The sequence below is a fragment of the Paenibacillus sp. FSL H8-0175 genome (assembly GCF_045040615.1).
Classification (GTDB): domain Bacteria; phylum Bacillota; class Bacilli; order Paenibacillales; family Paenibacillaceae; genus Paenibacillus_AQ; species Paenibacillus_AQ odorifer.
In genome coordinates this window covers 2,883,398-3,114,083 of record NZ_CP150299.1, presented here as the reverse complement: position 1 = coordinate 3,114,083, position 230,686 = coordinate 2,883,398, and the positions used below count along the sequence as shown (strand labels likewise).

Below are 230,686 nucleotides of genomic sequence, written 5' to 3'. Positions count from 1 at the left end.
TTAGTCCGAGCTTTTTAGCCAGCTTAACTTTTTCTTTCACAAGTTCCTCAAGCTCTGTCGGCTCTTTCTTAAGTTCGGGTTTTTCTGTCACCGTATCACTCCTTTTCCTTATTTCTATATTACTTCAATTACACTTTACAATCACGTTCATGCTTTAACCCTGCTTAATTAATGCGGATATAATCGATATCGTAGATACCCTTGTAGCCCTTTACTCCACTTATCCCTGTTGCAAAGTCACCGTCGTAGGCCAATACGCACAAAAATGAATGAAACTTAGGTTGAACAATCCGCCTATCATGCAAAAGTTCAAATGACCTCTCGAATAATAGCTTCGCCTCATAGCCAGTCTTACCGTAAAAGTCTATACAAAACTTACCTTGAAAAACGAGTGGGTTTCGTCCGTATTGCCCCGGCATAATGTACTGGCAGATATGCGGTAAGGTTTCCTTTGTCACTACTATTTCAGGCTCTACACCTTTTGTGAAGCGAGTTGCCATCTGTTCGCCATTTGCAGTTGGCGTAAGCTTCAGCATAGCCATAAACGCCGTGTCATCCTTATGTGTGTTCTGTATAGCATCAATCAGATGAAGGCTCATGTCTTATCCTCCAAAAAGTACTTGTGGTATGGAAAGTTTTCAATTACCTCCGCAATCCCTTGTAGGATTCGATTACGATTGGACTGGATTGCGATACGTAGAAAATAGGTCGGTGGTGTTGGCTTGAACTTCGGGTCAATATCTCCACGTTCTGCTAGCTCCTCCAGGTCCACTCCAGCATAGCCACCGCCTGAGAAACGCATCGTACCATCTATGCTTTTGTAATTCCCTTGTCCACGCCCTACAACCACCTTACTGCTGCGTGATCTTAGTCGATTCCACGCATCAGAATTCATGTAAGTAACTAAACCGGGGTTTTGTGAGGCGTCCGCCATTAAAGATCCCTTACCAAACTGTTCAAGCCATGCCTGCCAGTAATCTGCTGTAATATCTCCTGAGATCATTTGATTAGCGAGTACGAACATTTCCATTTTAAGTTTATCTCGTACTGCTGGATAGTATCGTATACCACCCTTGGCAGTCAGTAGGACAATCTTTGTTAACCCGGTAATTTGGAGAGACAGCTTGTGTTCTAAATCCTTAGACGCCCTTGTAGCATCATATCCGGTGATCATCGCACACTGTCCGATAACTGCACATGCAGTAGATTGGGGTATTTAACTACATCAACGGCATCCACCTGATAAGCCTTGCCGTGGAGAATAACCTGATCTGGATGGATGGCGTCTTGAGGGTCTTTTATATTAACCGTTGTTTGTAATTGCAACGTGTAAGTTGTGGAGGGTAGTAACCCAGGATCGTCTTGGCGTAGTCGTGCAGTGACGTATTGAGCAAAAGCGATAACATTCTCTGCAACTGGCTTGTACTCTTCGTCACCGATGGCATTATCATTTTCGTCATACTTTTGCGAGTAACGTTCGACTGTTATTGTTGCATTGGTTTTGATCAATGAACAGTATTTATCCTTCTCAGTGGTTGGACGCAAGGTTTGAACAAAGAAAGTATCACCGTTTTCGATTAAGTCTCCCGGTTTCACAAGCGATGTTGGAGCGAATAAACCATTGTACATGTATTCTTTGCCGACAATCGTTGTTGCTCGGGTATCCCTAGAAAGTATAACTACATCCGGATCGCCGTTTACAGAACACGGAGAGTGGCGGTGAGCGAATTGTTTGAACATCAGTAACGCCGCCTTTCCTTGTATCGTGTTGGTCCAGCAACGCCAAATATCGGGGCATCTGTTCCTGGTGTCACAGTGGATATCAAATCAATTAGCGCATATGCATCGTCAATTAATTGAATTCCAAATGCACGCCAATCCACAACTTGATTTTCAATGGAGTAATCGAAGTCTTTCTTGGACTTTGCAATTCTTGCAGTCATAGATGGAGCCAGTATGGCAGCGACCATACTTACAGCCGCTGCATATACATAGTTCCTATCATCCTCAACCAAGTCAGCATAGTCGGGTACTTCTTTGATGACCTTAGCTTCTGCTATGGGTAAAACAGAAAGGGCGTCTATGTCGGCATCGGATATTACATCCTCACCGACTCCTAGACGCCCTCTCACTTCATCATGGTACGTATCCGTGATGAGGATCTTATTTGCCATCCTCGCCACCACCGGCTTCGTTGATAGCCTTCTTCAGCTCGTCAGCGTCCATTTTGGTGTAACCAGGGATTTTCAGTTCTTTGGCCGCAGCCTTCAGTTCCTTAATTTCCCCATCCGCTTGAATCATTGCGATTTGTTCCAGTAGCTCCGCTTCACGTGCTTTGGACTCTTCGAGTTGAACCTGAAGTTCCAGTTCGCGGTCGGATGGATTGTCGCTGACGATGTCATTGCTGTCCACGAGCTCAGCCAGCAATTCACCGGTTGCTGCATTCCGAACTTTATTCTTTGCGATTTCCACAAGGCCTTCGGGGGCATCTGTTACGATGTCCCCGGCGTTGTATTCTCCTACGGCATCAACCAATACTTTTACGATTGTCATTGTATGCCCCTCCCTTACGCCACTGTAGCAAAGATATGCCAGTTGACGTATTTCAGACGCGGCAGCACAGTTGCGCCGTTGATGACTTGCCATTGATCCGGGTCGCCCTGGATTAACTTCGTCAGTGCAAATTTTCCAACATGGCCATTGAAGATATCTTCATAGTTGTTCGGGCTAGTCACCAAGTCCATCATAGAACCGGTCATGCCTTCTCCAATAATAATGCACGCATTGTCTGGGATGAATGGATAGAAGTTGCCAGCTTCGTCAACATATCCGCCATCATAGACTTCGTATTGAAGCCCGTTCAATTGCTGATCGATAATATCAGACAGCAGACCTGCTGTAACTACTTCTTTGCCGTAGGTGAATTTAATTAGATCACGGATTTTGGCATTCTGCTTCAAGTAGATGTCAATCTGCTTGTTGACAATGATCTTCACAGCTCGCGCTCCGCTGCCACGGAATCTGAGAACCCACAGATCAATATCAGCCAAAGGATCAGATGTAGCAGTGTTACTCCAAAGAACCGCAGCTGTCGGCTTGTTATTAGATGGAACCCCATAGTTAATAGTTCTGGCCGGCATTGTAAGTGTAGGTGGCACTAAAAGACTTCCTGTAAGTGATTGCCACCGCATCCATTCAAATCGGGTTTCAAGACGTTGGTTGAGATTGACCATTCGTTCAACCATGTACTCCTCTGCCCATTTTTGTTGAAGATCATTCCCTGGTTTCCGCAGGATAGCTATCTTCTCACGATCAATGATCGCTTTTTCACGCCATTCCTGATTGGTAAAGCTCATGTGTTTAACAACAGGCGCTGCGTGAATAGGTGAAGGATCATTAAGACCGGTTGGTGGAGTCATACCAGTATCGTCATAGGTGATGTCGTATTCAATAGTCAAATCAAGTTCAGGTTTAAAATCTACGCCATTGGTCAGAATCTGCGCACCTCGGAAGCCCTTGATGTCAGTTCGAATGTTCTGAACAACCTCAGTTAGGAAGTATGGATCGAGTACATTTGCCATTTATATTGTTCCCCCTTATACAAAGTAGCAGAGTTTCAATGCGGTTTTAGCCGCCGAATCAATGCCTGTCAACTTAGATTCCGTGAAGATACCAGCAATCCACGCCGAAGCGCCGATGTCTGTGAGCGAAGTGTCTTTATCATTGTCCAGGATGCAGACCGCAACTTGTGAACCGTCAGACGCTGATGAGAGATAAGGAACAAATTTCTTGGTAGCAGTGACTTTACCAAGAACAGTACCTTTCTTAATCACTCCGTTGCCTTGGGCCAGCAATACGCCGCCTGGGAGTTTTGCTTGCAGATCAGTCGAGGCAAGCACCTCAATAAATTCCTGGGTGTAGATTGGACCTGGACCCGGAGCGCCGTTAAACTGCGAACCATTCATTTTACTTGTCCTCCTTCAGCAGATTGCCTCTGCCAGTGTTTTTGAGGGCCGCAATCGCAGCAGCTTTAGCTGCCTCTTTCTCGGCCGCTTTAAGTTGCTCTGGTGTTTTCTGAGCCGCTGCTTGTGCATTGACAGGTGGTGTTCCATTGGCCGCTCCTGCTGGAAGATCAAGATTATCGCCCTCTGTGTGGCGACCACCGCCACCCAATGCAGCCTGTGCTTGCGCTTCATAGGTCGCGCTGATCTTTTCAATTTCTGATACCGGCAGATGGGATAGTGCAGTTTTCATCGCCTCCACATTGAAGGCGTCACCCAATGCCCGGACACCAGCTCCGCAAGCTTGTTCGGTAACTTTGACTTTGTATGCTGCTCCATCCGCAGCCTGCGCGCTCAGTGCTGTAAGCTTTGTTGAGATATCAGCATCATTTTCAACGCCGAGTGCTGCTCGGACTTGTCCGAGTACACCATTTGCAGCCGCTAGTGCAGTTGCTTGTGTTTGTGATGCTGCTAAAGCAGCTTTTTGTTCATCTGTCACAGTGTCATCTCCTTTGGCCTGTGTCTCAGGCTCATTGTTTTTTTCTTGCTTGATTACAAATCCATCAAGCCCAGATTTTCCGCTAAAAGAATAAAAGACGCGTCCTCCACTTGGTAGTGACTTCGCATCTTCAGATAAAGCTTCCCATTTGACACTTGATTGAGTTACTGAGGCATTACTCATGCCTACTACCCCAGCACCCGGATAAGCTCCGTCAAAGACAAGTGAGTTCTCCATGAGATCACCGTCATTTATATCAACAGTGCACAGTTTTGTGTCGTATTCTCTACCGCGAATGTGAGGGCAATTCCCACCGAAATACTCCTGACCGCAGATCGAACACGTCTGGCTGCTTACCGTGAAGCCAATTGAAGTATCAAAAATAGTTCCGGCATCAATACCATCTGCTATTTGGTCAATCTTGATATCTCCGACTTCTTGGCCGAGTTTCATGTAATGATCTGCGTACAGCGCCAGTTCATCACCATCCATTTGTAATCGACTTTCAAAGGTTCTACCTATTGGAACTGTTAGAATACCAAGGTTAGCCCATGAGTGATCCAACAATAGTGATACGCCTGCTTTAGCTTGGACTGCCATTTTCCGCAAAAAGTTAGGAGTAAGGCGATAAAAACGATTAGGGATCATTTGATCACCTACAAGTTTTGCAGGAAAGACATACGTTTCATCTTCCGAGAGTGGAACACGAGCAAGTTGATTTATTAATGCTAATTGCTCAGTTGTCGGTTTAGCCATTTACCAATTTCACCTCCTTCTCGTAATGAACAATTAGATATTAGATCACCTCCGCGCTCATTAGCGCATCAGAATTATACTCTTTGTGGCCAATCCCATTTACCTCCATCTTGTCCTTGAACAACGTTTTGGTTGAAGAACATTCCCGTTGGATTAAGCACACACAAATCAACGCACGTTGCGTTATGAACCTGAGTGATAATTGCTGCTCTTGGTTCGCTTTTGTATTCACCGCCAGGAGTACCATAACTATAGTAGTGAACCGTGCGTCCTACTGTTGGTTGCATATTGGTTATTCACCTCCATTCGGTGGAATCTGTTCGTTTGGATCGGTTTTATACTTTTTTTCAAGCTCTGCCAGAAGTTCTGGTGGAATTTTAGGATTAAGCCCCATTATCCAACGCGCTTCTGTTGCAGCCTCTATGGTGGTAATGTAACGCTCTTTTTCGGCCAGTACGTAGTTATTAAGCTTTGCTCTCAGATCACGCTCTCGTTCCATATCAGAACGCAAATCAATCGGCGCATAATCAGCTTCAACCTGTGTTTGCACTCCACGCACTCTAACAGCCATAGAAAAAGCCCGCTTCCAGAAACGTTTGGTTACGCTCCGGGCGGACTCTACAGACTTGATATATATTTGGGTATCCACTGAGCTATATGTCTCTGTGGAACCTTGATGCCGGGATAGCAAGGTGAGAAGTGTCTTTAGACCAGTTGCCATTTGGGTATCAATGATATCAATCAATTTCTTGATGTCGATCATCGGGCCTGTATTTCCGCCCTTGAGGTATTCAACCTTTACACTATCCCAGTGGACTAAGGCGTCATCTGGATTGAGTGAGTTGAAATGGGTAAGCATCTCGTCCATTCGTTCCTTAAGCCACGCCTGTTGCGCTTTTGGGTCGTTTTTGATACTTGAAGGAATATTTTTCAACATGATTTCCTCAAGCATTGAAATGTCCAAGCGTGGATAGCCCTGGTTATGAACGACTGTCTTCAAATCCTGAAGCACCTGAAGGTGAAAGAATACAACTTGGAGCACTGGCAGGAATGGCGTTCGGCCATATGGATCATCAACCATTGGATCAAACTCTTCATAAATGAATGTCGGAGTGTCAATCTTCTTGTACTGTCCGAACCATTCTTCACCGGTCTGCCTGCTGCCCGGGTTCTTGACGTATTGCCACGGTACCAGTCTGTTCGTGACCGGCTCCCTGCGGAACCAGATCAGTGCCGGATCAACCGGAACAATATCAATGACATCATTGCATCGTTCATTCAGGACAACTTCGCCGGCACACGCCCCACGAACCATGATCATCATGCGTTGAATAGTGTCTAGCTTATCCAGGGACCGTCCGTGCTGATAACCAGGTGACGGCAATGGCGTTTCAAGCATTTCCTTAATTTCATCCAACGCCCGTTGTCCGGTCTTATCGTCGCTCCCCGACTTCTTCTTAGCTGTAAAGGTTAGCTCAGTGTCACCCATTCTAAGATAGGTATATAACGCATGCGAAATGTCCGGGTGAACAGAGATAAGCAGCTCAAGCAGTTCTTCTGCTGTATGATTCTGTAATTTGGTCAAGTCGATGTTATGGACGTTCTGGTACTTCTTCGGCAACCAGTTGAAGATACCCCAATTGTTTGAGTTGCTGGTTACTGTTGATCTGCCTACACCCATCATCTGACGCTTTACCGATGCCGGAAGCACTGCGTTTGCTAATGAATATAATGCTTTATGATACCATTTCAAGATTTCACCTCCTCAAGACATAAAAATAGAAGGCAGGAAAAGTTTCCTGACCTTCTATATTCGTTCATACTTCTATGGATTAATAATAACTTGATTTTCGTACGTTACCACTACGGATTTACCATTCTTTAATATTGAACGCTCCAGATAACTTTTTAATGACATATTCATTATTATCGATCGTTTTGTTCAATGGATGCAATCCATTTATTAAAACCTCCGCCACCCTTAGCACATCATCAAGTTGAGAATGAGAAAACTTTCTCACATTTTGATGTGCAATATTCATAATCCACCCTAAATCTTCAGATGTCGCTTTGTTCCCTTGCAATCTAAGCATTATTTCTTCGACGTGTTTCTTATCATATTCTGATATATCCACTCCAATTAACATGCTTGCTTCCCTCCACTATTAATAATTATTTTAAGTCAAGAATTCACCTTTCAAAGGTCTCCTTGATTTAAAAACACGTATTCCTTTTGATCGTATGGGCGGTTATTGACATATACAGTATCTCTCAATGGGTTAAAATCTGTTATTAACCCCACTTCCACAGGAGATCCATTGATGTCTTCGATAGAATATACATAAACATCTAACTCCATAGTCACAAAACTTTCAAATTCCTCTGTTTTTTAATTGGCTCATTTATTGTCTTCCTTTTTTTCTTTAATGAATATAAACATGATCAAAATAATAATTGTCAGTCCTGTTTTGGAAAGATATATCTATCAAAACATTTGCTTCATCGCTATTCTTACCTACTTTCACTAAAACATGTTCAAATTTATTCAATGGGAATTTAGATAAGAAGTCCTCAGCCAAGATTAGACCATCAGATATTGCAGCATCTTCTTTTTTAATTCCGCTTGGCACATTATCGTAGAAATGTTTTGCGACGATGAAGCTGATAATTTCTTCTTCTCTTGACCTTTTAATTTTATCGGTAGTTTGATAAGCTACACTGTATTTATCACAAATTATAGGTCTTAGGTATTCTCTGAAAGCTACATAATGCATAATTTCATTTGGATCATCGCCATATAAACTCATGTATTCTTTAGGTGTTTGAAGAATTGAGTTTTCAAGCGAATAGTAGTTTTCGTCTAAAAAGTTAATTGGGTATTTTTCTTTCGGAGTTACAATTAACAAGATATGACGTTTGCTATTTCCTTCAAGTCTATCAAGGTAGTCATGGATGCTCACAAAAATCCCCCTTTAATTTTACTTACACAATGCATCACGAACTTAATTCCTCTTTATTGTAACACCTCCAATACTAGGAAGCATGGACAAAAAAACAAGGTGATTTTTTGTCTCGTGCTAATATGAAAATTAATGATCTTCACTTGTTGGTGCTATTAAATCTACTACAGCGTCAGGAATGTGCTCCCTCACACCTTCCGGAAGCATCTCTCTAGTTAAATTTACTAAAGTATTCATTGCTTGCGGATTCCGCTTGCGCCAGTTTATTGATTTAACCAGTAATGATTTCACCCAGTTTTGCTTGGTTAAAAGCTGTATTTGTGACTTGAGAAATTCTATTTCGTTCCCTATATTGTTGATCTCATTTCTTAATTTCTGTTTGTCTTGAATTTCTTCTTCTAGCCTAGATTCAAACTCTTCTTGGAATTTGTTCAATTTCTCGATCAAGCTTGATATCTCATCTTTAGTAAAGTCATCTTGACCTATATCTTTAATTGAATTTTCTAATTCAGATATTTGTAAATCAACCTCTACTTTATGCTCCATAATTTCTCTTAAAATTGGGGCAGCTTTGGTTTCTGCCTCAATATTCTTTAACCACTTGTAAATAGCCGTTAATATGCCGTCTTTTCCCGTGACGACAAGACTTTCGTTTTCAGCCATTTCTCCAGGTCTTCTAACGATATTTATTTGATCTCCTGACTTAAAATAGAACTCGTATTGTGGATTGTACAAATAAGTAATTGTAACACTTAAGCCGCCTTTTTGTTCTTTTTTTGTTGAAACTTCAAAGTCTTCACTCGAAAGATATTTTGAATTAAGAGAAGATTGAATTTCCTTATTAAATGCTCTGCTAATTACCATAGTATGTTCTCCATTCATTAGAATTTGATCCAATTCTATCAAATGTTTTAGCGTTGTTAAAGAATAATTTGGTAATTATAAACGTTTGATAGTTATGCCACCTATAGAAGGTAACATTATGTGTTTAATGCTCGGCGGACGTCGCAATCTCATTTGATGGGCTATTCCGTAGCCTAAGACTCTATCATCCTTACATCCGCCTAATGTTCCCTTGCCCATAGCCTGCGGCTTACCAGCCCTATTGCGGACAAATGTCTTCATTTCACTGATCAGATTGGCATCGTTGATTCGCCATACTCCTTCGCGGATGCCTTCGATCATTGCATCAACCAGAATAGGGCGGGTAACTGTTGTTGTCGGCCATCCCGGTCTATTCTCATTGGCTCCAGCTTCTGCGTTATAGGAGTCATGATGATATAGGTTTGGATAAAATGTCACGTTCAGCAGCGTGTTAATGACACTGTGACCCACATTGTTCGTTTCAACGCCAAGCAAAGCATCGCCATACATACGACCCACATAGTCCAATTGCTTGGCATAGATGTCCAAATCCATTTGTCCGTAAACAGCAGCAACATCCTCTCCGGTCTCAGCATCAATGATATAGGCTGCCGAAGCATCGCCGCCCTCCAACCCTTCAGCTACGTCAGCTCCTATGCAGTATTCTTTGTCTGGATCATATTCGCAAAAGATTTCAAACTCTCCACGCTCATCCTCAATGAAATTAACAGTTGTCCAATCGTAACCTGTGCCTTCAATAGCAGGAGGAATAACGATTGAATACTTCGTTCCTTTTTTGGTGTGCTTCGACATAGCATCTAATTTATCTTGATTGAATACTGTTCTACCGGTGACGAGGAACGCTTCTTCTGGTGTGGACGGATACTCCTGACGAAACAGTTTCTCATCGCCTTCAAAGTCATTGCGAATTGTGTATCGCCGCCATTCAAGCTGTTCGTCAGCCAGGTCAAACTTAGTCTTAAGCTCAATTTCTTCCTTAGTGAGCTCAAAGTCAGCCGGAACCCTCATGCGATAATCTGGCATATCGAACCATGGGAAGAACAAAGGGATATAGTCATTCTTCCCTGCTACCGCGTTATCCCACATCTCTTTATAGATTTCAATACCATTTGCTGTTGATTCGATGATACCAACGGTGCGCGGTTCCTTTGATAGCGCAGCGAACAGGGAAGCAAGATGCTTCTTCTTACGGTTCTCCGGCCAGAAAGCCAACTCTGATATGTGAAGGTAATGAATTGTCTCCGAACGGGCAAGGACGCGATTCTCTGCTGACTGTACCGTGATCTTGGATTTAAGCCCCGGCTCCTTCTTACGGTCAACGTCCTTCATCGCCGGACTCTCGAATGTTAGGCGGCGGCTGTTATTCCGTTTACGCATAGGTTTGATATGCTCGGGGATGTAGTCATAGTAAAGCCGAAACATATCATAAAGGTTTTCAGATGCGCTGGAGTCCTGAGCTACGATGAACGCATTCTTTGCTTCCTGCAACGAAGATAAATAGTAGATTATGGCCTCGGTTGTCGTGGAGAACCCCATTTGCCGTGCTTTAAGAATGATGATACGCACCGGCTTGCCTGACTTGATTTGGTCGAATACTGTTTTGGCAAGCTTCTTCTGCGCCTTGTTCAGCGTGAGTGGTACGATATCCCCCGTCTTAGTCTTAATCCGCAGGAATTCAAAACAAAAGGCCTCAAAGTCATCAAGGTTTCCCTTGAGTTCTTTAAGGCCTGCTGGATTATCTCTATATTCACTTTCGATCTTTCTGTTTATTTCTCCAGCCAAATCAATGTACTTTAGCTTCGGGCCTTTCGCTCCTCCAATTGCTTCAGCAGCTTTACGGATCTGTTCATGCAGTTTAGCCAGCACATTTATTCACCGCCGCCTGTATAGAGCTTCTGCTGATCAATCAGTTGCTTCATACGTGGGTTGGCGGATATACGGATGATCGAACGGTCATAAGCTCCATCACTAGACTCTTCCTGGAATATCTCCATGAAGATGTTAATGTACTCTTGTACCAGCTCGAATTGGAACGCCTTCTCCCTTAATGCAACAAGGAACTTCATGTTCTCGCGTACCTCACGGTTAAGTGAAACGATTTCAACTACCTTTCGACGCAACTCCACTTCAAATGAATTCTGCCAGCCTTCAATAAAACTCACGTAGTTGAACTCCTCGCCGTCTTCCATGAGTTTATTTATGAGTTCATCCATCTCTTCTCTGAACAACTTCGGTAGATCGTCCACCAGTTCAAATCGATCAATGAGGCGTTTGGTTGCATCAAGGTTGGTTTGAATAATATCTATCTCCTGATGAACTGTCTTAATCACACGCCTGCGGTCAGCCACAATTGCATCTTTCTTCTTGGCTTGTTCTGCCGTCCCCTTCTCTTTGACATACTTCGCTACAGCTGTATGTGATACTTGCTCGTTAGCCCATTCAGAACATTCCTCGGCGATCGCTCGGACAGTTTTTCCGTTCCGTACTCCAGCCCACACTATTTCCTGACATCCTAATGTTTCAATCTTTGATGGTTTTGCCACTTCTCATACCCCTTTCTATTCTTGTAACGTTTGTAACGTTTTGTAACGCTTGTAATGGCACTTTGTAACGTTTGAAGCGTTACAGGTTTGAACGCATATAATGAAGCGCCTTATTCTATAAGGGTTTAGCTTGTAATTCTTGTAACGTTACAGAAGGCTTACAAGCATACATACCGTTAAGGAAAATTTTCCTGAGCAATAGAAAAAGCGCCTCATTGGGCGCTCTTGGGTAAAGATAGATTTGTTATATCTTATCATTTAAAAGATACAGATTTACTGCTTAATTTCACACTTTTTTAGCATATAGTCATGAAGGTAGATCTTTATTGTTTTCTGAATTAAATAAAATAGTCGTTATTATGTTTATTAATACTTCAGATAACCAAGCATTAGAAAGTGATATACCTAATGCAAAAATCGCAAAACTATCACTAAGCGAAGTAGAAATAAGATTAAAATATGCAAATATACACAATATAATGAAAACTAAGATTGTTCCAATCATTAAAATAGAAATGAAATGATCTAAATAATTTATTTTGTTTAGAGGCAAGAATAAATTTAATGCTCTATCTCTTACAGTATATAACATTACAAGTAACGAAAGTATTAGAGAGGTTATATTCAAAAAAGTTAAAAAAGGGAATTCATTATCAAAAACTCTAATTACACCTAGTGTTGTAAAAAAAAGAAAAGCACACATTTGTAAAAGTCTATACGTTAAGGCCATTTGTAAAGGACCTTTCAATATCACTTAAGCTTTTGATCGCTTTTGATACGTAATATCTGATATAAGTGATGTATTCGTCAAACTCTTCAGAACTTAGATAAATCCCTTCTTCGCGGGCTAGAGGTACTGCATTTATGTAATTCAGAAAGTATTTAACTTGTTCATTATCTTTTTCTTTACTCCCTGTTATTGAAAGCGCGCCGTAAAATGATTCGAAGTTTAGAGTATTAATTTCTTTATACGCAAAAGGAAGTACAGCTTCATAAACTTCAATAATTCTTGGCATAAAAAGTCTTAAGCAATTCACATCATCTTGAAACCAAATATAAACTCCACCAGGAAGATCTATATCAACTTCGAACATATCAATTTCTGCGTTTTCCTTCACGTCTTCCAAATATCTGTAATTGTGACCAGAAAGCAGTAATTCTAGACCATCTTTATTCATGATAAATTTCCTCCGATTAAATTAAAATCATGTTGTCCATTTGCATGTCGTTAAATAAAAAACTAGTTTCAGGAGTGTACCATTTTATGGCAATTGTTTGATCTGAAAGATATAAGGATACAAAGATATTAATTTCACTAATTAATCTTGTTTTAACCATACCATCCATCTGTCCTAAAAAGATAAAGTGGATTTTGTTCGGAGTAATATCAATTAAATAACCATCATTTAGATTAATGCAATTTGCATTAAACTTACCAATTTTTTTCGATATTACTCCAAAATAACTTTCAGTAATTTTAACTAATTTTGAAAATCTTATACTTTTATTCATAATAAGAGCGAAGGATATTGTCATTTTGTCCCGCCCCCCAAAATAATCTTATGTATTCTCGATATAAAAGTATGGCTGTAATCCTTGCTCTCAATTTCTTGAATACGTGAATCATACGTGGAAAAAGTTATAACATCGGTGTAAGTAATTTGTCCGCTTTCCCATTTCTCATTGCATTCAATCAGTGAAGGCAATATCCTATTTTGTTCCTCATCCGCCTTTATAGCTTCGATGATATTTTCTCTTACTGATTTCGTAAAATACTTTTTTCCCCAAGATTCTATTTCATCGTGTTTTTGTTTTTCTAATATTCTGATTTCCGCAATATCTTTTTCAATCTTTGCTAACTGATATTTTTGATTTATGAACTCCTTCATAAATGGCTCCTCTATACTATATACTCAGTCTTAATAATGGTTATTCAACATTCAGACTTTAACTCCTCTTTTTCAAAACTTTTTTTCTAATTATTTGTTAGGATAACATAATAGAATAGCCGATGATGCTTTGTCTAACACTCTTATCGGGAGTGTTCCCTTAGCACGTGCCTCTGCAGAAGGCCATCGACTGTTTTTATGATGCACTTATTTATCCGTAAGTGCTTCGGTATGTTGTTTAGTATTGGGCGGTAATTTATATCATGCGGCTACCGCTAATCCCCCATGCTCCGGCTTGAGCAACAATGTGCACCTTTAATACTTCGGGGTATCCCCCTATGTGCACTGTCTCCAATTAGTAGTTCGACCCGGTTATTTATTTACGTATCCGGTTCACGTTCTCGATCCATATCTTTAGCCGCTGAGATCACGGTTGCCCAGGAGGTGAGTGGGTATGAGCTGCGGTGTGATATGCCCGTCACAGTTTACCGCAACCAGATATAGAGTGGTACGGAAGCTCTCGCCTCGGTATCTTTATTATATTTGGGGGTTATTGCTGATACGCTACGGAAATCACGCCATACTATGCTATTGGGCAGAAAAATACCGCTCCAGGTATCTACCCTTCGCGGTTGAGTTGTCTTAATCCGATTTCACCCTCTTTATTCCGGCCCCGTCCATAATCGATTGTTACATAGTCAAGTGTGCCGTTGAAAAGAAGCGTATTCGTCAGTGAAGCGATGACTTTCCGGCGCTTTTCCGCGAATGTAGTAGCCTCTATGCTGTATATCCCTTTTTTTCTTTCGTGCCTCATGTACTCTACGGCGTCTTTGTATCTAAACTTTCTTTCGCCGGTGAACAGTAATTCAACGATTTTGAATTGATGAGGGTCAATGATGTTATTTGCTGCATGCATCACAGCCTCCGTAACTCGTTTATATAGCATATAGTTAAGATGGCGTGTCTCTTTAGCTATTAGTACATTGGCTGGCAAATTAGAGATGTGGTCGTCTGTGCCGAGGCGTTTGACAGCTCCTTCCACTCCGGCCATGTCAAAATCATTCAATCCGTTTTCCTGCGGCTGCTTAAGGACGAATTCATAGCTGTCTACCAGCCCCTTGATGGTGCGGTAACTGTTTAGCAGCCACAGGGCTTTTCGAATGTCCTCTTGATCTGCGTTTGTGAAGAACTGAACCTGATAAGCTCTTGTGATATCGGCTAAATCATTTTTCGGAGTGAAGTCGCTCTTTTGTGCAGGAATCAACTCTATCATTGGCATAACCTCCTTGCGGGCATCTTACATATTCACGATTAGTATAGAGTGGATTTCATCCATGTTTACTACGGATTCTTGGCCTTCTGGTATCCCATAGGATTCAAACCCTTGGCGCAGGAACTCTTCGAAATCTTTATCGAATAGATCGTAATCGTGAATTTTAGATTCTGTCTTCAAGTCAATTCATCTCCTCAAGTACATTTCAAGAACATATTCTTCTGCCATGAGTAATTGCTTCGTATGTTCCATTTCATTTTCTGACGGACGTACAATATACTCTTCAACATAAATTGGAACGATATGGTTTCGGCATCTATTATAAGTGACCTTGTAATTTGGTCTTGGTTCAGTTGTAAGATCAAACTCGCCTTTCTCAAACTTTTGGATGTATAGTTCTAAAATATCCAGTTGTGCATCATTGCGCTGGAAGCGAATTTCATCGTCGATAGGTAGTTGACCTTCTAGCTTTTTGAGATGTTGTTTCATATCTCCCAACAGTTTATCTGCGTCAATTAACCTTGGCTGTTTAGACATTGTCTGTTTCCTCTCATTCGACTGTAGGGTAACGTTTAGTCAAATTGACTACAGCTTTGCATTTATTGCATTCGTGTGGATACTGCGGAGGAATGCTCATGAGTATGTGACTGGAAGGTTTCATTTCTCCGCCGCATTCACATCTGTAACGAACTCCGTAAGGCTTAACCTCAAATCTTTCTTCGCTCATAGTGTCTTGTTCCTCTCTCACCAATATTTCGCGATACAGATGCCAACTATCGCTCCGGCCAGTATGATGCTCGGAATAATCAACTCTCGACCGTTTTTCTTGAACTCTTCTTTGAAATATTTCCAGAACATTGTCTTGTTCCTCTCTTTATGGGGAGCAGAAGGGATAAATCTCCTCCGGCCCCCGTTATCACTGGGATTATTCGGTCTGATTCGATGACCTGACGGCCGAAGACAAAACTTCTCGTGTAATAAACTCATTCACTCTATCCAGTTCCGTTTTTCCAATGACAACACGGTCGGTCATATCAACCGCATGGAAACTTATAATTTCATTCGTAAATTCTCTAACCATCTCGTAAAGTTCGCCAGAACTATCAGATGCACTCTGCCAACTTTCTTGTTCTGCCCAGTCGGTTACGTCCTCTTTTCTGATTGTGAACTGTTTTTCTTTACTGGTTTCAATCTGCGGAAGTTTTTGCTTGCAGCATGTGCAATAAGCTCTTTTCGTGACATATTTAACGATGATTTTGCTCATATCCTCTTTTCCCCCTTAGACCTCTGAATCTTCCAATGGCGAACACGTATATTCCACGGATATTAATACGTTCATTTCCTTCTCACACTTAGGGCATTCGACCGTTCTACAATCCATATCAGCGTTGCAGGCTCTGCGCCCTCCAAACTTATGACCGCAATATACACATTGGCATTGGTCTACCTGAACTGTTTCTTCGAACATTATTTCCATCGTGTATCGTCTCCTTTGATTGGGGTCTCAGCCCCCTAAATTAATCCAGTGCTGATACTGCAGGCTCTATACTTGCAATCAGATTCATGTTCATGAACACTTGTATACGAATTCCCTTCATATCCCGATAAAATGCCCATGCCTCAGAATCGTTTTGCGTTGCCATTTCTACTTTTCCATGCAGCGTGTTAATCAAAACGTATACAATGTCATGCTTAGACATGTGTCTCAGCCCCCTTATAAGTTCATCCAGCCCTGCGGCCTCCGCTGTCGCTAAGTAATGCGGTCGAATCGGAGGCCTAACGGCCGTTATAATCCAAGTACTGCTAATAGGGCAGCCTTGCAGCGCTGTTCTGGAGTGGCATGTACCATATCAAATCCTTTATTACCAACAATCAATTGCAGCTCTGTCATGTAATATCCGATGTACAGGGGTGCATCAATCGCCATTTCTTTGATTCTTTCTTCCACTTCCCATGCCTCGGATATGTCTTCACCGAACCGCGGACAATCCAGCCAAGCCTTTTCCTCCGAATTTCTCCATTCTGCATTGTGCCATGTGCCCTTCATTGGCTTCCATGCTTCATATCCAAACCAACCGATCAGCAGGCTAAGCTCAGGAAAGTTTTCCTTACCGATCACTTTCGCCTGAAATATATGTTCTGCTACCGCTGGACCAAGTTCTGTCGGCTCCATCGCCAGTATCTCTTCCCTTGTGAGTGTCATTGGTTATCTCCTTCCTCAACCTTCAAATATTGATTTACATTGTTCCGAAAGAACCGAAAACCCTGCTTGCTCATAATCACCACATGGATTGAGTCCTGTTCAAAGGAACCAAAGTTTTTTCGGATGTATCGAATAATCTGCCGGCGGATGAACCGTTTAATCATAGCTGCCCTCCTTGGGAGCTGGGGTATCTGGGTAAAGGGTGGACATAATTTCTGATGCACCCATGATCGCCTTCCACGCAATCCACGTTTCGTAACTCTCGTAAGCAGATGGACGATCATTGTAGAATTTACCGAAGAAATATGAGTTTGCTTCTTGGAATGACCATTCTTCATGACCTTCTGGCAAGTTATAATTCATGATAATGCTGCCAAGTGAATTACCTGCCACCAAACATCTACCGATTGCCCGTTTAATCTCTTGTTCCCGTTCTCCACGCTCTTTGGCTTCTTGAAGCCAGTAAAGCATCGGTTCTGTCCAAGCAGGAAATGCATCGTGCTTAATTGTGCCCTGAACCAAGTCCATATCCTTTTGCCAGTCCCTTTGTGTCATTGGGCTTCCTCCCCTACCGGCTCCAGATCTTCCGGAATCACTTTATATCTGCGCCCCAATCCATGAGCAACGATGTACACTTTTACGGAATTACGCTGAGCCCAGCCGTAACCCTCGTCTGATCCGAGATAATTGCTATACCCTTCTTGCAATTGAGTTGTGCCGATAATTGTGTAAACAATATCCCGCCGATCATTTGGGTAAGTGTCCACTTTCCGGTACAAGTCCTTGCTATTCGGTATCCATGGATTTTGACCGAATGTCTTTACTGTCCGAGCAAATTTCTTAACCCTGACCTTCTGAAGAAATTCCATTGTTATATCCTCCTTGTGGGAGAGGAGGGATACTCCTACTCCCTTAATGATCTGGTTCGGCCCCCGCCTAAAGGCTGGGTTTATGCTGTCGGACGATGGCCTACGGCCTATGATTTAGGTCTGATCTTCATACCGTTCTTTTTCACCATACCCCACACCCAATCAATGCAATGCTCGGCTGCTTCATTTCGTGTGATGGAATCTACTCCTGAATCTGAGATCATCTCCATAACTTCACCAAGCTTCTTGGCTTGATCCTGTCCGATTGAAATTGTTTGTCCATACATTACAGTTGCAGTAGCGATAATATTTTCTAAATATGGAATTCTGGATTTATAGAAATCTCTGATTTCAGTAGCTTCTTGGATATTAGCATCATGCCGCTGGGCAATCCGCACCCATTCTTCTGCTTCCGGAAGTTGTTTCGTTATGATGTTGTTGAGTTCGAGCTTTAACCTTTCTTTGCCTTCAGATGTTAAAATTGCTTTACTCATTCCCTTTCGCCCCCTGTAGTGGATATACTGCCATATCTTCAAACTGCGACACTATCTAATTTGTTGATGCACTAAACGAAAGTCCACCCAAATATCATGTATAAGCACATCTAAACCATCCTCGTTAATAATTGCATTGCCTGTGACTTCATAAGGAATGTCTGCTTCAAAAATTACGTTATCATGTGCATTAATCATGTTATCTTCCAAATAAATAACTCTTTTACTCAATGACCTCACTCCTTCACAGTTTGCGTCTACTCTGCCTTTGGGAGAGGAGGGATACTCCTACTCCCTTAATGATCTGGTTCGGCCCCCGCCTAAAGGCTGGGTTATTCAGTCGAATTGGTGGCCTGCGGCAAGTACTCAACCCTAAAACCTCTGATTTTCTCAATCTCCCACGGCACACCATCGACTTCCATCCGACCATTTATAAAATATTTATCGATTTCCGGTATAAGTTCATTCTTCAGCGCAGTTGCAAATGACATACTCATTAGTATCCGTTGAGGTACGAGGCCTTCACCTCTCGTTTTAGCAATCAATTTTTCAACTCTGTTAAGCTTGCTCATTCTCTTTCGCCCCCTGTAGCGTGATATATGCCGCCTCTGCCCTCTCTCGGGGGCTGGCGTTGAGAAATACAGTTACTCCGGTGTAGGAAAAAAGATCATTGTCGCTGTAACTTAGTTCATCGCCATCCCCGTCCCATTTCAATCTACTTGCAAGGTTAATAGCATATTGCTTGGCATCTACCTCTATAGCCTTTGCCTGTACCTCTAGGCTGGCAGCAGGATCAGTTGAAGGATGCCAGTCTGTAACTTTGCGGCGAAACTCATTTGTTTTCCCATCAAGCCACAAGAGCCTTATTCCATCCCATGCGTTTACCCATCCCAGTTGCTCAGCAAGAGCAAAGTCTAATTTTTCATCGATCATATCCTTTACCTGTGTCATGCCTTACCCTCCCCATCCACAAATCCCATATAGTTGTTTTCAAACCATTCAATCTTTTTCTGTTGTCGGGCTATGATCTGCTGTGCCTCTGCCAGTTCGACAGTCTTTTCCACCAAATCATTCAGCCATTGATTTGCTTCAACTTGCCACACATTGTTTTGTTGCTCTGACTCTTCTAGAGCAGCCAGCACACGTTCATCCTCTGAAGGCAAAGCGACCTTTTGTAGAAATTCAGGCGCAAATGATCCACTGTACCCTTCGAGGAATACAGAATCCTGTGCAAATACTCCCTTCCCTCGCGTAAACTGATCTGACTTACACGTCCATATCTTTCCTGGTTCTTCCTCGGATTCAATGCAAGTGTGCATTACGACACGCTCACCCTTTTTAAGCTTCTTCTCTTCTATCCATTCTGGTGTCATGCTCCTTCACCTTCCTCAACAGGAATGCCGCAATTATGGCAGAATTCATACTCTGTACCATCTTCCCTACAATCCGTTATGAAGCCATAATCGAGTCCACAGCGTGTACATGGTTTCCGTTTTTCTTCAGTCACTTTAGATCTCTCCTTCATTGTTAGGCGAATTAATAAGACACTATCTCCCATACTTAGCGAGTCATTTGTGAGATTGAACAATTTGCAACTTCCACATCTCTAATTGATATACAAATTAAAATTAACCAAAAGTTCCGTATTCTTTCGAGTAATCATCCTAACTTCATTATTTAGAACCCCCTCAAAATTTATTTGTAATAAAAGAAATTGAGACTAGTATCATGAGCATATACTTTCACTAAATAGTTCATTTAGAAATTGTAGAAGAGGAGCGATAGGATGAATGCTAATATCGGCTCAAATGAGTCCTTTTTTTCGCCAAAACAAACAGAGCACTTTTTTGGTCCAGCAAATTATCCAAATCAAGATCAAATCAATTGGTGGAATAATCTCAAGAGCCTTCCTCCGGCTGAAGCCCAATCACAAATGCAACAAGCTGTAGACATTGCTCATGGGAGGATACAAAATTTAACCAATCCAAAATCCCGTTCTTTACCTGTTCCTCCTGGTGCAGTTTTGATAAAAGCGTACAAAAACACATGGTCAACTATAATTTATGGTCCAACAATAACGGGACCATTTACACCTTATTTGATATGGATAGCGCAAGTGTTTGATGCCGGTACTCCAAATCCTCCAAACCCACCGTTACCTTACATGCTATATCAAGCATTTACTTGGCCTCCTAGTACTCCGACTCCCGGTCCCGGTCCCTTTCCGCCCCCTCCTGTTTTCCAATATTTCTCTTTTAATGAACCAAATACGTGGGTCATCTCATAGCTTCAAAATTTATTTTTGTCCGGTGACATCACCGGATTTTTTTAATACTTATGAAACTTTATTAGGTCATGGAATTAATAAAAATGTTCAGGCAATATATACTCAACATATATTTAGCAATACTGCTAAATATTTTCCGCCTACTTCTCAGAGCGATGTAAATATTCTGGACTTTCATGAGTTACCTCCTCTCAACTTACTGTCTCCACGTAGGATCAAGTTTTCTACAAATACAAGTATCACGTTGTTATATGAATTATTAGGATACATATAAGAGATACTTTTTCCTAATTCTAAACTTTATGTTGGAAACCGTATTTCTGCATATTTTTAGCGCTGCGGCTGTTTCGCCATTGCTGTATCCATCCATTGTCATGTTAACTATAGTTCTTTCAGTTTCTTTCAAGGTATTGATGAATTCCTCAATCTCAATGAAACTTAGGTCTTGTTTTGTAGGTACAAGATTAGAAAAATCTAAATCATCATTGTCTGATCCTTTTATCTTACTATCTAATGACAACACTAGCTTAGGTGGTACTTTACTATGCGATGGCGTCCTTATTGCATTTACCTTACTTTCCAAATATCTAATGATGAACCCTTGAATGTAGGGATAAGCAAATGTTGAAAATTTCAATCCTGATTTCTCGTCGAACCTATCATAAGCCATTAATAATGCATAGTTCCCTTCACTAATTAGATCCTCAATATCTACAGTTCTGAAAGTTTTGCAGTGGTAATGATTGGCAATTTTCAAGACTAACTTGCGATGATCTTTTACGCATTGTTCCTTGGTACCAAGTAAGGGGTGACTATCTCTGATCCGCGATTGAACAATGGCTTGCCTTCCCATATTTAATCCTCCTAATCTTCAAAACGTTCACCATAGCTGTAAACCTTAGGTTCTTCCAATGGTCTGCCGAATACGTCAGCCATTAGTGTGGCGAATACTGCCATATCCTTTTCTTCAAAGGATTGCAGTAATTGCAGTTCCTTTGCCTTGAGGCTTCGCCCAGCTGCAGTGCTGAGCAAGTCAACAACTGGCTTAATCTGATTCTGACGTTCTTGTTTCTCACGTTCTTTCTGTTGCAGAACATTTTGTTTATGGTTAAATTCCTCCCAGTCCTTTTCGTCAAACCAGAAGTGATCACCATATTTCTCACGATATACTGAAATCCAATATTGAAGGAGTTCGTCATTCGTTTGGATCTTATCGTGACAAGGCCAGCAAACCCTGAGCCCATTTGTTTTTACGCCTCGACCCTTCCGGCCTCTAGGCCATACATGGTGAGTGGTATTTGATGCCGCTGTCTTGCAGCACGGGCATATTTCACCTTGTTCTGCAATGAGTTCATCAATTACTGCCTTAGTAAAGTCACACCGATCCTTCGAACTCTGTCCTGGTTTGTGGTGAGCAAGGATATCCTTCTTCCATTCTGGGACTTCCTTTTTAGCCTTCGGTTTATTTGATTGCAAACTTTTATATGTCTTTTTCTCTTTAACCTTCTTTTCGGGCTTCCAGAATGTCTGATGGGCCATTGCTCTTTAACACCTCTTGTAATTCAATTTAGAACTAGAAAGATGCACTTTTACTACGGTTTATGAGATTCGCTCCAAGTAACCAGCCTGTTCGAGAGTTGCATAATGGCGTTCTCTCTCATCAGCGGTGAAGTGTATTGGCAATACGGTATGTGCTGCATAAAATGCGATAGCTTCTCTGATCTCTTGTGGCTCATTGTCCAGTTCAGCAAGGTTAATCGTTTTCTCAGGCATAAGGCCCTCCATTCACATGGTCAGGAAATTTTTCCTGAAGTATATAGTTTCTCTGGCAAGTCAATGAACTTGTGATCAAATGTCACGCCCTTATCAATCCAAATATACAATCGACCTTTCCCTGCTTCTTCGAACGCCTTTGTATGCACTAGCCCAATAGGGTATGTGTACTTGGGCTGTATCTCTTCCTTTACATAGGCTTCAAGTCGAGCGATTAGATCCATAATCATGCCTCCGATATATAAAAATTACTATATTTCGTTATATCGTATTTATGTCTTCATTATAATTCCGTTATTTCGTATCGTCAACACCATAATTACGAAATTGCGGAATTATAATTCTTGTGATAGAATCTACTCACTGGAGGTGGAAGAACGCATGGTTTCAATAATTCTTAATGTACAAACACTCATTGATGATCGAGGTTGGACGCAAAAGCAACTTGCTGAGAAAACGGGTATTCGCAGAGCTGCTATAAGTGAAATATGCAATAACATGCGAACCTCAATTAACCGTGAACATCTTGAGAAAATAGCTGAGGTTCTTGAATTGAAAGACATAAAAGAATTGATAGAGTTGAAGGTGGAGCAAGAGGAATAAATCCTCTATGCTCCTTTTGTTTATTTGAACAACGTTGTGTTTTGCTTGAGATTTTCTATGAACCGCCCTTGTAGTTCAGGGAACAATACCCACGGATGAAAATCTCCATATAGATCCCGAACTGCTAATGCTACTACCTTCGTTATTGCCTCTGCGCCTGTCTTTGCCCATACAAGGACCTTCTTTCCATCATTATCCCAGCAACAGTGTTCAGGAAAATCATCACAATATCTAACGTTTTCGAATCCACCACCAAATTGATCTATGAAATGACCTCTTAATATCCAAGCATCATTCATATTTGTTGAAGGAGAAAATCCATCATCTAAACCTACTACTATGACCAGATCATCCAGTTCTTTACCTGGAGTCATTCTAATGATTTCTTCAGCGGTCATTTTTGTTGTCCACCTCACAATTATTTTTTCTCAATCACCTTGTCTAGGTGCTTACCGCCCTCCGTTAATCACTCCGTTGCTACAAACAACGCATTTTCTGCTAGCATAGCAGTTAATTGGTTTGGATCATTCTCAGCAGCCTTTAACTGTTCTACTTTCCAAATAATCCGTGACAACTCGCCTTTATCATGTTCATCCAAATATCTTTCAATATCTTGGCTTGCGAGTACTACGTCCATTGGGGTAACTGGCACGCTCATATTTCATCTTCCCTTCTGCCTTTTTGATTATTTTATTAGCAGCCCGTTTCCGGGCAGCCTTTTCTTTTTTGACTTGATCCAGTGGAACAAATTCTCCACGTTTCTTTGTAAGTATTTCGATGCGCAAAGTAGGATAATTAGCTTGAAAGAGTTTCAGTTTTGTACGGAACACCGCCGTTTCAGCACCCTTAATGTCAATCACTCGTTCCGATCCATCCAAGTCAGTAACCAAAAAGTCTGCTATATATGTGATCTTAGGTTTTTCTTGGAGTACGTACTTGGGTTGGGTACTAAAATCTTTGATTAATCCTATTTTCTTTAACTGTAGTAAGTATTGGTAATACTCACCTTCCATTTTACTGTCAAACTTGATGCCATTAATTTTAAGGTTGTACTTTGTAACAAGCGCCGCTTCGAACAGCGTTCCGTCCGGAGTGACAATAACTTTCATTGCATTATATTTGCTCAATATCCATTCACCTGTCGTTCATGATTGACTTTGTTTTTGGCTGCATAAGCATCGGCTATCTGCTCGAATGTGAAATTGAAACCAACAAGACCGATAGCTAAAAATACATACCAAGCGTTTCTGAAGCACATTTCACGCTTTGTCTTCCCGAGCTTCTCCTCAATTTTCTCATCGCGATCTTTTTCCATGTGAAATTTCATGAGCCAATACATGGATTCCAAGAATGCACCTGTTACTTCCCCATCTAAACCTTCATCTCTCGTTTCCTCGATCGAATCCTCAGAAATATAAAGATGTTCTAGCCATCCAAAATGACCTGCGATACTCAGGAAGAAATGAACGCAATCAACGAATTCTTCCAGAAGTGGATTGATAATCTTCCCTTTTTCATCACAACGACCACAGATAACGCGTTCTCCACTAAACCAAAATCCCTTTCCGCTGCATTTCGGACATTCAATCAGGGCATCGTATCCATGCTTCGGTTCGCTGCGATCACTCCAAAACTTAAATCCCCTGTACTCATTTGCGCACTCTGCCAACTCGACTTGGAGAGCCAGTGTTCGCTTGTAAAGCAGATCCTGACCTTCCAGTCCTTTTTCTGCAACGATCTTTATATCTAGTTCTTTTTGCATGTTGTACATTTCTTCAAGAGTAAGTGTCATTCCTTATACCTCCGTTGTTCGATATGGAAGAACAATTCTATAATTTCGCTCGTCATCAGCGTCTTTGATTAAGATGGGGTTCGTCATACCCGAGTACCCTATGATAAGTTCCTTGGAATTAATGGAGTCAGCAGCTTCAAGGAAGTACTCCCCGTTAAATGCAACTTTAAATCCTTCTCCTTGAAGTGAGATGATATCTACAAATTCATTTACTTTTCCTACGCCTTCAGCAGCAGCTTTGAGTTCAATAACCTCTCCTACGTGCATACGGGTAACTTTGGACTTTTGATCTTTGATGATAATCTTCACACTCTGGAGGGCATCGATCAATAATTCCCGATTTACCCGAAGTGTCGATTGATAGTTTATTGGTACCATTCGGTCTACGTCTGGATATGTCCCCTCTAAGACCCGAGAACAAAATATGAAATTCTTCGTCGCGACTACAAGTTTCGATTGAACCAATTTAATTACTAACTTCTCCTCTGGTCCGATCAGATTCATAAGATCGGACATTGTCTTGGCTCCCACGATGATCTGCATTTCGATCAAGTTATCTGCCACTTGTACCGAAGATGACAATCTATGCCGGTCTGTACTGGTGACATTAATCATGTTGTCTTGAAACCTAACGCGAAGTCCGGTTAAAATCGGTGTCGCCTCGCTTTCTGATGCTGCATAGGCCGTCTCTTTGACTAAAACTTTTAACGCTCGTCCCTCTAGTTCTACCGAAGCACCATCGGGATCTTCGATGAATTGAGGATATTCTTCTGGATCTAAGCCAGGAAGGTCATATTTCTTTCTTCCACTCTTAATCACAGTCTCGAATCCGACTGTCTCGATATCGATTACACCTTTCATTACTTTCACGATCTCAGCGATTCTTTTCCCTGGTATAGTCGCTGAACCAGGCTTGATCAACTCATAATCATCCGAATCAATTTTTGATTGTAGAAACTGAGTTCCGTTTCCACCGGTGATGTATAGTCCGTCATGTTTTGCTTCAAAAAGAAATTCAGCCAATATCGGAATAACATTTTTTGATGGTAGGAACTTAGCCGCTTGTTCTAGCGGCTTGATAAGAATATGCTTATCGATTGATATCTTCATAACTTTCCTCCTGTGTTATGCGAATTATCCCTACGTCGATTCCGCCCACCTACATGCAGCACTTCAGCAAATGGCTCTATCCTTTCTAAGATTCTCTCAGCCTTCTTTTCATGTTGACGCTGATCCATGGTCTTGGCGGCATCTTTGACGTTTATCAAGTGTTGCCGCAATTCCTTGATCGTTAGGTTCGACGTGTAAATTGTGACTAATCGCTCCATTCGGCGTTGTAGAATGGGTCCCAGTATTTCATCCCGCGTCCATGTAGTCAGGTACTCAGCTCCGATATCATCTAAGATGAGCACTGTAACGTTCTGTAAGGCCTCTAGTTTAGACAACACTGTTTCTGTCTTAGATCCAATAGCATCCTTCGCCTCAGACATAAAGTCTGGGACATAGACCATTGCAACGTCTACTCCTTGAGAAGCTAACTCCTGAGCAATCGCACCGGAGATCAAGCTTTTGCCTACACCCATTTGACCGTATAAATAAAGCCCTTTTTTGCTCTTTCCAACTTCGAAGTTCTCACATAGGTCCATAGCCTTTATGATTGCAGCAGATCTATGCGAGTCAAGATCGATACTTTCAAAAGTCGCATTCACAATGTGATCAGGAATAAAATGACTTTTAATCTTCCCCATAACCTTTTGCTGTTTCTCGTGAGAAAGGAGCAGCGGGCATTTTTGGAGCCTGTAAATTAGCCCCTTGTCATCATCTGGATTTTCCTCCACAACGCTACAGTGACCTTTGTGGTCGTTCTGACAACCAACTAAGTCTTTGCAGCCTCTACAGTTATCAAAACTAGCAAGGTGTCGTGATAACGAACCGTAATTGGTCGGATGCGTCAAATTGTCCACTCGATCAGGAAAAGCTTCTTTGATTCTTTTCGCTTCAGGGTGTTCTTTTAGCCGTTTTATTACTGCGGCTTTTCGCTCGGCAAATCCCTTTGGGATAAGTTTTTTCAGTTCATCACCTAAGTTCCCCATTCACACCACAGCCTCACGCTTGGCTTTCAAACGCTCAAGCTTTTTTTGATATTCTTCTTGATCATAATCGGGTTCAGCTTTAGTTTCAGAATCTATGACTAGATTAATTTTCTGTTCGTCTATTTTTCCGTCTTGCTCGGATAATAAATTATAAATGCGTCCTTCGCAGTACTTGATGCTTTTGATCTCGTCTCGTTTATGTTTAGGTTTAAATTTGTCAAAGGATTGATTGATGCCGTCAATGGCAACGGAGATCGGAACTCCGTCTGCAATGAGTTGATCTAAAAACAACTCGTCATTAGCCGTAAGATCAAGCCCCTTTGCTCTGCGCTTGAGATACAGATCTGTGATTTGTTTACGATATTCAATTTCAGCAGCTTTCCGGTTGGAGTCGGAATCCCCGGCAGGAACGGCATCTTGGCTATCTGATTTGATTTCGTTTTGAAATCCATAATTCATATTAACGTCCTCCTTTAAACAACAACTATTATTACTGTCTTTAATACTGTCTTTAAAAGAACTGTCTTTAAGGGTCTCTTCCGCCTTACAGCCGCAAGGGTTTGAGACGCCTTCATCTTCACGTTTTGTGAAGTTTTTTTCGTCAAAAACTTCATGTTTTGTGAAGTCTAACTTCATATTTTGTGAAGTTTCACTTTCCGGATCATCCTCTTGAGATTCTGAAAAGTTCACGTTTTGTGAAGTTTTTCGTTTCAAATTCAAGTGAATTAACTCATTAAAACGTTCAGTTTCCCATCCCATTACAGGAGTAATTTGCCAGTAATCGTAATCTTTATTGATGGAGAAAAGCTTCTCTTTCTTATCCCAAATGATTACTTTTGCATTTTCCAAATGTTTAAGTTCGTTCTTTATGTGAGTTGCCGGAACTCCGCAAATCTCAAAATCTTTTGATTTTGGAATGTATGCTTCCTTGAGATTGCAGCCATAAGACATTCTCCAAACGAACAACAAAATGTCTTTTTGGCGTTTTGTGAAGTTCCGGCGTATCAGTTCCTTCCACAAATCATTGGCAAGCCTGACAAACCCCTTCTCTGGTTGTGTATCCGCCAATCACCTCACCTCTGATAACCGTTGCTATACATCGTCCCATCAGCAAAATTAACTTTCATTTTTAACTTGAGAGTATGAATATTCTCCTGAAGGCTTTTGAACTCATTACGCCATTTCATTGAACGACCGTAAGATTCAGCCTCAAGCACTCTAATTTCTCTTGTAGCCAGTTCTGCGTGCTCTTTCTTCGGTGCTTTGGCAGAAATGTAAGCCTCCGCATAATCCATGTCACGCTGGACGTGAATACGCTTATAGAGTCTGTCACATTCACCCGATATTTCTCCAGACAGTTCATGACACTGTGTAAGTAGCTCAATCTTTTCTTGTAATGATGCTGGATTGTCCTCAGGTAATGCATTAGCATGTTTCTTCATCAACTCTACCTGCTCAATGTAAGCAGCAAGATCAAACTCATTCGCTTCCTGCATAGTTACATCTCCGTTCTAGAATGGAAGATCATCATCCGAAATATCAATTGGCTTTCCATCGCCAGAAAACGGATCTGAACTATTGTTATACTCTCGACCGCCTCCGTAATTCGGCTCTTCAGGCATGCCTGTACCACTTGATGAACTTCCACCTTCACGATTTTTAGATGATTCCAAGAAACGGACATTATCAGCAATAACTTCAGTTACGTATATACGTTTACCTTCGTTATTCTCATAGTTTCGCACTTGGATGCGTCCTTCCACTGCTGTCAGGCGACCTTTGCGCAAATAATTGGCGCAGGTTTCTGCTAGCTGTCTCCAGGTAACAACCGGGATGAAGTCTGCCTCACGTTCACCGTTCTGGCCCGTAAAATTACGATCTACGGCAAGCGTAAATTGAGTTACGGCAACACCAGCTGGAGTGTAACGAAGTTCAGGATCGCGTGTGAGTCTGCCTATCAAAATGATTCTGTTGAGCAATTTCTACACCCCACTATTCAAAAATTTCATTTCATCAATAAATCTACTTGGTTCAGCCGGAACAACTTTTCCCCAGCTGCTATGCGATTGTGTCGTCGTAATAATAAGTTCACTCTCTGCTCGAGTCACAGCCACGTATGCCAGCCTGCGTTCTTCTTCAATGTCCCTGGTATTTTGGCTAGGGAACAGCCCTTCATTCATGCCAACAAGGAAGACTGTCGGAAACTCAAGCCCCTTGCTACCGTGAACGGTCATAAGTTTCACCGCGTCTCGGTCTTCCATTAGTTTTTCTTGAATATCTCGGATCTTGACCCATTTGAGGAATGCTGTGGGGCTATGATCTTCTCCAGCTTTCAGCTGCCGTTCAACCCAATACATGATGTATGTCTGAGCTTGAACCAAATCCTCAATTCGGTTGTTCAGGGATCTTTCTGAATATCGTTCACTAAGACTTAATTTCCGTGACAACACATCGAAGGCATCATACGCAGACGCACACTCTCTAACCGTCTCAGCAACGTCATGGAGGGATCTGGCGTATTGCACAACCCGTTCTTCATCTGAGTCCACTAAAGCCGCCCACAACGGGATAGACCTATCTATAGCTGTCTGTTCGGCAACCTGAAGTTGCATATCAGTCAGTGACCGCTCTGGAAACTTAATGACCCGCTTAAAATTCGTTTCATCTTGTGGGTTGAATATCCATGCAAGGTAGTTCAATAGCGACTTTACGTCAGGCTCTTTAAGAGGATCATCCGAAGCGCTCAATACAGTACATGGAATGTTCTCCCGCCGCAACGCTTGATAAAAGTTATCAATTTGCACATTTGTCCGTGCCAATATCGTAAAATCTGAATACTTGGGACCCTGCGCTCTCTCTTTGATCTGGCTGATTACATAATCTATTTCAGTATCATCGTCAACCAAAGAGACTACATCAAAGCTGGTACCTTCCTTGTAAGCTACTAGCCCTCCACCAATTCCAACTCCACTATGAGAGATTAAGTTATTGGCAGCTTCGACTATTGAAACTGTTGAACGGTAATTGCGGTTAAGCTCAATTACTTCTGTATTTGGATAAGTACCTGTAAATTCAAGAATGTTTCTAACCCGCGCTCCGCGCCATCCATAGATAGATTGTCTCCAATCACCTATGCAGAAAAGGTGTTCCGGATTCAGCAACCGGATAAATTCCATCTGCTGCTGATCCGTATCCTGAAACTCATCCACGAACAGGTACTTCCACTGCTTCCGATAGTACTCAGCGACATCAGGATGATTGCTGAACAATGTGTTCACCTTCGAAATCAAGGCATCCAGATCCACGGCATTGTAACGGCGTAACTGATAGTTGTATTCGTCCCAAACCGCCTGTTCTTCAAGACCCTTGATTCTCAAATCTACTGCCTTAATGACTTTACTCACGCTGGTTCTGTATCCCATTGTTTCGATAATGACCTTCATGACCTCTTCCCGATCCTCTTGGGAGTAAATCGTGAATTGTCTATCAAGATTCAAACGGTGCCCCCATTCTTGGAGGATACGAACTGCAAGTGCGTGGAACGTGCAACATGTGATTCTTTTGGATTCATGCTCCCCAATCAATGGAACAAGACGATCTTTCATTTCTTTTGCCGCAGCTCGGGTAAAGGTTATGGCCACAATGCTTGAAGCACCAACACGGTGGTTTAGATTTAGATGTGCTATCCGATGAGTCAGGGTACGGGTTTTACCCGTCCCTGCTCCAGCTCTCATTAGTATTTCATCAGAATCAGAAGTAACCGCTGATGCCTGTTCATCATTTAATCCGGCGGTGAGATTAACCACGCGATGCCGACCCCTCAGGAGTCAAATCCCAAATCGTCCAGCCTTCGGCCGCCTCAATTTCCACGACACCAGCAATCAAGATATTGTCCAGCTTGTGGGACAAGGCGTTTAGACCTTGCAGAACACCGCTCAGGTTCTTCTTATCCAAGTTGTTGATATCGTCCAAGGCCAACACTTTAAGAGGCGGATTTGCTCTTTCAAGCAGCGTGACAAGGAAGGCAGACAGGAACATTAATTTTTCTCCAGTAGACAGTACATCAAAGTTCGTTTTACGATCATTCTTGATCCATCCAAACTGAAATACTTCCTTGCCTGTCTCGGATTCAGTAGAGAAGAACATAGGATATTGAATACCCATCAGTTGAAGGTTCTCATTGATAGAGTCTTCTATAGGTCCAAGCACACCCTTAACCAACTCTCCTTGAATCCCCTTAGCCCCCAGTGCCTCTGCTAAGCTCTTGCAAGCCGTAAAGTAATACTGAGCCTTGCTTGCTGAGATCATGGCTGTCTGAGCGTTTGAAAGTGTGATTTTAGCTTTCTCTTTCTCTTCAATCACTCGTTCCAATTCTTCAATCTGCCGTACCAACGCCGACAGCTGCGGTTCCAGTATTTCAAGTGGAGCAAAGGTCGGCTGCTTGTCATTCAAAAGTCGTTCTTGTTCCTGCTGTAAATTGATAATTTTATTCTGAGTGTCCTGATGACGGCGGAATTCTTCTTGTTCTTCTTTACGCATAATCTCAATCCGTGAACGAATGCGTTCATTCGAAACGTTTTGATCATTTGCAGATTTATAAAGAGCTTGTTTTGATTGTTCAAGGGAACTTTCTTGTTCACGTAGAGTTTTTATTTCTCTTCTTAACTCATTTTGTAATTCAGTAAGTTCATCAATTTGTTTTTGGAGGCTAGGATCTCTTTCAGATGTGTAATTAGTAAACTTTGAGAAGTCCTTGTCACACCCGATAGAAGAGTGAAGAACACAAACTTTAGCCCCTTTATCCTGAATACCCTGCAACACTTTTCTCATTTCGTTAAGCTCAAAGCTAAGTTTGTCAGCCTTTTGCTTAGCTTCCATACCTTCCGAAGTCTTTGATTCTCTCAAAACTACCAACGCGTCTATCTGATCTTGGAGTGTTTTTGCTTCAGCACTAACGTCCGTTTGTTTGATTGACTCTTGTAGTGTTATAATTTCTGCCTCGTAATCACGATTAGCCTTAACTGCAAGTCCTTCAGTCAATTGCTCAATCTCGCCTTTCAAGGCATCTAATCGGCTACGCTTTTGTTCCCACTGTCTTTTAATTTCATGTCCAGCTTTAATTTGACCATGAACATCAGTGTGTTGTTGTCGAAAATCCTTCAATTCTTCCTTCTTGGTTGTAATATCACGATCTGTTTCTTCAAGTTTATTTTTCATGTCAGCCAGTTCGCGAACCGCTCCGGTGGCATCGTTCTGCTTTTTATTCCAGTGCTTTTGTTGAGATTCGACCCATGAGGTCATAGCTTGAAGACCGGAAGATAGATCATAATCACTAGGCCATTCATCTAAGCAATCATTAATCAACTCTTTGGATGCTTCATAAAGATCAGGATTGGCTTCCTGAAGTCCTTTGGTCAACAACTTTTGGATAAGATGAGCAGATACCTTTTTCTTATCCCATTCTTCGCTGGATATCGGAGACAGGCCGTAGATAAATTCACGCCGCTTAGCATCCGACATATCCAAGAATTGCTGGAAGTCAAACACCATTGGAAAGTTTCCCGTCTCTGTAGAGATTCGTGCGTTCATTTGCGTGCTATTCTTCTCGCCTTTACTTGGTGACACAGTGATCGATTCACTATACTTGACCTCTTTGGCCCCAGTACCCTTCAACTTCTCGGCGCGGATGATAGAACGATCAAAAGAGAAAGAATCCATCTGCAGCCCTGCTGTCATCTCATCTCCAGAACTGAGTTTGAATGTTTCGGCGTTTGTCTTCTTGCCGGGAATATACCCCAGCATCGCCAATTGTACAGCCTGGAGCCGTGTGGACTTGCCTGATCCGTTCGGGCCTACGAAAATATCCTTACCAGTCAATTCTTGATCAAACGTATTGCCCTTTATGTTTTTAGTACGGATTGTTTTGATCATTAGAAACGCGGACCTCCTTTAGTTGAAAGAAAGCTGTCTTCTGTTTCGATAGACTCTTCTGAGGCGTTGATCGTTTCTTCGATCACTTCAGCCCCAGCAACCGAACCGGTTTGTTGAAATTCAGCAGCGATTTCATTCAGTTTTGTTTCATCAAACGTGTCTTTGTATCCAATCACTAGAACGTCTGCTACGCCGTTGTAGGCTTTTAACTTTGCTAATGGCATACTTGGCTGCTGTTTAATAGAAGACTTCCACGCAAGCGTCTGGACGATCTTGTCGCCGTGTTCTTTGTTATTTATGAGGTTTTGAATAACGCGGATTACATCAATGTTGTCATGTCGTCCATAAACGCCAAGCTTTCCTTGGAATGCCATGAAAATGCCGGATCTGATTTCCTCTTCAGTTAACGTCCCTTCCATGCAAAGCTTGCCGGCATCCCGGTTCTCTTCGATCTTCTGCATAAGTTCCTTGACAAAACGAACACGGATATCAAAGAGGACAGTGGCGGAGCTAACAATTGGCTTACCAGAAGGAGACATGCCAATTGTGATTTTTTGTGACCAGAACTTATCTGCTGTACCCGTTTCTGGGTCAAACTCAATATATGGATTACTCACCTCGCGCCCATCGGCAAGGTGGATTGTATCAGGTGTAATTGTGGAGATCCCTGCAACCAAATTACATGCACGGTACCCTTCGGCACTGATGCCCCATTCACCATCGTCGAATTGAATCAGGTGTCCATCAGCATTCGTCAGGCGAATAACGCCTACAGTGTTTTCCGCACTGGTAAAGAGGTTTCCGGCGCGGGAATTTACCGATTTCCATTGTTCAGGATAATTAATAGATAATTCTTGCATTTGCAAATCCTCCAATTCATGTTAATATGGAGGCGAAAACACCGTCCTTGAAAACATGTTTTCGCCGAATGATTCAAATACCCAAATGGCTCTGCTCCCCAGCAGGGTCATTTTTCTGTTTTACGAGAGTTAAGGCGGTCTCCAGATCGTCAATAACTGGTTGAAATTCTTGTCTGAAAAACCATCCAGCTCGTTCCATGGCAGCACCGACAGAAACGTTTGAAGTCTCTTCCTGGAGTTTCTTAAGTTTCTGAAGCGCAAGTTCGAGATGATACTCCACATGTGCTTCCCCCTTTGCAAGTTGATACTGGATAAGCATCATTTAACAAATCACGGATCGCTAGTATGTTCTTCAATCCAGTTACCTTTAGTGAAGGGTCTTCTCCATCTAATTTGTAGACCAATAGAGCGTGAAGCTCATTTTCTACGAATACGACATCTTCAGATTCTAACTTGATAGTCATTGCTGGAATGCCATTAATCATTATTTTTCACCACCGAAGGAAAATGTCTCAAAATGATTTCGTACTGAAGTTTGTTACTTTTCCAACGTTCTGCCAACTCTTGTATAGTCATGACTGATCACCTACAACAGCAGTGCCAGGATAAGTCTTCTTGATGTTTCGTGCATAATAGCTTCCGATTGATTCAGCAGCCATCATAATTTCATAGGTTAAGCGCGGTACACCAGAATGTTCATACACTGTGTCGCGCCCCTTGAATTGAACAAAGAGTGTTTGTATTTCTTTGTCGTAACCAACAGCAGCAATATTTGAAGATACAACAGGCTCAAGTTTAGGTCTCATAGGTAATCCTCCGGTCTGAATGTTTTAATGAACTCAATTGCATCCTCAAAATCAATCCGTCGAATATGAGAATACTTAGCAACCTCAAAACGCTCTTTAAGTTTTGACCAAATGCTTCTCCGGTGCCGCCCGACGATATCTTTAAACTTTTCATCCGTTTCTTTATAACGGTCCTTGGTTAATTGGGCTGATTTCAATCGAACAGCATGTTGAAGTTGGTAACACTCTGCATCAGTCAAAGTGACACTATCTCGTACCTCCTGAACCATCATCTGAACTTCTTCTTTGTGTTCAATGATATCCGCCTTAAATGATTCGAGTCCTTCGAACATCATCCTGAGCGCTGCTCCTTGCTGCTCAGTTACTTGAAGTTGTTGATTCACTACCGCCAGTATTTGATTTGTATCACTCATCACTCAACCGCCCTTCTGCCGTTTACGGCTGGCCGCACCTGATCAATAAAGGTTTGAAGCATATTAAGACTCTCATTAAGCCTCTTTTTCTCACCACTACTGGCGCTCGATATTGAACCGATCATCAGAGCTGTAAGTCCGGCCGTTTCAAGAAATTTATTTACTTTAATATTAAATTGAGTCGTATTAAGGTCTACATTGTATTGAAGGCTTTTAAGTTTAAGCTTGGCTTGCTGTTCATCGAAATCGTCAGGTTGTTGAAGCTTTAAGGCTTCAAGTTCTTCCTTAGTACGCTGGTACCCCGCTTTCAACTGTTCAACTTTCAACTCTTCTGATTTGACAGCATCCTTCATTTTATCTTTCCAGTAATCATCACGCTGTTTAAGCTGTGCTTCAGTTTCCTTTTCCTTCTGTTTCAGATAGACCGTTTGTTCTTCGTCATGCTGCTCTAATGCCGCTGAAACAGCTTCTTGTACTTGATATGCAGGAACAACGTCTTTATGTTGCCGCTGGATTTCTTCCTTTTCATACTCAGCTTGTTCCGCACGTTCTTCTGCTTCACGAAGTGCAGATTCAAGACGTTCCTTGGTTTCCTTGAAGGCCTTATGAGTACTGATCACTTCGTCATCCAACTGTTGAATGACTTCAGGAGTAGCATTCTCCAAAATGAATTTCATCTTATCGAACTGCCGGCCCGAAACTCCTATCTGTTCACCAACAATGTCGCGTATCTGACCGGATTCATGCTCAGGAAAATTTTCCTTGTTGCCTTTCATCCGTTCTTCAGCCTCAAGCCTTTTAAGCTGTTCCAGTTCTTTACCAAGCCTGGTACGTTCTGACCAAGTAAAGTCACTTCGGTGTTCGTTTTCTCCATATTCCAATTGCCGCTGGTGGAGATAATCTCGAACCTCCATAACCCTGACTTCGACTTGAGTTCTTCCTAGGTGACGGTGCGCTCGTAATCTACGTTCTCCAGCGATCAGAGTGTAATCTGACGTGACTACAATTGGATTAATAAGTCCGTTTTCTGCGATATCCTGAGCAAGCCCTTCAATGTCGTTGAACTCTTGTCGGATACGATCCGTTACCTTGATTTTGCTGATATCAATGAGCACTCTGATTCTCCTTCCTAAAATCATTTCCTCTCTGTGATAAAATGGGAATTGTCCAGATCCACCAAATCATCTAAGAAAGGAGGCGCTACACTTGGCAAGAGAAACCATTAGTATTTGCCCTTCCATTGACTGCGATTTCGGAACCGAAGATGTGTATGATCGATTCTGTGGAGATTGCGGATCAGAATTAATCTCTTCATGTCCTGAATGCGGACAAGCCATTAACTACTCTGGTACTTTCTGCACGAAGTGCGGAGTGAAAATGAAACAGCCTAAACCATCTGTTTATGAATCACGGTCAATTCCCAACCTTTAAGAATGAAGCTTATTCCCACATCGTGTGCAAAACTTATAAGTATCTACTTTGGATTTGTGCTTGCATTTTGAACAAGTTTTTGAAGTCGCCGCCTGTGTGGTGGCTTCTTTATTTTGTTTTGACATATCCGAATCTCCTTCCGGTAAAAGATATTTAAGGCGTGTACTCGTCTTGTAACAAGGTGCATTTTCTCAGAGCTTCTTTTGAACGTTCGAGAATATATAAGGCTGCTTCATAAGTCACGCTTTTTTTACCAATAAGGCTGAGTACTTCCGAAACAATTTCTGCATACACCGGATCGATATTTCCTAAAGCCTCTCTCACTGAGACGAGGCTTTTCCATTCGGGAGTGTCCTTTACTTCACTCTGGACCGTTTGATTCACTGCCCCTACACTTTCTCCCATTATCTTTCCTCCTCCCTCACAAACTTGGTAAGCAATAATTCTCAACACGGTTAAGCCTTACTCTTTGGGGCTTTACCTCACGCCGCTGAAGCATTGTCTTTAACTCCAGTGTTTTGGCCCGAGCAAGTCCGGCTTCTCTCAAAGCGATTTTGTCTCCAGTAGCTAATGCAGTTGCTGTTACTCTTGATAGAGCTTCATAAGCTATTTGTAAATCTTCTTTCATTGAGATAACTCCTTCACTTCGACATTCGTTCTCTTGTGATAAAATGGATATTGTTCGGATTAACAACCCCACTAAGAAAAGAGGTAATTACTTGTGTCTAAACCAAATGTTGATGAAATCGCCGCAGCACTATTTGAAAAACTTCAGCCACTTTATATTAAAGATGGATTGGAACTTACCCAGGAACTTCAAAATGACGGGAAACCAATTCAAGAAGCTATTCGGCAAGCTGATTTAGCAGCATTGAAACTCCACAACGAGAGATTTACGATTGAACTTATCAAAGGCGTCCTTGATGCTTTAGAATAAGTTTTGAACGTTCTTCCCAATATTCTCTTGCAAGATCAGTTGTAATGGATTCTGATTTAACAAGAATTTTCGCATTTGTTACGTCCTTTTCATGTTCGGTATCAGTAGCCACCGTTCCAGCGGTGGTTTCTTTGCTTTCCAACGCATTAAAAAGTTTGCTGGTCAACTCTGCTAGTTTGTCTAATTCAAAGCCGATTCCAGAGTCTTTGAAAACCCCCAGTTCAACCGCTTTGCAATCAAGGCTGGATACCACTGTAACTAATTCATTTCCAATCAAGGCTAGTTTCTTCTTCAGTTCGTGTACTCCATCTTCAATTGGTGTTTTGGTGATTGTTCCTCCGCCGAACCTTTTAACCAATTCAGAGTCATTCCAAAATGCTTCTGCGTCTGTTGGACTAGCAATTGTCACTGTAGCTCCATTGATAAATACATCGCCTTTAGGGATAAACTGAAACGCTTCCGCAATCATTCCTCGTACTTCCTGTTTGTCTTCTTCTTTCATTGATTTATATCTCCTTTTTGAGTCAATCTTTAAGGATTTTAAGCTCGACTATCCCATGTTGGGCAATTTAAACGTTCTTGTTGCCGTATCCATTCTTCCAAAGAACGTATACTGAACATCATTTTTGGTCTACGTGAACCAGGCGCTCCTGATTTCACATGCGGGATTTGTTTTTGACTACAGAGACGATAAATCAAATCTTTAGAGACGCCTAATATTTCAGCAGCTTTTTCAGCTTCAACCATTTTATCCCCACTTATGGGAATGTTCTCTTCAATTTTCTTTAAAACAGTTGGTAAAATCTTGGATGCGACTTTTTCAGCAACAGCATCCAAAAAATCAGATGCAACATGTTCTTCTTTCATTTAACCTCCTCCTAATTACGATATAATCGCATAAACTTTGATATTTCCGATTAAATCGGATTCCCTGCCAAAAAAAATTATTTCTGCTGGCACTTTGTAGAGTTTTAGTAACTCATTTGTTAAGGCCCAGGGTATATCAGTCGAATCTTTCTCATACCTCCGAATGAGATCCATATTTTTTTTGGTCATTTCGGAGACTTCTTTTAAAGTGTAACCTGCATTTACTCTGGCGGCTCTCCAAGTAATTTTGTAATCGTCCATTGCCTCACCTCCCAAACCAATATTATTCCGATTAAATCGGATTGTCAACATCAAAACTCCAAATTTAACTTTTAATATCTGATTAAATCGGATATAATAAATATTATTTCTATATAACCGGAAAAAAACGGAGGTTTTCAAAGTGGCGCGGAAAAAGTTCACTGATTACGAGGTTAATCTTATGAAAGAAATATCTATTAACTTAAAAAAAGTCTTAATGCTAAAAGGAATTACTCAACTAGAATTAAGTGAACGAACAGGAGTAGCCTCGAGCACTATTTCTGATTATGTTAATGGTAGAACACTAATGTCTATGGGAAATCTACAAATAATCTCAGATACCTTGAAAATTGCAAAGTCAGATATTTTTCCCGACCTATTTGAGCAACATCCGCGATTTAGAGAAATACCATTACTCGGAACAATCTGTGCTGGAAATGGTCTTCTTGCTGATCAAAATATTGAGGAGTACATCCACTATCCTTTTCCCAACAAAAAACAACCGGATTATGCACTACGCGTCAAAGGTGACTCAATGATAAATATCGGAATTACGGATGGAGATATTGTTTATATGCGTCATGCTCAATGGGCAGAACATAATGGTCAATTAGTTGCCGCACTTGTAAATGACAGTGAGGAAGGATTCCTGAAACGCATACATTGGTCTGAAAATGATTCCCAAATCAAATTATCCCCAGAGAATGATGATTATGAAGCGAAATTTTATGTCCCGAATCAAATACAGATTTGTGGAATATACATGGGTCATTTCAAAATTTCTGAAATTTGAAAATACATAATTATAGTAAATTTTCGAGGTGATCTGAATGGCGAGTATTCAAAAGAGAGGTAAAAGTTCTTGGTTATTTACAGTTGAAACAGGGTCGGGAACAAAGCGCGGTCGAGAAACGATGACTTATCGAGTTGAAGATACTGCATTACTAAAAACAACAAAAAAACTCAAAGATCACTTAGAATCAGAATGGAATAAATTCAAAATAGAAGTTGAATCCGGAAATTATTTTAGACCTGAAAAAATGACATTTAGAGAATTCACTGGTTTATGGAGCGATAAATTTGTAGATAAAAATTTAGCTGAAACAAGTGCTTTCAATTACAAATACCACTCTACGACAAAACTCACTCCTATTTTAGGTGATATACAAATGGATAAAATTAAGACTTTAGATATTGTCACCCTGTTGGACGAGCTATCAAAAAAAACTGGTGAAGCCTCAGTGGTTTATTGCTTCAGAGTACTTCGAAGTATATTCAGCAAAGCGGTGTCTTGGAAAGTTATCAAAGTAAATCCAATGGATGGGATCGATAAACCCAAAGAGACCCCAAAGGAGATGAGTTTTTATAACGAACAAGAAGTGGCTGAACTTCTAAAGTCCCTCCAAAAAGAAACTATTAAATTCAAAATATTTGTTACTTTAGCTCTCACTACAGGAATGCGCCGTGGAGAACTTTTGGGTCTTGAATGGAGACATATTAATTTAGAAAAAGGTAGTATCCTTGTACATCAAACTATTCCAATGTTTAAAAATGGTATGCCTGTAATCAAGGGTCCTAAACGTGGTACAGGAAGAACGATAACGTTGCCTTCTTCCGTAGTAAAAGAACTTGTAGAATATCAAAAGCATATGATGCGGGTTCGCACTGAGCTTAAAGTTCCATGGGAAGGTGGAGAATATTCATTTTTATTCGCTCACGACAATGGACGTCCTAAATTCCCAAAAAATTGGGGAGATTACTGGCGCGAATTCCACGCTAGAAATCCACAGTTAAGATACATTAGATTTCATGATCTACGTCATACTTCTGCCACTCTTTTAATTAGCAGTGGTGTTCATGCTAAAATCATCTCTAGTAGACTAGGGCACACTAAGATATCAACTACAATGAATATCTATGGTCATATTATTGAAGCTGCAGATCAATCAGCAGCTGACGTTTTCAATACCTTCCTCCAACCTCCAAAGATTGTTAAACGAGCAAGGAAAACAAAGGCGTAGTTGTTATCGCGTTGTTGACAACTTGTTGACGAACTCTACTTAAAACTAACATTTACAACTTGATGTAGCGATTAATTAAACAAATTCAGCCTATTGTATCAGTTGAAATGGAAATAACAATAAAATATAATACTTTGATTCTATCATCTCCCATGAAAGGGGCTCTCGAAAGAGGGCCCCGAATTTATGTTTAACGGTATTATAAGCACGAAAAGACTACCTTTCGGCAGCCTTTTCAGCAACAACTATTTCACAAATCTTCCGATAAACTCAGAAACTACGCTCTCATACTTAACCGGATCCATGCGGAAAGCTTCTCCGTGACCCGCATTAGGAACGATGTAAAGCTCCTTCTCGACCGGACTATTTTCATATACCGTATGAACCATTTCCGTAGGAACAAAAGTATCATTATCGCCATGAATAAACAGAGTTGGCGTTTTAGATTTCTTCACCTGTTCTAAGGCTGAGGCTTCACCAAAGGAATAACCTGCCCGGATCTTTGTTAGCATACTGGTCGTATCTACAATTGGAAAGGCGGGGAGATGGTACATTCTTTTTAATTGAAAGGTAAGCTCGTCCCTTACTGAGGTATAGCCGCAATCTTCCACAATTGCTTTAACATTAGCTGGTAAATCCTCACCGCTTGTCATCATTACGGTAGCTCCCCCCATGGAAACGCCGTGCAGTATGATCTGTGTATCCTCACCGTTTGCTTTCAGAACGTTCTGTATCCACTTCAGGTAATCCTTACGTTCTGGCCATCCAAATCCGATATAGTCACCCTCACTTTCTCCATGTCCTCTGGCATCCGGCAGCAAAATATTATATCCAAGTCTCTCATAATACATTCTGGCATAACCGCTCATTTGAGTCGCATTTCCAGCATAGCCATGAGCAATAATCACTGTCTTATCGGAATGTTCAGGAGCAGCTAAATAGTACGCTTTAAGCTGTATTCCGTCATCAGAATTCATTTCCCATCTATCAAAGCTCTGGGTATCCCACCACTCTTGGTCTGCCTTCGAGGTATCTTTAGATTGTTCTACCTCTGGACTGGACTGCAGGTCAGGGCTTTCATTTAAGAAGTCCTTTGAAGCACGTGCAATAGCAACATGATAGAAATAAAAGCTTCCCACAGTTACAACAATGATTAAAAGTACAATAACAGAAGAAATTCCGATCATCATTTTTTTCTTCAAACTAGCTCTCTCCTAAGTAAAATTTAACAGTATTAATCTATGTTATCAGATTAAGATAACATGTATATTTGAATATTCAAAATCATAGTATTGTAAACTCATGTTATTCACTACGTGATTAGTATTCTTTTAACTTATTATTTTATATTACCTTAACGGACAAAATATCTACAAAAAAAAGCCCCAAGTCGGCAAAATACCAACATGGAGCTCTGCTATTTTAGTGATTTAGAATATGCATGCGCTTGTAATAATTACTAATAAGATGAATAAAACTAAGATTGCGCCTGTAGAAGTAAAAGCACCACCAACATGACCATATTCAGCACCCATGAGAAGACCTCCTCCGTATTTAGAATACATCATAAGATATGTAATGATCCCCTTAGAAGATTGGGCGTTCAGTTAAAAAAAAGACCTCTACTGGGCTACCAGCGAGGTTAAAGGCTCTACAATTAATCAGAAACTAAAATACCATCAAAGCTTTCTGGGCCCACACGTACTGTACCGAGAAGATTAGAAGAAACAAATGCTGTATAAGTGAGCTGAGGTGTGATGGCTGGTAAGAAATCCGCTGCTGAAAAGGTTATTACTTGCGGAGCCAATATACTAAGAGCAAAAGTTGAAGTAGCAGAATACACTTTTGGATCGGTAGCCAAGGTTCCTCTTACAATCGTAATTGTGATGCCCACTAACGCTAGCGGAAGCGTCACTGATATCGTTCCTTTAAGGAGAACACGTGGATTGGTAGTCACTCCAGCCGTTAACAGCCCAATCTGTCCAAAAAGCTGCGGCGTGTTAAGTACCGTAATAGGAATAGATATAGAGTTGGCGAGGCTGGCATTTTGAGATGTTCTTGCATCAAGGTAAGTTCCCATCGTTGCACCCCCTTTATAAATTGGCATACCATAATATATTAGTGTTCTCGATAGAATGCATAGCCACATTACCAGTGTAAAACGATTGTTTTATAAAACTCATAGGCCAGATCTATTTATCATCTTTTTTCGTCCCCTCCCTTTTATTAAAAGCTAGTTCAAACAAACCGGTCGCTGATAGTCCCGCAAGCCCCCCCGCCCAGAGTCTCAGAATCAGATTCATATCAGTGAACGGGTAGGCAACTGCTCCAACCAGCAAGCCAATAGCCAACCCCACTACTGGCACAATGTTCCGCGGAAGTTCAATGCTGTTCTTCACAAGTTGTACAAGTGCCATTACAAAAACAGCTAGGACTGAAGCAAAGGCAAGCACACTGTTGAGAGCATCGTTATACATGTTTTTTAATCCTCCTTATTTCATTTTTTACTTCCTGTTACAAGTAAACCTGCACGGTTCAGCACCGTTAATATACGATAGAAATCGTAACTGCCACCCGATGGAGTATCGAGAAGTCCTGCCGCAGTCGCTGCTTTCACAGCCGCTTCAGCCCATGCAGGGACATTCATGACTGCCCGATTTTCAATGAATGTCACCCGATCCGTAAGCTTATTAATCGACTGCCCCTGTTCTTGCACACCTGTTTTCAGCGTATCCCTGCTATCTGTAAGAGCTGCTAAAAGAGCACGCAGTTCCTTTACTTCCGATTCTAGACTAACAAGCTTTTGCTTATCCTCTGCTGACATCTCATCATCTCCTCCCATGGATTTGTCGTCATATTGATACAGATTATAGGTATTCATAATTTGAATCAGCTTAGCTGCATAGTTCGGATCAGTAGCGTAACCAGCTGCGGCAATCTCTTGTGCGGCCACCTTGCCACTCGCACCGAGAACCTTGCTGTAAAGGTTGCGATTCCATGAGACTCCATTCACAATCAAGTCGGAATGATCCGCGATAGATTCTCCCCAGTTGTTATAGGCTCGAAAAGGGGCATTCACTTTAACAGCTTTACCGTTAATATATTCGGTAGTTTGTACAGTAATGCTGCCAGCAGGTCCACTTCCTTTGATCCCAAACAAATTATTCGCTTTCACAGTCAATCCACTGCTGCCCCAGCCTGACTCCAGAGCCGCTTGAGCAATGGTTAACGAAGCAGGAAGCTTAGTGAGCTGCATGTCCTTTACAGCAAAATTCGCAATCTTCGCTATAAACTCGCCTTCTGTCATCTCATCACATCCTCTCCGTTTATTAAATGCGAGGCATCATAAAATGACTGTGCTTATCCCCTTCTAACATTGTGTTTTTACTAGATTCGAATCCAACTCGGCAACAAAAAAAAGCCATCCCATTACCCATGAAATGACTGCTGGAGTAGCCTCAATGATCTGAACATCTAACTTCCTAATTACATCTCATTCGCTTACGAATCATCTATCGGACTCAGCTGACCTTATACGCAGCGTTAGCTCGCTTTTTGGATATTAACGGACACCACAGCCGCAATTGGCACCAAAAACACTCAATAACAGGCTCTTCATATAGAATAATGTCTCTGAGGTCCGAAAGCACGCTCAAAAGGTTAAAAACATGCTAATAACGTCATCCGGGTCCTTAAGCTTCAGTAAACTGAATATGACTCGGCGGTGTAAAAGCAGCCAAACAACGATCCAAAAAAAAGGAGTAGTAGTTCTCCTATTATTAGAGAACTACTACTCCTTTGTCTTTCATGACATCGACCACTGCTATCCACTATGACGTGGAGCGTCTATGTAAAATGGAGGGGTGCACTTCTCGGTAGCTCAAGCGGTGCCTTAGGTCCTGCATAATGCATCCTCAACCCCTTTCACCCGGACAATATGTAATTATTAGTAAATCTAGCTTGTGAATCCCGTAGAATTAGCGTAATATATAGTAATAATTTACTATATAGGAGGGTCTAACAGACTATGCCTTCATATTATTTTAAAGAAGTATGGACACCCTTACGCTGGGTAGGTATAAAGTTTTTTCGTGATGATGATGGATTCTTATGGATTAAATGGTGGGCAAAACCCAGAAAACGGTTACGTTAACGCATACTATTACATATGCCATAATACATAGGCTCAGCAGTTAGAATACTCATAATAATCTGCACTGCCCCCCCTCCGCTTCAAGCATTGATTTGCTAGCGGAGGTCTTTATGATCCACGCTAGCAACTGATGCCGTCCGTTTACTAATTCCCTACTTTTGCCCCAAATGAACGTGCCAAGAGTACCGCCTGTTCAATATCCATCCGCACTCCCTGCAGATCCAGACTCTTTAAATCAATTCCTTCAACAATCGCTTCCCGCATATCCGCTCCCTTAAGTTTGCATTGAGACAATTGTACACGGCTCAAATCCGCTCCGCGCAAGTCACTTTTTTGCAAATTACAGCCCATTAAATCCGCTTCTGTAAATCGAATCCCTCGCAGATCCTGTCTGCTTAGATTAGTATGTCTTAGGTTCGTGTACGACCAGTCCCCTCCGAGTAGGGAGATTCCGTCCAAATATGCATTTGAGAAATCCGATCCAACCATCTTGCAATCTTCGAATTTAGATACAAACAGGTTCGCTCCCGTAAATTTACAATTGGTAAACGCTGAACCTTTATGGTGAGACGCATTAAGCATGGCTCCAGTAAAATCACAATCAATAAATCGGCAGCCAATAGAGTTCATCTCTTCCATAGAAGTGCCTTTGAAGGAGCATTGCTCGAATGTGCAGTTATTTAACTCACCATCCTGCAAGCTTCCTTGATCAAAATTGTGATTACGGAACGTTTCATTAAGGTATTGGTACATATAAATCTCATCACCTTCGTTAGTATTAAAAAAATTAATTCTTAATTAAAAATAGCACTTTAGTAGATTGTTCTCAACATTCCCTTTCGATATAATAGCAAATAAACAATGGGGAGGAAAATTATGGATGTGTCCAGCAGGAAAGAACCATTCCGTTATGTTATGAACCATCCGCTTGAATGCTGGATTGAAGTTCCGCTTAACAATTCCGGTCCAGGTGCTGGAAAGTTAACAGAGGCTGTATTACTCGATCTTAGCCGTTCGGGTTGTAAGGTACGTACTCCTTTGAATCTTCGATTCACTGCAAGAGATACTAGGCTTATTATTCATCTTCAATTAAATGAAGAGAAGCTTCAGCTCTTATGCAGCGTCCGGTGGGGTTGGATGTTTGGGCTGGGCCAATATCAATATGGAGTTAAATTCCGCTTGGACGAAAATGAGGAAGAACGCCTAATAAGAGAGCTTGAAACATGGACCGCCACCCTTCGGGTTGAAGGTCTGTAGAACTTACCCTAACAGATGCCCTTCACTTAGAAGGACGTCTTTTTTTTGCACAAAAACGAAGACAAAGCTAAATCGCCCTGTCTCCGTTCTAAAAACTATTCCGCCAAGTTGTGGCTAGATGTCCACTCTTTTATTAACGAGCTTGATGATGACCGCTATAAGAAGAACTGCTATCACCGCTTCAAACAGAAGAGGAGCTAGATTCAAATGACCCTGTATAAGCTGTATCCCATTTGCGGTATCCATCTCATCTATGACCTCGAACTGGAATACACTTTCCCAAGCAGTGAAGTTACTTTTGAAAATAAAATACTCCAAATAGAATATTCCATTCTGTAACAAATACGCAGTGGCCAGCCCAATCCATACTCGCCCCTTAAATTTCACACTTCGTGCAACCGTAATGGAGACCATCAAGGTAAGCATGATATAACCGGCAAACCAATACGCCTGCAAGAGAACTAACAATCCCACTTTCCAGAAATTCTCCGGAAGAAATGAGGAGGGATACATTGAAAGATACACACCAAAATGGATCAAAGCTATTAAAATAATACCCAGCATTAGAGCTAAATAGAGCACTAACGGAGAAAGGACTGTGTTCAAAGTTCTTACGGGCACTAGGCGACGATTATAGGAATTTATATTGTTAAAAAAGGTTTTTGCTGCCATGACAAGAAAGATCAGTCCTGCAATAACATAAGCTATTCCGTTCAAAGTAAACCGTTCATAGTCATGCAGTTTGGTAAATCCTAACCCAATCTGTGCCAGAATTATGATTACAAAAACTGCAAGAAACTTATCCCTATCCCGTCTAAAATCATACTTCACTAGCTTTAGCATTCTGCGTACACCTCTCTGAACAGTTCGTCAATACTTTTGCCATGGCGTAGCCGAATATCCTCCACCGCAGTATGCATCAGAATTTCTCCTTCTTTTATAAAAATCACATCATCAAAGATCCGCTCAATATCCGATACTAAATGGGTTGATAAGAGAATGGTACTGTCCTCTTCATAAAACTCTACTAACGCGTTAAGAATTTTTGTTCTAGCTACCGGATCTACACCACCAATGGGTTCATCCAGCAAATAAAGGCTAGCTCGGCGTGATAGGGCAAGTGTAAGCTGTAAACGTTCGTTCATCCCTTTGGACAGGTCCTTTACCTTATCTTGCGCTCTTAGTTTCATAAACTCCAACATTCGCGAGGCTTTAGTCTGATCAAAATCCGGATAGAAGTCAGTTTGGAATTTCAGAGCATCGGAAACACTCATCCAGGATTCTGTAAGCGGCTTATCAGGCATAAACGACACCACCGCTTTACTTTCTGTTCCTACAGAACCCCCAATGACGGATACACGACCAGAGGTAGGTTGTGTCAGTCCAGCGATGATTTTCATAAGTGTACTTTTGCCGCTGCCGTTACTGCCCAGCAGTCCTGTGATCTTACCCGCACTCAGATTAAAAGATACCTTGTGGAGGGCATGCTTGGATCTATATTTTTTTGTAACTTCATGAACCTCAAGTATATTCCCCAACTTGTTTATCCCCCTATTCTTTATCCTTGTTACGGATATTCTCCGCAACCGCCGCTAAAATATCTTCGCCTTGAAAGCCAAGATCCTGCATACCACGAATGAAACGATCTAGCACATCTTTGGCCATTTCTTTTTTGATGGTCAGGATAGTACCTTCATTACTTGTGACGTATCTTCCCATTCCACGCCTGGTTTCCACGATTTCTTCACGCTCCAGTTCCTGAAAAGTTCTTTGCACCGTATTCGGATTAATCTGCAGTTCACTGGCAAGTTCTCGTACTGAGAGTATTTTGTCTCCCGGTTTCAGCTTGCCTGTGACGATTTCACCTTTGATGTAATTCATGATCTGTATATAAATCGGCAGGTTGTTATCGAATTCGATTGTCATGATTAAGCAACATCCCTTCGTCTAAAGACGGAGAAACCTACGAGAAGAAAGAAAGCTGTGTATAAGACAAGCATCACGACAGAAAAGGTCAGTGTCATTCCAGGCATAGGTGCTCCTCCACCTTCATAAGCAGATAAATTTAAGTTTGGAAACAGAACATATTTGTAAAAATCACGAGAAATAATCAATTTGTCTATCATTAACGCAAACATAGTAGCCCCTATCGTTACTCCCGTTGAAGTGGTCAATATCCCCAGCATAAAAGCAAGTGTTCCATACACAACCGTACTAACGAGATTATACAATAGGTTTGTAAGCATCTCACTCATACCCGCTTCTCCACCACTTAGTCCAAACCACAAAGCTCCTGTTCCAAAAACGGCTATACCTCCGATGACAGTCAAAGTCAAAGCATACAACAGTACAACCACATATTTGGATGCGAGGATTGCTGTACGGCTTCTGGCGCGGATAAGCAGGAACTTGATGGTTCCTTGACTATACTCTTTTGAGACAATACCTGCTGTTCCGATAATCGCAAGAATTGTAATCACTTGCCCAATCCCTTGGGAAAGCAGCATCATTGCTGAAAAATCATAAGCTGATTCAAACAGGCCAGGTGAGACAGAATGAACTATATAACCTAACAGCAGGGATAATAGAATTAATATCAGATATGGCATAAAAAATGTGCGTTTTTTTGAGAGCTTGAGCCATTCATTCACAATCAGATTATTAAAGTTACGCAATGCGGTTTCCTCCTGTCCATTTCAAGAAATCTTCCTCAAGACTTTGTTTATTCTCCGTAATCCGAAAAATCCCCACACCTTCATCACTAAAAGTAGATACAAGCTCCGGTACTCTGCTATCAAGCAGACTTACTGTCACTTCAGATCGCGCGCTATCCATAGAGATCAATTCCGCATAATCCAAGCGCTCCAAGATATTTATAGCGGATTCGATTGATCCTACACGGATGGTGAGCTTCACTTGTGCGGTTGCTTCCTGCTCCTCACCAATCGTAGTTACGGTCACCAGCTTACCATTCTGGATCACAATAGCCCGATGGCATATTTGTTCAATTTCAGTAAGTAAATGGCTGGAAATCAGAATAGAAATGCCTTCCACTTCGGCGATGGTACGCATATAATCACGCATTTCCCGTATTCCGGCCGGATCAAGTCCGTTCGTAGGTTCATCTAAAATCAATAACTTTGGCCGATTGAGAAGCGCCTGAGCAATCCCAAGACGTTGGCGCATCCCCAGCGAATAAGCCTTTACTTTTTTATTCATCGCTTCTTGAAGTCCTACCAGTTCTACAACCTCATCTATTCTGCCAGCCTCAATGTTATCCGTCATTCTTTGGTACTGCTTCAGATTATCAAGTCCAGTCATATAGGGATAAAACTCTGGATTTTCAATTATCGCACCGATATGGCCAATCGCCTGCTTAAAATCCTTTTTCACACTGTGGCCTTGGATAATCACATCGCCTTCGCTCATCCTTATTAAACCCGTCATCATTCGAATCGTTGTGGTCTTTCCTGCACCGTTTGGACCTAGCAATCCAACAATTTCACCCTTACGGATATCAAATGTCAGCTTATCCACAATCGGTCTTCCTTTGATGATCTTACTTACCTCATTCATTTGCAGAACGATTGAATCTTGCATTTCTATACCACTCCCCTGTTTCATGCGAATCCTCCCTGCCAACTAATGTATTGTTCATTTTTTATATTGTGTCAGTGTAATAGTTAAATAGTACACTAATATATCGTTGGAGTAAAGCCCAAAATAATAAATTCATGCAAATAAGGGCTTTCTATTAGACTTTCAGCCAAGCCAAAAAGTTATATGAACATAGATTAGATAACAAAGGAGGAATTACAAATGAAAAAAGAAGTTCACATTTCTCAGACTTTCCCTCGCTTGACCGTGTACGATGAAGAAAACTTCAATGGACGCCGTAGAGTATATACTGGCAACCTGGGTATTCGTAATACGGACAACATCCTCGATGGTATTGAGAGCCTTCGGTTCTTCTCTACTAGCAGCAATGCTACACTGGTACTCTTCACAAGAACCCGGTTTAGAGGAAATTTCCGTGTTCTTCGCGGGAACCGCAACATTAGGGATCTGGATGATTTCATTTCAGGTAATGACGTGGAATCCATTATTTCTACTAACCAACGCTTAACCCTCGAACAAATCCGTAATATCCGCAGCAGCGGTAACTTGCCTTCGGGATATCGTTTGATCTAGGAATTGCTTACAACAACAAAAAGGAGTAATCCGGAGCCTAGCGCCCAGGTCACTCCTTTTTCCAGTCGAAACTACCGCATTCATTTATGGTAAATCTGGCGGCGAGTTGTCGAAAACGACAGTTCGTCAATCGAACTTGGAGGGATTAACCATGATTACAAAAAAAGTAACATCTGTAATATATCCTAGGCTAAGAGTGTTTAGTGAGGAGAACTTTCGGGGGCTTCGCAGAACTCTTCGCGGCAACCTGGGCATTGCAGATATAGATTCAGTCCTTACAGGAATAGAAAGCTTGCGCTTCTTCTCCACAAATCCGAACGCTACGCTTGTGTTATTCGATCGTTCTGCCTTCCGCGATAATTTCGTCATTTTGCGTGGCAACCGCAGCATCCGCGAACTGGACGACTTTCTGCGAAGAGGAGATGTCGAATCGCTCATTTCAAGCAATCAACGGCTGACCCCGGCGCAGGTTCGCACCATTCAACGTACCGGCAGCTTGCCATCAGGATATCGTTTGATCTAATTCAATGAGGACGCAGTTTAAGCCATAAGCTTAAGGTGCGCCCTCTTTTATTTTCCGCTATAATGACTCCATACATATTAAACAGGAAAGAAGGCTACTTTATGGAACCGATCGTTTCTACTCGATGGCTGCTTGCTCGGTTATACGAGCCTGAACTTGTTATAGTTGATTGCCGTTTTTTACTTACTGACCCGGAAGCTGGGCGTAAAGCCTATACAGAAGATCATATTCCCGGAGCAGTTTATCTACATTTGGAAGAACAGCTCTCCGCTCCAGTAAGCGCACACGGTGGACGCCACCCACTGCCTGAGATCTCGAAGCTAACCACCGTTCTTAGCAAGGTTGGCATTAACAGAGATAGTATTGTCGTTGCTTATGATGATCAAGGTGGAGCTTACGCTTCCCGTCTGTGGTGGATGCTTAAATATTTGGGACATGAACGTGTGTATGTAATGGATCAAGGCTACTCTGCTTGGAAAAATGGTAAGTTTCCCGTCAGTGATCATCAAGCGGTTAGGATTCCTAGCCAGTATGAAGCAGATGTTCAGAAGAAGATGCTTGTTAGCATGGAAGATGTGCAAAATGTAGTTAACGACGGTGGCGCACTATTGATGGATTCCCGCGAGTCCCGCCGCTATGAAGGACTTGAAGAACCCATTGATCCGAAGGCAGGTCATATTCCCGGAGCGATCAATAAGTTCTGGAAGGATGTACTGGATGAGCAAGGGCGCTGGAAATCAACTGAGGTGCTGAAAGAGCATTATGAGGGAATTGATCCTGAGCAAGAGATTATCGTGTACTGTGGTTCAGGTGTAAGTGCCTGCCCGAATGTGCTCGCGCTCGGAAAAGCTGGGTATAGGAATGTGAAATTGTATGCGGGTAGTTGGAGTGATTGGATTTCATATGAGGAGAATCCGGTGGCTACTGGAGGAGAGTAAAATACAAGAGCCCGCGTTCGACGCGGGCTCTTGTATTTATGAGTAACTACGATAGATAGCTAAAATCAACAAATCAAAACTCAAGTCAACAGTTAGCTAACTTTAACTACCTCTTTTATGCTGTTTAGATCGGTCAAATCCTTTCCCAATGCGCTTTCTAGCTGATTATTCCCTCTGTTTACTCCTTTACTATGTTTGGAGAAATTATTCTAAAAATCGCTGATCCGCAGCTGATTCTCCGCGTCCAACAGCTCGAATTGATTTCGATTAAACCGGATCAGCCCGTCCTGTGCCATTCGCTGCAGCTCTCTGGACAAGGCGCTGCGGTCAACAGTCAAATAATCAGCCAGGTCGCTGCGGGTAAACGGAATTTCAAAACAGGCGGAATTGTTTTTTTTGGTCTGGAGGGCCAAATAATGCAGGATACGGTCCCGCAGCGATTTGTGGGAGACCAGATCCAGCTTTTGATAGATAGACCGGTTGTTCTCAAGCAGCAGGGCCAACATATTCTCAATGATCCGTCCCCTTAAATGGCAAGTGTCCTGGCCGGGCCGGACGATTTTATTTATTTTGATAAACAGAATCCGGCATTCCGATCCCGCCACCGCTTCATAGCCGCTGTGCTCTTGGACAAGGCGAAGCGCCGTTTCGCCAAAGATTTCTCCATCCCCGAGTTCCGAGAAAATAAATCTCATGCCTGAGATATTATCTTTGCATAACAAAACATTTCCATGGATAATAATGCCCACCGAATCCAGAATATCGTCTTTTCTAAAAACAACCTCCTTCCGCGCAAAATCCTTGATTGTGCCCTGCAGACAGCTCAGTGCTTGCTGCACCTCCCGGTCCGCGAATCCCTTAAACAAAGTGGTGCTCTGTATCCTGCTCAGATATTTCTGCAATTTTCTCAGCCTCCTGTTGCCATGGCAACAGAGTCATGATGAATACTCTGCTACAATAAAATAAATGAGAATAATTCTCATTAGTCATTCTCATTATATCAAATTGCAGGAATCATTCAATCAAGCAATTTGGAAATAATCAAAACACTGTACTTTGAATAGGGGGATCGTATGAGTGGAATTACAGCAGGCAAGGTATTTTTCTTAACAGATATGATCAGCGTCAAGCCGCACCGGATTGCGAGCCGAACGCTGTCATTACCCGTAGCTGCAGCCGAAACAGCAGCACAACCGGAATGGGTATTGTATGCCATGGATCAGGAGGAGACTATCAGTTCGGAGACCTCCCCCAAATCTAAAATCATCCATGTGCTGGAAGGCGAGCTTCATCTGCTGGTGGCGGCAGAGCCCTATCAATTGACAGCCGGCGCATCTGTTATCGTCCCAGCGGGCACATGGCATGATTATTCCGCCCACAGCAGCTGCAAATTTTTGCAAATCAGTATATAAAACGGAGGTATTCAAAATGGAAACAGGTTTATTTATTAAAAAACTGCCGCAATCCGCAGTCATAGATTTGAAAGAAATCATCACAATAGAGGAACAGCAGGTTTCCAGTCTGACCCTTGTACAGCGGCCAAATCTGGCAATGACCTTACTTTCGCTGGATAAAGGCTCGTCGATTGGGGGCCATTCTTCCCCGGGCGATGCCATGGTCAACATATTGTCCGGGCAAGCGGAAATTACAATTGGAGAAGATAACTACACAGTTCATGCGGGGGAGACCCTAGTTATGCCGGCCAATATTCCGCATGCCCTATACGCAACAGAAGCGTTTCAGATGCTTCTGGTTGTAGTCAAGCCGGATAAGTAATGGGGTGAATGCGATGAAAAAAGAAGTAGGCCATAATTTTTTGGCGCGGTTGGGAAAAAAACGTTTGCGGCCCGGCGGCGTTGCAGCAACCAACTGGCTGATCCAGCAAGCCAATCTGAGTACGGACAGCCAGGTTTTGGAGGTAGCCTGCAATATGTGCACCACCTCCATTCAACTGGCCGGGAAATACCACTGTCAAATTACCGGCATTGATATGGACCCGCGGGCGCTGGAAAAAGCAAACCGAAATATTAAAAATGCCAATCTGGAAAACTATATCCATGTCCGGCAAGGCAATGCGATGAAGCTCCCTTTTGAGAATGAGAGCTTTGACGTTGTCATTAATGAAGCCATGCTCACGATGCTTAACCAGCCTGCGAAGGAAAAGGCAGTCGCCGAATACTATCGGGTACTAAAGCCTGGCGGCATTCTGCTAACACATGATATTACCTTTGCCAAGGAAAATATGGAAGAACATCTAGCCGAGCTTCGCCGCACCATTCACATCAATGTCGAGCCGCTGTATGTTGGGCATTGGGCGGGATTGTTCCACTCCGCAGGCTTTAAGCAAGTAGACAATGCTACCGGTCCCATGTCCTTAATGAGTATCAATGGACTCATTCGCGATGAAGGGGTTATCGGGGCGCTGCGTATTGTGAAAAACGGGCTCAAGAAAGAGAACCGGGAACAGTTCAAAAAGATGTATACCTTTTTTAATACGACGGGTAAAGATCTGAATTATATTGCCGTTTGCAGCAGCAAAAAATAGTTGGGCGCAGGCCTATCATGTCTTATGATAGGTTTTTATTTTCACTGTAATTGAGAATAATTATCAATAAAATTCATCAACATTACCATCTAGCTGTCAAAATAACCGCTTGAAAGGAACTCACGATGAAAGCTAAATCTGTTTATGCCTTGTGCCTCAGTTTACTGTTAAGTTTATTTTTTATGTTAAGTGCCTGTTCGCAACAAAAAAATGAAAATTCGCCCAAATCCGCCGCTCCCTCCGCTGGCCCGGCAGAAACACTGAATATCACGGTCGGCGGCCCTCCTTCTCCGCCTTCTCTGCCTATTCTGAGGCTAATTGAATCCAAGGCATTGGGAGAATCGGTCAACATCGAGTTCAAAACCTGGGAGTCCATCGACACGCTGACCGCGCTGGCTAAGGACAATCAAGTAAGCTTCTTAGCTCTGCCACTGAACAATGCCGTCGTGATGTATAACAAGGGAATGGATCTTTCCTTGATGAATGTGAATACCTGGTCAGTGATGAGCATGATTACAACAGATCCGTCCATCCAGAGCTGGGCGGATCTTAAAGGAAAAACGCTGTATGTGCCTATGAAATCCTCGCCTGTCGATTATATTACGCAGACCTTTTTGAAGCATAACGGACTGGAGCCAGGGAAAGACATCACATTGCATTACACCCAGCTGGCTGAGGGAGCTCAGCTGTTGTTATCCGGCAAGGCCTCCACAATTGTGAGCATTCAGCCGCAAATTACCGCGATACAAATGAAAAATGATCAGGTGCGCTCGATCGTGGATTACAAAAAGGAATGGCAGCAGGTTACCAAATTAAACACCGATCTGCCCAACGCCGGACTCGCAACCAAGCAGTCAGTAATTGCCAGCCAGCCGGAACTGGTCGCCCGCTTCCAGGAAGAATATCAAAAAGCGCTGCAATGGACGCTGGACAACCCCAAAGAGGCGGCTCAGTTGGCCAACAAGTATTTCAAGCTGGATGCCGGTGTGGTTGAGAAAGCGATTCCGCATATGGCGCTGGATTTCGCCTCCGCTTCCGAGAGCAAAGAGGTTCTGTCAACGTATTACCAGACGCTAATGAATTACAGCAAGGACAGCATTGGAGGCAAGCTTCCCGATGAACAGTTCTATTATCAGCCTAAGTAAAAAAGCCATATCCCTGTTGGGCATTGCCTTGCTGTGGCAGCTTGTAGCTATGCAGATGGACCCTTTTGTCCTGCCTGGCCCGCTGGAGACGATGCGCACGGTCCTGAGCTATTTCGGTGATCCGGAGTTTTATTATGCAGTTTATCGCACGCTGCTCAAGCTGCTGATCGGCATGGTCTGCGTTCTGCTGCTGGGCGGCTGTCTGGGGCTGCTGCTTGGACTTTATCCGCGTTGGAAGCCTTATCTGGAACCAGTCATCGATATAATGCAATCCGTGCCGCCGATCGCCTGGCTGGGCATCGCGATCATTTGGTTTGGGCTTACGGATCTGCCTGCAATTTTTATTATCGTGTTGTCCACTACACCGGTTTTGGTGGTCAATCTGTACGAGGGATTTGCGGCGATCGATGGCAAATTGATGCGGATGGCCAAGGTCTATCATGTGCCCGGCAATAAGATTCTCCGGCATATCATATTGCCTTCGCTCAAAAGTTATCTGAAATCAGGCATGATCACCTCAGCGGGACTGGGCTGGAAGCTGGCCGTAATGGCGGAGCTGTTGACCTCCGTCGACGGGATCGGCAGCCTGCTGTCCGATGCCAGAACAAATCTGGAGACCGATCGTGTGTTTGCCCTGGCGTTGTTTATGGCTATTTTCTGGAATGTGATCAAATCTTGCATTACATTTCTGTTCCGCAGCAGGGTAAGCCTGCCGACGCATTTGAATAAATAAGGGTGGGGCTTATGCTTATTACACTACAAGAAGTTTCCAAACGCTATTCGGGAGTTCCAATCCTGGAAAAAATCAGTCTTGAAATCCAGATGCCGAAAATCATTTGTATTCTAGGCCCTTCAGGTGCGGGAAAGACAACGTTGCTGAATATCCTGTCACAGTCCGAAAGCGCCGATTCCGGCAGGGTCACTGTGCATCCAGAGCTAAAGCTGTCCTATGTCTTTCAAGAGGATTGTTTGCTGCCGTGGTCTACAGTTGGTGAGAATATCAGCTTTGTTAAGGAGGCTTCTCCGACCTCTGCGTCGGAAATCGAAGCATTTTTGGAAGAGGTCGGGCTTGCTGCCTACAAGAATCATTATCCTCATCAGCTGTCAGGAGGCATGCGGCAGCGCTGCTCCATTGCCCGCGCTTTTTATCACGGCGGAAATATGCTGCTGATGGACGAGCCTTTTCACTCCCTGGACTATCATCTGCGGTTTGATTTAGTTCAGAAATTAATCGCATTGTGGGAGCGCAAGAAATGCGCCATCGTTTTTGTTACGCATGATATTGATGAAGCCCTGCTGTTGGGGGATGAAATTATGATCTTGTCCCGACATCCGGGCAGGATTGTAAAAATTATTGAAATTGATACTCCACAGCGCAGCCGTTCGCTGAAAGAGCTGAGCCTGCTGAAGATTCGCGCCGAAATTCTGGAGCAGCTGCTGACGGCACAGTAATTGCCTGAATGATGCAGAGCATTTCAAAAACAGGTATATAGAAAACGCGAGTCTGGGCGGCATTGCCCTGAACTCGCGTTTTTGTGCTAAGTGATTCGGTTATGTATTTCTAGCGCCTATTTTGCCGGGTATCGTTTCAACTGCTGCTCAAACACGGTATTATAGTAAAATTTTCGCGGATAGGTATCCTCCTTCAACACCTTGTAAAGCACGGATTGACCTTCTTCATAACGGACCGCAAATTCACATTCATCATAAAAACGCCGGGACAGCTCACGGATATTGTCTTTCTCGGACGAACAGCGCCATCCGAAATAAATCATGTCTAGCTGGTCCAGCGGATCACGGTAAGTGTCGAGGACAATACAAGCGTTTGGTTGCTCTGGATTGCTGTAAACGAGCACATGTCCGGTGTGAACAGGGTTGGCAAAAAAATGTTCATAAATCTCCGCAACGGGTACTGTAATACCCAATTGATCCATGATGATCTGAAAATTCGGGTGCGGAATATAGGTATCACTCTGCTCATCCGGGTACTCCACCAATTCTGTAATGGATGCCATGACCCCAAATTCATACTTCATATAAACATCCTTCCTGTTGATTGCTTGAAAAATATCCCTATGCTTGCTATGATAACAAAATTATTAGGATGAGAGGCGATTTTCATGAAAAAAAAGCTGCGTTCTATCACGCTCAGGGAACTGGAATACAGCTATATATTGGGCATGAGAATCCATGACGAACGGAGTCTGCTTGAATTAAAGATTTATCATAAAAATGTAAAGCTCCACCCCCTCCGCATCCAACTCCTAACATGGGATGATCCTATTGCCGGTTGTCCGCTAAATACAGGCTATCTGCTGCAAAACCATAAAAAGGGTTTTGAAGATGTCTATAATCTAAATCATCCACAGCGTATCCGCGAATGGATCGAATATGGAACGGCTAAAGGCTGGGACGGCACCCGGACAATAGAGATCATAAATGGATTGGATGCTATGCAGGAAATGGGCTATGATATTACTTCATTGCGCACCTCTATATAATCAGTCGAAAACCTGTTCCAGTGCTTGCGGATAATAAGGGCTGATAATTTTATAGGCATTCAAGTGAGGATTGCTTAAATCATTATCATAAATGATCATATGCTGTCTGCTTTTTAAAATAATATCAAATCGTTGCTTGCAGTCAGCCTGAACTATCGTAATATAATAGCTGAAGTTTTTGTCAGAACTGACATTTCGGGCCGATTTCATTAATTGAACATGAGAGAAATCAGCAAAAATCCGCTCAATAACAGCAGGATCAGTAATAATGATGTCTTTCTTTTCACCGGGAACTGAAGACAATCGCGAGATTTCTAGAGAGGCGATTTCTTCCAAACGGATGGTATTGGCTACGATTCGTTTAAACGAAGTATAGCGGCTTGCTGTATAGGCCATCAAAGAGACACCTACCCCTGTCAGAAGCGCACCGACAAGCATATATTTTCTATTTTTATCCATTTCCCCATTCCTCCCAGTAATACGATTAAGTAAACTACAATTATAAAACTATATAGACACCGGTGCAAATTCAGAAACATAAAGTTCAAACGGTACAAAAGGGCGGTGAGCTCCTAATCCTCAAGCTCGTCCAGCTTCGCTTCCAATTCAGCCAGCTTACGATTCGCTTGATCCAATATTTCTTGAAGCTCTGCAGCTTCTGCTCGTTTTATTTCTTTTTTAACGGCCTTAATCTGCTGCTCCAAATAAAGAATATCGGCTTCATTTCCTGAGTTGTTCCAGATCTGTGAGTAAGTCATAGTCAGCCTCCGTTTATCTATGTCGACGATTCAATCATAACCCGCATTCCACTTCTTCAGATTAATCGATGCTACTCTTGGAGTCTAGCTAATCAACAAAAAACAATGACCGATTACTATTCTATATTCAGCACTCTTTACTTAATAAACAAAATAAAGAAGCAGCGAGTTCCTCCTCTGCTTCTTTGTTGCGGATTAACCTGAGATCTCATTTATTTAGCCAGCAGTTTAGGGAACTCATCCAGCAGCATGCTGCTGGTCAACATATCGTCATAATTCCATTTGGTCTCCACAAAAGTAACTTTTCCGCTCTTTACAGCAGGGAGCGAGCTCCACAACGCAGTTTTCATTAACTCATTAAAGGAATTTTCCGCATCAGCATTGGCCGGATAGATGACAAACAAATGGTCACCAATAAGCATCTTATGCATTAGCTCAGGGGAGACCTCAATATAGGGTGCACCTTCTGCCGGCTCGATTTCCTTCACTGCCTCGGACATTTTGTAGCCCTGCGGCTGATACAGCAGTGCAGGAATACCACCAGTTTTCATCAAATACATTGTCTTGTTCCAATAATAAATCAGCACTACCGCTGTTTCTCCTTCGGCAAGTTTGCCTTCCTGACGCAATCCGCTCCACATATTCTCGGCCTTGCGATTATATTCGGACAACAGTTGCTCTGCTTCAGCCTTTTTACCCACTATCTCACCAATGACAGGCAGACGCTCAGACAAGGGTTTACTCTGGTCAAATACAACAGTAGGTGATATTTTGGACACTTCTTCATATTGTTTGTCCATCACATAACCCAGCATTGTCAAATCCGGTTCCAGATCCAAAACAAGTTCCAGATTTGTAGGAAATCCAATATCCTGTGCCGGGGTTGTCTCCTTATCCAAATAGACTGATTCTTCAATAAACCGGCGGTCGACACCGACCGGCTGAATCCCGAGTGCCAGCAGGTCTCCGATCGAATTACCTTGCAGCACAATCCGCTGTGGACGCTCTGGAATATCAACCTCATGCCCCTGACTGTCTTTATATACTCTTGTAGATTTTGAATTGGTGGCTGAGTCTGGTGGACTTGTCTCTGTTTGCACAGAGGATACTGGACTAGGGCCAGCATTCACAGAATTAACAGGACTGTTCCCTGAAGAACAAGCACTAAGCATTAAAACCAGACATAACAGCATCGCTGCTCCCATTGACATTTTTGTATTTCTAACCATCGGTAAATCCCCTTTTCTTCTATATTGATAATGATTATCATGATCATTAACAATATAACTTGGCTCAGCCCATCCTGCATTAGACAATCTTAGCCTGATTTTAGGACGATCTGATCCTTTGGCAGAGCCTAGGGCCAATGACTTAAAATTACCCGGAGTCACACCGGTTGTTTTCTTGAAAATACTGATGAAATAGGACAGGTCCGTGTACCCCACTCCGGCGGCAACCTCCTGCAATGATGCATCGGTATTTAGCAGCAGTTCCTGCGCCTTATCTATTCGCGTCCGAATAAGAAAATCAATCAGACTGGTACCCGTCTTGCTTTTGAACTGCTTCGCCACATAGGCCACACTATAATTAAGCTGCTCTGCAATAGAGGATAAGGTAATAGGCTGACTGTAATATTCTCGTATGTATCGAACTGCTTGCTCCACCAGATCCGGCTTGACGGGATAGACTCCATATGCCTGTCTCTGCCGCTCAACTTCGTAGACAAATTGATAAAGCATTGCTTTGATCTGAATCCGTTCAAGTGAACTTGAGTCCAGCCATTTCCGGTGCATCTCCTTTACTTGAGACAGCAAAGCCACTGGAGCATTCGGAGCAAATTCATATTGTTTTTGAAAAGGACTGTTTCTTTCAAAAAGTCTACGTACACCTGATCCGGACGTTAGCGAAAGCGAGGCTTTATAGAAAATAAAATAAAACTCCATTTCCTCCCTGACCCAATCAATATCCAGTTGCCCTCCTTTTCCGCTGTGTAGGATATGAAAACGTTCTGCAGCATGTTTATTTCCATTGAGCCGAAAAACCGCGTTGCCGCGAACCATATATAAAAAACCTGCAGCCGGGAACCTATAGGAGGTCAGCTTGTCTCCTGCCTTAAACAACATATGGCGAATATCAATCAGCCGGATATGTGCATAATCCCAGAGCATCAAATTATCATCAGCATTTAAAATCTTTACTCGCCTCCTTCCTATCGGAAGTATAATTGATAATCATTATCAACCGCAAGAGCTGGAAGCAATCTACAAACAAGAAGTCTGATAAAGGCAGTTAAGCATCACCTAAAAAAACAACAATTCGCCTCTAATCAGTAGCTGCAATGTGCCAAGCTACAGGCTAATTGTTAAGATCTCCCTCTCCCCCCACCATCTTGAAATCCCGTACCAGTCAAGGATTTATCCTGTGCATCATCCATTTTAATTTAATTTTTTCATTCTCAAAATTACTATTTCGAAAATCTCACTATCTTCCGATATGTTCTTATGAGCTATTTGCTCAGAGACAACTTGGGGGAGATGGTAGCATGTTACAACAACTAAAAAAAAGGCGGTTCGGTTCATCAAGCATAGCAAATACTTTGTCCATTGTACTTTTAGTTATTATTGTTGTCGTCTTCTCAATCTTGGGAACCTTTATGTTTTCCAGCACTCGCAGCATACTTGTGAAACAACAAGAATCTATGCTTCAGACCAAAACACAGGCACTTGTCAGTCAATTTGATGCACTATTTAAGGAAAAGGGTTCACTGGTCAAGCAAATGTCAACGAATAACTTATTCAAACAATACATCGAAACCACCGAAGCTCCTGAAATGGCCAAGACTTCTCCGCATGCCGCTGAAGTAGCAAAGACACTAGCTGACATAGTAAAGGTGGAACCCACTTTTGCAGATGCATGGATTGCTAGTACTGCCGGCAAAGGTTTTTATATCCTCAACAATGGTACGACATCAGATGCTGCTTTTAACATTAAAGAACGGCCGTATTATAAGCCAGCAGTCGAAGCAGACGACCTGTACTACTCCGATCCTTATATTGACATCACTACAGGCGATATGCTGATGGGTATTTTCTATCCGATAAAAAATGACAACAATACATTAATCGGTTTTGTCGCGGTTGATATAGCGTCTAAAAATATCCCTGAGATAATGGAAAGCTATAAGCTAGGCAGCACAGGTTATTCCATTCTCGCCTCCAAAACAGGTGATATTCTGTATCACCCAGACCAGTCTAAGGTCACAAAGGAAAAGATTAATGAGCTGCCAGGTGATCTTGGGGGAATCGGCAAGAAAATGATCGCTGGTGAATCCGGCGTACATCTGATTAATGACAACGGAGAACGCCGTTACATCGGCTATGCTACAAGTAAAGATACCGGCTGGTCCGTAGGTTTAACTATTTCAGAGCGGGAAGTGCTTTCCGAATTAAAAAAGTTCACCTGGATTACGATTGGCGGGTTTGTTGCAGCGGCGATTCTGCTCGTTCTATTTTCGTATATCACGCTCCGTTATCTGCTCAGATCTATACCGAAGCTGCTTACCAAAATCAAACGGGTGGAAAATGGGGATTTGACGGTTCAATTTGATGCCTATTCCAACAACGAAATTGGACAAATCTCCAACGGAATATTCAACATGGTCCAGAAAATTCAAGGGATGCTCCAAATAGTGGGTACCTCCGCTCAGGTATTAAACCAGTCCTCAAAGGATCTGCAATCTATTTCTTCCCGCACAGCTATAACGATGAACGATACAGCCACAGCCATTAATGAGATTGCGAATGCAACCAACTATCAGTCGATCGAAACGGATACGATTTTGCAAAAAACCGGATCATTATCTGGTCAAATTGACGAAATCGCTAATGATGCCATAGCCATAGAGACGATGGTGCAGGCTTCTGCCGACCAGAGCGAACTGGGGTTGGGTGTGTTGGATCAGTTATCAAAATGGGCAGAAGAAAATCACAACTCCACTCATTCGATATCGTCTGCCATCCATGATATTGATCAAAGCCGTCATGAAATTTCGAGCATCGTGGACACGGTACATCAAATCGCTACGCAAACCAATCTGCTGGCACTAAATGCTTCCATAGAAGCAGCACGTGCGGGAGAACAGGGACGCGGATTTGCCGTTGTTGCCGGAGAGGTTCGCAAGTTGGCGGAGCAGACTGCACAGGCTACACAGGAGATTGGCAGAAAGGTTCATGAAATCGAAGAGAAAACTAGAGCATCTGTGGAATACACAGCCCAAGGACTTGAAATTGCCGAAGAAAATGCAAAATCCGTGCAGGCTACGAAACAGGTATTCTTTAGCATCAACAGCGATTTGGAGGCTTTAAGATTACGTATGATTCAAATCAGCAGCAACACCTCCAAAGTCCATAAACACAAAGATGAAATCCTACAGGCACTCGAAATCATTTCTTCAACTACAGAAGAGAATTCCGCTTCAACCGAAGAAGTTAGCGCAAGTACGCAGGAACAATTGGACAGCATTGAACAGGTTGCCGAACTGTCCCTGCAGCTCAATCAGTTGTCCAAAAAGCTTCAGGACGAATTAAACCAGTTCCAGGTCGAATAGTCCTTTAGTCATCCGTAATTTGTACAGTCGTAAGACTGTCCTCCCTTCTAGAAAAATTAAGCAGCCAGTGCATGCCGATAATCTATCGGCGCGTACTGGCTGCTTTTAGTTTCAATTCGCTAGTAATGGTCTCTTCAATAATACGGTACAGACCTTGAAACTTAACTATTGATACGGGTCAGGAATTTCCTCCCACTGACCAGTAAAGACATCTACTTTAATCGTGAATTCCCTGCTTCCTTGCCTAACATCACTGAACAAATAACCATCCCCGATAAAGCCTGAAATCAAGTCCGTATCTGTTGGCTTGAAACCCTCTGTATCAAAGATTGGTTGGAGTAACTTATACAGTTCCTTCTGGTATTCTGTACCGTTAGAGATGTTCCACAGATCTATCGCTTCTCGGTTTACAAGACTTCTCAGTGGACTGCCAGAAGTTACGTCATGAACCGTTCCGGTAAGCGGATTTATTTTATAGCTATTGCCTTCCCCTACGCCATTCAGTGGATCTATATCCACCCTATACTGATCTCCGTCTTTGCTAAAGGTCCAACCACTTGCCGGAAGCTGTTTTTCCATCATGGACTTGATATCCTGTTCACTGAGTGGTGGAGATATAAACGATCCATAGTACATCTGTGCGCTCTCAAGGGTCAGATTCTTCCCGTAAACGGCAATAACGTCGAGCGGAAACTCAGACATAGACGCCGCACCGGACATATGGGCTACAATTTGGTCATCTATCAGTTCGTATGAAACTATAGAGCCAAATCCGACCTTCTCTCCCCAAGCTCCATCCGTGTAATCATACACTTTGGTCAAATGCTTTCCGTCCAGTTCAGCAGATACATAAGTGTGGTTATTTCGATGTGTAATGGATGATTTCAGCTTCTGATTCAACGTTTCGATCGGATCTTCGACCACAAGCTCTTCCAAGCTAGCAGGCTGGAGCACATGAATCTCACTCATAGAAAGTCCAGTACCCGTGCCGGTCGTAATGCGTATGAAAATTTCTTTAGTTCCATCTCCGTTCACATCTGCTTCTTTAATCAATGGAGGCCGAGTTTTATCTTCTCCTGCATTCCACAAGAACGTACGGCTTACTTCACCACGCACATCTACCGTGACTTTATGCAAAAGTGTATTCTCCCCAGTGGGATTAGCAGATACCGTGATTCCGTTTTTTTCCGCCAAAAGAGTGCCTTTAACCCCGGAAGCCGTTGTATTTTTATCCTGCACTTCTGCCTGAAAAGTAGCAGGAGCGCTCATTGCCGGAGCTGATGCAGAATTTAGCTTTGCTCCTGTAAGGGTACAGCCACTTAAGATCATAATTACAGCGAGGCCCAGCATTGAGCTTTTTGCCGTAAATTTTTTGTGCCTGGTGATCATAATAATCCTTCTTTCCATTTCCTTTTTACTGCTTGAAATGCCAGCTGTACCTGCCAACCGGATCGGATCGGGTAAGGTTTCTAACAATTTGAGAAGTGTCAAGGCATAACTTCTGTGGCAAGCCGGTTCAAGATGCTTCAAGGCCAGAGCATCACAGGCAACCTCTTGATCCTCTTTCATTTGGCGTACGGCATACCACAACAGAGGATTAAACCAATGCATGGCCAGCAGCAGACCTGTCAGCAGATTTAGCAAAATGTCATGGCGCTTCACATGTGCCAGCTCATGAAGGAATATATGACGGAGTCCGTTCGTCTCCAGAGTGTGTAAAGTAGAGGTGGGCAGCAGCAACTTGGGCCGCATAACGCCAAGTAGTGTCGGTACGGCAATCTGCTTCGTCCCGATCAGCTTGACTGGGCGACGCACCTGCATTTCCTGCTTACAGGATTCGAACAACCGTTGGACTTCTGAGGAATGAATCTCCGTTTCCTGTCGAACCCGTGCGGTAAATCGCAGTTGCGCTCGAACCGACATGCCCAGCACCACCGCCGCTCCGCCAAACCACACCAAAACCAGTACATGTATCGGCTCCCATCCTGAATCGGTATGCGGATTGACTTGTGCCACATCATCCGATGTCGATTCTCCCGGCAAAGGTCCACTTTTTGCAATTCCAGTAACTGACGCCGGTTCCTTTTCCCCTCCGGTCAACTCTGGGACATAAGTAAAGCCAACTTCCGATTGCGCTGACGGAATAAAGGAACTCTGCGCCGTTTCTTTCTCCAGCGGTAACAGATTAAAAATACTAAATGTGCTTTCAGGTGCCCAAGGTATAACCAGCCTCACGATCAATGGTATCCACAGAAGATACGTCCATGTAGGTTTCAGACGATCCTTGAACAGGAAGCGGGTCAATAAGATCAGCAGAGCCAGCACGCTCGCCATGGCAGACAGCGACAATACCTTGACGAACAGATTGTATGCAGCTTCCAGCAAGCGGCTCAGTCCTTTCGTTCATCCAAAATTCTCTTCAGTTCTTCAATATCTTCCCGGGACAACTTTTCATCCTGCAAAAAATTGACCAACATCGGGCGCAGAGTTCCACCGTAGATCCGCTTCAGAAAGGATCTTGTCTCCGATTGGACACATTCCTCTTCCCGCACCAGCGGATAATACGAATACACCCTACCTGTCTGGTTATAACCAATAGCCCGTTTCTCTGTCAGACGCTTAATCAACGTCCGTACCGTCTTTGGGTTCCAGTCCCTGTTGCCTTCTAGTGCTTCAACAATCTCACCTGCAGTGCGTGGGGCACTTGCCCACAGCACCTTCATCACTTCCCACTCGGCATCCGAGATCTTTGGAGTTTCCGTAGACATCATTCTATCCGCCTTTCTTTTCTCCGTATGACTACACTTGTAATCCAATATCCAAAATATACAAGTCAGCATCGTTTATGTCAACCCTAAACTCCCAGCTCACCACGGTTTATGGACAATGTACACGGAGATTCATGATTACGTACATTAATAGCAATAATACGGCTTTATTAGTCAAAGATGACTTCAAAGAGGTGGAACCTATGCCTATAAAAACAGGTAATCAATACATCGAACGAATCGACCGGCAAAAGATCAATATCTGGTACAAAGGAACACGTGTTGAAGGTCCTTTATCCAAACACCCTGCCTTTCAAGGTCTCATACAAACACAAGCCGAAATGTATAACATGCAGTGTGATGAACGTTATTCGGCGCAGATGACCTATCCTTCACCTGATACTGGAGATCCGGTTGGTTTATCTTTTCTTCCACCCAAAAATGCTGAAGATTTAGAACGCCGGAGAAAAATGATTGAACTCTGGTCCAACAGACATCACGGATTTTTAGGACGTTCCCCCGATTATATGAATACGGCCATCATGTCTCTGTTCACAGCTGCTGATATCCTTGAGGATCATAATCCGAAATATGCTGAGAACCTCAGAAAATACTATGCCTACTGTCGAGATCATGATATTACCTTATCCCATGCTTTCATTCAGCCTCAAGCCAGCAAAATATCCGGCCAGATTGATGCTACTGAGGATTCTATCGCTGCAAAAGTCGTAGAAATCATTGATCAAGGGATGTTTGTTACCGGTGCTTTTATGATGGCAACACAGGGAGCTACCTGTGATGAAATGCTTGTATTCCCGACTCCCTCACCCTCACTTGTGGATGATGATAATCCCTTTGCATTTGCCTTTGCGGTGCCTAATGATCTGCCTGGAATGACTTTTTTTTGCCGTGAAAGCTACGCTGCCTCATCTACTTACGACCATCCGTTAAGTTCAAGATATGAAGAAATGGATACCCTTGTTATCTTTGACCGTGTACTTATCCCTCATGATCGTATATTTTATTATGGCGATGAGAGGTACTGTTCCCGATTATTCGGCGAGAGTAACTTTCATACGCATATGGCCCACCAAATTGTCACCCGCTATATTGCAAAAACCGAGTTTTTTCTTGGTATGCTAGAGTCTTTGGCGGAAGAACAAAATGCTGTCCTTGAGGCCTACACGATTTTGCCTATTTCCAGAATATTAACCTATTTAGAAACTTTCAAAGCCTTAAGACTTGCAGCGGAAATAGGGGCTTCGCTCGACAAATTTGGATATCTCGTTCCAGATAAAGGTCCACTGTTGGCTTCAACCATTCACTTTTCAGAGTTTTATCCAGAGATGGTTGAAATGGTTCAAAACCTCAGTTCAAGCGGGCTCATCATGATCCCCTCTGAAGCCGACTTTACATCAAGCGCTGGTTCGTATCTTTATGAGTATTTGAAGGGAAATGTCTCGGATGCGTGGTATCGAAATGCCTTATTCCGGCTGGCTTGGGAACTAGGAGCGGGTGCATTCGGAGGTCGTCAAACCCAGTTTGAGCGGTTATTTTTCGGCAACTCCCAAACAGTGGCCTGGCGTATGTACAACAGCTATGATAATCACGAGTATTTTCGTCAAATCGTTCACGAATTTATTGCCCCTGATGCCCACTTGTCTAAGTCAACAACAGATGGAATTTCCAATTAATCAAGAGTTGCGAAGGTTTATAATGATGTTTTTCAGGATTGATTAAGAGACTGCTTCCGCTCTCTTTTTCAGTCCTTTTTGAGCTTTATCAACAAACCAAATTAGGAAGAACTAGATGCTTTTTCATACCTGCACTGGACAATTCTGTAATAAGTTGTTTATAGTTTATTAGCATTAGGAAGTGATTTGCTAGCTTAGGAGGGAACAATGAACTATGGGCCATATCATAGTCGTAGAAGATGAACGTGCAATCAGTGACTTAATTACTATGAATCTAAAATTAGTCGGACATACCTATAGCAAGGCTTATCGCGGGCTGGAGGTTATTGAACTGCTGGAACGTGAAAAGGCCGATTTAATTCTGCTCGATATAATGCTGCCCGAACTGGACGGTTTTGAGATCATGCAGCGGATTGCTCACTTACAAATTCCGGTGATTCTGATCACCGCAAAAGATTCACTGGCTGATCGCATCAAAGGCTTTGAGCTGGGCGCCGATGATTATATCATTAAACCTTTTGAAATCCTTGAATTGTTGGCAAGAATCAATGTGGTGTTACGCAGGAGCGAAAAAGGCATTTCCAATTTTCTCTGTGAAAACGTTGAGGTACGTTATCTTGAGAGGCTTGTGATGGTGGATCAGATACCCGTAGATTTAACCGCTAGGGAATTTGAGCTGCTTGAGGTCCTTATCCGCAACAGAAATATTGCTTTATCAAGGGAAAAGTTGCTGGAATTAGCCTGGGGCTATGATTTTGAAGGAGATACCCGTACCGTAGATGTTCACATCAGACAGCTGCGCAAAAAACTAGGCTGGGAAGAACGAATTAAAACCGTATTTAAGCTTGGTTACCGCTTGGAAGTTCAGGTCTAGTATGAGATTCTGGCATAAAATTCTGCTGTCAGTCCTCGCTTTCTTCATCGTCGCCCTAGATGTGAGTGTAATCATGATTATGAAAAAAAGCTGGCAGCTGAACATGGACAGCGAAATGCAGCGTGCTTCAAGCGAACAGCTATTAATTGCAAACAACATTTATGAAAATCTTGAATCGATTCAGACCCGTGGGGCCACACTTACCTCTACTTTAATCTCAAGTGTGGCTCAATCCTATGGTGAATTTTATCATAAGCAGGGAATCGGACTACAGCTCTGGGAGAATGACCAGCTGGTTTATCCGAATGCCGGAGTCCCATCAGTCTCAACACCGGAGTCACATTCTATTCAACTCTCTACTGAACTCCCTGCTCCCTATCAAGCTTTGTCGATCGTTTATCAACGTGATATCAGTGACCTGTATGCTAAGCAGCATGAGCTGAACCGTTTTTTTGTAATGATTAACTGGATTATCGGTCCAATTCTGCTCCTATTACTCTACTTGCTGATCCGGCAGTTGACCAAACCACTTAAACAGCTTTCAAAGACTACAAAAACGATCGCTGAAGGCAAATATACCGAGCGCGTGCAGTTGCGCAGTAAAGATGAATTTGGTGAGTTAGCCCTGAACTTTAACCGAATGGCAAACGCAGTGGAGCAGCACGTGATCGAACTGTCTAATATGGCCGATGAAAAGCAGAGAATGGTCGATAACCTCGCCCACGAACTGCGCACACCTTTAACCAGTATGCAGGGATTTGCTGAATTTCTGACTTCCGCAAATATAGGCCAGGAAGAACAGCAGATGGCTGGTCAATATATCCTTAGTGAAACCTTACGCCTGAAGAATTTAGCCTTCAAACTGCTGGATTTGTCCGTCCTACGGCATCATCCTCTGACTCTGAAACAAGTAGACATATCAGATTTGTTCAAATCGGTTAAACAGATTGAGCAGCTTAAATTGGACGAAGCAGGCATCAAACTAGAAATGGTTTATTCCATCCCTGCGGTTTGGGGTGATCATGATCTGCTAACTTCCTTCTTGGTTAACCTTGTCGAAAATTCCATTCATGCATCTCCGCAAGGGAGCACCATCCGCTTGCTTGCCTATGTATTGCAAAATGAAGCCATATTGGAAGTATGTGATTCAGGATTTGGGATGACACCGGAACAGAGCGCGCGTGTATTTGAACCCTTTTATCGAGGTGAAAAATCGCGCACACGCGAATACGGGGGTGCGGGTCTTGGTTTATCTTTATGCAAGCAAATCGCAGATGCGCATCAAACTAGAATTTCACTCAATTCTACTTTAGGTCAAGGAACAAGTATCCGCATCTTTTTACAACTCCATAACATCTGTTCACCTACTCTATAACATCTATAGTTTAAGGTTAGGAAGATTCAGCATCATCCGAAGCAAATGGAGGTTATTCAAGTGAATAACAAAAAATTCCCCACTACTTTAGCTGTACTCCTGTTCTCGGGGAGTCTGCTAATCGTCAGTGCAGTCATTCAAAACACCACCCATTTAGCTTTAACCAGCACCAAAACCCAAGGGATGAAGTTGGAAGCACCAACGCCGGTGTCCTCCACAGTGAATGACGATCTACAACCGCAGATGAGTCCTAAAGAAATACAACCCATTAACAATTTCATAGACATGGCTGGTCATGAGACTTCTGAATCCAAACGGACCACTGTCACACCGCCTGCTGCAGGGAATTTGAGTCAGACTGATGCCGTTATTCTTGCTGCTACAAGCGTACGCAAATTATTCGATGTGGATATTGCCAAGCTGCAGATGCGGGTTATTCTGAGTGATACCCGAACCTCGCTGCCGTGGACATGGGCTGTACATTTCAGTCCATATAACGCCAAGACCCTAGAAGGGCAAGGTAAGGAATTCTGGGAATATGATGTACTAATTGATCCCATAAACGGTATGGTAGTGAACACGACCGCGATTAATATTGCTCTGAAAAGAACACCAATTAGCGCTTCTGCTGCCAGCACTATCTATAAAGATGCCCGTTGGATCAATGCGGCCATAACTATCCTTACAGATAAACAAAAAGAAAGCCGGAAAATTGCTACAGCAACACTGATCAACACTGACACCAATGATAAACGCGGCATGGTCGCTGTTCAGATGATGCTGGAAGATGGCAGCAGCTACACGGCAGAAATGCGTTATCCTGATCAAAGTCTGCGCTGCCTTACCTACGAGACTGCTCAAGTAGTGAAATAAATCAAAAATTGAATCAGCTCTTCACTAATCCTACTTTTATGTCGATAATTTATATTACATGGAAAAGTATGGAGGAGCATATGAACACTAATCGCAGAACCGAACCTTTTCGATATACCCTTAAAGAACCTGTAACATTTGATCTTCATATTCTTACTATTAACGGAATTCAGGTTCCTTCCAAGCCTGTAAGGGCTGTATTGTTCGACATCAGTCGATCGGGTTGCCACTTATCGTTACCCCTCAATATCAACCCAGAAAATAACCTAGTACGCATTGGCATGGAAATGAATCTTACGGATGAATCTATGTACATAGAAGGAATATTGAAATGGAACAAAGAACAACAAGGCAGTTTCCACTACGGCATTCAATTGGACATCCCTGAGAATGATGGTGATCGACTCCCAAGGGTACTTCGCATCCTTGCTGGAGAAGGCAAAATATTAGTTCGTTAAGATAACAAAAAAGAGTAGTTTTAATCTAAAAAAGCAACAACCCCGCGTTTTCATGCAGGGTTGTTGCTTTTTAGCTATTGCGATCCAAACTTATTGTTGTAATCCGAAATCGCAGATCACCATTTCATGGATTTTATTCTTGAGGCACATCCCGTTCAGGGGATGCTGCTACAGCTTTTTCTTTCTCCAGTACCTCTCTTAAATCATCTTGAATTCTGCGATTCCATAAGGGAACCCCTGAGCGATAAGCAGCTCTGCCCGTCAAATGCGCAGATAAAGGTGAGGTCATAAATACAAAGACAATCCCCAGTAGCAGCTTAGCACTTATATGATCTAGAAAAAATGCAAAATATAGAAAGGCCCCGCTCAGAACACATAAAACACCAAGGGTGGCACTTTTGGCAGCAGCATGTGATCTCAGATAAACATCAGGCAGCCGAATCAGACCATAAGCACTTACAGCACTAAGCAATGCCCCCATCAGTATTAATAAGGCAAACAGCAATTCACCGACTGTCTTGATCATTTCCATGTTCAAGCACCACTCCCCTTTCGATGTATCTGGCAAATGCCGTCGTGCCGATAAAGGAAAGAATGCCTATTAACAAAATAATTTCGATAAAAGCCTGCGTTCGGAGTAAAACAGAAAGAACGGCTACCATGGCTAACAGATTAATTCCAATCGTATCCAGTGCCGCTACCCGGTCGGGCAAAGAAGGTCCCTTCAACAACCGCCAGGCACATACACCAATCGCCAGCGCCATAATCGTAAGCGAGAGCATAAGAATAAAATGGATCATTAACGGGTCACCTCCAATATCGCACGCTCAAAGGTGTCACGGATATTCGCTCTGAACTGTGCGGGATCCTCAACATCCATGGCATGAATATACAAAGTCCGGTTATCATCCGATACTTCAAGTACCACAGATCCGGGAGTAAGGCAGAGCAATGTGATCAAAGTAGCCACTTCCCAATCCGATTTCAGCTCTGTAGTATATTTCAAGATTGCTGGACGTATATTAAGCTCCGGTCTCAGAACAGCTTTTACTACTACATAACTTGAAACGACCAGTTCCCGCAGCAGCAACAGGATTAGCTTAATAATTGCCCACACTTTTCCTAGATATAATCTGGGCCAAAAACGTCGCATTCCGAGCAGAATGAGGATACCGATCAAGAAACCAATGACGAAACGTGGCCCAGTCCAGTCATTGTGCAGGAACATCCACAGGAATGCTATCATGAAATTCAATAATAGTTGAAAAGCCATAGTATCACTCCTTCATGACAGCGTTAATGTATAGTGCTGGATCAGCCAGTACAGCTCCGGCTTGGCTGACAAGTCCGTTTACCGTCTCCGCACCCACACCCATCAGAATTACAATTGCGAACAGAACAGCTGCCGGTGCCATCATAGCTTTATAATGAAGCGGTTTGACTTGTTCTTCCCTTTTCTCGCCACCCCAGAACACTTGCTGGAATACCTTGATCAAGGAATATAACACTACGAAGCTGGATGCAAGTGCAATCAGCGCCAGAGCCACGTGATTCTCGCCAAATCCACTCCGCACCATCATCACTTTTCCAGCGAAACCACTAAGGGGCGGAACACCAACCAATGCCAAAGTTAGTACAAAAAACATCCAGCCGGTCCACGGATAACGTCGGATTAAACCACCCATTTCTTTTAAGCGGTCAGTGCCTGAAGCTGAGATAATCATCCCACCCAGAAAGAATAATAATGCTTTGGCAACCATGTCATGCATTAAATAAAACACTACACCATTTAACGAATCCTGAGTCGCGACAGAGATCCCAAAAGCAATAAATCCTACACTGATGATGATATTATAATTAAATATTCGGCCCAAATCGTTGTATGCCAATGCCCCGATTGCCCCAAGTATCATCGTCGCCCCCGCCATCCAGGCAATCAATGTATGGGTGAGTCCCGGTTCTTGAATAAAAATCAAAGTAAAGGTACGAGTAATTGCATACAATCCGACCTTGGTTAGCAAAGCCCCAAACAGGGCTCTAACAGCCAATGGTGGTGCACTATAAGAATCGGGAAGCCAGAAAAAGAGCAGTAAACCTGCCTTAATCGAAAATACAATTAGCAGCAGGACCGCAATGACGTTCATTACACCGCCTTGTCCCGCCTCTGCTACACGCATAGATAGATGCGCCATATTCAGTGTTCCTGTCGCGGCATATAAATAAGCAATCGTCGCCACAAACAAGGAAGAGGAAATCACATTAATTAATACATACTTTAATGTCTCTCGCAGTTGACCCTTGGACCCACCAAGTACGATCAAAGCGTAAGAGGCAACTAACAGCACCTCAAAGCAGACAAACAAGTTAAACAGGTCCCCGGTGAGGAAAGAGCCAAATACCCCGGTTAATAAAAAATGGAAAAACGGATAGTAATAAAACCGTTCCCTGTCTTCCCCAATGCTAGCGAAGGAAAAAAACAGACAAGCCGCGCCAACAATGGCCGCAGTCAAAACGAGCAATGCCGAAAACATATCGGCAACAAACACAATGCCATAAGGTGGACGCCATCCCCCCATATATAAGGTCTGGATACCGTTTGTATTTACCTGATACACAATGAATCCTGCAACAAAGATATTTACAAACACACTGACGGCACTTATGATTCGTTGCAGACGTACTCGTTCTTTCAAAAAAATGAGTATAACTGCCGTAATGGCCGGAATCAGCAGAGGCAGCACTAACAAGTTGTTCATCGTCTCTCCTCCTTGGTTCCTTCCACATCATCGGTACCCGTCGAGCGGTAAGTCCGGTATGCCAAAACAATAAAAAATGCTGTTACTCCAAAGCTAATTACAATAGAGGTCAAAATGAGCGCCTGCGGCAAAGGATCGACATAAGCTTCCGCTTCCTCACCCAGCAATGGTGCAGCACCTGTCTTGAGGCCAGACATTGTCAGTAACAACAAATGAACGCCGTGCGTTATTAAAGTGGTTCCCAGAAGGATGCGCAGCAAGCTTTTGGAAAGAACTAGATAAACACCTACGGAAAACAGTACACCGATCGCCAGGGCAATAATAAGCTCCATTAGCTATCCCTCCCGATCGTAAATATGATATTCATAGTGACACCAATAACAGCTAAGAAAACACCGAGATCAAAGAACATTGCTGTGGTCAGTTCTGTTTTGCCCATAAGTGGCAGTTGGAAATAGCCAAACGCTTGGCTCAGAAAAGGTACATCGAATAAAAACGAACCTATTCCTGTAAGAAAAGCTACAGATACCCCAACCGCGATTAACTTACGATAGTCGATAGGCAATACCTTCTCAACCATATCAATCCCAAAAGTAATGGCGAGCAGTACCAATGCGGCTGATGCCATCAATGCTCCAATAAATCCGCCTCCCGGATTATTATGTCCGGCGAAAAACAGATAAAGCGAAAATATTAATATCATAACGAAGGCTACTTTAGCTACCGCTTGTAGTAACACATCATCACTTACAGAAGAACGTGGTTTATTATCCTTCACAGCCCGCTTCAGTGGGGCAATAGTTCCATCCGTATCCAGCTGCAGTTTGATCATGGAATAAATAGCAAGTGAGGCAAGGCCAAGCACTGTAATTTCAAACATGGTATCAAAGCCGCGGAAATCAACGAGCAGAACATTAACAATATTTTTACCGCCACCCAAGGTATAGCTATTCTCCACATAATATTTCGAGATGGATTCGAACGGACTACTGCCTAAAGCAGCAAGTGCAACCAATGTCATAGTTATTCCCATCCCGATGGAAATAATTAGCTTAGGCAAGCGGGACCGAAGTTTGAGCGGCTCTTTCTCCAGCTTAGGCAAATGCCGAAAACATAGCAGGAACAATGTAACGGATACTACTTCGACAATCATCTGGGTAAGCGCCAGATCAGGTGCCCGGAACAGAACAAAGAGTAAAGTAACCATATAACCAACCATTCCTGTTAACAAAATGGCTGTGATTCTGGAACGAACAAAGGGGATAGCCAAAGCGCCCACAAGCATAACCATAACAACAATAACTTCAAACAAAGAAAACGGAGCATATTCAGTTGTCCCAAGCGTTATTCCATCGGTATACCACACGGCTCCACCAATGGCTACGATCAGGAAAGCGAAGATATACATCAAGTAATGGCGCATGGAACCTGTCATATAGGTGCCAGTCAACGCCCTAGACGATTTCTCGACCAGCCGGATTACTCCGTCATAGACTTGATTTAAAGTGTAGCCACTGCCCCATTCTTTATCGACCAGACTCCAGCGGCCATAGATTCGGTATACAATAATACCAAGAATCACAACACCAAGTGTCATCCATATTTCTGGTGTAAAGCCGTGCCAGAAATGAATATTCACAACAAAGGGTTCTCCGGTCTGCAAGATAGGGTGAATAGCATTCATTGCAGGGATAATAAGTGTTTTGGATAATATATTCGGGAAAAAACCGATAAATATAGACAGCACTGCTAGCAGGCACGGGGCAAGCAGAAGTCCAAATGGGGCTTCATGCGGTTTTTTGTCCAGCTTCTCAGGCTGATATTTTCCGAAAAAGGTGTGGAAAACCAAAATCATACTGTATGCAAAAGTAAACACGCTGGCAATCCAGGCCAAAACCGGGAAGAGCGTAAACAACGAGGGAATAGACAATATATCTAGGTTTCGGATATTCAGAACAGCCGTAAAAAACATCTCTTTACTTAAAAACCCGGAAAATGGCGGCAAACCAGCCATCGAGAAACTGCCGATCATCGCTACCGTAAAGGTAACCGGCATAATGGAAATCAGTCCGCCCAGCTTTCGCAGGTCGCGGGTACCCGTCTCATGGTCAACTATACCGACCATCATAAACAAAGAGCCTTTAAAGATGGCATGGTTAATAAGGTGAAAGATAGCCGCTGTTGTTGCAGCAGTGTAAAAGACTGAATCTTCCCCTACATAAAATGCCGCTGCCGATCCCATTCCCAGCAATCCCATAATCAGTCCAAGTTGACTAATCGTTGAATAGGCTAATAGAGCCTTCAGGTCCGTCTGCTTCATCGCCTGGATGGAGCCATAAATCAAGGTGATCAAACCGACGCCTGACACAACCCAGAACCACTCATATTGCCCCGCAAAAACAGGGCTGAAACGGGCGACAAGATACAATCCAGCTTTAACCATCGTTGCCGAGTGCAGATAGGCGCTGACGGGTGTCGGTGCCTCCATGGCATCCGGCAGCCAGATATGAAACGGGAACTGAGCTGATTTGGTGAAGGCGCCTAAGAGAATTAGTAGCATCGCCGGAATAAATAAAGCATGCCCGCTGATATCGCCAACCTCACTCCAAATTTCCCGGATACTAAAGGTGCCTGTCATTACATAAAGCATTAAAAAGCCGGCAAACATCGCTAAACCACCAAATACGGTAATCAACATAGATTTGAGAGCACCATACCGCGATTTTTGCCGCCGATGCCAAAAGGCAATTAACAGAAATGACGAAACACTTGTTAATTCCCAAAAGCCATATAACACCATCAAGTTATCCGAGAGCACAACGCCAAGCATCGCCCCCATAAACAACATTAGATAAATATAAAAAGGGGTTAACGCTTCTTTTCGCCGGTCCAGATAATAAATTGAATAGATAATTACAAGACTACCCATCCCAGCGATTAGCAAAGCAAACAACAAACTTAATCCATCCAGATGGAAAACCAAATCAATTCCTAGTGAAGGAATCCATGAAATGGTTTCATATCCCAAATCCCCACCTTTAATAACGGGAATCCGGGTTAAGAAATAAACAAACAAAACGAGTGAACCAGGGAAAACAAGCCATCCTCTATGAAGGTTGGGTGCTCTCTTGGACAAAAGTGCGATTACTAAGGCCATTAGAAACGGAACAAGTATGATTACATGCAGCAAAGGCAGTCCTCCTTTTCCACTTGAGCTTATCAAGTTGTGAACTTTAGTACTTACTTTTTTACCAAAAGCCAAAGATCATATGATTGGTAGGGCCTTTTATACAAGGCCCCAATGTTGATAAGGGCAAGCCCGATTATAAAGAATCGGTCAATGTGCCATCACAAATATGCAGATATCTAGCCTTTCCATCTTCTTGCTCAATTCTGAATAAACCGTTCTCAAATTCTGTGTGTAGTTCGTGAAAGAACTTTCCCTTAAGCGAATACTCTCCCTGAGGTTCATCACTGAGCTGGTACTCAGCCCCGTTTTTGACCAGGTAAGCGATAACGCCTTCCTCATGGGTTTCTTCCAGCCCTGCACGCATCCGCTGCACAGCCACGACATGCAGATCCATCATTTTCATTTTACCAATGAGTTCATTGATGAAATTACGTTTGGTAAGCTCCTGCCACCGAGTTTGAGCAGATTGTCCAATGACGATCTGTGTAACCTCATTCTCTTCAGCAACTTCTACAATAATATCTGTTGTTTTTCGGCCTTCACGTTTCCGAATGATAAACTCTGCGCCAGCTTCATCGGCAAGACGTTTCCAGACCGTCATATACATTTCTTTGCTCTGATTATATTCATCAATATCCGAACTATCGACATTTAATACAAACAATGGCGCCCCTATAATTTCAGATAGTTGGACACCACGCCGGATTAAACGCTCCCCATGCGGACCATAATGAACACAAACCATAATCTTTTCATTGTGTATGACCTTCACCCTCCTGTAACATGGCCAAGAAATACAAAAGGAGCCCACTGGCGTTAGGCCCCTTGCGTAATTCTAAAACCCGATAAGTTATACTTAATTATATCTATTCCTATGTTTTTTGTAAAGTTTGTTGGTTATCATGGAACATATTTCTTTTTAATGCTTGTATCATGCCCTTCTCTAGCAGTTGTCATACAATGGTTATTATATATTCCTTTACAGGAATATTCCCTCCGTGGTATATTATCATCACAAACAGGAAATACCAAAAAGGAGGCGCTATAGAGCCGCTTAACCACAGTATGTCATAATAGAGATACGAATGAATTTAATGAATCGAAGTGATCCTTGTTTATGAATACTAACGTTATGAGTGCCTTAGCTGAGCCCCACCGCATGCAGATCGTTGAACTATTACGCGAGAATCCTCTAACCGTTGGGGAGATTGCAGAAAGTCTTCAGCTACGGCAGCCTCAAGCGTCCAAGCATTTGCGCGTCCTTAGTGAAGCGGGCTTAATTGAAGTTCAAGCTGTTGCTAACAAGCGCATTTGCAAGCTCCGTCCTGATCCATTTAAGGAAATAGACGATTGGTTAGACTCCTACCGCCATATATGGGAAGAACGATACGATCGACTGGATGATTATTTACAAAAGCTACAGAGCAATGAAAACAATAATAAATCATAGCCTCAGGTCGAAATTGGCAGGAAGCAAACAAATTTGAGGAGGATCTATCCCATGACAAATTCTAACCCGTCCAACCAAGTGGTATCCAAAGTTGTTGATGGCAACACATTAGTATTAGAGCGCGTATTCCAAGCTCCACGTGAGCTAGTATTCAAGGCTTTTTCTGAGGCAGAGCATTTGAAGCACTGGTGGGGTCCAAAAGGTTGGACGCTTCCCGTATGTAATGTCGATTTCCGTCCAGGGGGTACTTGGCATTATTGCATGAAGTGCGTGGATAAGAATCAAGGGGATTTCTACGGTATGGAGTCTTGGGGCAAGGCGTTGTATAAGGAAATTACAGTCCCAGAACAAGTCATTTATACAGATGGATTCTCAGATGCAGAGGGTAATATTTCAAAAGATTTGCCTGAAACGCTTGTCCAGCTAGATTTTATCGACCTGGAGGGTCAAACGAAGCTGGTGAATACCGGTAAATACACTTCTCCGGAAGCCTTGCAACAAGTGATTGATATGGGGATGTTAGAGGGGATTTCCCAAACCTTCGATAATTTGGACGCCCATCTTGAGAATTTACAGAAGAATAACTAGAGCAGCTATCACACGATAAGTAGGACGATGCAAGGATACTCTCTCCTGCTCGTCCTATTATGTTTATTTTGCAGGAAATAAGAACCTGATACTATTCGGAAAATATTGCAGGAAAAACGTGTCATTATGCGTGCCCAGCGGATCCGTCTCAAACTTCACTCGCTGATCCGTTCCAACAATCTTCTCTTTTAAAATATCATAAGCACGTTTGCTGTTAGGCACCATGTCCTTCTGGGCATTTGTCTTGTGGATCCCTTCCTGTTCACCAACATACATATAAATTCTGCATTCCCTATCTAGTCTTGAAGTCTCCATGAAATGAATGAAATCTTTAAACCATACAGACGCAGATATCAATATAAAATTTCCAACAGTAACTTCAGTCTTGTACATCGCATACAGACTTATTAATCCACCTAGTGAAACACCACCCAAAGCCAATTTCTCCGGCTCGTTGGAGATGCGATAGGAGCTTTTGATATAGGGTACAAGATCCTGATAGACATAATTCAAATAATCATCGCCCTTGCCCCCAAAGGACCAATCCTTAAAAAGAGCAGGCATTTCCCAAGGTGTATATTCATCATTCCGCAGCTGAGAATCAATCCCGATAAAAATAACCGGCTCTGTTACTCCCTCTTCTACATCTTTCTCTATAGCTGTAATCGCCTCTTTGAACAAAAAATCTCCATCCTGTAAGAAAACCGCTGGGAACATCCGCTCCGGAAATAGATGATATTCTTTCGGTAAATACACGGTAATCTGACGATCCATATGTTCAAAAAGCACAAGCTCGCCTGCCCTCATTTGCGTCATATCCCCACTCCTTAACAGTTCAGTACTCGAAACGCTCTACTCATAATCGTTGGTACTACAGAAGCGTGATTTTCATTGGGTGCGACATAGTGCTCAACCTCTAAATTAGGCAAAGCATACTCATTCAATTTTGAAAATAATATTGCTGCGTCATCGACCATAAACGATTCTTCACTTCCAACGGTAATCAATAACTTTGGTTTATCGGCCGTCAACTCTTGACCCTTGCTATAGAACTGCTCCGCATACGTCAGGATTTCATGATCATTCCACCAAATGGATGGACTAGAGGCCAAATAATACTGAAATAGCTCCGCACGAGTGAATAACGTCCAGAGGACAAATAAACCGCTGAGAGAGTGACCAAACAAGGCTTGTTTATACTGATCCACATTATATTTCTTATTGATTGCTGGCATTAACTCTAATTCTAAAAAAGCCAAAAACTTCTCAGCCCCACCATGTGGACCTATGTCAGCATTTTTCAATCGATCCGGATATACATACTGCTTCGCTGGAGGTGTGAAATCATAAAATCTTCTTTTGGAGACCTCTTCATCTGAACCATAATGTCCAATGCCAATCACAATTGCTGGTGCAATAAAAGTTTTCGGGGCATTTCTTGACTGCAATTTCACAACATCCCGACCCAATTGAAAATATGAATTACCATCGAGCATGTAATACACGGGGAAGCCCTTTTCTGGTGCTGCTTCTCTGGGAAGAGAAACCTTTATATCGTACGTGTGACCCATATACTGAGATTCAAGTTTCCATGATTCTGTGTGTTCGAGCTCTACTTGTGTTGTCATTTTTTCTGTACACTCTCCCCTACACTCTTGACTTTGCTAATAAATATAAGAAATAAGGAATTCCAATAATCGAAACGACTATACCCACGGGTAACTCTGCCGGCTGAAATATTGTTTTGGCAAAATAATCCGAGATCACCAGCAAAAACATCCCTACCACTGCACTGGATAACATAATATAGCGGTGATTAATCCCTACTAATCTTCTGGCGATATGAGGAGCCATCAAGCCTATAAAACTTATAGAACCGGATACAGATACACAAACACTTACGATCCCCACACTGCATAACAGAAAGATCAGCTTTTCTTTTTCTACAGAGATCCCTAAGCTCTTTGTACTGGAATCCTCCAATTGAAAATAATTGAGTAAATAGCTTTTTCGATACATTATAAATCCTAAAATAAGCACCCAAGGTGCGATCATAATGATATAAGTCCAGTTCGCGCTGTAAATACTTCCGACACTCCAAACCGCAGCCATCTCATAATCACTTGCATTCATTTTCAGAGAGATATACAACGACAACGCACCAAAACCACTGCTAATCGCGATTCCTGTCAAAATCAAGCGTTGCATATCGAGTGCACCATTCCGCCATGAAAAAATAAAGATAATGACAACTGCGGCAAGCCCACCTACAAAACCAAACAGCGGCATGGCTAGTATCGAGAACCAGCTTTCTTTAAAAAAAGTAACTCCCGACATCTGAAAGAAAAACATAAACGCAACGATGGCAGCTCCTGCGCCTGCATTTATCCCAAGGATACCTGGATCAGCCAGCCCGTTACGGGTAATCCCTTGAATGACAGTTCCCGCTATCCCCAGACCTATTCCTACTAATGAGGCAATAATGATCCGTGGTAACCGAAACTGAAAAATAACCAGGTCAAATTTAGCATTAGGATCTATTCGCAGCAGTGTTTTTATCACATCCATTACAGACATATCAAACACGCCATTCGTAAGATGAAAATATCCGGCCACAAGGGTTAACAGGATAAAAACTAATAGTGTCAGCATATAGCGGCTAAACTGTACTTTACTTCTATCCACGCTGCTCTCCCCCTTTAACCCGAATTAAATAAAGGAAGAAAGGGATGCCAATAAAGGCTGTTACAACACCAATTGGCGTCTCAAACGGAAAGTTAATATAACGGCTTAAGACATCGCAAAACGCTAAAAAAACAGCTCCAATCACCGCTGAGCAAGGAATGATAAAGCGATAGTCTATACCTACGATAAACCGTGTAATATGAGGAATGATTAGACCCACAAAGGCTATCTTGCCGACTAAAGCTACTGCTGTCCCGGTCAGACATATAACCGAAATAATACTGACAATTTTCACCCATTTTGTTCGTTGACCCAAGCTAATCGCGGTTTCATCCCCCAGGGAAGCAACCATTACTGACTTAGAAATACTAACCGCCAAGAGCAGTCCAACGATTATAAAAGGAACTGATAATATTAGCATATCTGGATTAACGGTATGTATTTTCGAGCTATACCAAACGCTAACATTTTGTGAGACTTGAAAAAACATCGCTACTGCTGAGGCGATACTACTTAAAAAAGTACCAATTACAGTCCCAATAATAGCTAACCTGACTGGTGATAAACCGTTTTTAACCAATGAACCAAATCCGAAAACCAAACCTGCTCCGATGGCTGAACCCACCATAGATAAAATAATCATCTGAACATTCGATAATCCCGGATAAAACACCATAGCCAACGTAATAACAAATGCCGATCCGTCATTTACTCCCATAATCGATGGTGATGCAAGATAGTTACGTGTAACCCCCTGCATTAACGCCCCTGAAACAGCCAGAGCCGCTCCAACTAATAAAGCGGCGATTACACGCGGAAATCTAGATGTCATAATAATGTTGTGGTCCACATTATTAGCATCGAAGTGTGTAATCGCCTGCCATATTGTCAATATTCCAATATCTTTAACACCATATAAGACGGATACAACCATTGCTAATACGATGAATAATGGAGAAGTTGAAAGGATCAATATAACTTTCCAATTTTTTGTATTCATCTTATTCATCGCACCTTCGGTTTTACTTCAACAGGTTTTCAATTGCCGCATCCAGGAATCTTACTTTAGACCAAGCCGTTCCACCTTGTGCCAACGGATCAATTGCATTTACAAACACATGATTATTTTTGACAGCAGTTACGCTTTTGAAGATCGGATTCTTGAGCAAATCATCAAGTGCTGTTGCATTATCAGTATTCTCACTAGTCTCAAACTGCAAGAAAATATAGTCCGGATTAATATCCGCCAAAGCTTCTAATGAAAGCTCTGCTTGTGCCTCTGTAGAGGAGATCACCTCAGGAATGGCAGCACCCAGATCTTCATAAATAACCGGATTCAAATAAACGCCAGCAGGATACACACACATACTGCCCTGACGAATACGAATGACTAGAATGGATTGATCTTTCAGCTTTTCTCCAATTTCAGCCTTTGCACCCGCAGCTTTAGATTCATAATCACTAATAATTTTTTCTGCATCTGTGGTCTTACCGGATAATTGGCCTAATAAGAGCAAGTTATCTTTCCAGTTTGTTGAAATATGTGAATAAGGAATCATCGTTTGAATTTTATTAAGTGCGCCGGCCACATCTTCCCCAAACTTGGAAGACCCTAAGATAACATCTGGATCCAGTTGCAGAATCGCTTCATTACTTGGAGCAAATTTATCCCCCACTAAGGATGCACCCGCTAGGTCAGTTGACAGATAACCTGGAATAGCATCAGCTATTGCAAGTACACCTACAGGTTTCACTCCCAGTATGGCAGCATCTTCCATAGATTCGAGACTTGCTGCTACAATATTATTAATCTTTGCAGGCACGACATAATCCTTGCCCAAATATGTAACGGTTTGTTCAGTGGCAACAGCCTCCTGAGCCGCATTTCCTTTGTTATTTGCAGTTCCTTCTGCTGCTACTGCAGCATTATTTGTGCTTTTTTCTGAAGCTGTCTTATCCTTTTCATTGTTACCGCAAGCTGCCAAACTCAAAGCTAATACTGCTGATACCCCAGCTAATAAATATTTTTTCTGATTCATAATCAATCTCCCCATCTATATTTTATTTATCATTCTTCAAACTAAAGTAATGATAATGAGAATCGTTATCATATTAAATCATATGAGAATAATTATCAATACTTTTCTTTGATTATATGAAATCTTGTAATTTTACAGATACGTTGAATGATTAGTGAACATGCAGAAGAACCCGCACCAACTGCGGGTTCTTCTGCACTATAAATATGAGTCCACTTTTTAATCTGCGTTATAAAACTCAGATAAGTCACGGAACAACAATCCGCACGCCTCTAGTCTATTAAGTTCCTCATCCACATCAGTGATCAAATTGCTTTCTCTCTCATGGGCTGTATTGATTAGCCACGGTTGTCCCTGTTTTAGAAAACAAAGATCATCAGGCAGCCTGGTCTGTACCCACGAGTACAAGCTGGTGGAATAGGATAAAAGAATATTGACCGCTTCAGGTGAACAATCAAAAAAATAAACATCTGCATAATGCCCCATAAGCCGAGTCCCCGGCCAATAGTCATCTTTTATGACCTTTTTGAGAAAAGGTTGCAGCTGTTCAAGCAGTTCATATCCTTCTGGCTCCAACTCCATCTGATCACGTTTTACTAGAATAAATTCATCACATACTTCCATAGCTACCTGTACCAGCGTCTTGTAGGTCTGACCCGTTGGTTCCTGCAAAATAGTATGAATAATAATGTACCCCCTCTACTTACTTGTATTATTCAAATATTCTTTATGCATCCTACCCCAGCCACACATGCTATCCAAAACTGTAATTAGGGATTTGCCATGTTCTGAAATACTATATTCCACCCTGAGTGGAAGCTCATGATAACTCACCCGGTCGATAAGCTGATCCTCTTCAAGCTCCCGTAATTGTTTAGCTAACGTACCTTGGGAGACATCTGGGATAATCCGTCTAAGTTCACCAAATCGTTTTGTGCCATCTATCAATAAAATAAATAAAATGAGCGGCTTCCACTTTCCACCGATCTTTTCAAGTGTTGTAAGAACCCCGGTTAATCTCGGCTCCAGCAAATCCATGCGATCCCCTCTTTCGATAGTTATATAACTGTATGTTCGAACCAGCTAGTACGAAAAATCGTACCTAGTACGAAAAAAGTGCGTACTGTGCAGGTTATATTTTATAGCTAATAATAAAAACAAAACTTAATAAGTCCAATTAACTATGAACGGAGAAGATAAATATGTCCACTATTTCATTAAAAAACCAGCGCATCGTCATTATCGGAGGAAGCTCCGGAATAGGGCTTGCAACTGCCAAACAAGCGATTGAACAAGGCGCAGCTGTCATAATCGCTGGGCGATCACAAGATAAATTAGAGAAAGCTCAACAGCTTCTGGGGTTCGATTCTGTTGAAATTCATGCACTAGATAATCAAAATGAACAGGACTTGAAGGATTTCTTTGAAAAAATCGGCGTTTTTGACCATTTGTTCACTCCGGGAGCCTCCTATGTTAGAGGACCGATTACTTCTAGCTTGGAGATTGCACACAGTTGCTTTAATGCAAAGTTCTGGCCGCAATATAATGCTGTAAAGCATGCCATCCCTTTTATCAACCCTACAGGCTCCATTGTTCTTATGTCCGGCGCATTCAGCCAACGTCCACTTGCAGACGGTGCCTCCTATGCAGCTTGTAACGGCGCGATTGAAAGTCTGGGAAAAGCATTAGCAGTAGAATTGGCTCCGATTCGGGTAAATGTCATCTCCCCTGGAACCATTCATACCAACTTTAATTGGGAAGGCGCAGAACAGGAAACTAGAGACAAGGCTTACGACGAATATACGAATATCAATATCCTTGGCAGGGTGGGTCATGCCGACGAAGCAGCGCATACAACGATTTATTTGATGACCAATAGCTATACAACAGGAAGTACTTTATTTCCGGATGGGGGATATATTTTGCGATAAAAAACAGTTGAGTCAATAAGTTGGAAACGCTACTTATTGACTCAGCTTCTTTAGTTTAAAGAGTCAGGGAGAAATTCCCTGATTATCAGCCAGGGGATCATTTCCCCTTAGTTACGATCATAGTAAATTCAAAAAAGGAGCATAATCTCAGTTGAATTTTAATTTCTATGACTACTTCGTATTAAAGATTATACTTATGGAATCCTCCTGAATCTCCTTAATTGTATATATACCGATTTTTTCAGCAGCGCTCACTAACGCTGAGATATACTCAGGAGTTGTATTTAATTTCCGAGCAGAAAGCTTCAGATTAATGGAGAACTCATCCCCGTTCTCGTCAACATCAAGAGATTTCACATAAACTTTAAATACCTTTACATAATGCTCATAGTTAACCAAATGTTCTTCAGTAACACCTTGAAATGAAACATTTACTTTCAAGGATTCCGGCTTCAGGAAGCTCACCTTACCTGCCTTGTCTACCTGCCCTACTTCAGGATTCAACACTTGATATTCAACTCCGTCAAGGATTGTAAAATCCATCCCGTTATCCATAGTGACTAGTAAATTAAGACGTATATCGATAGCTTCTGGTCCGATTAATGTCAGATAGTCACTTACTTCATGCTTGATCGATTGTCCAGCCTCTTTCCCGGCGAACATAATCAATGGACTATGTACACGTCTATTCCATGACTTCTCTTCATGTGTACCCAAACGGTCCATCTGAAAGAATAGATCCTTCCCTAATACAAATCCCTTTGACTTTAGTACAGTTACAAGCGGATCAATTGGCATTCCTTCGGTTACGCCCATGTCGAGCCAAATCTTCAATGCAGGCTTCCCGGACTCTTTCGCCAACTCATCCAATAGACGCCCATTGCTTACCCAAGTGGCAGGGGATAAAGCCCCTATCGCTGAGAAGGTCTCCGGGTGCTGATACCCCATCCATAAAGCCTGAATAGCACCGAATGACGATCCCATTATCATCCGGTGATCCCGATCGGGAATGGTCCGGTAAGCACCATCCACATAGGGAATAACTGTATTGATAAAATATTGGGTAAATTCGGCTGCACTCGCTCCATCCGAAGGAATAGACTCGTCCGGAAATGGAACATACTCCATTCCCCGTTCTGATCCATCACTTGAAGCGACTCCTATCACGATAACCTTCTCCATGGTTCCATCAGCAACGAGCTGATCAATGATCTCCTCAACTCTCCATTCTTTGCCTAAAGAGCTGGTATTTGTATTGAAAATATTCTGCCCATCGTGCATATACACAACAGGATAACGCTCACTGTCAGCTTCATAACCTGCAGGTAAATAAACAAATATTCTCCGCTCACCTATATTTTCTATGTGCACAGTACCTTTTGCCGCCCCCACATTGGTTGGGTTCTCCGATGCATTAGAAGTATTGCTTATCGTTGGATTGGGGGTTGGTGATGTAGCAACTTTTTCATTTACATTTTCGTTACTGGAACATCCCGAAAGCGCTAACAAAACTAATACTGCAAACCCCAAAAAGCTCCATCTAAATAATCCATTTGAATGCATAGAACCCCTCCTGATTTTTTGTTCAAACGTTTTCACAACTCTTATTATACAGGATTTATATGGGATTATGAACATTTTTTCACAAGTTGGAAAGCGTTATAAAGCGCTCAAGTTTAATTGTATTTCATACAACTATAATCCAATAGAACGCTCGATCACTGGATATAAGTGTATTTCATGCAGCTATTTTCTGAAATTACTCCCTTATAAGTGGATTCTCTAGTTTTTAGTTGTATAAAGTGCAGTTAAAGTCAGGATTATTCTTTGGGCACTCGAAATAACTGCACAAAGTACAGCTATTTCGCAGATTCCATCAACATCCCTCACCAGTAACCGACACTAAAAAAAATCAATGAAGCAATCAGGCAGCCTCCACTAGCTCATCATTTGCAAAAGCAAACCTCCCCGCAGACCAAAAACACCAGACAATGATTCTTCACGAACTGAAGGATCATTGTCTGGTGTTTTATTCTGATTCAGAAAGGGTTGTTTAGCGACAATCTCTTCTTTCCAATTAGTACTGTTGTCTTTCCTCGTAGGATACGAACAGCATTCTACGTTGCACATCCATAAGCATACGAATTACCCAACTTGCTAACAAGGAAACAACAAATCCAGCTACTACATAGGAGATATATTGTTGAGATAATGTCCAGTCGATCTGGAACAAAGCAAACACACTATTCTCTAAAATGTTCAAATCCATGGTTTGCAAGAAAATCTGGTGCAGCACAGGTAGTGTAATCAGGCCCAGGGCAGCCGCTACTACAGTTACTGTTATTGAAAAGAATATAATGCTGGATACGAATCGCCCCATAATCAGCATGACGTTACGGGCAAACTTCGCTCCATGAAAACCTAACTTCATTCGTTGCAGGAAGCCCGCTCCCTCTAGCTGCATATCCGATCTGGCCTCTTCACTAGGTCTAGGAATATCTAACAATGATCTGACCAGCTCTTGCTCAAATTGTACGATGTAATCCAATCCCTTAGCTACTGCAAAAAACAAAGGAATTCCGATAAATATTGGGGTTAACGCAATGGATAACGTCAGCCCTGTCACCATAAACACGAAATATACAATCGTAAGCGGCAAAGAGATTAAGAAGTATAAAATACTCCGATATGTCTTTGGACTTGCTCCACGTTTGCGCGTTTTAGATTGGGGTTGTGATTCTGCTGGAATATGCATGGAATCAAGAGCTCCCATCGGCATAGTGTATAACTTATCATTCATTTCTATTGTCCTTTCTCTCACGTTTTTCAATTAATCTCATTATACGTGGGAAAAAGAAGGCTCAAAACAGTCTTGGGGCTGGAGTCATACCAGACTAAAGGCTAGGATTTGTTGCTCAAGGCGCATAATTAACCGGATTTATGATTTTGCTAGGCTACAGCCCCAACTTATTTCCCTTTTCCAGCCGCACAATCTGCTGTTCGCCATTATCTGCCAGCTCTCTGAACTGATTAATGGTTTCACGCATTTTGGGGAGAGCTTCCTGCTTATAAGTACTGATGGAATCGAGAGCGGATAGCACATCTGTAAAAGCTTGCTTTAATGTATCCACTGAAATACTTGATTCTAACGACTGTTTATGGATTTCCGCCCCTTGGTTTTTCAACATTTTTGAGGTACCGCTGATCAGGCTATCGGTGGTTTGATTTAAAAGTTCGATCTTTTTCAAAACAATTCGTTGATTATACAGCGCACTAGCTACCGTAACCGATATTTTCAAGGCAGACACGGTAACATTTCTAGCTCTGTCCACCCCTCTGATCAGCTCTTTATTATTTCGAATAACCACTTCTATGGCCATAATTCCTTGTTGATTCACTACAAGCATCTGTTGCAAATCCATGACACGCTGCCGCAACGGAAAAAGCACTTCTTCTGTAATGAACCGAACTTTCTCCTCATCCTCATCACGCAGCTTAGCCGCTTCCAGTTGCGTCTCTATTTCCTGATCCATCAGCATGCCGAGCTGAATTTCTTTTTGTAGCTTTTTTGTAAGTTCCCGAAGTGCCTGTTGCTCAAATTCCAGCGTAGTATTGTCGTTCTTCAAAACGGTCTTACCCTTGTCTAAAGAAATTATAATATCTGAAATGACAGCATCCGCCTTTTGATATTTAGCAAAATAACTACGTAATGGATTAAAGAACTTCCCAAGAAAACCCGTCTTGGCAAAATCTACTGCACTGGGATCCAAATCCTTCAGCTGGAGATTAAGCTCCGTCAAACCTTTTGCTACTTGGCCGCCTTCATCCCCTGTCTTTGATAAATTCCCCACTGAAACCTGCAACAGGGAGTTTTTGTCCGAAGAGGATCTCATCGTTTCCATACCGAAGCTATCAATGGATTGCAACACCGCTTTCCGCTTATCCAGTGACTCTAAATTCAGATCCAGAATGGCGGAGACATTGTTTACTGCCAGTGCTTTCAGTTGTGATACTTCCTCAGGCTCAGGTTTGACCTGCTCTTCAATTACAGATTTCAGCTTTTCCTGACTTACGACTTCCATAGTAAACGACATAGAACCCCTCCTATAAAAAATAGCTTACATTTGAACATTGAGCAGGTTGCCAATTTTATAGACTACATCATCTGTATCTGCATTGATGTTGGCCGCTTCATTTATACTCGAAATACTCTCAAGCGCCTTGATATTCGCATTGTAGCCAATCGTGTAAATCGGGATTTTGTAGGTCTCAATAAGACCTCTGATATCATTCAAGGAATGCCCTTCATTGGTCTCTCCATCACTTAATACAAAGATCAACGGCTTCAAATCCGGATTTAGCTGTAATTCCGTTTGAAGCATATGGATGGCTACCGCGATCCCGTCAAAAGTAGCCGTCCCCCCATTTGCTTGAAGACTATCAATCGCACCAACAAACATGGACTGCTGGTTCGTGTCATATTTTCCAATCGGAAGATTGATTGTAACGTTATCAGAGTAAGAGACAAAACCAATGCTGTTATCCTTGCCCAAGTACTTCTGGCCTGTTAATAAAGATTGCTTTAAGCGGTTCAAAGGTTCCCCGTTCATACTTCCTGAGACATCTGCCACAAATACTGCGGCGATAGGTTTATTGCCATTTTTCTTCTCTTTCCACAGCTTCTGAGCTGAGGATATGAGACTGCCATCCACTGTACTAAGCTCTGATTGGTAATCATTAAGACCATTGAAGCCTTTTTTCTCACCCAGCTCCTGGTATTTTTCCTGTTCAACAAACTCAGCAAACTTCTTAATAATATCGAGTTTTTCCTGAGGAAGATCACCCAAAGCATAAAGCGGGCTGTCATGTCTTACACCAAAAGGAGTGAATACATACCCCCCTTTCAAATCTGTTGCATTCACAAAGATCTGGTATTCTAAGACAAAAGCATCAAGCTTACCGGTTTTTGCAGCCTCTCGCATCTGTAAAGTGGTTGAGGCAATAAAGGGAACATTTGCTTGGAATTTCTCAAAGCCCTGCACCGCTTGCTCACCAAGTAAGTCTGAACCGCCAAACGTCCCAAGCGCTGTTACCAGAAAGTTTAAACCCGTAGAACTGGCAAAAGGGTCGGTATAGCCCATTGATAATTCATTATTTGCTATGGCGTCTGTAACCGTCTTAACGTTTAAAGAACCGTATTTCTCTATTAGTTCATCATATTTCGCCTTACTGGTAACAATACCAGCTACATTTCCTACAAGGCGTTTAGTGATTAGCTGAGTGTTCATCCCGTTTGCTTTTACCATTTCGCCCCACAACTCATTTGATGGGGTAAAGGCATCTGGCACATACTTCCCAGATCTTATGTAATCTGTCGCTGTACCTGAAGCAATATTACGGATTTTCACAGAAACGTGACTCCCGTTCACCTCAATATTAGAGTTGTTAAAATCTGTGGCAACTTCATTTAGCCAACCATCATTACCCGTTCCTGATTTCTCTGTAGAAGAGAATATCTCTACAAAGCTATCTGTTGTATTGTCTACGGATACAGGAAACTTTGAGATATCTGGTAATGAATCCCCAATCGCAACAGGATCCAGGTCAATCTGGCCTTTAATTTGCTCAGCAGTGGTCACGTTTATGTTCTTATATAGCTTCTCAAGCTGCTTCCCCGCATCTTCGGAAGAAATCTGGGTTTTGGTTTTTCCTATATTAGAAGTCAAGGTGATTCCAAAATACACGAGAGCAAAAACTACCACCGTAATGGTCCCTAAAACTGCTACTGTTTTTCCTTTATTAGCCATACACTTCTCCCCTTCATTGCTTATAGAATTTCGTCTGCTTGATCAGCTCATCGATTTCCTTCATACAAGGCATCTCTTCAACATCTGTATAATCTGTACTGTCAAGTAGCGATATTTCCAGCAGCAGCTTATCCAGCTTCAGCAGAATCTCTTCATTTGCCCCAAGATACCCTGTTACGTAGGCTAAATATTCATTGTACAAAGCTGTCTTTTTTTGCACCAGTTTATCTGAGAACTGCGAGGGTCTATGCTGGCTGGAGAAAAGGGTGAACTCTGAGGCATCAAATACACTGAGTTTATTCAGAATCCCTCGAATGTTCAGGTAAAAAAGCTTTGCTACTTCATAACTGACTGCATTAAATTTTTTGAAGCTAAGTTCAGTGGATTCGAATCTCTGACCTAAAACATCTAACAAGGTACTTCTCTTCTTTTCCATCCGGGATATCTGATCTAGAGCAAGCGCAATGTCTTTTTTCAGCACTTTGACATTTTTGTATTGAGTAAGCGCGGCTATATAATCCTCATAAGATTTCAGTGTTTTCACAGCAGGGATAGATGAAGGTTTAAACAATAAAATATAACTTCCGTAAAGAACAACAAGTAGACTAACAAACAACAATGTCACACCTAAAGCTGTTTCAAATACACTGGTGCCTCCGATTTCCACCCCTAATAAACCTGGTGACAACACGATAATGTTCAGGAGTACCACACCGAGAATAAGTCCCAACAGCTTTATGGCTCTAACCCCGTTCATCACAACCACCTCCTGCATCCAGTCACTTCTATTGTATGGAGCAATTTCTGTTATTACGTCTCTTCATTTGCTATATGCTAAAAAAATAAGGAATTAATCAACAAAAAAACCTTAACAGGCAATAAGCCCATTAAGGTTAACGATCCCTATTTTATACCCACGCATCATTTGAATACCCGCGTTGCTCCCAATATCCCGTATGATCGCCTTCGATCAGCTCAATCCGGTTCAGCCACTTCACAGACTTGTATGCGAACATCTTCGGAACGATTAACCGTACAGGACCGCCGAGATCGCTAGGAATCGGCTTTCCATCATGCATTACCGCAACCAGCACATCATCCATGTCGGCTTGTTCCAATGTGAGCGTATCCGTGTATACACCATCACCCGAATAGAATTTCACAGTCTTAGCTGTGGGCTTCACACCGGCCTGACTCAAAAGATCTTTTAGCTTGATTCCTTCCCAGGTATTCTTATAGACTGACCAGCCTGTCACACAGTGAAAATCACTCACCTGAACGGTCCGCTTCAGCTTTACGAACTGTTCCCAGTTCCACTTGAAATTCTGCTCCACAAGCCCATCTATCGTAAAAGACCAATTGTTGTTCGTAAACTCTGGAATCGGAGTGACTGTGTAAACACGGAATTGTCCTTGCGCCCCTCCTCCGAGAGGGGGTGAGGATGCCGCCAGTGGCCGGGGTGCAGGCAACAACTGATTACGATCACTTTCGATCAGCTTATCAATTGTTTCGCTGCCCCCGATATTTCCAATTGAACTGCCGAGCCATTTTATAAACGATGGACCTATAGTGACCGCAAGCCCAACACCAATCGATCCGCGTATGAAAGCTCTACGTGTATAAACCGGCTGCGGGGTTTCCCGATGATTCGAAGGGCTGCCTGTCTCAATGCCGCTTTTCACTATCCGCCGGCTCGGTTCTTTAAGCCATTTTACCCGAGTCAAAGAATGATAAATAATATAAGGAAGGCCTATCCAGGTCAATAAGTCATGGACGACCAGAGCAACGTTCGATACATGTGGACCCACCACGCGGAATTGCCAGAGTAGCACTCCTGAAACGAACCAGCCGAGCAGCAATGAAAGTACAACGATTACATTAAAACGTTGCCAAGGCCGCTCCTTCAGTTGTTTCCAATGTTTCCCTGCCAGCAGCAAATAATAAATAACCGGAATAATCGAAGCAACACCGACCACGATATGAAGCCCTTTGATCCATACTCTGCCTTCCCCTAAGAAGCCACGCCAGAAGCCACCTACAAGTACAAGTCCTGTGAGCGTGAGCAACACAACCAGCCAGCCATTCCAGGTATGAAGCGCCCGAAGCTTTTTCCCGTATCCCTTGCGCAGCCGAGCCAGTAAAGAATTCATTACCTTTCCTCCTCTTCACTAGGTATGCTCAAATAGCTCTTTATCCTGATTCTACTCTAATAATGTTAGAAAAGACTTTGAAGCAGCTGTAAGAGGAACTCCACGCAGGGTAGCAATTCCTATGTTACGTTCTGGCAAAGGTGGGTCCAGAGGAATCTCGACAAGCTCACCTTTCTTCAATTCTTCGGTTACGTAATCACGAATAACAAAAGCAAGGCCAAAACCGCGTTTCGCAAACTGAACAAGCAAATCCACACTTCCCAGTTCAAATTCAGGTGTAATCGTCAGATGATTAGAAGCTAAAAACTGATCCATATACTTTCTGGTGCTCCCACCCGCTTCTAAGCATAACAACGGATACTGCTGAATGTCTGCAAGCGGCATGGTCTTGTCCGCCAAATGACGAAAACCTTTGCCCCCTACCAGGCAATCTTGAAGCTGAGTACTTTTGCGAAAATCAATCTGTTTATCAGATGTCGGCAAGCTGACGATACCAAAATCAATTTTCCCTTCTTTTAAAAGCGTAAGTGTTTCTGGTGTCGTTCGATTCGTAATATGAATGCGGATATTGGGAAATTGTTTATGAAATTGCTCCAAATAAGGCAACAGATAATATTTGCATAAGGTATCACTTGCTCCGATATGAATCTCGCCGCTGTTCAGATTGTTCATATCTGCGATCGCTCTTTCGCCCATGTCTACATGATGAAAGGCTTGCTCAATAAAGCTAAGCAGTACTTTTCCTTCTGTTGTTAGATCGACCCCGCGAGAAGTGCGAAAAAATAACGGGCCGCCCATTTTCTCTTCCAATTGTTTAATCGTGTGACTTACTGCCGGTTGTGTAATATTGAGTCGTTCTGCCGCAGCAGTTAAACTCCCAGTATTCGCTACCCAATAAAAAGAGCGATACCACTCCAAATTAATGTCCATCCCCACGTCATTACTCCACCTTATAATAGATATAACTTATATCAATTTTTCTAATGATTTAACTAGCATTATACTTAGTCCTGTAGCCAAAAACAAGCTTGGGAGGCGAAAACGCGTGACCGTAATTGCAATTGTAGGAGCAAACTGGGGCGACGAAGGAAAAGGAAAAATGACGGATGTGCTAGCTGCACAATCTTCCTTTGTCGTTCGTTTTCAAGGTGGTAGTAATGCTGGGCATACCATCATAAACCAATATGGAAAATTTTCATTGCATATGCTGCCATCTGGGGTATTTTATCCTTCCGTTACAAACATTATTGGACCCGGAACAGCACTTGATACAGAAGTATTAATAAAAGAATTGAAAGCTTTAACGGATAGAGGTGTGCCAAAGCCTAGATTATTCGTATCCGAACGGGCGCAAATCGTGCTTCCAATCCATCGTTTGTTTGATGAACTAGAAGAGGAACGTCTGGGATCTCAAGGATTCGGTTCAACAAAACGGGGAATCGCACCATTTTACGCAGATAAATATGCAAAGCTAGGCATACAGGTAGCGGATTTATTTGATACCGCCCGACTTGAGAAACGTCTTGAACAATTACTCGCTTCCAAAAATATCTTACTTGAGCATTTATATAAGAAAGCGCCGATCCAAATCTCGGAATTAATGATTCAGCTGCAAGAAGAAGCTGCACAGCTAGTGCCTTATGTAGCCAATACAACAGACTTGCTGCAAGAGGCTTATGCCAAGGGAGAGACTATCTTACTTGAAGGCCAGCTTGGGGCTCTGCGTGATCCTGATCACGGTATTTATCCTTACTCCACCTCCTCTTCAACACTTGCTGGGTTTGCACCTGTCGGTGCCGGTCTTCCTGCAGCAGCTATCACGAATGTCATCGCTGTAACCAAGGCCTATTCCAGTTGTGTCGGCGCTGGACCTTTTGTTACGGAATTAGAAGGGCCCGTTGCGGATGAACTTCGTACAAGAGGTGGCGATGCCGGGGAATTCGGGGCTACGACTGGCCGTCCTAGACGTATGGGCTGGTTTGATGCTGTAGCTACTCGTTACGGTTGCCAAATGCAGGGTGCCACTGAAGTCGTGTTGACTAATCTTGACGTGCTTGGTTATTTGGATGAGATTCCAGTTTGTGTGGCTTATGAGCTTGAAAATGGAGAGATCACCGACAAGTTCCCGGCTACGAATAAACTGAACTCTGCAAAACCGATATTCACGCATTTATCTGGCTGGAACTGCGATATCTCTCAGATCACCGACTTCGAAGATCTGCCAGAACAAGCTAAGCTTTACATTGATTTTATTGAAACCTCTATTGGCACGCGTATTACTACGATTTCCGTGGGTCCTAGACGCGAACAGGTCATTAATCGGATAACGAAATAATCATATACGTACTAAATCTCTGTAAAATTTAAAAGAAGCGCCTCTCTTATTAGAGAAGTGCTTCTTTGTTTTATTCATGAGAAGGGCTGCCTCATACGTAGAAAAATCCACTTTTGAGACAGCCTCTTTTTGTGTACTCTTTTTAAATCAACACGGCATCCACTTTCGTCTGCGGAGCCTTGTCACAGCGTTTACAGACCTTAACGACTGCTCCATCCGTTTTTTTCTTGGGATAAAGCAGCTTAATACGGGTGTTCTGACAGATTGGACAAGTCCCCCTGCCCCTTGATGGTAAATTCCAAAGTGCATGTCCACGTTTTGACTTTGCCATGAATAAACCCCTCATTTCGGCCAACAATAGTCAACACTTTAATTCTGAAAGTGCTTCTCCAAAATGATATGTCGCAAAGACAGGCTCTATGACTAAAGTAACGCAGAAGTTAGGAAGAATTAATTCGTATAAATCATGGAGACAACACCGTTCGTAAAGGTAACATAGTTATAATTACCATACTGCCAGGTCTCCACTTGAATGCCACTACCTGATAGTGTAGATTTACTTATTGGCTTACCCCAACTAAACTCCACTTGCTGCTTGGTCATCCCAGTAGCAACTATGCTCTTTTTAATCTTACTCCAAATCGCATCTGACCACTTATAGGTCTTAAATGGATCCGTTGTTAAGAAATATTCTTTATTTCCTAATGTACGGATCAACTCATCCCCCGACATTGTATAAGAGTTAAGAATTTGCCCCGTTGATAAAACCTTAAATGAAATGGCGAATTCACCTTCATAATCAGGTAGAATATCTACAATAGTGACTTTTTGGAACTTATAATCGGAGTCGAATTGATTGAGCCAATATGTTTTTCCAATGAACTTAACGAGGTTTCCTTGTTCTTCCTTCTTAAAAATCTGCGCAGTTTGTTTCGTATAGGCGAACAACTCTGCTTTGCCGAAGTAGATCTCCATCGTCTGATAATTTCCATCCCAAATTAACTCTGCTGACAGTGCAGTCTTTAAAAGCGTGGCAGGAAAAACTGTAGATCCGTCGATCTTTTGCACTTTACCACTCATTTTGACCTTCGCACCATTCACCATTGCAATATCGCTTCCGAGTTGAAGCTGTATTGGCAAATCACCTAGACGTATGCTAAAGATTTTAGTTGCTGTATTAACTTGGACTGTTGCTCCCAACGTTTGAAAAACCGATTGAACCGGCAAATACATTGTTCCATTAACAAATGCACCTTGATCAATATCATGGTCCGCACTGATCGAAACTTTTATTGTTTTGGAATCTGATCCTGAAATGACCGTTACGTTCGTTTCTCCTACCGCTAAGGCTTTCATTGTGCCATCGGCTTGTTTTTGCAGCAAATAAGGTTTTTCAATTACGACATTTGCTTGAGCTAATGGAACGCGTTCGGATATGCCATCGGCATCTTTAGCATAGATTTGTACCGGAACATTCTCCCCAACAGTGATTTCGGTAGCATCCATCTGAAAAATCAAATCTTCAACCTGCGGATTGCCTTCATTGTATGATGACGAAACTGAACTGGCACTCCGTAAAATACTACCTTGATCGTAATCGACGTTACGCGTATCTGCCGCCTTCACTGTATGTATTGGACCCAACATAGATACTGCTAACGCTGCAGTGATGCTCCATTTAATAGCTTTCATTTTCCTTACATCCCCCTCTAAATATATAAACCTTAATTACTGTATCACAATTCCACAATTTTACTAGAGAAAAATTTACAGAAATATTTTTTTGTATTTCTAGTGAATTTACTCCGTGATAATTACAGAGTCTTCCATTATAATCATGGATTAGGAGGTATTAACTCATGGAAATAATAGCCGACAGATTGATATTAAGAGATTATACAAGCAATGGGAGATTGGCTGGGTTCTACTGCCGGAATACTGGAAAATGGGCTATGCGACAGAAGCCGTCAAAACACTGATAGGCTACGCCTTTAGCTCTCTTAATGCCCATAGAGTCGTTGCCTATGCCAATGCAGAGAATCTTCAATCTGAAAAAGTTATGATTAGAGCAGGAATGATTAGGGATGGAATCCTCAGAGAGACTAGATTTTGCAATCAACAATGGTGTGACGAACTCATTTACTCTGCTTTGGAACAGGAGGCTACATTAAATTGACAACAATCAAAGTTTTAAATGAAGGTTATGTAAGATTAGTAGATCATATGGGCTCAGATTTAACGGTTGCTAACGCTGCGCGTGTTTCTTATGCAAAACAATCTTTTGAGCTTAGTAATCGGGATATTAAACTAATAAAATTCCTTGCCCGTGAAGGACATACCTCTCCTTTCCGCCATGCCATCACTCAATTTGAGGTTTATGCCCCATTAATGGTTGCGAGACAGTGGTGGAAATACGTAGTCGGTTCTGCTCATTACGAAGGTACTGGAGATAGCTTGGAAGCCTGGAACGAATCCAGCCGCAGATACATAACCGAAGAACCCGTTTTTTATCAACCTGCTGCGGGAGAATGGAGATCCAAACCAGAGAATTCCAAACAAGGCAGTGGTGACATCATTGCATGGGAGCTTGGTGAAAAATACACCCGCGAGCTTCAAGAATACACCGAGTTAGGATTATCTAAGTATGAAGCCGCTTTAGCAGATGGCATATGTGCTGAACAAGCAAGACTGTTTCTACCTGCTTATGGATTATTCGTTCGTTGGTACTGGACAGCTTCAGTTCAATCTGTAGCTCATTTTTTAAATCAAAGACTGGAGCATGACGCTCAGAAAGAAATTCAGGAGTATGCAAAAGCAATTTTATCGCTAATTGAGCCACTATTCCCTGTCTCTTTTGATCAGCTGCTGACTACCGGCTCTGTAGATTAATTTAATTTCCTTATATAAAAAAAGAGCCGCCAAACCCTTGGCGGCTTCTCCCTTTTTACACTACCAACCCTCGTATAACTTCAAACTCGTCCCTACTGACTTCAACGAACCCGAGTGATGTATATAAATTCGAAGCACGTTCGTTCTCGATCCGATGGCCAATAACGATTTTGTCGCAATGGTGTTCTGCTTTAATATAACGAATTAAGGTATCCATACCCGTTCTGCCTAAACCCCTGTTCTGGTATTTCTGGTCAATCATAAAAGCCATAATCCAATAACTTCCGTCCTCAGGATCTACGCTATACACAGAGAAACCTACCAATTCTTCATCTGCGTATAAAGCGAGCGGGGTCATACCACAATAAGCTGCTTCTGCTAACCAATAGACCACCGGTACAGGAAAAATAGCCTTTTGCTCATCCGATACTTCTAATTGAGTACAAGCGTACCAGTTTTTTTCAGTGATATCCTTCAGCACTATATGTGGTTGAAAGCCGGTTCGTAATCGGTCACAAACTCTTTCTAATTTCAGTTTAAGCTGTTTCGCCCAATCCGGGAAAATAGAATCATCCGTATTCTCCATACACCGAAGTAATCTAGCAAAACTGTATAAGTCTGCAAATCTTTGAAATTCAGGTATCAACTTCATATACTCATCATCTAGCTGCTTAACCGATCTATATCCACTAATAAAATGGTCAATGTTTCTTCTACTTTCATCATCATCCGATTCCGTCAGGTCTCTTAACGCCGATGTAATATCCATCGCAAACCAGTGATACATAGAATCATCAAAATCGATGGCACTGTAGCGGGATTCTTCTTGCATATAAAAGATATTATCCATCTCAAAATCATAATGTACGAGCCCAGTATGCCCCACTCCAAAAGGGAGCTCTGATAGCCAAGCTTCAATCCGCTCATATTCCTTAAGCGCCTTATGCTCCTCAGGATGCCTGCTCAATACGGAATAAATAAAATTCAATGAATCGACCCAGCTTTTGCGATAAGGTGTGCTCGGTGCATAGGTTTCCGAAAAATTATGCAGACGTGCAAGCGATTGGCCCCATTGATAAAAATGAGGTTCCTTCATCTCATCAAGTGAAACATATTCACCCTGGGCCTGTTCAAAAACTACCCCGTGGTATCGCCCGTGATCCGTTAACAACGTTTCAATCCAATTGCCAGACTTAGAACGCACTGGAGAGACAGTCTCATAACCTTGTTCTAATAAATACATCATAAAATCCAGCTCTGCCTGGATATTGTCTGGAGAATTATCCTCTTCATGAGTAAACCTTAAATAAAAGCGGTTACCATTCCACTGAAAGGTATAAATAAAATTGCTGCTGGCCCTTACCATCTTTAAGGTTCCAGGCTCATGATTCCAATACTTAATCATCTCTTTAGCAGGAAGATCGTTCTCCGTTCCCCGCACCATGTTCCTTAAAGTCATCATTGTCCGATAGTGCCTCCTGCTTCATGACGGATTTGATTCTGGGTTCCCCCATTAACATTATCGGTAAATTATTCTATTTAATCAAGGGATTTTGATAGGCAGAGCTTTTGCTCTCCCACCATATCTATAGCATTATAAAAAACACTTTTCTAATTAGGACTATATAATTCACTGTGCCGGAGCAAATCCCCGACCAAGCGACTCATCGTCCTCTACCCAGTCATATTTCAGAATAAGCGGAGCAGGCACAACAGTCTCCAGTTGCTCTACACTCTCCCGCACATCATCATCAAAGTATCCTATAGCAAGTACAAGGGAAGAGATCAAGTTAGACAAAGATCTGGCGCTTTCACCAATCGTTTCCGAGTTGAATTTCTCCCCCAGGACTGTTGTCCAACATTGGGACTGCCCGATGGAGATTTGCAAATGAAGTTCCCATTTAGGCTCCATCTTAGCCGTCCAATAGGAGGACAGGACGTAAATCACTTCATCATTTGCCAAATTCACCGAATGAATAGAACCTTTGATTGCGGTCTCCGCTAAATGCACTCCTTTTTGGGAAAAAATATCAACAACGGAGTAGCTTTCAATCGAGTTATCCATTAAGCGACTTTGAATAACGTTGCCGCATCGGCCGAGAATTGGCTGAGTTATTGCAAAACCTTTAGTTTCCGCTCTCCATAGCTGTCACCGTCTCGCGTTAAACAAATGAATTCCCCGCCGGTCAAATTTACGTATAAATTACCGTCTTCGCCCAGGGAAGGGCTGGTGTCAACGTAGCTTTCCTCCGGTTGGTATATCCATTTCACTTCGCCATCCGGAGCAATGGCCTGCCATACGGCACACCATCCACTGCGGTCTTCCAATTTATCCGGCCGTTTTCGTCAACCGAAATGAGCTGATTATCTCGAATGCTATTGGTCGCAACCAAAATGGAGGCTGGGCTGATCAGCAGGGGAGACATAAGGGATGACTTAGTCTCCAATAGCAGCTCCACAGTGTCAGATTCAAAGCAAACCCGAAACAGTTTGCCGTATTGATGATTAAGCTCGAAATCACCCTGCCCCACAGCTAAAATGGCTCTCCCTTGTTCATCCACTGTAAACGAGCTTAACCCATATGAAAAATCCGGCCGCCCCGAGTCAACAACTCGCTTCAAAACTGAAAGCGATGTTGGAGCTCTGAATCGGGATTGTCTGATCCAATTCGCCTCAATGGGATGAATAGCTAATGGACGATAGCTGCCTTGTTGAAAACCGCCTACTCCTTCGTTGTTATTATAATCGACCATAATTTTCCCATCCTTTGTTATATAAGTTAAGGGATACAAACTGGAAAATTTGTATCCCTTAAGCCTAATTAAAATCTTAGCTAGGCTGGTTTGGTCAAACAAGTTATCCGAGCCGGACCAGTTAAGGTCGAATTTCCCCGAGTCTTTGGACACATTGAATTCGTCGTAGCGATATCGTGTGATATGCTCACATTAATGAATCACCATCATAAATTCAACGTAAAAAACGAAAAACTGCTTCCCATAACATGGGTTAGATGTGTTGATGGTTGAACGAAGGGTTCATTCGGCATTGGGTACTGGGGCGGGCTATAACTAATAAAAGAAACCACATGGAGTATTATTCACATGTGGTTCTAACTTAATTATTTAAAAAATTAATCAATCCCAAAACACTAATCAATCTTCAATGGCTCAATTACACCGGATCTCAGGGGAATCTGAGAAATAGAATAAATGTATTCTATACAGTTATGTCGTAGGCAAATGCAATCATTTTGACTTTAGTTGCATTTTCTACAACTAAAAACACGAGAAGCCACCACTAAGGCTGTAAATCAAGAAAATAGCTGTACAAAATACACTTATACCCATCGGCTGGAGGGATTCGAGAAATATAGTTGTACGATGTACAATTAAACGCTTCTACGTATTGCTCCCCATGACTTTCTATACAGATAGATGGTGAATAGCCCCTTATAACTCTGCTCTCTTTACTTTATCGGGACTATACTCCCACATCTGCAGCCCCGCACCGATCATTCCACATAAATTACCATAATAGGCTGCTTCAATACGAACATTTTCCAGCATCGATGGCATTACTCTGCCCTTTACTTCCCTTCTAATGCCTTCAAACAAAAGTTCGCCTGCTTCAGCAACTCCACCGCCAATGACGATGACTTTAGGGTTAAAAATATGGATTAATGAAGCAATCGCGGATCCGAGCGCAGCAATCGTGTCTTCCATTAACGCTGTAGCCAGAGAGTCACCTGCCCGCCATCTCGCTATCACTTCCCGTGAGTCTACGTTCTCTGGGGACTGGTTATGTAATAAAAGCTTGTCGCGCATGCGACGTGCGATACTTGTGCCTGAAGCATACTGCTCCAAGCAGCCTGTTCCACCACAAACGCATGCAGGCCCTTTGAAATCTACGGACATATGGCCTAACTCTCCAGCCCCACCCCAAGAACCGTGGACAAGATGGCCGTCTACGACTATCGCTCCACCCACGCCCGTACCAAGGGCAAGACAGATAAAATCTTTTACCTCTTTGCCTGAACCTAAATATTTCTCTGTTATTGCTAATACATTCACGTCATTATCAACGATTACCGGAAGTTGAAACTGTGTCTGAAGCAACTCCTTCAAAGCTGTGCCAGCATAGCCTGGAATAAGCTCCGAAGCGGAGCGGACACGCCCAGCCTCCCAATCCATTTGCCCTGCTGATCCTACGCCAATTCCTTGGAGCTGAATTCCCGCTTGTTGTGCTGTTATTTCATCCATTAATGTCCGAATAGCTAGTATAATACGATCCATTGTTTTCGTCTGTCCTGTCAATGTGCTTAGGCTTACAGTATGTAAAACGTCCCCTTGTGAAGAGACGAGTCCGGCATTAATTTTCGTGCCGCCAATATCTACTCCGATCGCATATTCTATATGAGGATCATACCCTTCCATCGCGGACTCACCTCCGTCAGTCATTGAAATTGCTCACGGCCTTAACATATCTCGAAGTGATCAATTGTGGCCTAGTAATTGCACTTCCTACAACAACATAGGATGCCCCCGCATTCTTAGCTTTTGCTGCGTCTTCCGGTGTCCATATCCGTCCTTCCGCAACAACAGGAATGTTCACTAATTTGCTTAATTGTTGAATTAAGACAAGGTCCGGTCCTTCCTGCTGTGTACTGTATGGGGTGTAGCCTGAAAGCGTGGTACCGATGAAATCCACACCTAATTTCTCAGCGGCAAGCCCTTCCTCAAATGTCGAAATATCCGCCATAACCAGCACACCTCTCAGATGTGCATATTCTATTAATGGCTTTACTGACTCTAAGCGTTCTTCCCGATTCGTTACATCAAGCGCAACAATCTCTGCTTTTGCAGAAACAATCGCCTTCACTTCATCTAAGGTTGGTGTTATAAATATGGCTGATCCGGGAATATCCCGTTTAATAAGTCCAATGACCGGTACATTTACTTCTTTTTTGATAGCTACAATATCTGGAACACCATTTGTCCGGATTCCTATAGCTCCTGATTGAACCGCTGCTCTTGCCATTTTAGCCATTGTATCCCCACCATGAAGCGGCTCATGCTCAAGTGCCTGACAGGAAACAATCAGACCTTTCACCGGAAAGATATCACTTATTCGAGTCATTATTAACCCTATCCCTTCGCTTCAAGAATATAATCTAATATTCTATTGTTCAGAGCTTCCACCCGCTCCTGATCGGAATCCTTAATCGGTAAAAGCGGCATTCTTGGCTGACCTGTTTCAAATCCGCGCACACTAAGGATCGCTTTACACGCACCATATAATGAAGGAAAGGATAGCAATTCAACAATGAGATCATTGATGATAAACTGCCATTTCTGCGCCTCAGCCATCTCTCCTTGCACATAACATTGTTCCACTTTTAGGAATAACTCGGGCATCACCCCATAAGTTCCACCAATCCCGCCATCTGCCCCAATACTGCGGCCCGCCAAATACTGCTCATCAGGTCCATTTAAGACTAGAAAATCCTTCCCGCCTGCGGCTTTAAATTGCTGAAGCTCAAACGTGCTCTCCGCCGAAATTTTCACCCCGATTACTTTATCCTGAGCTGCCATCTTAATCAGCAAGCTTTTCGATAATTGAAAGCCTGTAGTTTGTGGGATGTGATAGATAATAAATGGAAGCGCCGTACTATCAATAATCGCCTGCCAATGACTTTCAACACTGTCCGGAGACAGACGATAATAGATCGCAGGAACAGCCGATACGGCATGTGCGCCAACTTTCTCTGCATGGATAGCTAGTTCAACACTGTCTCTTGTAGATGGAGCACCCACGTGAGCAATGATTGTAAGCTCTTTTCCAACCTCTGCTATAACTGCCTCGAGCATTTGTTTGCGTTCTTCTACAGATTGCAGCATACCTTCGCCAGAGCTTCCGCCAATATAAAGACCTTTTACTCCCGTAGAAGCATACTGACGAGCTAATTTTCGGGCTCCTTCTTTATCGATTTCCCCCTCAGCATCATAACTGGAGTACATAGCAATAATAATGCCTTTAAAGGATTCAAGATCATATGATTTCATAAATTACAGCCTCCATCGTTTAATTCATTACTATTAATTTTCGTTGTTATAAGAATAATTAGCCTTTTACAGCCCCCATAGTAATCCCTTGGGTAAAGGCTTTTTGGAACATTAGAAAAATTGCAATCATAGGAATAGAGGCTAACGCAGCACCCGCCATAAGCAATCCATAGTTTGTTGTGAATTCACCCCGAAGAGTCGCTACCCCAAGTGGTAATGTCATCATTGAAGTCGATCTGGTCATGATCAGCTGACTGAAATAATCATTCCAAGAAGTGATGAAGGTAAAGATAGCCAGTGCCCCTATTGCAGGCTTTAACAAAGGTAAAATGATGGTTCCGAACAAACGAATCTCAGAGCTGCCATCTATTTTGGCTGCTTCAATTAATTCTCCTGGAATCGTCTGCGCGAACTGCTTCATTAGGAAGACTCCAAATGGCCAGCCAATCGCTGGTAAAATAAGCCCTTTATACGTGTTGACCCACCCAAAATCTGCAAGCATCGTAAACAGCGGGACAAGAATAACTTGCTTAGGCAATGCCATAGCGGCAACAAACATCGTAAAGATAATCCCTCGGCCAGGAAAAGACTTTTTGGCTAGCACATATCCAGCACAGGAAGAAACGATACAAATCGCTGCCATTTCACAAAAAGCAATGATGAAACTGTTAAACATCCAGCGCTCAACGGGATTCTTAAATAACTCGGTCCAGTTTTGCAGAGTCGGCTTAGCCGGAAACCATTCCGGGGGGATCGTTGTTGCCACAGTCTGAAGCTTAAATGCCCCTGAAACCACCCAATAAAAAGGGAAGATAAAAAACAACGTTGCTAGAATCAACAGGATGGTCGCTAATATTTTTGGAATCGTCAATTCTTTTTTCCATTTGCTTACTTTCTTAGATTGGCCAATAGGTGCTCTCAATTCTAACGGATTCGTAGAATTCATGATGTCCCCTCCTTAATACTCAACATCACTGCCAAAGTATTTGAATTGAATGATAGAAATGATCCCGATCACAATCGCAAGGATGACACCCATCGCCGAGGCATATCCAAAATGACCGAGCATAAAGGCTTGTTCGTAAACGCCATACATAACAGTCGATGTGCTATACACAGGTCCACCCGAGGTGAGCAACTGAATTAGCGCAAAACATTGAAAGGTGTTGATCGTGGTAATCACGATAATATATAAGTTCGTTGGCATTAGCATTGGCCATAATATTTTCCGGAAAATCTGCCAAGGCGTCGCTCGATCAATCTCAGCTGCTTCTATGTAAGAAGTAGGAATGTTCCCAATAGATGCCACATATAAAATGATCGGCTGCCCAACAGAGGTCGTTATCAGAACCACGATAATTGCAAGCAGTGCAGTCCTCGTATCTCCTAACCAGGATATAGGCTCCATTCCCAAAAAGCTGGTCAAATAATTTAGAATCCCATAGTTCGGATGATAAATCCAGCCCCAAACGACTGTGATGCTTACAACCGAGGATACAGCCGGCAAATAGAACACTCCACGGAAAAACGATCTGGCAAACTCTTTTTTCTTATAAATATTCATAGAGATAAATAACGAGAAAATAATAACGATGGGTACAGTGATGAGTACAAGCAATAATGTATTTCCCATCGACTTCCTGAAGTTATCATCTTTTATTAAGGAGATATAATTATCGAGGCCAATAAAGCTGAAATCTCTCAAGGAGTAATCAAAGAAACTAATATAGACCCCTTTCACCATCGGATAAGCCACAAAAAGCAGGAAAAACCCAAATGCTGGCACTAAAAAGAGATAACTCATCATCCAGTCACGAATCACATAACCTTTTATTTTGCGAACCGTTGTCCCCACAGTCCTTCCCCATTTCTTCGATGATTTAAAAAGAAAAGAGTGCTTCCCGCACTCTATTCTTTTGGACACCATTCACTTTTTTTATTTCATTGCAGCCTTTGCTTTCGTAATCGCTTCGTTTGCTTTTGCAGCAAAGCTGTCCAAAGCTTCTTTACCGGTTGCTCCTCCAGTTAAAGCACGTTGTAATTCAGGGAACCAGAAAGTACGAATATCAGCATATCCATCGGCAATGGTAGGTGCATCTGTTGTGAATTTACGAGCATACTCAGCGTATTTGTACTCTGCATCATCATAGAGGCCTGTAATCGAATTACGAACAGACAGACCACCTGTTTGAATCAAGTTTTTCTTCCCCCATACAGGATCATTAGCAATAAAATCAATCAGCTTCTTAGAAGCTGCAATCTTAGCTTCATCACCATTATTGAATACCGCCATACCGCCGAGGTAAGGTTCAAGCTTAGGTTCCGATCCATCTAAAGTTGGGAATGGAAGCAGAACATCTTCGAATTCAACCATTTTTTTAGATACGTTCTGAGCTTTAAGTACTGCAGAATAGTTGAGTGTAAAGGCTAATTTCCCTTGTAAAAATAAGTCGTTCACGTCAGCAGCCGCAAGGGAAGCCGCACCAGAAACGCTAAGTTTATCTTTTGTAGCTTGAACGATCCAGTCCAACGCTTTCGCAGCATTATCAGTATTGATAGCGACTGCGGAATTATCTTCATTTAGAAATCTGGATACACCTAAGTTAGCAAGATATGCACGAGTTCCTTGATCTCCAGCCTGGCTCTTCGCGAAGAATCCGGTAGGAATAACATCAGGTGCTTTTTCTTTAACAGCTTCCAGCGCTTTCTTATATTCTTCAAACGTCCAAGTTCGGTCTTCCTTATCCAGAGGAAGCAAATCTAGCGCGCCAATCTTCTCAAAAACGGTCTTGTTTACCGCCATCATAAAAGGAGCTGTATTGATCGGATACATAAAGATCTCTTCGCCAACACTAGACTGTTTCCAAAAGGCTTCCGAAATATCATTTTTCACTTCATCGGTCACCATATCATTAAGAGGTGCTAATAAGTCCTTTTTACCCCAGTCAATAATCCGTCCAGGAGCATCATAAATTACATCAGGTGCGGTATTCGAAGCAATTGCCACATTCAGTTTTTCAGGGCCGCCTTCAAAGGTGATCATCTCAAGGTTGACTTTAATTTCCGGATTCTTCTCATTAAAAGCTGCAATGATTTCCTTCTCATATTTGCCAACTTCACCATCTAAAGCTTGAAAGCTCGGAAAATTCCACCATGTTATTTCTACTGGTTTAGCAGCAGTCTCAGTAGCCGCGGGCTCACTCTTATCAGTATTATTACTTGGTTCATTGGCGGAATTCGCTGTATTCGTATTTCCGCATGCAACTAACTGTGTACCTAAAAGTGCGACACCAACAATGCTCATTAGCCCTTTTTTCATTGCTCTCATGTGCTACCCCCTATTATTTTTGTGGAATAGAATGCTTTCTCATTCCTTGCGCTAATCATAAATCAATTATAAATTCAGGAGAATCCCACTCCTTTTACATTTAGGGTCGTATTCTGACCTATACCTTCTTTCAGCCCCTCTTCAATGTTATAATACATTACATATTTCACCTATAATCATTTTAATTTTTAGCTTATAACTTACATTTGATGATATCGTTGTTGAAAAATCCACTATAAATCTAGTCTTCCGGAGGGATTTCATGTACAAGCTTATGATTGTAGAGGATGAACCGTTAATACGGACGGGATTAAAACATTACTTTTCGTGGCAGGAGCTTGGTGTTCAGAGTATTGTTGAAGCGGAGAATGGAAAAGAAGGCGTCGCTACCGCACTACGTGAGCAGCCAGATTTAGTGATCACTGATATTCGCATGCCCGAAATGGATGGTCTTCAGATGATAGAAGAGCTTCGCCAATTCCTTCCTGATACTTTGTTTATTATTTTGACAGGATTTAATGATTTCGAATACGCTCAACGAGCCATCAAGCTTGGGAGTGTGCATGCTTTTTTACTCAAACCTCTGGAATATGAAGAAAGCCTAACCGTGATTCAAGAATGCATGAACAAGCTGCAACTTAAACAACAAGAACAAAGGAAACGTTCTACTCTGGAAGGTTCACAACTTATAAAGCTACTACTCGAAGAAGAACAACCTGCAATTGACACTAATTTAATCGCTGAATTATGTAGTTTCAAAAGTAAACATTATCTGTATCTCCCTTTTGTTTTGGCAGGTTTCCCTATCAGAGAAACACCTTCACCATCCACAAGGTGGATGCGAGAACAGGCGACTAAGTTCATACATCTTGCAACGGAGGCCTATCTCCCGGCAAGTCTGCCACGATCTATTTTTACATATGCAGCTAAATCCAAACTATACGGGCTAATAGTCATGGGATCACAGACTGCAACGAGCATTGTCCCTTTTGAGACCCAAGTACTTACTGAACTCGATCAGCATTTGAACAAGCTTACGTTAGAACATTATCTTGCCCTTTATCTTGCCATAGGTACAGTGACGAACGAACTGTCTCAAATCACTTCATTACTTCACGAGTCTGAAAAGCTGTTATATCAACGTTTCTATCAGAATGAACGGAATATATTCCATATCTCTTCTATAAAGGCAGGCGCCACAGCTACTAAACCAATGCTTATCCAACTAGATGACAACGATAAGAAACGAATAATCTCCTGCATCGAAAACGCCAATAAACAAGAGATTCTACAATTAATGCAACGATTGGCACAAGATATTTTGCATAAAACAGATGGCCATTCACCTGATCTATGGCTTGCATATGTACAAGAAATCATAAGTGTCATTATCCGCTTCGCTAATAAAAACCACATTCATAGGGATGGTGTGTACAGCGATAAACTATTAAACCTTACTTTTGTTGAGGATTTTCACTCCCTTGAGGTCATGTTCGAGTGGCTGGGGAATTGGATGGTTCATCTGGGGAACATATATACCGAAGGTCTGACGGATAACCATCAGCAGGATGTGATTATCTTTGAACATATCAAATCCTTCATTAGAGCTAATATTGATCAAGATATTACTCTACAAATGGTAGCGGATCGCTTCTTCTATAACCCTTCTTATTTAAGCCGTCTGTTCAAAAGAAAACTCGATAAGAACTATATGCGATTTGTAACCGAAATCCGTATGGAATACGCGCAGGAATGCTTAAAAAAACCGGAAATTCTAGTGACCGATGTCTGCACAATGTGTGGTTACAAGAGCTATAAGCATTTCGTTAAAACGTTCCGGCTCTTCACCAACATGACCCCATCAGACTATAGAAAACAATCGGGGTGGTAAGCAAAATGATGCAAATAAACCAGCCAAAAAAACGTTATCGGATGCGGCATGTCAATCGGCAGATTTTTGTGCTGATGATCCTGACCATTACTATTCCTTTGCTGATTATATCCGCGATTATCTATATTTTTTCAAATCAAGCCGTCAAAAATGAATATCAAAGCAGCTCTAATCTCATCCTTAATAATCTTTCTTTCAACATCGACCAGTATCTGCAAAGTATTGAAAAAGGGACCCTTAACGCCCAAGTAGATAGTCAATTACAAACCGCTCTCGAGCATTGGACTATCAACAAAGATAATATCGGGAATGATCTAAGTATTCAGTATGGAAACACGATTGAACAGTTCATCAGCGGGATTGAAATGACGATTAAAAATGTCGACAGTGTGCAGATTTTCGCGGGGTCACGTGTATTCTACTCCGCCAATTTCAATCGTGCGGATTATGATGTGAAGGACTACACCCAAGAGGATTGGTATTTACAGACGCAGCAAAAAAAGGGGGGCGTAATCCTGTTTGGAAGTCATCTCCCCTTCTATCGCACCAATTCCAAACAATCCGTCATCTCCATTGCCAGAGTCATTAATAAAAAAGGAAGCAAGCAGCCCTTAGGTGTCATGTTAATCGATATCCGGCTGGATTCATTACGGGAAATCTTAAAGCTGTCCGAGAATAGCAAGCGGAAATTTATTATTTTAGACGATAAGGGGGGCAACGTTTACAGCTCAGATTCATTGGAGACGAGTCCTTTAGAGCCAGTCCCTATCGACAAACAGGCGCTTAACACTTTTATGAACAATGACGCCGGGAGCTTATATGGTACTTTTGATGACAAGGATTCGTACATTAATTTTGTTACCTCTCCTTACTCCAACTGGAAGGTCATTCAATATATTGATGAAAAAGAGATGACTAAGCAGGCTTCTTTTCTTGGCAAAATCATTTTAACCTTGGCGCTCTTATCGCTTGTCACTGCACTCTTATTTATGTATATCCTCTCTGAACGCGTAACCAAACCTATTATTCTGTTAAGCCGGAAGGTGAAGCTGGTGGGGATGGGGAATTTCGATGTGGATTTGTACAGTAATCGTCAAGATGAATTTGGGGTTCTATATAATGGAATTCGTAAGATGGTTAAGGATTTGCAAAACTATATTGAGCGATCTTCGATGGCCAAGGCTCAACAAAAAGTAGCCCAGTATGGTGCGCTCAAAAGCCAAATCAATCCGCATTTTCTGGCAAATGTCCTTGAATCTATTCAAATGAAAGCCATCATCAATGGGCAAAGAGAGATTGGCGAGATGGTGGGGATCGTGGGCAGATTGTTTCGGATTCATATCCAGACTGGGAAAATCACCGTTACCCTGCGCGAAGAACTTGAGCATGTCCGGCTATATGTGAAGATTCAGCAGTTGCGTTTTGGGGATAAATTACAGTACATGGAGCAGCTAGATCCGCAATGCGAGATCGTTAAGGTCATGCACTTCTCCTTGCAGCCCATCGTAGAGAATGCTATCGTACACGGCCTAGAAAGCCGCAGTGAACCAGGTCTGCTTGAGGTATCCTCGGTGATATCGGGGGAGGATATGCTGATTATCGTTAAAGATAACGGCATTGGCATCGAGGAAGAGAAACTTAAACAGCTGCGTTTCCGTCTCTCTCAACCCTCAGATACCTTAGATGAAGAACATATTGGCATTAAAAATGTTCATGATCGTATTCAATTTCATTTTGGCGAAAAATATGGAATTGAAATTTCCAGTCACTTAGGTGAAGGAACGACAGTGATCATCCGACTTCCCGCGTAATCCTAAACATTTTGCTCAGTAATGCCTAATTCAGGATCAAAGGTGAGCATTTTCGTCGCTATTTTATCAATAAAAAACCGATCATGACTAACTGTTACTACAGCGCCAGGAAAATGAATCAACGCCTGCTCCATCACCTGAATACTGGTTAAATCCAAATGGTTAGTGGGCTCATCTAAAATAATGACAGCAGCTCCGGAGAGAAGGCATTTCGCTAAAGCCACTCTGGCCTGCTGTCCACCTGAAAGGCTGCCAATCGTTTTACTCAGATCCATTTCCGAGAATTGGAGCATCGCTAGAAATTTATTCACCTTTTTCCGCGGTGCGTCCAGTCCCAGTCCATAAACATTTACGGCATGGCTGACGGTATCTTTATGATCCAGCTCATCCCACATCTGATTAAAGTACGCATAACCGACCCCGCGTTCCCAAGTCACTTCCCCCGATTCCGGTGCTTCTTGTCCAGTCAGTACTTTGATTAGTGTCGACTTTCCGCTGCCGTTCGGACCCACGATAGCTATCCGGTCTTCCTTTTGAATATCGAAGCTAATGTTCTGGAAAATGGAGCGGCCATCATAACTTTGTCCAATCCGCTTCACTTCCCCCAGCTTGTCAGGAAAACGTAAATTACTATAAATATCAGTGATTAATACGTTAACTGGATGAGGTTCCACTCGTTTTTTCATATCCGTTAGCTTACGGGATAGACGATCCTTAGAAGACTTCTTACTACCACGGTTTTCAATGGCCTCGGACTCCATAAGGAGAAGTTCTTCTTCCCACTCAAATTGCCGATCGAGCACTTTTTTACGCATCTTCTTTTTACGAACGTAATCGGTATAATTGCCTTCATATTCCTGAAAATGATAGTTCTCGATTTCTATCGTCCGCGTGACCACTCTGTCAATAAATTGCCGATCATGAGAAACCAGAAGCATCGCCCCATTGAAACGGTGCAGCCACTGCTCCAACCATACGATCCCTTCCATATCCAAAAAATTAGTAGGCTCATCGAGCAATACAACATCGGGCGCTTCAATTAAGACTTTAGCCAGTGCCGCGCGGTTCCTCCAGCCTCCGGATAACTCCTCTACAGGTTGATGCCGCGATCTCTCATCGAATCCTAATTTAGTCAGCACCGTATTGATTTCCACAGATACATTCCAGCCATCCAAATGCTCCATTTGTTCAAAAAGATCAGCTTGGCGCTCTAAAAGTGCATTCATCTGGACATCATCCGACACCTGCCCAAGCTGTTCTCCTATTTGGTTAAGCTCCTGTTCAATGCGTGCTACCTCTTCGAAGCAAAGTTCTAACTCTTGTTGTACAGACAAAGACCCGGAAAGCTCCGAAAATTGAGAGAAGTAGCTGATCTTCACATTGGGATCTAACTCTACTTTTCCTGCCGTTGGCTCCTCTTTTCCCATGATTAGCTTAAAAACAGTAGATTTACCTGCTCCATTTCGTCCGATTAAGCCAATACGTTCGCCCTTGCTCACACGAAAATAAATATCTCGAAAGATCAATGTATTCTCATATTTCTTAGTTACGTTCTCCATTCGGATTACGCTCAAGTCTATCACTCCTAGTTCGTATAGATCAGAATTCATCGTTGAATACCCAAAAAGCTATTATAGCACTAATTAAAAAAAGGACTTTATAATCATATTATTACTTATATTTATTTCCGATATATGTATTTATATTAATATAAATTTATAAATACATAAGGAGGATTACAATGAGTTTGCTAAAATCATTCAAGAAAAATGCGAGTGTTATTATGTGCATTACCCTGCTCTTTTCTCTTTTTATTGTGTATCCGGCAAGTGCTTCTACCTTCTTCCAAGACCGCTTTGAAGAGGGCGATAATCTATGGACATCCACTAGTGGGAATTGGACTATTGTTGAGGACGAAGGCAACAGCGTATATTACCAGTCTGCCACAAAAGAAGGACGTACTTCTGCAGGTGATCCAGCCTGGAGCGATTACACTGTGGAAGCGGATGTAAAAGTTGTTGATTTTAATGGCTCAAACAGAACTTATGTTGCGGGCAGATACATAGATGGAAATAATTTTTATGCAGCTTCTTTGTATAATAATAATGATGGCATGCTGGAAATCAGAAAGAAGGTTTCTGGATCTACTACAACTTTGACCAGCAAACCTTACGCTCTGCAAACAGGAGTTTGGTATAACGTAAAACTCGAAATGAGCGGAAATACCATCAACATGTATGTAAATGATACGCTGGAGCTCTCAGCTTCCGATTCCAAATTAAAAAAAGGTGCAGCAGGGCTCGTTACCTTTAAGACTATTACAATGTTCGACAATGTGACCGTTTCTGACACCGTTGGCACTACACCGACGCCGACACCGACTGCTACGCCATTACTGACTGCTTCACCAACACCTACTGTTACGCCATTACCTACTGCTACACCAACACCGACACCGACTGTTACACCGATACCGACTTCTTCACCAACGCCTACTGCTTCACCGACACCTACTGCTACGCCGACACCTACTGCTACGCCGATACCGACTGTTTCACCAACACCAACTGCTACGCCGATACCGACTGCTTCACCAACACCGACGGCTACACCAACATCAACTGCAATACCGACTCCGACTTTCACGCCGTCACCAACTGCTTTACCGACACCGACTGCTTCACCAACGCCTACTGCTACACCATTACCGACTGCTTCACCAACGTCTACTGCTATACCGACACCGACTGCTTCACCAACGTCGACACCGGTTCAGGTTAGTGAATATGATTTGGCTGGGTTTGCCACAGGAACAACAGGTGGTGGAAATATCCAAGAAAACAGTCCACTCTATAAAAAGGTATATACCGCAGAAGATCTTGCCACTGCACTGAGAAAAGGATCCAAAATAAAGGTTATTGAAATTATGAACGACTTGGATCTGGGATGGAATGAAATTTCTGATGCAGCAAAGATCTCCCCATTTAGCGCTCATAACAATGCTTTAACACATCCCGTATTAATAGAGACTGGTGTCAGCAAAGTGTCTATAGACAACTTCGACGGTTTGACCATTTTCTCTGCTAAGGGTGCAACCATTAAACATGCCGCTTTTACCTTTAAAAGAAGCTCTAACGTCATCATCCGCAACCTTGAATTTGATGAGCTGTGGGAATGGGATGAAGCAACCAAAGGGAATTACGATAAAAACGACTGGGACTACATCACCATTGAAAACAGCAACAACGTATGGATCGACCACTGCACTTTCAATAAATCTTATGACGGAGTTGTCGATGTTAAAAAAGGCAGCAACGGCGTCACCATTTCATGGTCATCCTTCTTAGGGGATGATAGAAACGCAAACAGCTGGGTTACTCAGCAAATTAATGCTATGGAAGCCAACAAAGCTGCCTATCCCATGTACGCTTATTTAAGAAGCAGCTCAGTTGGCCTAAGTAAAGACGACATCATTGCGATTGCCGCTAGTCAAAAAAAGGGCCACTTAATAGGCGCAACAGAGTTTGCAGCTGATAATGCGCTTCTTTCTGTAACGCTCCATCACAACTACTATAAAGATATACAAGACCGCATGCCCCGCCTTCGTAGTGGTAATGCGCATGCCTATAACATTGTAATGGACAACGAAGATACTAGATTGGCTAAAAAACGTCTAACTTCCGCTATGGAAAAAGCGATCTCAAGCAAGGGGTATCATTTCGGGGTTACAAGTAACGGAGCCATCTCTACAGAAGGAGGAGCTGTATTACTTGAAAGGTCTGTAATCATTGATGTAGTGTATCCTCTTCGCAACAATCAAGCGGATGCAAGTAATAGCAAATATACGGGTGCAATCGCAGCTTTAGATACGATCTATTCACTAGATGGAGCAACGTTCAGAGGAGACAGTACATCTAAGAACAGCCCTCTCTCCCCTGTACCCGCTGCCGTTAAAGCATTTGCATGGAACGGATTCACAACACTACCTTATAGCTACACTTCAGATGACCCAGCTAGTCTAAAATCTAGACTTACCGCTGTTGACGGCTCAGGGGCAGGCAAATTGTCCTGGTCAAACGAGGAATGGTTGAAAACAAATTACAGCAACTAACTCGACTAACTAATTACTGAACACATACTCCCATAACTACAACGAGAAAAGTTACTGACTTAGTAGTTGCCACACTAGCGTCACCTTTGCACCAAATTAGTGCCATATTAGTGCTACTAGCGCCATATTAACGCCATATTAGGACCACATTAGCACCACTTTTGTACGCCGAAATTACTCAGACGCTCAGACGGTGATTTACAGTTTAAAGTGCAGTATTTACGAGGCCAGATGGCGAGTTTACTGTGCAGTATTTACGAGGTCAGATGGCGAGTTTACAGTTTACAGTGCAGTATTTACGAGGTCAGATGGTTCGGACTCAGGAGCCCTTATTTCGAAGAATCCGGGCATTTCGCAGTGCTATCGGACTCAGATGCAGCTATTCATCCCAATATGCTCATTTTGGGTGTGGATTTAGACCAATAAGAGCTATGCAGTCCGAAAACTCAGCAAAATGGTCAAAAAAGCCAAAATAGTTGCAATACAGTCCGTTAGGAGTGTTACGCGCGTGAGGAACATGAGGAGCATGAGAAACCTGAGGAGCGTTATTAACTTAGTTGCCACATTAGCAACTCTTTTGTACCGCACTAATGCCACTTTTGTTCTGCCGAAATAGCTAAGACGCTCAGACGGTGATTTACAGTTTAAAGTGCAGTATTTACGAGGTCAGATGGCGAGTTTACAGTGCAGTATTTACGAGGCAGATGGTTCGGACACAGGAGCCCTTATTTCGAAGAATCCGGGCATTTCGCAGTGCTATCGGACTCAGATGCAGCTATTCAACCCAATATGCTCAATTTTGGTGTGGATTTAGACCAATAAGAGCTATGCAGTCCGAAAACTAAGCAAATTGGTCCAAAAAGCGAAAATAGCTGCAATATGGTCCGTTAGGAGTGTTACGCGCGTGAGGAACATGAGAAACCTGAGAAACGTGAGGTGCCTGTGAAACGTGAGAAGCGTGAGAAACATGAGGTGCCTGAGGAACATGAGAAACGTGAGGAACATGAGAAGCCTGAGGAACATTAAGCGCCTATGGACCCCGTGAGGAGCATTATGCACATACAGTCCCGATAGGAGCATCAGGAGTTTGTTCTCATTTAACAAGTGGCGTGTTTGGTGTTAAAAGGTAACTCGCAAAGTTAGTATAATGTCCCAACAATAACAAAAAGGCCGCAACCAGCGGCCTTTTTCTATATTACAACTCCCAACGCATATTCACTAATATCGCTTACCGCTCATTTTTCCAGAATATCAATATACTCTTCTTTCTCTCGATCTGCCCCCGCATTAAGTTTCAGTCGCAGTGACTTCGGGTGATCCAACACATTACTGCTGAAGTAACTTATAAATCCATCATCAGATCCACTACCAGAATTCGGATTAATTTTAATGTCGCGCTTCCCAACCTGCGCTGTTAATTCATAGGGGAGCTTTTGAAACAGTTCATTTCGGACGATCCAATCCGTTTTCAATTCCTCATTTATCGTAAATTTGAGCGCTATGCTTAACGGAGAAAGCTCGACTTCGGCTAGTTTTACTTCCTGTCCGTCAATTTTGAAGGGGTGGTCTACAACTAATGTCTCCGTCTTCAGCTCCCAAAACTTAGGATCAATAGAGAAGTTCACTTTTAAACGATCAGAATACCGCATGTCGGATAAAACCGTTCCTGTTTTCGGTTTACTTAACATTCCCGGGTCTACAGAGGCAATCTGAAAATCCGCCACTACGTCTGTTGGCCTTGTTTTATTTCGGTCCAGTGAGAATACAGTTTTACCGAGCCAAGTATATATGGTTCCCTCTGCGTGTGCTCCCATTCCGCCCCTATTCCCATTCTCCTCCATTACGTCTCGTCCAGTTTCAGCTTCTGTCAGCTTCACACTATTTACACTGTACACTTCCTGACCATCACTTGTTGTCCCTGTATACAGCAGCATGATTTTATTTTCATCAGCAAGCACAGCATTTAGAGTAATTTTATATCCATTTGATTCAGCACTCTTATTAACGATTTGTACATAATCATTCCGGATTGCAGACTCTAGTGTAAGAGCATCAATATCAGCTGCAGCCAATGTTTTAAAAGGCTCCAATACGCCCCAATCGAACGTATCAACACTCGAAGTCCCTTGCTGTGGCAACAGCTGGGTTGGATTGAAGAACAGCAAGCCCGCTATCATCACTGCAGCCGCCAGCACAGACATCGCGCTTTTTGTGAATATTAACCTTCTGCCACGTTTCTTGCCTAATTCCAAACCTGCTTGGATCGCATAGATCTGAGCGGCTGCATTCTCTATTTTTTGTTCTTGTGGGATACGTTCGGCATCGCTTAACATGGCAAGCTCCTCTTGACTACTCATTGTTCCATTCACCCCGATTCTTTATGATGGTTCGCAACTGCTTCAGCCCCTTATGCTGCCAAGTCTTAACCGTCCCCTCGGGTTTATTCATAATGTTAGCGATCTCAGTCAAGGTCATATCGTTGTAGTATTTTAGCAGCAGCACATGGCGATACTTGGGCTTAACCTGCTCGAGTGCCCACAGCATTTCCATCCGATGATGGCCAATGTGTGTGACCTGTTCTCCTATTCTTTCATCTACCAGCGGCATGGAACGTTTTCTCCGTCTTTGTTCATCTATACAGACATAAATTAGAATTCGAATAATCCATGATTTGAATGCTTTGGGGTCCTTTAAAGTTTTTCTTTTAATCCAAGCCCGGCAAGTCATTTCCTGCATCGCTTCTAGCGCATCGTTTCGGTTACGCAAGTAACTATAAGCAATACTGTACAATTGTTCTCTATGTACCAATATCGAATCGTAAAAATCTGTCTCGCTCCGAGTATCAAGAATCGTTACTTTTTTCATTTCTGCATTAGTCATCGTCATGTCCTTCCTTAGCCTCCTCTCTTCAACCTTTCATAGATTAAGACGGGGGAGGTATAGAAACGGTTTTTATTTCGTTTTGCTTTTTTTGCTCAAAGCTCTTTAAATTATAGCATTCTATAAAAATTGAACGAAAAATGTTATGATGAGTTAAATTGGACATAATTAATAGTACGCACTCAAAAGTGCCATAGGTGCTAAAAAGTACCCATACCTTGGAGGTTATCATGACAACAACATCTACAACAACTGTCAAGAAAAAATACAATATTTCTGTTGAAGCCACACTAGAGGTCATCGGAGGGAAATGGAAATGCGTAATTCTATGTCATTTAACTCATGGCAAAAAACGCACCTCCGAGTTAAAACAGTTGATGCCCGGCATTACTCAAAAAATGTTAACCCAGCAGCTACGCGAGCTTGAGGCAGATGGAATCATCAACCGAATTGTTTATAATCAGGTTCCACCAAAAGTAGAATACGAGCTTAGTGAATATGGGGATAGTTTAAGCGATATTTTGACTGCATTATGTAATTGGGGAGAACAACATATCATTAAACAATACGGCGATAAATACGCTGTTTTAGAGGATAACATCTTAAATAAATAAACCGCTATATCAAGGTAATGGTTGGAGATTTATGCTGTGAGAGTTGTACTTCAATTATATGCCCACGAAAAAAGGACAGCTGAATCAGATCGATTCAACTGTCCAAAGCTTTGATTCACCCGTCCCTTAAATGGCGCACAGGAACATAACTTAAATTACGCCCTCTCCTCCAATAGCAGTTGCTGTGAATGATATGGGTCCAAATAGATTAATAGGCAAGTTGCTATCATTCTGAATTACCAATTCATAGTTGTGGACTCCAATATAAGCACCATCGACCCACTGAGCACTTAATTGAATATCAGTAATTGTAGTAAAACGATAAAAGGATCTATAAATATCGACTCCAGCTCGTCGGATGATAACAAGAAATTGGCTATTAGCAAGTGCAGTAAGACTAAAACTTCCATTTAACTCGACTCTACTGGAGAAAGAAGCCGGATTAGCCGGACTAATATTTACTTGCGCTGTAGCTAAACCCGCTCCAGCTCCAGGAATCCCTGCAACCGTTATAGCAGTAGTAAACGGATCTAACGGGATTTTTGCCTGTGACCCATAACTTATTATTGTCGCCATTTATCATCACTCCATTTCAAGGTTATAGAGTAGTATATTGTGAATCCACAATGATAGATTGGACTTAATTCCTGATGATTATATACATTTAAGGTATACTTTGCTAGATCATATAAACCTAGATACCTCGTCAATCACCATACGATTTCTACTCATTGACAACACCCCTGTTCAGAATTACAATAATTCACATATCATGAACAACGATGACAAAGGGTAAGTAGACAGACGAACATGGTCTTCAGAGAGCCGGTGGTAGGTGCGAACCGGTGACCAGCGTATGCTCGAATGGCCTTTATAGTTGTTTTTCCGAACTATCTTAATGGATGCAGTAGGGAAAACCGGGGTTCCCGCCGTTATCAAGGGACCTGTATCGAGAATAAATTCAACCTCTCCGTACAGGTAAGAGAAGATCGAAAGCCAAGAATCGTAAGGTGACACGATCATTTAAGGTGGTACCACGACAACTTCGTCCTTATTGGATGAGGTTTTTTTGTCATTTAAAGGAGGTGATGGCCATGGATGATGGCTGGTGGTGGCGACTCGAGTGTAACCAAATGCTAAATAACAGGAGGAATTTATATGATGAACGAACGTGTCTTAACTGGAGATCGAGTGACTGGAAAGCTTCACCTTGGCCATTACGCCGGCAGCTTGCAGACCCGAGTAGCCCTTCAGGAGCAATATGAAACTTTTGTGTTTTTAGCGGATATTCAAGCCCTAACGACCCATTTTGATCGTCCACAGCTGCTGGGTCAACATCTGCATGAGATCACACTGGACTATTTATCTGCGGGTATAAATCCGGAGAAAACAACTATATTTATTCAATCGATGATCCCTGAAATCGCAGAGCTGACCATCTTGTTCTCTATGTTTGTTACTGTGAATTCTTTACGGCATAATCCCACGATTAAAGCCGAATCGAAAAATTCGAGCTTAGATGAATTGTATTACGGTTTTCTTGGTTATCCAGTTAGTCAGACTGCTGACATAACATTTTGTAAAGCAACGATAATTCCTGTAGGGGAAGACCAACTCCCTCATCTGGAATTAACCCGTAAAATCGTCCGCAGATTCAACGAGCTGTACAGCCCGATACTGGTGGAACCCAAAGCGCTGATCAGTGAGACTCCGAGGCTTGTGGGTACGGATGGCAACGCTAAAATGAGTAAAAGCCTTGGCAATGCCATCGAGCTGGACTCCACTAAGGAAGAGATTATCTTTAAGATACGAAAAGCCACAACCGATCCAGCGCGTGTGCATAAAAATGATCCTGGACATCCAGATATCTGTCCTATTTTTGCTTATCATGGTGCTTTTCGCTCAGCGGGGGTAACCGAAATTCGTGAAGGCTGCGAGCGGGGTACCATGGGTTGTTCTGCTTGCAAACAGTTGATTTCGACAGCACTAGATCTGCTTATAGAACCGATGCGAGAGCGTCGTTCCTATTATGCTACTAAGCCGAAGCTTGTGCAGGAAATCTTAATCTCTGGAACACAGCATGCCCGCAGCATTGCTCAAGAAACGATGACCGAAGTACGTGAGGCTATGTGTCTTAACTATTTTTCAATCTAAAAATGACCAGTATAGGCACTCAAAAAAAGCCGGAATCTCATTGGAAGAGATCCGGCTTTTTTCTTCTCCTTACAACACCCAGTTTCCCTTACGGAATACGGGTTCAATCGTGCCGTCCGCCAGCTCTCCGTCAATATCCAGCTCTGCTGAACCGATCATAAAATCGACATGAGTTAAGCTGACATTAGCTCCTCTAGCGACAAGCTCTTCGTTCGTAAGCTTTGTGCCGCCTTCAATATTTACAGGATAAGCACTTCCTAGCGCGAAATGGCAGGAGGCATTCTCATCAATCCCTGTATTGTAAAAAATGCGGTTCAAGCGAGAGATTGGAGAATCATGCTGCACTAAGGCTACTTCTCCTAGATAAGATGCACCTTCATCCGTTGCCAGCAGTGAGGTTAAATGTTCGCGTCCGGATTCAGCTTCATAAGCTACGACTTTCCCTTTTTCAAAAGTGAATGAAAGTCCTTCAACTAACCGTCCATTCAAATTAAGAGGGAGCGTGCTTCTAACTGTGCCATTAACGCCAGTACGATGGGGCATGGAATAAATCTCTTCCGTTGGCATATTAGCTACAAAATATACGCCTTTATCATTCTCACCGCCACCCCCGCGCCATAAATGGCCTTCCGGAAGCTCTACATGCAGATCCGTTCCCGGAGCACGGTAATGCAAGCTTTTATAACGTTTAGCGTTCATTCTGTCCTGACTTTCTTTCAACTGACCAATATGCTCTCTCCAAGCAGCTACCGGATCATTGCTGCCCACACGATTCATCTGGAATACAGCTTCCCACATCGCCTCTACCCGCTCTTCTTCAGGAAGATCGGCAAAAACCTTGTTCGCCCAAGCACGTGTTGGCGCTTTGACCAGAGACCAGCTGATTTTGCTGTTCCGAGTATATTTGGAGTAGTTCTTGCGAGCAACAGCCGCTGCTTTAACTGCTCTAGATACCTTAGAAGAATCAATGCCATTAAACAGTTCAGGATCAGGTACTTTAATATGTAAGATGGCACCATTCTCTTCCGCGAATTTCTCCATCATCTCAGCCTGCCACTGTGGATAGTAATCGAAAGAATCCTCTGGGGCTTTTTCATAACGGATCCGTGTAGTTGCTTCATCGTCCCAGTCAACAATTACATATTTAGCTCCCGCTTCATAGGCTTTCGCTACAATCAAGCGAGTAAGTTCTGCGGTTTCTATCGGTGCATGTACCATAAGGACTTGTCCAGGCTGTACATTTACTCCTACTTTTACAACTAGGTTCGCATATTTCTCCAGCATTACTTCAAAATCTTTCATGAATTCTCTTCCTCCATCTCTAGGGTTGCTATAAGCACTCGGTCAGCTTCACTTCTTATTTTAACGCAAAACGAGGATAGTTGCGATTCGATTTAGATTCTCAGCTACTTCACTTCAGGTATTTCGCCTGTATAGACACCTAGATCATTCTTATGAATCTCTACAATGGACGTTCCGATCTGCTTGTTATTGTGGTAAGCCATCACTGTGATCTTGGTATCCTGAGGTTCATCTCTTTGCTTATTCTCCCCATCCATTGGACTCCAATAAATTTGATCTCCAGATTTGATTTTCAGCTCAAGACCTTTGTTATGCACCTTGTAGTCAAGGGGGTTCCATAACAATAAATTGCCGGATGTAGCCTGTATCTTAATAACATCCGCCCCTTCAGCAGTTATAAGTATAGGTAATCCTGGAGCACTACTATCAGTCACCCTGTATTCCGTTGTTGGGAACATAATATCCGGTTTCACCTCAAGTGATTGATTATTATGCCGCAAAATAAAGAAGAAAAAAAGTAAAATCGTTAAGCCCATGACGCCTCCGATGATTATTTTTTTCACTATTCAACCTCCCTTCCACCCTAATACTGTAACATATTTCCTTAATCTGGACAGTTATTAGCCAAATAAAGCGGCTCCCGCGAGGAACCGCTCACTTCAATCCCTATTTTTTATCCACCTGTAACAGTGTCACTGTCTTCAAAGCATAAGTATGCATGATTTTATCCTCTGAAATTACATTCAACTTGGTCAAGCTTGCCACCTTTGCCGGATCTGATTTGGAGAGCAAACGCCACACTTCGGGGTCTGATAAGGTCTCATATAACTTTGCATCATCATATTCTTTGCGGTTTTGCACGACCAGCTTCACTTTATAGCTGCCAATTTCAGTCTCGTTAGTTTCCTGCTGACTACAATAATTTAAAATATCCTGACGAAGCTCGGCCAATTCTTTTTCAATATCCTTTTGCTTTTGCTTGAGCCGATAATACTGCTGAACCTTTTTCTCCATCCACTTCACGCTCCTTCATAGACATATGTATGCCGGAAACGTTCGATAAATTAGTTGAGTTCCCTATCATAAAAACTTATAATGAGCCGGGGATAGCTTATTTCCAAGTAGAGTCAAATTTCTTATAAAAACAATTCCACGGCAGGTGACTTATGTTTCATTCGTACTTTTTTCCAATTTCGTATGCGTTCATGATGTTTCCAATAGCAGCGCTGGTCTTCACACTACCTTTTCTTATCGTACAATACCGCAGACATGGCTATATACATAAGCTTAGAGCTTTAATCCTATATCTGCTGCTGCTCTATCTGATGAACGCTTATTTTCTTGTCTTGCTTCCTTTTCCATCCTCCCGGCACAATGCAGCACCTTCTGGGAGTATCGTCCAATTCATTCCCCTTCAGTTTATTCAGGATATTGTGGATGGATCGTCAATCATCCCTGATCAAATCTCGACCTACTGGTCATTACTGCGTGAGCCTGCATTTTTACAGGTCATTTTTAACGTTGCATTGACCGTACCGTTTGGAATGTTTTTGGGCTATTATTTTCGTACACGCTGGGTCGTGTGCATTCTACTATCCTTTGCCTTTTCCTTGTCCTTTGAGATCACGCAGATTACAGGAATTTATGGTTTCTTCGATCATCCTTACCGTCTTTTTGATGTCGATGATCTCATTACCAACACAATCGGAGGGATTTTTGGATTTCGAATTTCCATTTGGATCTCCGGGCTATTGCCACGTATAGAACAACTGGATACAAACATTGACCGCTCTGCCAAAAGAGTCTCCTATACCCGCAGAGGAATAGCTTTTCTAATCGATAGTATGGTGTGGAGCATCGGGTTTGGGGTACTCTTCGGATTCGATATAAAAGCTGCCTTCTGGATTGTAACTGGTATTTACTTCATGCTTGTTCCGGCTCTCACGGGCGGACGGACCTTAGGGAAATGGATGGTGCGGATTCGGGTGAAGAGCAGCGGGAATCATGCTTTTTTCTGGGCTCTGATGATCAGATATGGCCTGCTATATTGGGTGCTGCTTGGGATTCACGCTCTTTTGCTTGATTCCGCCCTTCTAGGGAATCTTTCCTCCGTATGGAATATGCTTATTCATCTGTTTGTTCTATTGATAGACTTGGCTTTCTTTATTCATTTAGTCATTAGTATATTCAAAAAAGAAACTCAGCTAATATATGAGAAACTAAGTCGAACTTCTCATGTTATTTCTTGGCCAGAGAAACGGCTCCAATCTGATGTATCCAGCAACAGCCCTGTAGAAAGCTAAACTAGTTATTTTTTAAATGGTATTTTTACATTGGAAATTATTATAGAATTAGGAGGTGAGCATTCTCAAAATTTAGGAGATGAGCGTATGGAAACTACAAGCAGCTTGCAGTTATCTAGAAGTCTTCCAGAAGAACAGGGGATTTCATCAACCGCAATATCCAGCTTTATTAGTGCAGTAGAGGAACAAAATTTAGGCCTGCACAGCTTTATGCTATTACGACATGGTTATGTGGTCTCTGAAGGCTGGTGGGCTCCTTACAGGTCCGTTCTTCCGCATATGTTATTTTCCCTTAGCAAAAGCTTCACCTCAACCGCAATCGGGTTTGCTGTTACTGAGAAACTTGTCACCCTCGATGATTCTGTCCTCTCCTTTTTCCCTGAAGAGGCTCCTTCGACTATCACGGAGAATCTATCCAATATGACAATCAGACATCTATTGATGATGGGTACCGGGCATGTCGTGGATACTATGGACACCCTTCGCAAAAGTACCGACGGGAATTGGGTGAAAGCTTTCTTCTCCGTCCCCGTCGAGAAACAACCGGGTACACATTTCCTATATAATACAGGTGCTACTTACATGCTGGCCGCGATCCTTCAACGGGTTACTGGCCAAACACTGCTAGAATATTTAGAACCGCGCCTCTTCGTGCCTCTGGGCATTCAGGGTGCAACGTGGGAGTCTTGTCCACGTGGAATTAACACAGGGGGATTTGGCTTAAACATTACAACCGAGGATATCGCTAAATTCGGCCAGCTATACTTACAAAAAGAAATCTGGAATAATCAACGGGTTCTGCCTGAAAAGTGGATTAATGAGGCTACTACCAAACATATTTCCAATGGCGAAGGTGATCATGACTGGGCAATGGGATATGGGTATCAGTTCTGGCAATGCCAGCACGGTGCCTACCGGGCAGATGGCGCCTTCGGTCAACTCTGTATCGTGCTTCCGGAGCAAGATGCCGTAATTATTACTACCGCTGCATCAGACAGTATACAAGGAATGTTGAATGCTGTGTGGGAACATCTGCTTCCCGCGATGAAGCAAGCTCCCCTGCCATTAGAGCCGGCTGCTTCTGTCCACTTGGTCGAACAATTAAAGAATTTATCTATCCAACCGCCACAACTGCAGCCCTCTTCATCACAAGAAGAAAGAATAAACGGCTTAACCTATAAGCTCGATGACAACCAATTTGCCTTGGACACCTTCTCTATCTCTTTCAATAACAACGAAGCTGCAGTTACTTTCCAATCCAAGATTGGAGAGGAGTCTGTGATCCGTCTTGGTCGAGGGGAATGGCTCGAAAGCTTCGCACAGGTCATTGATGCTTCCTTGAACCGAATCATGTCCAGCTTTACTTGGGTTGCTGATGATCAGCTACAGCTCACTTTATTGTTTATTGAAATGCCTTTTTGCATAACTCTTGAAATAATCTTACTAGAGAATCAGCTAATTCTTAAACAAAAGTTTAATGTGAATATGGGACCGACTGAATTCCCTGAGATCATTGGCAGACTATAATTCTTAATGAAAAAAGGCCGCTTCGTCCTTTAAAGAGACTTAGCGGCCTTTTGAATATTCGATTCTAGCCTGTGAAATCAGCAAGCTTGAGGATGACCGGGCAATGATCGCTCCCCATAATGTGGCAATCAATTTGGGCATCCAGCAGATTAGGTGCAAGTCTAGAAGAAGCTAGGAAATAATCAATCCGCCAGCCTACATTCCGTTCTCTCACCTTCGGCATATAAGACCACCATGAATAAACGCCTTCAAGCTCTGGATGAAAATATCTAAAGGTATCTATGAAGCCGGACTCCAGCAGCGTACTCATTTTCCCTCTTTCTTCATCGGTAAAGCCAGAGTTTCCGCGGTTAGCTTTAGCATTTTTAATATCAATATCCTGATGGGCTACGTTCATATCGCCGCATACAACGACTGGTTTTAGCTTGTCCAGTTCCAGAAGGTAATTGCGGAAGCGATCCTCCCATTCCATTCTGTAATCCAATCTAGCCAGATCTCGTTTGGCATTTGGTGTATACACATTCACTAGATAGAATTGTTCGAACTCCAGCGTAATAATCCGGCCTTCCGCTTCCTCATCCTCTTCCATTCCGTATCTCGCAGAGATCGGCTTGATTTTGGTAAATATAGCTGTGCCTGAATACCCTTTTTTCACTGCATAATTCCAATATTGATAGTATTCTTCACCCTGTTCCAGAACAATCTGCCCTTCTTGCAGCTTCGTCTCCTGAACACAGAAAATATCTGCTTCTACTTCCTTAAAATAATCATCAAACCCTTTTTTCACACAGGCCCGAAGACCATTCACATTCCATGATACCAACTTTATCATTAACGTTTCTCCTTGCATTTTGCTTTGATAGTAACCAGTTTATCATATTACGGCCAGAAATTTATAGAGGGTTAGGGTCGTCTTGAGCAGTTCCGCGAATAGATTTATATCCTAATCATTTATTATCCATGATACAATAGCAAAATTGACTCTATACAAATTTTCTAACACGTGAGGTAAAAAAACTTATGAATGCACCAAATCTTTTACGAGGGTTTAACTTTTTGTATTTTGCTCTACTAGCCATGTTTATTCCCTTTCTGCCAGTCTATCTAAGTGAACAAGGTCTAAGCCCATCGCAAATCGGCTTCATTATTGGAACTGGTGGTTTTGTTACCATCGTTGCCCAGCCTTTATGGGGGATGATCAGTGATAAAACCAAAACCATCCGCAAAGTGCTGTTAGCTCTGCTGTTATGCTCAGCGGTAACCGGATACTTTTTGTTCGATTCCAGCAGTTACGTTGTTCTCATTCTTTTTGCTATGCTGCTGTATTTCTTCTTAATGCCCATTGATCCGCTGACAGAAAGCTTGAATTTCCGAGTCTCTGAGGCGGCTGGAATTAGCTATGGTTCTATCCGTACATATGGTGCGCTAGGTTATGGTGTAATGGCTCTGATTACTGGCTATGTGCTTGGTTTTTTCGGCTCTCATGGAATAGCTCTTCTGTTTGTTGCCATTTGCCTTATAAGCTTTATAGTAAGCTGGAACATGCCAGATGCCCCCGTCACAGGTAAGCCGGTCACGCTGGATAGCCTCAAGCACTTTTTTGGCAATAAAAAGACATTAATGTTTCTGGTGCTCATATTTATTAGCTCTGTACCCGCACGAATGAACGATACATTTATTGGAGTTTATATTCGTGAGCTTGGTGGCAGTCCTCAACTGGTAGGCCAATCATTTTTCCTCGCGGCAATAAGTGAAATCATTGTCTTTGCATTAAGCTTCTGGTGGTTGCGAAAAGGAAAAGAACTGATTATCATATCGATTTCCGGAGCCTTCTATTTCCTTCGTTTCTTGATTTCAGCTTGGATCACTGATCCACACTTGTTAGCGTATTTGCAGATTCTGCAAATTCTTACCTTCCCTGTGTTCTACTCGGCTGCTATTCAATACTTGTACAGCATTGTACCCGAGGAATGGCGTGCTACAGGGCAAACCGTCCTTGCACTATTGTTCTTCGGTGTATCAGGTATCCTGGCTTCTTATGCTGGTGGGGCATTATATGATGCCTTTGGGGGTAAAGCTCTTTACTTAACGATCTCCGCAATGTCGTTTGTCGGCATGCTATTCGGATTGATACTGTATCTGATTTATCGTAAAAAAACGGAATAAGCGTACGAAAATAAACCGGGGATGTCCCAGCCGCTTTCTAAGTGGCTATTGGACATCCCCGGTTTTTTCTATTAAAAAGTGCTAATTCACCATGGCATTCGCTCTAGCATTAATAGATTTTCAACATAGAATATCCTATCAAACGAAAAGGAGGTCGTTACTATGGCCATCGTATTACCGCTTCAATATTTCAATTTAGCCCCTGTCATTGGTAAATCTTATTATGAAAACCTTGCAGGTGGAATTAACGCTGCTGTTACAGTGAACAATAACTCCAACTTCCCAGTAGATTTAGTAATCACTCGTGTGAATGCTCCAGTTATCACATACACGATTCCAGCATTCAATAGCCTTACGCTTGCAGTTCATGCCCTTTTGGTAGCTGCACTCTTAAGTACTCCTGCTGGCACCACATTCGGAACTATTGAAATTTCAACATCAGATTTCTAATAGTGTAGCATTAAGCATCTCTAGCTGGAAGTACAGCTAGGGATGCTTCTCTATGTGAATCTAGCTTAATCCTTCTATTGTGTGCTGCTCCATAAGCTGCTTTAGCTTGGTTTCAGTATTCGAATCTCCCGCAGGAGTATAGATGCTGCAGCGTAAATCTGCACTGCCATGAACCTGCAAAGAGGTTAGATGAAATAACATTTTCCCCGCCTTGCCATGTCTGAATTCTAGTAACACATCCGGGGCCGAGCTAACCCTACTTTTCTCCCACATCTCATTAAAAGCCGGATGCAATTCTTTCAATTCCTCTATAAATTCATCATACCAATGATCCTCTACATACTGTCCGTAATACGCTCTGAAGATAGAAAGATATCCGCTGACGAATTGTTCCCAATTCACTGCTAAGCGCCTAAACTCCTTACGAACAAATAACAATCGGATCATATTCCGCTCTTCGATGGGCAGCTTTGAGAAATCAAGAAAAACATGGGCGGCAGCTTCATTCCAACCGACGATTCCGCAACGTCTATCAGAAATTATCGTAGGACAATATTTAAGTTCCTGTAAAATTTTCTGCAGCGAAGGACTAATTACAGAAGATTCATCTTGCGGATAGGGTGTGGTTCCGGTTCCAGTTTCTAAAGCCAGTGCAAAAAGATACTTCCGCTCATCTTTAGTCAGCCTAAGTGCAGTGGCAATACAGTCCAAAACAGATGACGAGACTTTTATATCTCTGCCTTGTTCAAGCCACGTATACCAGGTACTGCTTACCCCTGCAAGCTGTGCAACCTCTTCCCTGCGGAGTCCTGGCGTTCTTCTGCGTGTGCCTTCTGGCAAGCCTACAGCGCTTGGTGAAATTGCCGCACGACGTGCTTTCAAAAAATCGGATAATGCTTGTAATCTTGTTTGATTAGCCATAAGCTACCTCCACTTTGGGATTCCTGTTCCTTTAGTATAGTACAAATTATACTAGGATAAACGATAACTTGTAATAGGATAAATAAAGTGGAAAAATACTAGTATACACTAGCTGAGGAGGTTCATTATGGAACGCGTAGTGATTACAGGCATGGGCTTAATCTCACCACTTGGAAATACAATCGGGCAATTTTGGGATCGGCTAATTTCTGGTGAATCGGGTATATCCCCGATCTCTTCATTTGATACAACAGGTTTTAAGACGAAGATTGCTGGCGAAGTACGTGATTTCGATGCAGAGGGCAGATTTGGCCGTAAAGAGGCACGCCGAATGGACAGGTTCAGTCAGTTTGCCCTCGCAGCTACTGAAGAGGCTTGGAAACATTCTGGCCTCCAGCTTGATAAGATTGACAAGGAGAGACTTGGCGTTTATGTAGGATCTGGCGTTGGAGGAATTCAGACCTTGATGGATCAAGGTACGGTCCTCAAAGATCGTGGACCTGATCGAGTCAGCCCTACCTTAATTCCCATGATGATCTCCAATATGGCTGCGGCGATGATCAGCATTAAATTTGGGGCTCTCGGCCCGACCATGTCTCCAGTAACAGCTTGTTCTATTGGAAATACTGCAATTGGCGAGGCCTTCCGTTTAATTCGTTATGGCGGTGCGGACATCGTTATAGCCGGGGGTTCTGAGGCTGCTATTACTGGAATCTCGCTGGCCAGCTTCGGGAATGCCACCTCTTTATCTACACGAAATGAAGAGCCTACTAAAGCGAGCCGCCCTTTCGATGGAGGACGGGATGGCTTTGTAATCGGTGAAGGTGGCGGCATAGTCATTCTTGAGTCACTCTCCCATGCTCAGCGTAGAAACGCCAAGATTCACGGCGAAGTGATCGGGTATGGTGCTAGCTCTGATGCTTATCATATGGTTGCCACTCATCCAGAGGGAATTGGTGCCTATCAAGCTATGAAGTTAGCGCTAAATGAAGCTAATCTCCAGCCCCACAACGTAGATGTAATCAGTGCGCATGCGACAAGTACAGTAGTAGGAGACCATTCTGAAACCCTAGCGATTAAAAAATTATTTGGCGAGCATGCCTACCACATCCCCGTAACCGCTAATAAGTCCATGACTGGACATGCTTTAGGGGCCGCTGGCGGCTTAGAAGCCATCGCTTTAGTTAAGAGTATCCAAGAAGGGATCATTCCTCCTACCATCAATCAGGACACGCCTGATTCCATCTGTGATTTGGATTACGTACCTAACAATGCACGAAAAGCTAATCTCGAAATAGGCATCTCCAATTCATTTGGCTTCGGCGGCCATAATGCTGTTATTGTGATCCGAAAGTTCGTAGACTAATCTTGCATTATAAAAGGGGTTTCAACTTAGCCATTACACATGACTAGTTGAAACCCCTTCTGCTGTTAATCCTTTTAAACTATCTTATTCCGAAGGTGATACATGACTTCCCCAGATAGAGATCCCTTCATTAGAAACCGCGGTGAACGTCATAACATTACTGGCTGTAGCTTCATTCCACTCTTTCAGGAACACACCCTTATAAGTAGAACCACCTATCGTTAACTCTGCAGTATGATCGTCGATAAGCTTCCACTTGCCCTTTACTGCGCCTTTGATTTTACCACTCTTCGTCAATTGAATTAGCTCCGATTGCACGATATCTGCCGTAATCTCTTTATTATGATTCACATATTTGTATTCGCCTGCAATTTGCTCTTTCGTATATTTATCAATGGTCTCGCCACCATAACGGTGTGGTGCGACCACCGGCCAGCCATCAGCGTTCATGAACATCTGATGTACTCTAACCTCATGCTTTTCACCACGATTTGGGAACCGTGTATGGAAGATCAAATAATACTTGCCAGTCTCTTCTTCGTAAAATGCGGAGTTATGTCCTGGTGATACATATCCTTCCCCACTTACTGGGAGCTCATCGTCATTATTCAGGAATTCGAAATTCCCCATGAGTTTAACTCCGTAAGGAGCATAAGCAGGATCATCAAACAATACGCCAGCTGTGCCCTGTGAATCGATCATATCTTGGCCCTCAGAATCTTCAAAAGGTCCATCAGGTGTCTTCGAGCGAGCTACACGGATGTTATATCCGCCATCAGCAGCCAGCCCCCCGTAGGATAGGAACAGGTAGTAGTAATCCGTCTCAGGACTGTACAGCATATAGGGAGCTTCTATCCGCGCATGATTTGCGCCTAGAAGCTTTTTGCCATAACCTTGATCTGGCAGTGGGAATCCTGTGCTTGTATCCAGTTCCATAATAAAAATACCACCGGAATAAGAACCATACACCATCCACAATCTTCCTTCTTTATCAAAGAACACATCCGGATCTACAACATTCGGCTTTTGTGTGGCATCATAAGTTTCTCCGTCATCGCCTACGCCTACCATACCGGACTTTAAGAAGATCCCTTTGTTCTTATAAGGACCTTCAATCTGGTCTGACACGGCTATACCAAGTGCTGATAATGGGGAATCACCTTTACACGCGTTGTAATACATATAATATTTTCCATCCGCCAATTGAATGACATCCGGTGCCCATAAAGTGTCCGTCTTTCCCCAGGTCAAGGCCTCTTTTAATTCCTCTTTGACATTCGGGATGAGTACGTTTCCATCAACAACTCCTGAGGACAATTGAGTCCAGGACATCAGGTCGTCGGATTTAGCAGAAGCCAAATGCGAGCCAAACACATAGTACTTATTATCAGCCAAAATAATGGAAGGATCATGTACAGAAACATTCTTGAAGACAGGCTGAACAGGCTCAGGTCCGCTGTTTATGTTGCCAGAATTAGCCGTGTCGTTGTTGCACGCGGTTACAGCTAATAATGAAACACTAAGTAAAGTAGTAATAATTATCTTCTTCATCGTTATACCCCCTATGTATGCCTTTTCATTTTGAGATGAAAACGATAAATAGTCAACCCTTTTATTTAATTAAGTTCGTATTAATTCATATTTATTTAAATAATAGTGAACATTGTAGAAAATAAAAAAAACGCTAAGCCAACTAAATGGCCTAGCGTTTCCTCTTATTATTTAGTTAAAACAAGTTGCTTACTTAGCGCCTTCTTGCACTAAAACTGGCTCTGGATAAGCGTTCTTAAGTATACGTTGTCTATTCTTAACGACTGTTGGTGGTTCCACCTTAGGTGCCATCGGATGCATTAACCAAGACTTCACCATATGGGTATCCGAAACCTTATACATTGGAGGCTCTTTCTCCATATCGATTTGCATCGCATAGGTGCTGCGAAGTGCGAAGGCATCACCCTTAGGCGGTTTGATCAAATCTGGAGGGGTACCAGGAATCGCGGTAAGTAAAGAACCTTTGCTCTCTAAACTTGGCATGGATGCAAGCAATCCCCAAGTGTAAGGATGTCTTGGATCGTAGAAGATCTCTTCTGCAGTTCCCATTTCAACAATTTGTCCGGCATACATTACTGCTACACGATCCGCCATTCTTGCTACAACACCAAGATCATGGGTGATAAAAATAATCGCCGTATCAATCTTCTTCTGCAATTCCTTCATCAGGTCAAGAATCTGTGCCTGAATGGTAACGTCGAGCGCTGTAGTTGGCTCATCCGCAATCAGAAGCTTAGGGTTTGCTGCAAGTGCCATTGCGATAACGACACGTTGACGCATACCGCCACTGAACTCATGCGGATATTGATTGAAGCGGCGCTCTGGTGAAGGAATACCTACTAGCGTAAGCAGTTCAACCCCACGTTTATTGGCAGCTTCTTTGGAGATTTTCTCATGTTTGTGCAGTACTTCAGTAATTTGTCTGCCGACCTTCATCATCGGGTTCAAGGAAGTCATCGGATCCTGAAAAATCATACCGATCTCTTTACCACGAATCTTCTGCATTTGCTTCTCAGTCTTACCGATCAAATCTTGTCCATCAAATAAAATTTGTCCACGTTTATATTCTCCTGGCGGCGTTGGAACTAGCTTCATTACCGCTTGTGAAGTTACACTTTTACCGGAACCGGATTCCCCAACTATCGCTAGAGTTTCACCTTTATCTACATGGAAGCTAACACCACGGATCGCTTGTACTTCTCCACCGTGTGTTTTGAATGATATCGCTAGATCTTTTACCTCTAAAAGGCGCTCCATCTTGTCACCCTCTCATTTCCTCGTCAATTATGATAATGATTCTCACCAAGTTGTAAGCAATAAGTATTATTTTATCTAGTTCTAAGGGTTCTAGTCAAGATTTTTCTGAAAAAGATATGGCCAGCAGCAGCCTTATGTACTAGTTCTGTTTAATGCGAGTTCTATTCTTCACTAACAACCACAATATTGGCGGAAGCAGCAAAAGAACTAACAGCAGAGACCATCCGATATCTCCAAGGGATACCAAGTTGTCATTCAATAGTCGATAATACGCATAAAGAGAATAGGGAAGAACTACTAGTACTGCTGTAACTACCCCTGGTGTATATATCTTTAAATATATCGTCTGTCCTAGATGAGTAAATACATGTAAGAAAAATACCGCAAGCACTGCCAAGTACAATAAGTAATTAGAAAAGAATACTGCAATACAAGTTACCGTCACTATCAAAATATACACGAATAATACGTCCATTGCAAAATTACGTGTAGTCATTTGTAACATCGAATGATACGTCTTGCGCATAAACGAAGGAATTGCGTCCTCTAACCTGGTTCTATACTTTGCCCCCCATGCTTCAATCGTTAATATTTCTTCAAAATCATGAAACATAAATAGGATCGGCAACAGCCACAGCAAACTTACGATATCTATATGTACACTTAGCCACTCAAACATGAGAATCCTCTCCCTTCTCCTGCTCAGCCTCCTTACCTTCTTATGTTGTAATCTTGCTGAAAATGTCCTAACCCATGAAACGTTCCCAACCTTCCAGCAGATTATCCTGTGCCCACTGGAAATGGCCTTGGCTATCGTATTTACGCGAATAACACTCAATGAAATAAATTAAATCGATATATAAGTCGTAGAGCTTTTTGCGTGCACATTCATTAGGGCTATCAAAGCTGTCCCCATAACCTCTACAGAAATGCTCAGAATCCTCAATATAGCGAAAATAATATTCCATAAGGTGATCGCCCCATAACGCCCGTTCCCAATCGATTAAGGCAACAATGCTTCCCTCTCGCACAAACACATTCCCATCCCATAGATCCCAGTGAACTAAACGTGGCTCAGTGACCACATCCATCACATGTATACGGCTGTTGATCTCCGCCTCAATCTTTTCTAAAGGAATGGGCATCTTTGCCTCTAAGCGCCGAGCATCATCAAGGAGGTTGCCAATCAAATTTTGAAAGGTTTCCCGCCAAGAAGTCCCCTTTATCTTCGAGGATACATTAAATAATCCGAAATGATCCCCTTGAATCTCATTGATAATCCGGCTATAACGACCTAATTCTTCCTCAATACAACTTCTTTGCTGCGGACTAAGCTCTTCCTTAATTTCATTATAGGGCTGGCCGATTATTTTCTCCATGAAAAAAAAGTCACTCGATATTAAATTTCTGCTGTTATCATAAGCGTATACCTCAGGTACAGGTACCGTTCCTTTAGACTTCATTAGCTGCATTGCCGCAACCTCTGTAGCCATGATATCGTGCTCGTAACTTAGCGTGTCTGTCTCATCGGATGGCGATATTTTAAGGATCGTAGCTCTGCCATCTGACAATAGGAGGTCATAAGCTGCGTTGAAATAACCTCCCGTCAATTCCGTACTTTGAATGATTTTCACATGGCTTCCAAAAGCAGCACCCACCAGGATGTCCTGCTGCTCAACCGTTAATTTTGTTTTAGTCTGACTTTCCAAGACTTCACCACCATACAGAGTTAAGTAAAAATGCAAAAATCCAACCTCATAAAAGCCCGGGATTCATTGTATTTGATATAAGAAAGATAAACAATCCTTCTCCATTGGAATGAAAATTGTTAAAATTAGAAATAACACGTATCATTAGCTGCTTTTCATGAAAGAGAGGAAACTATTATTATGATCATAAAACCTAGAACACGTGGCTTTATATGTACAACCGCACATCCGCAAGGCTGCGCTCGTCAAGTCGAGCGGCAAATTGAGTATATTAAGGCACAACCCGCGATCAAAGGACCCCGGAAGGTGCTTGTCATTGGCGCATCCACAGGCTACGGCCTCGCCTCACGGGTTACAGCCGCCTTTGGGGCTGGAGCCAGCACAGTAGGCGTATATCGGCCGAGCAGCAGCAATGGAGCCCGTACAGCCTCTGCTGGGTGGTACAATTCCGCCGCCTTCGAACAATTTGCGGAGTCTGCAGGCCTGCAATCCTACAGCGTTACCGGAGATGCTTACTCCAAAGAGACCAAAGAAAGAACGATTCAGCTGATCCGCAGCGAATTAGGACAAGTCGATTTGGTCATCTACAGTGTTGCTTCTGGACGCCGTACAGACCCGGAGACAGGTGAAGTATATAACTCTGTTCTCAAACCTATTGGCGACACCTTTACCAACAAAACTGTAAATTTTCATACGGGTGAAGTCACTCAAATCTCCATCGAACCCGCGACCGATAAGGAAGTTCATGATACCATACGGGTGATGGGCGGTGATGATTGGCAGTTATGGATAGAAGCACTCCAGCAAGCCGGAGTATTAGCTGATCACGCAACCACTATTGCTTATTCGTATATCGGATCAGAGCTTACTCAAGCCGTATATCGCCAGGGAACGATTGGACTTGCTAAAGACCATCTCGAAGCTACGGCAAGAACACTTAACAAAGCGTTAGCTGTTACTCACGGTAGAGCTTATGTAGCGGTCACAAAAGGTCTTGTCACACAGTCCAGCTCGGCGATTCCTGTCGTGCCCCTCTATATTTCCGCCCTTTACAAAGTCATGAAAGAGCACGGTCTTCATGAAGGTTGTATTGAGCAAACCTATCGGTTGTTTGCTGAACATCTCTACGCAGCGAAAGGAACTCCTGTGGATGAAGAAGGGCGTATCCGTATAGATGATTGGGAATTGTCTCCGGCAGTCCAGCAAGAAGTAATAGAAATCTGGGACCAGCTTACTTCAGACAATATCTACGACCTAACGGATCTGCATAGCTATAAACAGGAATTCTTCCAGCTATTTGGATTCGAGACTGAAGGTGTAGATTACGAAGCTGATACTGATCCAGACGTAACTGTTATAAATCTGCGCTAAAATTAATCGTGTTTTTGGATTATCTTCTGCCTGAGGATAAGGGTTGTTCGAGAGCATAAATCTCCTCTTCCAGAGAAATCATCTTTTGCTCAATCATTTTTCGTGCATCTGCCAACGCTTGATTGTAAATATAAGGCGAAAGTTCTTTGAGCATAAAATCGAGAAGGTTCTCGCTGGCTAATTGCCCAATTTCACTGGACAGCTCTGTGTCAAAATATTCTTGAATACTAGCTGTAATCTGAAGCTTATGTTCTCTCGGTATTTTTAACGGCTGCATGGTAATCCTCCAATCTAATTAGATACAGGAAAATGACGTGCTTTCGCACGTCATTTTTCACACCTATAACCTTCATTCACTGCTGCCTTTAAAACGGTTCCAACCCTCAGTCAAGTTATCATGCGTCCAACGGACATAACCTTCGTCTGCATATTTGCGTGAATAACATTCGATAGCAAGAATAAGATCAAGATAAAGATCATAAAGCTTCTTCCGCTGAATCTCGTTCGGACTGTCGTAGGTTGTTCCGTACCCCTTATAGAAACCGGCAGAATTCTCAAAATGCCTAAAATAATACTCCATCAGCACATCGCCCCACAGGGCTCTCTCCCAGTCAATCAGCGATACGATGACTCCATCCTTCACAAATACATTCCCATTCCATAAATCCCAATGCACCAGTCGTGGCTCGGTTACGGCATCTAATGCAGGGAGATACTTGGAAACCTCCTGCATAATCTCTTCACAAGACGCAGGTAGCTGTGCATTCAGCCTCTTGGCATCAGCAAGTACACTTTCCATCAGGCATGAAAAGGTCTCTCTCCACGAGGCTCTTGGCTCCTCTGAATCCGTTCCAAAAATGCCAAAACGTTCTCCGCGTATCTCATTGATTATGCGATTGTAACGCCCCAGCTCAGTTTCGATAGCGTCTCTCTCCGGAAGTGAAAGACTCTCCTTCACATCACTGTAGGGCTGGCCTTCCACCTTCTCCATAAAGAAATACGGAATAGGAATGAGCAGCAGACTTTCATCATAATGGTAGACGGCAGGCACGGGCACAACACCCTTATCTGCAACCATACGGAGAGCTTCCACTTCAGTTCGCATAATGTTCTTCTCGTAACTTAACGTATCTGTCTCCACAGCAGGGGCAACCTTTAGAATGACAGATTTCCCAGTGCTGAGTTCCAAATCATAGGCTGTATTAAAAAAGCCTCCCGTAAGTTCTGAACTAAGGTTAACCGCAGTTTCTGAACCGAAAACCGCTTTCACCAAAATATCCAGCTGTTCATCATTTAATTTAACTTTCGTGAAGCTCTCCATTTCGTTTAAACCCACCACATTTCTGTCAGTGGCTCCTCAATCAATACTTGTTGAAGGTTACTTACAGCTTTGGAGAAACCTTCTTCAATAGACATCAGCCCATCTTCATGCTCAATACTAACCACATAGTCATACCCAACCAAACGAAGTGCACTAATAATGTCAGCCCAAGTCTTAAGATCATGTCCAAAACCGACAGAACGGAACTGCCAAGCACGGTCAAGCATCTTGGTATACGACTGCATATCAGTTAATCCGTGCATATTGACATTCACAGGATCAATAACAGTATCCTTCGCATGGAAGTGATGGATTGCACCTTGGCGTCCCAAAATATGAATCGCTTGCACAGGATCAATTCCTTGCCACCACATGTGACTCGGATCAAGGTTCGCACCGATCACTTCACCTGCTGCTTCTCTCAGCCGCAGCAGAGTACCTGGTGTGTGTACTGAGAATCCTCCATGCAGCTCAAGACCTACCTTTACATCATGCTGAGCGGCAAAGGCACCCCATTCTTTCCAATAAGGAATAACCTTGTTCTCCCATTGCCAGTCCAGAATTTCTTGATAATCATTGGGCCATGGAGCTACAGGCCAGTTCGGATATTTAGCACCCTCATGATCTCCAGGACATCCAGAGAAGGTATTCACAACCGGAACCCCTAGCTTCTGCGCCAATTTGACCGAGTTTACGAAATCCTCATGATCCTTTTGAGCAAGTTCTTTTTGCGGGTGCAATGGGTTACCGTGGCAGCTCAAAGCACTGATTGTAAGTCCGCGAGATTCCACAGCATGTTTGAATTCTTGTAAGGCTGTTTCATTCTCCAGCAGCATTTTAGGGTCGCAGTGGCTGTTGCCAGGATTGCCTCCCGTACCGATTTCTACCGCCTTTAGCCCTTTGGATACTACATAATCAAGAGCATCCTCCAGCTTACGACCTCCAAACAAGACCATAAATACTCCAAGTTTCATTGTAGGCCACCTCCTCTTGGAAATAGTTTACTTATTATTTATCGTAGATATCAAAATTCTTCACCACTTGATTACTCTCAGCAGCTTCAAAAATAACTTCAATCAAATTCTGTACCCGCATAACCTCAGCGTTCTTAACGATAGGTTCTGCAGTACCCTCAATAACAGCAGCGAAATTATCATAAAAGCTAGAGCTTAACTCCGACGGCTGAGGTAATTCCTCAGTGATCGTTGCCCCCTCCGATGGAGGTGCCATAGTTTTAGTTAGTCCTACACCTGCACGAATCGGCTTCGGTTCGATTTTTTCACCTGCGTTATTTCTGGTCACCAATCTTCCAGTTAAAGACCAGTCTTCAATAATTCCAGTGCCTTCGATACCCTTCACATACCATCTTGGCAAAGTAATAAAGTTAGTCGTCCCAACCTCTACGATCGCTTTAATTCCATTCTCAAATTGCAGAATAGCTTCAAAACCATCATCGACATCGTTTCCTAAAATAAAGCTTAGACTACTGCTCACACTGGTAATTTTGCTATCAATCATGAATAATAGCTGGTCCAATAAGTGAACGCCCCAATCCAGCAGCATCCCTCCGCCTTGTGCCTTAACATGACGCCAGTCTCCAGGAATTCCGTTCGCTCCGTGCACGCGGGATTCGATCTGGAATAGGGATCCAATCGTCTCCTCGTCGTACATTTTTTTGATGGTTAAAAAATCTTCATCCCAACGTCTGTTCTGATGCACCATAAACACACGTCCAGCTTGATCAGCCGCCGCCAGTATTTCTTGAAATTCAACCTTAGATAGAGCAACTGGCTTCTCACAAATGACATGTTTGCCAGCTTGTAATGCACGAATCGCAATTTCTTTGTGCACATCGTTCGGTGTGGCAATTAGAATAATTTCGACCGAAGAATCTGCCAATACTTCCTCATAACTTTGGTACGCCTTGTAGCCAGCGTCGTTGGAATTGGTACGACGTGCTTCAAGCACATCGTACGTTCCAACTACGATTAAGGTAGAGGTCTCTTTTATCAATCCTGCGTGATAACTTCCCATTCCTCCAAAACCAACAATGACTACAGAATGTCTGTTTGAACTCATGAACTTCACACCTGCTTCTCGTTTAGTTATCTGATGTTCCGTCAAAATACACAGCACGACCTGTACGGGAAGATTCGTAAATAGCCTCCAAAATTTGGGTAACGACAAGGGCTTGTTCAGGTTTAACTACTGGTTCTTTATCTTCCCGAACTGCTTCAAGCCACAAGCGAGCTTCACGATCGGATTCACTCTCTTGTCCTCCGTTAAAGAAAGCTACTCCCCCTGCGGACAAGTCAATTTTAGTCTCGTATAGACGGCCACCACGGTCACCATTTAAGCGTAACCCGTCCTTCATATCTGCGCCACCCTCTGTACCTGCTAGGAGCGTCTTCGCTTCTCCAAATTCAGATACATTAAGAGCCCAGCTTGATTCCAGTACAATTGTAGCACCATTTTCCATGGTAATAAATCCAAATGCTGAATCTTCTACTTTAAATTGTTCAGGGTCCCATGGACCAAAGGCATTTCCGCCGTTTTTACGGTTACCGAGCTTATGGAAAGTCGAGCCCATAACACTACGCGGTTTATAATTGTCCATCATCCATAATGTTAGATCAAGCGCATGCGTACCGATATCGATCAGCGGACCGCCGCCTTGCTTTTCTTCATCCAGGAATACGCCCCATGTAGGAACCGCACGACGACGAACGGCAATTGCTTTTGCATAATAGATCTCACCAAGCTCACCGTTTTCACAAACGTCTTTAAGATATTCACTATCCGCACGATAACGGTTCTGATAAGCTACAGACAATTTCATGCCAGTGCGTTTGGCAGCCTCTAACATTTCCTGTGCTTGAGCTGTAGTCTTCGCCATTGGCTTCTCACACATTACATGATTGCCAGCTTCCAATGCTGCGATTGTGATCACGGAGTGACTGTCATTCGGTGTACATACATGCACGATATCGAATCCTCCGGCTTTCAAAAGCTCTTGATAATCTGTATATACAGCCACGCCTTCAGCACCATAGGTTTTTGCTGCTTCCTGTGCACGTTCTTCGACGATATCACAGAAGGCTACCATTTCAGCATCTGCTTGACGTGACAAACTTGGCATATGTTTTCCATTAGCAATTCCACCGCAACCGACAATAGCAATTCTCAACTTTTTAGACATGAACATTTCCCCCTTGATTAGCGTATGCTTTTACCCATTTCAAACTATCTTCTACACTTCCTAATGGTGAACGGCTGCAATAATCCTGCTCCACTACCGCCCACTCTACCTTTGCCTGTACAGCCGCATCAAGAATTGCTGTAAGGTTTACTTCTCCTTCGCCTAGAACAACCGTTTCCGGTGAACCATCCTCATGTTTCTTCAAATCTTTAAGATGGATGATTGGCAACCGGCTAGCGTATTTGTTGATATATTCTACGGCATCATAACCTGCGTGATGTACCCAGCATGTATCCATTTCAACTTGCAGCAAATCAGCTGGCACCTCTTCAAACAAACCGTCAAACGCTGTACGGTCACCATATCGATCAGTTAACTCAAAGTCATGATTATGGTACAAAAGAACCGCTCCACGCGCCTTACACTTTTCTCCAATAATCTTCAGATTCGCAGCAACTTCTTCATAGTTACGTTGTTCTTCTGACAGATACGGCACAATTAGATGATGATTTCCAATCTCCAGGTTGTACGCGATCTCTGCCTCTGTATCATTCAACAACGCGTCATAGGGACGGTGTGCGCCCAGCGCTACTAGTCCAAGTTCATCAAGCAATTGTTTGACTTCTGCTGCGCTACGGCCGAAGTAATGGAAAAACTCCACACCTTTATAACCAAGGGCTGCTACTTTACGCAGTGTCCCTTCAAAATCCTGTTCCAGTTCTTCTCTGAGCGTATACAATTGCAGGCCTATCTTCAGCATTTTCGAATCACTCCAATTGGATTTAAAGTTAGCTTTCTGTAGTGACAATCACTTGAACAATAATGCTGTAACAGAATTGACTAATCTGATTCACATCAGTTTCCTTAAACTGTCATTCTTGTAAGCACAGCTAATACCGACTGTTTCTAGCGTTGATGGTCGATTTCTTTCTTTATTGCTTAGCTACATAGTAATATGAAAGCGTATATATTAAAATGAATAATATGATTAAAACATGAACAATCTGCTTATCATTTCAATACACCCAGGAGGACCTATGACACATTCTGCTACCTGTCACGTATTATCAGCCGGATTTTCTTTTCATCGCAAGCCTTTTCATATGTCTCAAAGTCAAGGGAACCAGAACTTTCTTATACGTCTGCAAACAGAAGGAAGGAGCCGTGCATTGATCGATGGTGTAATGTCACCTGTGGAAAGCGGGGATATTATGTTATTCGCTCCAAATGATCCTTACTATTTGATCATAGATAAAGAAGAGTACCCTGTGGGCAAGCCACGAATTGAAAGCGGAGATTATCATATCTTTTGCGGAGGAACATGGATTGATGAATGGTGGCAACGTTCACAAAGACCCACTCGCCTAAGTGTGCCGCTTAGTGAGAGTTTTCTTGGCTTGTTTCGCCAATTGATTCTGGAGCACCGTCGACTTTCCGACTTCTCTCCAGAAATATCTGCCTGCTATCTGCAAATTCTATGTATGGAAATCGACCGGCTAATTACAGATCAGCCAGCAATTACTCCAAAAGGTTATCTGGCATACCGAATGAAGCAATATGTTGAGGAGCACGCAACCCTACCCTTTCTATTGGAGGATGTAGCAGGTTTTGTGGGTATATCCGTCTCGCGGGCCGTTCATTTATTTAAGGAAGCCTTTGGGACCAGTATTATTAAATATGTAAACGATGTCCGACTGGAAATGGCCAGAGAACGGATAACCTTCAGTCCCATGCCGCTGGAGCAAGTAGCAGAAACTTGTGGTTTTGCGAACTATACCTATTTTCACCGGGTCTTCCGAAGTCGTTTCGGGATGTCACCAAGAGAATATCGTGTGCACAGCAGAGAACAGGTGTAAATAAAGAAACCCCGTTTCATTGCAAAAGGGTTGTCCCTTAGTAGAAAAAGCTACTTCTAGGACAACCCCCGCTTCTATATTCGAACATAACTCGTGAGCATGAGATTATTCTTTCACAGCCGAAATGATCAAGAACATCGGTCTACGCTCCTCATCCTTCATCCATGGATCATTACTCATTTCTTCTGAAGGCTTTGGTTCTTTAACCGCTTTAATAGTAAAGCCAGCTTCAATCAGGTCATTAAAGTAGGTGGAAATCGTGCGATGGTATTTAATCACATTTTCTGTTAAGAATTTAGTTTCACGAAGTCCTTCTGATTGATAATGATCTACGGGCCAATGCAGGCGGTTTCCTTGCTCATCGGCATACCAGTCTTGCTCTTCACGTGAAGTAAAGATTGGATGCTCCACTGAAAAAATAAAACTCCCGCCAGGCTTAAGAAACGAATGCACCTTTCGGCAGATGGCTGCAAAAGATTCAATATAGTGGAAAGCCAATGAACTGAGAACCACATCAAATTGCTCGCTCGCAAAATCAATGTCCTCAATCGGCAGCTGGATATAAGTTATAGCAGGATCGTTCGTTTTTTCACGCGCCTGTTGCAGCATCTTTTCAGAGATATCCACACCTATAACTGAACTCGCCTGCTGCTCACGGGCATATAGGCAATGCCAGCCGAAGCCGCAGCCCAAATCAAGCACACTTTTATTATGTAAGTCTGGAAGAAGCGCCTTTAATACATGCCATTCTCCTGCTGCTGCAAGCCCTCCAATAGAACGGGGCATTTGCTGGTAGGCTGAGAAGAAATTCGAATCGTCATATTTATTTTGTTTCATCAGGGATACATCTCCTATATATTATTTCTTCAATTACTATACGCTGAGCGATGTTCTCTTATCAAATAGCCAATAAAAAAGGAGCCTCATCTTGGAAGATCTGCCCCTTATATCTATTCTTATTCAATTGTTCCTGCTTGCTTGGTGTTAACCGTACATGCTGTGAAATGGCTCCATAATCACTATTCGATCTACGACTCTGTGCTGCGCACCAGGCTCCGGAGCGCTCTGCCTTACGCAAGGCTTTTTGTGTCTTGGTTCGTGCCATGTGACACCACTCTCCTATTCATGGGTGAATGATTATTGATCTTACATCTATAAGACAACTTCATTTTAACATATTCCAGACTATGAGCGAAGCAAGAATTCCGTTACACTTAGAGCAAAGCTAGTATTCTATCTTATCTAAATAGATGCGGAGGTTTAAAGGATGAATTACCAGGTTTTGTATGAAGGTGCTTTTGCTATGTTAAAGGTCCAACTAAATCCCGGTGAAAGCGTAAAGGCTGAAATGGGCGCAATGGTCGCGATGTCGCCTAACGTAGAATTAAAAGGAACCGTGGATGGTGGTTTAATGCGCGGTCTCGGGAGAATGCTGAGCGGTGAGAAATTCTTCTTTCAAGAACTTAGAGCGACCCGTGGTCAAAGTGAGGTATTGCTGTCACCTGGCTCACTCGGCGATATTCAGGCGATAGAATTAGACGGATCGTATAAACTGTTAGTTCAAAAAGACGGATTTCTCGCCGGAACTGAAGGCATTCAAGTAAATACCAAAATGCAGAATTTAACCAGAGGGCTCTTCTCCGGTGAAGGCTTCTTCATTGTAGAAATCAGTGGCAGAGGAACGGTGTTCCTGTCTTCCTTCGGTGCTATCCATGCGATTAATCTAGGACCTGGTGAAGAAATGATTATCGATAACGGACACCTCGTAGCATGGCCAGACTATATGGACTACAAGGTGGAAAAGGCAGCCTCTGGCTGGCTTAACAGCATAACCAGTGGTGAAGCACTTGTCTGCCGCTTCCGTGGAGAAGGTGTAATTCTCGTTCAGAGCCGTAACCCTGGCAGTTTCGGAACGTGGATCAAATCCTTTGTGCCTACTCGAAGCTAGACTTCTTAAAACTCACGAGTCAAAAAAGACACAGGCTTGGAGAAAGCCTGTGTCTTTAGGTTAGAAAGCAATCTTACGAGACTGCTTTATCTGCTTCTGCTTTTGCTTTTTTGCAGCCAGTACGTTTACATGTTCCATAAGTACCCTTGAAATCAAGGCGGTGATCCGTGACGTTAAAGCCATATTCACGTTCCACTCTTCTCTCCAGCTCCACAAGCCAGTCGTCCTTAATTTCCTCCAACCGACCGCATACGCTGCATATCAAATGATGATGCATATGCGAATGATCGTTCCCGCGCAAATCGTAACGGGCAACTCCGTCTCCGAAGTTCATCTTCTCTACAATGTGTAGCTCACATAAAAGCTCAAGTGTACGGTATACCGTTGCCAGGCCCAGATGTGGATAGCTGTTCTTAACAAGCATATATACTTCTTCTACGCTTAAATGATCCTTCTCATTGTCGAGCAGAACGTTCACTATAGCTTCACGCTGAGGCGTTAGTTTATATTTTTGCGCCGCAAACAATTGACTGATATTTGATATTTGATCCATTTGGTCTCCTACCTTCCCGGAACGATTTAACATCCGTACCCTCTGAGACGCTCCTATTTATGCAGTTAAGACAAACCATAAATAGTAATCGTTACGATATAATCATAACAAAATTAACCACGAATGAAAAGAGCCTGACATCATTATATCATTTCATGCCACTTATCCAAAGTACTACACCCCAATCTGGCCTATATTTCTATTAAAATCTACTTTTTCGTGAAATAATACAGATTAGACCGCAACCTTTCCATAATTTACAACGTTAAAGGAGTGACAAAGGCTAAGGAGCCTATCCATACAACGAGGTGAAAAGACATGAACATGAAAAAAAGCACACTAGCAGCGATCACAACCGTAGCCATTTTCTCCTTTTCTTTGGGTGGTCAGATGTTTGCAGCTGGGAACACCTTTAAGGATATTGATAACATAAACGGCAAAGAAAAAATCATTTCTTTAAAAAATCAAGGGTTAATTAAAGGTGTCAGCGAATCTCAATTTCTCCCTGGCTCTAAGGTAACTACAGCCCAAGGGATTCAGTTTATCTCCGGCGGTCTCCAGCTCAGCCTCGCAGCCATTGACTTTAACAAAGCTCCTGTTGCCAGCGGCTTGTTCACAAAAGTAAAAGACAAAGCCTGGTACGCTGAAGCCTTTATCAATGCTTATTACAATCAAGTTAAGCTTCCAAAAGACATTGATCCTAGCCTAATTATGACCAAAGAGCAATTCACTAACTATCTAGTGCAAGCGATCGAAGGCGTTGGTAATCTGCCGATGATCAATATCGTTCCAGTAGATATCGCCGATGAAGCGTCACTGACCCCTGCATATCAAGGCAGTATTCAGCGCTCCCTGAAATACAAGATCAATACTCTAGACGCTAACGGAAAGTTTAATCCAAAAAGCGAACTCACCCGTGCCGAAGCAGCGATTATGCTCTACAACGCTTTGGAGTTCCTGAAAACTGGAGGATAAGCCAAATTTCAGTTACTCTTCTCATTTGAATAATCTATACAAGAAAAAGCAGCTCCGGATGATTCCCGAGCTGCTTTTTCTTGTATATTGTCTTTCTACTCTTCTTCACCATTCAGTCTATTCAGAAATTGCAGAGCCCGGGGATTCTTCGGATGCTCCAGCACTTCTTGCGGAGTTCCTTGCTCTAAGATATGACCGCCATCCATCAAAATGATCCGGTCCGCTACATCGGCGGCAAATTTCATCTCGTGGGTCACAATCACCATAGTCATACCTTCTGCTGCTAATTGTTTGATGACCTTAAGCACTTCCCCTACCAGCTCGGGGTCGAGCGCCGAAGTGGGCTCATCAAACAACAGCACTTCTGGATCTACTGCCATAGCCCGGGCGATGGCCACTCTCTGCTGCTGTCCTCCTGACAGCTGATGTGGATAGTTATCAGCTTTATCAGCCAAACCCACCTTAGCTAGCAGTTGAAGGCCCCGCTTACGCGCTTCTTCCTTGGTTCGTTTCAAGACAGTTACCTGTCCCTCCATCACATTGCCTAGCGCAGTCATATGCGGAAATAAATTATACGATTGAAAGACCATCCCTGTTTTCTGCCGAAGAGCTAATACGGAATTCTGAGGAATTTTCTTATGATCTGTAAAATTGATGGTGATATCCCCGAGTGACAGGCTGCCTTGATCCGGGATTTCCAACAGATTAAAACAGCGCAGCAGTGTAGTTTTTCCGGAGCCGGATGGCCCAATAATGACAAGTACCTTTCCATGCTCCATTTTCAGATCAATACCCTTTAACACTTGGAGTGCGCCGAAGGATTTATGCAAATTAATGATTTCAATCACAAGTATCTCTCCTTTAGGTCGCAGAGTAACGATCGAGTCGTTTCTCCAAGTAATTTTGCAGCGCCGACAGCACAGAACAGAACACTAAATAAAACAATCCTGCTTCGGAGTATACCAACAGAGGCTCATAAGTGGTAGAGGCTACCTGCTGAGCAGTTCTAAACATCTCCGTATAGGTGATGATCGCTGCAAGCGATGTATCTTTGACCAAGCTAATAAAAGAATTGGATAACGGCGGTACAGAAACGCGTGCAGCTTGTGGCAGAATTACGCGGCGCAGAGCCTGCCCACGAGTCATCCCGACTGAGAAGGCAGCTTCCCACTGGCCTTTATGTATCGACAGGATAGCAGCGCGTACGATTTCCGATGAATAAGCCCCTACGCTAAGGGTAAATCCAATGGTGGCGGCAATGAAAGGGTCGAGTACAATACCAACAGCCGGCAAACCATAAAATATAATAAATAGCTGCACTAACAACGGGGTTCCCCGAATGACCCATACATAAAAACGGGCGATTAGCTTCGGAATTACCCACGGTGAAAGACGTGCCAACGCGGTTAGGATCGCCAAAATCAATCCAAGCACAAAGGAAAGTAGCGCCAACGGAATGGTAAAAGCCACCCCGGCTTTAAGCAGGGGTAGCAGTGTATCTAAGAAAATTTGTATTTTGCGGTCATCCATTATTCAGACATCCTTTTTAGCTTCTAGGCTTAATTAGCCTTGCTAGCCTTGTATTATTTTGAAACGTCAGCTCCAAAGTATTTCTCGGAAATTTTCAAGTACGTTCCATCACTTTTCATCTCTTTAATCGCATCACTGACCGCATTCACCAGCTCATCATTGCCTTTCAGGAATACCGCAGCACTTTGTGAGCCTTCAGGAATCTCATCAACCACTTTAATTTTTGCATCTGGTTTTTGTTTTTTCAGATCCAGATAAGACAAGCCATCATTCACAGTTGCATCAATACGTCCCGAAGTCAGCAGATCCATCGCTTGATTGAAACCGTCCGTAGCTACGATTTCAGCACCGTTCTCACGAGCGATGTCGGATAAGTTACTGGTCAGGGATTGTCCGGCTTTTTTACCCTTTAGATCAGCAAAGGTCTTAATATCCTCATTGTTTTCGCTCACGATCAATACTGCCTTGGATACAATATAGGGTTCAGAGAAATCATATTTCACTTTGCGATCTTCGTTAATGGAAACTTCATTAAAAATGACATCAAACCGTTTCGCATCCATCCCAGCAAAAATACCATCCCACTGAGTTTCAAAAAATTCTGCTTCAACACCTAAACGTTTGGCTACTTCTTCGGCAATTTCCACGTCAAAACCCGTCAATTTCCCCGCAGTGTCATGATAAGTAAAAGGTGCATAAGTCCCTTCTGTACCTATCCGCAATTTGCCGCTGGCCTTCACAGCCTCCAAACTGTTTTGCGCTGAAGATGCTGCTCCACCATTCGTTCCAGCTGTTGGTTCAGCAGCCGTATTGGTATTCGAATTATTGCCGCAAGCCGCTACAAGGACCACGGTTAACGCCAATATAATAGTTAAACTCCATTTTTTCATTATTAAATCCCCTCTCTCTATCCGGTTTTTTTCCGGTAAATTGAATAGTACACTGCCATCACATGATCGTCAATACTTTTTTCCGATTATGTACATCGGAATTGTAATATTAACTAGATTTCTACTTATATCTTACCCAATCTTGGATTAATCCTTCACTTCTTTCTCTCTTTACTTCTCAGAAAGATATGGTATATTTATAAACAAATTAATATGGACCTGTTATTTCACTAGGGGAGTCGGCCGACTGAGACGGAGCTTTAAGCTCCGGACCCTTGGAACCTGATCTGGATCATACCAGCGGAGGGAAGTGGAGCAGAATTTTCATCAAGCATGTTAAGTGTTATTATGCAGAATGAACTTTTTGACCCATTCATTTCCTCTGGAAATGGATGGGTCTTTATTTGTTTAGGCGCTCCACAAAAATATTAGGAGGTTAGATCATCACGACCATTTTATCTATTCAAGGCCTAACCTACTCTTTTCCGGAAACTGAACAACCCCCTGTATTCGCAAAACTATCCATGGATATCAGGCAAGGGGAATTCGTCTCCGTAGTAGGTGCTAGCGGATGCGGGAAAAGCACATTTTTCAAAACGGTTGCCGGTTTACTCGAACCTACTCATGGAAAAATAAAACTCCCTACGCTCCCCTCAACCGCTAGTCGTTTAGGTCAGATCGCTTATATGCCTCAGCAGGATTTATTGCTGCCTTGGAGAACAGTGCTCGACAACTGCCTTTTGCCCTGGGAGATCATGCCCAGATTTAGTAAACAGGAAACAATCACTCAGATTCGGGAAATGTTGGCCCGCTTCGGCTTAACAGATGTAGAGAAGGCTTATCCCCATGAACTTTCGGGAGGAATGAAACAGCGAGTCGCATTTCTGCGCACCTTAGTGGCTGGAGGCGGAAGTGGCCTTATGCTGCTGGATGAGCCCTTTGGCGCTCTCGATGCCATGACCAAACGTGAGATACACCGTTGGCTGTTGGAGTTATGGGGTGAACTGAATCAGACGATTATGCTCATCACTCATGATCTGGAAGAAGCACTATTGCTCAGTGACCGGATTTATTTATTATCTGGCGGTGCGCACAGCGAATTACAGGAGATCATTGTCGATCTACCAAAACCAAGACATTATAAGATGAACTATGAACCCCGGTTTATAGCACTACGGGCAGAGTTGGAGCGAAGATTGCATGCAACCTATACCTTTTAAAAAACATCTAGACAACTATGGTCCCTTCCTTCTTCTGGTACTGCTCATTCTTGTAATCTGGGAGTCAGCTGTTCGCCTTCACTTGATTCCAGCCTTTATTCTCCCTGCACCTTCATCTATTGGCATCGCATTGATCGAGCACAGGCAATTATTATTTGGACAGCATTTATTAGCGACGTTGCAGGAGATACTGATAGGTTTTGTCCTTTCTGTGATTTTTGGTGTATTGCTGGGTATTGGAATGTTCCTGTTTCGCCCCGTAGAAAAGGCCATCTATCCCTTCCTTATCATTAGCCAGACGGTCCCATTAATTGCGCTATCGCCCATTTTTATTATGTGGTTCGGATATTCGCTGTGGAGCAAAGTGGCTGTGGTGTTTTTGACGGCTTTTTTTCCAGTTGTAGTGAGTACATATGATGGACTTCGTACAAGTGGCCAGACTTACAAGGACTTATTATTAACATTTGGTGCAAACCGCTGGCAGCTGCTTGTCAAAACCCAAATTCCACTGGCGCTGCCTGCTTTTTTCTCTGGCTTAAAGCTGTCCATTGTATACTGCGTCATCGGAGCTACTATCGGGGAATGGCTCGGCGGCAGTAAAGGACTCGGTTACTTCAGCCGCAGAATGGCCGGAAATATGCAGAGCGATGAAATGTTCGCGGCTGTATTTCTGCTGTCTGCGCTTGGTGTTGTGCTTTTTCTGGCGATAGCTTTACTCGAACAATTATTTTTAAAGAAAAGAGGATCTAACCAATGAATCATTTAAAATCACCACAACGAGGACTTATTTCTGTATTTCTAGTATGCACACTTTTGCTCTTAAGCAGCTGCGGGAAGGCAGACAAGCTAAATAACAACTCCCAAACCGGTTCCTCCAATTCCGAAAATAAACAGTCACACAAGCTGACGATTATGCTTGATTGGTATCCCAATGCCGTTCATTCCTTTCTATACGCTGCGCAACAGCAAGGTTTTTTCCAAGAGGAAGGTTTGGATGTCGAGATCAAAATGCCTGCGGACAGCAATGACGCCCTAAAGCTTGTAGCAGCGAATCAAATTGATCTAGCGCTCAGCTATCAGCCTCAGGTGCTTATGGCACGCGGCGAGAAAATCCCTGTACGTTCGATTGCAGCAATCGTGCGGCATCCACTGAATCATCTGATGGTTCCTCAAGCAGGCAGTATTCATAGTCCCAAAGAGCTCGTGGGAAAACAAATCGGCTATTCCTCCATTCCGCTCTATGAAGCGATGATTCGGACAATGATCCAGAGTGATGGAGGCGATCCTTCATCCGCCAAGCTGATTGATGTAGGTTTTGACCTTATCCCTGCGATCTCTACAGGACAAGTGGACGCAATAATGGGCGGGTTCATCAACCATGAACAACTGATCCTTGAAAAAGAGGGACATCCGGTCACCTCGCTTAATCCAACGGATTACGGAGTACCTGACTATTATGAGCTTGTGCTGGTGGCCAGCGAACAAGGATTGCAAAATTCTGAAGCCTACTTTAAAAAATTTCTAAATGCCATAACAAAAGGACAGGAATTTGTGGAGCAGAATCCTGAACAAGCCCTGGATTTACTGATTGCACATGAAGATGCAACTTCACCGCTCGACAAGGAGATTGAGAAAAAAAGTCTTGAAATTCTACTGCCGCTGATGAATGCAGGCGATCAAACTTTTGGTTATCAAGACCCGACATCTTGGGAAAAGGTTCAGCAGTGGTTATCCACCAACGATCTTCTACCAGAAGATATTAAAGCACAAGAAGCTTTTATCAATCTGTAACGTTTAGTTGGTTATTCATACAAGCTTGAGGAGGAATTATGATGAGTTACTTAGCCAAAGTACGGGAATCCAACCCCTTGATCCACAACATCACTAATATTGTAGTAGCCAATTTCTCAGCCAACGGTCTGTTGGCGCTGGGTGCCTCTCCCTTTATGGCGGATGCCCACGAAGAAGTGATCGACATCGCCGCTATGTCGTCTGCTGTAGTTCTAAATATAGGCACGCTCAATGACTACGCCATTCAATCTATGTTGCTCGCTGGTAAATCCGCTAATAAACACGGGGTTCCCCTAGTGCTTGACCCGGTAGGTGCAGGCGCAACTTCTTATCGGACCGCTGTCACTCAAAAACTAGTGAATGAGATGCAAATCACCGCACTGCGGGGGAATGTGGCTGAAGTCGCTAATGTGATTGGGGAGAGTTGGTCCATTAAAGGAGTGGATGCTGGCGAAGGTGAAGGCGATGTAGTCCTTTTGGCTGAAGCTGCTGCGAGGAAGTTAAGCTGTGTGGTCATCATAACTGGAAAAGACGATGTGATCACGAATGGAAAAAACACTTATATTGCCAGCAACGGTCACCCTATTCTCACGAAGGTTACAGGAACTGGCTGCTTGCTCAGTGCTGTTGTGGGTGCATTTCTCGCGGTAAGTGGTGGTGCCTCGTTGGAGGCCGCAGTGGAAGCCCTCTCCTTCTATGGAGTAGCCGCTGAAATCGCCGCTGAACTAACAACTGGTCGAGGACCGGGAAGCTTTCAGGTTGAGTTTCTAAATCAACTGACATGGGTCACGCCAGAAGTCTTCTTAGAAAGATCTAGCATCAAACAGCTCAGTTAATGACCCTCAAAGGAGTGAATTCGATGATTATATCCAAAGCTCTAACCATTGCCGGCTCCGATAGCGGCGGTGGTGCTGGCATTCAGGCCGATCTAAAAACCTTTCAAGAGCTTTCTGTCTATGGCATGTCCGTCCTCACAGCTGTGACAGCGCAGAATACGCTGGGTGTCCAAGGGGTTTATCCAGTGACTCTGGAAGCTATAAATCAGCAGCTTGATTCTATAGGACTTGACCTGCAACCAGATGCCGTAAAGACCGGGATGTTATTTAACAGCGACATCATCCGCATTGTGGCAGATAAAATTAAGTATTACGGCTGGTCTAATCTTGTAATTGATCCTGTGATGGTCGCTAAAGGAGGGTCCACACTGCTGCTGCAGGAGGCGGTTCAATCCTTAATCAGCCATCTGCTGCCCTTAGCATTGGTGACGACACCCAATATTCCCGAAGCCGAAATGATCACAAAGATGACGATCTCCACCATAGAAGAACGCAAAAAAGCAGCCAAAATCATTCATGGCATGGGCTCCAAATATGTAGTACTAAAAGGGGGACATGATACCTCGACCACAGCCGTAACCGATCTTCTATATGATGGTCACGAATATACCTTATTGGAGAGTAGCCGGATTCAGACCAGACATACGCATGGTACAGGCTGCACCTATTCAGCAGCGGTCACCGCCGAGCTAGCCAAAGGCAAATCCGTAGCTGAGGCCATTCAAACTGCCAAAGCATTTATACAAGCGGCGATTGAGGACGAGCTGGGCATAGGGGCTGGGCATGGACCAACCAATCATTTTGCTTATCAGAACAGACTGCGAGGGATAAACAGTGCAACGAATGAACAGTGATCATCTGCGAGATCTATTAAAAGTCTATTTCATTATGGGCAGCGTAAATTGCCGTAAAGCTCCTGTTAAGGTGCTGCAGGAAGCGGTTGCTGGAGGCATAACCATGTTTCAATTCCGTGAAAAGGGTACCGGATCCTTAAGCGATAAGGCACGACTTAATCTTGGCAGACGACTTCAAAAGATCTGTCATGCCTATGGCGTGCCCTTTATCGTGAATGACGACATTGATTTAGCGATCGCGCTTGATGCGGACGGAATTCATGTAGGACAGGAGGATACACCTGCATTGGCGATCCGCCAGCTACTTGGAGAGAATAAAATCATTGGTGTATCCGCTCACTCCTTCGCTGAAGCTCAGCAGGCGATTGCCGATGGAGCCGACTATCTGGGCGTGGGTCCCATTTATCCTACGTCATCCAAGGAGGATGCCAAAGCTGTTCAAGGCACTGCGATGATTGAAGAACTAAGAAATAAAGGCATTACCATCCCATTGGTTGGCATTGGGGGAATCACGCTGCAAAATTTTGCACCAGTATTAACAGCTGGTGCGGATGGGATTTCTGTTATCTCAGCGATTGCCGGAGCTGAAGATATTACCACAACTGCCAGAGGCTTTGTTGACAAAGTCAGTTTAAGCGGGACATAAGCTCATACAGCTCTTCACTGCTTAAATGCCGCCATTGTCCCAGCTCCAAGCCGTCTAATGTAATATTCATAATTCTTATGCGCTCCAGCTTTAGTACTCTATATCCTAACTCCTTGCACATTCTGCGTATTTGCAGATTGAGACCTTGAGTTAGGATAATTCTAAACTGACATTCTGTAATCCGATAGACCTCACAAGGTTTCGTTGTGACTCCAAGAATGTTCACGCCGCTAGACATCGCTTGTAAGAATTCTGACGTAACCGGTTTGTCTACATGAACTACATATTCTTTTTCATGCCCATTCTCGGAACGCATCATTTTATTTACGATCTCTCCATCGTTGGTTAACAAAATGAGGCCTTCCGAGTTTTTATCTAATCTGCCGATCGCAAAGATCCGTGAAGGATACCCTACAAAATCAATAATGTTCCCAGCCACATGTGGGGCTGCTGTACAGGTAATGCCTATCGGCTTATTCAAAGCGAGATACACTGGCTCCCCTTTACTGCTTGTTATCGGCTCCCCATCGATCCATACGATATCCTCTGGCTCTATAAGAATGTTCGCCTCACAGACAATGCCGTTCACAGCGATTCGACCTGCTGCAATTAATCGCTTGGTTTCCCTTCTGGAACAAAAGCCTGTTTCGCTTATATATTTATCGATTCTCACTGCTGATCCTACTTTCTCTCTATATACTTACATCTGGTCATAAAAAAACACCTGATTTTAACGATCAAAATCAGATGTTAACCTTCAGGAATAACCCAGTTTAAGGGAGCTATTTGGTGCTTCCGCTTTTTTTCACGTTACTGCCCTTGCTTCCACTTGCACCTTTAGCACCTGGACCCATCGTTGGATCACTTTTAGCAGGTTTAACTGGTTTTGCTGTTTTGTTCCAGCGTGTCCAGCCTTTACTCCCCGTACCTCTGCCTGTGCCGCCACCTTTACTTTTTGCACCCATTATATCACTCCGTCAGTCATTCAGAATTCGTATAGTTTATACACTTTACCTATCTTACCACACTCTCAACCTTTCTGTTTAAGTAATAACAAATGCTTCATCTTATTAGCCACTGTTTAGAATTTAGCATCTTTATTCATTTCATGAATATCAAAGGTATCCTGATGTATTTCGATGGCGATGACGGTGTCCTTTTTTTCAAAAAATTGCACATGTCCTAACCGCTTGTCCTCCAGCTCTATCCATCCAGCATCGTTTAATTTATTAAAATAGCCGTCAGGCCGATAAAGACCTTGTACTCCCCCTATATTATCCAACTCGTACTTTGCTCCAATTTTTATATTAGGGTTATTTGAATTTGTTATCACTACGATTTCTTTGGCATTCTTCGGAATAGGAATTTCGGCATTTATAGAGGACACTCCATACTCTTGTTCCTCTTGAGCTGACGATGTACAACCGCTTGTAAACAGGATTAATGGTAACCATATAAAAGCTAATAAATATTTATTCAATGGCATCCTCTCCTTCCATAACTTATTTTACCAAATTCAAAATTAAAATAAAAACACCCCACCAAAGACTAAGCTTTGTTGAGGTGTCTATTCACATCAGCTTTGCAGCTCATGCATGGACTTATTTCGGTTGAATATAACCTTCTGCTTTCAGAAGCTCAGCGATCAGCACAGCACCGCCAGCTGCTCCGCGCAAGGTGTTATGGGAGAGACCTACGAATTTGTAATCATAGAGGGCATCTTCCCGGAGTCTGCCCGTCGATACGCCCATTCCGTTCTCGATATCACGATCCAGCTTGGTCTGTGGACGATTGTCCTCTTCAAAATAGGTAATGAACTGTTTAGGTGCGCTAGGCAGTTCAAGCTCCTGAGGACGTCCTTTAAAACTCTTCCAGAGATTCAGAATCTCTTCTTTGGACGGTTTTTTCTCAAAAGAAACAAATACAGCAGCCATATGTCCATCCGCTACAGGCACACGGATACACTGCGAAGTAATCGTTGGCGCTTCACTCTTTACGATACCCTCTTCTTCAACGCTTCCCCAGATCCGCAATGGCTCTTGCTCGCTTTTCTCTTCTTCGCCACCGATATAAGGAATCACGTTGTCCAGCATTTCTGGCCAATCTGCAAAAGTCTTTCCTGCACCAGAAATCGCTTGATAGGTAGTGACCACCACTTTAGAAGGATTAAAGTCTTTGAGCGCATGAAGTGCAGGCACATAACTTTGAATGGAGCAGTTAGGTTTAACCGCAATGAAACCTGTCTCTGTTCCCAGACGTTTTCTTTGCTGTGCAATAACCTCAAGATGCTCCGGATTAATCTCAGGAATGACCATAGGCACGTCAGGCGTCCAGCGATGCGCTGAGTTATTGGAGATTACTGGCGTTCCGGTGCGCGCATAAGCTTCTTCGAGCGCTTTAATCTCATCTTTTTTCATGTCTACAGCACAAAAGATCAAATCTACATCCGCAGCTACTTCTTCTACCTTAGAAGCATCTTGGACCATAATATTCTTTACGTTCTCAGGCATTGGAGTAGATAACTTCCATCTGCCCTTGGCCGATTCTTCATACGTTTTTCCAGCAGATCTAGCACTGGCAGCAATCGCAGTTACTTCAAACCAAGGATGATTCTCTAGAAGGGCAATAAAACGTTGTCCTACCATACCTGTGCCGCCAACTATGCCGGCTCTTAGCTTTCTTGACATCAGAAAATACACTTCCTTTTGATTAACTGTCCTATTGTGGATAATAGGCCGATAATTAATGATATACGGCGCGGGAACATTTGGCGAGTGTTAACATCAAAATAACATTAAAAATTTTATTTTTAGCGGATTATATTGAATTTCACTAATGCTAATAAAAGAAATAGCTGCACTCAGTACAATTATAAGTCTATTTTCTGCTTAGACAACTCTTTAACTGCATTCTCTACAACTATTTCCCCGAAAAATAATGGAAATGCCCTCTAAGTGAACTTTTAGATGTAAGAAATGCAACTAAATCGCATCTGCAGAGCATTTTATAGCATATAGTTGTAGGAAATACATCTATTTGCGATTGGTGAGTATAAATCAGCAATCGGCAATCAGCGATCAGCAATCAGCGATCAGCAATTAGCGATCAGCAATCAGCGCTCTGCTATTCGCGTTTACAAGCTGCTTCAACCAACTAAGCGTTTCTTTCCCCCGCTCACTTAAACCAACCTTTTTCCTTAAATCGAGTGATTGCCTCGATGCGGTTACCTACATCCAGCTTATCTAGAATAACTGAGATGTAATTCCGGACTGTTCCCGTGGTAATGTACAACTGGCTGGCGATCTCTTTTGTATTTTTACCGTCGGCAATGAGTCCAAGTACTTCCTTCTCCCGCTGAGTCAGAGGATTTACTTCACCGCTGTAGGCTTCATCCATTAGCTCCGGTGCATACATGCGTCGGCCTGCCATCACATTACGTATCGAAAGTGCCAGTTCTTCGCTAGGACTGTCTTTCAGCAAATAAGCATGAACTCCCGCCTTGAGCGCACGTTCGAAATATCCCGCACGGGCAAAGGTGGTTAATATCATCGTTTTGCAGCCGCTATTCTTCAGCGCTTCCGCAGCGTCGAGACCACTCATCGCTGGCATCTCAATATCCATAATACAGATATCCGGCTTATGCTGCTGAACCATCGCTACAGCTTCTTCCCCGTTGCTTGCCCGGCCCACGACCTTCATATCCTCTTCTAAATCCAACAAAGATGCCAGCGCTCCAAGGAGCATTCGCTGATCCTCAGCGATTACAATCTTAATCATTATACGGTTACCTCCTGTTCCGGATGCTTAAATGCATTTGGGACCTTAATCACTATCGTAGTACCCTCATCTCGCACGATATCCATACAGCCATTTACAAATTCAAGACGTTCCCGCATACCTTGCAGCCCATGTCCTTTAAAATAAAGATCATTGCCCGGGATGCCGGTTCCATCATCTTTCACTTTAATGATGAGATCTGTGCGTGTGGGTTCAATGATAATTGCGCAAGATTGTGCATTACTATGCTTCACAACATTTGTGACAGCTTCCTTAATACACATGCTGAGCACATTCTCCGTAATCAATGAAGTGTTAGACAGTTTAGGATTGCCTTGCAAAACATAGTCGATCTCCGCAGCCGCAAGAAGCTGCTGAATATGAACGAGTTCGTCCTCAAGCCGAATGCCGCGCATTCGCGTAATCATCTCCCGGACCTCTTTCAGCGCACTTCTTGCCGTCTGGCGTACATCATTGATCTCGGCTTTTGCTTGCGTCGGATTACTGTCGATAAGCTTTCCTGCCAAATCACTTTTCAGACCAATTAACGAAAGCTTCTGACCTAATGTATCGTGAAGATCACGTGAAATCCGCTGGCGTTCCTCGAGCTTAACCAATTCTGAAATACGCTTATTAGCATCCTCCAATTGGTCTTGCAGCTTCCCTTGATTATTCCGGTTATAGGTACTGATTGGCAGCAGGATCACTGCAATCATACTGACAAGCACAAAGGGAAGCTGGCTGATAAATACGGGATTACGCGACAGCAGCTCATAATTGATCGTAATAATCGTAGTCAGCAAATGAATGGAGTACAGGGTGAAGAACCCTACTCGGTTCTGGATATTCCCAATAAAAAAGGCTAAAAAAAGCGCAAAATACATATATCCGAACAACAACGTCATCGTTATAGAGACCAGTATCTGCACGCTCGTCCAAAAATAAACTAACCAACCCTTGGAGACAAAAGAAAGCACATAACAAACAAAAAACACAGCGATCATCAAGATTCCCGAAACTACCTGGTAGGGAGAAGAGGACCGAAAGATGAAATAAAACGGTAGAATATAAAATACGACCCATACATAAGGGCTAAGACCTGTACTTTTATGAAAAATATGATGCCACTTCTGCATGTTCGCTCTCCTTTTTGCCATATGCCACTCACCTTATTCTAGCATAAATCCGGTAAAATCCGGTGAACCACAACGATAAAGAGAAAAAAGATTAGAGCGCGAATGAGTTCTCCGGCTCTAACCTTCCATTTTGCTGCTATTTGATTACAATGTAGCTATTATTCTCCCTGGAGTCTGGGCTTATGAACTTGCAGGACCTCGCCTGCAGTTTTCGGTTTATTTAATATGGACTTCATCTCTTTGAAGCTAATGAATCGTTTATTTTCCTCATCCCAAAGACGGAAATTAAGGGCCTTCAAGCTGGTACCAATCGTAATCGTTGTTGCTTTTTGTAGCGGTGGCGTCGCGTTATGCGCTTTTTCCAAATTATAGTTTGGCACCTTTGGACTTAAATGATGCACATGGTGGAAGCCGATATTGCCCGTAATCCATTGCAGCACCTTCGGCAGCTTATAATATGAGCTACCTTCAACCGCGGCCATCACATAACTCCATTCAGATTCATTCTCGAAATAAGAGTCTTCAAACTGATGTTGGACGTAGAACAACCATATGCCGAGAAACCCTGATACAAATGCTACAGGCAGCTGCACCATAAGAAATGCCTGCCAGCCAATAGCCCATATTAGCAAGGCATAAAGCGCTGCGATTGAAATATTCGTCAAATAGGTATTCATCCGCTCTTTGCGTCTAGCACCTTTAACATTGAAACGATACTGAATCATAAAAACAGCAATCGGTCCAAGACCAAACATCACGATGGGATTGCGGTAAATCCGGTAATATAGACGTTTCCAGAAGGAAGCCGCTGCGTATTCCTCGACCGTCATAATCCAAATATCGCCGATCCCTCTTTTATCGAGATTACTGGAGCTGGCGTGGTGAATGGAATGACTATGTTTCCACTGCCGATAAGGAACCAGTGTCAGTACACCTGTGATCGTTCCGATAATATCATTCGCTTTACGATTCTTAAAAAACGATCCATGTGTGCAATCATGAAAAATAATAAAGGTTCGAATTACAAATCCTGCTGCAGGAATAGCTAACAGAAGGGTGAGCCAATAGGAAACGGATAAAGAGAAATAAGCTCCGCCCCATAACAGCACAAGTGGTCCTAAAGTATTGATGAGCTGTCTTATACTTGCGTTGCGGTCATTTTTCTCGTAAGGGGCTACACTCTTTTTAAGGCTGGAGAGCTGTGATGTCTGTTTTGTAGTCATCTATATCGTTTCCTCCTTGATGTGTCCGGCTAAGGATCTTTTCATCTACTCTAAGTATAGAAGATAAAGTGTCATCCTATAAGTCATAAACATCAAGTAGAGAGTATGACAAATGTCATACTCTCCTTCTCATTTAAATTACGTTAGCATTGCAGCCAACATCCATCTTCCTTCACTTCGTATTGACCTTTGATCTCACCAATTCCATTAAGGATTAACGAATCTTTATTAAAAGTTGGAGGTTCATCTAGTACGAGGTGCAGTTTATTAATATTTCGAAGGTCAGCTGTATAGTAGCTAATCACTGGCTTTTCCAGAAAATACTCCGCATCATTGATTTGGATTCGTAAATTATTCTTATGAATGCATTTCTCATCTCCACCAATAATACCCATAGGATTAAAACCCGTAGATTTTATATCTCCTTCAATATACAGGTGGTACCCTTCAAGGCTGATAAAATCAATGAATTCCTTCTCCCTGATTGTTTTGACCGATTGCATAATATCTTCCGTTTCTTTGCTGATGGATATCTCCTCGAAGGGAATGATGACTTGATCCACAAATTGCTTAAAAAACGCATATAAACTTAACTCCGACTTCATAAACTCTTCTTTCCAATCGGTCCGAAGCTCATCCAGCAGCAAACATATAAACAGACCAGAACCGTAGCAGCTTCTTCTGATATTAGCCGAAGATTCAAGTTCATCTATTAAATACGAACTGAATTTGTGCAATACTTCCTCATTAGGTAGGGTGGATTTTTCGGCATAGGCATTTAATTCAACATACCATGCGGGTCCTTCCAGCGTTTCAATAAGATATTCATTTAGCACGTACTCCCCGAGCAGTTGTTCTCTTTGTTGACGGATGGCAATAAATCTGTACATTGCGTGATTACGCTCTTCAATAGTAGCTGCCATTACACTAAGATATAAATGATGTCTTTCTTGAATCCGCAATTCCATATTTTCGAGGGATAAAGGGTAGGTAATCATCAATAATTCATCTGCATAACGTTCATCTCCCATCAGGAATTGATAACCGTGAAATAATTCGTGTACACAAATGGCGTACAAGTCTTCGAATTCTTCATGTAATTCCAGATTAACGATGGCTGTAGGGTGATCCTCATATAAAATGATGGTATCTCCTGAGAATTCATTACTCCAAGGAAGCAAATGTGGATGATATCCTACCGTTTTGAATTTGGGATGATTGTACAGATACACGTTATCCTTATTATAAAATGCAAAAGAAACAGCCTCGAACCCCTTCCAATATTTCTGCAGCTTGTGGTTCGTTAAACACTTAACAATCATCTCCAAATGAAATTCCATCCCTTACCTCCTCGTTAATGGCTCTGCTTAGTATGCTCTTCTCGGTATTCTGTTGGTGTTTGACCACTAGCCTTTTTAAAAACCTGTGTAAAATAACGCGGGTCCTGATAACCGACAAGAGGAGCTATCTGATACACTTTTACGTTGCTGCTCTGCAAAATATACTTCGCCCGCTCCATCCGGCAGTGTGTAACATACTCCAAAAAGGTATAGCCTGTTATTTGCTTATATAAAGTGCAGAAATGACTGATGCTGAGATCAGCCAGCTCCGCTACTTCCTCAATACTTAAATCTTTATGGTAATTACTCTCAATATAACGTTTCGCTTTCTCGATGGCGCTACGCGTATCCTCGCGGTTCACAGGCTTGTTCCCTTGCTCCAATCGCACACCAAACTCTTCTTTCAGAGCAGAGATCACTTCATTTAAAGTGCCGAGATTGTGCATCTTGCTAAGTAATCCATGCAAGGACCAATCTGAATTTATATTCAAATACTCATAATTTCTGTATAACACAACGATCAATTCAACAAGAAGACGTTCAGCCATATCCTTAGGAACAGCTTGTGACTCAATAAATAAAGCAAGCTCATCAAATAAAGACCACATCCGGTCTCTATTTAAGGTACGTATACTTTCAATCAGCGCGGTTTCCAGCTCTTTTGGGTATTTCACCTCTTTACTGCTTGGGAACGATATCTCTTCATCAATAAAGACCCCGGCAAGCCCCGAATAGAACCGTTGATATAAGGCCTTCGCGGCCAGAGGGTAAACCGTACTTAATTGATCAATGCCTTGTGTGGTGCGGCTGATGCCTACGGAACAAGACTGCTTGGAGTATCTCTTGATTCCCGCTATCAAATGTTCACCAAGTTCTCTCCTGCTGGCGCTTAAAGATCCAGGGAACAGTAGTATCCACTCTCCATTATGAAACGGGAAAACCGTCAGCACGCCATGCTCCAGTGACCATTCTTCCACAATATTGCGGATTGCAAACAGCCATAGCCGTTTTTCTTCTACACTCCATTGACTGCTCAGTGTGGTGTAGTCATCTAACTGGACAACAGCCATGAAATATCCGCTCTCCAGTTCACTGTTCTCCAGCCATTTCAGATGCTCAAGCGGCCTTGCATTTCCCAAAGTGATTTCTGCAAACAGACGTTCACGTGCAAGCAATGACAGCATCTGTACAGAATGAATCAGCTGATCATTTTGCTTCTGTTCATCCAGCTTGGTTCTGGCGCGGTTTAGCATTTCAACCAGTTCATCATGATCGATCGGCTTCAATAAATAATCAAAAGCACCTTGACGTAATGCTTCTCTTGCATATTCGAACTCTCCGTACCCGCTTATAAAAATAAACACCAGCTTCGGGTTTTTAGACAATACTTCCTTCATCAACGTAATCCCGTCAATTACGGGCATGCGAATATCACTAATCACGATATGTGGTGAAGTGTCTTCTATCAAGCGGAGAGCTAATTCTCCATTTCGGGCCTCTCCCACAATCTCCATCTGAAGATCATTCCATGGAATGGCTGCTTTTAAGCTACGAAGAATAATCGGCTCATCATCCACGATTATTACTTTATATTTCTCTTGTAACTCATCCATTCCCTGCACCTCCAGGATCATTGTACACTTGAGCTTTGGATCAAATTCCAGTATTGAATGGAGGATGCCTGCACTTGCTTTAACGCTTGCTCAGCAGACATTTCTCCGTTAATCATCTGTTCTATAACACTCAGGAACGTTTTTTTCACTTCTGGTGACAATACATTATCATAAGGGACAAAGCTCTTCCGGTTAACTTCCATCATATTCATGACTTGCGCGAATACGGGTCCTGTCTTCTCAGGATCAAAGGCGATGCGCATAGACGGAATTCTCAACCCTTCATATACAATCCGAGTCTGAACCTCCTGGGTGTAAAAAGCTTTCATGAGATCGAGCGCAGCCTCCCGCTTCGCTCCGCTTAGTTCGGAGGAAAGGCCGATGCCAAATGTATAACCGCCGGCAATCGAAGGTTGTTCCCCCTTCTTCAATGTGGGAAACGGAATAACACCTACCTCATTTTGAAAATCCGTAGGAGCTGCTGTTCCGGCAAATAAATTGATATCCCAGTTTCCGTTCAGATACATCGCAGCCTTGCCGCTCGTAAATAATCCCACCGCATTTTCTGTGGATAATGCATTCGATTTCGTGCTGAAGGCACCTTCTTTGATCCATTGCTCCAAGTGCTGAAAAGCCTTTAAATACGCCTCATTCTGAAAGCTGGCTTGATCTTCACCAGTGATCAGCTTCTCGATCAAGTCGGCGCCGGCATAACGATCCATTAAATAATGTGCAAAAATTCCTGCGGGCCAACGATCTTCGTTGCCAAGTGCAAATGGAATATACCCTGCCGACTTCAGCTTTAGTATGGCAGCATCAAGCTCTTGCAGCGTTTCTGGCGGCTTCAAACCCAGCTTTTCGAAGATGGTTTTATTAAAATATAAAGGTTCAGCATTCCCTTCAATGGGCAAGCCATAAATATGGTTGTCAAAGGTCCAGAGATCCAGATCCTTGAATTGATTGGTTAGTGCATTCTCCCGGACGAAATCCGTCAGATCAATCAGACGCTTAGAGCGTACATATGGCTCAATCTCCGCTCCACCGAACAAAACAAACATATCTGGCGGGGTGCCAGTAACCATCTCGTTCTTCAGCTTTTGGTCACGGTGCAACGTCTGGTCTAAACCTTCAAAGTTAACTTTCACATTTGGATGCTCTAACTGGTATTTGTCCACGATATCTTCATAAATAGTCAACAGTGGCCGATCATGCTCTTTTATCCAGAAATGACGGAAAGTTAATGTGATTTTCTCTGGTGAATCATCTTCAATGGGTTCTTGCTTTCCTAAAGTTATAAATAAAACCGCACCCGAAATCAGCACTAGATATAACCACATCCAGCCCCATTTCAATAACCATTTTTTGATAACATTCTCCCCCTTTCTTTCCGTACGGTCGATTACGGCAGTATTTTTGGTATTCGGATTCGGATGGTTGAACCAAAGCCGGGGGATGAACACACTAGTATGCCGTATGGACTGCCGAACCGAATATTCAAGCGTTCATGCACATTTTTAAGCCCCACGCCGCTATCACTGTATTTCTTCTGAGCACTTCCCTCGTTATCCCAAAGACTCATCATCTTGGCAAGGTCAAAGCCGGGGCCGTTATCTTTTACGATAATGATCATATCCATGCCCATTTCATAGGCCGTAATCTCAATGACCCCTGGGTCCTCCATCTGCTCAATCGCATGATACAGCGCATTCTCAACAATCGGCTGAACGATCAGCTTTTGTGTCATGAACGTCCTAAGACCATCCGAAAGATCTATGATATACGAGAATTTATCTTCAAAACGAAACTTCTGGATATCCAAATAATGACGGACATGCTCGAACTCCATATGCAGCGGAATCAGCTCCTGATTCTGACTGATACTGATTCGCAGCAGCTTGCCGAGTGAGATGACCATTTTGCTAATATCTTTATTGCCTTGCAGCACTGCCATCGAATTAATCGATTCGAGTGAATTATAAATAAAATGAGGGTTAATCTGCGCCATTAGCGCTTGCATTTCTGCTTCCTTCTTACGTCCCTGCTCAGTCTCCACCTGCACAAGCAGTTCATTGATCTGCGTGCTCATCCGATTAAAGCCATCAATCAGCAAATCACTTTCATCATCAGCACGATAGGGTGTAGTGATCGGCGTAAATATCCCTTGCTTCACCCGCTTCATCCCGTTAACCGCACTATTAATACTATGAACGAGCCTCCGTACGAAATAGCGGTCGAACAAAATGGCGGACAACAGCGAAACTGTACTTAAAATAATCGCAATATTCCGGATGGATACAGATTCTGACGAGATGAGATTCATAGGTGTAATGGCTACTAAATACCAGGCTGCATTATGAGAAGGTAGGAAGGTTATGAGTGATTTTTCCCCCTGATAGTTGTCGATGTAATAGTCATGTTCCTTAGCATAATCATTCTGTAAAAAGGGGAACTCTGTGCGTTGTCCAATATGTTCACCGGATTTATTAAAAACGATATTGCCTAGCTTGTTGACCAGCAAAATATCCCCCTTCTTGAGGGTTGCTGCTTCCCAGAAAATCTGATCCAATAAATCAGGTTTTACATTAACAACCAGATATCCGATATCTTCGAGAGAATATGAATCTTTGATTACTCTTGCTTGTACAAGTACCGGATTGCCGGAGATCTCCGAGCCATTTTCTCCCGGTCCTGACCACACGGGCCGCCCTTCGGCGCCTTCCATCGCGTCAAACCAGCTTTGTCTCTTCAAGTCCTCAAAAGACATCGATGCATTGTATTGATAAATTAAACGATCTTTACTATAAAAACTAAATGAAGTAATCATTGGATGATCAATGAGATAACTGCTAAGCTCCTGCTTTCGATCATAAGTGATTACAAAATTCTTCTGCTTCAGTGATTGCTGAACAACCGGCTGCGTAATTTTTGAATTCGTGATCGAGGTGATTTCACTAAGCGCGAATTTAAGCTTTCGATCCGTTTCAAGCAGTGAAATCCAGTAGAAATTGCTTGATTTTTTCTCCATTGCATTAGAAAAATTAACGTAAGTGACGATCCCCATCAGAATAACCGGAATAAAGACGAGAAGAATAATAGCGAACAAGATTTTACGGCGGAGTTTCATGATATTCCCCTTCCCCCTGCTGTCTCTGTCCTCTAGTATTCTTCACAAAACCGCCTATTCCCTGTAAAGATCAAAAAGTAAGATCAGCTCTTAATAGCTCCTGAAGTAAGTCCAGCAATCACCCAGCGGCTAAATAACAGGAATACAATCAGCAGTGGCAAGGTTGCCGTAAACGTTGCTGACATGATCATTCCGTAGTCTAGACCATCGCGATTGGAGAACAGCTGCTGGAGCGCAATCTGAATTGTGAAATGCTCTTGATTCTTCAGTACCACTAAAGGCCAGAAGAAGTCATTCCAAACGGTCATAAAATTCAGTATACCTAGTGTAGCCATAGCTGGAGTAATGACCGGGATAGCGATGTTCCAGAAGATCCGGAAATGTCCGCCGCCATCGATCCGACCTGCTTCAATCAATTCCGTATGTACAGCTGTAGTGATATACTGCCGCATCCAGAAGATCCCGAAGGCATTAACCATCGCCGGAACAATAAGTGCCTTGAAAGAGTCTATCCAGTGGAGCTTGGCCATAATTACGTAAGTAGGTAATACACCAAGCTGCTGTGGCACAAATAATGTAGCAATTACAAAGTAGAACAGAAAATTTTTAAACGGAAATTCATATTTGGCAAAGGCATAACCTGCCAGTGTACAGAAAAACACGACTGATATTGTAACCATAGATGAGACAAATAAAGAGTTGCCCAAGGCTTGAAAGAAGTCTGTTTTGTCCAGTACCCGCTGGAAATTCTCAAAAAACTGGTCTCCAACCGTAAGCAAAGGTGGCACATGGAATACTGCGCCTCTGTCATTAGTGCCAACTACAAACATCCAATAAAAAGGAAAGATGGACACGAGCGCACCAACAATCAGCAGCAGATAAAATCCTAACTTGCCGATGATCCCTAGATCATCCGGATCTTTTTTAAATACACGCAGCGTACTCACGCTTTACCCCCTCCCGTATCTCCACCCATGCGATTTGAGACCAGCATATTGAGGACAGAGAAAATAATCGTGACCAGGAACAGCAAGACTGCCGTAGCTGCTGCCGTACCAAAAAATCCGTTGCGGAATGCTTCGCTATACAAATAAGTAACCATAGTGATTCCTTCCTGACGTGTAGATCCAGTTCCCGCTTGGCCCAAAAATACATAAGGCTCAGTGAACAGCTGCAAGGCACCTATAGTTGAAAGCAAGGTAACAAATACAATGAATGGCTTCAATAGCGGTAACGTTATAAAGGTTAGCTGTTGTCTTCTGTTCGCACCGTCAATACGTGCCGCTTCATATAGATCCGTAGGGATACTTTGCAAGCCTGATAGAAAAATAATGGCATTATACCCCGTCCAGCGCCACATAACCATCGTAGAAATGGCGATTTTAACGCCCCACCAGCCAGAGTTGAAGGCCATACTATCCAGTCCCAAGCCGTTTAGAATCCAGTTGATCATTCCGTTGTTGCCAAACAGTGTGCTGAACACGAGCGTAACCGCAACGATAGACGTAATATTAGGCATAAAAAATAAAACCCGGAACGTCTTCTTAAAGCGAGTCATCGCCGAATTCAACAAAACAGCAATCAATAGAGCTAGTAATATCTGTGGAACAGTACCCATAAGCCCCATAATTAACGTGTTGCTAAAAGAAATCCAAAAGGTCGGATCACTTGTGACCAGATCATAGTTTTTCCACCCTACAAATTTCATAGGATTCAGGGCATCCCATTTAAAGAACGAGAGATAGATCGTGAAGAAGATCGGATATAGTCCAAATATCGAGAACAGAATAAAAAAGGGCGAAATAAACGTGTAAGCAGTGATGCGGCTCCTTCTTTGTTCAGTTAAAAAGCGGCGCTTGCTCTCGGCATGCGGACTTGAAATAACAGGTTGTGCCATGTCACACCTCCAGGTAATCTAACGTGTAAATCCGAATTCACAGAGAATGTTTCACTCTATGAATCCGGACCTTCTAGAAATTGAATTTCATAAGCTTGAAATCTTAGCTGCGTTCAGCCAATGTTTTCGCTTGTTTTACTGCTTCGTTCCATTCTTTGGTCGGATCTGCTTTTTTCTCCAACACATTTTTCAAGGCGTTTTTGAAGAAAGTATCGGTTTGGTCATGAAGCGGACCGTAGTATACAGGTTTTACCCGGTTTGCTGCTTTACCGAATTCTACAGCGGTTTGTTGTCCACCGAAGAAATCATCTTTGAAATCTACGAATGCAGGATCTTCATACAGGGCAGGAATGGAAGGCATAAGGCCTTTGGTTTTGAAAGATTCCAGTTGGTTTTCCTTGTTATCCATCCATGCGATAAAGTCATAAGCTTCTTTCGAGTGTTTGCCTTCTTTTGGCAGCGTCAGGAACGAGCCACCCCAGTTACCAGCACCTTCAGGGAGCTGAGCAATTTTCCATTTGCCAGAGGAGTCTGGAGCATTACTCTTAACATTTCCTGCCATCCAAGCTGGTCCCATAACTACTGCAAATGAACCGTCGTTCATGCCTTGACCCCATTCAGGAGACCAGAGCATAACATTGCTGATCCAGCCTTCTTGAATACCTTTAACCGTGAAATCATAAGCTTTTTTGACTTGCGGATTGGTATCTCCGATAAAGCTGCCATCAGCTTTGCTGAAATAGATTTCATCAGCAGATTGGTCACGCAAAGCATTAAAGGTAAGATCCGTAAGGTCTACAAATGGTTTGCCTGTTTTATCTTTAAAAGCTTTGGCAACAGCTGCGAACTTATCCCAAGTATCAATAGCAGCGCCGAATCCTTCTGAATCACTTGGCAGCCCAGCTTCTTCAGCCAAATCTGTGCGGTAATATACAACCGTTGGGCCGATATCTGTTGGAAGACCTAGCTGGAAGCTGCCATCTACGGAAGAAGCTTGTTTCCATTTCCAATCCAGATAGTTGGCTTGAATATCTTTGGCACCCAGATCATTCAGGTTATAGAACTTGTCCTGAGCGTTGATGAAACGTTCCATGAAACCGATTTCAAGTTGGAAAATATCAGGCGCACCCGATCCAGCCGACAAAGCAGTGGTCAAATTATTATGGTGCGCGGTTTGGTCACCGGTATTTTGCACTTTGATCGTAATGTTTGGATGTTCCTTAGTGTACTCCTTCGCTAAATCCTCGTAGTTCACGTTGCCCAGTGTCCAGAAAGAAAGTTCGATTTTCTCAGCCGGTTCTGTTCCCTCATCCTTAGTAGGTTCACTTGTGCTTGCTGCGTTGTTACCTGCATTTTTGTTTGATGTGTTGTTGTTCTCGGCGTTGTTGCCTCCGCATGCTGCCAGTGAACCTACGAGCATGATAGCGACTAACGATAGCGCCAAGTGTTTTACTTTATTCATTCCCCTGTACCCCTTTCAAAGGTTTCTCTTACAAGAATTAGTGTACAGGGTTTAAATTCTTTTTTTGAGGAGGTAAACTTCCGATTTATGGTGGAAATAATTACGAAACCATTCATATCTATGTTATGTCTAAGGAGGGAGTATAAAATTTCGTCCAAATATGTTCCTCACAGAATACGTGTACTTCATCTTAAATTGGATTTCTTGTGCTTCCGCAGGTATACTATTTTTATTTCTTACTTCATTACATGATCAAAGGAGTTATTACCCATGCCCATTAACCGCCCGCTGCTAAGCGACAGCGATTTCCAAGAAGCCGTTGACCGCAAATTACCTGTTCGTGTATTTCAGGACGATCATTTAGTAAATTCAGGAGCAACCGTTGTCCGCTTCACTGATTTCGATGTTGTTATTCAATCTAGAGTTAGTGATCTGACTTACTACTCACGCAAGAGCTGCGAATTTTTTGAGGTCAGACCCTAAAGAAAGCCGGAATGCAATGATCTCTAGGATCATCGCGTTCCGGCTTTCTTTAACAGACATAGGGTATAGCTTTCATCTTTAATTTTTGTTGTAGGTGCTGTACGCTTTCATTTTCTCATTCAGAACTTCCTGGAAACTCATTCTCTTCTTGTCTGCTTTTCCTTGCTTGGGATTGACCACGGGCTGAGGTCTAAAAAACTGATGATTGTAAGCCATAAGATTATGTACGATCACATTCATTGGATTTCAACCTCCTTCCGTGATGTTACTGAAATTTGCATTTCTGCTTGGTTACTTACGGCTTATTTACCCAGCTTCGCCAAAGTTTAAACAGTTTTATCAGATTCATATTAAAAAATGAAAAAGTGCACCCTTTACAATATGCTAAATACATCTTTGTAAATCACGTATGTCTTTCCACGAAATAAGTTTAATCTCCTCATTAATAATCAATTCCTTAATTTCAATATCATTTAGAAGACGATATTCCAATTCTCTTTCTGTATAACATTTCGTTATTGCTATTAATTGATCTGTTATTTTAGATGGATGTATAGTTAACTGTGTTATTCCAGGTTTTAAATTCTTTAACAATTCAGTTAATCTCATTTTCATTTTGCTATATTCCGCAGCAGGGTAAAAACAGTAAGGAAGAGAAATTATATCATCGATTAATAAAATCCCCCTTTCTTTTGCTGAAGAAATTCTTTTTTGAAACAATCTCAACTGATCATTATTAAAAAAGGGTTGTTCTAATATCCTAATAGGTAAATTAAAGGGCAGGCGGTACTTTTCACACAAATCAAATATTATTTCTAAAAAATCTCGCCCAGTGTATAACCCCATAATACTCCCCCCATGACTATCCAGATGAGTTGGATCAATGTCTTGTACGATTGCACTTTGGATTTGCGATTCTAACTCTATTCTAATCTCGTCATCAGCAGCGTTTCTTTCCAGAAGAGTGGCATCTTGATGAAAATCCCCTTTCCCCGTAATTAAGCTACTCAAGATTTTTTCTTTGAATACTGGTTGATACGGATATTTCTCGCCACTCGTTAGCGTTAGATGAATTCCAATATTCTTTATTCCTTTCCAATTAATTATCTTCATAGCGTCATTTGAGTCTGGGCAAGGCATCATAATAGATGTGGATGTTATAGCTTTTCCTTCAAATAAGTTAACAATAGCTTCATTAGTTCCTTTAGTTATTCCGAAATCGTCGGCATTAATTATTAACAGACGGTCGTCAGCCGCAAAGCCTAATTTTCGAATCATAAACCTTCCCCCTATTACTGAATAATTTAACAAAAAGAAAATAAAAAATAAGGACGTAGACACCGTGAAGTGTTTGCGTCCTTATTGTGAATAGCGTGCTAAACCAATTATTCGCACCTTAGAGCAGTGGAAACCTTGAATCTAGCGCTGAGACGGGAACCTTGCTTTCCCCTTCTCATCATTATTATGATCCACTCGCCCTCTCATCAGTTCAAGCAGATATTCGGGTTCTGAGTTCATATGCAGCATTTGAAGTGCAGTTTTTGGTGCAAAACCTTCAGCCACACTATGGGAGATCAAGGCTTGCAGTGGATTAAAATAACCTCGAACATTCAGCAGCCCTATAGGCTTCTGATGAATACCAATCTGCATCCAGCACAGAATTTCAAATAGCTCATCGAAGGTTCCAAGACCTCCCGGCAAAGCAATAAAAGCATCCGCCATACCGCTCATTACCGCCTTACGTTCATGCATACTAGAGACCTCAATCAGATTCGTCAATCCGGAGTGTCTGATTTCATCTTGAAAAAGATCCACTGGCATAATTCCTACAGCTTCGCCACCATTAGCGAGTACCCCGTCCGCAACCTGTCCCATAAGGCCATTCCGCGAACCTCCATAGACCAACCTACAGCCTTGTGCCGCTATATGATAACCTAATTCCCTAGCCATTTCCGTATATTCAGAGTTAAGACCTGGATTCGATCCGGCAAACACACATATTGTAAAAGCCATTCCTATCACTCCAGACTGGTTATTATGGTGAAATTGAGATTAATTCACTTATTGTACCTCAGAATATTAATATATGTGTTAAATGTAAGTCATCTTTTTGTTTGTAATGTTAATTGGTACAGCGTACTATTCCACTCCGCAGATAGACCTGTAGCTTTGGCCAAAGCCGCTGCTGGCACTAGAGAAGTATAGCTTACTTTAATGGATTCTGCTGATGGTAATGAAATTTTCTTCCCAGCTTTCGTCAACGTCAGTTCCCCCTCCAAAGACAGGGTATATCCCAGACTTTCTGCTACATCCCTAATCGGTACTTTTACACTTCCATCCATAAAAATAGCAGACTGTGCGGAATACATTTTTGAACCATCTACAATTACAGTAACAGGCTTTAAAATAGGAGATATAGTAAAAGGACGTGAATCAACCGCGCTAATTCCGAGTTGACCAAACCTATTTGTTCCCCAAGCCACAGCTGTTCCATCCTTCAGGACTGCATACTTACTATTCTCACCCATGGCAAAAGAAACAGGATCACTCAATCCTTTTATTAACTTAGGCTGCGTAAAAACTAAACGGTTGTCGGTTGATGGTTGGGTACTCCAAGTCCACACGGTGCCATCTTTTTTAACAGCTGCAAAGTTGTCTAAATCCAGCGTAAGTTTTGAGATCGATTTTACGGCTGTAATCTTTTGCAGACCTTGTAGTGAGGTACCAGCTTTCCATACCCAGTATTCTCCTTTTTTATTGCCAACAAGATTGAACCCGTTTTTCGTCTGGACAGATACAATATCCGTAAGACCTGGCATCTTGCTCATCGTGACTTCGTTATAATTATTGCTGTCAATTGTTCCCCAGACGCTCCCGCTCTCGGTTAAAGCCAGTATACTGCGATCGCTCATAGAGACGGACTTTACATGGTATAAATCCTTAACTGGGGTCGGTTTCTTCATCACATTCGTGTTCTCTGTTTGCGGGATAGCACTCCAAATCCACAGCGTACCGTTAGTTCGAATGGCGGCATGATAAATACTGCTTCCGATCCACTTCACTTCGCTCAAACCCTGTACCTTAGTGGCAGCAGGCAGCTCTGTATAGCCCACATCTGAAGCTTCTGGAGGATTCCACTGGAGTAGACTTCCATCGTTTCTCAAAGCTAATGCACTATGCAATCCTGACGATATACTAACCACATCACTCATTCCTGAGATCCCTTGAGGAAGCAGAACCTTGTGTTGTTTAGCACTTGCCCCATTGCCAGCTTCTGCTACACTCTTATCCCGATAATCTCCCCAAGCCTTAACCGTACCGTCTTCGTTCAGCGCTACATAGTACGCTTCGCCGATCGCCAGCTGTTTCGTATGTTCAAGCCCAGCTATTCTATGGGGAGTAATCGTCCAACCCTCAGGCCCGACAGTTCCATTAGCAAATTGACCAAAAACATTACTCCCCCAGGACCAAACATCTCCGTCAGTTCCCACCGCAAAAGAGCTTCCACCCCAAAAACCAGGCGAAGCAACAATCTCCTTAATCCCACCCAACTTCCCAGGTGATGGAGCTGCACTTATAACTTGAGGGACAGACAATGCAGTCACCAGACTTGAACAAACCAACAAACTAAACAGCCTTAGCTTCCTTGAAAATAAGTGCATCTTGATTTTCCCTTCTTATGATATTATTGTAATTATTATTTCTATTACACTAAGACGCTATAAAGCTGACAAAAGTTGTAGTTTATCTTAAATCCCGGGATTCAGATTGGTTTGAATTATGATATAATTACGCTGCCTTAGATCTGCTCTTATTCAACCGCAATACCGGAACCAAATGATCATGGAGGGAAATCATGCTTAAATTTATAGGTATTATGATGCTTTTCAGATTAGTGGGCAACCCTTTTCTGGCTTTATTCATCCTGCTTGTTATCTTGTATTTCTTAGATCGGCGATACGTGGGAATCTTCCCTAGTATAACAAAGCCCTTCAAACGGGTGCGGCAAATCTCCAAGCTGCGCACAACAGTATCTTTGAATCCAAATGATGTTTCTGCAAAATTTGATTTAGCCCGGAATCTGTCAGAACGTAAAAAATACAAGGAAGCCAAGGATATCCTGCTACAGATCGAAGACCGTTACGAACAATCTGCCGAATATTGGGTAGAGCTGGGTCATGTGAATCTTAAGCTGGGCGCTTTGGAAGAAGGCGAAGATCAGATGCTTCGAGGTCTAGAAATCAACCGAAAAGCCCAATATGGTCAGCCATATCTTCGGTTAGCGGAAACCTTCCGCCATACAGATCACGATAAAGCGTTGCATTACGTTACTCAATTTCAAGAGATTCAGTCTTCCTCTAGTGAAGCCTATTATTTAGCCGGCTCCATGTACAAAGCATTGGGCAGAACTGAGGATGCTAAACGTGCTTTCGACGAATCCACCGCCATCTACCGTTCGCTACCCAAATATAAAAAACGGCAAGAACGCGGCTGGGCGTTACGTAGCTTTTTTGCCAAAATGAAATAAACTTTGTACTTATATTTTCACAAAAAAACCTCTAGCCGCCTATTTATTTAGGCAAACACTAGAGGTTTTTTGCTGTGTAGAGTGATTACATGTTTACATCTTGTTTAGTGGGTTCTCCACTTTGTTTGACCGCAAATGGCCACCAGTTCCCACGGCCGAAGATCCGTACCATAACAGGAACAAAAAACGGCAAGAAGATTAGTGCATACAAGGCCAATCCTACAAGCACCACTGTTGCAATCTGCATCATCGACAATACGCCTGAAGGGTACATCGATGCGAAGGTGCCGCCCAAAATAACTACCGCCGAAAGAATGACTGTTCCCATATTGCGCATGGCATGCAGGATCGCTTCCCGTACATCCCAAGTTTTATATTCGTTAAAGCGGGCCATTAAGAAAATACTATAATCTACACCAAGCGCAATCAGCATAACAAAGCTGAAGAATGGCGTTGTCCAGGTAATCCCTTCAAAGTGCAGAAGGTGAACAAATATAGCCTCTGTAACACCCAATGCTGAAAAATAAGTAATCAAAAGAGAAATAATAAGGTAAATCGGCATTACGATTGAACGAAGCAGCAACACCAAGATAATGAAGATCCCACCCAGCATCAAGATTACTGTACGTGTGTAGTCTTCGTTGGAAATATTACGCAAATCGTTCTGGCTGCTTGTAACCCCGCTGATTGCAGACTCTGCATTTTCCAGCTTCGTACCTTTCACTGCACGATCTACTGCTGCTTGAATATCATCAACACTGTCAATAGCTTCTGAACTATATGGATTCTCAGTGAATACTACATCCAGCGTCATTACCTTACGGTCGTCAGACAAGTAGGTATTAAATACCTGCTCTATGCCTTCAGCTTCAAGAGCCTCAGCCGGCACAAAGAATCCACTCAGCTCATCATCCTTAGCCGCTTGAATCTGATTCAAATAATCTTGTGCAGAGCCCAGCCCACTGGTAATTTGTTCCAATCCGTTTGCACTGTCGCTTAATCCAGTAGTTAAGGCTCCTATCTGCCCTGTTAATTGACCAAAACCATCCGCAAGCTGCTGCTGTCCGCCTTGTAATTGATCTAGGCCGCTAGTAATGGATGGAATTTTATCTACGATCTGTCCTTGGCCTGCTGCGGCCTGCTCCAGCCCAGATTGCAGCTGACCGATGCCCGCAACAAGCTTAGCTAAACCTTGTGCGAGTGCAGTTTGCCCAGCCGAAGCTTTGGCATAGCCAGCATTCGCCTCATTTAAGCCTGCTGCTGCTCCTTTAAGCTGCTCTGAGATCTGCCCAAGACCCGCTGCCAGCTGAGCTGCCCCAGTACCACTCTGCGTTACGGTGCCTTTAATGGTCAGATAATTAACATCCTGCAGAATTTCCGGATAACTGCTCTCAAGACCCGTAAAAGAACCATCCAGTCCCTTCAACGCTTCTGCCACACCTTGCAGCTGCTGCGGAAGCTGCCCAAGCCCTTGATCCAGCGCAGTTAAACCGCTGCCGATTTTTTTATATCCCTCCAGCAGCTTCGTATTGGCATCCGCAAGCTGCTTGGCACTAGCAGCTGCCTGTTGAAGTCCTGCTTTGATCTCTCCCGCACCAGCTGAGCCGCTTTTTATTCCGCTCTCAATACGTGCCAGCCCATCGCCTAACGCGACGATTCCATCTTTCAGTTCTGCTGTGCCTTCCGTCAGCTTAGCGCTGCCTTGAGCAGCTTCTGTAAGCTTAGGTGCATTTTCACTCAGCTGTTTACTAGCTTCAGACAATCCCGTTTGAATCTTGGTCAGTCCCTCACTGGTCTGATCCAGACCGTCAGATAAAGTCCCCACCTGATTCGGGATTAAGAAATCACTGATCAGCTCTCCGGTTGGACGAGACATGCTGCGCACTGATTTTACGCTGTCCACTTTTTCCAGCTCGCGGCTGATTTTTTCTGCAAGTCCAAGATATTCTGAAGTATCCATCCGGTCATCATTTTTGATTACGATCTTGCCAGGCATGGATTCACCCGGCCCGAAGCTATCCGAAATGATGTTAAATCCTTTTACCGAGGCATATTCCGAGCCAATTTCCTCCAAGCTGTTGAAGGACAGCTTTCCGCTATAGGTAACAAGGAACGGAGCTACGATTACTGCAACAATTAGCAGCGCGGCCCATGGTCTTTTTAAGGAAAAAGAACCTGCTGCTCCCCAAATACGGCTCTCACTGTGCTCCAGCTTCCCGCGTGAAGGCCAGAAGAGCTTTTTGCCAAGTACCGCCATGAAGAATGGAACAATGGTTACAAGCGCCAGCAGCATAACCGCAATCCCCACGGCAACGGCTACCGCCGAGCGATACAGAATGAATTTGGATAATCCAATCGCTACAAAACCTACGAATACCGCAAGTCCGGAATAGAACACCGTTCCCCCAGCCTTACGGTAGGTTGCAATAATAGCACTTTTGGTATCTTCTGCTGTCATCATTTCTTCTTTAAAACGACTAATTAACAGGATACAATAATCCGTACCAATCCCGAACATGACCGCAACCATAAAGATTTGAGTAAATGTAGATAATGGAAAATCATAACGGTCCACTAAAAAAGCCACAACGGACTGAGAAACAATATAGCTGAGTCCTACCGTCAGTAGCGGAACAAACGGTGCCACGAACGAACGGAATACCACGAACAGGATAAGTAAAATAAAGACTACCGTAATATATTCCGATTTCTTAAGCCCGGCTTCCGAGCTAGCAATCATATCCTCAGTAATCAAACCCTCACTGGTTAAATAATGATCCGCCTTAACATCTGTGAGTAATTCATCCACTTTATCAGGAAGTGCGGTGACAGACTCTCCTCCGCCCTTGATAGACAACGCCACCATTATCGTCTTGCCATCCTTGGCAATCAACGTTTCCTTAAGCTCACTTTGTGAAAAAGGATCGGTGATGGAATCGATCTGCAGCGTCTCCTTATTCGCAGCCAACTTCTCAACGCCCTGCTGGATACTAGCTGTTTCATCGGCTCCGATTCCCTCTGGATTATTGAATACAAGAGCTACCTGATGCAGTGTCTCTCCGCCCTTGTCATTCGCCGCTTCCTTTAAGATTTCTGCCGCTCTAGATGAGGAATAGCCATCAGGTACAGTAACCTGCCCCTTCTCACGTACAAGATCAGAGAACGAAGGGGCCGTCATGACCAAAACTACGGCCACAGCGAGCCAGATTGCGATAACCGCCCATCTTGCTTTTAGAATCGTCTTCATGGATTCTTCCCTCCATCATCATTCTGAATTAAATTCGCCAGCTTCTCGAACATCATGACGAACATTTCAATATCCTTCTCTTCAAAATGAAACAAATACGGGGAAATCACTTCATGTACCTGCGTCTCCGCTGCTTCAAAAACTTTTTTTCCGTGCTCAGACATCGACAAATACACCTGGCGGCGATCATTCTCGTCACGAGTTCGCTCGATTATACCCGCTTGCACCAATCTGTTAATGATTGCAGTAATGGAGCTTTTACCCACGCAAAAAGATTCAGCAAGATATGTAGACGTACATTGTTCCTGAGCATTAATCAACCGAAGAATTTGATACTGATCATTCGTTGTCTCCGCAGCAATACTATCTTTAATTCTTGCTGCTACTTGTCTTGTCACAATCAAATAAGCATCCATGTAGCGATTGATCCAATGTTGCACTTCGTTATCCAAAGCTTCCTACCTCCAAAATATAGTTCAACTATCGAACAGTTTCATTGTCAAACTATAATACCTGCTTTTATAAAAGTCAATTGGCTTTTTTTCGGGCATTTAAAGGCAAAACGCAAAAAAAACAGGCCGAGATTCTTCTCGACCTGCCATTTTATGACCTTCAAAGACTTTTTAGTCCTCATCCTCGGTCTCTTCAACTTCGTATACACATCTTAACATTTCAATTCCGGCTTCATTCTCTCCTAAGCTGTACACCATGAACCCTAGACTGCGATAAAAATCTGCGGCGATTTCATCCTCAGTCTCAGCTACCAGATAACGCGGCTGACAAGTAGCGAGCAGCTCCAGAATCATTCCCCGTGCATAACCTTTCCCTCTATTCTCTGGCAAGACGGCAATATGCCGAATGTCCAAAGAACCGTCTTCGGTTTCTTCGAAACCTACAAGACCAAGCAGGAGTTCTTCTTCTTCCCAGCCATATAACTGCAGCCCGGCTTGTTCGCTGTACTCAGACGATGTCTGCTCCAACGCGTTGGGGTCATCAATGACCGCATACGTCAACAGCTCGTTCACCTCAGGCGAACCAATAAGGGATTTAAGATCTACCAACATTGTTCACATTCCTCCTTCTCTGTTGCTTCTGTACCCGATTCGAAACATACAGTAACCTGTCCATATCCCTAACATGTTTAACAATAGATCATCAATATCAAAGCTTCCGACATGCAGCAGCATTTGCAGAGACTCCAAAAGCAGGATGCAAGGAACAGCATATAAAGAGATTCTTTTCCAAGAAATTGGCCGTGTCTTTGCAAGTGGAATTAGTATACCAAATGGAATAAACACAACAACATTTCCAAGCAGATTCACAAACCGGCTGATCAGCGATAACCCGTTATTCATGTCGAAATAAAGTGACACCGTACGTAATGGAATCAAATTGTACTGAAGCGGGCCACCTGTATGGATCTCACGCCCAAAACCGATGAACATCCAATAGATAACAGTAGCACTATACAGAGTCAGCCCTATCCGTGTCAATGCTCTCAGCTTCCGTAAACTGCTAGATTCTCCAGATCTACGAATGATCAATTGCCCGGTTTAGCTTCTATAATTTCAATACTTCCATCTTTTTTACCCACAATAGCCATTGCTGCAATTCCAATAAATAAGCCGTGTTCCACAACTCCCGGAATACTTTGGATGGTCAGTGCCAGCTTCGGTGCGGACTCAATGACTTCGAACCGGCAGTCTGCGATGTAATTGCCGTTATCTGTCTTGTACAGCTCTTCTCCGCTACGACGCAATTCAGGATTGCAACCCAGCTTGGCAAGTTCAGCCACAGTCCATTCCCATGCAAAAGGAACAATTTCCACAGGCAGCGGGAATTTGCCAAGTGTGTTTACCACTTTACTCTCATCAGCAATAACGATCATACGAGTACTGTTACTCGCAACAATCTTCTCCCGAAGCAGCGCGCCACCGCCGCCTTTAATAAGCTGTAGACTACTATCCAGCTCGTCCGCTCCGTCAATGGTCAGGTCCAGACTATCAATATCTCCAAAAGCTACGATTGGAATCCCAAGTTCACGCGCCTGTTCTTCGGAAGCACGGGAGGTTGCTACAGCGGTAATCTTTAGACCTTCACTGACGCGCTCACCAAGCTTGTTGATCGCCCAATAGGCAGTAGATCCAGTACCAAGGCCGATCTTCATGCCATCTTTTACAAATTCCACTGCTTTTTCCGCGGCTAATTGTTTAACATTGATACTCATTTTATTACCCCCATGTTATCCGTTATAATGATCTATGATGATGTTGAAATCACCTATTGTTCAGGAGGATTCCGGATGAGAACCGAAAACCAAATTCAATCTAAAATCAACGAATTGACACTGCAGCGCAGATCTCTGGAATCAAGATTAGCTTCATTAACAGAGAAAAGCCCACAGCAAGATAACCTGCAAACTCAGCTCACTAGAGTTGAAGATATGATCATGATGCTGGAATGGGTGCTTAATGCACCCGTAGGGAGATATCATGCCTAAGTGCTGACTGGCATCCATTATTTTACCAATCAATGTGCCGGTAGCTGTGTTTAACATAAAACGCGATTGCTTCCGGCTGTTTGATTTTTTTTTATATCCAAATTTGTATTATGCTTTGCGCAGAGCAAAAAATCAATATCTTTCACCCTACTCTATGTATATTGTAAATTCACTGCATCCTCTAGATTGAGAATCATCTCTTTTTCTGTGTGATTAGCCGTCCTGTGTAAGTAGGCTTTATGCTCAGAATACGCATTCAAAGGCATTGGCCTACTAATCTTCTCAAGCATATTACGCTCGACATCGGCCAGTAAGTAATCCCCTTTTCCCGCAGCAACTCTGCACAAAATAATCATAGCTACAGGCTTGCTCACAACAACCGCTCCATTCGACCGCGCAAATACAGTGTATTGAAATAACGGAATGGCCTCAGGTTCTTCAACACCAGCTGCACTAGATTGGTCAAAGATAGAATACATAAGGGAAGGATCACTTGATGCAGTACCGAGTTTCTTCTGATTAGACACCAACTTGCTGTTCTGGTAGGCAAGGAATCCCGTTGCTGCCAGCACAAGCACAAGTAAAATCACCAATATCGCATACATCATCCCATCCCCACCTCCCAACCAAAATAACAATTCCGGTTATATATTATCATGGAGGGAGGCCTAAGCCAATCTTATATTATCTGAAATTCAGCGCATACAGGTAATACTGATTCTATAAAGTTATTTTGAAATATTCAAAATAACAGTTGAAACTTTGATTTGCATGTCTCATAATGTAAATATGAATGTTGCTTGTCAATCCATATGGAAATCAAGGGAGGAAATTTAAAATGAAGTTTTTCTTGGATACCGGAAACATTGAAGAAATCAAACGTATTACTCGCCTAGGACTAGTGGATGGCGTAACGACTAACCCTTCGCTGATCGCTAAAGAAGGAAGATTGTTCAAGGATGTTATCAAAGAAATCGTTGCAATCGTTCCAGGACCTGTAAGCGCAGAAGTAATCGGACTTACAGCAGAAGAAATGCTTAAAGAAGCATACGAAATTGCTGAATGGGCTCCAAACGTTGTAATTAAACTCCCTATGACTGAAGATGGCTTGGAAGCTTGTTATGAGCTTACTAAAAAAGGCATCAAAACTAACGTTACACTAGTATTTTCCGCGGCTCAAGGTTTGATGGCTGCTAAAGCAGGCGCAACTTATATCTCTCCTTTCGTAGGTCGTCTGGATGATATCGGTGTTGACGGAATGAAGCTGATCAAGGATCTGAAGACTATCCTGACTAACTACAACTTGAAATCCGAGATCATTGCAGCAAGTATCCGCAACATTGCTCATGTTGAGCAAGCAGCTATTGCTGGTGCACACATCGCTACAATCCCAGGTTCACTTCTGCCAACCCTCTGGAAGCACCCGCTGACAGATAACGGTATTGAACGTTTCTTGAAGGATTGGGAATCTGTTCCACAAGCCTAAGAATATCTTTTATTCTTTTATCTAGAGGGCTATCCCACAAGCTGCGGCTACGCAGCTTAGGGATAGCCCTTTTTTCCATCCAGAGACATTGAGGAGGTTTGGCGAACACGTTTCGGCCAGATCGGAGGAATTATCTTCTCTTTGTCTTTAACGCCTGGCTCCCCCTTTTCCCCCTTACTCGGAGTTACTGCAAACAAGGTCAGTAATCCACCAATTGCCCCTACTGTAGCCATCAACGCGAACAAGACCCAATGCCCGCTGCTTAGCAGCAACGATACCACCGGCGGCCCCAACGCTACCCCTATAAATCTCATACTACTATAAAGAGCGGTTATTGTGCCGCTGTTCTCCTTCTCAATCCCCTCCGTGATTAAAGCATCCATACAGGGAAGTACAATTCCGATTCCAACACAACCTAACCCCATAAACCCTACTAAAAAATAAATACCTTTGTTGAACCCCGCACAAATCATCGCCGCAGTCAGTAACACCATGCCCCCAAAACCCAGCCATTTCATTAGCGTTTTATTCTGACCAATGATCTTTCCTGTTCCATAGGAGGACAGACATAAGAGGGCAAGCGGTATCGCCAGCACAAACCCCTTCGTCGCCCCGTGCATTTTATATTTAGTTTCCAGCATTTCTGATAAATAGAATTGGACACCAAAGGTCACAAACATACAGATGCCGCCTATGGCAAAAATAGCGTACAACCAACGTCCCTTTTTACGTAAAACGCTCACAATTCCAGATAAAAACGCCCGAAGTTCCTGTTTCTCAGGTTCATCCTTTGCTTCGGGTTTTCGGACCAGAAATAAGACTAACAAAAATGAAATTAGACATAGAATGGGAATTGCAATAAAAGGAGCAAACCAGAGCCATATCCCAAGATAGGCACCAAGAATTGGACTGAGTACTTTACCAAACGTATTGGAGGTCTCAATGATTCCCAGACTTTTGCTCACATCTTCTTCTTCCTTTAACAAATCGCCTACAAAGGGGATTACAATTGGAAAAGCACCTGCTGCACCAATTCCTTGCAACAGACGCCCTGCTAAGATCACCCAATAAGCGCTAACCCCCTTCATAAACCAAGCAGACACCACGCAGACAGCACCACCAATTGCAGCAATAATTAAACTCGGAAGAATAACCTTCTTTCGCCCAAAACGGTCTGACAGATAACCTGCAATAGGGATCATTACAATTGCCATCAATCCATACACGGTAATCAGCATACTGACTTGAAAAGCGCTAATGCCGAGTTCTTTGGAGATCTGCGGCAGAATAGGCAGCAGCATGGAGTTACCGAGGGTCATTATTAGTGGGATTGATGCTAAGGCAAGCAGATCCCATTTTCTTTCCTTCATGAACTGACCACCTTTGTCATTGTGTACAACATTCTTTATTGTGGTTTGTTCGCCCTTCTTTATTCATGAAAACAAAAAGACCGTCCCTCCGCTGCTTCGGAAAGGACGATCTTAAAATGAAGAAATCTATGGTTACAGCGACCCGGCGCTTAAAGATGCCACATTAGCGGACGGTATAAAATGGCTAGGTTCACCCAGACTAAAAATGTGCAGCAAGTGCATAGCCCGAGTGCACGCCGTATAAAACAATTTGCGTTCACTTTCTCTGCCATATTGTTCAGCCGAGCCATCATAGATGACGACCGCATCAAACTCCACGCCTTTTGCTAAATAAGCAGGCAGAACCAGTGTCCCCTTCTGAAAATTCGGTGTTTCCTTTGTAACAAGTCTCACCGGCAGGCTACGATTTAGTTCAGCATGAACCCTTGCGCTTTCCTCCGCTGTTTTGCAGATGACAGCCACATAATGATATCCCTCAGAATGCAGCTTGCGGATATCCTGTTCCACAGCATTCAGAAGCTCCTTCTCGCTGGATACCACACTTAGCTGGGGTTCTTCTCCCCGCCGATTAAATGGTACGATTCGTTCTCCTCCAGGGATCATTGACCGCGTAAACTCCACGATCTCATAAGTTGAACGGTAGCTTTGGGTTAACGAGATCACTTCTGTGTTCTCTTCACCATATATACTTACGAGACTAGACAAATCCCCCAGTACCTCACCTTGCGCATAAATGGCCTGGTTCAGGTCGCCTAATACGGTCATTTTTGCTCTTGGAAATAAACGGCGCATGAACTCTAATTGGAATGGAGAGTAGTCCTGTACTTCATCTACAATCACATGGCGGATCAGTGTGTTGGTCCGGAAGCCTTGGCTTAACTCCTTCAGATAAAGGAATGGCGTAGCATCCTCATAAGCAAGCTCGTTCACTCCAATGGATTCCAATGTCTGCTCACAGATATCATCCCACACCTCTGGTAAAGGATAATCTCCATTGAGGCGCGCCATAAGCTCGCGATCTGTAAATAACGTGCTGTACAAGCCCTTAACGTCCACAAATCGACCCCGTTTAGTCCAACCCCGCAGTGGTTTGAGCCGCTGGCTGACTACATAACGAGATAACACTTCTTTTTCCGTATCAAAATCATCAAAGCTATCCTGCGAAGCTTTCTTCTTCCGACGCAACATCTGATATGCACGGTGATAATCGCTGGAATCCAGCAGCTCGATCTGATCTTCGACCCACTTCGCATTTCTTTCCTCATGAGTAAAATCTGCAATCTTCTTAAGCAGCCAGCGGATCATCAAATCCACACGATTTGCAAGCTTTATGGCAGGATCGTACGCGTAGAACTGGCGTTCCATTTCTTCTTTACTGACCACTGCTTTCCCTTGAAACATTAAAGGTTTAAAAAGCATACCCTCCTGTTCCAATAACGTAGCATACCGCCGAATCACATCGAGGAAAGGTACGGACGATTTATAGGCAATGCCTTCTCTGCGTATAGCCACCTCAGGACCCTCAGGAGCATTAAGTAAACTTTCGGTCTGACTAAAGACATCTTCCAGCAGGAATTCATGTCCAAGACGATGTTCTAAATACATTTGGAACGTTGTTTGCTGCATATTTTCTTCGCCTAGCTCCGGGAGCACTGTAGATACATAGCTGTTAAACAGCGGATTCGGTGAAAACAGCAGCATTTGATCTGCTGATAATACTTCACGGTATTTATATAGAAGATAAGCTACCCGCTGCAATGCAGCAGAGGTTTTTCCGCTTCCCGCTGCTCCTTGCACAACTAGCATCCGGCTTTTGTCGTTGCGGATTATCGCATTTTGCTCTTTTTGAATTGTAGCAACAATACTTTTCATTCGATCGTCAGCGCTATGACTTAGCACCTGCTGCAGCAGCTCATCCCCGATCGTAACCCCAGTGTCAAACATAACTTCAATTACACCGTCAGCAATAACAAACTGGCGTTTAAGATTCATTGTTCCGGAGACTAATCCTCCAGGTGTTTCATAAGCTGCAGGACCTGGTGCCCCGTCATAATACAGACTGGAGATAGGCGCACGCCAGTCATAGATCAAAAAGGTGCCATCATCCTCCATCAAGGATCCAATCCCTAGATAAATCTTTTCCAGCCCGCCCGTTGGTTCCTCTGTGAAATCAATGCGGCCAAAGTAAGGAGAGACAACCAGCTTTTTATATTTTTTCAGCGCCTTGCTTGATTGCAAATGATGACGTTCCCGTTCATTGAGGATTTGGGACTGTTGGCGAAGACTTGTTGAGGTTTCTCCCAAATCATCCGGGCTACTGAAGTTTACGGTTACCTCTTCCCAGAAGTCTTTCCGCATATCCACTACATCACTGCGATGAAGTCCAAGCTCCTCTGATAAATTGCGAATATGGGCGGACAAAAGCTTGGTTACTCCGTCAACCCGTTCCTGTTCCTCTTTCCACTGACTTTCATTGTTATCCACTACATTTCATCCCCTTTTGGAAGGTTGACATTCCATTTGAATCATGATATGATAAATTTGCATATTTATGTTTTTAAATGCATACTTATTCGATATCTTATCATTTTAGCAATTTCAGTTTGAGATTTCAAGTATTCTCTTAAATAGATGATCCGGTCCCTGTGGAACCGGATTTTTTGCTGTTACAAAGCTTATATGTTGCTCTTCACAAGGTTATGTTTAGGCTTCATGCACAGATTCTTTATCCTCCGCTATACGATTCATCTGATCGGCCACTTTATCTAAGCGCTCCAATTGATATCCGTAATCATAAATTGCAGCAGCCACAACATATAAACGCAGCTGACCTATTTTCTCTGCATTATACCCCAAAATCGCAGTATTCAGGAATTCATCATTGTCTTCTCCCAAGGGTTCGGATTCATTGGCATTGGGCTTTAATTTGTCTTCAAACTTAAGTAAGATGTGCTGATGATATTTGATTAAATGTTCCAAATGATTATCAAATAGAGCATCTGTATGTTCGGTCCGATCCGCCTGGAAATAATGCCGATCTACGGCCTCGAGAACATCGTAACCTTTTTGCAAAGAAGCTAACAGGTTCTTATACACAACCATTTGTCTAGTCTGGCTATACTTGGCCCGTTTTAACTGCTTCTGCTCCTCCTCAAACAATGCATACTTATCAGCCAACGATTTTATGGATGAATGCAAAGCATTTTTTTCATCACGAAATACACTTTCCTTCATCTCATGAGAAACCGCTGTTCTTAGCAATAAAGAGAGGCTTGAAAAAACATTCTCAATTTGCTTAATGTATTGCTTACGAGGTTTTGGAGGAACGACAATAATATTGATTAGAAATGCAGAAACAATACCTGTCAAAGTTAATAAAAAACGATTAAGTGCGAATTGCCATTCACCCGAAGCCTCCATCACTGTTATTACAGTAACTAACGTAAGACTTATCGTATCCGCCCGGTTGATTTTCATACTGATCATAATGACTAGAATACAGACCAAACCGACTGCTATTGGGCTGTTGGATAACAGCATCCCTCCAAGTAAAGCCAGGACGGCCCCCATTGTACTAGTCGTGAGCTGGTCAAGAAAATAACGCCAAGAGCGATAAATAGAGGGCTGCATAGCGAAAATCGCCGCAATCCCTGCACCCACGGCAGAAGGAAATTGAAGCATTACAGCTAAATACAGGGCTAGCGTAACGGCCAAACCTGTTTTAAATATGCGAGCTCCTAAAGCCAAACCTATCCCTCCTAAAAATTAGCCCACGCTACAATATGAACATCAGCGAACCCTCGTACTTCTAATTACCCCAGCCTGGAGTTGATGAATTTTAAGAACATTTAAGCTCTCACTCATGTTTCTTTCAGCTTTCAGGGAATACTAATTCGAGTAGTGCCTATCACATAACATACGAGGTGAGTGAATGAATAACAATATCAAAAGATTAATGACTTTCACGACCGTTATTTTTCTCAGCCTGTCTCCAGCTCTTGCGCCAATCGGAAGTGCTTCTGCTGAGAAAGTAACCCTTACAGCCACCGCACCTGGTGCCCATCCTTCAGAGAAAGGTCACGGTCACCATCCAGGAAAAGACGGAAAGGTTAGGGCTGGTGGACATTTCATTATTTTTGAAACGGCTAAACTGCTGGAAATGGATCGTACAGAGCTAATCAATAGCCTGAAAGCAGGCAAAACGCTCCCGCAGCTTGCTCTTGAGAAAAAAGGCTGGACGGAAGATCAATATATTCAGAAGCTCTGCGAATCGGCAAACCAACGGCTGGATCAAGCCATCACCGAAGGACGTCTGACAAAAGACGAAGCCCAAAAGCTTAAAGCAGGACTTCCTGCGATGCTGAAGCAAAGAATAAGCAAAATGGGACAATTCCAGGATCGCAAAACATCTGAACAACATGTGACGACTCCTTAAACAATCCTCTTACACATAAAGACGGATATCTTCATGCGTTATGAAAGATATCCGTTTTTGTATCTGTCCTAATTCTTACGCGAGCTCTTGTAGATTTGAAATAAACAAATGGACAACATCAGCCAAGCACCACTAGCCATATATCCCCCAATTACGTCACTCGGGTAATGAACACCCAGATAGATACGGCTCCAGCCAATCCCCACGGTCATGAATACGGCGAACATTATTAATAAGACCCGTTCATGCCTCCGCCGCAGATGACGCCACATTAAAAAGGCAATAACGCCGTACAAAGAGAATGCTGCCATTGAGTGCCCGCTCGGAAAACTATAACCAATCTCTTCAACAATGCGATGTAAATTCGGACGTTCTCTGTGAAAACATAACTTCATTATTGTATTCAAGAGCTGTGAGCCTAATCCAACCCACAGGAACAAGATTAATTCAAATCGGTGTTTCAGCAAAAAATAGAGCAGTGCCATGGTAACGATAGATATGCCTATAGCGATCTTAGAGGAACCAATCAGAGATAAACCTTTGGCGAATGAGGTCAACGCCGGTGATTCCGCTGATTGCACCCCATCAATAATATAGTTATCAAAGGTTGATACCTTATTCATACTTACAAGGACAGCTATAACGGCGAAACAAGCAGCAAACCCTAAAAAAAAGCGAAAAGCTCTAGACCAGTTCTGATAATAAAGCATAAATACCTCCATGTCTATTCAGGTGACTGTTGATCTCATTTCCAGTGAGGGACTAACCCATGTTATAATTATTGAGAGAAAAAAATTCACAGAAGATGGAGTGCTGCCAAAGTGGAGAGTTTAAAATTGCAAGAACGATTGTTGAACCAGTTCATTTCCACAAAGGTGCCTGTGACGATTTTTACGACGAATGGTGTGAAAATGCAAGGGCTCGTAACCTCGTACGATGCTTTCACAATCACTTTACAAGGTCAAGGTGATGGCAGGCAAAATGTACTATTCAAATCTGCAGTATCCACTATTGTACCTCTTAAGCCCGTTTCGCTCAAATAGTCTACTCCCTCATTCACCTCATCAACCAGATAATCACAGGCTTTTATTTTCAAAAAAAGGGAACACCGGACTTTATATCCGGTGTTCCCTTTAGCATTTCCCAAGATCACTGATTCACTCTTCAAATGGAGTAACTTTATACAGGAACAATTACGGGCTTCACACATACCGGTTTGGATACTTCAGCTGTATTTCCAGTAAATTCGAGTCGGCCACTAGCCGCTTCAATTGAAAATACAACCAGATTATTCGCATCACGATTTGCCACGATAAGATAAGCTCCATCTGGTGTCAATGCGAAGTGACGTGGATGTCCCCCACGAGTAGATACATATTCCAGATGTGTAAGCTTAGCAGATGCATTATCCACAGCATACACAGCGATATTATCAGCCCCACGGTTTGAAGCGTACAGATATTTTCCGTCCTTGGAAATGGCGATTTCAGCGCAAGTATTCTCTTCGTTAAAATCATCAGGCAGCGTCGGCACTGTATCTACAGTGTGCAGAGTGCCTGCGGCACTGTCATATGTAAACGATGTAATGGTGGAATCCACCTCGTTAATTACATAAGCAGACTTTCCGTCTGGATGAAAAGTGAAGTGGCGTGGTCCCGCTCCTGGATGCAGCGCCGTATCACCATGCACTTCTAGCTTGTTGGTTTCTCTATTGATTCTATAGGCACGAATTAAATCAAGCCCAAGATCAGATACAAACACATACTGCCCGTCCGGACTGAAAATAGCGGAATGGGGATGAGGGCGGTCCTGCCGTTCAGGATGCTGGCCATGACCTGAATGTACGGCCACATCAACTAATTGATCCGCAGCTTTCTCTTCATTTAATTTGATCAAACCAACACTTCCACCATGATAACTACATACAACAACGTATTCATCATTCAAATCTCTATTGATATGGCAGGTGGTTGTTTGACGGTTGCCAGAAGCAGGCATGGAGGGAATGCGTTTCAGTTCACTCAATTTCCCGTCCTTTGGATCAATGGCAAAGGTAACAACCTCGCCTTCTTTTCCACCCTCACCATTCGGTTTTTCTCCTATAGCATATAGACGTTTTTCAGCGGCATCTACATTAACAAAGGTAGGATTAGTTAAGCCCTGCACCGAATCCAGCAGCTTTAGCGTACCACCTGCAGCTCCATCGAATTCAAACACCTGCACTCCGCTTTCCGCGGCACTTGCATAAGAACCTGTAAACAGCAATAACTTATTCTGCTCATTCATCTCTATATTCCTCCTCAAAAGTATTGCTACTTCACACTCATTAGATGTGATCATCTATATAATCTACAATTTTTAAACGTTAATTACAAACGATAAAGTTAGAAATGTACGAAACAATTCAAAAATGGGTCTTTCCAACGATTAACTGTTGTGATATAATGAAAGCGCTAACATTAGTCTTTTATTCCGTATAAAGGGGGAACATGAATGAGTAGCATCCTGCTGGAAGCCAGAAATGTGTACGAGGACTTCGAGGTGGAGACAGACATTCTGTTCTTTAAGGTCGGGGACCATGATTTGGTCATTTTTCACGGCAGAAACTATAACATAAAAAAGAGAATGACTGCCGAGCAATTAAATCGATTGTTGTCCAATTCAAGTTATTATCATGTGTACGGTGGCTGTTATGTCAACCTGAACAAGATCAGCTCTATCGCAGATGACTGCATTTATTTCGGTGAAATGGGCCTGTATGCTAAAAACGTACGTGTCCCAAGACGAAAACAAGAAAGCATTCGTCATCTTCTGAAAGGACTGAAGTAGACATCTTATTCCCATTAGCCGGAAAGGCATGTTACTGATGCCATTTCCGGCTTTTTGCTTTTTATTAATAGAAACTTAAAAAGATCCTGCCTTTTTTTATACTTTCTTAAGGTTTAGGATTAGGATTTCTGTTAAAGTTGTAAATAGACAAGCAACACCTATATTGAAGGGAGTCATTACTAATAATGGACAAAAAAGATCTGAATGGAAATGAGAACTTAGAAAACAACGGTACCACGGAAGAAGAATTGAACACTTCCGAGATTATCAATGAAGAGGTTGAAGTAGCGCAAGTTGCTGCTGAGGAACCTGTGAATACAACAAAAGCAGACAGTATTCCAGTAATGAACAAAGTCGGTGCGAACAACGCTACGCCACCTACACCTCCGACTGCTCCTAGAAGCAATAAAGCTTGGATGATTGCCTCTATCGTATTAGCTGCAGCACTAATCATTGTTCTGGTCGTCCAAAAAGACGACAGCAAAAAAGCTGTTGCAACAGTAAACGGAACAAAGATCACAAAAGAACAACTTTATGATAAATTGATCGAAGCAGGCGGAGAAAGCACGCTGCAATCTATGATTACAACTGAGCTTGTTGATCAAGAGGCTAAAAAAGCTAACGTAACTGTTACAGATGAAGACATCAACACTGAACTTGAAGATCTTAAAGCACAATTCGGCGGAGAAGCTGCCTTTAATGCTGCTTTGTCCCAAAGCTCAATGACTGTAGACGACTTGAAAAAGCAAATGCCGCTGCAAGTAAAGCTGCGTAAAATCCTTGAGCCACAAGTCACTGTAACGGATGATGAAATCAAAGAATACTATGACACAAATAAAGCTACTTTCAGTGAAGAAGAACAAGTTCGCGCTTCCCACATTCTCGTTGAGACTAAAGAAGAAGCAGATGCAATTCTGAAGCAACTGAAAGAAGGCGCAGATTTCGCTACTCTTGCCAAGGAAAAATCCTCTGATACGGGTTCCAAGGATAATGGCGGAGATCTAGACTTCTTCAAACGTGGCGATATGGTAGCTGAATTCTCTGATGTAGCCTTTAAGCTAAAAGTTGGTGAAACCAGTGATGCTGTCAAATCCGATTATGGTTATCACATCATTAAAGTAACCGACCATAAAGATGCTAAAGACTATACACTGGAAGAAAAGAAAGATGAAATTCGTAAAACACTAGTTTCGCAAAAGGTTTCCACTCTGTCCTCCACTTGGATGTCAGAAACAACTGAAAAAGCAAAAATCACGAACACACTTACTGACGCTAAAGAAGATGCAGCTGCAACAGCTGAGCCAACTGCAAGCGCAGCAGCAGGAAATGAATCCACTAAATAATTGTGCCCGTCAAAAAGCAGGACAAGCGTTAATAAACGCTGTCCTGCTTTTTTTCATTTCTATGTTCAGGCCTTTGATTAAGCCTTAATGGCCTTTTTTACGGATTTGTTTATCGTGGTTCTCCCCCCACTCTTTCGCCTGCGCTGTGGCAATTGAAATCGCCCGCCCCTCCTCATAACCATCTTCGAGGAGCGCATTCGCAATATCGATTGCCTTATTGCGAACAGGTGCTGTGAAGTTCTTCAATGATTCTGGATAATCCTCTTTGTTCCATGGCATACCAAAAACCTCCTTAACCAGTCTATATACATACTTAGCCTGGTTAAGGAGGTTTCAAACGCTTATTTCACTTATTTAAAGACTTTAACACGATCTTCAATCGGTTGGAATTGTTTCTCACCAGCAGGAGTAACTGTTTTACCAAATGGCAATTGAGCAATCAATTTCCATTCTTGCGGGATGCCCCATGCTTCTTTTACTTCATCATCAATCAGTGGATTATAGTGCTGCAAGGAGGCACCTACACCTGCTTCAGAAAGTGCTGTCCATACTACAAATTGCAGAATACCAGAGGATTGGTTAGCCCAAATTGGGAAGTTCTCAGCATATAGAGCGAAGTTCTCTTGCAGGCTCTTCACTACCGTTTGATCTTCAAAGAATAGTACGGAACCGTAACCTGCTTTGAAAGACGCTAATTTTTGCGCTGTTCCTTCAAATTGTTCGGCAGGAACGATTTTACGCAATGTTTCTGTAGTGATATCCCATAGCTTATCGTGTTGTTCTCCAAGAAGAACAACGGCTCTTGAGCTTTGGGAGTTGAAAGAAGTTGGGCTATGTAGCACCGCTTGTTCAACGATTTCTACAATTTGTGCATCCGAAATCGTAGATTCTTTACTAAGGGCATATATGGAACGTCTTCCTTTTACTGCTTCAAAGAAATTGTTAGACATAAAATAACTACCTCCATTAATTTTAGTAACTTACTTTTGTATATCTTAGCACCTTTTTTCTGAAAACACAACAGTTATTCACAACTTATTTTGTCGGATATATTCGTTGCCAACTCTTATTGTCGCATTTATGGGCTTAATTATGCACCTGATCTATTAATCATTAATCACTTCAGGCGGGCTAGAAACTGCCCTCTTCCTTTTCCGATATACACCACGAGCTAAAATGCGCTACAATAGTGCAGCAAATGTATAGAAGGAAGGTTATAATCATGAAATTCCCAAGCGAGAAAGCCCTTGTTCGGCATAGAAAATCAGCCTTAATCTCATTATTGCTGCTCCTTTCAATGAGCTTGGCTCTAACTAGCTGTAAAGACACAAATTCGTCTAATTTAACCTCAACAGCACAAGATCCGAATGATCTTCACCCCCTCACTTTCTGGGTGGCAACGGACACTCACTTCTTAGATAAGAAGCTACAGGATGGCGGTACAGCTTTTCAAAAATATGTAACTGGCGGTGATGGAAAAATGCTGCCTTACAGTGATGAAATCCTTGAAACCTTGGTTTATGACGCTGAGCAGCAGAAGCCTGATTTTCTCATCCTGAGTGGAGATTTAACAAATAACGGAGAACGCAGCAGCCATCAGGAGCTAACCCAAAAATTAAAGCGAATCGAAGCACAAGGAACCTCTGTTTATGTCATTCCAGGCAACCACGATTTATTTAATCCTTGGGCCAGATCCTTCAGCGGGGATAAGCAGCTTGTTACGGATTCCATTACAGACAAAGACTTTACCAAGATGTATGAGGATTTCGGTTACAAAGAAGCTGTATCACGTGATAAAGAATCACTAAGTTACATCGTTAAGGCAGCGCCAAATTTATGGCTCCTTATGATTGACAGCAGCCAATATCATAACAATCAGAAATACGGTTTCCCCCAAACGGACGGACGCCTGACCGCCTCTACCCTATCATGGATAGATAATTCTGTTAAACTGGCTGCCAAGGAGCATGCTTCTGTTCTCACGGTTATGCACCACAATCTACTAAGCCACACCTCTATGTCTGTTTCAGGCTTTAAGCTTAACAACAGTCAGGAAACAATAAAGGTACTTCGTGAAAATGAACTTAATTTAGTCTTGTCAGGCCATATCCATATGCAGGACATCCGGGTAGACCCGGTAACTTCTTCGGAAGAAACGCCAATTTATGATATCGCAACAAGTGCAATGGCTGTCTATCCACATCAATACGGAGCGATGACCTTCGATCCCCTGAGCAGAACCGTCAATTATGAAGCAACGCCCTTAAATGTAGAGGGATGGGCTAAAGCTAATGGCAATACAGATCAGAATCTTTTAAACTTCAAGACCTATGCTGAGGATACTTTTGCTACAAACTCTTATAACAAAGCTATGGATGGTTTAAAGGAGAGTTCCTTTACGCAGTCTGAAAAGGCATCGATGGCAGAGGTAATGGCCAAGCTAAATGTAAGATATTTCGCGGGGACAGCCGGCAGCTCCTCAGAAGATATTAAAGCGATGCCAGGCTACAAGCTTTGGGAAGGCCTACAAGAAGGTTTCTTAGGTGGATACATCCAAAGTATGACAGAGGATAAAGAGCTTAGTAATATAGCTTTAGAGGTGGTATTAACGAAGCAATAACTGGATTATGTATTCATATGAAAAACCCAGCCTCCACCTGCATTTATGCGTCAGATGGAAGCTGGGTTTATTGTGTTAATTAATCGTTAAGATACAACTATTTCCGTACAATAGTAATCCAACCATCTTCATCTACCGACACAGTAGCATGAAGCGCTTCAGCAAGCAGACGCAAGGATACATATGCATCGCCATACTCGTCAACAAATACAGGTTGGGCAAGCTTTACAGCCGTGCCGTTAATCAAGGCTTCGGAAGAACCGATTTTGAATACCAGTTTATCTCCGTACACACTATCAGTAACGTTAATTGCACGATTGGCCGTATCCCATTCTACAGTAGCATCTAAATCTTCTGCCAAATAACGCAGTGGGATATAAGTAGTGTTCTTGTCTACAATTGGGTAATAATATTCGTCATCAGGTTCGATAACAATGGTTCTCTTCGTAATGCCCAGATCATCCTTCAATATACGATATACATCAGAATCGGGGGCAAAATTTCTCAAAGTCTCCCCAGGTGTAAGTCCGGAAGAAATATCAAGTGCACCTTCAGTGCTGATTGGATCAGCAGTTACAGCACCGCCAATGTTCCAAATCTGACTGGAAGCTTTAAGCGAGAGGCTCTTCAATGGGAAATCCTCGGTACCCGGAAGCGCCACTTTCAGATCAACATTCTGTTTACGCACATGCAGAGCACTATCAACGAAAATATCAACAGATAACTTCGTATCCTTACTCAACACGGTCTTCATCTCAGGAGTTGATTTGTAAAGACTGTCCACTTGATTGTCATATACTAGCAGCAATGCATCAACAGCCAATTTGGCAGCATCATGCAATACAGTTACGACAGCTTCTTTATCATCCAGTGGAATATCTCCGAATCCCAGATTGAAAATATCGCCAGAACCGTCTTCATCCATAGCTTTGATCACAGGGTACAGATAGTCGTAAAGACCACCCACCAATTCAGTAAAACCTTCTGTGTCTTTGGAAACAGACTTCAGGAAGCCTTTTAACAATGCAGGAAGCTCATCACCAGTCACTTCTGCATGCAGCTTCGTCATGTTCAACTGCTCACCATACACAGCATCACTAACCGGTGTAATGTTGATTACGCCAGGATTCGGAAGATTCTTAACAACGAATTTCGTCAACAGCTTACTGACATCTTCAGCTTTTGCCGTATCCAAGCCTACTTCACCTAAGATTTCATCGTATCCTTGTACAGGGAAGTAGAACGGTTGTTTTGCTCCTTCAACTGTAAAAGCAAGTGTTTGTTTGTCCATAAACAAGGTGAATGGAATATTCAATTGTTTATAACCAACAGTTCCTTGGGCCGATAAACTCCCATTATCTTGTAACTTAGCTTTACTAATATTCAAGGAAAAAGAATTAATAAGATCAACCATTTCCTTATCTTCCGCGCTAATTCCCTCTATGGGCTCAGCATTCATGGAAAAAGTCATACTGGATTCTGATGATTTAACATCAACATCCCCAATCAACGCCTTATTAACATCGAACCCCCCTACCGACTGACAGCCGGCAAGAACTAGCATCAGTGCGACAAAAGGCAAAAACCACTTCAATTTCGCTTTAACTCTACTCATAGCATGTCTCCTTCATCTTATTTTGTGAAATCAATCCATTATCTCAGCTAAGGTAAGTTTTGTAAATCAAAGTTCCTTTTATTGTAAAATATTTAGATATTCAACAAACTTCGCCATTCGATCTGAGCCCAATCCTTGTAAATTACAGCCTTAACTATCGCCAACATCAGTAAATGTGCAGGATAAAATGACCACCACATCCAGCGTGGAACCCGGTGCCGCTCCAAGCGATTCCAAATTAAAGGCGTAAAAGCAATCAGCAAGGTAGGTAAAATACTGAGCATCTGTACAACCCAATAATTATAAAACATATAGAATAGATTCAGTGCCAGATGGGCTCCAACAAGCCAGTACGATTTCGTATAACGAAAAATCAATACTAAGAGCAAACCGTACGCATTGTAATCTATAGGGTAATAATCCATTAACACTATAGCCGCAATTACCACAGGTATACCAAGCCATAGTGAAGGCAGCTTGTCCAAAATTACCAGTACGATTGCTGACAGCAATAACGTAAACACCACGTTCCAGCCACCAGAATTTAGCGCTAGATTATAGGGAATCTGGGCAATAATCGCAATCAAGAGCAACCGAAATAAATATTTAGGTCTGGATGAAGTATGGATATGTCCCTGCACAAGCCCATAACAATAAATCGGAAAAGCTATTCTCCCTACATATCTCCAAGCAAGATTCTCCGGGAAAAAGATATAGCCAATATGGTCGATTAGCATTGTCAGCATGGCAATAATCTGCATTACAATCCCCCTTAAGCATGTTGAAATATAAATTCGCCAAGTCCTTCCTCATTTCCTTTACCAATAAGCAAATGAAGACCGCGGAGAAACGATCATCCGATTTCTGTGCACCTCCCCCCCTTGACTTTATTGAATACTATTGAGTAATATTAACTAGCAACAGAATATGGCAATGATCAAAGACATGATTTCCTACACGAACTGTCCAGAGAGAGAAGTCCAGGCTGCAAGCTTCTCCAGTTACCGGTTGTGAAGTTACCCCTTTGTAGCCGTGGCGCTGAATCCGTAGAACTTTGTTTTTTCGGTAGTATGCGGCACCGATTTATCCCCGATATCGGATACCAATGAGGTCCTGTCTAAATGACAGGTCGAATTAGGGTGGAACCACGAGCTGAACGCACTCGTCCCTTTCTGGGAGAGATGCGTTTTTTTGCGTTCACAACTAACAATATTTGAGAAACGGAGGCTAAAATCATGAAGATCAAGGTAACACTGCAAGATGGAACAATTAGAGAGGTACTGCAAGGAACAACGATTAAAGAAGCAGCAGGTGCCATAAGTACCAGTCTGAAAAAAAATGCTGTAGCTGGAAAAATTGATGGAAAATCTGTTGATCTAAACCAAGCGATCGAACATGATTGCCGGCTCGATATTGTTACGTTGGATAGCAAAGACGGTCTTGAGGTTTATAGACACAGTACTGCACATATCATGGCGCAGGCCATAAAACGTATATATGGAGATAAAGCTGTCCAGCTAGGCATAGGTCCTGTTATCGAAGACGGCTTCTACTATGACATTGATATTGAGAAACCTCTATCCACTGATGATCTTGCTGCAATCGAACAAGAAATGGCGAAAATCATCCAAGAGAATCACCAGATTGTCCGCCGTGTGGTGAGCCGCGCAGAGACCATTAAACTTTTTGAAGAGCTTAATGAGCCTTTAAAGCTGGAGCTTATTCATGATCTGCCGGAAGACACAGTATTAACTATTTATGATCAAGGTGAATTCTCCGATCTTTGCCGTGGGCCACATCTTCCCTCTACTGGCTTGGTCAAAGCCTTTAAGCTGTTGAATGTAGCGGGTGCCTACTGGCGTGGAGATTCCAATAACAAAATGCTGCAACGTATTTATGGAACTGCCTTTCCTAAAAAAGCGCAGTTAGAGGAACATTTACTGTTTCTTGAAGAAGCTAAAAAACGTGACCACCGTAAGCTCGGCAAAGAACTTGAGTTGTTCATGTTCTCAGAAGAAGCGCCAGGCATGCCCTTCTATCTTCCCAAGGGAATGACAATCCGTACAGAGCTTGAGAACTTTGCCCGGGAATTACAAAGACAGAGAGATTACGATGAAGTTCGTACACCGCTGATGATGAACAATCGGCTTTGGGAGCAGTCAGGACACTGGGATCACTACAAGGACAATATGTATTTCACAGATGTAGATGAAACAAAATTTGCCCTTAAGCCGATGAACTGCCCTGGGCATATGCTAATTTTCAAAAATACTCTGCATTCCTACCGGGAACTGCCTATCCGTATCTCGGAATTCGGTCAAGTGCATCGCCATGAATATTCCGGAGCACTGAACGGGATGATGAGAGTCCGCACTTTCTGCCAGGATGATGCTCACCTCTTCGTTTTGCCAGAGCAAATTGAGGATGAAATAAGACGGGTAATCTCACTGATTGACCATATTTATCAAGTGTTCGGCTTTGAGTATAAGATTGAATTATCAACTCGGCCGGCAGATTATATGGGATCTGAAGAATTATGGGATCAGGCTGAACAATCTTTACAAAATGTATTAGACAATCTCGGGATCGAATATCGTGTGAATGAAGGGGATGGCGCGTTCTATGGACCTAAGATTGATTTCCATATCTTAGATGCGCTAAAACGAAGCTGGCAATGTGGAACAATCCAACTAGATTGGCAAATGCCAGAGAAATTCGATCTTACTTACATCGGGGAAGATAATCTTAAACATCGCCCGGTCGTAATCCATCGCGCTGTTTATGGGTCGATCGATCGTTTTATGGGGATTATTACTGAACATTTCGCTGGAGCTTTCCCACTGTGGCTCGCACCTGTTCATGCGAAGTTATTGCCAGTCTCTGAGAACTATGTTGACTATGCACTGCAAGTGAAGCATCACATGGAGAAGGCTGGCATTCGTGTCGAAGTAGATATCCGAAATGAGAAGTTAGGCTACAAAATTCGTGAAGCTCAGCTTGAAAAAGCACCTTACATGCTTGTACTTGGAGAGAACGAAAAAAATTCCGACACTGTCTCTGTAAGAAAACGTGGTGAAGGTGATCTTGGTTCGAAGAGTATCCAAGACATCATTGAACAGATTAATGAAGAGATTATTAGTAAGAGATAAATTTAAGGGGCTGTCTAATCGTAGAAAAACTACGTTTGAGACAGCCCCTTCTTTATAACCTATTCATATTCACATGAACTCTATTTTACGTACAGGCGGCTGCTCTCTTCCCAATATTCGCCTGGTTTCAGGCTGAACAAGCCGATTTCATCAGCAGGAAGATCTACCATTGGCGCATTCACCAAGTTAATTTGTGGCTCAGGGCAGAAGAACTGTTCTGTAGCACCATTATTCCAGATCATCCATTGTTTGTACGAAGTCCCTACATCATACACCAAGGTTACTCCAGCTTTGCTATCGGTAAGCTCCATCCGGTTGCGTCCGTTCTGAGGTACAGCCGTGTAGTGATTGTCCATCGATGCAAAATATGGATTCACACCTTCTTCACGAAGCTGAACTTCTCCTGGCTCCAACGCCTGGAATTTGCCTGTTGGCAGCATGCGGTCGTTGAGCTCCCAGCGCTCGCCAATAGTAGCTTTTACGCGGTAATCTTGTGCACTGCTTCCTGGTGCGAAAGGTGCGTTAATGGCAGTGTGGAATGCCAGCAAGCAAGGCATCACATCTTCTCCATCATTGTGCACCAACACCTGTTGAGATAATCCTCCTTCGCCGAGGGTATAACGCAATTTGATCGTATACTTATGTGGCAAATACTGATAAGAAGGATGATTCTCATCCACCTTGATGAATACGGTTACGAAGCTTTCAGTCTTACCGCTGCCAAATTCTTCGACTTCCCAAGCTGCAGTATGTAAAAATCCGTGTAAATGGTTGCCCGTTGCAACTTCATTTACTGGGAATTGATAAGTTTGACCATTCCATGGAAATTTACCATCCTCATAACGATTTGGAGGAAATAATACAGGAATTCCGTGAATCCCCGGACTTGCCTTAAAGGCTTCCATCTCTTCAGCTCCAGGCTCATGCAGGAAGCGATATCCGTTTTCGGTATCACGGAAACAGATCAGGTTGCCGCCAATGCCTGGCAGAATAGCTGCCTCATAACGACCGGCTTTCAACCAGATAGCTGCTTCTCCTTCATATTGTCCTTCATACGCTGTGATTGACATAATATATTGTTCTCCCTTCCAGTGTCTGATAATTGTCTCCACTTGATAGATTACCACATCTAGTCATGAGGTGACATGCTCTTTTTACAATTGCTCCACTTCTACGCTCATTACATGTTCAATTTTCTTCACATCGTAATAGATTTCTGTTGCGTAATCCCGATCCGGTGCTGAGATCACCATATCGATCATTTGTCTGCCATCTTCCAAATCTTTAATTTTCATTCTTCGAATCGCTCGGGATGGACCTCTAGTACTACGCTGCGAGCTGACCTGAGGCCGCTCGATTTTTTGGATCACTTCTGTAAGCACAAAATTAGCTTCCATAATGATCCTCACTGAAACTTCATGTTTATTCAGTACTTCTGGTCCTAGCGAACGGATTAAATGAGGAACTAAATTCACAGCAAACATCAGCAGAATAACCGCATATGCTGCCTCAATATAGAATCCCGCACCCACAGCTATACCAATTCCAGAAGCTGTCCAGATGAGTGCTGCCGAAGTAAGGCCCGAAATGGCATCTCCGCCTCTACGCAGAATAACACCCGCACCCAAAAAACCAATCCCGCTGACAATCTGAGCCGCAAGCCGCATTGGGTCCATGTTTGGATGCTCTGGTCCTGCGAACTTATCAAAGGCATGGATAGACACCACTGTGACAAGACAGCTCGCAATGCTTATGACCATACTGGTCCGTATCCCCAGCGGTTTCTGCTTGATCTGTCGGTCAATCCCGATGAACAGCCCGAACAGCATGGCCACTAGTAACTTCATTAATGATTCCAATTGAAAATCCATATCGCAATCTCCTTTCTCCAGAGATACTCCATTATAACGGAAATTGGAGATAATGATTAGCTTTATTTTACAACAAAAAACGGCATAGCCATCCTCACCGCAGATGCTCTTTCGACCCGTGTGGTCCGGCATAGCGACGAGGATGGAATCCGTTATGAGAGGCCAAGATTATGTTGAAAAATTAACCATGCAGAAGCGACTCTGCACCGTCACAATAAATTTCCGTCCCCGTAATATGATCTGAATCTTCAGACGCCAGAAACAGCGCCAGCTTCGCTACTTGATCAGGTCGCCCCGGACCTTCTTCCAACGGTTGATCTCCCTCAGGAAATTCTACTGGGATTTTCACTTCTTTCAGATCCTCTGATGGAAAAGTGTTGTCATCTATATTGGTCTTTATAGCCCCAGGACAGATCGCATTTACGCGGATTTGAAATTGAGCCAGTTCCAGTGCCGCCATTTTCATAAAAGCAACCTGTCCTGCCTTTGTCGTACTGTAAGCAGAAAAACCAACATTAGAAAATACACGATTTCCGTTAATGGAGCTGTTGATCAGGATGCTGCCTCCGCTTTCTTTTAGATGCGGTATCGCATATTTAACAGTCGCGAAGGTTCCACGCAGGTTAATATGAATGGTCTGATCCCAAGCTTCAATATCCATCGTTTCAATAGGCGTCATCGCCCCATTAATCCCTGCGTTGGCAAAAACAACATCAAGACGACCCCATTTCGCGGCCGCCTTATTTATCGCCGCTTCCACTTGTGGTGGTTCAGCAACATCACATTCGATAACTAGGGCTTCTCCGCCCTCTTTCTCCACTTGCTGTCTAACCTTTTCCGCGTTCTCTACAGTTCTGTCCAATAATACAACTTTGGCTCCGTTACGTGCGAACTCAAGCACGGTTGCCCGGCCAATTCCTGAGCCGCCTCCGGTTACAACTGCAACCTTACCTACAAGCTTTTTATCTGCCATATCGTGATATCCTCCTTCTTATCATGCAAGTCTTCCAGTTAAGTTCTTTCCTTAACCTTAACCTTGCATACAGAAGTTGAACCGACAGATATTTACTTTTCCTTTAGGATTATTATTCTCCCTGACGAAGATGAATGATGAGATCGTTTAATCCAACTTCCCGGATCCCTTCCACTATAAGCTCAGCTAGAAGACGAGCCCCTAAAATCTGAAAATGTGTATTATCCTGCACCCCACCTGGATGCGCAATAAATTCTCCTGGATAGCTCCACATGAATAAATCTTTTGAGCCCTCTGAGCCATAAGCTTCAAAGAGCTTGCGGCTCTTCTCGGCTAAATCAATCAGTGGAACCTTCTCGGTATCTGCGAGTTCCCGCATGGCGATTAAATAATCTCCATGCGTGTCTACAATTGCTTCTTCACTATCAAATCTTCGCCGATGTACAGAGCTCACAAGAACCGGATAGGCCCCCGCTTCTCGGGCGACTGTAATCAACCGGAGCAAATGTTCTTTATATGTAGTAAAGGGCTCGGTATGTCTTAAATCATCAGTTTTGGAATCATTATGTCCAAACTGGATGAACAGATAATCTCTGGGTCTGATATCTGCGGCAATGCCCTCCAAATGCCCTTCCTCAATAAAACTCTTGGAACTGCGTCCAGAAAGTGCTCGATTATCTACAGCTATTCCGGCTTTGAAGCAGCGTGGCAGCAGTTGGCCCCACCCCACATAGGGGTAACCTTCTTCCCCTTGATCGGTCACCGTGGAATCTCCCGCCAGAAATAAGACTAGCGCTTCATTGTCCATCTGAATGTCCAAGGCGTTAATACGCGGTGCCGCACCCGAGAACGATAGCTTTAGCTGCCCAACCTTAACCCTAATTGCAAAGGATTCGCGCAAATATTGGCCCGCAGGCACATTTAGCGTGTCCAATACGAACTTGCCTTCTCCAGCTTTGATAAATGTGCTGGTATCTGCCAGAGCATCACCCAACAGCAGCGTAACACGGTAGATCCCATTCGGGAGATCCAGAAGAAAAACTGCTTTCTGTGGGATGCAGCAATCGCTTCGCAGTATATCTGTTCCCCCTCTGAAACGACCAAAGACTGAGGAATCAGAAGTGAAACCATACCCTATTTCCTTAGAATAAGATGTGTCCGGCCGAATTTTGGTGTAGCCAGGCTCAGCTTCCTTAATCCCAAAATCAAAACGATAGCTATCCAAATTCAGCCGCACCTTTCTTAATTAGAGATTTAAAACATTTATATTCGTTTGCTGAAATCAACCTTTCAAACCACTGGTGCTGATTCCTTCTACAATCTGCTTTTGGAAGATAAAGAAGATAATCATGACTGGTGCCAAACTTAGAACAGACATGGCGAACATTGGACCCCAGTTGGATACGGACTCACTGTCCAGGAACATTTTAAGCCCCATCGAAACTGTATATTTAGAAGGTGAGTTCAAGTACAATACCGGTCCAAGCAGGTCTTCCCAGCGCCAATAGAAGGAGAAGATCGCCGCAGTAGCCATAGAAGGACGAATGAGTGGAAGTATAATTCTGAAATAAAGTCCAAATTTCCCACAACCATCGATGGTAGCCGCTTCATCAAGTTCAACAGGAATGGTCCGAATAAACTGCAGCATTAGGAAAATGAAAAACGGGACACCGAAGAACTGTGGAACAACGATCGGTTTGATACTGTCGAGCCATTCCAATTTGGCATAGATAATGTATTGAGGGACGAGCACCACATCGGAAGGAAGCATCAGGGTCATCATCATGATTCCGAACCATAAGCCATGGCCTACAAATTTATTGCGGGCAAAACCGAAGGCAACCAGTGAAGATGAAATGACTGCGCCCAGTGTTGCGACAATGACAATTACAAAAGAGTTCTTGATGAAGACACCAAAGGAGTAACCTGCAATACCTTCCCAGCCTTTAGCATAGTTCCCCCATTCCCATGGATCAGGTATAAGGTGTTGTGCTGTAACAAATACAAGCCGGCTCTCTTTAAAAGAACTCATGATCATCCACAGAATCGGATACAGCATAACGATAGCGAGGCCACCTATAAGGATGTGATAAAGCGGCCATTTCAGTTTAATTTTCGCCATGGATTATTTTCCTCCTTCCGACTCGTAGAAGACCCACGATTTGGATGTCTTGAACAAGATTCCGGTCATGATGCCGACAAGCAACAACATTACCCAAGCCATAGCCGAAGCATAACCCATATTATTAAACATAAAGGCCTGACGGAATAAATAGAGAGAATACAACATAGTGCCGTCCATAGGTCCGCCTTCACCTTTAGAGATAATATAAGCTGGAACAAAGGTCATAAATGCGCTGATCGTCTGCATAACTAGATTAAACAGAATCACTGAACTTAAGAGTGGCATAGTAATCTTGAAGAACTTTCTGAAGAATCCGGCTCCATCCACACTAGCTGCCTCATACATTTCACCAGGAATATTTTTAAGACCTGCAAGAAAGATCAACATGGATGAGCCAAACTGCCACACAGATAGAGTTATCAACATGATAAGCGCAGCATTCGGATTGCCAAACCAACTTACCGGTCCAATTCCGAAAAAGCCAAGCATGCCGTTAATAATTCCTGTATCACTAAAAATATTACGCCACATGATGGAGACCGCCACACTACCCCCTATAATAGAAGGTAAATAATAAGTTGTCCGATAGGCTCCTACCATACGTGATTTCGTATTTAGAATCATGGCCACAAATAATGCGAAGGTTAGACGTAAAGGCACACCGATAAATACGTAAAGCAGCGTTACCTTTAGTGAATGCAAATATTTCGGGTCATTTGAGAACATTTTGATGTAATTATCAAATCCAATCCACTTAGGTGGAGCGAATAAATTGTATTTGGTAAAAGAAAGATACAGCGAAATGATCATCGGGATCAGTGTGAAGCAAAGGAAGCCAATGACGAACGGACTGATGAAGGCATATCCTGTAAGGTTGCTTCGTAACCGCCGGCCGGTGAGGTTCTTTTTCTTAACAGCCAATGGATTCGAAGGTAGGGGATTCGTTAATGCCAAGGGTCTCCAACTCCTTTTTATGTGAATAATATGGGAAACGGGATGCCGCCTAGCGAAATGGCATGCCGTTTCCCATGTGAGACGCAGTATAGTTATCTGTTACCCTACGATTAACGGCTGGAAAGAATAGAGTTCGCTTCTTTTCGGAACTGTGCCGCTGCTGCTGCTGGATCGATTTTCCCGAAGTTCATTTGTTCAGCAAGGTCTGTAAGCAGGGCTACAACCTCTGGTGATCCAACCGGTGGACTCATAGGTGAAGTAGTAGGCTCCATGTCAGCAACAAACTTAAATACTTGCTTACCGGAATCAGTTAATTGTGTAGCTACAGATTCTTTGATTTTGCTTGAAATCGGTACTCCGCGTTCGCCTTTGATCAGGTTGTTAGCTTCCACATCATTAATCCAGAAATCAACGAACTTCGCTGCTTCTTCCTTCACTTTAGAGTTAGAAGTAATTGACCAGTACATACTTGGCTGCATGTAAAGCCCTTTATCCATATCTGGACCAGGCATTTGTGCCAGCTCCATAGGACGATTTACAGCGATTTGCAAAGCAACGTATTGGTTCGACCATTGCCATACACCGATACCTGTCCCTTTAACAATATCCGACTCTTCAATAACCCCTTTATTTTGGCTCAGTTTGTCTTGTGATGGGACCGCTCCATCTTTAATCAAACCAGACAACATTCCGAAAAAGTCAGTGAACAACGCATCGTCCTCATAACCAAGTGCGGAACCATCATTGTTATAGAGTGCCAGCCCTTTTGTACGCAGATAATAGTTGAAGAACACGTCTGCTGCCATGGAACCGTCCATATACAGTCCAGCCGACTTAGCTTTTGCGGCGATTTCCTTGTATTGATCCCAAGTCCAGTTCTCTGGGATAGAATCAACACCTGCCTTTTTCAGCAATTCTGGATCATATTGAAAACCAAGTACGTTAACCCCTAACGGAATTCCGTATTGCTTCTCACCGATCACTCCAGTACTCAGCACGTTCTCATTCACATCGCCGACTTGAATCTGAGAGTTCAAATAAGGTTTCAAATCTTCGAGCTGTCCGTTAGATCCATATTGATTAATATAGGAAATATCCATTTGAACGATGTCAGGAAGTCTATTTGCAGCAGCTTGCGGAGCAAGCTTTTTCCAGTAATCATCAAAGGATGCATATTCAGGCTCAATGGTTACATTCGGATATTTGGCTTCATACATATCAATAACTTGTTGTGTATAAGAATGTCTTGTATCTCCACCCCACCATGCGATACGCAGGGTTACTGGTTCTGCTGAGGTCGTGGCCGCAGGTTTCGTCTCCGAAGGAGTATTTGTAGCGGAATCCGTAGCAGCAGCATTGTTATTGTTGTTACCTCCACAACCAGCTAACATCGACGACAGCAATAATGGTACGGCTAGTAAAGCGAATCTCTTTTTCAATTTCATGTCCCCTTTTCCTATGATAGTGTAAAGGCTCTGATCCCTTTAGGTAGCGCTTTCATTGGTTAAATTTTCTCAAATATTCCGTGATTATTGAATACAAAAAACCGTCTTGTTTGTTCAATAATCAGTTCGCTTGAGGGGGTTTCATGAAATCTGTAGGGGTCTGGCCGGTTACTTTTTTAAATACCTGGCTGAAATATTGTGCATTTCCACCGAAGCCGAACATTTCAGCCAGCTCAAATACTCTCACATCCCCACTTCTCAAAATATGCTCCGATGCTTTAGCAATCCGGTAATTGGTTACGTAATTCGAGAATTTCTCTCCGGTAATTTTCTTGAATATTTTGCCTAGATAGTCGGGATTCATATATAACATTTCAGCAGCGACCGAGCTAAGCGACAGCTCTGCATTCTTGTAATCCTCTGCGATAATTTTGAACATTTTGTCTACAATAAGCGATTGCCGGGAACTAAAATGTCGGTCATACATCGCTGTTAAGCGAACCGCTGCCTCTTTGACGTATGCTTTTAAACCTCCCAAGGTTCTAATTTCGGCAAGCTCCGCCAAGCCCGATGTGAAGCTATTTCTTTCATCAGGGACTGCTAAACGAATCATAGCGGAATATAACTGTAAAACATAAGAACGCGTCACGTTAATATCTAACCGTTCATCAGCGAGCAAGTTGAATAATCGTTCCAATTCCAGCTCCACCGTATTTTGATCGCCTGCTTTTATAAGTAGACAAATATGCTCTTCATCTAGCTCGATATCATTTCTTCCACTTAGCTCATCACTTGGGATATCACTCCCGGTAATCAAACCGCCCGCCTCCAAATAAAAACGATGGTTTAGGCACTGCAAGGTCTGACGATACAATCTCCGGGAATGAATCATAAGGTCAGCATCACTAATCGCGATTGTCACATCCATTTTATAAAACTTGCAGAATACCTCTCTTACTTCAGCGATACGTTTAAGCAAGGGGCTATTCTGCACCGTATTTCCTTCGTCTTCCAGTAATATTAATAAATGACCGCCTATCGTCGCACTCAGGAGTGTTTCCTGAAGTACGTCCTGGGCAATATTTTGCAGAGCGAACAATTGCTCATATTCGTAAGAACCTTCTAGTCGGAACAGGAGCAAGCGTACCGTTTTGTCATTGAGTTCAATGCCGAATAATTCCTGATAGTACTCTAGATCCTTACTTCCATAAGTTTTGTTAGAGATCCATTCCTTCAAAAATTGTTCTTTCACATGGGGCAACACCTTCTGAAGACGTTGTTTCATGCTATTTACGAATTCGCCCCGGCTCTTCTGTTCATCGAGCTCTGCTACCAGCTCAACCAGCGCTTCATGGATCTGATTCTCATTGCACGGCTTTAAAAGATAATGTTTGACCCCGTTCTGCATAGCAATACAAGCATAATCAAAATCCTTATAACCAGTCAGCATAACGAATTTCACATCTGGAAATCGTTCACTGCATTTTTGCACCAGTCCCAAACCATCTAAACCAGGCATAGAAATATCAGTGATCACAATTTCGGGGCTAAGCTCCTCTATTTTTACCAAAGCCTCAATCCCGTTCCACGCCGTGCCTACAAGCTCTGTTCCCGCTCGTCCCCAGTCCACAACCTGCGATATCCCTTCCAGAATCAAGCGTTCATCGTCCACCAGCAGCAGTTTATACATTCTCTAGCACTCCTTTTAAGTAAGGTATACGCACATGTATAGTTGTTCCTTGACCCGGCTCACTTTCTATGACTGTGCCCCATTCAGGGCCAAAGACGATTTGAATCCGTTCCGCGATGTTAGCTAAGCCGATGCCTTCTCCACGTGTCTTAACTCTTCCCATCTGCAAATCTTTGATAAATTCAGCGCTCATTCCCGGTCCATTATCACTGACTCTGATATCGAGCCCCTGCTCTTCTTCACTAACTGTTATAGAAATGGTGCACGGTTCAATATTAGGCTCTAGTGCATAGCGGATAGCATTTTCGATTAAAGGCTGCAAGGTCAGCTTCGGAATCAAAGCGTCATGCAGATGTTCAGGTACATCCATCCGGAAATCAAGCCTCTCATCAAACCGTGTTTTCTGGATAATGACATAATTGCGCACGATAGTGATCTCTTTTTCAAGTGTAATCAGCGGATCCTTTAGACCAATAGAGCTGCGGAACAAGTAACCGAGCGCTTCTACCATTTCTGAGATTTTGGCTTGTTTGTTCATTTTGGCTAACCAGTTGATCGATTCCAGTGTATTGTACAAAAAATGCGGATTAATCTGTGCCTGCAAAGCTTTTAGCTCTGTCTCTCTAATAATCAGCTGCTTCGCATAGTTCTCATCAATAAGCTCTCTGATCCTGCGGATCATCATTTTAAAAGTCCGGTTTAGCTGACTAACCTCGTCCTGCGCAGTCTGTGAAACCACACCTAATGACTGTTCCTCCAGATTGTCCAGATCGCCCTTCTCGATTTGCTTCATTTTTTTGGTCAGCTTAGAGATCGGACGTACAATACTGCGAGCAAGCCTGTAGCCTAAAAGGAGACCAATTAATAAGATTAGTGCGAATATGATGACGACCAGCTTTTTGACAAAAGTAATATGTTTGAACATCTCATTAAATGGAGTGGCATTGATGTAGATCCAATCTATATAAGATGATTTCGTCTTGGTTATAAAATAAGTACCTTCTTGATATTTGGCCGTGCGATATAGCTCCGGACGTTCTGTCTCTTCTTTAAGCTCTTCTGGCAAAAGAATCGGCGCTTCAGGATAGATTGCCTGTCCCGTCGTGGCATCAACTGCGATTAATTGGTCAGTTTCGCTCGTACTATCCGCAATGATTAGATCGATCCGAATACGGATCACGAGTGTACCCAGATCATCCAGCGTAAACGTTGACCCTGTATAAGATTTAATCTGCCGAACCGCCAAAAGTGAATTTCTGTTTCCTTGCGGATACCACACTATACTCCCGCTAGCTTCCGCAGCTAACGGCTTTAACTGATCCTGCAGATCCTGTGATACTCCTTCACGATTGCCCGCAGTCATTACTCCGCCACTCGTATCCATCAGCATCATGGAATAAACGTATTTCTCTGCCCCTGCAAAAGCAACCAGTCTGTTTATGATCTTGTTATGTAGAACTTGTCTTTCATAAGGCTGTGGATCATTCTGCAATTGGCGCAGGCATTCTTGAATTTGCTCATCAGACACCACTGTAAAAGAAAGCTGATCCAATTCTCTTAAGGCATTTTCGATGCTAATGGAGGACATCCCCAGTACCTCAGAAGCCTTTTCATAAATTTGCTTGTCATAGATACGATACACATATTGTAAAACGGTCAAAGAGAATAAAAAGGAAAGTAGAAGCAAAAAGGAAATTATCAGTATCATTTTGTTGAAAATGCCCGAACTTCTGTAAGCGCTAACATTTTTCCAAATCATCTGCATTCTCCGCTCCCTAAATATGATAATTTTCATTTATTATCACTATAATTCCATTATAAACCATAATGTTCCATTTGGGTAAATTTACGTGAACTGAAAGATAAGGATAGTATAATGGCTCGGCGAAAAAATTCCTATGTAAAAAAGGGCTCGAAATGAAATCCAGAATCAGACTTCACTTCAAGCCCTTATATTGAGCTACCTTCACACCTACAACTGACTAGCCAAGCATCATTCGGTCATCTGCCAATTTATGTCCGCTGATTGTCTCGAATTCTCCGAGCAGCCGTTCTACAGTAAGATCTTTTTTACGTTCCTCATCGATATCCAAAATAATACGGCCCTTATCCATCATGATCAGACGATTGCCAAGACGAATGGCCTGTTCCATGTTATGAGTAACCATTAGGGTGGTTAACTTCATCTCACGGACAATGGACTCTGTAAGTTTAGTAATCAGCTCCGCACGAGAAGGGTCAAGGGCTGCTGTATGTTCATCTAAAAGTAAAATTTGCGGTTGAGTAAAGGTCGCCATTAGCAGACTTAGCGCTTGTCTCTCTCCACCTGACAACAACCCTACTTTTGCCCGCAGGCGATCCTCCAGCCCAATCCCCAGACGGCTTAGCTCATTGCGAAACAAAGCTCTTTTAGCTTTATTTACGCCAAAGGTTAACCCTCTGCTTTTGCCTCTTTTATAAGCCATAGCTAAATTTTCTTCAATCGTCATATGTGGAGCCGTACCCGCCATTGGGTCCTGAAAGACACGGCCAATCCAACGACTCCGTTGAAATTCCGCCAAATGGCTGATTGAATTTCCCTCAATGCTGGCTGTACCCAGATCCGGCTTCATGACACCGGAAATAATGTTCATCAACGTAGATTTACCAGCTCCATTACTTCCAATGATGGTGACAAAATCACCGGGAAGAAGCTCCAAGTCAATGCCGAGCAGCGCTATTTTCTCATCCGGTGTTCCGGGATTGAACAGCTTAGATACGTTCTCCAGTTTAAGCATCGATGGTGCCTCCTCTCTTGCTGCTTAGAGCCTGCTCAGCTAATTCAACGGAACGCCTCCGCGCCATATTCTTCTGCTTCAGGAAACGCTGAATCGACGGGAATACAAGAGCGAAAATAACGATAATTGCTGTGATCAGCTTAAGATCCGAAGCTTTCAGCCACGGTACCCGCAAGGCAAGTGCAACTACGATCCGGTAAACTATGGATCCGAGCACAACAGCCAATGTGGCCCGAAATACATTTTTAGCACCGAATATGGCTTCACCGATGATCACCGAAGCTAACCCGATTACAATCATCCCAATACCCATAGAGGAATCCGCAAAAGTAGAATACTGAGTGATTAACGCCCCCGAGAGCGCCACCATTCCATTGGATAAACTGACACCAAGAATAGTGGTATTATCCGTGTTCACACCCAGACTGCGGATCATTCTTGCATTATCTCCGGTAGCCCGCAGCGCAAGTCCAAGATCTGTACGCAGGAATAAATCCATTACTATTTTCACAAAAATAACTACAAACGGCAGTACGAGCAGAGGATCAATGGAAGTGAACAAGGTAGTGTCGCCCATTAAAGACCAGTTCGGTTTGCCACCAAATATCCGCAGATTAATGGAATAGAGTGCAATCATCATCAAAATCCCGGATAACAGTCCATTAATCTTGCCTTTCGTATGTAATAGGCCCGTACACATTCCTGCCAGCATTCCACCAGCAATAGCGGCCAGGGTAGCAAGCCATGGTGCATAACCGTTAGTAATCATAACAGCGGCAATGGCACCACCAGTGGTAAAGCTCCCATCTACAGTCAAATCAGGGAAATCAAGAATACGAAAGGTAATGTATACACCTAAAGCCATAAATGCGTAAAGCAGTCCCATTTCAACGGCCCCGAGCATCGAATTTAACATAGATGACTTCCTCCTTCGAGCGGAAAGGGGCGTTCTCACGAAATCGCCCCTATATAATGGCTTATTGAATAATATTGTTAGCTTGATCGGCAACTTCTGCCTTCATTGCATCAGTCACTTCTATGCCTTGCGCTGCTGCAGATTTCAGGTTAAGAATGAGATCGAGTTTTTCTTGCATGGTTACTTTCATATCAGCTGGCTTTTTACCATTTTTCAAAATATTCACGGCCATTTGACCCACTTGATAGCCATGATCGTAATATTTAAAACCAACGGTGGCGAAAGCTCCCTTTTCAACCGTATCACGGTCACTGGAGAAGAAGGGAATTTTCTTGTCATTAGCTGTTTGAATAATGGTATCCACTGCACTTACGACTGTGTTATCCAAAGTAATGTAGAATGCATCTACACGACCCACAAGTGATTCTGCAGCTTGTTTGACTTCAGAGGTATTCGTGATGGCAGCCTTCACAAGCTCGATTCCATGTTTATCCAACTCTTTTTTAGCAATCTCAGCCATAATTACTGCATTTGGTTCACCTTCATTAATAACGATCCCCAGCTTTTTCACGTTAGGAAATTGGGTAGCTATAAATTGCATTAATCTGTTAATCGCTTCGGGATTTGTGTCCGATACACCTGATACATTTCCACCTGGATGCTCCAGATCCGTGACAATCTTCGCGTCGAGTGGGTCAGTTACTGCTGCGAACAAAATCGGTGTATCCTTACTTGCTTTGCTGAGTGCTTGAACAATTGATTGAGCGGAAGGCGTTGCAATTGCCAATACCAAATCATTAGAGTCAGCGGCAATCTTTTGAGCAATGGATAAGTTATTCGCTTGGTCAGCCTGAGCATTCTCAAGGTCAACCTTCAGGTTCTCGCCTTCAACGATTCCTGCATCCTTCAAAGCAGCGAGAATTCCTTCGCGTGTAGCATCAAGTGAGGGGTGCTCCACATATTGCGAGATCGCAATTTTGTACGTTTTTGAATCTGCTGCTCCTGCATTCGTAGGGGAATTACCGGAATTCGCTGCATTTCCTGCGTTTCCCGCAGTGTTATTGTTACCACAACCAGCTGCTACGAGCATGAAGCATAAGCTTAATCCCGCCAAAATGTTTCTCTTTTTCATCAAAGTACCCCATTTCATTAGTTTATTAACGCATACATCAAGGTGAGCGACTCAGCATTATCACTTTTATCGATAAAAGCATTAAAGCATAAGCTTACACGTACCTCACATTAATGATAGAAATCTATTAAACCTATATTATATGGAGGTTGTTTATCCGTCAATCACTTATCATATTTCCATAGATTTCAAATTCTGAAGAATATATGACATCAAAACAGGTAATGCTTGGTTGTCTCTTACAACGATTGCCTTCGTTTCTTTTACATAAAAAAAATCGCCCTGCACAAACTTAATTTACAGTTTGAAGATGGAGCGTGTTAAATGGCTAATAATCACAAAAGACTACTAACCACCGCTACTGTATTGCTTGCTGTCGCTTTAACGAGTTCATCCTGCGGTTATTCATCTCAATCGCAAAAACCTAAGGTTAACGCGCTAACTCCTGATGGAACAAATGCCTCCAGTTATTATGAACAATCTGCAATTACTGACGCTCAGGGAAAGTACTGGATTCCACTTAAGCCTGCGGTTACTTCGCTCGGATATCGGATGAAAGATGATGGTTCAAGTGATGGATACACTAAAATCGGTTATAGCGATGTTATGTATATGCTGCGCCCTGGCTCACCACAGGTATTCTCACTTGGGGAAAAAATCACACTGCCACAAGCCCCTAGACGGCAAGAAGGGCAAATCTATATCACCCCTTTAGCCTTGTCCAAATTTCTGCAAACAGAAGTAGGCTGGAATCCCCAGTCGGGTGAGATAAACATTGCTACACCGTCCGAACGTAAGACTATCGAAAAATTATCGACGGTCGAATCCACGAGTGAATCTAAATCTTTACGCATTCAAAGTATTTCTGAAGCGGATAAAAAGGAGTTAGTCGCTTTTGCCAAAAATTTCTTAGGTGTACCCTACGACTTTGGCGCTGGATCTTATGAAGAAACCAAAAAATTTGATTGCTCTTCTTTTACAAAGCATGTTTTCAAAAAATTCGGTGTCAGCTTACCTCGTTTAGCTAAAGATCAAGATAATTTAGGTACTCGTGTAAGTCGAAGCGAACTGGATGTAGGAGATCTTATCTTTTTTACCGTTCCCGGCCGATTTGAAAGTGATGCTATACCTGGTCATGTCGGTATTTACATTGGAGACGGAAAGTTTATCCACACTTGGGGCGAACCCGGAGTTCAGATCAGTGACCTCGACTCAGGTTATTGGAGTAATGTAATCCTCCACATGCAACGTGTTTTATAAGCTTCCCATACTTTAAAAGAAATCATTCAAAAAGCCTGAATCCCTATTGAAGGGATTCAGGCTTTTTGACTACAACTCTTAACCAAATTCTTAATCCCAGCTCTTGCCCCTTCCGCTTATCCGGACAAACAGCTTTACAAGTTCTACTATGACAATAATCGCTACAGCTGCTGCACATACTATTCCCCACTGTAATCCACTTAAATGTGAGACACCAAACCAGTCGTTTAAGCCCGGGATGATGATCACAAGCACAAGCATTAGTATAGAGATCAGCGACGCCCATAACATATACCGATTGCTGAACCAACCGATCTGGAATAGCGATTTTTTATTGGATCTGACGTTAAAAGCATGGGCAATTTGCAGTAATCCTAATGTGGCAAAGGCCATTGTAACCGCAATACCTTCATTGTAATGCGTATGCGCCCATTGGTACACGAATAACGTAAGCGCCGCTTCTATAATCCCTTGATATATAATCCCAATCCCCACGCCGCCAGCAAAGATGCTACTGCTTGCTTTACGCGGCTTCTTCGCCATTACATCCTCACCGGCTTTCTCAAGCCCGAGGGCAAGTGCAGGTAAAGTATCCGTAACGAGATTAATCCACAGGATATGGATCGGCTCTAGAATACGCCAACCAATCATAGTGGCAATAAATAATGTCAGCACTTCCCCAAGGTTAGCGGAGAGAAGGAACTGGATTGCTTTGCGGATATTGCTGTAAACTTTCCGTCCTTCTTCAACGGCAACAACTATAGTCGTAAAGTTATCGTCGGCAAGCACCATATCTGATACACCCTTGGCAACATCCGTTCCGGTTATCCCCATACCCACACCGATGTCGGATGATTTAAGTGCAGGAGCATCATTTACACCATCTCCGGTCATCGCCACAATTTTTCCTTTTTGCCGCCAAGCCTTAACGATACGCACCTTGTGTTCAGGAGAGACGCGTGCATAAACCGAATAATCGGTAACCTTCTCCGCAAATTCCTCTTCGCTGAATTTATCCAGCTCACTGCCCGTTAATACACCTGATTCATCTTCAATAATCCCTAATCTTTTGGCAATAGCCGCTGCTGTATCACGATGATCCCCTGTAATCATTACAGGTCTTATTCCCGCTTTACGGCAGATGGCTACCGCATCCCGTACTTCCTCACGCGGCGGGTCTATCATACCAACCAAACCAATAAATACTAACTCTTTCTCCGTGGTATCTGGTGAGAGATCGGTCGGCAGCTGCTCCTCATCTCGGAAAGCAAACGCCAACACTCGAAGTGCGTCATTTGCGAGCATTTTATTACTCTCCATGATATTCCGCTTATGTTCGTCTTGTAGAGGTACAATTTCTCCAACCACATAAATATGGCTGCATTTGGACAAAAGTACATCTGGTGCACCCTTTGTCAGCACACGATATCGACCATCTTCTACCTCATGAATCGTTGTCATCAGCTTGCGATCAGAGTCAAAAGGCAGCTCATTTTTACGTGGATATTTCTTTTCAAGCTCCCTTTTGTCAGTACCTATACTAAGCGCATAATCGACTAACGCGGTCTCTGTCGGGTCGCCGATGATTGCTTTTCCGCTCTTGGTTTGGGGATCCTTGTTTCCAGCTTTTGCTTCAGTTTCACTAGGAGTCTTTCCTTCGTCAATGCTGGAGTCATTACAAAGCGTCATAGCTTGAAGCAATAACTCACCACCAGGAATCCCTTCAAGTCCTGCACTGGAATCAGTGGTCTTTCCGTTGACATGTACTTTTTCGACAGTCATTTTATTTAATGTTAAAGTACCTGTCTTATCGGAGCATATAATCTCTGTACTTCCGAGTGTCTCCACGGCAGGAAGCTTGCGAATGATCGCTTTTCGTCCCGCCATTCGCTGCACACCAAGCGCGAGAATGATCGTAACAATTGCTGGCAGCCCTTCCGGGATAGCCGCTACCGCAAGTGAGATCGAGGTGAGTAGCATATCCATTAGCTCTCTTCCCTCGAAGATCCCAACGGCAAAGATAATCACGCAAACGCCAAGAATAATAAAGGTGAAATATTTCCCTAGTTCATCCAGCTTTTTTTGCAGCGGTGTTACATCATTATCTTCCTCCGAGATATAACCGGCAATTCTACCGACCTCCGTCTGCATTCCTGTTGTTGTAACGACACCAACCGCCCGGCCATAAGTAACACTGCTGCTCATATAAGCCATATTGGTGCGGTCACCGATTACAATGTCGCTACCTTCAAGCACACCGGCCCGCTTTTCTGATGGCAATGATTCTCCTGTAAGCGCGGCTTCCTCCGTCTTTAACGATGCGGCTTCCAAAAGTCTTATATCCGCCGGAACTACATTTCCAGCTTCCAGTAATACGATATCCCCGGGTACGAGGTCTTCACTTTTTATCTCAGTAACCTGACCGGAACGTCTTACTCTGGCATGCGGAGAGGACATGCTTTTAAGCGCATCGAGTGCCTGCTCCGCCTTATTTTCCTGAATAACTCCAAGCACCGCGTTCAGAATGACTACAAGCAAAATAATAATCGTATCCGTCCATTCCCCCAAAACTCCTGACAATACAGCTGCTACTAGCAAAATAAAGATCATTACATTTTTAAATTGTTCGATAAACTTTTCTAATAGCGATTTAGCCTTCGCTTCTTGCAGTACATTCTTCCCATATCGCTCCAGAAGTTTAGCCGCTTCATCGGAAGATAAACCCTCTTTCCGAGTTTCCAGCCTATTCAGCACTTCTTCCTCGCCCAGTGTATGGAAGGGTACCAGCCCTTGCGATTGTGAATTATTTGAATTCAAGACCATAGCCTCCTTCCAGAATTGAGATCTGGTAAAACCTCTCATATGAGTTTTACCCAAAACAGGCATGGTGATTCTTAAATGGTATGTACTTTTTTAGAAATTTAGATGTTCTTTCTTCAAATCGCGATTGAAGCTTTTAAACCTAGTCCCTTGATATAGGAGTTCACCTCGGTCCCCTTCTACAATCAGGCCAAAATCCTGATCTCTTACCTGCAACTCCAATCGAGAGCCATCGGCAAACTCAAACGTAACATAATAACTAGTATTTGCTCTCGATTCACCGGATCCACCCCATACCTCGGTTCGTTTGGTGACCGCTGTGCAGTTTGCTTTTATCAAAGGACTTGCGTTATTGAACATCCAGATTCTCACTGATTTAACAATTATAAAAACGAAAAGGCCAAGAAAAAGCAAAGCAAATAATTTAAAAAACAGTGGCATCTCATGAATGAAACTTCCGAAAAAGCTGCGCTCATCAAAACCGTTAAAATCCTGCCATTCGCTCAAATTTATCCCTCCTGACTGAAACTAGATAATAAAAGTTATCTATGCTGCGAAATACGTCATTTTTCCCGTTCGGTTTCATGTTTTCATCATCTATATATGAATTTTTTTCACAAAACAATTTGGATTCAAAGGAAAAGGTATGGTATGCTTTTTATACTACATACAGTTGGGAGGTGTTATTTCGGTGCAATATATAGCGCGTTTATCACTACATTGGTTTCTTCGTATCGTCCTAATTCTGGGAATGATGTTTTCTTTTCCACCTGCCTGGTCTGGAGGAATATTCACTACGGAGCAAGAATCAACGACATCCGAAATTGAACGCTACGAGCGAAAGTTTACACCTCCCGTAAGGATTGCACCTCAAATAACCCCTCAGGTAGGAGCCATCAAAATAACTGAACAGTGGGGAGCGAAGTCCCTTGCGGTAATTGCAATACTCCCTGTACTTTCTTTACTGTTCCGTCCAGTGATTTATAAATTCCTGCTTCGACTGCGGCTGTACCTGTTAAAATTCACGTCTCATTTTCTAATTTCACTCCACTAACGAAGTTCACCTCTGCCCTAAATGAATGTCGGCTGAAGGGAATTTAGAACTTCAATTGATAAAAATCTTAGGTTCATGAATTATAGAGATGCGGATTTCCCGGTGGCTATACATGCTCGCATTGCTCATCATCCACTGGAAGAAAGCAAGTATCTTGGCTGAACCATGTTCTGGATATCCGTTCCGGAGCGCTTTTACATTAGTAATATTCGCAGCACTATTCTTGATTGCTGGATTCTCCGAGAGTACTCGTCTAGCAGACAGAAGTTATTGGCGCACTACTAGTGGACTTGTCCTCGCTGAAACCGAACATGTTAGACGAATTGAAAAGCTCGTGATCCTATTTCGTTATTTCTTAGGTGCCATCTTCTTCTTCAGCTAGAGACTGAGGTACATCCACCCACCTTAGGCGGTGAGGCGCTCTAAGCTCCCTTGCAGCAGTTGTCGTTACGCTGATTGGCAACTTCGTTGCAGGCTTGCTGGCCGGACGAAGCGTTGGTCACAGCCTTCATGCTTCATCTATCATTGGATGCCTATAGTCTCACGGGATAAACTTTAAATTGTTTTAGCCAATTTGGGTAAAGAAAGCGGAGTGCTGGCTATTCTTCACTATTTGCAGCCATTTGCAGCCGTTTGCAGACATTTGCAGACATTTGCAGACATTCGCAGACATTTGCGGCCATTTACAGCTATTTGCAGCCTTTCGCAGCCTTTCGCAGACATTTGCAGCCTTTCGCAGACATTTGCAACCATTTGCAGCCATTTACGTGCTGATCCATGTTATCCTTGGACATCGTCTGACGAAGGAATCTAAATAGATTTGTAAAATAACGGATAAAGTATTCAACTTTGAGAAACGACATGATGCACGAATATTCAAAAAATCTGCCATAGCCACTGAAAATAAGTAAGGTCGTTTCCCCTGTTGAAGGAGGAAAAACTATGCAGAACAAAATAAATCAACGTCAACAGCTACAAAGAAGCTCTACCTTCCGAGTTCTCACAGTCATTGCCGGCGCATTGCTTGCTGCTGTAGGATTGGAATTATTTTTAATGCCACATGGCCTTGTTGTCGGCGGGATTACAGGTTTATCCGCATTATTCGCTCATACTACTGAAATGCAGCTTGGATTGTTTCTATTTCTATTCAATCTGCCCTTTATATTTATGTCGCGAAAGCAAGTAAATCTCCGCTTTGCTCTTTACACTGTTTTGGGATTAACCTGCCTGACCATCGCGTCTCTTGCGCTGCATCGTTTTCCTGCTGTGATTAGCGATCCTTTACCTGCGGCAATGGCAGGAGGCATCTGTCTTGGAGTAGGTATTGGAATATCTGTGAGATTCGGCGGTGTAAATAAACAAGCCAGTGACCAGGGGTATTCTCTGCTGAGCGGCGGACCTCCAAAGTCAACGGAAGTCGTTATTATGATCCTGAACTGTGCAATTCTGCTTTTTGCAGGTACATTGTTCGGTTGGGAGCAAGCAATGTATTCTATCATTGCCTACCTGCTGGCTTTCGAAGGTGTTCGTATCTCACTACGGGGATTATCCCACTCCCGCACTGCTTGGATTACCAGCAGCCGATGTTTGGACATTCAGCAAGCAATCGCAAGCTCCCTAAACCGAGAAGCTGCGATTGCTGAAGGTTCAGGGCAAGATGGAGAGGTTAGCACGTTGTTTTGTCTGACGAACAGAATGGAAGAAGAGCATCTTCGGGCACTCGTTCTACAGTGTGATTCAGAGAGCCAAATTGTGTTTAGATCAGCCACTAAAGATCATAGACAAACACGCTTACACGAATAAAAAGAAGGGAGCGCCCTTAAGCTATCAAAATGGCTGGAGCGCTCCCTTCTTTTTGAATTTAGCCTTTGATCGCAACCAATTTTTCTGAGCGAGACCTAATTTCTTGAGCGAAGATCCCAATTTTTTGTTTGTGACCCAAAACTTCTTGATCGAAGCCTCAAACTCAGCTTATTCGAACAAGTTTACGCGCTTGAGGCAGCTATCGGACACAGCGGACCTTATACGCGAAATTACCCTGAATTTTGGAGGCTATCGGACCCCATAGCTCCTATTGGCACAAAAAACGCCAAATATGAGTCTATTTCATATGAATAACTGCACTGGAGTCCGAAACCTTGCTCCAAAGGCGATATATTTGCGAATAACGTCATTGGAGTCCGAATGCCACAGCGGATGAACAAGATTCGGTGGTACCCTACAGCAGATGAACTTGATTCGGTAGCATCAGACGATGGATAAACATAATTCAGCGGTACCCCACGGCAGATGAATGGAATTCGGTGGCATCGGACACAGTGGGCCTTATACGCGAAATAATCCTGAATTTTGGATGCTATCGGACCCCATAGCTCCTATTGGCACAAAAAACGCCAACTATGAGCTTATTTCTTATGAATAACTGCACTGGGGTCCGAAACCTTGCTCCAAAGGCGATATATTTGCGAATAACGTCATTGGAGTCCGAAAGCCACAGCGGATGATCATGATTCGGCGGGAACGGACGATAGATGAACATGATTCGGGGTCAGCGGACGGTGGATGAACTTGATTCGGCGGGATCGGACAGTGGATGAACTTGATTCGGCGACATCTTACGGCGGGTGAATGTGATTCGGGGTATCGGACGGCGGATGACTATGATTCGCTGTATTAGACGTAGGATGGATATAATTCGGCGCTATCGGATAGCGAATGATCATATTTCTACGGTATTGGACAACGGTTGACTATGATTCAGTGGCATCTGACGAAGGTTGACCATGATTCGGTGGCATCAAACGATGGATGAACATCATTCAGCGGTACCGGACGACGAATGACCACGATTCGGTGGCATCGGTTTGTCCGGAATAGAGACATATTGCAGCATGCCGTAACTGCGACCAAAAACGCAAAGCAGCGATCCTCCAGTAATAGGAGGATCGCTGCTTGCAGACTGTCACATACGATGAAAAAACCATCTATGGACAACCCCTACTTTTCATTTAATCCGCTTCTTAACGGAACATTCCCCACAAGCGGATTAAATGAAAGGTGTTGTTCGGATCGATTTTCTGCGCAATGATAAACTTTACAATTTGTTCTTCCTGTGTCGAGGTCAATTTCTCGTTCAATACACCTGACGCTTTTCGTACCAATCTGCGAACAACCGCAGGATCCTGCAGCTCCTGTTTCGAGATGCCCTCAATCATACTTTTGATACGATCCTTCACAGTCGAGTTTTTCATCTTCAGCTTGATGCGATCCACCAACTGAGGGCTAATTCCGAATTGTTGATAACCCAAGTGTAGCACCTCCCGTCATATCCAATCTTTCACAGTATATGAGCCTTCGGTGCTACATGTGCCTAGTTAGTCAATTAATTCTCCTTGGAAGATCTGTTCACTCTGTAAATAATGCCGAAGAGATGCATATTCAGGTGATGTCCAAAAGGCTTCATCCTTAAGCAGCTCAGCAACATCATCCCGCGCCTGCTCGAGAATTTCAAAGTCAGCCGTCATATCTGCCAGCCGAAACTCCGGTAATCCACTCTGCTTTGTCCCAAAAAAGTCCCCCGGACCACGCAGCTCCAAATCCCTTCGGGAAATCTCAAATCCGTCATCCGTATCGGTCATGGCAGTCATTCGCTCACGTCCGATTTCAGATTTTGGATCAGCTACCAACACACAAAAAGAGGCATGCCGCCCTCTTCCTACCCGTCCACGCAGCTGGTGCAGCTGTGACAGGCCAAAGCGATCCGCATCCATAATGATCATCAATGTAGCATTAGGAACGTCTACACCCACCTCCACCACCGTAGTGGACACAAGCAGCTGCAGCTCATTGTTATAAAACGCCCGCATCACTTCATCTTTTTCAGCGGGAGTCATTTTACCATGTAAAAGCCCAACTTTATAGCTAGGGAAAGCTTGGCTCATCTGAATATGCAAATCAATAACATTCTGCACATCCAGCTTCTCTGACTCTTCAATAAGCGGACAGATCAGATAAGCTTGACGACCGAGATCAATTTCACGCTTAATCAGATTCAGCACACGATCCATAAGATCATGCTTTACCCAGTAACTAGTTATTGGCACCCGGCCTTTCGGCCTCTCAGATAAAGTGGATACATCCATATCTCCAAAAACAGAGATAGCAAGCGTACGAGGAATAGGCGTCGCCGTCATCGTCAGTACATCTGGATTATATCCTTTACGCCGCAATACACCACGCTGATTCACACCAAAACGATGCTGCTCGTCAGTTACTACAAGACCCAGATCACGGAAAAATACATCCTCCTGAATCAAAGCATGTGTTCCTACCACGATATCAAGCATCCCCATTTGCAACGAGGCCAATAATTCTTTACGTTTTCGGCCAGTCACACTGCCCGTCAGGAGTCCCACAGTAATCCCAAACGGCTCAAACATTCTGGTAAGTGAACGCATATGCTGCTCTGCTAAAATCTCTGTAGGCACCATAAGTGCACCCTGAAAACCAGATCTTACCGTAGCAAAAAGCGCCACTGCCGCAAGCACTGTTTTACCCGAGCCAACATCTCCTTGCAGCAGACGATTCATGCAATATGGTGAACGCAGATCATGTAAAATCTCCAGCTCTACACGTTTCTGTGCATCTGTAAGCTCAAAAGGCAGACTGCGAACGAACTGGCGTACCGTCGCGTTATCCACTGTGTGGACTACCCCATCCATCCGCCCGCGGTTCAGAACCCTGAACGCTTGCATCTTCAACTGGAACAGGAATAGTTCCTCATACACCATCCTACGGCGCCCCTGCTGCCCTTCACGAGTGTCCTCAGGCCTATGAATAGTGGCAATGGCCCGTTTACGCGGCATGAAGTCATATTCCCTCATAATAGAATACGGTAAAATCTCTGGAATCAGATCCCCATACTGCTGAAGTCCCTGATTAATAACCTTTCTGATCCAGGACTGCGTGATCTTACCACCTACTGAATAGACTGGCTGCAGTGTTCCCGTCTTCCCTTCACCACGATCCGGAAATTCATAATCAGTCACTGTAATCTGATTGCGCTTCTGATCCCATTTGCCGGTCAGCACAATTTCCCGTCCCACAGTGAGTTGCTCTCTTACGTAATGGCGGTTAAACCAGGTTGCTGTGAACATCCATGGCTCTGCAACCATCTTACAGCTGAGACGTGACTTGCCGCCAAAGCGCTGCAGCACAGGGATACCGATTACTTTTGCCTCTACGGTCACTTTATCCCCGTGTTTAGTCTCGCTAAGCGTTCGGGGCCGATAATCCTCGTAGCGGAACGGATAATACTCTAACAAATCCTTTACTGTAAAGACGCCAAAGGCGTGAAGCTCGCTTTGCTTTTGAGCACTCACGCCAGTTATGTTTTTTACTTCAATTTGATTTAATGCCAGTGTCATATTTATCCCTCATTTTGCAGGCCAAATGAACACAGCTAATGTACCGTTACCGACATGGCTGCCCACGACAGGGCCGACGTTCGTCAGCACTTTTTCTTCCAAGGTGAAGTGTCCTGCAAGCTCATTCAGGAACTCCTCGCCGGAAGCCGGTTCAGCCGTATGACCCACGGCCACATTGATTTTGTTTACACCCTGCAGATCCCGCTTGAACAGTTCAATCATACGGGCGACAGCCTTCTTACGGCCTCTAACTTTCTCCACCGCATAAATAATTCCATCTGCATCAATGGACAGGATCGGCTTAATATTCAGAAGTGTCCCCAGAATAGCGGAGGCTTTCCCAATTCTCCCGCCTTTTTGTAAATATTCAAGTGTATCTACTAAGAAGTAAAGCTTACGCGATTGACGTAGGCTTTCTACAGCCTCAAGTATCTCTTCAGGTCCTTTGCCCTCAGCAGACATTCTGGCAGCTTCCACTACCATAAATCCAAAACCATAAGAAGCGGAGAGAGAATCCACAACAGTGATTCCTTCTCCCTCTTCCTCCAGCATCGATTTAGCCAGCAATGCAGATTGATAAGTCCCGCTCAGTCCAGAAGAAATATGAAAGGAAAGGATAGAACAGCCCGGGTTACGCTCCAGAATACTGCGGTACACATTCATATATTCAACCGGTGAGGGTTGAGAAGTAGTCGGCAGCTGTGAGGTACGGGGAAGACGCTCATAGAACTGCTCCGGAGTCATATCCAGATTGTCCCTAAAAGCCTCTTCGCCGAACATTAAGGTCAACGGTACTACCTCAATTCCGTACGTTTCCGCCATTGCTGGCGGGATATCTGAAGTGCTGTCGGTGACGATAATGGTACGATTCATGGATTTTCTCCCCCAAGCTATAATTTTGCCAACTACGCAATAGCAAATTTCTACTCCATTGTTAAAGAACCATTAGTTCCTATCTATGGCTCTACAGAGAACAGATAATAATACAGGGGTTGGCCACCCTCATGAATCTCAACTTCCACATTCGGATAAGTCTCTTCCAGCCACTCACTCAAAGAATCAGTAGCCTCGGATTCTGTTTCTGCACCAATAAGGATCGTGACGATTTCGTCGCCATTCTCCAGCATGTTGGATAACAGCGCCTGACTTGCAGCCAAAAGATCATCTGCCGCAGCAACAATTTTGGAATTAGAAATCCCAATAAATTGGCCCGACTTAATCTCCAGCTCATCAAAGCTTGTGTCACGTACAGCGTTCGTTACTTGTCCGGACTTCACATGAGAAATTGCTTCCAGCATATTCTCAGAATTAGTCTCCACAGCATCTTCCTCTTGGAACGCAAAAGCTGCTGCTATTCCCTGAGGAATACTTTTACTTGGAATCACCGTAATCTCACGTTCGCCCTCTAGAAGATCTTTAGCTTGTTGAGCGGCAAGAACAATGTTCGAGTTATTCGGCAAAATATAAATATGCTTCGCAGATATAGAAGAAATCGCGTTCACGAAATCCTCCGTGCTAGGATTCATTGTTTGACCACCAGCTAGGACTACGTCCACTCCAAGGCTTTTGAAAATATCAGCAATACCTGCGCCAGAAGATACCGCAATGAAGCCGTAAGGTGCCAAATCATCAGCTGGTGGCTCAGCAGGAGACATTTGTACTGCACTCTTCTCATTCGGCATATCAGCGAATACATCAGGCATTGGTGCAATATCCATACCCGCAGTCAGCAGGTCACGATGCTGCTCTCGCATATTAAGAATGTGAATCTGCGTGATCTCCCCATAAAGAAGAGCCAAGTTCATCACTTCACCTGGAGCCTTAGAATGCACATGCACTTTAATCGTCTCATCATCCGAAATTACAATAATGGAATCGCCATTAACTGACAACGCTTTCCTAAAAGCTTCCTCATCAAAATTAGTTCTCACGTTAGCGCCTAACTGGCGATTAATGAAAAACTCCATATCATATAGAAATTCTATATCTTCAGTAGATAGCTGTGACTGCGCAGAAGACTGTACAGAAAACAGTTCATTTTCAGGTTTCGTTAACACGGGTTTAGGCGCTGGTGCAACTGGTGTGTGGGTTTGTCCTTGCACAGATTCAGACAGACCGGTACTTCCGTTCGTCAGATGCTGGTGAAACCCTTCATAAATGTAGACCAAACCTTGACCGCCAGAATCTACAACACCGACTTGCTTCAATACAGGTAATTGCTCAGGCGTATAAGCTAAGGCTTCTTTTGCTTTGGCTAATACCTCTGTCATCAGCTCCACAACGTCAGTAGTACGGCGGGCATAATAAACAGCATGTCTTGCAGCCTCTTTAGCTACAGTAAGAATAGTTCCCTCTACAGGCTTTACAACTGCTTTATACGCAGCGTCCACTCCGGTTTGCAGCGCAGCAGCGAACTGCTGTGTATTAAGCTCATCATGTTGAGCCGCATACCTGCTAAACCCTCTGAATAACTGGGACAAAATAACGCCGGAATTCCCGCGAGCTCCCATTAATAAGCCCTTGGAGAGTACACCTGCACATTGGCCCACAGAAGTGGTGTTATTTCTCTTTAATTCATTCGCACCTGCGGTCATCGTCAAATTCATGTTTGTACCGGTATCTCCGTCTGGGACCGGAAAAACATTTAGGGAATTGACGTGTTCTGCATGCTGTTGCAGCTTATCCGCTCCAGCCAATACCATAGCGGTAAAATCTGTTCCGTTTATAGAACGCTTACTCAATTGAGAATTCCCCTTCCTAACTTCATGCCTAATCATTCTATGATTAACAGGACATAATGCACTAATTTACATTGTACTATAAGTATTAAAAGAAATAAATGTTTTTGAATCGGTTGACGTAGCAAAATTTGCTGTGATATTATAGATAAGTATTGTTTATGCAGGTGTTAGGAATAAGGAGGTGTAATCTATGTCCCGCAAATGTGCAGTAACAGGCAAGAAACCGAGCAGCGGCAACCACGTGTCTCACGCTAATAACCGCAACCGTCGTTCTTGGGGAGTTAACGTTCAGAAGGTCCGTATCCTCGTGAACGGTAAACCAAAACGCGTGTACGTCAGCACCCGTGCTTTGAAAGCCGGTAAAGTTGAACGCGTTTAGTCTTTAGCAATTTTTAAGACCGAACGATAACTTATATGAAGCAAAAAGCACCCTTTACATTTGTAAGGTGCTTTTTTTCATGTTTTCTTTTCTGTTAGAGGCTTAACTCTTCTGAAATGTGTTCAATATTGCTTTAACAAAACCTCCCAAAAACCTTGGCAGCTTAAACGTGTAAAATTTCATGATTTACCCTCCCATCAATTCATGCCGTACGCAGGAGACTTTCCTCTTGTCAATAACGGAAACGAACTGCAGTCCTCCCTGCCAAAACAAAAAAAGGCTACATGAGATTTCTGCTCATGTAACCATATTTATGCACCGAGGACTTGGCCTATACCTCTAGTCTCAATCGCCTATTTTTTAACACAGTGCTGATTCGGCTGCTTCTCGAATTCCTTGGATCGCCGCAGCACGATCACTCCGGCCAAAAACTGCATTCCCCGCTACCAAAACATCGGCTCCAGCTGCCACAACCAATGGTGCTGTATCTTCCGATACTCCACCATCTACTTCGATCAATAAATCTGGATTCACTTCATTCGCCCATTCTCGAATTTGAGTGATTTTGCGCAAAGTGTTAGGAATGAATGCTTGACCACCAAAGCCTGGATTAACGGTCATCACCAGAATCATATCCACATCCTCCAGCACCTCACGCACCGCTGAAGCCGGAGTACCCGGATTAATTGCTACACTTGCCTTCAGCCCCAGTTCCTTGATCTGATGAACCACACGATGCAAATGAACGCATGCCTCAGCGTGAACGGTGATCACACTTGCACCAGCTGCAGCAAAATCAGGGATATAACGTTCTGGTGACTCAATCATCAAGTGAACATCAAGTGGCAGCTTGGTATGTAACGATACAGCTTTTACAATAGGTGGACCCAACGTGATATTCGGCACAAAATGACCGTCCATTACATCCACATGTATCCAATCTCCACCACTGGCTTCCGCCTCTGCAACTTCTGGACCTAAACGCGCGAAATCCGCCGACAATAAAGATGGTGCTATTCGTATCATGATGTTAGTACCTCCGCTTTTTATCTTTCATTTCATTAAAAAACAGTTTGTAATGATCATAGCGACTATCCGCAATTTCCCCTGCTTTCCAAGCCTCTATTACACGGCAGCCGGGTTCATGCTGATGACTGCAGCCCCGGAACTTACAATCGGATGCGTATTGAGCAAATTCACGAAAACAAGTGGACAGCTCTTCTACACCAAGCTCCAAGAAATCAAGCTGACTAAAACCTGGGGTATCTGCAACAAAACCTCCACCACCAATATCCATCAGCTCCACATGACGGGTCGTATGACGACCACGTCCCAATCGTAAACTGATCTCTCCAGTCTCCAGTTTAAGCCCTGGAACAATACGATTCAATAAGGTGGACTTACCAACCCCGGATTGACCCGCAAATACGCTGATGCCTCCAGTAAGCCTTTGTCTTAGCTCATCGCTTCCGGCACCAGTAAGTGAACTTGTGACCATCACTTCATATCCGATATCCTCATAAAGTTCTTTAACATAACGGGTAGCTTCACCATCATCATCCGCCAAATCCTGTTTAGTCAGAACAATTAGGGGTTCCAGACCCGAATGCTCAATATGAACTAGAAACTTGTCCAACAGATTCAGGTTCATATCGGGCTCCCGAACGGAGAATAAAAGCACTGCGAGCTTAACATTCGCTACAGGTGGACGAATCAGTTCAGATTCTCTAGGTAGAAGTTCATCCACCATTCCTTCTCCATGCTCAGTAAGGATATAAATAACCCGATCTCCAACTAGCGGAGCGATCCCTTTTTTCTTGAGAATTCCTCGGCCTCTGCATTGAACAGAATGCTCTTCAGTCGCAATTAATCCTTCGCGGAGCGGTTTCACATAATAATAACCGCTTAACGCCTTAACAATTATTCCTTCAGGCATACATAGTGAGCCTTCCTCTCCTGATTTTGCGAAAATGACCCAAGTCTGATATCCCCGGGTCATTTCGCTACGCCAACCGTTCAGGTTAAACCCTGTTTAGTTGTTGTTTTTATCTTTAGATTTATCCTTGCCTTTATTGTTGTGCTTATTATTGCCATTATTAGTCGATTCACTATTTATAGAACTATTGTTTACGAACCCTGTCTGATTCACCGCCCCGTTATTCCCTCCGTCATTCTCTGAACCTGAACCCGGCAAGATCTCCGGTTCAATCGTAGGTTCAATTGTAGGCGTAGGTTCAGCAGAAGGTGTTGGAGTTGGCTGTGGTGTTGCTATAACTGGTGGTTCAGGCTCCTGAACGGTTCCGTTCTTCGCATCGATATAAGGAATGACATAAGTGTCCAAAAGCACACCGTCACGGGTAACAATAACCGAACCATCTTTATTAGGAGCCAATACTAGATTAACGGATAACACTTGGCTCTTTCCAATGGTACGTGTTCCCCAATCCTGTTTCTCTCCATTATTGCGCGCATCCACGAATTCGATACGAATCTTGCTCTTTTTCCCATCCTGAGCAGGAGCGACTGGCACATTAAAGGTATAATTCAGGGCTTCAGGTGGATAACCTGTACTTAAGTAAATCGTAATCGCTGTTCCAGGTGGAACAGAAGTACCTGTCCCTTTATCA

General features: G+C 43.0%; 256 protein-coding genes, 1 riboswitch and 1 other annotated feature (2 of these 258 cut by a window edge). Of the genes, 66 read left to right on the top strand and 190 right to left on the bottom strand.

Features of this window, described 5'->3' with window-relative positions; all coding sequences use genetic code 11:
• From MHH46_RS13795 to MHH46_RS13720, 16 genes are all read right to left on the bottom strand, one after another.
• Positions 1-91, bottom strand: the start of a protein-coding gene (locus tag MHH46_RS13795; RefSeq protein ID WP_076190000.1) for a hypothetical protein. 98 nt of this gene lie to the left of the window's left edge; only the first 91 of its 189 coding nucleotides appear in the window; it begins with the start codon at positions 89-91; the stop codon falls past the left edge of the window.
• Positions 92-164: 73 nt separating this feature from the next.
• A complete protein-coding gene (locus MHH46_RS13790) occupies positions 165-599 on the bottom strand; it encodes a hypothetical protein (protein ID WP_076189999.1) in 435 nt (144 codons plus the stop codon).
• Complete coding sequence (locus MHH46_RS13785; RefSeq protein ID WP_076189998.1) at positions 596-1,174, bottom strand: hypothetical protein; 579 nt, start codon at positions 1,172-1,174, stop codon at positions 596-598. The genes MHH46_RS13790 and MHH46_RS13785 overlap by 4 nt, the downstream gene beginning before the upstream one ends.
• On the bottom strand, positions 1,171-1,740 hold the full coding sequence (locus MHH46_RS13780; RefSeq protein ID WP_076138802.1) for a hypothetical protein: 570 nt from the start codon (positions 1,738-1,740) through the stop codon (positions 1,171-1,173). Before MHH46_RS13780 ends, MHH46_RS13785 begins: the two co-directional genes overlap by 4 nt.
• Complete coding sequence (locus tag MHH46_RS13775; RefSeq protein WP_076189997.1) at positions 1,740-2,174, bottom strand: hypothetical protein; 435 nt, start codon at positions 2,172-2,174, stop codon at positions 1,740-1,742. Before MHH46_RS13775 ends, MHH46_RS13780 begins: the two co-directional genes overlap by 1 nt.
• On the bottom strand, positions 2,164-2,553 hold the full coding sequence (locus tag MHH46_RS13770) for a hypothetical protein (protein WP_076189996.1): 390 nt from the start codon (positions 2,551-2,553) through the stop codon (positions 2,164-2,166). Before MHH46_RS13770 ends, MHH46_RS13775 begins: the two co-directional genes overlap by 11 nt.
• A gap of 14 nt (positions 2,554-2,567) precedes the next feature.
• The gene (locus tag MHH46_RS13765) at positions 2,568-3,581 is read right to left on the bottom strand and encodes a major capsid protein (protein ID WP_076189995.1); all 1,014 of its coding nucleotides are present in this window, start codon (positions 3,579-3,581) and stop codon (positions 2,568-2,570) included.
• A gap of 15 nt (positions 3,582-3,596) precedes the next feature.
• Positions 3,597-3,965, bottom strand: coding sequence for a head decoration protein (locus tag MHH46_RS13760; RefSeq protein ID WP_076189994.1), 369 nt, complete (start codon positions 3,963-3,965; stop codon positions 3,597-3,599).
• 1 nt (position 3,966) lies between these two features.
• Positions 3,967-5,256, bottom strand: a complete 1,290-nt coding sequence (locus MHH46_RS13755) for a hypothetical protein (protein WP_076189993.1) — start codon at positions 5,254-5,256, stop codon at positions 3,967-3,969.
• A 74-nt stretch (positions 5,257-5,330) separates the two neighbouring features.
• Positions 5,331-5,543 (bottom strand): hypothetical protein, encoded by a 213-nt coding sequence (locus MHH46_RS13750; RefSeq protein ID WP_076189992.1) that lies wholly within the window; start codon positions 5,541-5,543, stop codon positions 5,331-5,333.
• A 5-nt stretch (positions 5,544-5,548) separates the two neighbouring features.
• A complete protein-coding gene (locus MHH46_RS13745) occupies positions 5,549-7,009 on the bottom strand; it encodes a hypothetical protein (protein ID WP_076189991.1) in 1,461 nt (486 codons plus the stop codon).
• A gap of 118 nt (positions 7,010-7,127) precedes the next feature.
• Positions 7,128-7,403, bottom strand: coding sequence for a hypothetical protein (locus MHH46_RS13740; RefSeq protein WP_076189990.1), 276 nt, complete (start codon positions 7,401-7,403; stop codon positions 7,128-7,130).
• Between the two features lie 276 nt (positions 7,404-7,679).
• A complete protein-coding gene (locus MHH46_RS13735; protein ID WP_076189989.1) occupies positions 7,680-8,216 on the bottom strand; it encodes a hypothetical protein in 537 nt (178 codons plus the stop codon).
• A gap of 129 nt (positions 8,217-8,345) precedes the next feature.
• Complete coding sequence (locus MHH46_RS13730) at positions 8,346-9,080, bottom strand: hypothetical protein (protein WP_076189988.1); 735 nt, start codon at positions 9,078-9,080, stop codon at positions 8,346-8,348.
• Positions 9,081-9,155: 75 nt separating this feature from the next.
• Positions 9,156-10,967, bottom strand: a complete 1,812-nt coding sequence (locus tag MHH46_RS13725) for a terminase large subunit domain-containing protein (RefSeq protein WP_076189987.1) — start codon at positions 10,965-10,967, stop codon at positions 9,156-9,158.
• 2 nt (positions 10,968-10,969) lie between these two features.
• On the bottom strand, positions 10,970-11,644 hold the full coding sequence (locus tag MHH46_RS13720) for a hypothetical protein (RefSeq protein ID WP_076138813.1): 675 nt from the start codon (positions 11,642-11,644) through the stop codon (positions 10,970-10,972).
• A gap of 359 nt (positions 11,645-12,003) precedes the next feature.
• Here MHH46_RS13720 and MHH46_RS13715 point away from each other — a divergent pair, with 359 nt between their 5' ends.
• The gene (locus MHH46_RS13715) at positions 12,004-12,168 is read left to right on the top strand and encodes a hypothetical protein (protein WP_405132614.1); all 165 of its coding nucleotides are present in this window, start codon (positions 12,004-12,006) and stop codon (positions 12,166-12,168) included.
• 189 nt (positions 12,169-12,357) lie between these two features.
• Here MHH46_RS13715 and MHH46_RS13710 read toward each other — a convergent pair whose 3' ends face one another.
• The 18 genes from MHH46_RS13710 to MHH46_RS13625 all read right to left on the bottom strand — a co-directional run bounded on the left by MHH46_RS13710 (position 12,358) and on the right by MHH46_RS13625 (position 19,879).
• Positions 12,358-12,822 carry a hypothetical protein gene (locus tag MHH46_RS13710; RefSeq protein WP_076189985.1) on the bottom strand — a complete coding sequence of 155 codons (465 nt, stop codon included), beginning with the start codon at positions 12,820-12,822 and terminating at the stop codon, positions 12,358-12,360.
• Positions 12,823-12,838: 16 nt separating this feature from the next.
• Complete coding sequence (locus tag MHH46_RS13705; RefSeq protein ID WP_405132613.1) at positions 12,839-13,156, bottom strand: hypothetical protein; 318 nt, start codon at positions 13,154-13,156, stop codon at positions 12,839-12,841.
• 20 nt (positions 13,157-13,176) lie between these two features.
• The gene (locus tag MHH46_RS13700; RefSeq protein WP_076189983.1) at positions 13,177-13,533 is read right to left on the bottom strand and encodes a hypothetical protein; all 357 of its coding nucleotides are present in this window, start codon (positions 13,531-13,533) and stop codon (positions 13,177-13,179) included.
• A 619-nt stretch (positions 13,534-14,152) separates the two neighbouring features.
• Entirely contained in the window at positions 14,153-14,806 is a 654-nt protein-coding gene (locus tag MHH46_RS13695) for a hypothetical protein (RefSeq protein ID WP_076189982.1), read from the bottom strand.
• Positions 14,807-14,830: 24 nt separating this feature from the next.
• The gene (locus MHH46_RS13690) at positions 14,831-14,986 is read right to left on the bottom strand and encodes a hypothetical protein (RefSeq protein WP_179086245.1); all 156 of its coding nucleotides are present in this window, start codon (positions 14,984-14,986) and stop codon (positions 14,831-14,833) included.
• 6 nt (positions 14,987-14,992) lie between these two features.
• Positions 14,993-15,343 (bottom strand): hypothetical protein, encoded by a 351-nt coding sequence (locus tag MHH46_RS13685; protein WP_076189981.1) that lies wholly within the window; start codon positions 15,341-15,343, stop codon positions 14,993-14,995.
• 388 nt (positions 15,344-15,731) lie between these two features.
• A complete protein-coding gene (locus MHH46_RS13680) occupies positions 15,732-16,070 on the bottom strand; it encodes a hypothetical protein (protein WP_076189980.1) in 339 nt (112 codons plus the stop codon).
• Between the two features lie 253 nt (positions 16,071-16,323).
• Complete coding sequence (locus MHH46_RS13675; protein WP_076189979.1) at positions 16,324-16,506, bottom strand: hypothetical protein; 183 nt, start codon at positions 16,504-16,506, stop codon at positions 16,324-16,326.
• Positions 16,507-16,592: 86 nt separating this feature from the next.
• A complete protein-coding gene (locus MHH46_RS13670) occupies positions 16,593-17,009 on the bottom strand; it encodes a BC1872 family protein (protein WP_076189978.1) in 417 nt (138 codons plus the stop codon).
• Positions 17,006-17,173, bottom strand: coding sequence for a hypothetical protein (locus MHH46_RS13665; protein ID WP_179086244.1), 168 nt, complete (start codon positions 17,171-17,173; stop codon positions 17,006-17,008). The genes MHH46_RS13670 and MHH46_RS13665 overlap by 4 nt, the downstream gene beginning before the upstream one ends.
• Positions 17,166-17,564 (bottom strand): hypothetical protein, encoded by a 399-nt coding sequence (locus tag MHH46_RS13660; RefSeq protein WP_076189977.1) that lies wholly within the window; start codon positions 17,562-17,564, stop codon positions 17,166-17,168. The genes MHH46_RS13665 and MHH46_RS13660 overlap by 8 nt, the downstream gene beginning before the upstream one ends.
• Positions 17,561-17,878, bottom strand: coding sequence for a hypothetical protein (locus MHH46_RS13655; protein ID WP_076189976.1), 318 nt, complete (start codon positions 17,876-17,878; stop codon positions 17,561-17,563). Before MHH46_RS13655 ends, MHH46_RS13660 begins: the two co-directional genes overlap by 4 nt.
• A gap of 107 nt (positions 17,879-17,985) precedes the next feature.
• Complete coding sequence (locus MHH46_RS13650) at positions 17,986-18,372, bottom strand: hypothetical protein (RefSeq protein WP_076189975.1); 387 nt, start codon at positions 18,370-18,372, stop codon at positions 17,986-17,988.
• Positions 18,373-18,423: 51 nt separating this feature from the next.
• Complete coding sequence (locus MHH46_RS13645) at positions 18,424-18,603, bottom strand: hypothetical protein (RefSeq protein ID WP_076189974.1); 180 nt, start codon at positions 18,601-18,603, stop codon at positions 18,424-18,426.
• A gap of 101 nt (positions 18,604-18,704) precedes the next feature.
• The gene (locus MHH46_RS13640) at positions 18,705-18,944 is read right to left on the bottom strand and encodes a hypothetical protein (protein WP_076189973.1); all 240 of its coding nucleotides are present in this window, start codon (positions 18,942-18,944) and stop codon (positions 18,705-18,707) included.
• The gene (locus tag MHH46_RS13635; RefSeq protein ID WP_076189972.1) at positions 18,931-19,323 is read right to left on the bottom strand and encodes a hypothetical protein; all 393 of its coding nucleotides are present in this window, start codon (positions 19,321-19,323) and stop codon (positions 18,931-18,933) included. Before MHH46_RS13635 ends, MHH46_RS13640 begins: the two co-directional genes overlap by 14 nt.
• Positions 19,320-19,745, bottom strand: coding sequence for a hypothetical protein (locus MHH46_RS13630; protein ID WP_076189971.1), 426 nt, complete (start codon positions 19,743-19,745; stop codon positions 19,320-19,322). Before MHH46_RS13630 ends, MHH46_RS13635 begins: the two co-directional genes overlap by 4 nt.
• A complete protein-coding gene (locus tag MHH46_RS13625) occupies positions 19,742-19,879 on the bottom strand; it encodes a hypothetical protein (RefSeq protein ID WP_179086243.1) in 138 nt (45 codons plus the stop codon). Before MHH46_RS13625 ends, MHH46_RS13630 begins: the two co-directional genes overlap by 4 nt.
• 279 nt (positions 19,880-20,158) lie before the next feature.
• Between MHH46_RS13625 and MHH46_RS13620 the strand changes: the two genes are divergently transcribed.
• Positions 20,159-20,659, top strand: coding sequence for a hypothetical protein (locus MHH46_RS13620; RefSeq protein ID WP_076189970.1), 501 nt, complete (start codon positions 20,159-20,161; stop codon positions 20,657-20,659).
• A gap of 259 nt (positions 20,660-20,918) precedes the next feature.
• Here MHH46_RS13620 and MHH46_RS13615 read toward each other — a convergent pair whose 3' ends face one another.
• The 4 genes from MHH46_RS13615 to MHH46_RS13600 are packed head-to-tail and all read right to left on the bottom strand — an operon-like array spanning position 20,919 to position 22,656.
• Entirely contained in the window at positions 20,919-21,512 is a 594-nt protein-coding gene (locus MHH46_RS13615) for a sigma-70 family RNA polymerase sigma factor (protein WP_076189969.1), read from the bottom strand.
• Between the two features lie 11 nt (positions 21,513-21,523).
• Positions 21,524-22,198: an HNH endonuclease gene (locus MHH46_RS13610; RefSeq protein WP_076189968.1), complete on the bottom strand. Its 675-nt coding sequence runs from the start codon at positions 22,196-22,198 to the stop codon at positions 21,524-21,526.
• Between the two features lie 60 nt (positions 22,199-22,258).
• On the bottom strand, positions 22,259-22,432 hold the full coding sequence (locus tag MHH46_RS13605) for a hypothetical protein (protein ID WP_179086242.1): 174 nt from the start codon (positions 22,430-22,432) through the stop codon (positions 22,259-22,261).
• Positions 22,433-22,452: 20 nt separating this feature from the next.
• Entirely contained in the window at positions 22,453-22,656 is a 204-nt protein-coding gene (locus MHH46_RS13600) for a hypothetical protein (protein ID WP_076189967.1), read from the bottom strand.
• Between the two features lie 157 nt (positions 22,657-22,813).
• On the opposite strand from MHH46_RS13600, the gene MHH46_RS13595 reads away from it, so the two are divergent.
• Positions 22,814-23,035, top strand: coding sequence for a helix-turn-helix transcriptional regulator (locus MHH46_RS13595; RefSeq protein ID WP_076189966.1), 222 nt, complete (start codon positions 22,814-22,816; stop codon positions 23,033-23,035).
• Positions 23,036-23,055: 20 nt separating this feature from the next.
• Here the strand turns inward: MHH46_RS13595 and MHH46_RS13590 are convergent, their stop codons facing one another.
• From MHH46_RS13590 to MHH46_RS13515, 16 genes are all read right to left on the bottom strand, one after another.
• Positions 23,056-23,433, bottom strand: a complete 378-nt coding sequence (locus MHH46_RS13590) for a hypothetical protein (RefSeq protein ID WP_076189965.1) — start codon at positions 23,431-23,433, stop codon at positions 23,056-23,058.
• Positions 23,434-23,501: 68 nt separating this feature from the next.
• Positions 23,502-23,672: a hypothetical protein gene (locus MHH46_RS13585; RefSeq protein WP_405132612.1), complete on the bottom strand. Its 171-nt coding sequence runs from the start codon at positions 23,670-23,672 to the stop codon at positions 23,502-23,504.
• Positions 23,641-24,162, bottom strand: coding sequence for a DUF1064 domain-containing protein (locus MHH46_RS13580; protein ID WP_076189964.1), 522 nt, complete (start codon positions 24,160-24,162; stop codon positions 23,641-23,643). The genes MHH46_RS13585 and MHH46_RS13580 overlap by 32 nt, the downstream gene beginning before the upstream one ends.
• Positions 24,159-24,827 carry a dUTP diphosphatase gene (locus MHH46_RS13575; RefSeq protein ID WP_076189963.1) on the bottom strand — a complete coding sequence of 223 codons (669 nt, stop codon included), beginning with the start codon at positions 24,825-24,827 and terminating at the stop codon, positions 24,159-24,161. The genes MHH46_RS13580 and MHH46_RS13575 overlap by 4 nt, the downstream gene beginning before the upstream one ends.
• 3 nt (positions 24,828-24,830) lie before the next feature.
• The gene (gene dnaN / locus MHH46_RS13570) at positions 24,831-25,937 is read right to left on the bottom strand and encodes a DNA polymerase III subunit beta (protein ID WP_076189962.1); all 1,107 of its coding nucleotides are present in this window, start codon (positions 25,935-25,937) and stop codon (positions 24,831-24,833) included.
• On the bottom strand, positions 25,934-26,920 hold the full coding sequence (locus tag MHH46_RS13565) for an ATP-binding protein (RefSeq protein WP_076189961.1): 987 nt from the start codon (positions 26,918-26,920) through the stop codon (positions 25,934-25,936). The genes dnaN and MHH46_RS13565 overlap by 4 nt, the downstream gene beginning before the upstream one ends.
• Complete coding sequence (locus tag MHH46_RS13560) at positions 26,921-27,988, bottom strand: replication protein (RefSeq protein ID WP_076189960.1); 1,068 nt, start codon at positions 27,986-27,988, stop codon at positions 26,921-26,923.
• A gap of 5 nt (positions 27,989-27,993) precedes the next feature.
• Complete coding sequence (locus MHH46_RS13555) at positions 27,994-28,416, bottom strand: hypothetical protein (RefSeq protein WP_076189959.1); 423 nt, start codon at positions 28,414-28,416, stop codon at positions 27,994-27,996.
• Between the two features lie 15 nt (positions 28,417-28,431).
• The gene (ssb, locus tag MHH46_RS13550) at positions 28,432-28,899 is read right to left on the bottom strand and encodes a single-stranded DNA-binding protein (RefSeq protein ID WP_076189958.1); all 468 of its coding nucleotides are present in this window, start codon (positions 28,897-28,899) and stop codon (positions 28,432-28,434) included.
• A gap of 3 nt (positions 28,900-28,902) precedes the next feature.
• Positions 28,903-30,726 (bottom strand): ATP-dependent helicase, encoded by a 1,824-nt coding sequence (locus MHH46_RS13545; protein WP_076189957.1) that lies wholly within the window; start codon positions 30,724-30,726, stop codon positions 28,903-28,905.
• On the bottom strand, positions 30,719-32,851 hold the full coding sequence (locus tag MHH46_RS13540) for an AAA family ATPase (protein WP_076189956.1): 2,133 nt from the start codon (positions 32,849-32,851) through the stop codon (positions 30,719-30,721). The genes MHH46_RS13545 and MHH46_RS13540 overlap by 8 nt, the downstream gene beginning before the upstream one ends.
• Positions 32,851-33,711, bottom strand: a complete 861-nt coding sequence (locus tag MHH46_RS13535; protein ID WP_076189955.1) for a hypothetical protein — start codon at positions 33,709-33,711, stop codon at positions 32,851-32,853. The genes MHH46_RS13540 and MHH46_RS13535 overlap by 1 nt, the downstream gene beginning before the upstream one ends.
• Before the next feature lie 73 nt (positions 33,712-33,784).
• On the bottom strand, positions 33,785-33,991 hold the full coding sequence (locus tag MHH46_RS13530; RefSeq protein ID WP_076189954.1) for a hypothetical protein: 207 nt from the start codon (positions 33,989-33,991) through the stop codon (positions 33,785-33,787).
• 292 nt (positions 33,992-34,283) lie between these two features.
• Positions 34,284-34,517, bottom strand: a complete 234-nt coding sequence (locus MHH46_RS13525; protein ID WP_076189953.1) for a KTSC domain-containing protein — start codon at positions 34,515-34,517, stop codon at positions 34,284-34,286.
• Entirely contained in the window at positions 34,514-34,930 is a 417-nt protein-coding gene (locus MHH46_RS13520; RefSeq protein WP_076189952.1) for an ORF6C domain-containing protein, read from the bottom strand. The genes MHH46_RS13525 and MHH46_RS13520 overlap by 4 nt, the downstream gene beginning before the upstream one ends.
• Positions 34,930-36,045 (bottom strand): ParB N-terminal domain-containing protein, encoded by a 1,116-nt coding sequence (locus MHH46_RS13515; RefSeq protein WP_076189951.1) that lies wholly within the window; start codon positions 36,043-36,045, stop codon positions 34,930-34,932. Before MHH46_RS13515 ends, MHH46_RS13520 begins: the two co-directional genes overlap by 1 nt.
• Before the next feature lie 91 nt (positions 36,046-36,136).
• Here MHH46_RS13515 and MHH46_RS13510 point away from each other — a divergent pair, with 91 nt between their 5' ends.
• Positions 36,137-36,361 (top strand): double zinc ribbon domain-containing protein, encoded by a 225-nt coding sequence (locus tag MHH46_RS13510; RefSeq protein WP_405132611.1) that lies wholly within the window; start codon positions 36,137-36,139, stop codon positions 36,359-36,361.
• Between the two features lie 153 nt (positions 36,362-36,514).
• Here MHH46_RS13510 and MHH46_RS13505 read toward each other — a convergent pair whose 3' ends face one another.
• Positions 36,515-36,766: a hypothetical protein gene (locus MHH46_RS13505; RefSeq protein ID WP_076189950.1), complete on the bottom strand. Its 252-nt coding sequence runs from the start codon at positions 36,764-36,766 to the stop codon at positions 36,515-36,517.
• Between the two features lie 16 nt (positions 36,767-36,782).
• The gene (locus tag MHH46_RS13500) at positions 36,783-36,989 is read right to left on the bottom strand and encodes a hypothetical protein (RefSeq protein WP_076189949.1); all 207 of its coding nucleotides are present in this window, start codon (positions 36,987-36,989) and stop codon (positions 36,783-36,785) included.
• A gap of 93 nt (positions 36,990-37,082) precedes the next feature.
• On the opposite strand from MHH46_RS13500, the gene MHH46_RS13495 reads away from it, so the two are divergent.
• Positions 37,083-37,298, top strand: coding sequence for a hypothetical protein (locus MHH46_RS13495; RefSeq protein WP_076135692.1), 216 nt, complete (start codon positions 37,083-37,085; stop codon positions 37,296-37,298).
• On the opposite strand, the gene MHH46_RS13490 is transcribed toward MHH46_RS13495, so the two are convergent.
• Genes MHH46_RS13490 through MHH46_RS13480 form a run of 3 tightly spaced genes read right to left on the bottom strand, consistent with a single transcriptional unit; the run spans position 37,270 to position 38,426 of the window.
• A complete protein-coding gene (locus tag MHH46_RS13490) occupies positions 37,270-37,800 on the bottom strand; it encodes a hypothetical protein (protein WP_076189948.1) in 531 nt (176 codons plus the stop codon). The genes MHH46_RS13495 and MHH46_RS13490 overlap by 29 nt on opposite strands.
• A 38-nt stretch (positions 37,801-37,838) precedes the next feature.
• Positions 37,839-38,165 (bottom strand): helix-turn-helix domain-containing protein, encoded by a 327-nt coding sequence (locus MHH46_RS13485; RefSeq protein WP_076189947.1) that lies wholly within the window; start codon positions 38,163-38,165, stop codon positions 37,839-37,841.
• A gap of 15 nt (positions 38,166-38,180) precedes the next feature.
• Complete coding sequence (locus MHH46_RS13480; protein ID WP_256717155.1) at positions 38,181-38,426, bottom strand: helix-turn-helix transcriptional regulator; 246 nt, start codon at positions 38,424-38,426, stop codon at positions 38,181-38,183.
• A 181-nt stretch (positions 38,427-38,607) separates the two neighbouring features.
• On the opposite strand from MHH46_RS13480, the gene MHH46_RS13475 reads away from it, so the two are divergent.
• Both MHH46_RS13475 and xerC read left to right on the top strand, forming a co-directional pair.
• Positions 38,608-39,219: a LexA family transcriptional regulator gene (locus MHH46_RS13475; RefSeq protein ID WP_256717154.1), complete on the top strand. Its 612-nt coding sequence runs from the start codon at positions 38,608-38,610 to the stop codon at positions 39,217-39,219.
• A 37-nt stretch (positions 39,220-39,256) separates the two neighbouring features.
• Positions 39,257-40,447, top strand: a complete 1,191-nt coding sequence (xerC, locus tag MHH46_RS13470) for a tyrosine recombinase XerC (RefSeq protein ID WP_076189945.1) — start codon at positions 39,257-39,259, stop codon at positions 40,445-40,447.
• Positions 40,448-40,692: 245 nt separating this feature from the next.
• Here the strand turns inward: xerC and MHH46_RS13465 are convergent, their stop codons facing one another.
• From MHH46_RS13465 to MHH46_RS13440, 6 genes are all read right to left on the bottom strand, one after another.
• The gene (locus tag MHH46_RS13465) at positions 40,693-41,649 is read right to left on the bottom strand and encodes an alpha/beta hydrolase (protein ID WP_076189944.1); all 957 of its coding nucleotides are present in this window, start codon (positions 41,647-41,649) and stop codon (positions 40,693-40,695) included.
• 228 nt (positions 41,650-41,877) lie between these two features.
• The gene (locus MHH46_RS13460) at positions 41,878-41,982 is read right to left on the bottom strand and encodes a sporulation protein YjcZ (RefSeq protein ID WP_111503812.1); all 105 of its coding nucleotides are present in this window, start codon (positions 41,980-41,982) and stop codon (positions 41,878-41,880) included.
• 122 nt (positions 41,983-42,104) lie between these two features.
• Positions 42,105-42,527, bottom strand: a complete 423-nt coding sequence (locus tag MHH46_RS13455; RefSeq protein ID WP_076126105.1) for a hypothetical protein — start codon at positions 42,525-42,527, stop codon at positions 42,105-42,107.
• A gap of 112 nt (positions 42,528-42,639) precedes the next feature.
• On the bottom strand, positions 42,640-42,924 hold the full coding sequence (locus MHH46_RS13450; protein ID WP_076126104.1) for a holin: 285 nt from the start codon (positions 42,922-42,924) through the stop codon (positions 42,640-42,642).
• 20 nt (positions 42,925-42,944) lie between these two features.
• A complete protein-coding gene (locus MHH46_RS13445; protein ID WP_076189943.1) occupies positions 42,945-43,754 on the bottom strand; it encodes a glycoside hydrolase family 73 protein in 810 nt (269 codons plus the stop codon).
• 990 nt (positions 43,755-44,744) lie between these two features.
• On the bottom strand, positions 44,745-45,353 hold the full coding sequence (locus MHH46_RS13440; protein ID WP_076126101.1) for a pentapeptide repeat-containing protein: 609 nt from the start codon (positions 45,351-45,353) through the stop codon (positions 44,745-44,747).
• A 123-nt stretch (positions 45,354-45,476) separates the two neighbouring features.
• Between MHH46_RS13440 and MHH46_RS13435 the strand changes: the two genes are divergently transcribed.
• Positions 45,477-45,857, top strand: coding sequence for a PilZ domain-containing protein (locus tag MHH46_RS13435; RefSeq protein ID WP_076126099.1), 381 nt, complete (start codon positions 45,477-45,479; stop codon positions 45,855-45,857).
• Positions 45,858-45,971: 114 nt separating this feature from the next.
• Here the strand turns inward: MHH46_RS13435 and MHH46_RS13430 are convergent, their stop codons facing one another.
• The 5 genes from MHH46_RS13430 to MHH46_RS13410 are packed head-to-tail and all read right to left on the bottom strand — an operon-like array spanning position 45,972 to position 49,481.
• Positions 45,972-46,700, bottom strand: a complete 729-nt coding sequence (locus tag MHH46_RS13430; RefSeq protein ID WP_076189942.1) for a hypothetical protein — start codon at positions 46,698-46,700, stop codon at positions 45,972-45,974.
• Positions 46,694-47,395, bottom strand: a complete 702-nt coding sequence (locus MHH46_RS13425; RefSeq protein WP_076126093.1) for an ABC transporter ATP-binding protein — start codon at positions 47,393-47,395, stop codon at positions 46,694-46,696. The genes MHH46_RS13430 and MHH46_RS13425 overlap by 7 nt, the downstream gene beginning before the upstream one ends.
• Positions 47,396-47,408: 13 nt before the next feature.
• Entirely contained in the window at positions 47,409-47,783 is a 375-nt protein-coding gene (locus MHH46_RS13420) for a GntR family transcriptional regulator (RefSeq protein ID WP_076101764.1), read from the bottom strand.
• 2 nt (positions 47,784-47,785) lie between these two features.
• A complete protein-coding gene (locus MHH46_RS13415) occupies positions 47,786-48,532 on the bottom strand; it encodes an ABC transporter permease (RefSeq protein WP_076189941.1) in 747 nt (248 codons plus the stop codon).
• Positions 48,525-49,481 (bottom strand): ABC transporter ATP-binding protein, encoded by a 957-nt coding sequence (locus MHH46_RS13410; protein ID WP_081386289.1) that lies wholly within the window; start codon positions 49,479-49,481, stop codon positions 48,525-48,527. The genes MHH46_RS13415 and MHH46_RS13410 overlap by 8 nt, the downstream gene beginning before the upstream one ends.
• Positions 49,482-49,676: 195 nt before the next feature.
• Here MHH46_RS13410 and MHH46_RS13405 point away from each other — a divergent pair, with 195 nt between their 5' ends.
• The 3 genes from MHH46_RS13405 to MHH46_RS13395 all read left to right on the top strand — a co-directional run bounded on the left by MHH46_RS13405 (position 49,677) and on the right by MHH46_RS13395 (position 51,509).
• Positions 49,677-50,048 (top strand): hypothetical protein, encoded by a 372-nt coding sequence (locus MHH46_RS13405; protein ID WP_076126089.1) that lies wholly within the window; start codon positions 49,677-49,679, stop codon positions 50,046-50,048.
• Between the two features lie 151 nt (positions 50,049-50,199).
• The gene (locus MHH46_RS13400) at positions 50,200-50,571 is read left to right on the top strand and encodes a hypothetical protein (protein WP_076126088.1); all 372 of its coding nucleotides are present in this window, start codon (positions 50,200-50,202) and stop codon (positions 50,569-50,571) included.
• A 101-nt stretch (positions 50,572-50,672) separates the two neighbouring features.
• Positions 50,673-51,509 (top strand): sulfurtransferase, encoded by an 837-nt coding sequence (locus MHH46_RS13395; RefSeq protein WP_076189940.1) that lies wholly within the window; start codon positions 50,673-50,675, stop codon positions 51,507-51,509.
• Between the two features lie 209 nt (positions 51,510-51,718).
• Here the strand turns inward: MHH46_RS13395 and MHH46_RS13390 are convergent, their stop codons facing one another.
• Complete coding sequence (locus MHH46_RS13390) at positions 51,719-52,411, bottom strand: Crp/Fnr family transcriptional regulator (protein ID WP_076126085.1); 693 nt, start codon at positions 52,409-52,411, stop codon at positions 51,719-51,721.
• A gap of 171 nt (positions 52,412-52,582) precedes the next feature.
• Between MHH46_RS13390 and MHH46_RS13385 the strand changes: the two genes are divergently transcribed.
• The 6 genes from MHH46_RS13385 to MHH46_RS13360 all read left to right on the top strand — a co-directional run bounded on the left by MHH46_RS13385 (position 52,583) and on the right by MHH46_RS13360 (position 56,651).
• The gene (locus MHH46_RS13385) at positions 52,583-52,921 is read left to right on the top strand and encodes a cupin domain-containing protein (RefSeq protein WP_076126083.1); all 339 of its coding nucleotides are present in this window, start codon (positions 52,583-52,585) and stop codon (positions 52,919-52,921) included.
• Positions 52,922-52,937: 16 nt separating this feature from the next.
• A complete protein-coding gene (locus tag MHH46_RS13380) occupies positions 52,938-53,285 on the top strand; it encodes a cupin domain-containing protein (RefSeq protein ID WP_076189939.1) in 348 nt (115 codons plus the stop codon).
• Positions 53,286-53,298: 13 nt separating this feature from the next.
• Positions 53,299-54,054, top strand: coding sequence for a class I SAM-dependent methyltransferase (locus MHH46_RS13375; protein ID WP_076189938.1), 756 nt, complete (start codon positions 53,299-53,301; stop codon positions 54,052-54,054).
• A 125-nt stretch (positions 54,055-54,179) separates the two neighbouring features.
• Positions 54,180-55,199 (top strand): ABC transporter substrate-binding protein, encoded by a 1,020-nt coding sequence (locus MHH46_RS13370; RefSeq protein ID WP_076189937.1) that lies wholly within the window; start codon positions 54,180-54,182, stop codon positions 55,197-55,199.
• Positions 55,171-55,932: an ABC transporter permease gene (locus MHH46_RS13365; RefSeq protein ID WP_076126075.1), complete on the top strand. Its 762-nt coding sequence runs from the start codon at positions 55,171-55,173 to the stop codon at positions 55,930-55,932. The genes MHH46_RS13370 and MHH46_RS13365 overlap by 29 nt, the downstream gene beginning before the upstream one ends.
• A gap of 11 nt (positions 55,933-55,943) precedes the next feature.
• Positions 55,944-56,651, top strand: a complete 708-nt coding sequence (locus MHH46_RS13360) for an ABC transporter ATP-binding protein (protein ID WP_076126073.1) — start codon at positions 55,944-55,946, stop codon at positions 56,649-56,651.
• Positions 56,652-56,767: 116 nt separating this feature from the next.
• On the opposite strand, the gene MHH46_RS13355 is transcribed toward MHH46_RS13360, so the two are convergent.
• Positions 56,768-57,235, bottom strand: coding sequence for a hypothetical protein (locus MHH46_RS13355; protein WP_076126071.1), 468 nt, complete (start codon positions 57,233-57,235; stop codon positions 56,768-56,770).
• A gap of 84 nt (positions 57,236-57,319) precedes the next feature.
• Between MHH46_RS13355 and MHH46_RS13350 the strand changes: the two genes are divergently transcribed.
• A complete protein-coding gene (locus MHH46_RS13350; protein WP_076126069.1) occupies positions 57,320-57,700 on the top strand; it encodes a hypothetical protein in 381 nt (126 codons plus the stop codon).
• On the opposite strand, the gene MHH46_RS13345 is transcribed toward MHH46_RS13350, so the two are convergent.
• The 3 genes from MHH46_RS13345 to MHH46_RS13335 form a co-directional block, all read right to left on the bottom strand.
• A complete protein-coding gene (locus tag MHH46_RS13345; protein WP_076126068.1) occupies positions 57,701-58,159 on the bottom strand; it encodes a hypothetical protein in 459 nt (152 codons plus the stop codon). It lies immediately after the preceding gene.
• A gap of 113 nt (positions 58,160-58,272) precedes the next feature.
• Positions 58,273-58,458, bottom strand: a complete 186-nt coding sequence (locus tag MHH46_RS13340) for a hypothetical protein (protein WP_076126066.1) — start codon at positions 58,456-58,458, stop codon at positions 58,273-58,275.
• Positions 58,459-58,670: 212 nt separating this feature from the next.
• The gene (locus MHH46_RS13335; protein ID WP_076189936.1) at positions 58,671-60,626 is read right to left on the bottom strand and encodes a helix-turn-helix domain-containing protein; all 1,956 of its coding nucleotides are present in this window, start codon (positions 60,624-60,626) and stop codon (positions 58,671-58,673) included.
• Positions 60,627-61,000: 374 nt separating this feature from the next.
• On the opposite strand from MHH46_RS13335, the gene MHH46_RS13330 reads away from it, so the two are divergent.
• Positions 61,001-63,064 carry a methyl-accepting chemotaxis protein gene (locus MHH46_RS13330; RefSeq protein ID WP_076189935.1) on the top strand — a complete coding sequence of 688 codons (2,064 nt, stop codon included), beginning with the start codon at positions 61,001-61,003 and terminating at the stop codon, positions 63,062-63,064.
• 165 nt (positions 63,065-63,229) lie between these two features.
• Here MHH46_RS13330 and MHH46_RS13325 read toward each other — a convergent pair whose 3' ends face one another.
• From MHH46_RS13325 to MHH46_RS13315, 3 genes are read right to left on the bottom strand one after another with little or no spacing between them, the layout of a single operon-like run.
• Positions 63,230-65,368: a M56 family metallopeptidase gene (locus tag MHH46_RS13325; RefSeq protein WP_256717166.1), complete on the bottom strand. Its 2,139-nt coding sequence runs from the start codon at positions 65,366-65,368 to the stop codon at positions 63,230-63,232.
• On the bottom strand, positions 65,271-65,471 hold the full coding sequence (locus MHH46_RS13320) for a hypothetical protein (RefSeq protein WP_254848950.1): 201 nt from the start codon (positions 65,469-65,471) through the stop codon (positions 65,271-65,273). The genes MHH46_RS13325 and MHH46_RS13320 overlap by 98 nt, the downstream gene beginning before the upstream one ends.
• Positions 65,455-65,832 carry a BlaI/MecI/CopY family transcriptional regulator gene (locus MHH46_RS13315; RefSeq protein ID WP_076189933.1) on the bottom strand — a complete coding sequence of 126 codons (378 nt, stop codon included), beginning with the start codon at positions 65,830-65,832 and terminating at the stop codon, positions 65,455-65,457. Before MHH46_RS13315 ends, MHH46_RS13320 begins: the two co-directional genes overlap by 17 nt.
• Positions 65,833-66,035: 203 nt before the next feature.
• Between MHH46_RS13315 and MHH46_RS13310 the strand changes: the two genes are divergently transcribed.
• The 5 genes from MHH46_RS13310 to MHH46_RS13290 all read left to right on the top strand — a co-directional run bounded on the left by MHH46_RS13310 (position 66,036) and on the right by MHH46_RS13290 (position 71,106).
• Complete coding sequence (locus tag MHH46_RS13310; protein ID WP_076190163.1) at positions 66,036-67,526, top strand: 4-hydroxyphenylacetate 3-hydroxylase family protein; 1,491 nt, start codon at positions 66,036-66,038, stop codon at positions 67,524-67,526.
• Positions 67,527-67,740: 214 nt separating this feature from the next.
• Positions 67,741-68,400, top strand: coding sequence for a response regulator transcription factor (locus MHH46_RS13305; RefSeq protein WP_076135640.1), 660 nt, complete (start codon positions 67,741-67,743; stop codon positions 68,398-68,400).
• A 73-nt stretch (positions 68,401-68,473) separates the two neighbouring features.
• Positions 68,474-69,775, top strand: coding sequence for an ATP-binding protein (locus MHH46_RS13300; RefSeq protein WP_405132610.1), 1,302 nt, complete (start codon positions 68,474-68,476; stop codon positions 69,773-69,775).
• Positions 69,776-69,835: 60 nt separating this feature from the next.
• A complete protein-coding gene (locus MHH46_RS13295) occupies positions 69,836-70,648 on the top strand; it encodes a hypothetical protein (RefSeq protein WP_076189931.1) in 813 nt (270 codons plus the stop codon).
• Between the two features lie 38 nt (positions 70,649-70,686).
• Positions 70,687-71,106 (top strand): PilZ domain-containing protein, encoded by a 420-nt coding sequence (locus MHH46_RS13290; RefSeq protein WP_340397985.1) that lies wholly within the window; start codon positions 70,687-70,689, stop codon positions 71,104-71,106.
• Positions 71,107-71,239: 133 nt separating this feature from the next.
• On the opposite strand, the gene mnhG is transcribed toward MHH46_RS13290, so the two are convergent.
• The 7 genes from mnhG to MHH46_RS13255 all read right to left on the bottom strand — a co-directional run bounded on the left by mnhG (position 71,240) and on the right by MHH46_RS13255 (position 77,824).
• Positions 71,240-71,638 carry a monovalent cation/H(+) antiporter subunit G gene (gene mnhG, locus MHH46_RS13285; protein WP_076126049.1) on the bottom strand — a complete coding sequence of 133 codons (399 nt, stop codon included), beginning with the start codon at positions 71,636-71,638 and terminating at the stop codon, positions 71,240-71,242.
• Positions 71,613-71,906, bottom strand: a complete 294-nt coding sequence (locus MHH46_RS13280; protein ID WP_036686407.1) for a Na(+)/H(+) antiporter subunit F1 — start codon at positions 71,904-71,906, stop codon at positions 71,613-71,615. The genes mnhG and MHH46_RS13280 overlap by 26 nt, the downstream gene beginning before the upstream one ends.
• A complete protein-coding gene (locus MHH46_RS13275) occupies positions 71,906-72,379 on the bottom strand; it encodes a Na+/H+ antiporter subunit E (RefSeq protein WP_076126047.1) in 474 nt (157 codons plus the stop codon). The genes MHH46_RS13280 and MHH46_RS13275 overlap by 1 nt, the downstream gene beginning before the upstream one ends.
• A 4-nt stretch (positions 72,380-72,383) precedes the next feature.
• Positions 72,384-73,862 (bottom strand): Na+/H+ antiporter subunit D, encoded by a 1,479-nt coding sequence (locus tag MHH46_RS13270; RefSeq protein ID WP_076189930.1) that lies wholly within the window; start codon positions 73,860-73,862, stop codon positions 72,384-72,386.
• Positions 73,859-74,194, bottom strand: a complete 336-nt coding sequence (locus MHH46_RS13265) for a Na(+)/H(+) antiporter subunit C (protein WP_036686402.1) — start codon at positions 74,192-74,194, stop codon at positions 73,859-73,861. The genes MHH46_RS13270 and MHH46_RS13265 overlap by 4 nt, the downstream gene beginning before the upstream one ends.
• Positions 74,194-77,058, bottom strand: coding sequence for a Na+/H+ antiporter subunit A (locus tag MHH46_RS13260; RefSeq protein ID WP_076190162.1), 2,865 nt, complete (start codon positions 77,056-77,058; stop codon positions 74,194-74,196). The genes MHH46_RS13265 and MHH46_RS13260 overlap by 1 nt, the downstream gene beginning before the upstream one ends.
• Before the next feature lie 127 nt (positions 77,059-77,185).
• Entirely contained in the window at positions 77,186-77,824 is a 639-nt protein-coding gene (locus MHH46_RS13255) for a universal stress protein (RefSeq protein ID WP_232061321.1), read from the bottom strand.
• A gap of 345 nt (positions 77,825-78,169) precedes the next feature.
• Here MHH46_RS13255 and MHH46_RS13250 point away from each other — a divergent pair, with 345 nt between their 5' ends.
• Together MHH46_RS13250 and MHH46_RS13245 are read left to right on the top strand one after the other, a co-directional pair.
• Positions 78,170-78,502, top strand: coding sequence for a helix-turn-helix transcriptional regulator (locus MHH46_RS13250; RefSeq protein WP_076126043.1), 333 nt, complete (start codon positions 78,170-78,172; stop codon positions 78,500-78,502).
• Between the two features lie 51 nt (positions 78,503-78,553).
• A complete protein-coding gene (locus tag MHH46_RS13245) occupies positions 78,554-79,090 on the top strand; it encodes an SRPBCC domain-containing protein (protein WP_076183573.1) in 537 nt (178 codons plus the stop codon).
• A gap of 63 nt (positions 79,091-79,153) precedes the next feature.
• Here the strand turns inward: MHH46_RS13245 and MHH46_RS13240 are convergent, their stop codons facing one another.
• The 7 genes from MHH46_RS13240 to MHH46_RS13210 all read right to left on the bottom strand — a co-directional run bounded on the left by MHH46_RS13240 (position 79,154) and on the right by MHH46_RS13210 (position 84,852).
• Positions 79,154-79,906: an alpha/beta hydrolase gene (locus MHH46_RS13240; protein ID WP_081387721.1), complete on the bottom strand. Its 753-nt coding sequence runs from the start codon at positions 79,904-79,906 to the stop codon at positions 79,154-79,156.
• 11 nt (positions 79,907-79,917) lie between these two features.
• The gene (locus MHH46_RS13235) at positions 79,918-80,718 is read right to left on the bottom strand and encodes an alpha/beta hydrolase (RefSeq protein ID WP_076189929.1); all 801 of its coding nucleotides are present in this window, start codon (positions 80,716-80,718) and stop codon (positions 79,918-79,920) included.
• Positions 80,719-80,737: 19 nt separating this feature from the next.
• Positions 80,738-81,742 (bottom strand): iron ABC transporter permease, encoded by a 1,005-nt coding sequence (locus tag MHH46_RS13230; protein WP_076126226.1) that lies wholly within the window; start codon positions 81,740-81,742, stop codon positions 80,738-80,740.
• Positions 81,743-81,767: 25 nt separating this feature from the next.
• Entirely contained in the window at positions 81,768-82,775 is a 1,008-nt protein-coding gene (locus MHH46_RS13225) for a FecCD family ABC transporter permease (protein WP_370510681.1), read from the bottom strand.
• A 22-nt stretch (positions 82,776-82,797) separates the two neighbouring features.
• Positions 82,798-83,814, bottom strand: coding sequence for an ABC transporter substrate-binding protein (locus MHH46_RS13220; protein WP_076126035.1), 1,017 nt, complete (start codon positions 83,812-83,814; stop codon positions 82,798-82,800).
• Between the two features lie 219 nt (positions 83,815-84,033).
• Positions 84,034-84,486 (bottom strand): hypothetical protein, encoded by a 453-nt coding sequence (locus tag MHH46_RS13215; protein WP_081386290.1) that lies wholly within the window; start codon positions 84,484-84,486, stop codon positions 84,034-84,036.
• A 27-nt stretch (positions 84,487-84,513) separates the two neighbouring features.
• Positions 84,514-84,852, bottom strand: a complete 339-nt coding sequence (locus MHH46_RS13210) for a helix-turn-helix domain-containing protein (protein ID WP_076126032.1) — start codon at positions 84,850-84,852, stop codon at positions 84,514-84,516.
• A 164-nt stretch (positions 84,853-85,016) separates the two neighbouring features.
• On the opposite strand from MHH46_RS13210, the gene MHH46_RS13205 reads away from it, so the two are divergent.
• Complete coding sequence (locus MHH46_RS13205; RefSeq protein WP_076126029.1) at positions 85,017-85,745, top strand: SDR family oxidoreductase; 729 nt, start codon at positions 85,017-85,019, stop codon at positions 85,743-85,745.
• 171 nt (positions 85,746-85,916) lie between these two features.
• Here the strand turns inward: MHH46_RS13205 and MHH46_RS13200 are convergent, their stop codons facing one another.
• The 7 genes from MHH46_RS13200 to MHH46_RS13170 all read right to left on the bottom strand — a co-directional run bounded on the left by MHH46_RS13200 (position 85,917) and on the right by MHH46_RS13170 (position 94,632).
• On the bottom strand, positions 85,917-87,308 hold the full coding sequence (locus MHH46_RS13200) for an alpha/beta hydrolase (RefSeq protein ID WP_076126028.1): 1,392 nt from the start codon (positions 87,306-87,308) through the stop codon (positions 85,917-85,919).
• A gap of 514 nt (positions 87,309-87,822) precedes the next feature.
• Entirely contained in the window at positions 87,823-88,545 is a 723-nt protein-coding gene (locus MHH46_RS13195; protein WP_076126026.1) for a sensor domain-containing protein, read from the bottom strand.
• A 154-nt stretch (positions 88,546-88,699) separates the two neighbouring features.
• Positions 88,700-89,839, bottom strand: a complete 1,140-nt coding sequence (locus MHH46_RS13190) for a toxic anion resistance protein (protein WP_076126025.1) — start codon at positions 89,837-89,839, stop codon at positions 88,700-88,702.
• Between the two features lie 24 nt (positions 89,840-89,863).
• Positions 89,864-91,552 carry a VWA domain-containing protein gene (locus MHH46_RS13185; RefSeq protein WP_076126024.1) on the bottom strand — a complete coding sequence of 563 codons (1,689 nt, stop codon included), beginning with the start codon at positions 91,550-91,552 and terminating at the stop codon, positions 89,864-89,866.
• A gap of 13 nt (positions 91,553-91,565) precedes the next feature.
• Complete coding sequence (locus tag MHH46_RS13180) at positions 91,566-92,309, bottom strand: hypothetical protein (protein ID WP_076126022.1); 744 nt, start codon at positions 92,307-92,309, stop codon at positions 91,566-91,568.
• Positions 92,310-92,460: 151 nt separating this feature from the next.
• Positions 92,461-93,702 carry a molybdopterin-dependent oxidoreductase gene (locus MHH46_RS13175; RefSeq protein WP_076126021.1) on the bottom strand — a complete coding sequence of 414 codons (1,242 nt, stop codon included), beginning with the start codon at positions 93,700-93,702 and terminating at the stop codon, positions 92,461-92,463.
• A gap of 51 nt (positions 93,703-93,753) precedes the next feature.
• Positions 93,754-94,632 carry a LysR family transcriptional regulator gene (locus MHH46_RS13170; RefSeq protein WP_076190160.1) on the bottom strand — a complete coding sequence of 293 codons (879 nt, stop codon included), beginning with the start codon at positions 94,630-94,632 and terminating at the stop codon, positions 93,754-93,756.
• A 115-nt stretch (positions 94,633-94,747) separates the two neighbouring features.
• On the opposite strand from MHH46_RS13170, the gene MHH46_RS13165 reads away from it, so the two are divergent.
• Positions 94,748-96,037 carry an adenylosuccinate synthase gene (locus MHH46_RS13165; protein WP_076189928.1) on the top strand — a complete coding sequence of 430 codons (1,290 nt, stop codon included), beginning with the start codon at positions 94,748-94,750 and terminating at the stop codon, positions 96,035-96,037.
• Between the two features lie 142 nt (positions 96,038-96,179).
• Here MHH46_RS13165 and MHH46_RS13160 read toward each other — a convergent pair whose 3' ends face one another.
• On the bottom strand, positions 96,180-96,368 hold the full coding sequence (locus MHH46_RS13160; RefSeq protein ID WP_036686376.1) for a hypothetical protein: 189 nt from the start codon (positions 96,366-96,368) through the stop codon (positions 96,180-96,182).
• A 119-nt stretch (positions 96,369-96,487) separates the two neighbouring features.
• The gene (locus tag MHH46_RS13155; protein WP_076189927.1) at positions 96,488-97,729 is read right to left on the bottom strand and encodes a stalk domain-containing protein; all 1,242 of its coding nucleotides are present in this window, start codon (positions 97,727-97,729) and stop codon (positions 96,488-96,490) included.
• Between the two features lie 187 nt (positions 97,730-97,916).
• Between MHH46_RS13155 and MHH46_RS13150 the strand changes: the two genes are divergently transcribed.
• The gene (locus MHH46_RS13150; protein ID WP_340395678.1) at positions 97,917-98,213 is read left to right on the top strand and encodes a GNAT family protein; all 297 of its coding nucleotides are present in this window, start codon (positions 97,917-97,919) and stop codon (positions 98,211-98,213) included.
• On the top strand, positions 98,210-98,926 hold the full coding sequence (gene thyX, locus MHH46_RS13145; protein ID WP_076189926.1) for an FAD-dependent thymidylate synthase: 717 nt from the start codon (positions 98,210-98,212) through the stop codon (positions 98,924-98,926). Before MHH46_RS13150 ends, thyX begins: the two co-directional genes overlap by 4 nt.
• A 55-nt stretch (positions 98,927-98,981) precedes the next feature.
• Here thyX and MHH46_RS13140 read toward each other — a convergent pair whose 3' ends face one another.
• The 9 genes from MHH46_RS13140 to MHH46_RS13100 form a co-directional block, all read right to left on the bottom strand.
• The gene (locus MHH46_RS13140; protein ID WP_081387720.1) at positions 98,982-100,388 is read right to left on the bottom strand and encodes a GNAT family N-acetyltransferase; all 1,407 of its coding nucleotides are present in this window, start codon (positions 100,386-100,388) and stop codon (positions 98,982-98,984) included.
• Positions 100,389-100,556: 168 nt separating this feature from the next.
• Positions 100,557-100,991: a hypothetical protein gene (locus MHH46_RS13135; RefSeq protein ID WP_076189925.1), complete on the bottom strand. Its 435-nt coding sequence runs from the start codon at positions 100,989-100,991 to the stop codon at positions 100,557-100,559.
• A gap of 202 nt (positions 100,992-101,193) precedes the next feature.
• Positions 101,194-101,679, bottom strand: coding sequence for a hypothetical protein (locus MHH46_RS13130; protein ID WP_076189924.1), 486 nt, complete (start codon positions 101,677-101,679; stop codon positions 101,194-101,196).
• Positions 101,680-102,375: 696 nt separating this feature from the next.
• Positions 102,376-103,383 (bottom strand): ROK family protein, encoded by a 1,008-nt coding sequence (locus MHH46_RS13125; RefSeq protein WP_081387719.1) that lies wholly within the window; start codon positions 103,381-103,383, stop codon positions 102,376-102,378.
• Positions 103,376-104,062, bottom strand: coding sequence for an N-acetylmannosamine-6-phosphate 2-epimerase (locus MHH46_RS13120; RefSeq protein WP_038570497.1), 687 nt, complete (start codon positions 104,060-104,062; stop codon positions 103,376-103,378). The genes MHH46_RS13125 and MHH46_RS13120 overlap by 8 nt, the downstream gene beginning before the upstream one ends.
• A gap of 8 nt (positions 104,063-104,070) precedes the next feature.
• Positions 104,071-104,988, bottom strand: a complete 918-nt coding sequence (locus MHH46_RS13115; protein ID WP_076189922.1) for a dihydrodipicolinate synthase family protein — start codon at positions 104,986-104,988, stop codon at positions 104,071-104,073.
• A 58-nt stretch (positions 104,989-105,046) separates the two neighbouring features.
• Entirely contained in the window at positions 105,047-105,934 is an 888-nt protein-coding gene (locus MHH46_RS13110; RefSeq protein ID WP_051491452.1) for a carbohydrate ABC transporter permease, read from the bottom strand.
• A 12-nt stretch (positions 105,935-105,946) separates the two neighbouring features.
• Positions 105,947-106,795, bottom strand: coding sequence for a carbohydrate ABC transporter permease (locus tag MHH46_RS13105; RefSeq protein ID WP_052097471.1), 849 nt, complete (start codon positions 106,793-106,795; stop codon positions 105,947-105,949).
• Between the two features lie 129 nt (positions 106,796-106,924).
• Entirely contained in the window at positions 106,925-108,316 is a 1,392-nt protein-coding gene (locus MHH46_RS13100; RefSeq protein ID WP_076183515.1) for an ABC transporter substrate-binding protein, read from the bottom strand.
• 262 nt (positions 108,317-108,578) lie between these two features.
• On the opposite strand from MHH46_RS13100, the gene MHH46_RS13095 reads away from it, so the two are divergent.
• Complete coding sequence (locus tag MHH46_RS13095) at positions 108,579-110,207, top strand: response regulator (protein WP_076189921.1); 1,629 nt, start codon at positions 108,579-108,581, stop codon at positions 110,205-110,207.
• Between the two features lie 5 nt (positions 110,208-110,212).
• On the top strand, positions 110,213-112,018 hold the full coding sequence (locus tag MHH46_RS13090) for a sensor histidine kinase (protein WP_076189920.1): 1,806 nt from the start codon (positions 110,213-110,215) through the stop codon (positions 112,016-112,018).
• Between the two features lie 2 nt (positions 112,019-112,020).
• Here the strand turns inward: MHH46_RS13090 and MHH46_RS13085 are convergent, their stop codons facing one another.
• On the bottom strand, positions 112,021-113,592 hold the full coding sequence (locus MHH46_RS13085) for an ABC-F family ATP-binding cassette domain-containing protein (protein ID WP_076189919.1): 1,572 nt from the start codon (positions 113,590-113,592) through the stop codon (positions 112,021-112,023).
• Positions 113,593-113,759: 167 nt separating this feature from the next.
• Between MHH46_RS13085 and MHH46_RS13080 the strand changes: the two genes are divergently transcribed.
• Positions 113,760-116,129: a hypothetical protein gene (locus tag MHH46_RS13080; RefSeq protein ID WP_305954148.1), complete on the top strand. Its 2,370-nt coding sequence runs from the start codon at positions 113,760-113,762 to the stop codon at positions 116,127-116,129.
• A gap of 1,235 nt (positions 116,130-117,364) precedes the next feature.
• On the opposite strand, the gene MHH46_RS13075 is transcribed toward MHH46_RS13080, so the two are convergent.
• Both MHH46_RS13075 and MHH46_RS13070 read right to left on the bottom strand, forming a co-directional pair.
• On the bottom strand, positions 117,365-118,486 hold the full coding sequence (locus MHH46_RS13075) for a DUF4179 domain-containing protein (RefSeq protein WP_076189918.1): 1,122 nt from the start codon (positions 118,484-118,486) through the stop codon (positions 117,365-117,367).
• The gene (locus tag MHH46_RS13070) at positions 118,479-119,015 is read right to left on the bottom strand and encodes a sigma-70 family RNA polymerase sigma factor (RefSeq protein WP_036686352.1); all 537 of its coding nucleotides are present in this window, start codon (positions 119,013-119,015) and stop codon (positions 118,479-118,481) included. Before MHH46_RS13070 ends, MHH46_RS13075 begins: the two co-directional genes overlap by 8 nt.
• Before the next feature lie 224 nt (positions 119,016-119,239).
• On the opposite strand from MHH46_RS13070, the gene MHH46_RS13065 reads away from it, so the two are divergent.
• On the top strand, positions 119,240-119,623 hold the full coding sequence (locus MHH46_RS13065; protein WP_076125996.1) for a helix-turn-helix domain-containing protein: 384 nt from the start codon (positions 119,240-119,242) through the stop codon (positions 119,621-119,623).
• 150 nt (positions 119,624-119,773) lie between these two features.
• Here MHH46_RS13065 and MHH46_RS13060 read toward each other — a convergent pair whose 3' ends face one another.
• Positions 119,774-120,199, bottom strand: a complete 426-nt coding sequence (locus MHH46_RS13060) for a hypothetical protein (RefSeq protein ID WP_036686349.1) — start codon at positions 120,197-120,199, stop codon at positions 119,774-119,776.
• A gap of 197 nt (positions 120,200-120,396) precedes the next feature.
• Positions 120,397-120,679 (top strand) — a binding site (T-box leader).
• A gap of 102 nt (positions 120,680-120,781) precedes the next feature.
• Between MHH46_RS13060 and trpS the strand changes: the two genes are divergently transcribed.
• Positions 120,782-121,777 (top strand): tryptophan--tRNA ligase, encoded by a 996-nt coding sequence (gene trpS, locus MHH46_RS13055; protein ID WP_076189917.1) that lies wholly within the window; start codon positions 120,782-120,784, stop codon positions 121,775-121,777.
• Positions 121,778-121,846: 69 nt separating this feature from the next.
• Here trpS and MHH46_RS13050 read toward each other — a convergent pair whose 3' ends face one another.
• From MHH46_RS13050 to MHH46_RS13040, 3 genes are all read right to left on the bottom strand, one after another.
• Positions 121,847-123,079, bottom strand: coding sequence for an aminopeptidase (locus MHH46_RS13050; protein WP_076189916.1), 1,233 nt, complete (start codon positions 123,077-123,079; stop codon positions 121,847-121,849).
• A gap of 104 nt (positions 123,080-123,183) precedes the next feature.
• Complete coding sequence (locus MHH46_RS13045) at positions 123,184-123,642, bottom strand: hypothetical protein (RefSeq protein WP_076189915.1); 459 nt, start codon at positions 123,640-123,642, stop codon at positions 123,184-123,186.
• Positions 123,643-123,745: 103 nt separating this feature from the next.
• Positions 123,746-124,093 carry a hypothetical protein gene (locus tag MHH46_RS13040; RefSeq protein ID WP_076125990.1) on the bottom strand — a complete coding sequence of 116 codons (348 nt, stop codon included), beginning with the start codon at positions 124,091-124,093 and terminating at the stop codon, positions 123,746-123,748.
• Positions 124,094-124,284: 191 nt separating this feature from the next.
• On the opposite strand from MHH46_RS13040, the gene MHH46_RS13035 reads away from it, so the two are divergent.
• Both MHH46_RS13035 and MHH46_RS13030 read left to right on the top strand, forming a co-directional pair.
• Positions 124,285-125,382 carry a VanZ family protein gene (locus MHH46_RS13035; RefSeq protein ID WP_256716493.1) on the top strand — a complete coding sequence of 366 codons (1,098 nt, stop codon included), beginning with the start codon at positions 124,285-124,287 and terminating at the stop codon, positions 125,380-125,382.
• A gap of 87 nt (positions 125,383-125,469) precedes the next feature.
• Positions 125,470-126,909 (top strand): serine hydrolase, encoded by a 1,440-nt coding sequence (locus tag MHH46_RS13030; RefSeq protein WP_076189913.1) that lies wholly within the window; start codon positions 125,470-125,472, stop codon positions 126,907-126,909.
• A gap of 64 nt (positions 126,910-126,973) precedes the next feature.
• On the opposite strand, the gene MHH46_RS13025 is transcribed toward MHH46_RS13030, so the two are convergent.
• Positions 126,974-127,738, bottom strand: a complete 765-nt coding sequence (locus MHH46_RS13025; RefSeq protein ID WP_076126218.1) for an exodeoxyribonuclease III — start codon at positions 127,736-127,738, stop codon at positions 126,974-126,976.
• 191 nt (positions 127,739-127,929) lie between these two features.
• On the opposite strand from MHH46_RS13025, the gene MHH46_RS13020 reads away from it, so the two are divergent.
• Together MHH46_RS13020 and MHH46_RS13015 are read left to right on the top strand one after the other, a co-directional pair.
• Positions 127,930-129,075: an MFS transporter gene (locus tag MHH46_RS13020; RefSeq protein WP_076189912.1), complete on the top strand. Its 1,146-nt coding sequence runs from the start codon at positions 127,930-127,932 to the stop codon at positions 129,073-129,075.
• 162 nt (positions 129,076-129,237) lie between these two features.
• The gene (locus tag MHH46_RS13015; protein ID WP_076125983.1) at positions 129,238-129,525 is read left to right on the top strand and encodes a hypothetical protein; all 288 of its coding nucleotides are present in this window, start codon (positions 129,238-129,240) and stop codon (positions 129,523-129,525) included.
• 60 nt (positions 129,526-129,585) lie between these two features.
• Here the strand turns inward: MHH46_RS13015 and MHH46_RS13010 are convergent, their stop codons facing one another.
• A complete protein-coding gene (locus tag MHH46_RS13010; protein WP_076189911.1) occupies positions 129,586-130,446 on the bottom strand; it encodes a helix-turn-helix transcriptional regulator in 861 nt (286 codons plus the stop codon).
• Positions 130,447-130,573: 127 nt separating this feature from the next.
• Between MHH46_RS13010 and fabF the strand changes: the two genes are divergently transcribed.
• On the top strand, positions 130,574-131,812 hold the full coding sequence (gene fabF, locus MHH46_RS13005; protein WP_076183494.1) for a beta-ketoacyl-ACP synthase II: 1,239 nt from the start codon (positions 130,574-130,576) through the stop codon (positions 131,810-131,812).
• An 84-nt stretch (positions 131,813-131,896) separates the two neighbouring features.
• Here fabF and MHH46_RS13000 read toward each other — a convergent pair whose 3' ends face one another.
• The 4 genes from MHH46_RS13000 to MHH46_RS12985 all read right to left on the bottom strand — a co-directional run bounded on the left by MHH46_RS13000 (position 131,897) and on the right by MHH46_RS12985 (position 136,329).
• Positions 131,897-133,363, bottom strand: a complete 1,467-nt coding sequence (locus tag MHH46_RS13000; protein WP_076189910.1) for a family 43 glycosylhydrolase — start codon at positions 133,361-133,363, stop codon at positions 131,897-131,899.
• A gap of 189 nt (positions 133,364-133,552) precedes the next feature.
• Entirely contained in the window at positions 133,553-134,620 is a 1,068-nt protein-coding gene (locus MHH46_RS12995) for an ABC transporter ATP-binding protein (protein ID WP_076135552.1), read from the bottom strand.
• A gap of 139 nt (positions 134,621-134,759) precedes the next feature.
• Entirely contained in the window at positions 134,760-135,299 is a 540-nt protein-coding gene (locus MHH46_RS12990) for an HXXEE domain-containing protein (protein ID WP_076189909.1), read from the bottom strand.
• A gap of 67 nt (positions 135,300-135,366) precedes the next feature.
• Positions 135,367-136,329 (bottom strand): phosphotransferase family protein, encoded by a 963-nt coding sequence (locus MHH46_RS12985; protein WP_076190157.1) that lies wholly within the window; start codon positions 136,327-136,329, stop codon positions 135,367-135,369.
• A 180-nt stretch (positions 136,330-136,509) separates the two neighbouring features.
• Between MHH46_RS12985 and fabV the strand changes: the two genes are divergently transcribed.
• Entirely contained in the window at positions 136,510-137,700 is a 1,191-nt protein-coding gene (gene fabV, locus MHH46_RS12980; protein WP_076189908.1) for an enoyl-ACP reductase FabV, read from the top strand.
• Positions 137,701-137,719: 19 nt separating this feature from the next.
• On the opposite strand, the gene MHH46_RS12975 is transcribed toward fabV, so the two are convergent.
• The 6 genes from MHH46_RS12975 to MHH46_RS12950 all read right to left on the bottom strand — a co-directional run bounded on the left by MHH46_RS12975 (position 137,720) and on the right by MHH46_RS12950 (position 142,980).
• Positions 137,720-137,977, bottom strand: a complete 258-nt coding sequence (locus MHH46_RS12975; RefSeq protein ID WP_076125970.1) for a DUF2164 domain-containing protein — start codon at positions 137,975-137,977, stop codon at positions 137,720-137,722.
• Between the two features lie 72 nt (positions 137,978-138,049).
• A complete protein-coding gene (locus MHH46_RS12970; protein ID WP_256717153.1) occupies positions 138,050-139,039 on the bottom strand; it encodes a phosphotransferase family protein in 990 nt (329 codons plus the stop codon).
• Positions 139,027-139,995, bottom strand: coding sequence for a sugar phosphate isomerase/epimerase (locus MHH46_RS12965; RefSeq protein ID WP_076101695.1), 969 nt, complete (start codon positions 139,993-139,995; stop codon positions 139,027-139,029). The genes MHH46_RS12970 and MHH46_RS12965 overlap by 13 nt, the downstream gene beginning before the upstream one ends.
• A 34-nt stretch (positions 139,996-140,029) precedes the next feature.
• Positions 140,030-141,100 carry a Gfo/Idh/MocA family protein gene (locus MHH46_RS12960; RefSeq protein WP_076125969.1) on the bottom strand — a complete coding sequence of 357 codons (1,071 nt, stop codon included), beginning with the start codon at positions 141,098-141,100 and terminating at the stop codon, positions 140,030-140,032.
• Between the two features lie 22 nt (positions 141,101-141,122).
• Entirely contained in the window at positions 141,123-142,220 is a 1,098-nt protein-coding gene (locus MHH46_RS12955; protein ID WP_076189907.1) for a Gfo/Idh/MocA family protein, read from the bottom strand.
• On the bottom strand, positions 142,213-142,980 hold the full coding sequence (locus MHH46_RS12950; protein ID WP_076189906.1) for a sugar phosphate isomerase/epimerase: 768 nt from the start codon (positions 142,978-142,980) through the stop codon (positions 142,213-142,215). The genes MHH46_RS12955 and MHH46_RS12950 overlap by 8 nt, the downstream gene beginning before the upstream one ends.
• 277 nt (positions 142,981-143,257) lie before the next feature.
• On the opposite strand from MHH46_RS12950, the gene MHH46_RS12945 reads away from it, so the two are divergent.
• Positions 143,258-144,076: an AraC family transcriptional regulator gene (locus MHH46_RS12945; protein WP_076125965.1), complete on the top strand. Its 819-nt coding sequence runs from the start codon at positions 143,258-143,260 to the stop codon at positions 144,074-144,076.
• A 105-nt stretch (positions 144,077-144,181) separates the two neighbouring features.
• On the opposite strand, the gene MHH46_RS12940 is transcribed toward MHH46_RS12945, so the two are convergent.
• Both MHH46_RS12940 and MHH46_RS12935 read right to left on the bottom strand, forming a co-directional pair.
• Positions 144,182-144,913, bottom strand: a complete 732-nt coding sequence (locus tag MHH46_RS12940; RefSeq protein ID WP_076189905.1) for a bifunctional 2-polyprenyl-6-hydroxyphenol methylase/3-demethylubiquinol 3-O-methyltransferase UbiG — start codon at positions 144,911-144,913, stop codon at positions 144,182-144,184.
• A 61-nt stretch (positions 144,914-144,974) separates the two neighbouring features.
• A complete protein-coding gene (locus MHH46_RS12935) occupies positions 144,975-145,181 on the bottom strand; it encodes a hypothetical protein (protein WP_143762700.1) in 207 nt (68 codons plus the stop codon).
• A 162-nt stretch (positions 145,182-145,343) separates the two neighbouring features.
• Here MHH46_RS12935 and MHH46_RS12930 point away from each other — a divergent pair, with 162 nt between their 5' ends.
• Positions 145,344-146,024 carry a TIGR00266 family protein gene (locus tag MHH46_RS12930; RefSeq protein ID WP_036686316.1) on the top strand — a complete coding sequence of 227 codons (681 nt, stop codon included), beginning with the start codon at positions 145,344-145,346 and terminating at the stop codon, positions 146,022-146,024.
• 73 nt (positions 146,025-146,097) lie between these two features.
• Here MHH46_RS12930 and MHH46_RS12925 read toward each other — a convergent pair whose 3' ends face one another.
• Positions 146,098-146,577: a Fur family transcriptional regulator gene (locus MHH46_RS12925; RefSeq protein WP_036686314.1), complete on the bottom strand. Its 480-nt coding sequence runs from the start codon at positions 146,575-146,577 to the stop codon at positions 146,098-146,100.
• Between the two features lie 318 nt (positions 146,578-146,895).
• On the opposite strand from MHH46_RS12925, the gene MHH46_RS12920 reads away from it, so the two are divergent.
• On the top strand, positions 146,896-147,552 hold the full coding sequence (locus MHH46_RS12920) for an S-layer homology domain-containing protein (protein WP_076125959.1): 657 nt from the start codon (positions 146,896-146,898) through the stop codon (positions 147,550-147,552).
• A gap of 95 nt (positions 147,553-147,647) precedes the next feature.
• Here MHH46_RS12920 and MHH46_RS12915 read toward each other — a convergent pair whose 3' ends face one another.
• From MHH46_RS12915 to MHH46_RS12905, 3 genes are read right to left on the bottom strand one after another with little or no spacing between them, the layout of a single operon-like run.
• Positions 147,648-148,400 (bottom strand): amino acid ABC transporter ATP-binding protein, encoded by a 753-nt coding sequence (locus MHH46_RS12915; RefSeq protein ID WP_076189904.1) that lies wholly within the window; start codon positions 148,398-148,400, stop codon positions 147,648-147,650.
• Positions 148,401-148,413: 13 nt separating this feature from the next.
• Entirely contained in the window at positions 148,414-149,082 is a 669-nt protein-coding gene (locus MHH46_RS12910) for an amino acid ABC transporter permease (protein ID WP_036686309.1), read from the bottom strand.
• 53 nt (positions 149,083-149,135) lie between these two features.
• Positions 149,136-149,972, bottom strand: coding sequence for an amino acid ABC transporter substrate-binding protein (locus MHH46_RS12905; protein ID WP_076183478.1), 837 nt, complete (start codon positions 149,970-149,972; stop codon positions 149,136-149,138).
• A gap of 222 nt (positions 149,973-150,194) precedes the next feature.
• Positions 150,195-150,298, top strand: a riboswitch (TPP riboswitch).
• A gap of 198 nt (positions 150,299-150,496) precedes the next feature.
• Between MHH46_RS12905 and MHH46_RS12900 the strand changes: the two genes are divergently transcribed.
• Genes MHH46_RS12900 through thiE form a run of 6 tightly spaced genes read left to right on the top strand, consistent with a single transcriptional unit; the run spans position 150,497 to position 155,319 of the window.
• Positions 150,497-151,192 carry an ABC transporter ATP-binding protein gene (locus MHH46_RS12900; protein ID WP_179086241.1) on the top strand — a complete coding sequence of 232 codons (696 nt, stop codon included), beginning with the start codon at positions 150,497-150,499 and terminating at the stop codon, positions 151,190-151,192.
• Entirely contained in the window at positions 151,173-151,949 is a 777-nt protein-coding gene (locus MHH46_RS12895; protein ID WP_081387718.1) for an ABC transporter permease, read from the top strand. Before MHH46_RS12900 ends, MHH46_RS12895 begins: the two co-directional genes overlap by 20 nt.
• Positions 151,946-152,983: an ABC transporter substrate-binding protein gene (locus MHH46_RS12890; RefSeq protein ID WP_076125951.1), complete on the top strand. Its 1,038-nt coding sequence runs from the start codon at positions 151,946-151,948 to the stop codon at positions 152,981-152,983. The genes MHH46_RS12895 and MHH46_RS12890 overlap by 4 nt, the downstream gene beginning before the upstream one ends.
• A 41-nt stretch (positions 152,984-153,024) precedes the next feature.
• Complete coding sequence (gene thiM / locus MHH46_RS12885) at positions 153,025-153,819, top strand: hydroxyethylthiazole kinase (protein ID WP_076125949.1); 795 nt, start codon at positions 153,025-153,027, stop codon at positions 153,817-153,819.
• A gap of 23 nt (positions 153,820-153,842) precedes the next feature.
• A complete protein-coding gene (thiD, locus tag MHH46_RS12880; protein WP_179086240.1) occupies positions 153,843-154,673 on the top strand; it encodes a bifunctional hydroxymethylpyrimidine kinase/phosphomethylpyrimidine kinase in 831 nt (276 codons plus the stop codon).
• Positions 154,654-155,319 carry a thiamine phosphate synthase gene (gene thiE, locus MHH46_RS12875; protein ID WP_076125947.1) on the top strand — a complete coding sequence of 222 codons (666 nt, stop codon included), beginning with the start codon at positions 154,654-154,656 and terminating at the stop codon, positions 155,317-155,319. Before thiD ends, thiE begins: the two co-directional genes overlap by 20 nt.
• On the opposite strand, the gene MHH46_RS12870 is transcribed toward thiE, so the two are convergent.
• The 14 genes from MHH46_RS12870 to MHH46_RS12805 form a co-directional block, all read right to left on the bottom strand.
• Entirely contained in the window at positions 155,300-155,992 is a 693-nt protein-coding gene (locus MHH46_RS12870; RefSeq protein WP_076125945.1) for a pseudouridine synthase, read from the bottom strand. The genes thiE and MHH46_RS12870 overlap by 20 nt on opposite strands.
• 109 nt (positions 155,993-156,101) lie before the next feature.
• Complete coding sequence (locus MHH46_RS12865; RefSeq protein ID WP_076125944.1) at positions 156,102-156,284, bottom strand: DUF3934 family protein; 183 nt, start codon at positions 156,282-156,284, stop codon at positions 156,102-156,104.
• Between the two features lie 116 nt (positions 156,285-156,400).
• A complete protein-coding gene (locus MHH46_RS12860) occupies positions 156,401-156,799 on the bottom strand; it encodes a hypothetical protein (protein ID WP_076125942.1) in 399 nt (132 codons plus the stop codon).
• A 121-nt stretch (positions 156,800-156,920) separates the two neighbouring features.
• Positions 156,921-158,006: an aspartate-semialdehyde dehydrogenase gene (gene asd, locus MHH46_RS12855; RefSeq protein ID WP_038570412.1), complete on the bottom strand. Its 1,086-nt coding sequence runs from the start codon at positions 158,004-158,006 to the stop codon at positions 156,921-156,923.
• A 487-nt stretch (positions 158,007-158,493) separates the two neighbouring features.
• Positions 158,494-159,096, bottom strand: coding sequence for a response regulator transcription factor (locus MHH46_RS12850; RefSeq protein ID WP_036686291.1), 603 nt, complete (start codon positions 159,094-159,096; stop codon positions 158,494-158,496).
• Positions 159,096-160,232: a sensor histidine kinase gene (locus MHH46_RS12845; RefSeq protein WP_076125940.1), complete on the bottom strand. Its 1,137-nt coding sequence runs from the start codon at positions 160,230-160,232 to the stop codon at positions 159,096-159,098. The genes MHH46_RS12850 and MHH46_RS12845 overlap by 1 nt, the downstream gene beginning before the upstream one ends.
• 158 nt (positions 160,233-160,390) lie before the next feature.
• Entirely contained in the window at positions 160,391-161,455 is a 1,065-nt protein-coding gene (locus tag MHH46_RS12840) for a fatty acid desaturase (RefSeq protein ID WP_076189903.1), read from the bottom strand.
• 143 nt (positions 161,456-161,598) lie between these two features.
• A complete protein-coding gene (locus tag MHH46_RS12835) occupies positions 161,599-162,795 on the bottom strand; it encodes a hypothetical protein (protein WP_076125937.1) in 1,197 nt (398 codons plus the stop codon).
• Positions 162,796-162,809: 14 nt separating this feature from the next.
• Entirely contained in the window at positions 162,810-164,408 is a 1,599-nt protein-coding gene (locus MHH46_RS12830) for a response regulator (RefSeq protein ID WP_076125936.1), read from the bottom strand.
• A 17-nt stretch (positions 164,409-164,425) separates the two neighbouring features.
• The gene (locus MHH46_RS12825) at positions 164,426-165,745 is read right to left on the bottom strand and encodes an ABC transporter substrate-binding protein (RefSeq protein ID WP_076183887.1); all 1,320 of its coding nucleotides are present in this window, start codon (positions 165,743-165,745) and stop codon (positions 164,426-164,428) included.
• A 62-nt stretch (positions 165,746-165,807) separates the two neighbouring features.
• Positions 165,808-167,532, bottom strand: a complete 1,725-nt coding sequence (locus MHH46_RS12820; protein ID WP_076125934.1) for a sensor histidine kinase — start codon at positions 167,530-167,532, stop codon at positions 165,808-165,810.
• 83 nt (positions 167,533-167,615) lie between these two features.
• Entirely contained in the window at positions 167,616-168,479 is an 864-nt protein-coding gene (locus tag MHH46_RS12815; protein WP_038570403.1) for a carbohydrate ABC transporter permease, read from the bottom strand.
• Entirely contained in the window at positions 168,476-169,429 is a 954-nt protein-coding gene (locus MHH46_RS12810) for a carbohydrate ABC transporter permease (RefSeq protein WP_036686279.1), read from the bottom strand. Before MHH46_RS12810 ends, MHH46_RS12815 begins: the two co-directional genes overlap by 4 nt.
• Before the next feature lie 103 nt (positions 169,430-169,532).
• Positions 169,533-170,891, bottom strand: a complete 1,359-nt coding sequence (locus tag MHH46_RS12805) for an ABC transporter substrate-binding protein (protein WP_076125933.1) — start codon at positions 170,889-170,891, stop codon at positions 169,533-169,535.
• Between the two features lie 270 nt (positions 170,892-171,161).
• Here MHH46_RS12805 and MHH46_RS12800 point away from each other — a divergent pair, with 270 nt between their 5' ends.
• Positions 171,162-171,374: a hypothetical protein gene (locus tag MHH46_RS12800; protein ID WP_076125931.1), complete on the top strand. Its 213-nt coding sequence runs from the start codon at positions 171,162-171,164 to the stop codon at positions 171,372-171,374.
• Positions 171,375-171,452: 78 nt separating this feature from the next.
• On the opposite strand, the gene MHH46_RS12795 is transcribed toward MHH46_RS12800, so the two are convergent.
• From MHH46_RS12795 to MHH46_RS12780, 4 genes are all read right to left on the bottom strand, one after another.
• Positions 171,453-171,614 (bottom strand): hypothetical protein, encoded by a 162-nt coding sequence (locus MHH46_RS12795; RefSeq protein WP_172628809.1) that lies wholly within the window; start codon positions 171,612-171,614, stop codon positions 171,453-171,455.
• Positions 171,615-171,758: 144 nt separating this feature from the next.
• On the bottom strand, positions 171,759-172,652 hold the full coding sequence (locus tag MHH46_RS12790) for a polysaccharide deacetylase family protein (protein ID WP_076189902.1): 894 nt from the start codon (positions 172,650-172,652) through the stop codon (positions 171,759-171,761).
• Between the two features lie 141 nt (positions 172,653-172,793).
• Positions 172,794-173,387, bottom strand: coding sequence for a TIGR00730 family Rossman fold protein (locus MHH46_RS12785; RefSeq protein WP_076125930.1), 594 nt, complete (start codon positions 173,385-173,387; stop codon positions 172,794-172,796).
• A gap of 89 nt (positions 173,388-173,476) precedes the next feature.
• Positions 173,477-175,036: a hypothetical protein gene (locus MHH46_RS12780; protein ID WP_076189901.1), complete on the bottom strand. Its 1,560-nt coding sequence runs from the start codon at positions 175,034-175,036 to the stop codon at positions 173,477-173,479.
• A 194-nt stretch (positions 175,037-175,230) separates the two neighbouring features.
• Between MHH46_RS12780 and MHH46_RS12775 the strand changes: the two genes are divergently transcribed.
• Entirely contained in the window at positions 175,231-175,902 is a 672-nt protein-coding gene (locus MHH46_RS12775) for a lipopolysaccharide assembly protein LapB (protein ID WP_076183453.1), read from the top strand.
• Between the two features lie 85 nt (positions 175,903-175,987).
• Here the strand turns inward: MHH46_RS12775 and MHH46_RS12770 are convergent, their stop codons facing one another.
• The 5 genes from MHH46_RS12770 to rpiA all read right to left on the bottom strand — a co-directional run bounded on the left by MHH46_RS12770 (position 175,988) and on the right by rpiA (position 181,370).
• On the bottom strand, positions 175,988-179,149 hold the full coding sequence (locus MHH46_RS12770) for an MMPL family transporter (RefSeq protein WP_076189900.1): 3,162 nt from the start codon (positions 179,147-179,149) through the stop codon (positions 175,988-175,990).
• Positions 179,146-179,601, bottom strand: a complete 456-nt coding sequence (locus MHH46_RS12765) for a MarR family winged helix-turn-helix transcriptional regulator (RefSeq protein WP_038570382.1) — start codon at positions 179,599-179,601, stop codon at positions 179,146-179,148. The genes MHH46_RS12770 and MHH46_RS12765 overlap by 4 nt, the downstream gene beginning before the upstream one ends.
• A gap of 171 nt (positions 179,602-179,772) precedes the next feature.
• Positions 179,773-180,213, bottom strand: coding sequence for a GNAT family N-acetyltransferase (locus MHH46_RS12760; RefSeq protein ID WP_076189899.1), 441 nt, complete (start codon positions 180,211-180,213; stop codon positions 179,773-179,775).
• Between the two features lie 3 nt (positions 180,214-180,216).
• Positions 180,217-180,642 (bottom strand): VanZ family protein, encoded by a 426-nt coding sequence (locus MHH46_RS12755; RefSeq protein ID WP_139329837.1) that lies wholly within the window; start codon positions 180,640-180,642, stop codon positions 180,217-180,219.
• Positions 180,643-180,689: 47 nt separating this feature from the next.
• Positions 180,690-181,370 carry a ribose-5-phosphate isomerase RpiA gene (gene rpiA, locus MHH46_RS12750; RefSeq protein ID WP_139330165.1) on the bottom strand — a complete coding sequence of 227 codons (681 nt, stop codon included), beginning with the start codon at positions 181,368-181,370 and terminating at the stop codon, positions 180,690-180,692.
• Positions 181,371-181,451: 81 nt separating this feature from the next.
• Between rpiA and MHH46_RS12745 the strand changes: the two genes are divergently transcribed.
• Positions 181,452-181,649: a hypothetical protein gene (locus tag MHH46_RS12745; protein ID WP_076189897.1), complete on the top strand. Its 198-nt coding sequence runs from the start codon at positions 181,452-181,454 to the stop codon at positions 181,647-181,649.
• Positions 181,650-181,801: 152 nt separating this feature from the next.
• On the opposite strand, the gene MHH46_RS12740 is transcribed toward MHH46_RS12745, so the two are convergent.
• Positions 181,802-182,257 carry a hypothetical protein gene (locus MHH46_RS12740; RefSeq protein WP_076189896.1) on the bottom strand — a complete coding sequence of 152 codons (456 nt, stop codon included), beginning with the start codon at positions 182,255-182,257 and terminating at the stop codon, positions 181,802-181,804.
• A gap of 230 nt (positions 182,258-182,487) precedes the next feature.
• Here MHH46_RS12740 and fsa point away from each other — a divergent pair, with 230 nt between their 5' ends.
• Positions 182,488-183,135: a fructose-6-phosphate aldolase gene (gene fsa, locus MHH46_RS12735; RefSeq protein WP_036686257.1), complete on the top strand. Its 648-nt coding sequence runs from the start codon at positions 182,488-182,490 to the stop codon at positions 183,133-183,135.
• A gap of 56 nt (positions 183,136-183,191) precedes the next feature.
• Here the strand turns inward: fsa and MHH46_RS12730 are convergent, their stop codons facing one another.
• From MHH46_RS12730 to MHH46_RS12720, 3 genes are all read right to left on the bottom strand, one after another.
• Positions 183,192-184,505: an MFS transporter gene (locus MHH46_RS12730; RefSeq protein ID WP_081387716.1), complete on the bottom strand. Its 1,314-nt coding sequence runs from the start codon at positions 184,503-184,505 to the stop codon at positions 183,192-183,194.
• 132 nt (positions 184,506-184,637) lie between these two features.
• Positions 184,638-186,989, bottom strand: coding sequence for an RNA polymerase recycling motor HelD (helD, locus tag MHH46_RS12725; RefSeq protein WP_076183442.1), 2,352 nt, complete (start codon positions 186,987-186,989; stop codon positions 184,638-184,640).
• A 219-nt stretch (positions 186,990-187,208) separates the two neighbouring features.
• Entirely contained in the window at positions 187,209-188,252 is a 1,044-nt protein-coding gene (locus MHH46_RS12720; RefSeq protein WP_076125912.1) for an aromatic acid exporter family protein, read from the bottom strand.
• A gap of 184 nt (positions 188,253-188,436) precedes the next feature.
• On the opposite strand from MHH46_RS12720, the gene MHH46_RS12715 reads away from it, so the two are divergent.
• On the top strand, positions 188,437-188,940 hold the full coding sequence (locus MHH46_RS12715; protein ID WP_076189895.1) for a hypothetical protein: 504 nt from the start codon (positions 188,437-188,439) through the stop codon (positions 188,938-188,940).
• A gap of 68 nt (positions 188,941-189,008) precedes the next feature.
• Here MHH46_RS12715 and MHH46_RS12710 read toward each other — a convergent pair whose 3' ends face one another.
• Positions 189,009-189,563, bottom strand: a complete 555-nt coding sequence (locus MHH46_RS12710; protein ID WP_248548099.1) for a phosphatase PAP2 family protein — start codon at positions 189,561-189,563, stop codon at positions 189,009-189,011.
• Positions 189,564-189,761: 198 nt separating this feature from the next.
• Between MHH46_RS12710 and hfq the strand changes: the two genes are divergently transcribed.
• Positions 189,762-189,983, top strand: a complete 222-nt coding sequence (hfq, locus tag MHH46_RS12705) for an RNA chaperone Hfq (RefSeq protein WP_036686247.1) — start codon at positions 189,762-189,764, stop codon at positions 189,981-189,983.
• A 136-nt stretch (positions 189,984-190,119) separates the two neighbouring features.
• On the opposite strand, the gene MHH46_RS12700 is transcribed toward hfq, so the two are convergent.
• Positions 190,120-191,226 carry a lactonase family protein gene (locus MHH46_RS12700; RefSeq protein ID WP_076189893.1) on the bottom strand — a complete coding sequence of 369 codons (1,107 nt, stop codon included), beginning with the start codon at positions 191,224-191,226 and terminating at the stop codon, positions 190,120-190,122.
• 207 nt (positions 191,227-191,433) lie between these two features.
• Here MHH46_RS12700 and MHH46_RS12695 point away from each other — a divergent pair, with 207 nt between their 5' ends.
• Positions 191,434-191,769: a LytTR family transcriptional regulator DNA-binding domain-containing protein gene (locus tag MHH46_RS12695; RefSeq protein ID WP_036686243.1), complete on the top strand. Its 336-nt coding sequence runs from the start codon at positions 191,434-191,436 to the stop codon at positions 191,767-191,769.
• Between the two features lie 185 nt (positions 191,770-191,954).
• Positions 191,955-193,112, top strand: a complete 1,158-nt coding sequence (locus MHH46_RS12690; protein WP_076125905.1) for a peptidylprolyl isomerase — start codon at positions 191,955-191,957, stop codon at positions 193,110-193,112.
• Positions 193,113-193,196: 84 nt separating this feature from the next.
• On the opposite strand, the gene MHH46_RS12685 is transcribed toward MHH46_RS12690, so the two are convergent.
• Positions 193,197-193,391 (bottom strand): hypothetical protein, encoded by a 195-nt coding sequence (locus MHH46_RS12685; protein ID WP_036686240.1) that lies wholly within the window; start codon positions 193,389-193,391, stop codon positions 193,197-193,199.
• 71 nt (positions 193,392-193,462) lie between these two features.
• A complete protein-coding gene (locus MHH46_RS12680) occupies positions 193,463-194,062 on the bottom strand; it encodes a nitroreductase family protein (RefSeq protein WP_076125903.1) in 600 nt (199 codons plus the stop codon).
• 272 nt (positions 194,063-194,334) lie between these two features.
• Here MHH46_RS12680 and MHH46_RS12675 point away from each other — a divergent pair, with 272 nt between their 5' ends.
• Entirely contained in the window at positions 194,335-195,732 is a 1,398-nt protein-coding gene (locus MHH46_RS12675) for a metallophosphoesterase (RefSeq protein WP_076189892.1), read from the top strand.
• A gap of 97 nt (positions 195,733-195,829) precedes the next feature.
• Here the strand turns inward: MHH46_RS12675 and MHH46_RS12670 are convergent, their stop codons facing one another.
• Positions 195,830-197,347 carry a copper amine oxidase N-terminal domain-containing protein gene (locus MHH46_RS12670; RefSeq protein WP_076183428.1) on the bottom strand — a complete coding sequence of 506 codons (1,518 nt, stop codon included), beginning with the start codon at positions 197,345-197,347 and terminating at the stop codon, positions 195,830-195,832.
• 92 nt (positions 197,348-197,439) lie between these two features.
• A complete protein-coding gene (locus MHH46_RS12665) occupies positions 197,440-198,108 on the bottom strand; it encodes a TraX family protein (protein WP_076135480.1) in 669 nt (222 codons plus the stop codon).
• Positions 198,109-198,582: 474 nt separating this feature from the next.
• Between MHH46_RS12665 and thrS the strand changes: the two genes are divergently transcribed.
• The gene (gene thrS, locus MHH46_RS12660; protein ID WP_076189891.1) at positions 198,583-200,496 is read left to right on the top strand and encodes a threonine--tRNA ligase; all 1,914 of its coding nucleotides are present in this window, start codon (positions 198,583-198,585) and stop codon (positions 200,494-200,496) included.
• Between the two features lie 80 nt (positions 200,497-200,576).
• On the opposite strand, the gene MHH46_RS12655 is transcribed toward thrS, so the two are convergent.
• From MHH46_RS12655 to MHH46_RS12600, 12 genes are all read right to left on the bottom strand, one after another.
• Entirely contained in the window at positions 200,577-201,566 is a 990-nt protein-coding gene (locus MHH46_RS12655) for an aldose 1-epimerase (protein ID WP_076183424.1), read from the bottom strand.
• An 84-nt stretch (positions 201,567-201,650) separates the two neighbouring features.
• Complete coding sequence (locus MHH46_RS12650) at positions 201,651-202,367, bottom strand: MgtC/SapB family protein (RefSeq protein ID WP_036686231.1); 717 nt, start codon at positions 202,365-202,367, stop codon at positions 201,651-201,653.
• A gap of 181 nt (positions 202,368-202,548) precedes the next feature.
• Positions 202,549-203,340 carry an SDR family NAD(P)-dependent oxidoreductase gene (locus MHH46_RS12645; RefSeq protein WP_076105002.1) on the bottom strand — a complete coding sequence of 264 codons (792 nt, stop codon included), beginning with the start codon at positions 203,338-203,340 and terminating at the stop codon, positions 202,549-202,551.
• A gap of 112 nt (positions 203,341-203,452) precedes the next feature.
• Positions 203,453-204,565, bottom strand: coding sequence for a rhamnogalacturonan acetylesterase (locus MHH46_RS12640; protein WP_076189890.1), 1,113 nt, complete (start codon positions 204,563-204,565; stop codon positions 203,453-203,455).
• Between the two features lie 57 nt (positions 204,566-204,622).
• Positions 204,623-205,462: a carbohydrate ABC transporter permease gene (locus MHH46_RS12635; protein WP_038570347.1), complete on the bottom strand. Its 840-nt coding sequence runs from the start codon at positions 205,460-205,462 to the stop codon at positions 204,623-204,625.
• A 3-nt stretch (positions 205,463-205,465) separates the two neighbouring features.
• A complete protein-coding gene (locus MHH46_RS12630; RefSeq protein WP_076105030.1) occupies positions 205,466-206,386 on the bottom strand; it encodes a carbohydrate ABC transporter permease in 921 nt (306 codons plus the stop codon).
• A 143-nt stretch (positions 206,387-206,529) separates the two neighbouring features.
• Entirely contained in the window at positions 206,530-207,864 is a 1,335-nt protein-coding gene (locus MHH46_RS12625; RefSeq protein WP_076125892.1) for an extracellular solute-binding protein, read from the bottom strand.
• Between the two features lie 121 nt (positions 207,865-207,985).
• Complete coding sequence (locus tag MHH46_RS12620) at positions 207,986-209,554, bottom strand: response regulator (RefSeq protein ID WP_076189889.1); 1,569 nt, start codon at positions 209,552-209,554, stop codon at positions 207,986-207,988.
• Positions 209,547-211,313: a sensor histidine kinase gene (locus tag MHH46_RS12615; RefSeq protein WP_076190155.1), complete on the bottom strand. Its 1,767-nt coding sequence runs from the start codon at positions 211,311-211,313 to the stop codon at positions 209,547-209,549. The genes MHH46_RS12620 and MHH46_RS12615 overlap by 8 nt, the downstream gene beginning before the upstream one ends.
• Positions 211,314-211,536: 223 nt before the next feature.
• A complete protein-coding gene (locus tag MHH46_RS12610; RefSeq protein WP_076125889.1) occupies positions 211,537-212,331 on the bottom strand; it encodes an ABC transporter ATP-binding protein in 795 nt (264 codons plus the stop codon).
• Positions 212,324-213,247 carry an ABC transporter permease gene (locus tag MHH46_RS12605; RefSeq protein WP_036686219.1) on the bottom strand — a complete coding sequence of 308 codons (924 nt, stop codon included), beginning with the start codon at positions 213,245-213,247 and terminating at the stop codon, positions 212,324-212,326. Before MHH46_RS12605 ends, MHH46_RS12610 begins: the two co-directional genes overlap by 8 nt.
• A 61-nt stretch (positions 213,248-213,308) precedes the next feature.
• Positions 213,309-214,379 (bottom strand): ABC transporter substrate-binding protein, encoded by a 1,071-nt coding sequence (locus MHH46_RS12600; protein WP_076189888.1) that lies wholly within the window; start codon positions 214,377-214,379, stop codon positions 213,309-213,311.
• Between the two features lie 324 nt (positions 214,380-214,703).
• Between MHH46_RS12600 and MHH46_RS12595 the strand changes: the two genes are divergently transcribed.
• On the top strand, positions 214,704-215,639 hold the full coding sequence (locus tag MHH46_RS12595; protein WP_076189887.1) for a C40 family peptidase: 936 nt from the start codon (positions 214,704-214,706) through the stop codon (positions 215,637-215,639).
• A 90-nt stretch (positions 215,640-215,729) separates the two neighbouring features.
• On the opposite strand, the gene MHH46_RS12590 is transcribed toward MHH46_RS12595, so the two are convergent.
• Positions 215,730-218,426: a calcium-translocating P-type ATPase, SERCA-type gene (locus MHH46_RS12590; protein WP_218642197.1), complete on the bottom strand. Its 2,697-nt coding sequence runs from the start codon at positions 218,424-218,426 to the stop codon at positions 215,730-215,732.
• A gap of 126 nt (positions 218,427-218,552) precedes the next feature.
• Positions 218,553-218,966, bottom strand: coding sequence for a DUF2500 domain-containing protein (locus MHH46_RS12585; protein WP_256717152.1), 414 nt, complete (start codon positions 218,964-218,966; stop codon positions 218,553-218,555).
• Between the two features lie 184 nt (positions 218,967-219,150).
• Between MHH46_RS12585 and MHH46_RS12580 the strand changes: the two genes are divergently transcribed.
• From MHH46_RS12580 to MHH46_RS12565, 4 genes are all read left to right on the top strand, one after another.
• Positions 219,151-219,513 (top strand): hypothetical protein, encoded by a 363-nt coding sequence (locus MHH46_RS12580; RefSeq protein WP_076189885.1) that lies wholly within the window; start codon positions 219,151-219,153, stop codon positions 219,511-219,513.
• Between the two features lie 112 nt (positions 219,514-219,625).
• Positions 219,626-219,895 (top strand): hypothetical protein, encoded by a 270-nt coding sequence (locus MHH46_RS12575; protein ID WP_076189884.1) that lies wholly within the window; start codon positions 219,626-219,628, stop codon positions 219,893-219,895.
• Between the two features lie 192 nt (positions 219,896-220,087).
• Positions 220,088-220,327: a hypothetical protein gene (locus MHH46_RS12570; RefSeq protein WP_405132609.1), complete on the top strand. Its 240-nt coding sequence runs from the start codon at positions 220,088-220,090 to the stop codon at positions 220,325-220,327.
• A 128-nt stretch (positions 220,328-220,455) separates the two neighbouring features.
• A complete protein-coding gene (locus MHH46_RS12565; protein ID WP_076125880.1) occupies positions 220,456-221,316 on the top strand; it encodes a YitT family protein in 861 nt (286 codons plus the stop codon).
• 1,217 nt (positions 221,317-222,533) lie between these two features.
• Here the strand turns inward: MHH46_RS12565 and MHH46_RS12560 are convergent.
• The 4 genes from MHH46_RS12560 to MHH46_RS12545 form a co-directional block, all read right to left on the bottom strand.
• Positions 222,534-222,821 (bottom strand): stage VI sporulation protein F, encoded by a 288-nt coding sequence (locus MHH46_RS12560; RefSeq protein ID WP_036686212.1) that lies wholly within the window; start codon positions 222,819-222,821, stop codon positions 222,534-222,536.
• Between the two features lie 66 nt (positions 222,822-222,887).
• Positions 222,888-224,939, bottom strand: coding sequence for an ATP-dependent DNA helicase RecG (gene recG, locus MHH46_RS12555; protein WP_076189883.1), 2,052 nt, complete (start codon positions 224,937-224,939; stop codon positions 222,888-222,890).
• A 9-nt stretch (positions 224,940-224,948) separates the two neighbouring features.
• Positions 224,949-225,812, bottom strand: coding sequence for a DegV family protein (locus MHH46_RS12550; protein ID WP_076129154.1), 864 nt, complete (start codon positions 225,810-225,812; stop codon positions 224,949-224,951).
• A gap of 83 nt (positions 225,813-225,895) precedes the next feature.
• Entirely contained in the window at positions 225,896-227,680 is a 1,785-nt protein-coding gene (locus tag MHH46_RS12545; RefSeq protein ID WP_076189882.1) for a DAK2 domain-containing protein, read from the bottom strand.
• Positions 227,681-227,870: 190 nt separating this feature from the next.
• Between MHH46_RS12545 and rpmB the strand changes: the two genes are divergently transcribed.
• Complete coding sequence (gene rpmB, locus MHH46_RS12540; RefSeq protein ID WP_036686205.1) at positions 227,871-228,059, top strand: 50S ribosomal protein L28; 189 nt, start codon at positions 227,871-227,873, stop codon at positions 228,057-228,059.
• Positions 228,060-228,161: 102 nt separating this feature from the next.
• On the opposite strand, the gene spoVM is transcribed toward rpmB, so the two are convergent.
• The 4 genes from spoVM to pknB all read right to left on the bottom strand — a co-directional run.
• Complete coding sequence (spoVM, locus tag MHH46_RS12535; protein ID WP_020431362.1) at positions 228,162-228,242, bottom strand: stage V sporulation protein SpoVM; 81 nt, start codon at positions 228,240-228,242, stop codon at positions 228,162-228,164.
• A gap of 177 nt (positions 228,243-228,419) precedes the next feature.
• A complete protein-coding gene (rpe, locus tag MHH46_RS12530; RefSeq protein WP_076189881.1) occupies positions 228,420-229,085 on the bottom strand; it encodes a ribulose-phosphate 3-epimerase in 666 nt (221 codons plus the stop codon).
• Positions 229,086-229,089: 4 nt separating this feature from the next.
• Positions 229,090-229,995 carry a ribosome small subunit-dependent GTPase A gene (gene rsgA, locus MHH46_RS12525; RefSeq protein WP_076179562.1) on the bottom strand — a complete coding sequence of 302 codons (906 nt, stop codon included), beginning with the start codon at positions 229,993-229,995 and terminating at the stop codon, positions 229,090-229,092.
• A 96-nt stretch (positions 229,996-230,091) separates the two neighbouring features.
• On the bottom strand, positions 230,092-230,686 hold the 3' end of the coding sequence (pknB, locus tag MHH46_RS12520; RefSeq protein ID WP_076179563.1) for a Stk1 family PASTA domain-containing Ser/Thr kinase. It continues 1,652 nt past the right edge of the window; only the last 595 of its 2,247 coding nucleotides appear in the window; the start codon falls outside the window, past its right edge; it ends in the stop codon at positions 230,092-230,094.

Excerpts from the sequence above, each read along its gene's own strand:
- MHH46_RS13790 (WP_076189999.1), bottom strand. The coding sequence starts at position 599 with ATGAGCCTTCATCTGATTGATGCTATACAGAACACACATAAGGATGAC.
- MHH46_RS13785 (WP_076189998.1), bottom strand. The coding sequence starts at position 1,174 with ATGATCACCGGATATGATGCTACAAGGGCGTCTAAGGATTTAGAACAC.
- MHH46_RS13780 (WP_076138802.1), bottom strand. The coding sequence starts at position 1,740 with ATGTTCAAACAATTCGCTCACCGCCACTCTCCGTGTTCTGTAAACGGC.
- MHH46_RS13775 (WP_076189997.1), bottom strand. The coding sequence starts at position 2,174 with ATGGCAAATAAGATCCTCATCACGGATACGTACCATGATGAAGTGAGA.
- MHH46_RS13770 (WP_076189996.1), bottom strand. The coding sequence starts at position 2,553 with ATGACAATCGTAAAAGTATTGGTTGATGCCGTAGGAGAATACAACGCC.
- MHH46_RS13765 (WP_076189995.1), bottom strand. The coding sequence starts at position 3,581 with ATGGCAAATGTACTCGATCCATACTTCCTAACTGAGGTTGTTCAGAAC.
- MHH46_RS13760 (WP_076189994.1), bottom strand. The coding sequence starts at position 3,965 with ATGAATGGTTCGCAGTTTAACGGCGCTCCGGGTCCAGGTCCAATCTAC.
- MHH46_RS13755 (WP_076189993.1), bottom strand. The coding sequence starts at position 5,256 with ATGGCTAAACCGACAACTGAGCAATTAGCATTAATAAATCAACTTGCT.
- MHH46_RS13750 (WP_076189992.1), bottom strand. The coding sequence starts at position 5,543 with ATGCAACCAACAGTAGGACGCACGGTTCACTACTATAGTTATGGTACT.
- MHH46_RS13740 (WP_076189990.1), bottom strand. The coding sequence starts at position 7,403 with ATGTTAATTGGAGTGGATATATCAGAATATGATAAGAAACACGTCGAA.
- MHH46_RS13730 (WP_076189988.1), bottom strand. The coding sequence starts at position 9,080 with ATGGTAATTAGCAGAGCATTTAATAAGGAAATTCAATCTTCTCTTAAT.
- MHH46_RS13715 (WP_405132614.1), top strand. The coding sequence starts at position 12,004 with ATGTTTATTAATACTTCAGATAACCAAGCATTAGAAAGTGATATACCT.
- MHH46_RS13710 (WP_076189985.1), bottom strand. The coding sequence starts at position 12,822 with ATGAATAAAGATGGTCTAGAATTACTGCTTTCTGGTCACAATTACAGA.
- MHH46_RS13705 (WP_405132613.1), bottom strand. The coding sequence starts at position 13,156 with ATGAATAAAAGTATAAGATTTTCAAAATTAGTTAAAATTACTGAAAGT.
- MHH46_RS13700 (WP_076189983.1), bottom strand. The coding sequence starts at position 13,533 with ATGAAGGAGTTCATAAATCAAAAATATCAGTTAGCAAAGATTGAAAAA.
- MHH46_RS13695 (WP_076189982.1), bottom strand. The coding sequence starts at position 14,806 with ATGATAGAGTTGATTCCTGCACAAAAGAGCGACTTCACTCCGAAAAAT.
- MHH46_RS13685 (WP_076189981.1), bottom strand. The coding sequence starts at position 15,343 with ATGTCTAAACAGCCAAGGTTAATTGACGCAGATAAACTGTTGGGAGAT.
- MHH46_RS13680 (WP_076189980.1), bottom strand. The coding sequence starts at position 16,070 with ATGAGCAAAATCATCGTTAAATATGTCACGAAAAGAGCTTATTGCACA.
- MHH46_RS13675 (WP_076189979.1), bottom strand. The coding sequence starts at position 16,506 with ATGTCTAAGCATGACATTGTATACGTTTTGATTAACACGCTGCATGGA.
- MHH46_RS13670 (WP_076189978.1), bottom strand. The coding sequence starts at position 17,009 with ATGACACTCACAAGGGAAGAGATACTGGCGATGGAGCCGACAGAACTT.
- MHH46_RS13665 (WP_179086244.1), bottom strand. The coding sequence starts at position 17,173 with ATGATTAAACGGTTCATCCGCCGGCAGATTATTCGATACATCCGAAAA.
- MHH46_RS13660 (WP_076189977.1), bottom strand. The coding sequence starts at position 17,564 with ATGACACAAAGGGACTGGCAAAAGGATATGGACTTGGTTCAGGGCACA.
- MHH46_RS13655 (WP_076189976.1), bottom strand. The coding sequence starts at position 17,878 with ATGGAATTTCTTCAGAAGGTCAGGGTTAAGAAATTTGCTCGGACAGTA.
- MHH46_RS13650 (WP_076189975.1), bottom strand. The coding sequence starts at position 18,372 with ATGAGTAAAGCAATTTTAACATCTGAAGGCAAAGAAAGGTTAAAGCTC.
- MHH46_RS13640 (WP_076189973.1), bottom strand. The coding sequence starts at position 18,944 with ATGAGCAAGCTTAACAGAGTTGAAAAATTGATTGCTAAAACGAGAGGT.
- MHH46_RS13635 (WP_076189972.1), bottom strand. The coding sequence starts at position 19,323 with ATGACACAGGTAAAGGATATGATCGATGAAAAATTAGACTTTGCTCTT.
- MHH46_RS13630 (WP_076189971.1), bottom strand. The coding sequence starts at position 19,745 with ATGACACCAGAATGGATAGAAGAGAAGAAGCTTAAAAAGGGTGAGCGT.
- MHH46_RS13620 (WP_076189970.1), top strand. The coding sequence starts at position 20,159 with ATGAATGCTAATATCGGCTCAAATGAGTCCTTTTTTTCGCCAAAACAA.
- MHH46_RS13615 (WP_076189969.1), bottom strand. The coding sequence starts at position 21,512 with ATGGGAAGGCAAGCCATTGTTCAATCGCGGATCAGAGATAGTCACCCC.
- MHH46_RS13610 (WP_076189968.1), bottom strand. The coding sequence starts at position 22,198 with ATGGCCCATCAGACATTCTGGAAGCCCGAAAAGAAGGTTAAAGAGAAA.
- MHH46_RS13605 (WP_179086242.1), bottom strand. The coding sequence starts at position 22,432 with ATGCCTGAGAAAACGATTAACCTTGCTGAACTGGACAATGAGCCACAA.
- MHH46_RS13600 (WP_076189967.1), bottom strand. The coding sequence starts at position 22,656 with ATGGATCTAATCGCTCGACTTGAAGCCTATGTAAAGGAAGAGATACAG.
- MHH46_RS13595 (WP_076189966.1), top strand. The coding sequence starts at position 22,814 with ATGGTTTCAATAATTCTTAATGTACAAACACTCATTGATGATCGAGGT.
- MHH46_RS13590 (WP_076189965.1), bottom strand. The coding sequence starts at position 23,433 with ATGACCGCTGAAGAAATCATTAGAATGACTCCAGGTAAAGAACTGGAT.
- MHH46_RS13585 (WP_405132612.1), bottom strand. The coding sequence starts at position 23,672 with ATGGACGTAGTACTCGCAAGCCAAGATATTGAAAGATATTTGGATGAA.
- MHH46_RS13575 (WP_076189963.1), bottom strand. The coding sequence starts at position 24,827 with ATGACACTTACTCTTGAAGAAATGTACAACATGCAAAAAGAACTAGAT.
- dnaN (WP_076189962.1), bottom strand. The coding sequence starts at position 25,937 with ATGAAGATATCAATCGATAAGCATATTCTTATCAAGCCGCTAGAACAA.
- MHH46_RS13565 (WP_076189961.1), bottom strand. The coding sequence starts at position 26,920 with ATGGGGAACTTAGGTGATGAACTGAAAAAACTTATCCCAAAGGGATTT.
- MHH46_RS13555 (WP_076189959.1), bottom strand. The coding sequence starts at position 28,416 with ATGCAGGAAGCGAATGAGTTTGATCTTGCTGCTTACATTGAGCAGGTA.
- MHH46_RS13540 (WP_076189956.1), bottom strand. The coding sequence starts at position 32,851 with ATGATCAAAACAATCCGTACTAAAAACATAAAGGGCAATACGTTTGAT.
- MHH46_RS13535 (WP_076189955.1), bottom strand. The coding sequence starts at position 33,711 with ATGCAAGAATTATCTATTAATTATCCTGAACAATGGAAATCGGTAAAT.
- MHH46_RS13525 (WP_076189953.1), bottom strand. The coding sequence starts at position 34,517 with ATGAGACCTAAACTTGAGCCTGTTGTATCTTCAAATATTGCTGCTGTT.
- MHH46_RS13520 (WP_076189952.1), bottom strand. The coding sequence starts at position 34,930 with ATGAGTGATACAAATCAAATACTGGCGGTAGTGAATCAACAACTTCAA.
- MHH46_RS13505 (WP_076189950.1), bottom strand. The coding sequence starts at position 36,766 with ATGGGAGAAAGTGTAGGGGCAGTGAATCAAACGGTCCAGAGTGAAGTA.
- MHH46_RS13500 (WP_076189949.1), bottom strand. The coding sequence starts at position 36,989 with ATGAAAGAAGATTTACAAATAGCTTATGAAGCTCTATCAAGAGTAACA.
- MHH46_RS13490 (WP_076189948.1), bottom strand. The coding sequence starts at position 37,800 with ATGAAAGAAGAAGACAAACAGGAAGTACGAGGAATGATTGCGGAAGCG.
- MHH46_RS13485 (WP_076189947.1), bottom strand. The coding sequence starts at position 38,165 with ATGAAAGAAGAACATGTTGCATCTGATTTTTTGGATGCTGTTGCTGAA.
- MHH46_RS13480 (WP_256717155.1), bottom strand. The coding sequence starts at position 38,426 with ATGGACGATTACAAAATTACTTGGAGAGCCGCCAGAGTAAATGCAGGT.
- MHH46_RS13475 (WP_256717154.1), top strand. The coding sequence starts at position 38,608 with ATGAAAGAAATATCTATTAACTTAAAAAAAGTCTTAATGCTAAAAGGA.
- xerC (WP_076189945.1), top strand. The coding sequence starts at position 39,257 with ATGGCGAGTATTCAAAAGAGAGGTAAAAGTTCTTGGTTATTTACAGTT.
- MHH46_RS13460 (WP_111503812.1), bottom strand. The coding sequence starts at position 41,982 with ATGGGTGCTGAATATGGTCATGTTGGTGGTGCTTTTACTTCTACAGGC.
- MHH46_RS13455 (WP_076126105.1), bottom strand. The coding sequence starts at position 42,527 with ATGGGAACTTACCTTGATGCAAGAACATCTCAAAATGCCAGCCTCGCC.
- MHH46_RS13450 (WP_076126104.1), bottom strand. The coding sequence starts at position 42,924 with ATGTATAACGATGCTCTCAACAGTGTGCTTGCCTTTGCTTCAGTCCTA.
- MHH46_RS13445 (WP_076189943.1), bottom strand. The coding sequence starts at position 43,754 with ATGACAGAAGGCGAGTTTATAGCGAAGATTGCGAATTTTGCTGTAAAG.
- MHH46_RS13440 (WP_076126101.1), bottom strand. The coding sequence starts at position 45,353 with ATGTACCAATACCTTAATGAAACGTTCCGTAATCACAATTTTGATCAA.
- MHH46_RS13435 (WP_076126099.1), top strand. The coding sequence starts at position 45,477 with ATGGATGTGTCCAGCAGGAAAGAACCATTCCGTTATGTTATGAACCAT.
- MHH46_RS13430 (WP_076189942.1), bottom strand. The coding sequence starts at position 46,700 with ATGCTAAAGCTAGTGAAGTATGATTTTAGACGGGATAGGGATAAGTTT.
- MHH46_RS13420 (WP_076101764.1), bottom strand. The coding sequence starts at position 47,783 with ATGACAATCGAATTCGATAACAACCTGCCGATTTATATACAGATCATG.
- MHH46_RS13410 (WP_081386289.1), bottom strand. The coding sequence starts at position 49,481 with ATGAAACAGGGGAGTGGTATAGAAATGCAAGATTCAATCGTTCTGCAA.
- MHH46_RS13405 (WP_076126089.1), top strand. The coding sequence starts at position 49,677 with ATGAAAAAAGAAGTTCACATTTCTCAGACTTTCCCTCGCTTGACCGTG.
- MHH46_RS13400 (WP_076126088.1), top strand. The coding sequence starts at position 50,200 with ATGATTACAAAAAAAGTAACATCTGTAATATATCCTAGGCTAAGAGTG.
- MHH46_RS13395 (WP_076189940.1), top strand. The coding sequence starts at position 50,673 with ATGGAACCGATCGTTTCTACTCGATGGCTGCTTGCTCGGTTATACGAG.
- MHH46_RS13385 (WP_076126083.1), top strand. The coding sequence starts at position 52,583 with ATGAGTGGAATTACAGCAGGCAAGGTATTTTTCTTAACAGATATGATC.
- MHH46_RS13380 (WP_076189939.1), top strand. The coding sequence starts at position 52,938 with ATGGAAACAGGTTTATTTATTAAAAAACTGCCGCAATCCGCAGTCATA.
- MHH46_RS13375 (WP_076189938.1), top strand. The coding sequence starts at position 53,299 with ATGAAAAAAGAAGTAGGCCATAATTTTTTGGCGCGGTTGGGAAAAAAA.
- MHH46_RS13370 (WP_076189937.1), top strand. The coding sequence starts at position 54,180 with ATGAAAGCTAAATCTGTTTATGCCTTGTGCCTCAGTTTACTGTTAAGT.
- MHH46_RS13365 (WP_076126075.1), top strand. The coding sequence starts at position 55,171 with ATGAACAGTTCTATTATCAGCCTAAGTAAAAAAGCCATATCCCTGTTG.
- MHH46_RS13360 (WP_076126073.1), top strand. The coding sequence starts at position 55,944 with ATGCTTATTACACTACAAGAAGTTTCCAAACGCTATTCGGGAGTTCCA.
- MHH46_RS13355 (WP_076126071.1), bottom strand. The coding sequence starts at position 57,235 with ATGAAGTATGAATTTGGGGTCATGGCATCCATTACAGAATTGGTGGAG.
- MHH46_RS13350 (WP_076126069.1), top strand. The coding sequence starts at position 57,320 with ATGAAAAAAAAGCTGCGTTCTATCACGCTCAGGGAACTGGAATACAGC.
- MHH46_RS13345 (WP_076126068.1), bottom strand. The coding sequence starts at position 58,159 with ATGGATAAAAATAGAAAATATATGCTTGTCGGTGCGCTTCTGACAGGG.
- MHH46_RS13340 (WP_076126066.1), bottom strand. The coding sequence starts at position 58,458 with ATGACTTACTCACAGATCTGGAACAACTCAGGAAATGAAGCCGATATT.
- MHH46_RS13335 (WP_076189936.1), bottom strand. The coding sequence starts at position 60,626 with ATGCTCTGGGATTATGCACATATCCGGCTGATTGATATTCGCCATATG.
- MHH46_RS13330 (WP_076189935.1), top strand. The coding sequence starts at position 61,001 with ATGTTACAACAACTAAAAAAAAGGCGGTTCGGTTCATCAAGCATAGCA.
- MHH46_RS13320 (WP_254848950.1), bottom strand. The coding sequence starts at position 65,471 with ATGAACGAAAGGACTGAGCCGCTTGCTGGAAGCTGCATACAATCTGTT.
- MHH46_RS13315 (WP_076189933.1), bottom strand. The coding sequence starts at position 65,832 with ATGTCTACGGAAACTCCAAAGATCTCGGATGCCGAGTGGGAAGTGATG.
- MHH46_RS13310 (WP_076190163.1), top strand. The coding sequence starts at position 66,036 with ATGCCTATAAAAACAGGTAATCAATACATCGAACGAATCGACCGGCAA.
- MHH46_RS13305 (WP_076135640.1), top strand. The coding sequence starts at position 67,741 with ATGGGCCATATCATAGTCGTAGAAGATGAACGTGCAATCAGTGACTTA.
- MHH46_RS13300 (WP_405132610.1), top strand. The coding sequence starts at position 68,474 with ATGATTATGAAAAAAAGCTGGCAGCTGAACATGGACAGCGAAATGCAG.
- MHH46_RS13290 (WP_340397985.1), top strand. The coding sequence starts at position 70,687 with ATGTCGATAATTTATATTACATGGAAAAGTATGGAGGAGCATATGAAC.
- mnhG (WP_076126049.1), bottom strand. The coding sequence starts at position 71,638 with ATGGAAATGATCAAGACAGTCGGTGAATTGCTGTTTGCCTTATTAATA.
- MHH46_RS13280 (WP_036686407.1), bottom strand. The coding sequence starts at position 71,906 with ATGATCCATTTTATTCTTATGCTCTCGCTTACGATTATGGCGCTGGCG.
- MHH46_RS13275 (WP_076126047.1), bottom strand. The coding sequence starts at position 72,379 with ATGGCTTTTCAACTATTATTGAATTTCATGATAGCATTCCTGTGGATG.
- MHH46_RS13270 (WP_076189930.1), bottom strand. The coding sequence starts at position 73,862 with ATGAACAACTTGTTAGTGCTGCCTCTGCTGATTCCGGCCATTACGGCA.
- MHH46_RS13265 (WP_036686402.1), bottom strand. The coding sequence starts at position 74,194 with ATGGAGCTTATTATTGCCCTGGCGATCGGTGTACTGTTTTCCGTAGGT.
- MHH46_RS13250 (WP_076126043.1), top strand. The coding sequence starts at position 78,170 with ATGAATACTAACGTTATGAGTGCCTTAGCTGAGCCCCACCGCATGCAG.
- MHH46_RS13245 (WP_076183573.1), top strand. The coding sequence starts at position 78,554 with ATGACAAATTCTAACCCGTCCAACCAAGTGGTATCCAAAGTTGTTGAT.
- MHH46_RS13240 (WP_081387721.1), bottom strand. The coding sequence starts at position 79,906 with ATGACGCAAATGAGGGCAGGCGAGCTTGTGCTTTTTGAACATATGGAT.
- MHH46_RS13235 (WP_076189929.1), bottom strand. The coding sequence starts at position 80,718 with ATGACAACACAAGTAGAGCTCGAACACACAGAATCATGGAAACTTGAA.
- MHH46_RS13230 (WP_076126226.1), bottom strand. The coding sequence starts at position 81,742 with ATGCTGACACTATTAGTTTTTATCCTGTTAACCCTTGTGGCCGGATAT.
- MHH46_RS13225 (WP_370510681.1), bottom strand. The coding sequence starts at position 82,775 with ATGAATACAAAAAATTGGAAAGTTATATTGATCCTTTCAACTTCTCCA.
- MHH46_RS13220 (WP_076126035.1), bottom strand. The coding sequence starts at position 83,814 with ATGAATCAGAAAAAATATTTATTAGCTGGGGTATCAGCAGTATTAGCT.
- MHH46_RS13210 (WP_076126032.1), bottom strand. The coding sequence starts at position 84,852 with ATGGATTTGCTGGAGCCGAGATTAACCGGGGTTCTTACAACACTTGAA.
- MHH46_RS13205 (WP_076126029.1), top strand. The coding sequence starts at position 85,017 with ATGTCCACTATTTCATTAAAAAACCAGCGCATCGTCATTATCGGAGGA.
- MHH46_RS13200 (WP_076126028.1), bottom strand. The coding sequence starts at position 87,308 with ATGCATTCAAATGGATTATTTAGATGGAGCTTTTTGGGGTTTGCAGTA.
- MHH46_RS13195 (WP_076126026.1), bottom strand. The coding sequence starts at position 88,545 with ATGAATGATAAGTTATACACTATGCCGATGGGAGCTCTTGATTCCATG.
- MHH46_RS13190 (WP_076126025.1), bottom strand. The coding sequence starts at position 89,839 with ATGTCGTTTACTATGGAAGTCGTAAGTCAGGAAAAGCTGAAATCTGTA.
- MHH46_RS13185 (WP_076126024.1), bottom strand. The coding sequence starts at position 91,552 with ATGGCTAATAAAGGAAAAACAGTAGCAGTTTTAGGGACCATTACGGTG.
- MHH46_RS13180 (WP_076126022.1), bottom strand. The coding sequence starts at position 92,309 with ATGAACGGGGTTAGAGCCATAAAGCTGTTGGGACTTATTCTCGGTGTG.
- MHH46_RS13175 (WP_076126021.1), bottom strand. The coding sequence starts at position 93,702 with ATGAATTCTTTACTGGCTCGGCTGCGCAAGGGATACGGGAAAAAGCTT.
- MHH46_RS13170 (WP_076190160.1), bottom strand. The coding sequence starts at position 94,632 with ATGGACATTAATTTGGAGTGGTATCGCTCTTTTTATTGGGTAGCGAAT.
- MHH46_RS13160 (WP_036686376.1), bottom strand. The coding sequence starts at position 96,368 with ATGGCAAAGTCAAAACGTGGACATGCACTTTGGAATTTACCATCAAGG.
- MHH46_RS13155 (WP_076189927.1), bottom strand. The coding sequence starts at position 97,729 with ATGAAAGCTATTAAATGGAGCATCACTGCAGCGTTAGCAGTATCTATG.
- MHH46_RS13140 (WP_081387720.1), bottom strand. The coding sequence starts at position 100,388 with ATGATGACTTTAAGGAACATGGTGCGGGGAACGGAGAACGATCTTCCT.
- MHH46_RS13135 (WP_076189925.1), bottom strand. The coding sequence starts at position 100,991 with ATGGATAACTCGATTGAAAGCTACTCCGTTGTTGATATTTTTTCCCAA.
- MHH46_RS13130 (WP_076189924.1), bottom strand. The coding sequence starts at position 101,679 with ATGGTCGATTATAATAACAACGAAGGAGTAGGCGGTTTTCAACAAGGC.
- MHH46_RS13125 (WP_081387719.1), bottom strand. The coding sequence starts at position 103,383 with ATGACTGACGGAGGTGAGTCCGCGATGGAAGGGTATGATCCTCATATA.
- MHH46_RS13120 (WP_038570497.1), bottom strand. The coding sequence starts at position 104,062 with ATGACTCGAATAAGTGATATCTTTCCGGTGAAAGGTCTGATTGTTTCC.
- MHH46_RS13115 (WP_076189922.1), bottom strand. The coding sequence starts at position 104,988 with ATGAAATCATATGATCTTGAATCCTTTAAAGGCATTATTATTGCTATG.
- MHH46_RS13110 (WP_051491452.1), bottom strand. The coding sequence starts at position 105,934 with ATGAATTCTACGAATCCGTTAGAATTGAGAGCACCTATTGGCCAATCT.
- MHH46_RS13105 (WP_052097471.1), bottom strand. The coding sequence starts at position 106,795 with ATGATGAGTTATCTCTTTTTAGTGCCAGCATTTGGGTTTTTCCTGCTT.
- MHH46_RS13100 (WP_076183515.1), bottom strand. The coding sequence starts at position 108,316 with ATGAGAGCAATGAAAAAAGGGCTAATGAGCATTGTTGGTGTCGCACTT.
- MHH46_RS13095 (WP_076189921.1), top strand. The coding sequence starts at position 108,579 with ATGTACAAGCTTATGATTGTAGAGGATGAACCGTTAATACGGACGGGA.
- MHH46_RS13090 (WP_076189920.1), top strand. The coding sequence starts at position 110,213 with ATGATGCAAATAAACCAGCCAAAAAAACGTTATCGGATGCGGCATGTC.
- MHH46_RS13080 (WP_305954148.1), top strand. The coding sequence starts at position 113,760 with ATGAGTTTGCTAAAATCATTCAAGAAAAATGCGAGTGTTATTATGTGC.
- MHH46_RS13075 (WP_076189918.1), bottom strand. The coding sequence starts at position 118,486 with ATGAGTAGTCAAGAGGAGCTTGCCATGTTAAGCGATGCCGAACGTATC.
- MHH46_RS13070 (WP_036686352.1), bottom strand. The coding sequence starts at position 119,015 with ATGACGATGACTAATGCAGAAATGAAAAAAGTAACGATTCTTGATACT.
- MHH46_RS13065 (WP_076125996.1), top strand. The coding sequence starts at position 119,240 with ATGACAACAACATCTACAACAACTGTCAAGAAAAAATACAATATTTCT.
- MHH46_RS13060 (WP_036686349.1), bottom strand. The coding sequence starts at position 120,199 with ATGGCGACAATAATAAGTTATGGGTCACAGGCAAAAATCCCGTTAGAT.
- trpS (WP_076189917.1), top strand. The coding sequence starts at position 120,782 with ATGATGAACGAACGTGTCTTAACTGGAGATCGAGTGACTGGAAAGCTT.
- MHH46_RS13050 (WP_076189916.1), bottom strand. The coding sequence starts at position 123,079 with ATGAAAGATTTTGAAGTAATGCTGGAGAAATATGCGAACCTAGTTGTA.
- MHH46_RS13040 (WP_076125990.1), bottom strand. The coding sequence starts at position 124,093 with ATGGAGAAAAAGGTTCAGCAGTATTATCGGCTCAAGCAAAAGCAAAAG.
- MHH46_RS13035 (WP_256716493.1), top strand. The coding sequence starts at position 124,285 with ATGATGTTTCCAATAGCAGCGCTGGTCTTCACACTACCTTTTCTTATC.
- MHH46_RS13030 (WP_076189913.1), top strand. The coding sequence starts at position 125,470 with ATGGAAACTACAAGCAGCTTGCAGTTATCTAGAAGTCTTCCAGAAGAA.
- MHH46_RS13020 (WP_076189912.1), top strand. The coding sequence starts at position 127,930 with ATGAATGCACCAAATCTTTTACGAGGGTTTAACTTTTTGTATTTTGCT.
- MHH46_RS13015 (WP_076125983.1), top strand. The coding sequence starts at position 129,238 with ATGGCCATCGTATTACCGCTTCAATATTTCAATTTAGCCCCTGTCATT.
- MHH46_RS13010 (WP_076189911.1), bottom strand. The coding sequence starts at position 130,446 with ATGGCTAATCAAACAAGATTACAAGCATTATCCGATTTTTTGAAAGCA.
- fabF (WP_076183494.1), top strand. The coding sequence starts at position 130,574 with ATGGAACGCGTAGTGATTACAGGCATGGGCTTAATCTCACCACTTGGA.
- MHH46_RS13000 (WP_076189910.1), bottom strand. The coding sequence starts at position 133,363 with ATGAAGAAGATAATTATTACTACTTTACTTAGTGTTTCATTATTAGCT.
- MHH46_RS12995 (WP_076135552.1), bottom strand. The coding sequence starts at position 134,620 with ATGGAGCGCCTTTTAGAGGTAAAAGATCTAGCGATATCATTCAAAACA.
- MHH46_RS12990 (WP_076189909.1), bottom strand. The coding sequence starts at position 135,299 with ATGTTTGAGTGGCTAAGTGTACATATAGATATCGTAAGTTTGCTGTGG.
- fabV (WP_076189908.1), top strand. The coding sequence starts at position 136,510 with ATGATCATAAAACCTAGAACACGTGGCTTTATATGTACAACCGCACAT.
- MHH46_RS12975 (WP_076125970.1), bottom strand. The coding sequence starts at position 137,977 with ATGCAGCCGTTAAAAATACCGAGAGAACATAAGCTTCAGATTACAGCT.
- MHH46_RS12965 (WP_076101695.1), bottom strand. The coding sequence starts at position 139,995 with ATGAAACTTGGAGTATTTATGGTCTTGTTTGGAGGTCGTAAGCTGGAG.
- MHH46_RS12960 (WP_076125969.1), bottom strand. The coding sequence starts at position 141,100 with ATGAGTTCAAACAGACATTCTGTAGTCATTGTTGGTTTTGGAGGAATG.
- MHH46_RS12955 (WP_076189907.1), bottom strand. The coding sequence starts at position 142,220 with ATGTCTAAAAAGTTGAGAATTGCTATTGTCGGTTGCGGTGGAATTGCT.
- MHH46_RS12950 (WP_076189906.1), bottom strand. The coding sequence starts at position 142,980 with ATGCTGAAGATAGGCCTGCAATTGTATACGCTCAGAGAAGAACTGGAA.
- MHH46_RS12945 (WP_076125965.1), top strand. The coding sequence starts at position 143,258 with ATGACACATTCTGCTACCTGTCACGTATTATCAGCCGGATTTTCTTTT.
- MHH46_RS12940 (WP_076189905.1), bottom strand. The coding sequence starts at position 144,913 with ATGAAACAAAATAAATATGACGATTCGAATTTCTTCTCAGCCTACCAG.
- MHH46_RS12935 (WP_143762700.1), bottom strand. The coding sequence starts at position 145,181 with ATGGCACGAACCAAGACACAAAAAGCCTTGCGTAAGGCAGAGCGCTCC.
- MHH46_RS12930 (WP_036686316.1), top strand. The coding sequence starts at position 145,344 with ATGAATTACCAGGTTTTGTATGAAGGTGCTTTTGCTATGTTAAAGGTC.
- MHH46_RS12925 (WP_036686314.1), bottom strand. The coding sequence starts at position 146,577 with ATGGATCAAATATCAAATATCAGTCAATTGTTTGCGGCGCAAAAATAT.
- MHH46_RS12920 (WP_076125959.1), top strand. The coding sequence starts at position 146,896 with ATGAACATGAAAAAAAGCACACTAGCAGCGATCACAACCGTAGCCATT.
- MHH46_RS12910 (WP_036686309.1), bottom strand. The coding sequence starts at position 149,082 with ATGGATGACCGCAAAATACAAATTTTCTTAGATACACTGCTACCCCTG.
- MHH46_RS12905 (WP_076183478.1), bottom strand. The coding sequence starts at position 149,972 with ATGAAAAAATGGAGTTTAACTATTATATTGGCGTTAACCGTGGTCCTT.
- MHH46_RS12900 (WP_179086241.1), top strand. The coding sequence starts at position 150,497 with ATGGATATCAGGCAAGGGGAATTCGTCTCCGTAGTAGGTGCTAGCGGA.
- MHH46_RS12895 (WP_081387718.1), top strand. The coding sequence starts at position 151,173 with ATGCAACCTATACCTTTTAAAAAACATCTAGACAACTATGGTCCCTTC.
- MHH46_RS12890 (WP_076125951.1), top strand. The coding sequence starts at position 151,946 with ATGAATCATTTAAAATCACCACAACGAGGACTTATTTCTGTATTTCTA.
- thiM (WP_076125949.1), top strand. The coding sequence starts at position 153,025 with ATGAGTTACTTAGCCAAAGTACGGGAATCCAACCCCTTGATCCACAAC.
- thiD (WP_179086240.1), top strand. The coding sequence starts at position 153,843 with ATGATTATATCCAAAGCTCTAACCATTGCCGGCTCCGATAGCGGCGGT.
- MHH46_RS12865 (WP_076125944.1), bottom strand. The coding sequence starts at position 156,284 with ATGGGTGCAAAAAGTAAAGGTGGCGGCACAGGCAGAGGTACGGGGAGT.
- asd (WP_038570412.1), bottom strand. The coding sequence starts at position 158,006 with ATGTCAAGAAAGCTAAGAGCCGGCATAGTTGGCGGCACAGGTATGGTA.
- MHH46_RS12850 (WP_036686291.1), bottom strand. The coding sequence starts at position 159,096 with ATGATTAAGATTGTAATCGCTGAGGATCAGCGAATGCTCCTTGGAGCG.
- MHH46_RS12845 (WP_076125940.1), bottom strand. The coding sequence starts at position 160,232 with ATGCAGAAGTGGCATCATATTTTTCATAAAAGTACAGGTCTTAGCCCT.
- MHH46_RS12840 (WP_076189903.1), bottom strand. The coding sequence starts at position 161,455 with ATGACTACAAAACAGACATCACAGCTCTCCAGCCTTAAAAAGAGTGTA.
- MHH46_RS12835 (WP_076125937.1), bottom strand. The coding sequence starts at position 162,795 with ATGGAATTTCATTTGGAGATGATTGTTAAGTGTTTAACGAACCACAAG.
- MHH46_RS12830 (WP_076125936.1), bottom strand. The coding sequence starts at position 164,408 with ATGGATGAGTTACAAGAGAAATATAAAGTAATAATCGTGGATGATGAG.
- MHH46_RS12825 (WP_076183887.1), bottom strand. The coding sequence starts at position 165,745 with ATGTGGTTATATCTAGTGCTGATTTCGGGTGCGGTTTTATTTATAACT.
- MHH46_RS12820 (WP_076125934.1), bottom strand. The coding sequence starts at position 167,532 with ATGAAACTCCGCCGTAAAATCTTGTTCGCTATTATTCTTCTCGTCTTT.
- MHH46_RS12810 (WP_036686279.1), bottom strand. The coding sequence starts at position 169,429 with ATGGCACAACCTGTTATTTCAAGTCCGCATGCCGAGAGCAAGCGCCGC.
- MHH46_RS12805 (WP_076125933.1), bottom strand. The coding sequence starts at position 170,891 with ATGAATAAAGTAAAACACTTGGCGCTATCGTTAGTCGCTATCATGCTC.
- MHH46_RS12800 (WP_076125931.1), top strand. The coding sequence starts at position 171,162 with ATGCCCATTAACCGCCCGCTGCTAAGCGACAGCGATTTCCAAGAAGCC.
- MHH46_RS12795 (WP_172628809.1), bottom strand. The coding sequence starts at position 171,614 with ATGAATGTGATCGTACATAATCTTATGGCTTACAATCATCAGTTTTTT.
- MHH46_RS12790 (WP_076189902.1), bottom strand. The coding sequence starts at position 172,652 with ATGATTCGAAAATTAGGCTTTGCGGCTGACGACCGTCTGTTAATAATT.
- MHH46_RS12785 (WP_076125930.1), bottom strand. The coding sequence starts at position 173,387 with ATGGCTTTTACAATATGTGTGTTTGCCGGATCGAATCCAGGTCTTAAC.
- MHH46_RS12780 (WP_076189901.1), bottom strand. The coding sequence starts at position 175,036 with ATGCACTTATTTTCAAGGAAGCTAAGGCTGTTTAGTTTGTTGGTTTGT.
- MHH46_RS12775 (WP_076183453.1), top strand. The coding sequence starts at position 175,231 with ATGCTTAAATTTATAGGTATTATGATGCTTTTCAGATTAGTGGGCAAC.
- MHH46_RS12770 (WP_076189900.1), bottom strand. The coding sequence starts at position 179,149 with ATGAAGACGATTCTAAAAGCAAGATGGGCGGTTATCGCAATCTGGCTC.
- MHH46_RS12760 (WP_076189899.1), bottom strand. The coding sequence starts at position 180,213 with ATGTTGGTAGATCTTAAATCCCTTATTGGTTCGCCTGAGGTGAACGAG.
- MHH46_RS12745 (WP_076189897.1), top strand. The coding sequence starts at position 181,452 with ATGAGAACCGAAAACCAAATTCAATCTAAAATCAACGAATTGACACTG.
- MHH46_RS12740 (WP_076189896.1), bottom strand. The coding sequence starts at position 182,257 with ATGATGTATGCGATATTGGTGATTTTACTTGTGCTTGTGCTGGCAGCA.
- fsa (WP_036686257.1), top strand. The coding sequence starts at position 182,488 with ATGAAGTTTTTCTTGGATACCGGAAACATTGAAGAAATCAAACGTATT.
- MHH46_RS12730 (WP_081387716.1), bottom strand. The coding sequence starts at position 184,505 with ATGAAGGAAAGAAAATGGGATCTGCTTGCCTTAGCATCAATCCCACTA.
- MHH46_RS12715 (WP_076189895.1), top strand. The coding sequence starts at position 188,437 with ATGAATAACAATATCAAAAGATTAATGACTTTCACGACCGTTATTTTT.
- MHH46_RS12710 (WP_248548099.1), bottom strand. The coding sequence starts at position 189,563 with ATGAATAAGGTATCAACCTTTGATAACTATATTATTGATGGGGTGCAA.
- MHH46_RS12700 (WP_076189893.1), bottom strand. The coding sequence starts at position 191,226 with ATGAATGAGCAGAATAAGTTATTGCTGTTTACAGGTTCTTATGCAAGT.
- MHH46_RS12695 (WP_036686243.1), top strand. The coding sequence starts at position 191,434 with ATGAGTAGCATCCTGCTGGAAGCCAGAAATGTGTACGAGGACTTCGAG.
- MHH46_RS12690 (WP_076125905.1), top strand. The coding sequence starts at position 191,955 with ATGGACAAAAAAGATCTGAATGGAAATGAGAACTTAGAAAACAACGGT.
- MHH46_RS12685 (WP_036686240.1), bottom strand. The coding sequence starts at position 193,391 with ATGCCATGGAACAAAGAGGATTATCCAGAATCATTGAAGAACTTCACA.
- MHH46_RS12680 (WP_076125903.1), bottom strand. The coding sequence starts at position 194,062 with ATGTCTAACAATTTCTTTGAAGCAGTAAAAGGAAGACGTTCCATATAT.
- MHH46_RS12675 (WP_076189892.1), top strand. The coding sequence starts at position 194,335 with ATGAAATTCCCAAGCGAGAAAGCCCTTGTTCGGCATAGAAAATCAGCC.
- MHH46_RS12670 (WP_076183428.1), bottom strand. The coding sequence starts at position 197,347 with ATGAGTAGAGTTAAAGCGAAATTGAAGTGGTTTTTGCCTTTTGTCGCA.
- MHH46_RS12665 (WP_076135480.1), bottom strand. The coding sequence starts at position 198,108 with ATGCAGATTATTGCCATGCTGACAATGCTAATCGACCATATTGGCTAT.
- thrS (WP_076189891.1), top strand. The coding sequence starts at position 198,583 with ATGAAGATCAAGGTAACACTGCAAGATGGAACAATTAGAGAGGTACTG.
- MHH46_RS12655 (WP_076183424.1), bottom strand. The coding sequence starts at position 201,566 with ATGTCAATCACAGCGTATGAAGGACAATATGAAGGAGAAGCAGCTATC.
- MHH46_RS12650 (WP_036686231.1), bottom strand. The coding sequence starts at position 202,367 with ATGGATTTTCAATTGGAATCATTAATGAAGTTACTAGTGGCCATGCTG.
- MHH46_RS12645 (WP_076105002.1), bottom strand. The coding sequence starts at position 203,340 with ATGGCAGATAAAAAGCTTGTAGGTAAGGTTGCAGTTGTAACCGGAGGC.
- MHH46_RS12635 (WP_038570347.1), bottom strand. The coding sequence starts at position 205,462 with ATGGCGAAAATTAAACTGAAATGGCCGCTTTATCACATCCTTATAGGT.
- MHH46_RS12625 (WP_076125892.1), bottom strand. The coding sequence starts at position 207,864 with ATGAAATTGAAAAAGAGATTCGCTTTACTAGCCGTACCATTATTGCTG.
- MHH46_RS12620 (WP_076189889.1), bottom strand. The coding sequence starts at position 209,554 with ATGTATAAACTGCTGCTGGTGGACGATGAACGCTTGATTCTGGAAGGG.
- MHH46_RS12615 (WP_076190155.1), bottom strand. The coding sequence starts at position 211,313 with ATGATTTGGAAAAATGTTAGCGCTTACAGAAGTTCGGGCATTTTCAAC.
- MHH46_RS12610 (WP_076125889.1), bottom strand. The coding sequence starts at position 212,331 with ATGCTTAAACTGGAGAACGTATCTAAGCTGTTCAATCCCGGAACACCG.
- MHH46_RS12605 (WP_036686219.1), bottom strand. The coding sequence starts at position 213,247 with ATGTTAAATTCGATGCTCGGGGCCGTTGAAATGGGACTGCTTTACGCA.
- MHH46_RS12600 (WP_076189888.1), bottom strand. The coding sequence starts at position 214,379 with ATGAAAAAGAGAAACATTTTGGCGGGATTAAGCTTATGCTTCATGCTC.
- MHH46_RS12595 (WP_076189887.1), top strand. The coding sequence starts at position 214,704 with ATGGCTAATAATCACAAAAGACTACTAACCACCGCTACTGTATTGCTT.
- MHH46_RS12575 (WP_076189884.1), top strand. The coding sequence starts at position 219,626 with ATGCTCGCATTGCTCATCATCCACTGGAAGAAAGCAAGTATCTTGGCT.
- MHH46_RS12565 (WP_076125880.1), top strand. The coding sequence starts at position 220,456 with ATGCAGAACAAAATAAATCAACGTCAACAGCTACAAAGAAGCTCTACC.
- recG (WP_076189883.1), bottom strand. The coding sequence starts at position 224,939 with ATGACACTGGCATTAAATCAAATTGAAGTAAAAAACATAACTGGCGTG.
- MHH46_RS12550 (WP_076129154.1), bottom strand. The coding sequence starts at position 225,812 with ATGAATCGTACCATTATCGTCACCGACAGCACTTCAGATATCCCGCCA.
- rpmB (WP_036686205.1), top strand. The coding sequence starts at position 227,871 with ATGTCCCGCAAATGTGCAGTAACAGGCAAGAAACCGAGCAGCGGCAAC.
- spoVM (WP_020431362.1), bottom strand. The coding sequence starts at position 228,242 with ATGAAATTTTACACGTTTAAGCTGCCAAGGTTTTTGGGAGGTTTTGTT.
- rpe (WP_076189881.1), bottom strand. The coding sequence starts at position 229,085 with ATGATACGAATAGCACCATCTTTATTGTCGGCGGATTTCGCGCGTTTA.
- rsgA (WP_076179562.1), bottom strand. The coding sequence starts at position 229,995 with ATGCCTGAAGGAATAATTGTTAAGGCGTTAAGCGGTTATTATTATGTG.